Source organism: Chlorogloeopsis sp. ULAP02 (assembly GCF_038404745.2).
Classification (GTDB): domain Bacteria; phylum Cyanobacteriota; class Cyanobacteriia; order Cyanobacteriales; family Nostocaceae; genus Chlorogloeopsis.
Genome location: NZ_JAYKTT020000024.1, coordinates 1 through 221,867 on the forward strand (window position 1 = coordinate 1; position 221,867 = coordinate 221,867).

Below are 221,867 nucleotides of genomic sequence, written 5' to 3' on the forward strand. Positions count from 1 at the left end.
AGGGGCGCTTTTTATTTTCACGTAAAGCCTGAGGCTACACATAGATGCCCTTTAGAGTGTTGGCTAGTTTGAAATAAGTTATATTTTTTTGTCAAAATCAAGCAAAAATTCTCCTCTTTAGTTCAATATTGAAAAAAACAATAGGCTGTGTTCATCCCTGGAGAAAATAGTGATGAGCTTCTTTAACAAGCTAGAGGCGGCAATCGCCCATAACCAGAGCTTTTTGTTTGTGGGACTTGACCCTAATCCAGAGATGATGCCTAGCCACTACAACAGTCGAGAAGATGACATCATCCAAGGCTTAAGTGACTGGCTCCAATTTGCGATCGCACAAACAGCTGATCTTGTCTGTGCCTATAAGCCTACCCTTGGGTTTTATGAAGCACTAGGTGCGCCAGGGATAGAACTCTTGCAACAAACACTTGCAGCAATCCCATCTCACATCCCAGTCATTTTAGATGCCAAACATAGTGACTTGAACACTAGTACTCTCTTTGCCCGGTTGGTGTTTGAACAGTGGCAGGTAGATGCTATTACCCTTAATCCTTACGCCGGACAAGATCACATAGCCCCATTTTTGGTTTATCCCGGCAAAGCAGTTTTTGTTTTGTGTTGTACGTCTAATCCGGCAGCAGGTAAGTTGCAGAAATATCCAACATCAGATTCTCCGCTCTACTTACAAGTTGCCAAAGAAGCCAGAAATTGGGGTACTCCAGAGCAATTGGGATTAGAGGTTGGCACAATAGAGCCAGAAGTCTTAGCAAAAGTGCGAGCGATCGCTCCCGAAAGACTGATCATGGCTCGGAGCATCTGGCAAGAAAGCACCGACTTGAGTCAAATTTTGAGATCTGGACTGGATGCAAACAGCGAAGGTTTAATCATCCCCATTCCGCAAGATTGGTTAAGCCGTGAAGATCCAGCAGAGCTAATCCAATCTCTGCGTGCAGAAGTTAATCAAACCAGAAGCCAAATTACTTTCTCTGGCTCCACCTGCGATTTGTGGCTATCTAATGTTTGTACGTTGAACGGACACCCTCATTTAGACTTGATTTTGCAGCTCTACGACATCGGGTGCATTCTGTTTGGTAACTTTGTCCAAGCTTCGGGAGACACATTTCCTTATTACATTGATCTGCGCAAAATCATTTCCAATCCCCAAATCTTTCATAAAATTTTGAATGCTTATGCCGAAATTCTCAAAGAACTTAGCTTTGATCGAATTGCAGGTATTCCTTACGGCTCTTTACCAACTGCCACTGGGCTAGCACTACATCTAAATTACCCAATGATTTTTCCGCGTAAAGAAGTCAAAGCTCACGGAACACGACGAGTAATTGAAGGAAGCTATCAGCCAGGAGAAACAATTGTAGTCGTAGATGATATTTTGATCAGCGGTAAAAGCGCAATGGAAGGGGCAGAAAAAATCAAGTCTGTTGGCTTACACGTACAAGATATTGTAGTATTTCTGGATCATGAAAAAGGAGTTAAAGACAGATTGCGAGCTCATGGCTACCGAGCGCATTCAGTCCTGACAATTTCTGAGATTACACAAACGCTATACCAAACAGGTCGAATTAATGAGGAGCAATTTCAGATTCTAGCTCAAACTCATTAACAAATATTTTGGCTTACCCAAATGTACAAACTCTTAAGTAGCAACTGTCTCGAATGTTAAGTGATCGCACCTACCCATACCTTCATGAGTAAACAACTCGCTAACGCAAAGAACACGAAGATTTCTTCGTGTTCTGCATATATCTATGGTTTTTTCCACTAATACTGCGGCACTGACGGGTCGATTTCTTTACTCCAGGCAAGAATTCCACCCTTGACATTTGTACCGTCAATTCCCACTTGCTTGAGTATTCCTAACGCTTTGGCAGAGCGCATCCCCGATTTACAGTGGACAACCAAACGATGTCCGTTGAGAATTTCCTTGACTTTGGTAACACCTTCACCATTTTCAATATCTGGTAATGGCACTAATACTGAACCGGGAATTTTAGCAATTTCGTATTCATGTGGATTGCGCACATCTAACAGCACGAAATCATCAGCGTTGCTGTCCAACAACTGTTTTAATTCCTGTACTGTCATTTCAAGAATTTCCATCTGCTGTTTTTCTTCCTCTGCTTTCGCTTGGGGAATACCGCAAAATTGTTCATAATCTATCAATTTTTCAATCACCGGGCGGATCGGATTAGGACGCAACTTCAATTCGCGGAACGTCATTTCTAGAGCATTGTAAAGCAACAGCCGTCCGCTTAAAGTTGTACCTTTACCAAGGATGATTTTTACCGTTTCCGTTGCTTGGATCGTACCGATAATACCGCACAAAACACCTAGTACTCCACCTTCTGCACAAGAGGGAACCATTCCTGGTGGTGGAGGTTCGGGATACAAGTCACGATAATTTGGCCCGCCCTCGTAGTTAAATACTGTAGCTTGCCCTTCAAATCTGAAAATAGAACCGTAGACATTTGGTTTGTTCAACAACACGCAAGCATCATTAACGAGATACCGCGTAGGGAAATTATCAGTTCCATCCACGACAATATCATAAGGTCTGATGATATCCAGGGCGTTTTCCGATGAAAAGCGTGTTTCGTACAAATCAACCTGACAATAAGGGTTAATCTCCAAAATGCGATTCTTTGCTGATTCAATCTTGGGCTTTCCTACCCAAGAAGTACCGTGAATCACTTGGCGTTGCAGATTGGAAGCATCGACAATATCGAAATCAACAATACCGATGCGTCCGATACCCGCCGCCGCTAGATACAAAAGTAACGGCGAACCGAGTCCACCTGTTCCTATACATAGTACGCTGGCAGCTTTAAGGCGCTTTTGCCCTTCCACGCCGACTTCTGGCAAAATTAGGTGGCGGGAGTATCGTTCATAATCATCTTTTGTTAACTGGATTTCGTCCAGATTTGGATTCAGCATAGCAATTTGATGAGGAAGCGGGGACTTTTTATACTATCGAAAATTGGGAGACAGTGGGAAATCCTAGTAAAAAGTTTGCATTTTTAATTTTTTATTTTTAATTCTTCTTGTTGAAACTGGTGATTATCATCCAGATACCAACTGTTCATTTCACTAGTTTTACCTTTTTGTACAGAAACTATGATATACGAGTATTCCTGCCAAGCATACTCTCGGTCAAATTCTGAGGGAATCGCTGGATGGTCGTTATGAGAGTGATAGATACCTATTATATCGAGAGAGTGTTCCCGTGCTTGCTTTTGTGCTTGTAACATAATTTCGGGTGCGATCGCGTACCTGTGCCTCTTCCCATACACTATGTCTTCAGCTGGGAAATCTGTCGCTGCTTGTGTACCCCAAGCATTTTCTGTGGGCATAATTTCTACTACAGTCTTGCCACAATCATTTCGCTCACCAAAGACAATACCACAGCACTCTTCCGGGTAGGTTTTCTCAGCGTGGCTGCGAATAATTTGCCAGTCTTTTTCCCTAAGTCTAATCATGCTGCTAACAGCTAATGGCTAATAGCTAATAGCTAGTTATATCATCAACAGGTGGCGTTTTATGAGTCCCTTTTATAACACTTTGACTGCTCTGGGCAGTAGGCTTGTGTGTTATTTATAACTGGTGTGTTCATATCTTAATAACCGAATACCATCAAATTGTCAAAAATTAGCAATTAATTTTTGGTGATTAATAACCAAAAACTAATAACTAATAAATTACAATATTATTCAGCATAAAATGCAGCAATTATTTACTTATAATCGATACTGTACCACTATCTAAATCATAAAGAGCACTAACAATTTTTAATTTGTTTTGGTGAATAAGTTTAGCCAATGTAGTAGAGTTTTCCTGTAGTCTTTGAGCCTGATATTTAATATTAGCTATAACCGCATCACCCTGTAAATTTTCTGTAGTAGATTTTATTTTCTCTATAGCTGGTTTAATGTTCTCAACGATTAAACCCATTCTGCCAGAAACAGGTTGATCTTGAAGCGCAGTAGCGACTGCACCGCATCTTTTATGGCCTAAAACTACAATTACTTGAGAACCCAAGACATTTGTAGCGTATTCTAAACTGCCAATCGCTGACTCACTGGCTACATTTCCAGCGATTCGCACGACAAACAAATCTCCAAGTCCGCGATCAAAAACAATTTCGGCAGGAACTCTGGAATCTGCACAACCTAATATGGCAGCAAAAGGATATTGAGCTTGGGAAATCACTCGTATCCGTTCTAGAGTTTGGTCGGGATATTTACGCTTTTGCTGAACAAATCGCTGATTTCCATCCAACAATAGTTTTAGAGCTTCATCAGGACTGACTGGTTTGGGTTTGTTTGTAGTTGCATCAGCCAGGGTGGCTTCACGAGCGATCGCGCTCTTGGTGTCTTTTAAGATGCTGCAACCAGCCACACTAGACACAATACTAATACTTCCGACACCTGCCAGGTTCAAGAAATGACGACGTCCAACAAATCCATTAATTCGACTCATCAATCTCACTTAATAATTTGAATTTAGTTCTCCAAAGCTTCCACACTGGCCGGAAGATACCAACTTTAGAAAATCACAAGAGTAAGCTTTGAGACGATTTAAGAGTTATTTAATTTTTATTCCTTTAGAATGACGCCGATATGTATTAATCTAAGTAAAATCTTCTAAGTAACGCTACCTAAAGAAAATACCGTATATTTTAAACTTCTTGAATATTTCATTTTTTATTTGGAATTACTTTACAGAGAGAGGATTGTAATTAACTGTTATTAACGCCAAAATCGGGATAGAGAAAAACTCGCAAAACTCTTGAATACTGAAAATATACGGGTATATCAAGAAATAAATATCTAGGTGCGCATCTTCCAGCCCAAATATATTTATGTAATTGTCCATGATTCGACAATCTGCTTTTGGCATAGCTTTAAGTATGCTTGTCCTTGCCAGTGGATTCACAACCACCTATGCACCAGGTCACACTTCTACTAAGAAACGGTTTGCACATCAGGCGTTGTCACTTTCATCAGGTCAGTCCACAACCTCAGTAACTTTTAATACGGCTGATTTAGAAAAGTCAGTATTTGCCCGAATTAATCGATATCGGACTGCCAGGGGTTTGCCAAAACTGACTCTTAATGCAAACGTCACCAGACAGGCAAGGATTCACAGTTTTAATATGGCCAACGGTAAAGTTCCATTTAGCCATCAGGGATTTGAACGACGAGTTGGTGCGACGCGCATTCGCTACATAAGTGCAGCAGAAAATGTCGCTTTTAATCAAGGATATAGCGATCCTGCTGCCGAAGCTATTCATGGCTGGGTTCACAGTCCCGATCATTTAGTCAACATCAAAGGCAATTACAATCTCACTGGGATTGGTGTGGCTGTCAATAGCAAAGGGGAAGTTTACCTAACGCAAATTTTCTTGAGCAACAAATAGTCTCAAGTCAATTTGCCCATACATAGGGTTAGAGCCTGTTTTCAGACTAGCCTACATCCGTGCATGGCGCGTCTATGTATCGTTAAGGCGGTGCGTTGCGGTGAGTCTAGCTCTGTTGGTAGGGTTTACCTCTGCAGCACTGGTTCACCGCCGCACTTGGCTCTTCGTTGTAGTATCTGTAAAGTCAAAATACACAACTTCTATTGAAATTCACCCCTGCTAACAAATCACCCTGTTATGTTTATTTGTGTTTGCTGACTTATGTAAATACTGATTTTTTTGCACAATTAGAGAAGTGTTGTGTGGAAATTTTCTACTAACACTGGATTTATTTTGTAGCAATTCATGGAATCACAAAATTTTCAGGTTTGCGATCGCGATCTTAGCGAAGCTACCTTATCCCAGTATTTAGAAGCTGATGCGATCGCTGTTGATACGGAGACAATGGGACTAATACCGCAGCGCGATCGCTTGTGTTTGGTACAACTGTGTAACCACCAAGGACAAGTAACTGCTATCCGCATTACTAAAGGACAAACCGAAGCTCCAAATTTAAAAAAACTGTTAGAAGCGGCAAATGTCACAAAAATCTTTCACTTTGCACGTTTCGATCTTGCTGCTTTACGTTATCATCTTGGGATTCAAGTCAATCCCGTATTTTGTAGTAAGATTGCCAGTAAACTAGCACGTACCTACACTCAACGTCACGGTCTTAAAGACGTGGTACTAGAGTTAGAACAAGTAGAATTGGACAAAAGTGCTCAAAGTTCTGACTGGGGAAACGCAGCTAACTTAACCGAAGCCCAACTAAGTTATGCTGCCAATGATGTGCGCTACTTACTAAAAGTGCGAGAAAAATTGATAGAAATGCTCAAGCGAGAAGAACGCTGGGAATTAGCTCAAGAATGCTTTCGGTGTTTACCAACTATAGTCTGCTTGGATTTACTACAATTCAAGGATTTGTTTGAACACTAAATAAAAAAGTCAATAGTCTAGAGTATAAACCTTGTTGACTATTGACTAAAAATCTACACGTCTTTTTGTTGAGTTTCTATGTGTTCTTTAACTCTAGAGACAACATTATAGTCGCCAGCACCTGGAGGAGTTTGTGATTCGATAATACCTTCAGTAGGGCCACCAATAGCTTTCCATGCTGCTAAACCACCTCTGAGTTCAGATACATGTTCAAATCCAGCGCTTCTCAACTGTTGTGCAGCTTGAGCTGTATCTTGCTCATTGGCACCATAAACGTAGATGTCACGGCTTTTTGCTAAAGATGGTGTCGCCCGATCTACCAATTGATCTAATGGCATTGGCATTGCGCCCATAATGTGTCCTTCATTATAGGTATTGCGATCGCGCACATCAATAATTGTAAAAGCAGGTTCACCCCACTCTAAGCGAGACTTCAGGACATGCGCATCAGATTGTTGCTCAATGGGTGGTTGTGAGGGAATGATATTTTCTACTAATTTGTTATCCTTGATGTTATCTTTGATGTCATTCATAAATATTCCTCGTTCTCTCAAATTACAGCTTGCAAAAGCCTCTGAACGTCAACAAACTAAAAGAGGCGCTATTTTTACATCGCGTTTTTACCTCAAATTCGCCAACCACTTTTGCAAAATTATTATTGACTGACAAAAATGTACCCAACTCAACTCCTAAAATTTCTCTTTCTTGAGAGTGAAGCTAATTGATTTATATCTAATGGTAGAGTTGCTTATTTAAAAATATATTTACTAAGTTTTGTGTAAAAATTTTACCATCTTGCTAAAGGTTGATTGCTTGGTATCTCTTTGCTGTTATTGCTTAACTACCGAAGCGAATAGCGGGATTTCATGATCTATGATTATATTCAACCCCGCTCCAAAAGTGGAGAAACTACCTTTGAAAATCTTTGTTTAGCTTGTTGCTATTGCAATGAATTTAAAGCTGATTTAACCGAAGCTATAGATCCTTTATTACAGAGGACACAACACATCTATTTAATCCGCGTACACAGAAATGGTCTAAGCATTTTACTTGGAGTTCTGATGCTACAAAAACAGAAGGCGCTATTTGGGTACATTTTATTAACGAGTAGTTCTTAGTTATTCTGCGCGTCTCGTTTTTTTTGTAGTCTCACACTTGCCAACTCTGCTGCTAACTCGATCGCTGCTTTCATACTAGTAGCATCAGCAATTCCCTTACCTGCAATATCAAATGCTGTACCGTGATCCACAGAAGTACGAACAAAAGGAAGACCTATAGTAGTATTAACTGCTCGGTCAAACGCCATTAACTTCACCGGAATTAAGCCTTGGTCGTGGTAAAGTGCCAGGTAAGCATCCGCAGCTGTGGTTGAATTATCTCCACCATACCAAGCTCTACCTGGTTTAACCCACATTGTATCTGGGGGAATTGGCCCATCTAACTGCCAATTCGGGCGTCTTTGACGTTCTTGCTCTAGCCAAGGAATTAGCCAATCTTGTTCTTCTATTCCCAGTTGTCCCTGTTCACCACTATGGGGATTTAAGCCTGCGATCGCTATCCTTCCACTCTCAATGCCAAAATCTTTCTCCAAGCAATCCACCAACAAATCGAGTTTTTGCGCTATTAATTCTGTTGAGAGAACTTTAGGTACTTGACATAAAGCAATATGTGTGGTTGCAAGTAAGCACCGCAGCGTCCAGTCAGTATGAGGCGATCGCGCTACGAATAACATTCCAAACCTTTGCGCACCCGACTTTTCGGCTAAAAGTTCTGTTTGTCCTGGATAGTCGTACCCTGCTGCTTTCCATGCAGATTTGGCGATTGGAGCAGTGACTATTGCATCAAATTCACCTGAATTTGTGCGAGCGATCGCCCATTCCATATACTTAAAGCTCGCTGCACCACTAGCTGCGTTACCTACCCCGATCACAATCTCACTTTTAAGTTGTTCCTTTAGAGGAACATCAATGACTGACAAACTTTCTGGATTTGCCAAAGCTACTAAATTTCCATTCACAAGCACCTTTGTATAAATTTCTGATAATAAATCGCGGCTACCTACAACTGTTACATCAAAATTTTTACTCAACTCCGGATTAGCTAAGGCTTTCAAAATTACTTCTGGCCCAATTCCGGCTGGATCTCCCATAGTTAACGCTAGACGAGGGCGATGAGTTGATAGCAATATATCGTTCTTTTGATTGAATTGAGACATATAAACAAATTTTCAAAGCGGTCAAAAGTTAAAGGTTACAGTTTTCCCCTGTACTCTGTCACCTGTCACCTATCCCCTATTCCCTACATTTGTCACAATAGTTCACACTGGTCTAATCCTACAGCTATTCTAAAAGGCTCTGGTAGACTTAACTTAATTAAATAATTCGCAAAGGAGTATTACAGCAATGGGTGGCGAAATGTTCAATGCAGCTCTATTATCCTTCGGCTTAATCTTTGTGGGCTGGGGCTTAGGTGTATTGTTACTGAAAATTCAAGGTGTAGAAGAGTAATTTTTTCTTATACGCTCTTTGAGAACGAGAGCCAGTATAAGGTCTCTCGTTCTAACTCACATCTAAAATTAAGGATGTAAAATTTTGTTTGTTCATGCGATTCTGTTAAAATTTGATTCATAAAACTTTAAATTTTGTAACTAACCCTCATGACACTACTAATAGTCGGTGCTACTGGCACCCTGGGAAGACAAGTGGCTCGTCGTGCCATTGATGAGGGGTATAAAGTACGTTGTCTTGTCCGGAGTCCTAAGAAAGCCGCATTTCTCAAGGAATGGGGTGCGGAAGTTGTACCGGGAGATTTGTGCTACCCCCAGACACTACAAGCGGCGCTGGAAGGTGTAACCGCTGTCATCGACGCGGCAACATCTCGTCCTACTGATTCACTGAGTATCAGGCAAGTAGACTGGGATGGCAAGATATCTTTGATACAAGCATCTCTAGCTGCGGGTATAGAGCGTTTTATATTCTTTTCTATACTGAATGCCGATAAGTATCCAGAAGTACCATTGATGGAAATCAAGCGGTGTACTGAGCTATTTTTGGCAGAGTCTGGATTGAATTACACCATATTACAGTTGGCCGGTTTTATGCAAGGCTTAATTGGTCAATATGGCATTCCAATTTTGGAGGGGCAACCTGTTTGGGTAACGGGAGAATCTTCGCCCATTGCCTACATGGATACTCAAGATATTGCTAAATTTGCAGTTCGTGCTTTGAAGGTGCCAGAAACAGAAAAACAAACTTTTCCGGTAGTTGGTACTCGTGCTTGGAGCGCGGAGGAAATCATTAGCCTGTGCGAACGCTTATCTGGGAAAGAAGCCAGAGTGACGCGGATGCCCATCAACTTGCTGCGCACAATACGCCGGATGATGCGATTTTTTCAGTGGGGATGGAATGTAGCAGATAGACTGGCATTTACAGAAGTACTGGCAAGCGGTAAACCTCTAAATGCACCAATGGATGAAGTATACCAAGTTTTTGGATTCGACCCCAAAGACACTACAACCCTGGAAAGCTACCTACAAGAGTACTTTAACCGTATTATGAAGAAGCTCAGGGAATTGGACTACGAAAAAAATAAAAAGAAAAAGAAAAAGGAAAAAAGAACTCCATTTAAAAAAGTCAATAGTCAGTAGAGACACGAGATCTCGCGTCTGTACAATAGTCATTAGTCATCAGTGATTAGCAAAGGACAAATGACAAAAGACTAATGACTAAATTGTCAAAAATGTGCAAGGATTAACATAATAAAGAGCAGCACCGATAATATTGGAAATTTAAGCGTGCCGAAAGTAGGCATTATCTACAACGACGTTAAGCCGATAGCAGGTCGCGCTGCTATCGAATTAAAAGACAAGTTCACCGCTGCCGGTTGGGATGTGTGCATCACAACTGGTGTAGGCGGCATTTTGGGGTATTCTACCCCAGAAAGCCCCGTATGCCATACACCTATTGAAGGCTTAACACCCCCTGGTTTTGATTCTCAGACAAAGTTTGCGGTGGTGTTGGGAGGAGATGGCACAGTTTTGGCTGCGGCTCGTCTTGTTGCTCCCTGTGGCATTCCTATACTTACTGTAAATACAGGCCACATGGGGTTTTTGACAGAAACTTACCTCAATCAGCTGCCCCAAGCTGTAGAAGAACTACTAGCAGGCAAGTATGAAATTGAAGAGCGGGCAATGCTCGCTGTCAAAGTATTTCGAGGAGATTCTGCACTTTGGGAAGCTCTCTGCCTAAATGAAATGGTGTTGCATCGAGAACCATTAACCTCCATGTGCCATTTTGAAATTGCAGTAGGACGTCATGCTCCTGTCGATATTGCAGCAGATGGCGTGATTATTTCCACTCCTACTGGTTCTACTGCTTATTCTTTGAGTGCTGGTGGGCCAGTTGTAACCCCTGGTGTACCTGCATTACAACTAATTCCCATTTGCCCTCATTCCTTGGCTTCTAGAGCTTTAGTTTTTCCTGACACGGAGCCTGTCAATATTTATCCAGTCAATACTCCTCGGTTAGTGATGGTAGTAGATGGAAATGGCGGGTGTTATGTTTTACCAGAAGACCGAGTACGTATAGAGCGATCGCACTACACCACTAAATTCATTCGCCTCCAACCACCTGAATTCTTCAAAGTTTTGCGAGAAAAATTGGGTTGGGGCTTACCACACATTGCCAAGCCTACGTCGGTAGAATTACCGTAACTTTAAAAATCAGGGAGAAGTAATGGGTAATTCCAGGTAATGGAAATTGTCCTTAGCCCCAAATTACCCTTGCTCCCTTACACTTTCTGTCTAAATGGAGTAAGAGGAATCCCGGTACAACAAAGTTTACCGGGAAATGAATTACGATCAGTATAAAATCGACCGTTCGCGTCGCCTCTGGCGTTAGCGAGACATTTTTGAAAACTTAGACATGGTAAAATTAAAGAGCCAATACGCCTAGATGCGTTAAGTAAGGCAGGATTGGTGGCTCCCAGCAGACAACACGTGACCGACAAAGAGGAAGTACCTAATCAACAGGGGCGGCACAAGTGTAAAGAGGATGCAAGATACATATAAACAAATTTTGATTACCTGCTGCCAGGCAGTCAGTGGGTGTATAACAGATGCTTGTAGAGGGAATCTGGACGGGGTTTAAGGGCAGAGATGCCTCAAACTAGACAAACCCGATCAAACAAGAATCTCCCTTAAGGCTTCGCCTGTGAAGGTGAGAGTGTCAAAGAAATAAGCTAATCCGAAATGTTAACTAAATATTAAATTTACTGTAGCTGAAGTTTATATTGCTGAAGTTGATAGCTTAATGTTGTAAAAAATTTTAGAAAGCCCTAGAAAGCCATATATTCTTCACCAACAAATTACAATAGCCCCTCTAATTGATATAAATACTTCTCTACAGAATATTTCTGTACAATTGTCAAAATACTGGGTTTGCGGCACAAGCCATCTTTACCAGTGTCCTTACATATACAAAAATCTAAATTTCAGCAATGATATGACGCTTGCTCACAGCCCTTGTGTTTTAGTGATTGAAGGCGACGAAAACCTGGCAAATCAAATTGCTTTTGATTTGAAAGAAGCTGGTTATGAACCTCTAGTAGCTAGTGATGGAATGAGCGGATTGCAACAAGGCCGCGATCGCCAACCAGCTTTGGTGGTAATTGACCGAATGTTAACAGGAGAATCAGGGCTTTCGTTATGTAAAAATCTTAGAAATGTCGGTATGCGATCGCCTGTATTAGTCTTAATGGCACGTGATACAGTAGATGACCGTGTAGCCTGTCTAGAAGCAGGAGCCGATGATTACTTTCTTAAGCCTTACCGCTCAGAAAACTTTTTAAACTTAATTCGTCTCTACTTAAAACCCGACATTGATACCACAGAACAGTTACGATTTGGAGAACTAGTTTTAGATCTAGCAACCCGTCGTGCTATCCATAACGGACGGGCAATTGATTTAACAATGAAAGAATTTGAACTGCTTAAGTATTTAATGGAACATCCCCGTGAAGTTTTAACTCGTGAACAAATTTTAGAAAATGTATGGGGCTACGACTTTATGGGTGAATCGAATGTAATAGAAGTATACATTCGATATCTACGCTTAAAAATAGAAGATGAAGGTCAAAAACGCCTAATTCAAACAGTTCGGGGTGTAGGCTACGTGTTAAGAGAATCCTAAAATTAGGAGAGAACGTGGGGACAAGGAGAGTAATTGTACAGACGCTTCGGTTCCTTGCGTCTATACCCACTGTACGGGCAGGTTTAGAAAATAAATTATTGAGTTGGAACGACAATGTGATCAGCAAAATCTGCACGGCAGTCGCTATAACGCGCTTAAACCGCAAGGGTGCACTGGCTTCACAACGCACTGCCTCCCCTACTAACTACTAACCACTAACTATAATTTATGATCAGTTGGCACAGTTTATTCTCAATATTGCTAGGTGTAATCTTGATGGGGTGTTCTACTCCTACACCAGCAAAACCTCCTATTAATGCACCTGGTGCTCACACCTCAACACCATTAAAGTCTGAGCAATCACCACTGTTAACTAACTCCGGTCAACAACTACCTATTTCTGCTCGTGCCACTGTTCCCAACGGTACCATAATTGACTTAGAAGTAGCACAGACACCTGAACAACAAGCAATGGGTTTAATGTATCGACCAGCTTTACCTCAGAATCGAGGAATGTTATTTAAATTTTCTTCACCACAACCAGTCAGTTTCTGGATGAAAAATGTACCTGTTTCCTTAGATATGGTTTTTCTACGTCAAGGAAAGATCCAAAAAATTATTGCTGCTGTACCTCCTTGTACTGATGATCCCTGCCCCACCTATGGGCCGAGAACACAAATTGATCAGGTAATTGAATTACGTTCTGGTAGAGTCGCCGAATTAGGATTAAAAGAAGGCGATCATATAAAAATTAATTTCTTAACTCCCGGAATTTCACGGAAATAAGAAATATTTATTTAGTGGAATTAATGGGTATCAATGCTAACTTTATCTGTTCTTGATTTAAAAGTTACTAACTATATTAGTAATAACTCTATAGCTATAGTCTAAATTTAATACAATACTTAGCTATTTGAAGTGTTGATGTTTGTAAAGTTACATAAGTGTTTTAGTATTTGGTAACTAAAATCTATCATTTGGCATACGTGTAAAGATTGGCCAATAAGAGATTATGAAGCAATGGAATCCTTCTCGTTGCAGGTGTATTTAACCAAACGACTGAAGTAAAAAGGAATAATCCAAATTAACCAAATCTTTTGCTTGATATTTATACATAAAAGTATAAAAATAGCGCTAGAATAGGTACTTTCCATACTTATTCTGTAAAAGAATAGTAGATATATAAACCACGTACTCATTCAGTGACAGATTAAGTACTGGCTACACGTTACTCACACAAAGCGACTAAAAATATGACAATACACATCCACAGGGGGTGAATTACAAGTGTTACCATCTAACTACTCTCAGTTAATTCGTTTTTTACAAGAGGATTTGGCTATTTCTACCGCCTCTATAGACGTAGCTCTTCGCCATAGTCAGCAAGATCCTGGGCCTTTGCCAATGATTCTTTGGCAGTATGGATTAATTACTTTAGAACAATTAGAACAAATATATGATTGGCTAGAGACGGCAGCATAAGTATGAATACCTGTTTCAGGAGAAGTAGAATATGTGGGAAATACTCTGTCTTCTACCAAGACTGCTAAAGGAGGGTACTAAGTGTTGCAATCTTTACCTCTATTTTGTTAGACACAAGAAATTCAAAGAAAGAGTGGGTTGATGAATTAACCCGCTTTTTTAGTTTTGCGAATTGTGCAAACACTCTTGTTGCTACCGCTACACTTGCTCCTAGAGTGAAAGAATTTCAAGTTACGCTTAGATGAGGTTAATGCTAAAGAGCGATGTGGAGAAGGAAAATGCGATCGCTCATAGGAGTCTTGCACTAGTAAGCTAAAAAATTTGTAGAGTAGACACTTTGAAGCTTTTGTTACTGTTTTTTATTTTGCTGATGGGCAAGAAAAATTGTGTAATTACTTCTTCCTTCAGTTTGGCTTGCAATATCTGCGGCAACAATTGGTAACAATGGAAGCAAGACAGCATACTATCTGCCTGACATACTTTGCTACCGACCTGTAAGTTTTGTGTCGTCATAAGTCCTCACCACCATGTTTGTTTTTGTTTGGGCAGAAATGGCAATATCTCATGCTGTAAGAGTATCCAATTTGCCCACGAGCTTTTCAGTCGTTTTAAATATGGGTTTTGAGTTACATCAGGAATTACTCGTAACAAGCTTTGTAAGTTTTTTCATCCTGATTTGACCAGACTTAGCTAATAACTTTACATCCAATACTGATGACAAGTATTGTAAACCAATTTTTTACAAAGTCAAATTATTTTTTCAGTCAAGAATAATTATATTAGTAACTAAAATTACATTGAAATTATGTTATATCAATCTAAAATATAGATATAAAAGCTTTTAATAAAGACTATTCTTGGAACTTTTAAGTCATTATCACTGATTTTAGTAGAATTTGCATCTACTCATTTTGCTTAATTTGGATATGTATAAATAATTAAATTTATAGTTTTCGATATTACCAAAATTTATGTAATGTTTTTCTTATCTTTCCCTTATTTATTCTTTTTGATTAAACCCTCTGCAAGGAAACCAAAAAAATGCCTCTGTAATATAACTGCTTTTTTGTTTGTTTTTACGTATTAAATTACACCTTAATTTTTGAGAACTTATAATTTTAGTTGAAGAAAAAAAGAATATTCTATTTATATAAAAAAATATTAGAGATTTATTCAGTTTTATAGCTTTTCGTGCCAATAAAATCTTGATTTTGCTCAAATAAAACATTTTATGAGTTTTATCTCATATGCTTTAAATACGTATTTAAAGTGATATTTTAACTAATTCTTATATGAGAAGGTTTGTTTCATATTTTTTACATACAAAAAAATGCTTAAGCTGATATACTCGTTAGAAGCAAATTACGTGACAGTGCGCACGTATACAGGTTTGCGTCCGAATCCCTAGATTTCGCAAGTGTCTATTTTCCTATGAAGATACTTGTTTGTCTTTGCTGAATTATGAATAAAGCAAAGTAGCAAACCGCTCCTGAATGTATGGAAATTGAAAATTAGTGAAATTCCCATACTATTCAACGTTCTGCATTAAAAAAATTTCCCATTCTGGTATTAGGATATGGAATATTTTGTAGAACGCCTTTGTAAATATGACGGGTCAAGGTTTGATGAGTAATAGTTATAAGAGTTCAGTTTTTCCCAAGCAAAGGTCTCTAACCAATAACACACTAAGAGGTAGAGACATCGCCGAGGTATCTACATACTTACATCATCTTCCTTTTAAGTCACAAGGACTTGATCCAAGTGCTATAGTTACAGCAAAATCCGTAGATTCTGAATAAAGCTTATTTCCAATAAGCTCTTACAACTCTCACTCAACCCTCTTCAAGTTTGCTTCTACTAAAAGTTGCAGCAGAATTTTTATTTATCCCTATTGTTATCTCTGCTGAGTTTATGTGAACAAATCTTTATGAGGACGCATGGATGGCATTAAATAACACGACATTCCAACAACAGATTCTTGACTCACTGACAAAGAACCAACTAAGAATGATTTTCTATCAATGACAGCAAATGCCAATCTGAACTGTGCTGCCACAATATATGCTCAACAGATTTCAAAGGCGTAGTGTTTGGAATCTACAAGCTCAGATGGCTTAAAGGTTGCTGGTAATTTGATGACGAGCTGTTATCTATAGCAGTTCTCATTAGCCATGCATTACACATTGACTCCATCCTGCACGCAGGAATGAAAGCTTGAGTTTAAGTCTTTCATTGGGATGGTGTTGCGACTGCATTGCAATGAAGTGAGAAGCACCATAAATCAGAGGTTTATTTTTTGTCTGCAAGTATCTTCCAAGACTTCATTGATGAACGCTTGCTTTTCTTTTCAAGCGTGTGAGTGAGTCAATCAAAATCTTCCTTTACATATACCAATCCAAAAGGCTGAGGTTCTCCTTCAGCTACCTATGTCAGTCACCAAGGGTATCTGACAACTGACGTTACTCCAAGGGAGAAACTATTGTGATGAATTTAGGCACTAATCCGATAAAGGTAAGCGTTGCTAAAAAATTGAGACAGCCCCTTCCCAAGTTTGCGCTGAAATTTGCATTGAGCTTGACTTTGATACTTTTATTAGGTTTTTTTCAATCAAGTAAGTTATTAGCCGCTTCCGGTTCGAGCGATTTTCGTGTGCGCTCAAGCAGTGAACAGCCTGTGTCAGCAAGTGATGGTGTCGGTGCGTTTCGTACTTTGTGCGATTTTTCTCACATGAATAACGACGATGCGATTGTTTTTCCTGGGCAATCTGGCAAATCACATTCACATACCTATTTTGGAAATACCCAAGCCAATGCCTATTCCACCTATGACAGCTTAAAAAGCAGTGGTAACTCCACATGTAGAGGAGGTTCTGCTAATCGTACTGCCTACTGGGTACCAACAGTTTTTGATAAGCAAGGTCAAGCAATCAAACCTGTGGAGAGCCACTTCTATTACAAGTCAGGGTATTTTGGAATCTCAGCCTCTGAGATTAATGAAATTCCTGATGGACTAAAAATGGTTGTAGGAAATGCTCAAGCAACAAGTTCTCAGAATACTGATGTGATGTATTGGGGATGTTGGAATCGATATGTTGGTAAGTCTGGCTCCATTCAAAAATGTGACGTAGGTGACTTTGTAGTTATGAATATTGATTTCCCACAGTGTTGGGATGGTGCAAATCTTGATTCGTCTGATCATAAGAGTCATGTTGTTTTCCCTGTAAATGGATCTTGTCCATCAACGCATTCAGTTGCGATACCCAACATTACGATGAAAGTTCTTTATTCTGTTCCAGGAGATGGTGATGTTTCTGGATGGAGACTTTCTTCTGACTCCTATGGCACCGATAAGCCAGGTGGCTATTCAATTCACGCAGACTGGTTCGACGGTTGGGATCCGCAAATCAAGGAAGCTTGGACAAATAATTGTGTCAAAAAAGGAATTGATTGTCATTCCAACTTGCTTGGAGATGGACGCGAGCTTTACTAGATGAGTCTAGAACGCCTGGAAAATAATATTTTCAGAATTCAGGTTACCAAGTTTAACATCCCTGCAATCTGCTCAACTCTCTCAAGATTGTTCTTTACCCATAGCTTGCATGTCTTACAAATACTGAGTTTCTTCATTCAGTCATGTAAGTTATCAGGGAAGCTTATCTATCAGCTGCATTCAGGTTCACACTTCAATTCAATTACTTATGACAAGATCCAAAGTTGGGGTTGAGATAACTTTTCCGTAGGGTGTGGCTCTTGTTGAAGTTGGCATAGTTTACATCAAGTCTCCTACAAACAGTCTGGAGAAGTCAGTCTACAAGCTCTCGTTACCAAGGTGAACCTGGCAACGAGAACTAGTCTCATGGGTGAAATCTTTGCCCAAATGAACAGATGCAGGGATGATATCTTCGTGGTGAAAGTGTTGTGGCAAGTTTGAGATCACAAGGCGATCGCACTTGGCAGTCACGAATAACTGTGTGATCGCCCCATGAGTCAGTATGATGATTTCAATCTTGTGCAAGTTTTTGGTACTTAATGACAGATAAATAGAAGGTAGAAGATAGTAGGGAAAAAGCTTATCCTATCTAGTTTTTGGCGATAAGCATTTTACGTTTAATTATGTCCACCTACTTAAGTGCCGTTTGTATTTCATCTGTTATTACCAAGTACCACTTCTACTGCCTTTTCTATAATTAATCTGGTGAGGCAGCATGACCAGCATTAAGATGATTGAGTGACCAACGATGATCTATAGGTACAGAGGAACCTTGACAAACTTGCTCTAGATGCTTTTGCTGAACAGCAGCTTTCCGGAGGGTAATAATGAGTTGATTAACTTGATGTCGCAGATCCGGATTTTTACTAACTGCTAACATTGTTTGTCTTTCCAACAGTTGCAGTATGAGTTCATAGTGGACAGGCGAGGGCAGAGGAATTTGCTCCATGAAATTGGTGTGAAATTATATATTTTAGATTTTGAAATCTGGGCTTATTTATTAATAAGTAAATTGTGACATAGACACTCAATAACTAGTTAAAGCTCAGATCTGCTTATTAGTGAAGATTTGACAAAGAGGTTAGCGATCGCTAATTTTGGATCTGGTGATTTTACTAAAGACTCACCGATCAGTACAGCAGATGCACCTGCATTTTCTACCACATCTAAGTCATCTGGGGTGTGTATTCCCGATTCACTTACAACTAAAATATTCCGTTCCTGTAATTCTTTACCTCTTGCTGTTAAAAGCTCGCAAGTTGTGTGTAAGTCAACGGAGAAAGTTTCGAGGTTACGATTATTAATACCTACTAAAGATACACCATCTAAAGCTAATACACGGTCAAGTTCTTCAAGGGTATGGACTTCAATCAAAGTTGCCATTTTTAAGGTGTTAGCAATTTTGACAAAGTATTGCAAATCTTGATCACTGAGAATAGCTGCTATTAGAAGTACCGCATCTGCACCTCGAACCCGTGCCAAATACATTTGATAAGGATAGATGATAAATTCCTTACACAACAACGGCAAATCTACGGCAGCACGGATGTTGGTTAGATTATCAAAACTGCCATGAAAAAACTTTTCATCCGTCAGTACTGAAAGACAACTAGCACCACCTTGTTGGTATTGAAGGGCGATCGCTACTGGATCGAAATCTTGTCGTAAAACGCCTTTGCTGGGTGAAGCTTTTTTAACTTCAGCAATCAATGCTGGTTTTGTGTTTCCTTGTCGTAATGCTGCCACAAAATCACGGGTTGGGGATGCGCTGAGGGCTTGTTTTTGCAACTCCTGTAAAGGCTGCTTTTGCCGCATTTGCTCAACTTCTTCTTCTTTGTGCCAAACAATTTTTTCCAAAATATTTCTTGGTTCAGCATCAGGTAAAGCAACTTGATATCTCAAATAAGAAACAGCAACAGATGGATTGGGTGCGTGGCGACGAATTTGCATAAAAGTTATGAAGGATAAAGTATGTAGAGGCCGTAGACGCGTAGCGGCTTGCCGCAGACCAGGGCGGCTTCCCGTAGGGTAGGATGAAGGATAAAGTCTAAAATTTCAGTCTTTAAACTTCATCCTTTAACCTTTTAAGAAGCTGCCCGTTTATAAGCTTCATCCAGTACTTCTGAAAGTGTTGGGTGGGCATGAACTAAATGAGCGAGGGTATGAACGGACTGACGATTAGCGATCGCGGCTGAGGCTTCGTGAATTAAGTCTGAGGCGTGTATGCCAATAATATGAACTCCCAGAACTTCGCCTGTATCCTTGCGATAAATAACCTTAGCCATCCCATCAGCTTCACCTTCTGCCAAGGCTTTAGAATTACCTTTGAAGTAACTTTTTGCTACCCCAACTTCAAATCCTTCAGCTGTTCCTTTTTCCTTCGCTTGTGCTTCTGTAATGCCCACATAACTAATTTCCGGATGAGTAAACGCTGCTGCTGGAATGCTGCGATAATCTACTTCTTTGTATCTGCCACAGATATTTTCCACAGCGACGATTCCTTGGGCTGAGGCGGCGTGTGCCAGCATCATTTTGCCAGTAGAATCACCTATTGCCCACAAATGTGGCACTGATTCACCCGCACTCAAAACGGCCATAGTGTCATTGACTGGAATAAAATTGCGGCGATCAAGTTCTACACCGACGGATTCTAAACCAAGGTTTTGAGTAGCAGGTATGCGTCCTGTGGCTACCAGGCAAGCATCTACTTCCAGTGTGTCTACATATTCTTTGGTATTAAAGTCGGCTAATTCAATCACTACTGGCGAACCAGGAATCACTTTCTTGGCGTAAATTCCCACATAAGTTTCAATATCGCGGGGGGTAATTAGCACCCGTTCAGCAAGTTTGGCAATATCGCGATCAAATCCCGGCATTAATTGATCTAAGGCTTCGATCATAGTGATTTCACAGCCCAGCGCCGAGTAAACATCAGAAAATTCTAAGCCAATGTAACCACTGCCAATAATTGCTACCCAATCTGGTAACCATTCCAACTTTACGCCTTGGTCGCTGGTAAAAACTGTTTTGCCGTCTACTTCAATACCAGGAGGAACAAAAGGAACGGAACCGGGGGCAAGAATAATATCTTTAGCAGTTATAGTTTTCTCGCCACCGTCGGTTACAACTCCAACCTTTTGGACGCCTGCAATTTTACCCCAACCCTGGATGATATCAACTCCTAAGCGTTTGAGGCTGTTAGTTAAATCTCCTTGAATTTTGGCGACAAGATTGTTAGCATGCTCGGCGATCGCCTGACGATCAAACTGTACGCTGCCCAATTGAATTCCTAGCGCCTTCAGATGGTGGGCATTTTTTAATTCCCGCACACGTCCTGAAGCTGCCAGCAAAGCTTTGGATGGAATGCAGCCTCGGTTAACGCAGGTTCCTCCCATATCTGCTGCTTCAACAATAGCTGTCTTCAAACCGCAGCTAACGGCGTGCAAGGCAGCTCCGTGTCCACCCACTCCAGCGCCGATAATAACTAAATCGTAATCAAATCCTTGACTCACGTTTGTTTCCCCGCGTGCTTTGCCCTATTTATTCTTAAACTGACCAAGCAATCAGTGCAAGTCCCCTTAATTTTAAGGTTTTGCTAAATCAAATTTATTATTTAAGCTACCAGGGAAGTCAAATGCTACGCCCACAAGGGATGTAGCTTCCGGCGCCAAACCTAGTATTATAGTTGATACCTTTTGTCACTAGCTCATTAGGTATAGATTCTAAATTTTCCATTAGTACTGGTAGCTGTTAGTACCCTCCTTAAAAGGAGTACTGCATTCAATTCTAATACCAACGCTGACTTTGAAACCTCTGTTCTAAATTTGGCAAAGTTTCTGCAAATATTTCCTTTGCCAATTGATGTTTTTTTGCCAGTTCATTTAAATCTCTGATTGAATAAAGAGCATCTACACACGCTACAACTTCGGGCGGAAAATCACGGCTAAAATATTTAAGGAGCATAAAGTCGTATCGATATGGTCGGTATACCATGCCCAAAAGTTCTACTAAAGGATTGAGCGTGTAATTGTGATATCTAGTAACAGCTTCCGCAAAGTGTCCACGCAAAATCTCTTTTTGCACAAATAATTGTCTAAAACCAAAAGTCGTTTTTAAACAGATAAATCTCTCTTTCATTTTTGCAAAATGCTCTTTTGTATCCAAATGCATTGGAACAACTAGATTAGCTTTATCAAAAGCAATTACTGGATTACCATGCCGTTCTATATCTAAAAAATCATTGTGGCTACTGCGCTTCATGACAGCAAAGTCTATTACCAAAAAAGGACTAACACCAGCTAATTGGTAAAAACATTGTGAATGACCATGCCATGTAGGTTCAGGCACTCTATACTTTAGGCTAATTGCTGAAATAGATTGCAAAGCTGCTTCAACAATTTTGAATGTTTCTTCAACATAATTGTCTTCAACAATCACTTCAATATCAATATCAGACCACTCATCTGTATATCCATGTGCGGCTGAACCCCCTTGCCAGAAAGCTAGAGCAAAATCTTTTGGCTGTAATGCCGTAATGATTGTTTGTAAAATTGTGTCTCTCATCGTGAATTGAAAAAGCAGCAGGTCAGATATGAAAAACTTTTTATGGGAGGACATTAGCCCTCAGATTTTTAATCTGAAGGCGTTAATTTTAAACAGCAATAGGTTTATTTACACCTTTCACCTGGGTGTTGCCACCATCCGCATTCCACTGGGTGCGGCTAATGTTAAACCACGCCGTACAGGACGCACAGAGCGTTTGTGAACTAAGGACACTTCAAAGCTAGATAAAATTGTCGCTAATACTAGTTTCATTTCATACATAGCAAATGCCATACCAATACAGCGGCGATTTCCGCCACCAAAGGGTAAAAATTCATAAGGGGAAAATTGCCGTTCTAAAAACCGTTCTGGTTGAAATTGTTGGGGCTGTGGATAGACTTCTTCACGATGGTGGGCTAAGTAAATATTGGGGGCAATTACTGTACCCGGTGGCAGTTTGTAACCCATAATTTCTATAGGGGATTTCACCACCCTAAAGAAAGCACTCATAATAATTGGGTAGATGCGTAGAGTTTCTTGGCAAACTGCTGTCAGGTAGGGCAATTTAGCGATCGCATTCGGATTTTGCCTATCATTTAGTGTCTCTAGTTCTCCTAGCAATTGTTCCCGTACTTCTGGTAAATAGGCAACCCAGTAAAATGCCCAAGTTAATGCGGAAGCAGTAGTTTCATGTCCCGCTGTGAGCAAAGTCATTAGTTCATCGCGTAATTCTTCGTCTGACATTGTTTGCCCGCTGTCATCAGGTGCAGACATCATTAAAGTGAGAATATCTTGGCGATTTTGCCCAGATTCTGCCCTACGTTCTCGAATTAAAGCATAAATTAATTCATCAATTTGTTGCCTTAGCTTGAGCATTCGTCCCCACAGACTCCAAGTACCGAAATCTGTTTGCAGAAAACTGAAAAAGAAGCTAGCGGACATTAAGGGGGAACCAATTAACTCCAGCAAAGAAGTAATTAATTGCCGCAGTTGTTCTAAACGCTGCCCCTCATCTAAGCCAAACACTACCCTTAAAATCACGCGGAGGGTGACTTCTTGGATTGAGACACGGATATTGAAAGGTTTGCCAATCTGCCATTCATGACTGACTTGCTGGGCTATTCCACAGATTGTTTCGCCATAAGCACGCATACGCTCGCCATGAAAAGAAGGCGCTAATAATTGGCGTTGACGCTGATGACGCTCTCCATCCAGTAAAATCAGAGAATAATCGCCAACTAAAAATCGCAAAATTCGGTTTCCTCTGCCAACTTCAAAATGGCTCGGATCTGCGGTAAAAATTTGCTCTAATGCTTGAGGATGACTGAAGTAGACAAGAGCATTCTCTTGACGAGCTCCCCAAATAGTGAAAGCATCTCCGTAGGTTTTGGCAAAATCTTCGACATATTGCAACGGCTGCACAAGCAATTTTATCCGCCGCAAAAACATTGGCATATTGGGGCCATCAGGAAAGCTATTAATTGCTGTCATAGTCGCTCATATCTTCAGCGCTTCTGAATTATTCTATTGTGACGATTTCCTATATTCTTGGTGTCACATAACGCGGTATATTCGGTGAAGTCAGCGTCGGAAGTAATCTGTGCCAAGAATTATCGCTATCCTCAATGGCAAAGGTGGAGTTGGTAAAACAACTACCGCAGTCAATCTGGCTGCTATTTTTGCAGAAGAAAAAAAGGTACTTCTGGTAGATGCAGATGTTCAAGGTTCTGCTAATTGGTGGTTTGGGCGCAATCCAAAAGCTATGGGATTTGACTTATCTCAAATTACAGATCCCAAACTTTTAGCTGATTTGCGTAAGATAGAAGGATACAGTTTAGTGGTGGTCGATACGCCTCCAGCATTACACTCTCAAGCATTGGCGGCAGTAGTAGCGATCGCAGATTATTTAGTTTTGCCCACACCGCCAACACCAATGGATTTAGCTGTATTAATCGACACTGTAACAGAAGCAGTAACTCCTGCGGGAATTCCCCATCGGGTGCTTCTTACAAAAGTAGATACGCGGAGTTTAGGGGAAGCACTAGAAGCACAAAATACGCTTATGCAACTAGGAATTCCCGCTTGTAATGCCTTTATCCGTGCTTACAAAGCTCACGAACGAGCAGTGCTAGAAGGTGTGGCAATTACTCAATGGCGAGGGAAAAATGCACGGGAGGCACAGTCAGACTATCGCCGCGTGGCTGATGAATTACAACGTGATTGGAGGAAATAGAGATCATGCCCAGGAAACGTCCATCTGTATCCGACGTGCTACAAGAAAAAGCACAAAATCTTCCTTCACCAGAAGGTGAAACTGTGATTGATGTTGCTGCCCAAGAAATTAAGGACGAAAGTCCTTCTACAACAGAAGCACCATCTACCCAACCAGAAGATAAAGTGACATCTACATCTAAGCATTCAAACTTAGATACAGCGGATGTAGAAGCTACTGTCAAACAACTGCAAGTAAATTTAGAAAAAGCACAGGAACAAGCACGCCATAAAGAAGAAGCACTACAACAGCAAATTAGTGAATTACAGTCAGCTTTATCTGAAAAAACAGCATTAGAAAAAGCACAAAAACAAGCACTTCAAAAAGAAGAAGCACTACAACAGCAAATTAGTGAATTACAGTCAGCTTTATCTGAAAAAACAGCATTAACAGAGCGTTTCTCCAAAGAACTTTACGAAGCCAAACAAGCGGCTGTGCAACTTGCAGAAGCTAATTCTAGACTCACAGAAGAAATTAATACTTTGAAACAAGAAAAAGAAAACCAGAGCAAGAAGAAAAAGGAGAAAGAAAGTATTGCACCAATTACCTACAGAAAATCCTATCGCCATTTAGAAAAGTTGCCGTTGACTCAACCCCAAGAATCTGCTGATAATTCTTCTCAAATGTGGCTACTTGATTAATCATGAATAATTTTAGATTTTTGATTTCGCTGATCTAAAATCTAAAATTTCTTGATTAACTAGATTCAAATTAAACCATCATTGCCATAGTTAACAAACATAATCTGTCAATTTTCTCATGTACAACTTTTTGCCATACGCTTACTTCCAAAACAAATTTGTTCCTTTTGCAGAAGCAACACTTTCTATTGCTACTCATGCTTTGCACTATGGAACTGGTGCTTTTGGTGGATTACGCGGTATTCCTGATCCGCAAGAGCCTGCACAAATTTTGTTATTTAGATTAGATCGTCACTGTCAAAGATTAAGTCAAAGTGCTAAGTTCTTACAGTACAACTTACCACCTGAAAAAATTAAAGAAACTATAGTTGATTTCGTTAAAAAAAATCAGCCAAGTACTTCTTTCTATATTAGACCTTTTATATTTACTTCTGATTTAGGTATTGCTCCCAGACTACATAATATTGAGAAAAGTTTTGCTATTTATGGATTAGAGCTAGGCGATTATTTATCTCCAGAAGGAGTTAGTTGTCGTATCAGTTCGTGGTGTAGACAAGAAGATGCTAGTTTTCCGCTCCGTGGGAAAATTAGTGGAGCTTATATTACTTCCTCTCTTGCTAAAACAGAAGCTGTTGAATCTGGTTTTGATGAGGCAATTTTAATGAATTCTCAGGGGAAAGTAAGCGAAGCCTCTGGTATGAATATTTTTATTGTTAGGAACGGGAGAATAATTACCCCTGGTTTTGAACACGATATTCTTGAAGGAATTACTAGAGATAGTGTGTTAACAATTGCTCAAGATTTAGGTATTCCTATTCAAGAAAGAGCTGTAGACAAATCTGAGCTTTTGATTGCAGATGAAGTATTTCTTAGTGGCACAGCAGCTAAAGTCGTTCCCGTGAAAAGAATTGAAAATTATCACCTACCAGAATATCGACCAATTACTGAAAAACTCAGAGAAAAGCTGACAGCAATTACAGAAAATCGAGAACCTCATTACCGCGATTGGGTATTTCCAATTTCTATATAATTATCGATTATTGATTAATATCATAATATTTCAGAACTCCGACTTTTTAGAGAAGTTTGGGTTCTGTGTTTTTAGTTTATTTGTGCTAACTTAGCTGACTAAATTCTAAAATATGTTGGGCAGTAAGTTGTGGTTGTTCTAAGTGAGGAACATGACCACTATTTTGAATCCAGATAAGTTTACTATTAGGAATTGCTCTTTTAAACCGCTTGGCATCAACAGTCCCCAAAATATTATCGGAATCTCCCCACAAAATCAGCGTTGATTGCCGAATTTCTCCTAGTTTCTTAAATCTAAAAGCAGTGTAACCTCCACTTTTTGTGAATGCAATTACAGCTTTATTCCAGTTAGAGCATTCTAGGTGTAATCCTGCACATAATAGAGCATCTAAAGAAGCAAGACTTTTATTTTTAAATGTAGACTGAATGATACTTTGGCGTACCTTGGTACTGCGTAAAAACTGAGATGCTAAATAATCCAACGGCGGAAACATGAATTTACTCAACAGTGAACCGCTTGCCAATCCTGCACTGTCAATTAATACCAATTTTTTTACTATTTCTGGATAAGTGAGGGTAAAATCAATTGCTGCTGCTCCCCCCATCGAAGCTCCTACCAAGATCACTGGTTGCTTAATCAGAGTTTTCCAAAAATAATAAAGATGAGTTTTGATATCAGTAATTCCAAATTTTATACCTATTGGTCTATCTGTAAATCCAAAACCCAATAAATCTACTGCCCAAGTTTCATTATGTTCTGCTAAAAGTGGCAAGAGGTGACGGTATTCTAAAACGGAACTGTCAAAGCCGTGAATTAGTAAAAAAGGTGTACTGCCACTACCTTTATGTACATAAGTAGTGAGTATAGATTGAGAACTTAAAGGAGTAGCAATAGCAATCTGTTCTATGCTTTGAGCCAGAGCAATAGAAGTAGATTCTGTGAGTTGTTGAACTGCGGTTGGGATAAAACTAGGAAACATAGGTTTTAGCAATTTTCGCAGATGTCTCCTGCTTGCATTTTTAAGCAAAACAGGAGATAAAAGCGAAGTCAAATGTTGAATTCAAAATACTGTTGTCTCTTGAATTAATGTATCACCAAGTTTCTGTGTTGTGCTTGGATGAACAATTTACAGCACAAGTATCTGGTAAAAGAAAATTTTTCTATGTATCAAAATCGGCTGTGAAGCCGCGTACAATAAATAACACCTCTTCCTGAACTTAGGAGCTAATGCCATGCCATTGGCAGTTGGAGTAATAGAAACTTTAGGTTTTCCCCCTGTACTAGCAGCGGCAGATGCAATGGTAAAATCTGCCGAAGTTACTCTTGTGTATTATGGTTTAGCAGAAAGCGCTCGTTTTCTGGTTGCTGTGCGGGGGCAGGTTGCAGAAGTAAGAAGAGCTGTTGAGGCAGGTATAGAAGCCTGTGAGCAAGCTCAAGGAGAGGGTGGGCAGCTCGTCACTCACTACATTGTTCCTAATCCACCGGAGAATGTAGAAAGTGTTCTACCCATCCATTTCACTAAAAAATCTGAACCGTTCCGCATCTTCTGACACCAGTCTTATTTGCCTTTGTCTTAATTACTTTGTTGAAAAGTAAATGATGATGGACATATATGAAATGTGTAGGAACCTTCGTACAATTAACTTGGTAGCGCCACATACTTTTACTGACATATAGGAGATAACCAATGCCACTACAGGCAGTTGGATCAATTGAAACTAAGGGTTTTCCTGCCGTGTTAGCGGCAGCAGATGCGATGGTGAAAGCCGGTCGAGTCACCCTCGTAGGTTATATAAGAGCTGGTAGTGCTCGTTTTACAGTGAATGTGCGGGGTGATGTTCAAGAGGTAAAAACAGCTGTAGCGGCTGGTATAGAAGCTGTGGAACAGGTTTATGGTGGTGTCCTAGAAACCTGGGTAATTATTCCTCGTCCCCATGAGAATGTTGAAGCTGTTCTGCCTATAGGTTATTCAGAGGAAGTTGAACAGTACAGACAAGCTGTAGAAAATCCTATACTACCTAGATCAAATAGTCGCTGATTTTTATTTAGTCAATAGTTTCATGGAGAAGTTCGCCAGTTTTAGTGACGGGAGAATCTCGCATAATTTCTGGTAGTCTCAATAGCTTTGGCGGTTTCCTTTTTGGAACCCGCCTTTGAGGAGAGACGTAAAAGCCGCTCCAGAAAATTTATAAGTTTTTTAGATGAGTTTTCAGTAGGTCGGTACAAATAATATTAAATCTTTGAGGTTGTTAACAGTCAATAGTAAGTGTTTCAGATATTTTACATTCCTTAATTTAGTTGCTTTTATTTTCGCTTCTCTGCTTATAGGTTTTACAAACAAAAATATTGAAACTACTGTTTTAATAAAATAAAAAATAGTTAAAAGTTTCTAATCTTTGCATACACAAGCTTGAACAATTTTGTCAATATATAAGTTCCAATGTTTTTGATAACTTTTAAATTTCTGTGTAACCTAATTACAAATTACACAACTTCTGTATTAGTATAGTAAATCCTACTACCAAAATTTACTGAGGGAACTCTAAAGGAGCGAGCTTTCAACAGGATAATAACGTCTATATTCTAGAAAACTATGTTCTCTGGCGCAGGCGGAAGAAAATGCTGGGTTTTTATAAAATTTGGGTAGCCGAAGAGAATTCCTAATATCGCTAGAGAATTGCTATTTCTAAATTAACAACATCAAATCTTAGTTTACAAAAGTTAAAATTAGACTTTGGCAAGGAAAATTGCTCTGAAACTGTAAAAAGCGGGGATTCTGATTTTGAAAGTTTTTATGAAGATGCAAAAATTCCTGCATAAAACTAGCTAGTCAAAACGTAATAAAAGTGGAATCACTAGGATGTTCTTGATGGACATCATTAAAATTAAAGGCAACTGCCAGTCAATAAATATGAGTGGGATGATAATACATGGGGGTTGTGATGCAAACTTTAAAACAGGGTTTCGGGGAGCGCAATCTCACTATGGCTTCAGAAGCAGAAAAACTGGCACGATACTGGCGTCAGCATCTAGCTGCTGAATGTCCAGAGCAATCTGTGACAAACAGGGAAAGTATAATTTACTGGCTTTTAGGAAGTTTCCAAGGGCGATTGGAAGAGTTGAATCCTAAGGAGCTGGATATTAGCAAGCAAGCAATGGAATATCGTTGGAGAATTTTACACCAACGCTACTTGGGAAAAGGGCGAGAAGCTGCTTACCGTAATTTAATTACTCGCTTGGGAAGTATAGTCACGTTACGGCACAAGATCCAGACATGGATTGCCCTCAGCCGCGATCGCCAACGGACAGTATTGGATGTGCTGCAAGAAGTCATTCAAGAATTGTTACAAAGTGATAATTATATGCAACAGCAAATGGCTTGTATTTCGGAATTCACAACCGATCCGCGATTGCGAAATGCATTGCTATTTGCCAGTGTGGAAGAGTATTGTTTACGGCCAGTACGTAACCAACCACTCTTAGCTTATCGCTTTGTAAACTACCTGCGTCGGACTCAACGTGGTGGCTTAACCCAAGTACCGGGCAGCGATATGATTCGACTTGTTTCGGAAGAGATCCTCACAGATGATAATGAAAACCGTGTCAACTTGGTAGATGCAAGAGCAATCGCAGAATATCAAGAAGCACAAGAACTAGAGGAGCAACAGACACAGCGACAGACAGTTAAAGAGGAATTTGAAAAATATTTACAAGAAAATCTAGGGCAAGAAGCTGTAGAGTGGTTACGACTTTACCTGCAAGGGCAATCTCAAGATGCGATCGCCAAAAAATTAAATAAGCCAATTAAAGATGTATATAGGTTGCGTGAAAAAATTAGTTACCATGCTGTACGTGTTTTTGCCCTCAAAGACAAACCAGAACTAGTTGAAACCTGGTTAGGGACTTCTCTAGAAGAGCATAACTTAGGTTTATCACCAAACCAACTTCAGCAATTGGAGGAAAAATTAACCCCTATCGGGCGGCAAATTTTGCAATTGCGGCAAGCAGGTAACACAATTGAAGAAGTAGCCCAAAAACTAAAACTCAAAACTCATCAAGCTATGGGTGAATGGACTAAAGTCTATTTGGCAGCCCAAGCTTTAAGAACCCAAGAGTAACGTATCGGGAATTAATAGTTAGTGGTTAATTATTAGGAGGAGCGGGTTTTGCTGATCATCTTACCGTTCCAACTGATAATTTATCTTCTAAACCCTCCCGTACAGTGGTTAGTGGTTGTTTTCTCGTCTCTTTCTCTTCCACTTTCCTATTCTCTCTATCCTTCCCCAATCTTAAAACCAAAATTATACGTAGATTTTTGTAATTAATTTAACTTTTACTTCTACCATAGTGATCGCTGATTTACTGTCCATAAACTAAAAAGCAGAATAGGATATAGAGATATATTCAGCAATTTAAGCGTATGGTGTCTTCAGAGGGCAAACCAACAGATACAGAAGAATATCTTCAAACCGAGGTAGTATCAAATACTAATCTTGTAGAAGAACAAGAACTAGAGGATGAGCAAATATTTCCACTCATTGAAACTCTTTTATCTTTTGAAGCTTGTCTCTACCACCAAATCTTGCCCCTCAAAATTGAAGACAACTGCCTATGGCTGGGTATGGTAAATCAAGAAGATAGCGTGGCGCTAGATTATGTTCGTCGCATATTGTCTTATATCAATTGCAACTTACTAACTGTGGCGATTAGAGGTGATATTCACCGCAATGTACTCTCAGCTTTCCTCAACCACAAAAATACATTCCACTCAGCACAGCAGCGAGAGTGCAAACCTTGGGAGGCTTTAATCCCAAATCAGAACACAGTAGAGGCTGCCGAGCAAACTCTTTCATCAACAAACGTTAATTTACAACCAACTGGGCAGCCGACAAAAATTTTAGACGAGGTACTAACTACTCAAAGTACCTGCTCTCATGAGGATTCCCTCTTGGATGCTATAGGCGATCGCTTACTTGAAAATACTCTTGATTCCAACTCTTTCACCACACTCTCCAAAAACGAAATCAAGCAGGAAGAGTATTCTTTGGAATTAGCAAGCACAACTAATTTACTTGTGTTATCAGCACCAGATCCACAAGAGTTTAGCCCTGTAGAACATTTGCTAAGTCTACCATTTAAAAAATTGTTGGAAGAATTACTTGGAAGAGTTTTGGCTGGGGGAATTGGTAGGCTTTATTTGGAAAGACTTCCTTATGATGGCAAGATTCTTTGGAGCGAAAATGGAGTCTTGCAATCTGTGTTAGAGAAAGTGCCATTATCTGTTTTTCAAGGACTAATGAATGAATTAAAGCGATTTGGCTCCTTACCTGTCAGCAAACTGGAGGAACCAAAACAGATAGAGAAAGAATGTTTATATAAACAGGAACGTTTGCTATTGCGCTTGCGAGTCATGCTGGGAATGTACGGTGAAGAAGCAACCTTGCAAGTATTACGAGGAGCAGCACTAAAATTCTATCAACAACAGATGGTAACGCGTCTAAGTCGTGATGCCTTGAGTATTTCTCAACAACTTAGCTACAAATTGCATGAACTACAAGAAAGACTTCTTCTCAATCATAATATTAATTCTAGTCAGTTAGATACTTTTAATGTTCTCAATCAAACATTGTATAATTTGGAACAGCATATTAGAAAGCTAGAAATAGAAACATCCAAACCCTCGATAGATAGGTAAAAATTACATTAGTTAGTGGTTAATAGTTAATAGTTAGTAGTTGGTTTATTACTCTCTGTGTCCCCGTGTCCCCTTGCCTCTCCCTCCTCCACTCTCCTTTAAGTGAAACCGCTGATTTCGATGTCGTAATTATTGTGTTGTAATGTAACTCTAAACCTATGCACCTGAAAATCCTTGGTTGAATGTATGTAAAAATTTCAACTATAACTTCAACAATATTGCGGTAGTGAATACCTATATCACCCATATCAGTAAATTACTATTTTTACTTCCCAACCGTTTTTTAACAAATATTTCATGCACACAGAGGTTTTCAGCGAACTCTTCCCCTTGATGAGTACAGCCAATCCACAAACTTTGGAATGGTTGCTTTCTATAGCCGTAGAACACGAATATCCCACTGGAAGAGCCGTTTTGATGGAAGATGCCTGGGGTAATGCAGTTTACTTTGTAGTTTCTGGCTGGGTAAAAGTTCGGCGCACTGTCGGAGAAGGTTCTGTAGCCTTGGCTATTTTAAGTCGAGGTGATTTTTTTGGAGAAATGGCTATTTTGGATGAATCTCCTCGCTCAACAGATGTGATTGCTCTTTCTCCTGTTAAATTATTGAGCATTGCCAGAGAAAGATTTATTCAAATCTTGTTTAAAGATCCTCAATTACATCATCGGATGTTGCAGCTAATGGTGCGACGACTGCGGCACGCTAACGTTCGCTTGCAAATGCGCTCCAGCCCCCCAGCTGTCAAACTTGCCCATACTCTTGTAAGCTTGGGTGAAAACTACGCTCATCCAACAGCAAAGGGAAAAGAAATTTTTCATATTCCCTTTAAAGACTTAGCAGATGTGACAGAAATCGGAGTTGAAGAAACCACTAAAATCATGGAAAAACTACATGAAAAAGGTTGGATCAAAATTGACACCGTTAATCAGGCAATTTTTCTCGTCAATTTCCGACAATTAATGAATTTGGCTGGTAAAGTTTAATAGTATGGGCTTTCATGCCGTTTGTCCGTACAGGAGTTATGAGTTAGGAGTTATGAGTTAAGTTTATCTTTTAACTCGAAGCTCCCCAATGTTTACTCTGGACTACAGATGAAGGAAACAATAGCACCTTGTACTGATACCCGCCTGCAGGAAAAAGTACCGTTAATTCATTATCAGGTGGCAATGTCCCAACCAGAAACTCACCTGTTTGAGGTGACTCTGCGTCTTGGGGGCTACAATGCCTCAACGCTTGATTTAAAAATGCCGGTGTGGACTCCTGGTTCCTACTTAGTGCGGGAATATGCCAAGCATCTACAGGATTTTGCTGCTTTTGCCAACAAAAAACCTTTAACTTGGCGAAAAATCAGTAAAAATCATTGGCAGGTAGAGACAGGTGATGTTTCAGAAGTAACTGTCAAATACCGTATTTTTGCGAATGAACTGACCGTGCGGACAAATCACCTAGATGCAACCCACGGCTATTTTAATGGGGCAGCACTGTTTTTTAGACTACCAGGATTTGATAGACAACCGATTTACGTTACAATTGTCCCGCCACGTCCAGAATGGCAGGTTACTACAGCCTTACCAGCAGTTCCAGAACAAGCTAATACTTTCTTTGCTTCTGATTTTGACACTCTTGTAGATAGTCCCTTTGAAATTGGCTCTCATCAACTGTATCACTTTGATGTGTTAGGAAAGCCTCATGAATTGGCAATTTGGGGACGTGGAAATTTTCGAGTGCAACAGATAATCGCCGATATCAAAAAAATTGTCGAAGTCGAAGCACGGATGTTTGGTGGTTTGCCTTATGAGAGATATGTGTTTGTCTTGCATTTATTTGCTCAAGCTTATGGTGGTTTGGAGCATAAGAACAGTTGCTCGTTGATTTATCAGCGTTTTGGATTTCGCGATCGCGATAAGTATGATCGCTTTATACAATTAGTAGCGCACGAATTTTTCCACCTGTGGAATGTCAAGCGCATTCGACCTCAAGAACTAGAAGTTTTTGACTACGATCAGGAAAACTATACTTCTTGTCTGTGGTTCTGTGAGGGAACAACAAGTTACTACGACTTGCTAATTCCTTTGCGGGCAGGCATTTATGATGTTAAATCATTCTTAAATAATTGGGGTAAAGAAGTTACTAGGTATTTGACGACACCAGGACGTAAGGTACAAGCCCTTTCGGAGTCGAGTTTTGATGCTTGGATTAAGTTATACCGACAGGATGCCAACAGTGGCAATTCCCAAATGTCTTATTATTTGAAAGGGGAAATGGTGTCGTTGTTGCTAGATTTGCTGATTCGTTCTCATCATGACAACCAGCGATCGCTTGATGATGTCATGCTCAAGATGTGGCAAAAATTCGGCAGAGACGAAATCGGCTATACCCCACAACAACTACAGCAAGTAATTGAGTCTGTAGCTGAAATAGATTTGTCTGATTTCTTTAAACGCTACATTGATAATACTGACGAATTGCCTTTCAATCAGTACTTGGAACCTTTCGGTTTGCAAATAGTAGCAGAAACAGAACAAGAACCTTACCTGGGTATAAGGGTAAGCAGCGAACATGGAAGAGAGGTGATTAAATTTGTTGAGGCAGGTTCACCTGCACAATTAGCTGGAATTGATGCTGGTGATGAATTGTTAGCAATTGATGGTGTGAAGGTGAGTGCAAGTCACTTAAGCGATCGCCTCAAAGACTATCAACCCAATGACACAATCTCGGTTGCGGTTTTCCATCATGAAGAACTCCGTATCTATCCAGTTACTTTGGCTTTTCCCCGCGCCAGCAAATATCTAGTCCAAACTGTAGATAATCCTTCTGATCTTCAAAAACAGAACTTTAGTGGATGGTTGGGTGCATCTTTGACAAGTATGCGATAACAAAATAATACCTATAGGCAATCGGCAAATCGGCATATGCTGATCGCTGATTGCAATCACTAGCTCATGACAACTAAGTGGCTAGTCTAGTAAAAACGACTATTAAGAGTATGTTATGCAAGTAAATAAAAATACACTTAAAGTCTCTGGAATCAAGTTCAGACAGATTGAAATGATATACCGGAGTTAATCGGTGTGTTTATATGCGCTTGCCTATTATTGTTAGTGCGGCATTACTCACCTCTGTGAGTTTGACTGCTCCTGTCATGTCTGAACTGCCTATACAGGTGGTACAATTACCAGCGATCACTAACTTAAATTTTGAGCAATTAATTATCAATCGCCGTTTGTGGAATCAGCAAAATATTTACAGCTATCGCTATACACTGAGTAGAAGTTGCTTTTGTATACCCGAAGCTAGAGGCCCAGTAGTTATTGAAGTACGTAACGGTGTAACAACTTCCATCACTTCTGTAGATACTGGTATGCCAGTTAATCCAGAATATTTTCAAAAATACGATACAGTTCCCAAGCTTTTTGTTTTAATCAGGGATGCGATCGCCCGTGGAGCATCAAACCTGAGTGTACAGTACGATCCTATACTCGGCTATCCAACCCAAATTAATATTGATTACGACAGTCAAATAGCCGATGAAGAAGAATATCTCACCATTGAGAATTTTGAAAAGATAAACTAAATTAAGTCTCTCATACCTGTTTTTTTTCAAAAGAAAATTACAGAATTTCCGTAAAGCGATCGCATGTGCGATCGCTTCTTGATCAAATCTAGTGATTGGTCTAGCAAACAATATCCAAGCAGCAATAAAATGGAATAAATATTAAATCTAATTAATCATTCAAGTACAGCCACAATGCTACAAATTCACAAGAATTACGTACTTGATGAAAATCAGCAACCTATTGCCGTACAAATTCCCATTACTGAATTTGTAAAAATTGAATAAATATTAGAAAACTATGGTTTAATTAAACTCATTCAAGAAATAGAAGATGAAGAAAAACTTTCCAAAGAAGAAGCTCTTAAGTATTACACAGCATTAAAAGCTAAAAATGTGGAAAGTTAAATATACCAAGCGTTTTTTGAAAGAACTTGTTGATTTATAAAAAGACATTCAAAGTCGAGTAGAGCCAATCGTATTTCAAGAACTAGAATCAGAAAATCCTTTTGCACTAGGATATCCAGAAAAACTAAAAGGCTAAAGAGATAAATATAAAATTCGTGTAGGTGACTACCGAATTGGGATTACGGTTAATAACGAGACATAAACATTAGTTTGCGAACGTATTGCCCATTACAAAGACATTTATAGAATTTTTCCTTGAAGTGCGTACTGCAAAGCACAGTTGTAGGCGATCGCGCTCCTAATTCTCTTAGTTCATTAATAAAGCAGTAATTTCTACACTTCGCTTCTTTAGAACTTTAGTTCAGAACAAGAATGGATGATCGCCCACATACTTGAGACAAATTCAATGCTTTTGCCAGAGGAGAGATTTAATGTCAGTATCTTTACAGTTTATCTGTACCATACAATTTCTTCCTTGTGCTTTTGCCTGGTATAGCCCGCGATCAGCAGCAGCAATTAAAGTTGCGGGAGATGATTGACTATCAGGAGTGATGGTTGCTACACCAAGACTTACGGTGATGAATTCATCTACTTGAGAATTTGGATGAGGCAATTTTAAGGCACTAACATTGCTCTGAATGTCCTTTGCCATTACAACGGCACCTTCAACATCGGTATTCGGTAAAATGACTGCAAACTCTTCTCCTCCATACCGAGCAACTAAATCAGCCGGGCGTTTAACTGTCTCTATTGCCTTAGCAACATATCTGAGTGCATCATCCCCTGCTAGATGTCCATAGGTATCGTTGTAAAGCTTAAAGCAATCAACATCACACAAAATCAAAGACAACGGCGCTTGCTCTCGTGTCAATCGTTCCCACTCTGTCTTTAGGGTATCATCAAAGCAGCGTCGATTCGCCACTAAAGTAAGACCATCCGAAGAGGCAAGGCGCTGTAATTCTTGGTTTGCTTGTTGTAACTGATGATAAAGTTCCGATTGGTGAATAGCGATCGCAGCTTGACTTGCTAGCTGATTAAATAGGTTAATCTCCGATTGCTGCCATTTTCTAGAGTTTTGACATTGGTGAGCGATCAATAGTCCCCACAAACGCTCTTGCTGCAAGATAGGCACAATCAGATTTGCCCGGATTTGCAAACTCCGCAGGAGATTGAGGTGACACAGTGACAATCCCGCAGTTTCTATGTCTTCAATCGCTCTAGTGTTACCTTGTTGATAGTAAGCTGCGTGTGTAGATTGAAAGCACGTGTCCATCACATGAAATCCCAGAATGGACATACACTCTTCAGCTACAGATTCTACAGCGACTAACCCACTCCAATCAGGTTCAAACTGATAGATTACTACTCGATCTACCTCAAACAGTTGTCGCACCTCAGATGCTGTAGTTTGCAAAATCTCGTTTAATTCTAACGAGCATCGAATATGTTGCGTCACGGCGGCGACAATTCGCTCAGACTCACTTTGGTGTTGAACAGGCGACTCAAAGCGCTGACAATATGGTGCAACAGTTAATGTGCTGCTCTGAAGGTGAGGGGTTGCAGTGATAGGTACTGCACTAGGTTTAGCAATCAAATAGCCTTGGGCGAAATCTGCACCTCGTTCTTGCAACCAATTCAGTTCCTCAATGCACTCAATTCCTTCAGCAACAGTCTGAATATTTAAGTTTTGGGCAATCTCTAAAAGCTTTTCGGTAATTGAAGCTTTATACAAATCTTGATGCACATCTCGAATTAATCCCATGTCCAGCTTAATAAAGTCTGGACGTAACTGATGTAACAAATTTAAACTGGAATAGCCAGAACCAAGATCGTCAAGAGCAACCAAAAAACCAGCATCACGGTAGTATTGCAGTACTGCTTTAAGATGATCTAAATCTTGAGGATTGTCTGACTCCACAACTTCAAAAACAACTTGTTCATGGGAAATACCCGCTCGATCAATAGCCTCTACCGTCGTGCGCAAGCAAGAAACGGGATCATAAAGCGCCGTGGGTGCAAAATTGATAAAAATTTGCCCTCTGGCTTGGTGGCGACTGAATTGAGCGATCGCGCTGAGGCGAGCAACTCGATCTAGTTGTGGCAAAAGTCCAGCTTCGCTTGCTAACTCTAGGATAGGCCCAGGCGGCACTAAATTGCCTTGTTCATCCAACCCCCGTAACAGGGATTCATATCCATAAATCTGGGATGTATCCTTGATGGAGACGATCGGTTGAAAGTGACTGGTGAATCTTTCCCTTGTCAGCATTTCAACTAGCCAGTTCGATTGGCTGAACTTAATGAAGCGTTGCAATGAAGCGATGTCACTAAAATCCTGAAGTTGAGGTTGGATAGCACCTCGAATAAAAAGGACTTGTGTCTCTCGTAATTCCCTCGGTGTAAGTAGTTGAGCTAAGTTATGGGCAATTTCTTGAGTCTGTCCTGGTTTACAATCCAAACTTAGACCTGGTCGTTCATGCATTAGTTCATACTCAAGGGAAGACTGTTCCAGATAGGAGGTGACTTTTTTCAAGGTATGTAAAACAGGAAACCAGAGAAAAATTCTGCCTGCTTCCTGAGTATGGCAGTGTGCAACGTTGCAACAAACACAAGTTTTGGCAATAGGACATATTTGGCTCATAAGTAACTACCTTGCTCAACCCGATTTTATTTAGTATTCCCATCAGTTTCCCTGTAAGAAATAAAATTTACTTCAATTACGTATAAAAATTTGATGAGTTGGTAAAGTAGATACTTTTGCTTACTGTGTGAGATACTATTGATTTTTTACAACTAAGGAAAAACTTCCAACATAATTTTTAGAATTCTGTGGTTGATGTGATTATTCAAAATAGTTTGTAATCGCAAAAAATCAATACTCACTTTAGCCGATATTCAAAAAATTGAGTGGGAATGGTCGCTTAATATTGATATTTCTATGTAATTATCGGGTTATATCCCCCACCTAAAATTGCAGCATATGCAGAGGCAGTCTCAAAACAACTATGAACATAACCAGCCAGAAAATTTACTAAGGAACGACGCAAATTTTTTTCAAGCTTTGAGCGTTTGTTGCCCAGTAGGTATTTTTTCAACTGATAATCAAGGTCGCTGTACTTACATTAATCCAATTGCTCAAAAGATCTGCGGCTTTGGAGATGAAATTTTAGGGGAAAGTTGGGTACAGTTTCTTCATCCTGATGAACGGAAATCTGTCATGGCTGCGTGGCTGAATCGGGTGTTTATTGAAGGTGAGTTTTGCAGTGAATACTGCTTTGTGAATTTACAGGGGGCGATTCGGTGGGTACAGGTGAAATCTTCACAGTTGCGCGATCGCCAAGGAAACCTCATCGGTTCAGTAAACACGGTTGAAGATATGAGTGAGTGTCAAACTGCACTCTCAGAATGCAAGCAAGCTCAGGAAAACCAATTTCAACAGCAGGCGAATATTCTGGAGGCTATCCTCTCAGCTTCAGTAGATCACATTTATATTTTTGATCGCGCTGGTCGTTATCGGTATGTGAGTGAAGGTGGAGCCGCCGTGCTGGGATTGCAGTCAAAAGACTTTTTAGGCAAAATCTGGCAAGAATTAAATTTTCCTGTTGATATGACTGAAACAATGGAGGAGTTAGATACGCACAGACAAGCTGTGATCGCAACCGGGCAGCCGCTTCGGAGTGAAACTGCCTATCTTGCAATCGATGGTATGCGTTACTACGAATATATCTTCACTCCATTACAACATCCAAATCAAGGTATTGAAGGCGCGATCGCCATTTCTCGCGACATCACAGAGCGTAAACGGGCAGAAGCAGCATTGCAAGAGAGCGAGCAACGATTACGATTGGCACAACGGGCAGCCAATATCGGCACTTGGGAATGGAATTTGCAAACAAATGAAGTATCCTGGTCAGAAGGTATTTGGCGCTTATTAGGATTGGAACCCAATTGTGAGCAGCCTGGTGTTAAGGCTTGGCTTGATTTTATCCACCCTGGCGATCGCGAACGGACAATCCAAAATGTAGAAGCAATATTTGCTCAGGGAGAGGACTATTATGATGAGTTTCGCATTATTCAAAAAGATAACTCGCCTCGCTGGCTAGCATCGATAGGGCAAGTGATTCGCAATGCTAATGGACAAGTTGAGCGGTTTTTGGGTGTAAATATCGATATTAGCGAACGCAAGTATGTGGAAGAGGCACTAGAAACAAACTTAGCGCAATTAGAAGCAGTAATTAATAGCATGACCGAAGGATTGGTAATCGCCGATCCGCAAGGCAACGTCCTCATGTTTAATCCAGCCGCATTGACTATGCATGGTTTCCAGTCTCTGGAAGAAGTGCGCCAACCTGTACAATTTTTTGCTAACCTATTCGAGGTACAAGAATTAGATGGTAGTCCTGTAACCTTAGCAGATTGGCCCCTTGCTCGCGCTTTAGCTGGTGAAGTTTTTTCTAGACGGCGATTGTGGCTTGATCGCATAGATACTGGCAAGCGCTGGGTAGCTGAGTACGGAGGTACGCCTGTACGTAATAAGGCGGGTGACGTCATTTTGGCAATTGTAACTAGCAGTGATGTAACCCTGCAATATGAAGCAGAAGAAGCACTGCGCTTAAGTGAGGAGCGCTTTCAAGCTTTTATGGCTCATAGCCCTGCCGCCGCCTGGATTACGGATGCAAATGGGCATATTCTTTACCTTAGCCCAACTTATTTCCGAATGTTCCAGTTGACTGAGAAGGATCTGATCGGGAAAAGCGTTTTTGAGATTTATCATGCTGAAATTGCGCAGCAGTTTTTTGACAATATCAGAACTGTTGCCAGAACTAATCAAGTTTTAGAGGCAATTGAGGCTGCACCTCGCCCGGATGGTACAGTCGGAGAATTTCTTGTCTATAAGTTCCCCATCTTGAATTCATCAGGGCAAGCAATGGTGGGAGGAGTTGCCATAGATATCACTGAACAGCAAGCTGCACTGCGCGATCGCAACAAGGCGCAACAGGAACGCGAACAACTCCTGATTCGGGAGCAAGCAGCACGAGTGGAAGCGGAAACTGCAACAGAGCAAATTGCCAAAATACTGGAAAGTATCACCGACGGCTTTATCGCCTTTGATCGCGAGTGGCGCTTTACCTATGTCAATCATGAAGGTACTCGAACACTAGGGCGTTCATCGCAAGAACTGCTTGGCAAGAATGTCTGGGAAGAATTCCCAGAACTAGCAGAAACCAGTTTTGGTAAGTTGTATAAACAGGCAATTACAGAACAGGTACCCCTAGAACTAGAAGATTATTATCCTCCCTTTGATGCTTGGTTTTCCGTGCGTGCTTACCCTTTTCCTGGGGGACTTGCTCTTTATTTCCACAATATTAGCGATCGCAAGCGAGCTGAAACCGAACGGGAACAACTACTAGAGCGCGAACAACTCGCCCGCGAAGCCGCTGAATCTGCCAATAGAGTCAAAGATGAATTTTTAGCTGTTCTTTCTCACGAGTTACGAACTCCGCTTAATCCTATTCTCGGTTGGACGAGACTGCTGCGAACTGGAAAAGTAGATCGACAAAAAACAGCGCTGGCTCTAGAAACTATCGAACGCAATGTCAAACTGCAAACTCAACTGATCGGAGATTTGCTCGATGTCTCCCGAATTTTGCAAGGTAAAATGACCTTGAATGTGTGTCCGGTAGATTTAGCTGTGACAATTGAGGCAGCTAAAGAAACAGTTCGTTTGGCGGCAGAGGCGAAGTCTATTCCAATTCAAACTCAATTAGAGCCGACAACAAAACAAGTCATGGGCGATCCAAATCGGTTGCAACAAGTCGTATGGAATCTGCTCATTAATGCAGTAAAATTTACTCCTACTGGTGGACAGGTTCACGTCCAGCTGAAGTATGTTGGTACTGATGCGCAAATCATAGTTAGGGATACAGGCAAGGGAATTAGCCCTGAGTTTCTGCCCTATGTGTTTGATACCTTCCGACAAGCTGATGGTACAGTCACCCGCAAATTTGGTGGCTTAGGATTGGGATTGGCAATTGTCCGCCATATAGTCGAAATGCACGGCGGCTCTGTCTGTGCGGCAAGTCCTGGAGAAGAGCAAGGAGCAACATTTACAGTTAGATTACCATTGATAAGCACAACTGTGCAGCCAAGCCAGAACACCACTCTATCAAAAGATTTTCCTAATTTGAGTGGAGTTCAAATCTTAGTTGTAGACGATGAACTAGATTCGCGCGAGCTAATTAGCTTTATACTGTCAACTGCTGGCGCACAGGTAACTACAGCCGCATCAGCACAGGAAGCTTTGGAGACGTTGAAACAGTCACGATTTAATATTATAGTCTGTGACATCGCCATGCCAGAAATAAATGGTTATATGCTGATCCAGCAAGTAAGAGCTTGGACTGTTGAACAAGGTGGACAAATTCCGGCAATTGCCTTGACTGCCTATGCAGGCGAGAGGAATCGGCAACAGGCGATCGCTGCTGGCTTTCAACAGCACATCTCAAAACCCCTCGAACCAGAGGAATTAATTCAAGCGATCGCGCTTTTACTTAATATTGCAGTAACCTCTAGTGAGACGAAGGGGACTCTATAAGTAACCAACACCTTCAAAGGTGCCGCTAAATAGACTAAGCCTGCAAAAGCAGGCTTAGTTATGATCGTCGTAGGCTTTAGTGAACCGCATTGCTCTATAAGCAAAAAGCGAAGCGGTAATGAGCGCGCTTCGCTTTTTAAGAACTTTAATTTAGAGCTTCGTCTGATTGAAAATCAAATACAACCATGAAGTTAGTATCAGGCGACAACTGGCGTAGACGTTGTAAATGCCCGTCTGCATCAGAACGACTGCGAAATCTTGCGACAAAAACCCTTTGCGTATCTGAAAGTACGCGCACGATTGTCCAAGCATTTAGACGTTGTTTGTAAGCGATCATGCTTATTTGTGGTTGGGGATCGTTGTATTGAGTATTTTGTGCCATGATTAAGTTATCTATAAGGTGTTCAACAAATGGCGTTAGTGAGTCTCTTGGCGGGGATGTACTAGCGCCTATTCAAACTTAGATTCAGTTTTTGGAAGCAAAGTTTGTCAAGTGTCAAATTTCATTGACAGGTGTGAGCAACCAGTGAGCTAGCATACATAATCAACAAGGAACATGAAACCCGCAGAAAACACCCAGGAAAGAAAATCAGCGACGTAGCGATTGAATTAGATACGTCCTACCTTTTAAATTTCTCAATTTTGAAAAGAATCAAACATCTCCAAGGCAAGAGATCTCGTTAGTACTTAGCCTACTTGATTTGTATAAAAGCACATAATCAAAGTTAGTGCAAGGCAAATTTGCCTTTTTTTCATGGTTTGACGTACTGATTGGTAACTTCCATGATTGGGCGATCGCTGATGTAAGTTTTTGGTGGCAGTTAATAATAACCACTGTACTATGGAATGTGTATTTTCAAGCAAAATAAGTATTGTCGGAGGGAACGCAATCAAATGAAAAAACTACTCTCTTAACATAAGTGCAATCAAGCAGCCCAGTCTTTGAGTACGGCATCACTACTAAGTGTAAAAACTTTCTCTTTACCTTATCACCATACCCTAAGGGACGGGAAGTGAGCCGCTGCCTGAGAAAGATAGTATACCCTTGGGGGGGAAGCGTGTTGTCGCACGTGGCGTCCAATCACCTATCACCTATTTTCCTAACTGAATTTGTTTAACTAATTCATAAAAAGGTTGCCAATTATCTTCTTGAGCTATTGGTTCCCAAACCGATTCAATTATCGGTCTTAATATGACTGTACTGGGATTATAACGAACTAAAGATTGGGATATTTTCTTGATTTCATCTGGAGTCAAATTGCTTAAAATTCGGTGATAAATGCCTGACCAATGCAAGAATAGCTCTGAGTTTCCTAATGATTGGCCAATTTCTGATTTATTCATAATGTAACTTGCATCATCTTGCCATTCGGTGGAAAAACTTTGAGCCATATCTGCAAAGAAATGGTGATAGCTCACTGGATAATGTTTCAAAAATGCAATTGTTGCCTCTAGTAATTCCTCTGCTTCTAATTCGGGTTTTTGTTCAAAACCTAGCTTTTTTAACATTAAAGAACGATATTCGACAAGATAATATCTATTAAAATTTGCTAACCCTGCTTCCATATCAGTATGAGGAATTACAGCTTTTAAGGCTTCTTGGAGTAACTCTAAATTCAACTTACAAATTTCTGGTTGGTTTATGTAACAATAACGTTTATAGTAATCAAAATATGCGGCAGTAAAGAAGGGATCGTAATTAGGAATAAAAGCATAGGGGCCATAATCAAAACTTTCCCCTGTAATTGACATATTATCGGTGTTTAGTACTGCATGACAAAAACCAGCCGCCATCCACTGTGCCACTAGCTCTGCTGTGCGTTTGACTAATTCTGCATAAAACAAAGCATATTTCTCTGTTTCAGCAACTAGATGTGGATAATATTGCTCAATTACGTGATCTAACAATTTCACAGTTAAATCAGCACGGCGAAAGTAGTGTAGCCGCTCAAAAGTACCAAAACGAATGTGCGATCGGCTCAATCTTACCATTACTGAAGAACGGGTAGGAGAAGGTTCATCACCTCGCCAAAGGGATAAACCCGTTTCAACCATGCTCAGACAGCGTGAAGTTCGCACGCCCATTGCGTGCAGCATTTCTGCTGCTAATACTTCGCGAACACCACCCTTAAGTGTAAGCATACCGTCGCCACCACGAGAGTAAGGCGTTCTGCCAGAACCTTTAGTACCAAAGTCATATAATTCACCATCAGTAGCGCGTACTTGCCCATAAAGAAAACCTCTGCCGTCACCCAACTGAGGATTGTATTCCCCAAATTGATAGCCGTGATAGCGCAGTGCTAATAAGGGTTTTCGTTCCTCAAATTTACCGAAGGCAACAATAAAATCTTCATCTGTCACTGTTTGGGGATCTAGCCCTAGTTTAGGTAGGAGTGCGTCATTACGCCAGCGCAGGATATGTAGGGGAAATTCTGCTGCTGCTACTTCATCATAGTAATCATCGCCCAAAGATTCTAAGGCAGGTTCGTAGTTGAGAATCAAAAAAGGGTTTTTAGAATTAGTGTTTTTGGAAGTTTCAGCCAGAGTCATTACGAGTACAGCTTAGTTCGTCTTCCCTTAATGGTACCTCTAAGGAGTTGTTTTGCCCGATGAGTTGGTTGTAAGGCAGAAGGCAGTAGACACGTAGAGGCGGTAGACGCAAAGCGGCTTCCGTAGGTACGGCGTATCCGTTGGTAGGCAAGAGGAAAGAGAATTTGACTTGTTTGTTCCACTCGTAGCAGGTAGCGCGCCGCCTATAGTACTGCTTTTGAGTATCTTACCAATGAGAATTTATCAAACTCGTCAGAATATGATCTTGCCATTTTCCATCAATTAATAAAAAATCTCGCGCATAACCTTCCACAACAAATCCTAGTCTTTTTAGCAACTTACCACTGCGTTGATTGTGAGGCATATAATTTGCTGTGATGCGATGCATTTTTAATTCTTTAAATACATATTCAATCGTCGCTTCTAATGCTTCTTTCATGTAACCTTGACCTTGTTCTGTTTCTGCAATGCTATATCCCACATTGCAGTATTGTGCTACACCCCTAACAAAATTCGTAAAATTAATAGTGCCAATAATTCTGTTTGAATTGTTTTTCAAGAAAATAAATAACCTCAAGGAACGATCATTGACAAATTCATGTAAATTTACTTCTACTTGAAATTGCCAATACTCCTCTGTGAAAAAATTATCGTCCCAACGAGGATAATAAGGAGTTAAATAATCTTTATTACTGGTGAAATATTCTATAATTTTCGGTATATCATCTTTTATAGCTATTCGTAATAATAAACGTTCAGTTATAAGTATTGGTGGTTCTAATTTCATATCCTCAGGAATCTGATACTACATATTTATATCTTAATAATTTTATTAGATTTATCTAAACTCAACATAATGGTAAAAAGATAAAATATGACGCAGCCAATAAAGTTATGGAGGAATATACCCTTCAGCGGCTAATTTTATTAATGAAAATTATAATTTTCACATCACCAAAATCTTGCTAACCTGATTTTTGAGTAAAAATACAAATGCGATGCTAACTGTATCCGGTAAAGCAGAAAACATTCCATCCAGGTTTTCTGTCGTCGGTTGGCACCATCGCCCGGAAGGCAGCGTGCGATCTAGGTTAATAAATCAGGAATTCATACACAAAGGAAGATGAGCCGTGGTAATACGCTACGATTGGCAGGAAACAGAAATCAGGGCAGTATATTTTACACCATTGCTAGAGCTAATTTATCAAGCTGCTAGTATACACCGCCAATATCACGATTCCAAACAGATCCAAGTATGTAAGCTTGTCTCTATTAAAACAGGAGGTTGTCCGGAAGATTGCAGCTACTGCGCTCAGTCTTCTCGCTATAAAACAGAAGTTAAACCACAAGCACTTCTAGATAAAGAAACAGTGGTTAACATTGCCCAACAAGCTAAAAACAGTGGCATTAGCCGCGTTTGTATGGGTGCTGCTTGGCGAGAAGTGCGAGATAATTCGCAATTTGACGAAGTTTTAGACATGGTGAAAGAGGTGACAGCATTAGGCTTAGAAGTATGCTGCACTCTGGGAATGCTGACACCAGCACAGGCAAAGCGTCTTGAAGAGGCGGGGCTATACGCTTATAACCATAACCTAGATACTTCACAGGACTACTACAGTACAATCATTACCACGAGAACTTACGGCGATCGCCTCAACACAATTCAAAACGTCCGTCAAACAAATGTCACTGTTTGTTCTGGTGGCATTCTTGGTTTAGGTGAAACAGTTGAAGACAGAATTTCTATGCTGCACACTCTGGCAACTCTACATCCTCATCCAGAGTCTGTACCAATCAACATTCTCTCGCAAGTTCAGGGTACACCCCTAGAAAATCAACCTGACGTGCCGATTTGGGATGTAGTGCGAGCGATCGCCACAGCACGTATAGTTATGCCAACTGCGGACGTGCGCTTAAGTGCAGGCAGAGCCAGACTTTCTCACGTTGAACAAGCTTTATGTTTTTTGGCAGGAGCAAATTCTATTTTTTCCAGCGATGACGGGCATATGTTAACTGTGACTACACCATGTCCAGGTTATGGTGCCGATCAAGAAATGTTAAATTTACTTGGTTTAGAAATGCGTCCGCCATTTGTACGTCAGGGAAAAACGACACAAGAAGCTATGGTTGGATAGCACAGAATTGGACGTAGAAGGGGACACGGGGAATTTTCTCTCCGCGTCCCCGCGTCTTACTGTCTTTGCCTCTCTTTACTCTGCTGCTTGCATTACCATGATTAAATTATCTTAGCGGCACGCAAACCAAACAACAAACCAACGGCGATGCCTAAGAAGATTGCCAAGAAAACTACATAAAATACTACGGCTAACATTTACGTTTCTCCACAATTGTCTACTAAATATATTGAATCATTAGTTAGGGGCGGTTCGTGACAGCTGGGAGTAACTCAGCCTTACTAAATCTTTGTGTTATTGCTTCTTAGTACTGCTTTGTGAAGATTACAACCTTCTTAAACGCAGAGGGGCGCAAAGGAAAACGCAGAGGGACGCAAAGATGATCGATAGAAAATTCGCTATGAGTTAATGAAATATTGAGCTAGCTGCCGAAATTGAGAACTCTGGTGATGTAGATGTATATAACCGTGTTATTACCTAGACATAAGCTTTCTACTGGAGCTTATAAGTTTATGCCTGGTTGGTAATAACGCTAAATATATTCAATCTAAATACTTAACTCAAGTTATTTATTGCTACCAGGGGAGGTCAGGTTGAGTAAGTTTTCACTCTTTAAATCTTTATTATTATTTGGAGTTTCTTTGTGCCTAGTACTAGTTTGTCAAGTTACATGGGGTCAACCAAGCGTACAACCTAATCTACTACAAGCACAAGCTAAGATTGCAGGTATAGATATTAATGGTGTACTAATTCTAACACAGCAAGGAGATGAGTCGGTACACATCCGGGGTCGCATTCAAGGCAATCCAGCCAAGCTGACTCCTGGGCCACATGGATTTCACATTCATTCTGTAGGTGTGTGTGAACCGGATGCCCAACCTCCTTTTGTTACCAGTGGTGGACATTTTGATCCTGGTTCTTCTGGTTCAGAACTTCCTGTCGAGGCGAAACATCCTTATCATGCAGGTGACTTGCCGAATTTGATAGTAGATGGGCAAGGAAGTGCAATATACGATGTGGAAACTGATAAAGTCACCTTAAGTGACGGTTTGTTCAGTTTGTTTGACAGCAATGGTAGTGCCTTTATTCTTCACCTGTTACCAGATAAACAACAAGCAAACGGCACTGCGGCAGATGCGGGTGGAGGACGGATAGCCTGTGGAGTGATAACTCGTAATCTTTGATTACTCACCAATTCAACAATGAAGCCAAGGCAGCATTGCGGTAAAATAACCGACACGCGCTTAGGGGATTGGCAATGACTTCTACAATTAAAGTAAATTTACCGCAGCAGTCTTATGATATTGCGATCGCACCAGGTGGTTTAGATCGACTGGGAGAGTATATGTCGAGTTTGAAGCTGGGCAAGAAAGTTTTGCTAGTTTCTAACCCGATTGTTTTTCAACATTACGGCCAAATAGCGATCGCATCTCTACAAACTGCTGGTTTTGAAGTTATTAGCTGCATCCTGCCTGATGGCGAAAACTATAAAACTCTGGAGTCTCTACAAAAAATCTATGATGTTGCTGTGGAAAATCGCCTAGAACGTTCCTCTACTATGGTGGCTTTGGGAGGGGGCGTGATTGGTGATATGACTGGTTTTGCTGCGGCGACTTGGTTGCGGGGGATCAACTTTGTGCAAGTACCTACCACTCTTTTAGCAATGGTAGATGCGGCAATTGGCGGTAAAACAGGGGTTAATCATCCCCAAGGCAAAAATTTGATTGGGGCATTTCATCAGCCGGGTTTGGTGTTAATCGATCCACAGGTATTGCAAACTCTACCTGTACGGGAGTTTCGCGCTGGCATGGCAGAGGTGATCAAATACGGTGTTATTTGGGATGCTCAACTATTTGCAGAATTGGAAGCAAGTCAGCGCCTTGATGCGATGGGTGACATTAAGTCGGAATTAATAGACACCATTTTAGTACGCTCTTGTCAAGCCAAAGCTGATGTGGTCAGCAAGGATGAAAAAGAAGCCGGACTACGAGCGATACTCAATTATGGACACACTATTGGGCATGCAGTAGAAAGCTTAACTGGTTATACGCAAGTGCTGCATGGTGAAGGAGTGGCAATTGGTATGGTAGCAGCAGGAGAAATTGCTGTAGAACTGGGGATGTGGACGCAACAAGAGACGGAACGGCAAAATGCCCTGATTAAAAAAGCAGGTTTACCAACCAAGTTACCAGCCGGATTAGATATTGAAGCTACGATTGAGGCTTTGCAGATAGACAAGAAAGTAAAAGCAGGTAAAGTCAGGTTTGTTTTACCGACACAAATTGGTGCAGTGAAGGTGACTGACCAAGTACCATCAGATACTATCCGTCAGGTATTGCGGGGTATGTAAAGGGGACTGGGATTGGGGTTTGGATTTACGTCTGATGCGAATTCAAATGGCAAGCAAAAATCATATTTTAGAAATCGACCACAGATGGACACAGATAAACACAGATAAATCATCCGTGTGCATCTGTGTTTATCTGTGGTCGTTATCACCATAAAATTAGATTTTGCAATCAATCTATTATTTGTATTTGCTGTGACTCAAGGTGAGTTGGGTTAATTCACATTAGACGTGATTCTGAAAAAATTACTGCGCTTTAACTAAATAAGGTGAGGGAATTGCTTGGGCGCGTCCAGCATTTACCAGTGCTTGGTAAACAAATGCGGCGACGTCTGCCCTGGTAGCCTGACGGTTAGGATTTAGTTGCTTGACGGTGGGGTAATTTACTACCAACTGTCGTGCAGTTGCAGCGGCGACTGGAGCGGCAGCATACTGGGGAATTTGGGAAGCATCGGCGTATAAGGAAAGCACACTTTGATTGTCAGCAGATAAACCCAAACCGTTTGCTAAAGCAACTAGCGCTTGTACTCGCGGAATTTGCTGCTCTGGTTTAAACGTGCGATCGGGATAACCAGCGATAAAACCACCTTGGGAAGCAGTTTGAATGGCGCTGTAAGCCCAGTATTTACTAGCGACATCCCTAAAGTTAATAGCTTCACGTTTGGGTGTTGGAGCAAAAGCTTTAGTGACAATAGCAGCAAATTGAGCACGTGTTACAGGTTCATTGGGTTTAAAGGTGCCATCAGGAAACCCAGCAATAATATTCCGGGATGCTAAGGCTTCGATATGGCTTTTCGCCCAATAACCGACTGGAACATCTTTGAAAGCAACTGCACCACCCGCTGGTGGCTTAACATCAGCGGCAACAAACTCGACGGAGCCAGCAATTTTCTTGGCATCAATATCGTTACCAATAGCAAGAATCTTAATCGTCTTGGTAGCGTTATGTAGGTCGTGACGAGTGTTACTGCGGATCAGATTATCACCTGGACTTTCTGGAGAGCCAAGATCTGGTTCGGCATTGATAGTTGCCACTACACCATCGCGCTTGTTGTTCTGAATCACATTCTTACGCAACATAGGCTTGGCTGATTCTGAGATATAAATACCATCTATGTTTTGTAAAATTTGATTTCCCTCAACCAAAGGTGTGGAAGTACCTCCAATTGCCAAGCCAAAACCAGTGTCCTGAAACAAGTTATTGCGAATTTCTCCAGAAGCAGCTTTAGCTACTGAAACTCCGTTACCTTTGTTTTGGACAAAGATATTATTTTCAATTTTGGGATTAGCTGTACCCGTCACAAAAACACCTTCTCGAACGCTGTTGGTGAAGGTACTGTTTGCTATTGTGGGATTAGCTGATTCTATCCATACAGCTGTACCACGACTGTCTGCATTAGTAACTGTGACTCCAGTAATAACGCTATTCTTGTCAGCCCGAATCGTTACGTTTTGACGGGCAAAGGTGGGACTGATATATGTACCGCTACCTTGAATTAATATTGCTTGACCTTTGGTGGATTCGTCACCCCGGAGTGTCACCCCTGGTTTGATTAGTAGTGGGAAGGTTTCTCCACTTTCTGCGTTATAGGTACCAGGAGCCAGTTGAATTATTGTACCTGGTTGAGCCTGATTAAGAGCATAAGTAATGGTTTTATAAGGCTGTGCTTCTGAACTACCAGCACCAGCAGCGTCCGATCCTGTTTCTGGATTAACGTAAATTACGCTTCCACTTGCAGGAGCTTGTGCCAATAGAGTGGGGTGAATACCTTGGTTGTAGGTAGTATCGGCATTTACCTCTGTGGATAGAAGAATTGAGCCGCTAGAAAAAAGTAACACTGTGCTTAGTGCCACTGGTAAACGGAGAGTCTTTCCGAAGTTTTGTCCACAATTAAGGCGAAAAGTGTTTTTTTGTGGAGTGGGAAAACCCTGATGTTTCATCTTAATTTATGTCTGTGATGTGCTGAATTACCGTTTGTTCAACAAGGTGTCAATTGCAGCCGAGTAGCTGTCAAACCCATGCAAAACTATAGCGGATGACCAGTACCTTAGCAGCTCGGTTCCCTATGTGTAAAACATAAATTTTTTGTTGTGTTTTTTTGTGTAATTTTTGGACTTTAATCCATCACAGATATGAACTGACTAGCTACAAAACTGACTTTGTCGGCAAGCGATCGCACGTCTGAGATGACTCAACATCGCCACTGTTGTCACGGCGTGTTAGACAATACAGTACCACTGTAACTATAGCGATCGTGTGTTGCATACTTAATTAGGTTTTACCGTATATTTGCTGTGGGTAATGTATTTATTAGTAAAAGCGTATTCTAAAGAAAACTAGTATGAGCAAATAAGATTGAGTTAATCAATAATCAAAAACTCAGGTTGCTTATAATTTACACCCTCATAACTCAGCTTTACTAATTAAAACAACGTATAATAATACACACATATTCTTAAAAAAAATTAATATTTATATATATCTAGCAATATAGAGAGACAAAAAATAAAAAAAATATTAGGAAATCAAAAAATGCAAAATTTTCTGTAAAACTAATAATTGTTCAAACGGGGTCGGCCAATATAAAGACCCTGAATATAAACTAAAACTTTAAAAAGGAGTCAAAAAATTTAAAGACTCCCAGTAATATATAGCTCACAATGTTCCAAGCGCCAAGCTGTATAGTATCAGTCTTGGTGCTTTTAATTTATAAATATTTGTCGCGGCTTGGGGAAACCATATGCAGTGATCAAGCAGTGTATACAGTCAGGATTTCGATACTCTTTGTACATGGCTTTTCATGTTGAGCCTGTATTGTTGCCAGTTATTTTATTTAGATAAAAAAACTGGAAGCTCTATAATGTTTATGAGCTTCCAGTTGTTGCTTTGTCAATTGTTATTGAAAAAGTAGAAGGAATCCTAATCGGGAGAACTAAGATGAGATAATTGAAACAGAAGCAAAGTCACTATCAGTTCCAGCAGTCAAAAGAAGTATTACCGTTACTTTTATTTTTCCATAACAGTTTTGCTTTTAAGCATTAACTTTTTAGGAACTTAGCAACACCCACCCCGATGTTGAAAGATTGATCAGCAATGCTTAAACTTATTCGGAAAAATAACCACCAACAGTACGGTCTAACTATTGGAAACATAAGTGGAGGAAAAGTTTACTTCTTAACAATTTGAGTAATAAAAAAATCAGTTTTATGTATTTTAGAGTTTTCTCCTTACTTATAAATTTTTACTTCAAGCAGTTATCTTGTACTTGTTATTTATAATATTCCAAATATTCATCATTAATTTGCCACTTTGGCAGAATGATTGCAAGATTGATAAAACACAGATTCCCGACTTCTTCAAGAAGTCGGGAATCTATTGTAGCGGTGCCACTTACATAGCGATCGCTAACTGAGTCAATAGAATTTAAGTATGTGGTAACTCAAGAGATATTTTAGTTAAATGCAGAGAATTTGAATGATGAATCTTGAGTGTTGTCTGATTTTAATTCAGACTTAAATGATTGATGTTCGTTAATTTGAGTAGCTAGCCAGCGTTCCGAACTACCACCTCGAATTTCTGTTTTTTTCTTGCCAACTACCTCTAGATAAGCGAGATCTTTGATTTTGCTCAGACAGCTTTGTGATTTAGAGCTATCAGACTTTTTATCAGAGGGTAAAGTGGCTATTTTAAGATTTTCATTGCGTTGTTGGCTAGCCCTCTTGATTTGTGAGTTTTCTTTAATCAATCGGTTATAGGTACGATAAGGAATGTAGTGTAAGGGATTATAGCCAGCAAACCGCAGCATTAATACACAAGCCCAGGAATACTTGCCTGCAAGAATTGCTTCAACGACTTGATCGAGTTGTTCGGGGTTAATTGACTTATCGAAATTGCTAGTAATGTTCTGATGCATAGTATTCATTGCCTTCAATAAAATAAATCAGTTTGTCAGTTATGTGGTGATTTTGGAGCGCAATTGGAATTTATAAATTACTCTCTAGGTTTTTTGTTCTCTAATTGGTTCAAGGAACAGATCAGAAATGCGACGCTGGTAAATGATTTGGGCAGTAGCTGATTGTCCTGCTTTTAAATTGATAATTTGATCTGGCTCTAAAGCTACTTCAGCCCAATACACCCAACCAAATTTGTGATCAGGTTGAGTATTACCAGAGATTGATACAATTGTGCCTGAGAGAATATTTTGATCTTGAAATTCAACAGCGTTCTGTTGTCTAGCTTTACCTTTTGCTGATGGCTGTCTGTACTCATCAGCATCTAGTTTGATTTGTACTTTGTCTCCTTTTTTGACAAAGTCTATATTTTGGTAAGGTAGGCTAATCACCAGAGCAAGGGATGTATCGCTAGAAGTGATTTCACCAATAGATTTTTGGGGTTTAACTATCTTGTTAGTACTACGGATGTTAAGAGGAGATACAACCCCATCCATTGGAATAACTGCTTTGTCAAAATCCTGTGGCTGAAATTGATGAAGCTCTCCTAGTGATATAAATTTTCCTCTGACTTGACTGACTTGTTTAATCTTTCCCGTAAAAGCCCAAGCCATTGCAGTCGCCAAAAAAGCTAAACTGCATAGCAAAACTATACGAGGAAGAACCGAAGGCGTTTGCTCTAGCATTTTCTGCAAGGATATAGAGCACTTACCCGTACTTGTAGCTGTTGTCTGTAAAGATGTGGCATTTGTAGGTAGTTTGGAAAACGCTGCTGCTAAGGGCAACTTTTGTGATTGCTCCTTAATGCTCGAAGCGATACTATCCCTACAAATTCGTGCCATTTCGGGGGCTGGATTAGAACAGGGATGCACATCCTGCATATTAATCGTTAAACTCCCTAATTGGCTTGAGGTTTCGACTGCATTTGACCTGATGATTCTGTCCATGAGCTGACCTAAAATCGGAAACCTGACTATAGCTTTAGCTTTAATAAGGCAGTGACTGAGGCAAAAATTTACCTTGAATCATGTCCTTTGACTTGTATGAAAAAGTCTCCGTTTGGCTCTTGGTAGATGCAGTTGTGTCCTCGGAAATTTGGGCTGACTCTCTTAATTCAATTACTTTCCCTGGTAATGTAGATGTTTTGATGTACACCGATACTTAGGAGTGTGTTAAGTAATCATGTTTTGTTCTACAAGAGCAATGACAAAATAGTTATCTATGCTCTGTAAGAACAACATTTGTACTTATACTATTTTTCCCTTTGAATGTCATCTACGGTGTTGGCATTTCTTGTAAGTTTGATGCACTGAATTTGTTCTTCTATTTAATTAAGTATTATACAATTTCCATTTTGTCCACAAGTGTTAAATACTGTAGGGGTTTCGCCCCTCACCTACTATTTGTTTTTGGCTTTTATTTTTCATGCCTTTTTAGGAAGTTTTACTATTAACTCTGAAATTGAATAGTTTAAAGCTCTGACTATGCATATAGTCGTCTGGCAATTTTTACTTTCCATAAATGTTGATAATGTTTTTACAAGTGATGGTGAAGTTTTTGCGGTGCTACATCAGCGCATAGCTTATCTGAAGGCACTTTCAAATTAACATCTAATTGCGAAATTACAGTAAACTTGTTGTTAATTTTGCTTAAAAATTAACTAGTTATTTTCGACAATAAAGTTATTACTAATACAGTTTTTGAGTAGATTTTTCTATCTACTGACTGTATAGGCACAAAAATACAATTAAATCTACTTAAAGCATATTTTACTAAATAATAAGTAACTAATTATGCTGAAAAAATATGCAATGTTAAGCAATCTCTTCAAAAGAAGAGTTGCAGTTTATGCTCGTAATTATATTGAATTGTTTTTAGTTTATTGATGCAATCTCATGGTCAGTTTAAGTGTGATCGCAGATGGGATTGCTGTTGAAATAAGTGGTAATAAAGACTGCGGATTTCCATGAGTTGTTGATGAGTTCCTTGTTCGACTAGAATACCTTGGTCTAAAACGAGGATACAATCAGCATGAGTAATAGTCGAAAGACGATGGGTAATAATAAATTTGGTAATAACTTCATCTGTATAAACATTGTTGAGATAACTAAATCGAACTAGGTTTTTGTAAAATCTGTGTTCTGATTCTGCATCTAAACAAGTGGTAGCTTGATCTAAGATTAAAATGCGTGGCTTCCTCACCAGGGCGCGAGCGATCGCTATTCTTTGTCGTTGTTCGCTTGAAAGCATCATGGCTCCTTCTCCCACATGGGTGTTGTAGCCCAAAGGTAAAGCCTGGATAAAATCGTGTGCTTCTGTAAGTTTGGCAGCAGCGATCGCTTCCTCTAGAGAAATCTCTGAGTTGAACAATGTAATATTTTCTAAAATGGTGCCTGTAAACAAAAAAATATCTTGCGGCACCACGCCTAATTGATTTCGCAAAGACTGGGGAGAAACATTAGCAATATCATGCCCATCAATCAAAATCCGTCCATTGTGAGGACGATATAAACCTGCAAGTAAATTTACTAAAGTACTTTTACCAGAGCCACTCGCACCAACAACAGCAATTGTCTGTCCTGCTTTTACCCGAAAGGAAATATCTTGTAGAGTGTTACATTCCGTAGCGGTATTGTAAAGGAAACTGACATTCTCAAAATGTACGTCACCGCGAATCTGTGGTAACTCCAGTGGCAGTTTTTGTAGATTTGCTTCTGGTTGGGTGGCTAAAACATCATTGAGATGTTCAAGAGAAATTACTACTTCTTGAAAATCATCCCACAGCCCCACTAAAGCCAATACAGGTTTGACTATACTACCAACCATCATACAAAAGGCAACAAACTGACCAACCGACATCTCCTCATTAATCACCAACGTCGCCCCGTACCAAAACAAGGCGGTACTACCGAGATGATTGATTGAACCTGTTGCTAGTTGCAAGTTATTTGCTAACTTTTGAGCGCGAAACCGCGTCTGTACCATATTTGTTAAGCGTTCTTCCCAACGCCAACGCATTACATTTTCTGTTGCGGCAGTTTTGACTGTGGCAATACCAGCGACGATTTCTACTAGTACAGAATTTTGCGCTGCTGATTTGTGCAACAGTTCTCGCGATACTTTTTTGAGGAATGGATTAGCTGCGATAGTCAAAATCGCGATTAATAGAATTAAACCCACTACCATGCAAGTAAGGCGTAAATTGTAATAAGCCATTAATCCTAGGTAGACAACCACCATCAAAGCATCCAGGGTGGTAACTATAGCTTGTTTGGCAAAAAACAATTGAATTTTGCGGTTTTCTTGAATGCGAGTAATAATATCTCCTACCTGGCGCGATGCGAAAAACTGCAATGGCAAGCGCAGTATGTGGCTCATAAAACTGCTGAGTTCAGCAAGATCCATGTGGTTGGAGAAATAATAGAGCAGGTATTGGCGTACTGCTTGGATGGTAATTCGCCAGAAGCCGAAAAAGAGGAAACAAATAGCAAAGACATTGAGAGCGAGTAAACTTTTATACGGCAATACTCGATCCAGCACAACTTGGCTAATTATGGGAACCGCTAGTGCAAAAACTTGTAGCAGTACCGAAGCCAGAATGATTTGCCCCAGTAGCTGGCGTTGATGCCAAAATGTATACCAAAAGCTACCAAAAGAAGTTTTTTTACTTTGTTTGGCTTCTAGACGTTCGGTGGGAAACAATAGCAGCGCGTATCCTGTCCAATTTGCTTCAAACTCTGTTTTGTGTAGCGATCGCTTACCGATTGCCGGATCAGAAATTAACACGCGATCACCTTTGACTCGCCAAACAACCACAAAGTGAATTCCTTGCCAGTGAGCAATCCAAGGTTTAGCTTGCAACTCTAGCTTGCTCAAAGAAGCCCTGACTGGTAACGCATCATATCCCACAATCTCTGCTGCATCTGCTAAAGCAGTTAAAGATGTACCCGTGCGGTTTGTTTGTGCAAAGTTTCGCAGCGTAGTCAAGCTCAAGCGTTTACCCCAATAAAGGCTAATCATCGCCAAACACGCTGCACCGCAATCTGATGAATCTTGCTGCCCAATAAAAGGATAGCGACGCCAAAACCTGTTAGCCAAGGGATGCTGGTTTCTAGTTGCACAAAAGTCAATCTCTGTTGTCGTTGAAAGTACTTTTGGTCTTTCTAGCTGTGGCTCGCTAGAATACGCGGAGGGAAAACTCTCCGTGTCTCCACCTCCCCGTGTCCCCGTGTCCTTTTGATCCTGTCTGGTGAGAAAAATTTCTGGGGCGATCGCAGCTACTGATTCCCAATTTACTTTAGAAACATGGTATGTTACAATCTCTGTTTGAGCTGTCCAATCTGGAATTGCGAGATTGGAGTCATCCCAACTTTCTCCTACTATTGGTGGTTGAGTTTCTGTGGAAGAACTGCTAATCTTTCCATGTACCAACCAAAAGCATCCCTCTAAAGAAGAAGTTACTTCTACCAAAGAGGAGCCAGCACTAATCTTAGTTTTTACTAAGTAAGGTACAAGCTTTTGTAAAGTATGACTGGTCTGTGAACGTAATTCAGTAGCAGTTTTGAAGAAAATTAATGTTTGTCGCTCATAAGTAGCTTGCTGTAAATAATCATTCAAATCGGGAAGCTGCTCTAACCACTGTTTGAGACTATCTAAGCAAATATATGCTATGAAACCGTCACTAGCTGCAACTGCCCGGTAAGATAAAGGCTGATAGTAGAATAAATCATCTACTCCAAAGGTTTGCTCTGCCAATAGTAAGTGGGTTGATACTTCCCGCCCGGTACTTGTGTCAAATCCTAAAAGCCGCACTCTACCTTTACAAACCAGGAAAAGAAAATTGCTACCATCTTCTGTTTGTTGATTGGGAGTATAACTAGCTAGATCGTCACCTAGTTGAAACTCACGCATCACCCAAATCTGACTAAAGTCCGATAGAAGGATTGAATTTCCTGCAACTGTCCTTAAAAACTTTAGGATAGTTACTTGTGGAGTGGAAGAGCGTTGGTTAGTTGTATAAGCCTGCTCTCGTTGAACTCCTGACGATGAGTACGAGTTCATTGTTTTGATATCTGTGTAAGCTAATTAATTTAATTTTTGAAGCGTCCATTTGCATTTCAGACAGTTCAAAACTTCTTTGACTGAAGCACTTACCTTACAACAATAAATTTTGAAAAGTATATTTTTGTTTGTTTTTCATTACTGCTTGCTCCTTTTAATTTGTGTTATTAATTTTTCTACTGTGAAGGTTTAAAAATTCCTGTATCCAATACTTAATATCCAGTTACTTTGAATAAATTACTAAACTTAGGTGTTTCTCATTTGTGTTACTAAGCATCGCTACTTAAGTAAAAAGTATTAGATTTTAAACAGAGAAGAGAAATTCGTATTTACGTAAAAAAGATGAGAAATAGAGTGTTGATGTCATAACTTCTTAACATTGAAAATTTTTACTGATAATAATTACTAATGTCCCCAGAACCACAAGCCGAATACTGAGATTGGAAACAGAAAATTTTGATCTGGAGACTTCAAAACCAAAATTAAACTTATTTTTAGTACTAGCTACTCCGGAATAATTCACCTGTCTCATTTGTTAACTTTATTACATTACCATTGATGCAAAAATCTGTTATACTACCACTTTTTCAGTAAAATACAACATAATCATTGTCCAAAAAAGCAGCCAGATAAAAGAGATTAGTTGCAATTGTTTGAGAATTCATATTAGTCAATTACAATCAATTGCAATGAAAAACCGGACTTTTATATCCGGGTAATAAAAAAATCTTGGGAGTAGGGGTGTGGGGAGAGGAGGAGACAAGGGGACAAGAAAGCAGAGGGGACAAGGGGACACGGGGACAAGCAGAGTAATAAACAATTGTACAGACGCAATTATTTGTCCCGTCCCTACCCAATGACTAATGACTATTGACTATTGACTAACCAAGAACTAAATAAATTCCCCAAATTGCCATTGCCCGTAGATAAGTACTGGCACGGAAAGTTCCAACCGCAGTGATAGCTTCAGGTGTGCGGAATTGTAGCCCATGATCATAAATTTGTTGGACTACCGCTTTTGTTAGATTCATGGCTTCATCTTTCATTCCCATTTGTACTAAAAATGCTGCCAAACCAAAATTGATCCCTGTCCACACTTCCAAAGGATGGGTAGCTTTGGGATTTTCTGGTGAACCATCACGTTTAAGTCCGTTAGCAGCACCAAACTTGCCATGATTAAACTTAAGAAAGCAAGCATCGTAAATAGTTTTCAAAGCAGACAAAGCGCGATCGCTCCTGACAATATCAGGCAATCTCAATAAACGTGCGTAGAACTGTCCGCACAATTGATCCGCCATCACTACATCCGAACCGCTTTCACTATCGAGTCTGTAATACTGCCCATTCCAAAGTTTCTCTTCATAAATTGGGCGAGATTGTTGTAACCATGCTTCGTAGATAGATTTTTGCTCTAATAATTTTTCTGTATTGTCTGTACCTTGAGCTTTTGTTATCAAAACATCACAAATTGCGATCGCAGCTTCCAAAGCTGCCAACCACAACCCACCACAATAAGCACTTACTCCCCGTAGTCGCCAGTCATCAAAAGTTTGATCGGGCGCACCGGAATTTTCCGGAATTCCATCACTATCTTTGTCAAAAGTCTTTAGATAGTTGAGGGTTTCCACAATGGCATTCCAGCAGGCTGCTAGAAATTGCACATCATCAGCACCAGTGAGGAGAAAATCACGATATACCTGCAAAACAAAATCACTACCTAAATCTTTCCACAAATTGCAATCTTGGTAACTGGTATAGTTCGTCTTTTCCCAAACGTGTTCATTGGGAGCGCCCAAGTCGTGAGGCGTTGCACCTGCTACCTTGCGAACAGCCATAGGACTTTCTGCACCAATGGTGTAATAGTAGCCAATAACGCGGCGGCGATCGTCACTTTTAGGAATCGCCCGTGCAAAGGCACGAATCACAGCTTTCTCCAGTTCTGGGAAAAGTATCAACAGTGCAAAAGAACCATACAACCGCACATCAAGACTCTCGTACCAGCGATAGTCCAAGCATTCTAGCACTGCAAATTGACCAATCGGATCACGCTCTGATGCCGCACTCCAAAGAGTACCGCCAGCAGTAAGATCGTAAAGCTCATTCAACAAAGCCATTTTGAACCAATCTGGTAAGTCTGCACGCTCAAGAATAGGTTGTTGCCATGCTTGAATCTGCTGTTGCCAGATTTGATATTGTTGTAGCGCAGTAGACGCGATCGCCCAAGCATTCTTGCCGTTATTACCAAAAAAGTCTGTATATCTGCGGTCATATTTGATGCCAGCTGCAAATTCAGTCACAGGAAAATCCCATATTAGAACAAAAGGAATTTGCAATGTTGCACCTGGTTGCACAGTAAACCGCACAGCGAGTGCTGCTCCGATTTGTTCATCCTCTTTTGCTGGAGTTTTATTTATATAGTTAGGCAGAGAGCCATTTTGTACAAAGCTTTCCCAGACATCTTCACCCGTACCAATTGGGTTCCAACGAGTGTGGTGAAAGATTTCCACATTCGGCTCTTTGCGTGTGGCAATACACCACTGCCCCTCTCCTTCCTGAACGGATTCACCTATAGCCAAGCGATCTAAAATACAGCCGATATATTCAGTATTTTCAAACAACTCGTTAAAATTATCCTTACTTTCATTCAAGCGTGGTTGATACTCGTAAACTGGGCTACCATCATCCCGCAATCGTATCTCAGGAGATTTCAAAGCATTAGTAAACCAACCCACCATATTTTGCCAGGTGAGCATAATACTCAAAGTAATAGGTGCATTTGTTGGATTACGTACAGTCCACAGAAATACCGCCACAGGATAGCTAGTTTCTTGGTAGTTATTTGCCCAAATAGGAGAAAATTGTTCACAAGTTAACTGGGTTTTATATACCCCTTCATAAACAAACCAACTGCGGGGATAAAGAGCATGGTAAGTACCACTTACGCCGTCTTGACTTGTTGGATACCACTGCCACGCTTGCAGGCTACTATCTTCCGGAGGTTCTGTACACAAAGCATAAGCTTGGGAAGATGTGCCATCTGACTCAAATACACTGAATTGACAGGCGGGAATATTTTTGAAGATATGTTCGCCACCGTCGATATGCCACAGATTAAAATCTCCCCGCGAAGAACGGCCGATACAACCCGCACCGAAACCGCCTAAAGGCATTCCATGCCAGGGGCCATCATCAACATTACTAGCATAGCGGACAGTGTAGGGCTTGTCCCAGCCTAAACCAATGGGACGACTCCAAGTACAGGAAGGAATTTGCGGAGAGGATTGATTTGTCATCGCCTCAATTAACAGCGTGCAGTCACGATAATGAAGACTAGCGCGATGTGTAAAATTTCTCAAGTCAACTGTTAGGAAATTTACACTTCACTTCCATCTAAGAGTTATTAGTTGTTTTGTGCGATCGCGCTCTCACCATCGCTGTATACTTCTCATATAGCATCTAGAAATTCAATCCGATGCGCCAAAGTCAGCCCAAGGATGAATCACTCGAAACGATAAGCCTTCTAGATGAGTTGCCCGATCGACCAGTGCTTTCGAGTAAATCGAAGGGTTGGAATGGCATCACGATTGAATACTACCATCATCCCGCCAATGAATTAGTTTCTCCTCCGCTCTCACAACACCTGATCACCTTAAACTGTGGTTCACCCTACCGCTTAGTGCAGCAACTTGATGGACAGGTTTATGAAGGACAGGTTGTGAAGGGAGACATTATCCTCACACCTGCATATCACCCGACACAATGGTACTGGGATCGTGAGGTGGATGTTTTGCACCTGTGCTTTGAACCAACGTTTGTCGCTAAGGTGGCAGCAGAAGCAGTTGAAGTTGATGCTGCTCATGTTGAAGTCTTCAATTATTTTGCTGTGGCCGATCTCCAAATTCAGCATATCAGTCATTTGCTCCTGACAGAATTAGAGTCTGAAAAACTGGGTAATCGTCTCTACGCTGAATCATTAGCGAATGCTCTAGCTGTTCATTTAATTAGAGAGTACAGTAGCGTTGAGAAAATTGTTAGGCAGTACTCTGGTGGTTTATCTAAGTCTAACTTGCAACGAGCGATCGCCTATATTCAAGAGCATTTAGACCAAGATATAAGTTTGGATGAAATTGCGGCTGAAATAAATCTGAGTTCGTATCATTTTGCTCGTTTATTTAAACAATCAACAGGTTTAGCACCCCATCAGTATCAGATTCGTTGTCGAGTCGAACGTGCAAAGGAATTATTGCAACAGGGCGATATGGCGATTGCTGATATTGCCACCTATGTTGGTTTCTACGATCAAAGTCACCTCAATCGCCATTTCAAAAGGATTGTAGGAGTTTCGCCTAAAGCCATTCAGCAAAACAGCAAGAACGTCCTCTGGATCGGCAAGAGCGTACAAGACTACACTGCTTGAGTCTCCCTACAGTAAAAGCAGATAGCAAAGAACACATTCTTTCTGCTGTAAAGGATATGACAAACTTCAACGACTACAAAAACAAGTACGAAAATCTCCGCATGGAGCGCACCAACTCTGGCATTTTGACAGTGACTATGCATACCAATGGCGGTTCCCACATCCATACAGGTAAAGCACATCGAGAATTTCCAGATGCGTTTGGTGAAATTGCTCGCGATCGCCAGAATGAGGTTGTTATTTTTACAGGTGCTGGCGACAAATGGATCAGTCACATTGACTTTTCTACCGTGGATGACATCACGCAACCTGCTGGTTGGTATGCCATTCTTACTGAGGCTCGCCAGCTTCTTTATAATTTTCTCGATATTGGCGTTCCGGTTATCTCAGCCGTTAATGGCCCTGCTCCCATTCATGGTGAGTATGCGCTAATGGCAGATATCATCTTAGCGGCTGAGGAGGCTTACTTTCAAGATAACCAGCATCTATCAGTTGGGGGTGGGGTTGTACCAGCCGATGGAGTACAGATTCTATACCCGGCAGCAATGGGTGATATTCGGGGGCACTATTTCCTGTTGACGATGCAGAAATTGACAGCCAAGGAAGCATTGCAAATCGGCATGGTTAATGAGGTTCATCCCCGTGACAAATTGCTGGCAAGAGCCAATGAGTTAGCACAGCAACTTCTTCGCCTCGATCCATATACACGCCGCTACACTCGGCTTATGTTTACTCGAAAACTCAAGCGAAAAGTGATTGATGAACTGTCATTTGACATGGGATTAGAGGGGCTTTCAATCGTCTCAGCCGTGAAACCCAAAAATTCTTAATCGATTGAAGAAGCAAAAGCCGCTTGGAAAAACTGCTAAAAATATGTGTGGAGTAAGGAACTAAAATAAAATCACCCTGACTGAGCCAGAAATTATTTCCTACATCACCCAAGCAGAATCTGTACTACCTGGATTTATGCTTGACCTAGCTCCTTTTTTCAATCTTTAGATAGAAGTAGATTTATTTCAAATCCAGCAACCCTTCTTCCTTCAACTTCGGATTAAATCTAATTTGTGCTTGCAATCCACGCTCCTCTAAAACTTTTAAAATTTCTGCCTCTACTCGTCGCGCTACATTTTTAATAATTTTAGTTTTTGCCATTTCATCAATGGAATTCTCATAATTTGTATTTTCCTCTGGTGTCATTGAGACTTTGGCATCCATTGGCTGCGTCCATTTTTCTTTCTCATCTTTATTTCCCACAGGCACACTACCATTTTCTTCTATCCATGCCTTCTCAATATTTTCTAATACTGTGCGACTGGGACGTTCAATTGTTTGGATTTTCACCCAATAACACTTTTGTGGTTGACGTACTAAGTGCTGCTTAAGACTGAGATAAGCATCACGAGAATATCCCACATATTGCAGTATTTTTTCCTGGTCAAAAATAGCGTAAACTCCTATTTGACCTTGAAAATTTTCAGGTAATTGACCATGAGCATTAATATAAGGAATATATTCTAAACTTGCTAGAGAAGGAATATTTGTTTCTATTGACATAAATAAAATTAAAAATTTAAAAGTTAGTATTTTTGGCTTGTAGATAACAAATGACTATTTTTTTCACCATTACCCATTAAATCTTTACTATAAATCGCACAAAGACGACTGGGCTGAAAAATTTTAGCTGTGAACATAAAATTAACTGGCACGTTAATAATAACGTACTCGTCAGATTCGTGATATTTTTCAAATTCTACTGGCATTCCTTTGGGAGTCGCTGTACTGTAGGGAACTGGTTGAAAAAGCAATTCTGTAAACTCTACTTTCTCACACTGTAAATTTTGACAAATTTGATTTAAAAAAGCTTCGCTAGTCAATAATTTAAATAGAGTTTCTTTTGCTTGTGATTCGAGAGTGAAACTGTTATCAAAATTTTCGACAATTTTCAGAATCATTTTACTTACAGGTAATTGTTAACTACTGAGAACTATTGCGTCCATCACTGAAGCGTGCTAAAAAACACCACTTTAAATTAGCCTATTGGATAGTGTGACTCCTGTCAGCAGAGAAAGGTGGCTGTTTGTGATTAAGAATTGTGAAGCTAATTATTTTTAGGTTTATATTCTGTTTTGAAAATAAGGCACAGAGGCAGTACGGTGGAGAGCCAGCACCGTATCCATTGGTAGGGATAATACTATTCACAAAAAATCTGATACAAATACAGACCTTGCCCAGACGCGATATATAGCGTTTGGGAAAAATTCATGTGTATCGTAAATTAACGTGAAAGGGGATAAGAACCCCAGACAACATTTTGTCTAACCCTTAATTTCTAAGTTAAGGAGATTAAATTAAAAATTGTTGAATAATTAGCCCAATTTGGGTGATTGTGATAGAAAAATCTCTCTCATAATTTAGCTGAGTTAGGTTTCTGAGTAATCTTTTGGAACCTTGTTAGAGGGTAGCCTGCAAAGTGACATCTTCACACAGTGTTTTGGCGAGGAATAGACCATGAGCAAGCTCAAACACCTTTGGATTATCCTGGCGTCTTTAGTACCGTTAACAAGTTTGAGCAATAAGGCTCAGGCACAGTTCGATCCTTTCATCTCCCAACCACAGATACCACCTCCAATAAATGCACCAGCAATGTCGATAGAGCAGCAAATGCGAGATCGGATAGAACGTCAAAGAGTAATTCCAGTTCCCAATTCCATCAGCAATCCCAAACTTGCGACTGCTTATGTCAAAGAGGGCTTTGAACACTATAATCGAGGAGAGTATCACAAAGCCGTCTCAGCTTACAATTTAGCACTCTATTACAACTCAAGTTATGCGGTTGCTTATCTTGGCCGTGCTATGGCTTTGAGAAAATTAGGAGATAAACACAATGCATTTTTGGATGCTCGAAGAGCATCTCATTGGTCTCGCCAACAAGGAAATATGAAAGTTCTGAATGCAGCAGAAAAATTTAAGCGCGTGATATATAGATAATACATATAATACCAAGTCCCAAGCAAACAGCGGTTAGTTTTAGCTAACACAAATGTATAATCACAGTTGCTGCAATCTAATCATATTCCCAGAACTGGAGCAATTAAAAGAATTAGTGAAGCGGAAAATTAGTAAATCTTTAACTGGTGTTTGGGAAAGAAGAAAAATTTATTGCATCAAATTCAGGCATCCACATTTTTTTTGCGCAAACCCATTTTCATCGTGTGTCACTGCCCACACTCGTGGTGGCACTAGCCGTAGATTGGGTAGGTTAGAAAACTCAAGCGCAAGTTTTTTCTCGGCAATCTTAACATTGGCGTTCTGGATGCTATATTAGTAAATCTAGTAGTGTGTGTACATATATATAGTCTTTACTGGAATTGACTGTGGCGAATACAAAGTCTGCTCTGAAACGCGCCAAAATCGCAGAACGCAATCGTTTGCGCAACAAATCTTATAAATCAGCGGTAAAGACGCTGATGAAGAAATACCTTGCTGCTGTTGAAACCTATGCAGCTAACCCTAGTCCAGAAGCCCAGCAAGAAGCACTGGCTCGAATGTCGGAAGCTTATAGCAAAATCGATAAAGCCGTGAAGCGAGGTGTTCTTCATCCCAATAATGGAGCTAGAAAAAAATCAAGATTAGCTCGTAAATTTAAAGCCAAAACGCAAACAGCAGCAACTGCACAATAGTCAAAATTCAGCAGTCAGCAGTCATGTATGCTCTTGACTTTTGACTAGTGAAAATTGTACAGACGCGATGTTCCTCGCGTCTAACCAATGGCTAATGACTCAAATGCAGCTAATCGACACCCACGTTCACATAAACTTTGAACTTTTCCAGTCAGACTTAGAATCAGTACGATCGCGGTGGCAAGAGGCAGGTGTTGTGCGACTAGTACATTCCTGTGTGGAGCCAGCAGAATTTTCTAGTATCCAAGCTCTAGCTCAACGTTTTCCCGAAATTAGCTTTGCTGTGGGGTTACATCCTTTAGATGCAGATAAATGGCATCAACAAAGCGTAGATGAAATTAGTTCTCTAGCTCGTTCCGATTCTAAAGTAGTAGCAATTGGGGAAACAGGACTGGATTTTTACAAGGCTGATAACTACGAACACCAGATTATGGTGTTTGAGGCGCAGCTTGCGATCGCGACTGAACTAAATTTACCAGTGATCATCCACTGCCGTAACGCAGCGGTAGAGGTAAGACAAGTGCTGGAAAGATGGAAAAATCTCAAAGGCGAAAGTTTGCGGGGTGTAATGCACTGCTGGGGTGGAACACCAGAAGAGACTCTATGGTTTGTTGACTTAGGCTTTTACATTAGCTTTAGTGGTACCGTTACCTTCAAAAACGCCAAGCCAATCCAAGAATCTGCTGTTGTAGTTAGAAGCGATCGCCTGTTAATCGAAACAGACTGTCCGTTTTTAGCTCCAGTTCCCAAACGGGGCGAACGGCGCAACGAACCTGCTTACGTTCGTTATGTAGCCGAACAAGTAGCTCGTCTGCGAGGAGAAACGACAGATGCGATCGCATCTGTGACTACTCAAAATGCTTGTAAATTATTCGGCTTGGCACTGTAAAAGTGCGATTATAGGTGAACTCTGAAGGATGTAAAAAAAACATTATTTGTTAGGAGGACAAAATGTGATAAGATTATTGCCTCCAAAACAGGTTTCCTTACGCCATAATGTTTAAGGAGGCAATAGCTAACATCTCTACTTCAGTTGTACCAATTTTGCTTAACTATCCTCCTAATACTTAGAGGCAATGTATATATCTATGACAAGCCTTTTCCATAGTAGGTAGAGAAAATATTTAGTTTTGAGGTAGCAGAAATCTAGATTTAAAGCAATACAAATTTATTTTATAAAAGTATTTTCCTGTGAATACCACCCATAAAAATCAAGCTACACAAAGACACAGCAAGCTTGGCACATTACTCCCTCAGTATTAGAATATCATCGCTCTGGATAGTAAAGACAGGAACTTAATTGAAGGCAACAGCAAAAGAACTGTATAGCTGAAACAGCGCGGTTTTGGAGGGTGAAGTGATAAAAGCAAAACATATATTGGCAACGCTAAACCAGCTACTCTTAAAAGTTAAGCAAATCACTAAATTTTGGCAACTATTGCCCTTAAACAGGTCAATGGCCCTCTTGCCAAAATTGCTTTTTCCAGGTCTAATTGCTCCGTTTGCCTGCACCTGCACCTAGCAGATGGTGTCAGGATAAGTTCCCACACACCCACAATTTTAACCAGGTTGACAAAGGTAGAGGCATGACTAACGAAACTATTATGGAACCCGCCTTTTTGTTGCCCGACTTAATTGAGATCCAGCGTTCTAGCTTTCGTTGGTTCTTAGAGGAAGGGCTAATAGAAGAACTTAACTCCTTTAGTCCGATTACTGACTATACTGGCAAACTAGAGCTACACTTTTTAGGTCAGAATTACAAACTCAAGGAGCCAAAGTATAGCGTTGAAGAAGCAAAAAGGCGGGATAGCACTTATGCTGTTCAAATGTATGTACCCACGCGTTTAATTAACAAAGAAACGGGGGAAATTAAAGAGCAAGAAGTATTTATTGGAGATCTGCCTCTGATGACAGAGCGCGGTACGTTTATTATTAACGGTGCCGAGCGTGTGATTGTCAACCAGATCGTGCGATCGCCTGGAGTATATTACAAATCCGAAATTGACAAAAACGGGCGGCGTACTTATTCAGCTAGTTTAATTCCTAACCGGGGAGCATGGCTGAAATTTGAAACAGACCGTAACGACTTGGTATGGGTTCGCATCGACAAAACCCGCAAACTCTCAGCCCAGGTATTGTTGAAAGCTTTGGGCTTGTCAGACAACGAAATCTTTGATGCCCTGCGTCACCCAGAATATTTCCAAAAAACCATTGAAAAAGAAGGGCAATTCTCCGAAGAAGAAGCATTGATGGAGTTGTATCGCAAACTACGTCCTGGTGAGCCACCTACAGTTTTAGGCGGACAACAACTTCTTGACTCCCGTTTCTTCGATCCCAAACGCTATGACTTGGGACGTGTAGGAAGATACAAACTCAACAAAAAACTACGCCTGCAAGTACCAGAAACAGTGCGGGTACTTACTCCCCAAGACATCTTGGCTGCGGTAGATTATCTGATTAACTTAGAGTACGACATTGGTAGCACAGACGACATAGACCACCTCGGAAATCGCCGTGTTAGAAGCGTCGGCGAACTGCTACAAAACCAGGTACGGGTGGGTTTAAATCGCCTAGAGAGAATTATCCGGGAAAGAATGACCGTATCTGATGCCGAAGTCTTGACACCCGCTTCCCTAGTTAACCCCAAACCTTTAGTAGCGGCAATTAAAGAATTCTTCGGTTCCAGCCAACTGTCACAGTTCATGGATCAAACCAACCCCCTAGCAGAATTGACCCATAAACGTCGTCTTTCTGCCCTGGGGCCTGGTGGTTTAACTCGCGAACGCGCTGGCTTTGCCGTGCGAGACATTCACCCCTCCCACTACGGACGCATTTGTCCCATCGAAACCCCAGAAGGGCCAAACGCTGGTTTGATCGGTTCTCTAGCAACCCACGCGCGGGTAAATCAGTACGGTTTCTTAGAAACGCCCTTCCGTCCTGTAGAAAATGGGCGCGTCAGATTCGACTTGCAACCAGTCTACATGACTGCCGACGAAGAAGACGACTTCCGGGTGGCAGCAGGAGACGCGCCAATTGATGAAAACGGTCACCTGATCGGGCCGCAAGTACCTGTACGTTATCGTCAGGATTGGGCAACCACCACACCCGAACAAGTAGACTATATCGCAGTTTCCCCAGTACAAATCGTGTCGGTGGCTACGAGCATGATTCCCTTTTTGGAGCATGACGATGCCAACCGCGCTTTGATGGGATCGAATATGCAACGGCAAGCAGTACCCCTGCTTAAACCAGAGCGTCCATTGGTAGGCACTGGCTTAGAAGCACAAGGAGCGCGGGACTCCGGGATGGTGATTATCAGCCGTACCGACGGAGAAGTCACCTATGTAGATGCCACCAGGATTCGTGTGCGTCCCAAACCTAATACTCCCGAACAAGAGTACACACTTTCTAAATACCAGCGTTCCAACCAAGACACCTGCCTCAACCAAAAACCATTGGTACGTATAGGTGAGCGGGTTGTAGCCGGTCAAGTCTTGGCGGATGGTTCTTCTACCGAAGGTGGGGAGTTAGCACTAGGTCAAAATATCATCGTCGCTTATATGCCTTGGGAAGGCTACAACTACGAAGACGCAATTTTAATTTCCGAAAGACTCGTACAAGATGATGTCTACACTTCAATTCACATTGAAAAATATGAAATTGAAGCCAGACAGACAAAACTCGGCCCAGAAGAAATCACCAGAGAAATTCCCAACGTTGGTGAAGATGCGCTGCGAAATTTGGATGAGCAGGGAATTATCCGCATCGGTGCATGGGTAGAAGCCGGAGATATCTTAGTAGGTAAAGTTACCCCGAAAGGTGAATCTGACCAACCGCCAGAAGAAAAACTGCTGCGAGCAATCTTCGGTGAAAAGGCTAGAGATGTACGGGATAACTCCCTGCGCGTACCCAACGGAGAAAAAGGACGCGTAGTTGATGTACGTCTTTTTACCCGCGAGCAAGGCGATGAATTGCCACCAGGAGCCAACATGGTGGTGCGGGTTTATGTAGCTCAGAAGCGCAAAATCCAAGTTGGTGACAAAATGGCAGGACGCCACGGAAATAAAGGGATTATTTCCAAGATTTTACCAATGGAAGATATGCCCTACTTACCCGATGGCTCACCAGTAGATATTGTGCTTAACCCCTTGGGCGTACCCAGCCGGATGAACGTCGGTCAGGTATTTGAGTGTCTATTGGGTTGGGCTGGTCAAAACATGGGAGTGCGGTTTAAGATTACGCCTTTTGACGAAATGTACGGCGAAGAAGCATCCCGTTCGATAGTACACGGCAAATTACAAGAAGCCAGAGACGAAACAGGTAGAAACTGGGTATTTAACCCAGACGATCCTGGCAAAATTCTGGTGTATGACGGACGTACTGGCGAACCCTTTGACCGTCCGGTGACTGTGGGTGTGGCTTATATGCTGAAGTTGGTACACCTAGTAGACGACAAGATCCACGCTCGTTCTACAGGCCCTTATTCCTTGGTTACCCAGCAGCCCTTGGGTGGAAAAGCACAACAAGGTGGACAGCGGTTTGGAGAAATGGAAGTGTGGGCATTGGAAGCCTTTGGTGCAGCTTACACCTTGCAAGAGTTGCTCACAGTCAAATCTGACGATATGCAAGGGCGTAACGAAGCATTGAATGCGATCGTCAAAGGTAAAGCAATTCCTCGCCCAGGAACACCAGAGTCCTTCAAAGTGTTGATGCGAGAATTGCAATCTTTAGGGTTGGATATTGCCGTCCATAAAGTGGAGACACAATCAGATGGCAGTACCGTAGATGCGGAAGTTGATTTGATGGCAGATAATAACGCCCGTCGCACACCTCCACGACCAACCTATGAATCTTTAAGCCGGGAGTCACTGGAAGAAGAAGAGTAAATAGGGACTAGGGACTGGGGACTGGGGACTAGGGTTTAGAAAGTAAGAAATTAGATAGAACAACAGGAAACTTTAATCTCTAATTTCTAGCCCCTAGCCTCGGAACCCTTAAACCCTAACCCTTGAAAAACTGAATACTCCTACTAGCACGGTTTGCAATACCCGTGCAAATTAAGTGAATTCAAATTCATAACTTAGAACGCAGCACTAAAACAGATGAGAAACGCCCAAACTAATCAGTTTGACTACGTAAAAATCGGTTTGGCATCACCAGAACGTATTCGTCAGTGGGGTGAAAGAACACTGCCCAACGGTCAGCTTGTCGGCGAAGTTACCAAACCTGAGACGATTAACTACCGGACTCTGAAGCCAGAAATGGATGGCTTATTTTGCGAGCGTATTTTTGGCCCGGCTAAAGACTGGGAGTGCCACTGCGGTAAGTATAAAAGAGTGCGCCATCGTGGCATCGTCTGCGAACGCTGTGGGGTAGAAGTCACAGAATCACGAGTTCGCCGTCACCGGATGGGCTACATTAAACTTGCTGCACCCGTAGCTCATGTTTGGTATCTCAAGGGGATTCCCAGTTATATTTCTATACTGCTGGATATGCCTCTACGGGATGTCGAGCAAATTGTATATTTCAATTCTTATGTTGTACTTAGTCCTGGTAATGCTGAAACTCTAACTTATAAACAGCTACTCAGTGAAGATCAGTGGCTAGAAATTGAGGATCAGATTTACAGTGAAGATTCCACATTGCAGGGTGTTGAAGTAGGTATTGGAGCAGAGGCACTTTTGCGCTTACTTGCTGACATCAATTTAGAACAAGAAGCTGAAAGCTTGCGGGAGGAAATCACCACCGCCAAAGGTCAAAAAAGAGCAAAACTAATTAAGCGTCTGCGGGTAATTGACAACTTCATTGCCACAGGCTCTAAACCAGAGTGGATGGTGATGACAGTAATTCCTGTTATTCCCCCAGATTTGCGCCCGATGGTGCAGCTCGATGGTGGACGATTTGCGACTAGTGACTTAAACGATTTGTATCGGCGGGTAATTAACCGTAACAATCGTTTGGCACGCCTACAAGAAATTTTGGCTCCAGAAATTATTGTTCGCAACGAAAAGCGGATGCTTCAAGAAGCAGTAGACGCTTTGATTGATAACGGTCGTCGCGGACGGACGGTGGTAGGAGCAAATAACCGACCACTCAAGTCACTGTCAGACATTATTGAAGGTAAACAAGGGCGTTTCCGACAAAACTTGTTGGGTAAACGGGTAGACTACTCTGGGCGTTCCGTAATTGTGGTGGGGCCAAAGCTGAATATCCACCAATGCGGTTTGCCACGGGAAATGGCGATTGAGCTATTCCAGCCATTTGTCATCCACCGTCTAATTCGCAGCGGCATGGTGAACAACATTAAAGCCGCGAAAAAATTAATTTCTCGTTCTGATCCCAGTGTTTGGGATGTATTAGAAGAAGTAATTGAGGGTCACCCTGTTTTGCTCAACCGTGCTCCCACCTTGCACCGCTTGGGTATTCAAGCTTTTGAACCAATTTTGGTGGAAGGAAGAGCGATCCAATTACATCCACTCGTATGTCCGGCGTTTAACGCTGACTTTGATGGTGACCAAATGGCGGTACACGTACCTTTATCTTTAGAAAGTCAGGCTGAAGCACGATTGTTGATGCTGGCTTCTAACAATATTTTGTCACCAGCTACAGGTAGACCAATCATTACGCCCAGCCAAGATATGGTTTTAGGAGCGTATTATTTAACTGCGGAAAATCCCCATGCCAAAAAGGGTGCAGGACGCTACTTTGCTTCTTTAGATGATGTAATTATGGCTTACGAGCAAGAGCAAGTCGATTTGCACGCCTATGTCTACGTCCGTTATGAGGGCGAGATGGAGGCAGATCAGCCAGATCATGAGCCACAAGAAGTCATCGAAAATAATGATGGTAGCCGAACTTTGTTGTATAAGTATCGTCGAGTTAGAGAAAATGCTCAAGGAGAAGTAATTACTCAGTATATATACACTACGCCAGGTCGTGTAATTTACAATAAAGCAATTCAGGAAGCGCTGGCCAGCTAATAGTTAATCGCTAGTAGCTCATAGTACTCAGCAATTAGCAATTAGCAATTAGCAATTAGCAATTAGCAATGGACTAACGACAAATGACTAACGATAAAATGATTTTCCGCAACCGTGTTGTTGATAAAGGCCAACTGCGAAATCTCATTTCTTGGGCATTTACGCATTATGGTACAGCGCGGACAGCGGTAATGGCAGATAAGCTCAAGGATTTAGGCTTCCGCTACGCCACCAAAGCTGGAGTTTCAATCAGCGTGGAAGATTTGATGGTGCCTCCTTCCAAGCGATCGCTGCTCGAAGCCGCAGAAGCAGAAATTCGCGCCACCGAAGAACGCTATCAACGTGGTGAAATTACTGAAGTTGAGCGTTTCCAAAAGGTAATTGATACCTGGAACGGAACTTCAGAAGCCCTCAAAGACGAAGTCGTCAGCCACTTCAAAAAGACAAATCCCCTGAACTCCGTGTATATGATGGCATTTTCTGGAGCTAGGGGTAATATCTCCCAGGTACGGCAATTGGTGGGAATGCGTGGACTAATGGCCGATCCGCAAGGGGAAATCATCGACTTGCCGATTAAAACTAACTTCCGGGAAGGACTCACCGTTACCGAATATATTATTTCGTCCTATGGGGCGCGCAAAGGATTAGTAGATACAGCTTTGCGGACAGCAGACTCTGGTTATCTCACCCGTCGTCTGGTAGACGTTTCCCAGGATGTAATTATCCGGGAAATAGACTGCGGTACCACTAGAGGCATTCCCCTACGGGCAATGAAAGAAGGCGGCAAAACCATGATTAACCTTGGTACCCGCCTGATGGGAAGAGTTGTCGGAGAGGATGTGATCCATCCCACGACAAAAGAAGTAATAGCACCACGAAATACACCGATTTCCGACGACTTGGCCAAAGCAATTGAAAAAGCCGGAGTGACAGAGGTCGTTGTGCGATCGCCTCTAACTTGTGAAGCGGCGCGATCGGTTTGCCAACACTGCTATGGCTGGAGTTTAGCCCACGCCAAAATGGTGGATCTGGGTGAAGCTGTAGGTATTATTGCAGCCCAAAGTATTGGTGAACCTGGTACCCAGTTAACAATGCGTACTTTCCACACTGGCGGTGTGTTTACTGGCGAAGTCGCAAAACAAGTACGGGCAGAAATGGATGGTACAGTTCGCTTTCCTAAGCGAATGCGGACAAGAACCTATCGTACCCGTCACGGTGAAGACGCCTTGTATGTAGAAGCCAACGCCACTATGGTTTTGGAGTCTCCTAGAGATAGCTCTCAAGCCAATAAGGAAATCCCTGTGACTCAAGGTTCTACACTGTATGTGACCGATGGGCAACAGGTGAAGTTGGGACAGTTAATTGCAGAAGTAGCGATCGGTGGACGCACAACTCGTGCCAATACAGAAAAAGCTGTTAAGGATGTAGTTTCTGACTTAGCAGGAGAAGTAAAATTTGCCGAACTGGTAGCAGAACAAAAAACTGACCGTCAAGGCAACACCACAACTACTGCTACACGGGGTGGTTTGATCTGGATTCTCTCAGGAGAAGTTTATAACTTACCACCAGGAGCCGAATTAGTAGTCAAAGAAAACGACACTATAGAAAGTAACGGCGTGCTAGCAGAAACTAAATTAACCACTCAACATGGTGGCGTAGTACGCCTGCCGGAAGCATTACCTGGCAAATCAACACGGGAAATTGAAATTATCACTGCTTCTGTTGTTTTAGACCAGGCAACTGTCACTGTCCAAAGTTCCCAAGGCAAGAATAACTACTTAGTCACTACTGGTAACAACCAAGTCTTTAACCTGCGTGCAACTCCAGGAACCAAAGTCCAAAATGGACAGGTGGTAGCCGAGTTGATTGATGACCGCTATCGCACCACCACTGGAGGTATGCTCAAGTACGCTGGTGTCGATGTCCAGAAAAAAGGTAAAGCCAAGCAGGGTTATGAAGTGGTACAAGGAGGCACACTGCTGTGGATTCCCGAAGAAACCCACGAAGTTAACAAAGATATCTCCTTGTTATTGGTAGAAGACGGTCAGTTCTTAGAAGCTGGGACAGAGGTAGTTAAAGATATCTTCTGTCAAAACAGTGGTGTGATTGAGGTTACGCAGAAAAATGACATTTTGCGGGAAGTAGTGATTAAGCCAGGAGAACTGCTGATGGTAGACGATCCAGAAGCAGTGATGAGCAAAGATAATACGTTTGTTCAACCTGGAGAAGAATTTATGGGACAGGTCTTCAACGACTTGCGATATATTCAGTACGTAGAAACTCCAGAAGGCCCCGCGCTGCTCTCTCGTCCTGTTGTTGAGTTTGCTGTACCTAACCAACCTGATGTGCCTTCAACTACATCTGTTAGCCAACAGACTGGGCGTTCGATTCAGTTACGTGCAGTGCAGCGATTGCCTTACAAAGATTCTGAGCGTGTCAGATCGGTTGAAGGTGTAGAACTACTGCGAACCCAGTTGGTACTGGAAATTGAACAAGAAGGTGAACAAGAACACACCTCTTCTCCCCTGGCAGCAGATATTGAGTTGGTAGTCGATCCCAATGACTCAGAAATTCAGCGCTTGCAGCTGGTTATTTTGGAATCTTTAACAGTTCGCCGAGATATTGCTGCTGATGCCACTCAAGGTAGTACTCATACCACCCTTGAAGTTGAAGACGGACAAACTATTGCCCCAGGCTCTGTCGTCGCACGTACCCAAATCTTATGTAAAGAAGGTGGAATTGTGCGCGGCGTTAAAAAAGGTACGGAAGCCGTTCGTCGCTGCTTAGTATTGCGTCGTCACACCGATATGGTCACAATTAATTCTACTGTCCAACCAAAGCTGAAGGCGGGTGACTTGGTGGTAGAAGGTGCAGAAATCGCCCCTGGCATCTTTACTGAAGAATCAGGGCAAGTGGTTGCAGTTAAAGCAGTAGGAGGTGGAGGAGCAGAGGCTACGGCTAGTTCTTCTGCCCTCGCCCCTGCCAGTTGGGAAATCACCGTTCGTGTCGGTCGTCCCTATCGCGTCAGTTCTGGTGCGGTGTTACAGGTAGAAGATGGAGATTTGGTACAGCGCGGCGATAACTTGGTGTTACTGGTATTTGAACGAGCTAAGACCGGAGATATCATTCAAGGTTTGCCCAGAATTGAGGAACTACTCGAAGCTCGAAAACCAAAAGAGGCATGCATTTTAGCAAAACGGGCGGGAGAAGTCAAGGTAGTTTATGGCGATGGTGATGAAGCGATCGCAGTCAAAGTGATCGAACCCAATGGGGTAGTCACCGATTACACTATGGGGCCAGGACAGAACTTAGTAGTTACAGATGGACAAACGGTAAGTGCGGGACAAACACTTACAGACGGGCCAGCCAATCCCCACGAAATCTTGGAAGTCTTCTTTAATCTTGGTTCTGAAGATGGAGTTTATGCCTGTGCTAGCCATGCCTTGCAAAAAGTCCAGACTTTCCTGGTAAACGAAGTGCAGTTGGTTTATCAGTCCCAAGGTATTGATATTGCCGATAAACACATTGAAGTCATTGTCCGACAGATGACTTCAAAAGTACGGGTAGATGACGGTGGTGATACGACCATGCTGCCTGGTGAATTAGTAGAATTGCGCCAAATCGAGCAAGTCAACGAAGCGATGGCAATTACCGGCGGGGCGCGAGCACAATACACTCCTGTATTACTAGGTATTACCAAAGCATCTTTGAACACCGATAGCTTTATTTCTGCCGCATCATTCCAAGAGACAACACGCGTTTTGACCGAAGCGGCGATAGAAGGTAAATCCGACTGGCTGCGCGGTTTGAAAGAAAACGTAATTATCGGACGATTAATTCCTGCGGGAACGGGCTTTAATGCTTATGAAGAACCTAGTATAGTCGAAGACTACACTGAGGGACTCAGTAGTGTTTTGGATGAAGTTGAAGATCCATTAGATATGGTGCTGGATGACCGTACAGCCCGCACTTACAATTTGGATACTCCAACTCTTGGGATGGACTCGCCCTTTGGCACCAGACGCACAGAAAAGTCGATCTTGGATGATGATGATGATTTGATTCCAAGTGAAATCAACGACCTCGCAGAAGACGATTATGAAGACGACGATTTCGAGGACGACGATTTCGAGGACGACTAAAAATTAAATGAGCCAATGATAATCTGACGTGAGGAGGCAGTAGAAGAGTAATTATTCTTGCTGCTTCCTCACGTCTGATCATTACGTGTATCTTTGCTCTGTGTCAGCTTCAACTCCTAAACACGAATCAGCTATTTTATAACTTGAGTTCGGGTTATTTAGCCATTTTTCAACAAGATTGAAATTGCTGTATTCCTTTGCTGTTCCCCCATTCTTATTTTGCTTTCTCCGCAAGAAATACGTTAGAATAAGGTACCTGAGTACTACATGATAATTCACCACCACAATCACGTTGTAGCAATAGCCTTCAATTTAGTCTGTTCTCTGGGGAACATATCACTAGAGGTGAGAATTTGTGAATGACTAAAGTTAAAGGGTTAAAATGTAGACATCCAACCGCTTGGTCTGTACTACATTCAAGCTGGTAAAGTAGATAAATAGGCAAATTTTATACTCAAACTTACTTATCTTGACAAAAACGTCTATATCTGATACAAATACATTCCTGCAACTTTGGAAGATGATAAAATCAAAAGGTGGAAATTAGCACGTCCACTTTCTGTTCGTCTCTGAATCGGTCGAAAAGTTAAGTAGCCTGATCGCACTATAATTCTTCTTCCTAATATAACCATGTGCTGGAAACCGTGGGAGTATCAAAAAAATCCAGGTTAAGCTAGAGAAGAGAGTTGGTGTTAGCTACCATACCCCTTGGGGTAAGGAGCAAGACTCATTCTCAAGCGGGAATATTCTAACGTTGGCATTGTCCTTACTCCATGCTGCGAATTATTACTCAGCAGGCAGACGTCAGATCAGAACTACAAAGGATCTGCGATCGCACCCATGATGAACAGGTGCTTCACAAAGAAGCAACAGTGAGGGAAGTGTTGCAAGCGGTGAAGCGCCAAGGTGATAGAGCTGTTTTGCATTACACAGCAGAATTTGATCATCAAATTCTTAAGTCAGAAGAACTGCGTGTTAAAGGCTCAGAAATAGATGTAGCCTACCAACAGATATCACAAGAGTTACTGGAAGCAATACGGCTAGCAAGTCGGCAAATTGAAGCTTTTCACCGCCAACGAGTTCCAAAAAGCTGGGTACACTTTGGCGATGATGAAGTAGTATTGGGCAAGCGCTATACCCCTGTAGACCGTGCGGGAATATACGTACCAGGGAGTCGTACTGCTTACCCTAGTACCGTATTGATGAGTGCAATTCCAGCAAAAGTAGCTGGAGTAGGACGCTTGCTCATGGTGACACCACCAGGGGTTGGAAAAATGATTCATCCAGCAGTCTTGGTAGCTGCCCAAGAAGTTGGAGTACAAGAAATTTATCGCGTTGGTGGAGCGCAGGCGATCGCTGCTTTAGCATACGGAACAAAAACAATTCCGAAAGTAGATGTGATCGCAGGGCCGGGTAATATTTATGTGACACTAGCCAAAAAACTCGTCTATGGAACAGTCGGGATTGATTCCTTGGCAGGGCCAAGCAGCGAAGTATTAATTATTGCTGACGAGACAGCAAATCCCGTTCATGTCGCAGCCGATATGTTGGCACAAGCCGAACAAGATCCAATGGCGGCAGCAATCTTGTTAACTACCGATCCAGCTCTAGCGAAGAACGTACAAGTCGCTGTGGAAAGACAGTTGGTAGATCACCCCAGACTGACTCTCACAGAGAAAGCGCTCGCTCATTACGGCTTGATTGTGATTGTAGAGTCCCTACCAGCCGCAGCCGAACTATGCAATGAGTTTGCCCCCGAACACTTAGAATTAGAAGTAGAAGATCCCTGGGCATTATTACCACTTATTCGCCATGCTGGTGCAATTTTTATGGGTTATTCCACACCAGAAGCAGTAGGAGACTATGTTGCCGGGCCTAACAACAGCTTACCTACTTCTGGTGCTTCTCGTTATACCTCTGTCTTGGGAGTTGAAACTTTCTTGAAAAACTCAAGTATTATTCAATACACTCCTACAGCTTTAAAAAAAGTGACAGACGCAATTAATGCACTTGCAGCAGCTGAAGGCTTACCTTCCCATGCCGATTCAGTCCGGCGTCGAGTTCAAAAAGAAGAAAATAATGAAGAATAAGCAGTTTTTGATTGTGATTTTGACAACCAACGACTAACCACTAACTACTAACTCTTACTTAAATTATTAATTTTTCCCTAGAGTTTAGATAAAAATCAAATGATGGCGTCAAACTTAAAGTGTAAGGCTATACAACTTGAAAAAGCCACAAGAATCGCTTTAATGTAAGCAGTTGATTATGACTACTCTTTTGGAGACACGACGAGTGGTGCTAAAGAATATTTTGGTAGCTCTAGACGCTTCAGAAATTGCCGACCGAGTAATTGAGACTTTACACGAGTTGGTGTTGGCAAAAGACAGCAAGGTGATTCTTTGTCATGTTTTTCCTCCTCCAGAGTCAGAAATGGAGCTATCAGCCGATCGCCCTCATCCAGACTCACCAGCACTTTCTTCTTTGCAAGTCGAAAAACAGCTGCAATTCTACCAAACTCAGCTACCTGTTGAAAGTGAAATAGAACTTGTCAGCGGTGATCCAGCAGAAGAAATTATTCGTCTTGCTAATATTTATAAGGCGGACTTGATTGTAATTGGCAGCCGCGGATTAACTGGTGTAAACCGAATTGTTCAGGGTTCTGTGAGCAGCCAAGTAGTAGAAGAAGCGCCGTGTTCTGTGTTAGTGGTAAAGGTGAAATAAAACTTAATACAGCCCAGAGAATTATATCTAGCTCGACTCTAAATTGCCAAATCGATGCTGGCAATAGCTTCATTCACAGGAGAAGACAACCTTTTTATGAACCCAATCCAAATGGGTTCACTGATGAATTTTGTAAATTAATTAAAAAATCTGAAATTATATAGATGCATCAACATTTGCAATAGTATCCGTTGCAGCTTGATTTCATTTACTATGTATATTGTTAGACTTAAACACAAATTCCAGTAAAGCTATCACAGAACAATTCCCATAATAGTTTGCTTTCTGGAGTCTTTGAGTCCAGTATACGGGCTACTTTTGCCTATATTTGGAAACTATGCCAAAATCCAAAAAGATTACCAATCAACCAATCAATCTCAGCGATCCGCAATACTATCTCAATCGTGAACTGAGTTGGTTAGAGTTTAATCATAGAGTATTACATGAAGCACTAGACCCGCGTACACCTCTGTTGGAACGTCTCAAGTTTCTGGCAATCACGAGTTCCAATCTGGATGAATTTTTTATGGTGCGAGTTGCAGCATTAAAACAACAAGTGGAAGCGAAAGTTAGCAAATTAACTTTTGATGGTTTAGTACCACAAAAACAATTAGATGAGATTAGTTTTTTTCTACGTCCTTTAGTAGCTCAACAGCATCAACATTTTGAGCAAGTATTAAAGCCACAGCTTGCAAGTCATGGCATCCACATTTTAGATTATATAGATTTGACAGAGAAACAAAGAAATTATTTAGACAATTATTTTGAAGAACAGATTTTCCCTGTTATTACTCCCCTTGCCGTCGATCCTAGTCATCCTTTTCCTTACATTTCCAATCTCAGCTTAAATTTGGCAGTTGTAGTCAAAAATCCAGACACGGAAGAAGAATTTTTTGCTAGAGTCAAAGTACCTAAAGTTTTGCCTAGATTTTTAGCTTTACCGCCAGAATTAGGAATTCAGCATCAGGGTAAACCATTTGTTTGGACTGGTATACCTTTAGAGCAGGCGATCGCTCACAATTTAGAGTCTCTATTTCCGGGGATGAATATTCAAGAATACCATCTCTTCCGTATTACTCGCGATGCTGATTTGGAACTTGAAGAAGACGAAGCTGACGATCTGCTGTTGGCAATTGAGCAAGAACTACGAAAACGGCGCGTTGGCGGTACTCCAGTGCGGATGGAAATTCAATCTCAAACTCCAGAAGCAATACGCGATCGCCTGGTAGAAGATTTAGAACTTACAGAAAGTGATGTTTATGAAGTAGATGGGCTGTTGGGGCTGCGGGATTTAATGTATTTTATGTCATTACCCCTACCAGAACTTAAAGATCCGCCTTGGCAGTCTGTAGTTCCTCCCCGCTTGCAAAGAATTCGTGAACCTAACATCGTTGGTTCAGAAGTACGGGAAATAGAGGAAGGAAAAGATTTTTTTGCTGTGATTCGGGAACGAGATTTGCTCGTACACCATCCCTATCAATCCTTTTCGGCATCAGTAGTGCGCTTTATTACCACTGCTGCCCACGATCCAAATGTGCTGGCAATCAAGATGACTCTCTACCGCACCTCTGGAGACTCACCGATAGTGAATGCCTTAATTGCCGCTGCCGAAAATGGCAAGCAGGTATCTGTATTGGTAGAGCTTAAAGCCAGGTTTGATGAAGAGAATAATATCTATTGGGCAAGACGTTTAGAAAGTGTTGGCGTTCATGTTGTTTACGGTTTAGTAGGACTAAAAACCCACAGTAAAATTGTCATGGTAGTGCGGCGCGAACAAGAACGCATCCGCCGTTACGTACATATTGGTACTGGTAATTACAATCCAAAAACTGCTAGATTGTACACAGACTTGGGATTGTTCAGCTGCCGAGAAGAATTAGGAGCTGATGTCACAGATGTATTTAATTTTTTAACTGGTTATTCCTTGCAAAAATCTTATCGGCAAATTTTGGTTGCGCCTGTGAATATGCGTGATCGCTTTTTGAGCCTCATCCATCGAGAAATTGAAAATGCTCAAGGAGGAAATGCCGGGCGAATTGTAGCCAAAATGAATTCTTTAGTCGATCCACAAATTATTGCTGCTTTGTATGAAGCATCCCGCGCTGGAGTAAAAATTGATTTAATTGTGCGGGGTATTTGCTGTTTGCGTCCTGGACTAAAAGACATTAGCGAAAATATTCGCGTTATTAGTATTATCGGCCGATTTTTGGAACACTCCCGTATTTTTTATTTTTATAACAATGGGCAGGAAGAAATTTATATCGGCAGTGCAGATTGGATGCCTCGCAATCTTGATCGCCGCGTGGAAGTAGTGACTCCAGTACAAGATCCAGATATTGCTAAAGATTTGCAAGAAATTTTAGGCATAATGCTAGCAGATAATCGCCAAGCTTGGGAATTACAAGCAAATGGTAGCTACATCCAAAGACATCCTGGTGAAGATTGTCCAGAAACTAGCTCCCAAAAAATTCTGATGTCTATGGCGTTAAACTCAACTGCGATCGCCTCAACTCTAATTAATTCAAAATAAAGTTCTGTATCTGTTGACAGCTAAACCTCAATTTTTGATTTAAATTTTCCACATAGATATTAAATGTTCATAGAGAAAGTAGGTAAATATAATTTATTCAACCATAGGATAGAGTAAAGTTTCATCATTGTTCTCATAAACTATAAAAGTTGTCGTACATCTGTTTGTTTCCTTGGATGTTAATGTTGTCTTGTGAGTCTTCTACCTTGCGTGTTTTAGTGGTTGACGACCACGAACTAACTCGTTTAACCCTGCAATTAATCTTGTCTGCTCAAGAAAAGATTCAAGTAGTAGGTTTAGCCTCTAACGGTCAAGAAGCAATAGAAATGGTTCAGCGCTACCAACCAGATGTGATTGTTTTAGATTTACAGATGCCTGTGATGGATGGTTGGAGTGCGTCTAGCCATATTAAGGCTATTGCTCCCAATACCCAGATTATTGCTTACTCTTCTGTGGAGGATTCTAAATTTATTGAAGCTAAATCAACGGCAAGTTTAGACGCTTTTTGCAAAAAAGATGTGCCAACTGGTGAACTAGTTTCTTTGGTGAAGCAGTTAGGGCAACGGGCGGCTAATGATTCAATGACCGGATAAAATATTACAGTGAACTAAGTCAGGGTGACCCAAGAAATATTCTAACTTTGGGGACTTGAAATATGAAGGGAGTGTACAAAAGGCGTCGGTAGAACCAAAAAATGATGGTTACTGCCGACGCAAATGATTATTTTTATGTGCTTAGTTGGAGCTTAATTGGATTCTGTTTCTGGAAACGTGCGTCTATATTCATCAATTAACTCATCCATTTCTTCTAACGCTTGATTGACATCTATTCTTAAAGTGCCTAAATTTGGTTGCTCCAGCAAGCCTAGCAAATACTCGCGTTTATTTTGAATTTCGGTAATTCGTTCTTTAATAGTCTGTGGATCCATTGTTTTTTCCGTTGGCAACTTTTTTCGTGTTTATTTAAAGTTAACTCAAAACTAGAAAGACTTTCGCTGCTCCTCTTCCCTAATTCTTGTGCGATCGCCGATGATAATAAAACTGAGACGCTAAGAATTAATACTAAGCTAAAGTCATGTTACGCCAAATATCTTTGGGAACACTCGGTTTAACAGTCGGTGGCATTCTAACCATCATCGGTTTCGTCGCCTACGCAGCTGATAATGCTACTCTCAATCTTGTTGGATTTTTTTACGGGATACCACTGGTGCTAGGAGGGCTAGCACTCAAAGCTAACGAACTCAAACCTATTCCCTTCAGCAAACCTACTCCACCAGAAGTTTTGGCATTGCAGAAACAGCAAGCTACTACCACTCAAAATAAAATCCGCAAGGACATCACCCGCTATAGTTACGGGCAAAATACCCACTTTGATCGCACGCTTTCTTACTTGGGTTTAAGCCCTTCGGAAGCAGAACAACCAGAGCTAACAGGGTTGCGAGAAGAAGAAATTAACGGAGCTTATGCTCTAACTCTAGAGTTTGATTCGCCGCTGATACCAATTGAACTCTGGCAACAGAAACAAGAGAAAATGACAAATTATTTCGGCCCTGGAGTAGATGTGAAAGTTAAGCAAGTAGGTTCAGATAAAATTGAACTGACGCTCATTGCTACTGCAAAATAGTCATTAGGGGCGGGTTTAGCCCGCAGAGAGTCAGGGCTAAGGCGATTATCTCATTAAACCCGCCCGTACATGGGTCATTAGTTATTAGTTATTAGAGATGAGCAAATATCTATAGACTATTGATTTTTAACTAGTGACAACAAGTTTATTTTTCCAAGCGAACTGCATACCACTGCAAATATTGCCCGACTCCAATATCCAGTTCACAAGTAGTATTAAGTAAATACTTTGCTCTTTCTTCTACAGAATTTAGTGAGCGTAGATCTGGAGATAAATCTTGAATATTAATTGTTTGTAGAATTGCTTTTAGTTTTTCTAGTAACTCCGATGCAGTCATAAATTGTTCTGGTTGATTCGTCTCTAAAACAACAAAATGTTCTTGTTGGTACATTAATGAATCAGGCATAATATACACCTAAGTAAGTAGAAATTAAGATTTAAACTTTAAAAATTTGGTTTTTGTAAATTTTTACTTAATTTTAGTTCTGCTAATCCTCATAATTTTATTTACCTGATCAAGAATTCATAAACTTCAAGTTCATATACTTCAGTAGTATCGATAGTTTATATATTTATATCATTGTTAGTAGTACTATTCAGTAATGATACTACTAAAACAAATAAATTTTTAACAATCTTGAAGTATAGCAGCTTCAAACATTAGCTAAAACCAAGAGATTATCTATATATTTTCTGCACTCTAGCAATTTTAGTTCTTCCTCAATATGTGTCTAAACTAACTGTATAACTTTAAACTTCAAGTATACATTTGAAGTTTTCAAGAAAATCCTAGTTTCTTGTTGGTTGTCCTATTTATTGGAGGGAAAGATAAATACTACCAATTATCGATTTTGCTATTACTCATGAATATAAATCTACTAATTTATCAATCAGGAGAACTGCCTTCTACGTGGGCAGTGAAACGAAAAATCAAACATTTGTGAAACCTACAGACATAAAAGCAGAGATCTCACCGATATATCTCGTGTTTGATGATCAGTTATAAGAACTTTTTTGAGATAAAAACTGTCATATATGCTATCTTTAGCTATTTTTGAAGTTTTATCGGGAATTATATAGCTCTAACTCTTATTTTCGCTGGAAAGCGCCCATGCCAGGCACAAGCCATTTTTCTTCGATTTCTAGCAAGCCCCCTTTGATTCTGGTGGCTGATGATGATACGACGATGCGATTACTGTTGCGTGAAGCGATGGAACAAGAAGGCTACCGGGTTGTCGAGGTTAGCAATGGTAAAGAGTGCTTAGATGCTTACACTGTTGTCAAACCGGATCTAATTTTACTAGATGCAGTCATGCCAGTCATGGATGGCTTTGCTTGTTGTCAGGAGCTACTCCACATTACCAAGAAAAATTTAGCGCTAGCACTCGCATCCTTTGATCATGGTTCTTCCTTCAGTAATAGTTTGATTTCTATGCTCTGGGATCGCACTCCAATATTGATGATTACGGGATTAGACGATACCGATTCGGTAGATCGTGCTTTTGAGGCTGGAGCAAGCGATTTTGTAACTAAACCTATTCATTGGGCAATGTTACGTCGACGAGTCAGACGGCTACTGCAACAAGGGCAAGTATACAAACAGCTAGAAGCCGCAAATCAAGCTCTGCAACAACTAGCAAATGAAGATGGTTTGACTGGCGTGGCTAATCGTCGTCGCTTTGATCAATATCTCAATTCTCAATGGTTGGAACTAGCACAGCAGCGATCGCCACTATCAATGATTTTATGTGATATTGATTTCTTTAAACTTTACAACGATAAATACGGTCATCCAGATGGGGATGCTTGTTTGCAAAAGGTAGCCACCGTCTTAAAGGATACAGCCCAGAAAAATCAGGATTTAGTAGCACGTTACGGTGGTGAAGAATTTGCTGTAATCTTGCCTTTTACTCATGCTTCGGGTGCTGTTCACGTAGCGGAGGCAATGCAAGCTGGAGTTAGAGAATTGAAGATTCTTCATTCTCAATCCACAGTCAGTCAGTACGTCACCTTAAGTTTAGGAGTAGCCACAATCACTCCCAGCTTTGATACTTCACCTTCAACTTTAATTGCCGCAGCCGATCAGGCGCTTTACCAGGCAAAAGCAGAGGGGCGCAATCGCATTAATTTTAAGCAGATGCAGCATTGATCAATATAGCTGAGAGGGAATAGGGAACAGGGAACAGGGAATGAAGAGGACACGGGGAGGTGGGGACACCCAGACACGGGGAATGTTTTGGTAGTTTCTCCGCGTCACCCTCCGGGTACCCTACTCTCCGAGAAGGGCTACGCCCTACGGGAAAGCCTGCGGCGAACGCAGTTCCTTCAAGCAACGGACTGCTCACCGCGTCTTAATGTCCCCTAGCCCCTAGTGCCTATTCCCTTTGATGCTGGCTTTACCCATCATTTGAGTCAGTTTGTCAACCAATGACACTTCCTGTTTACTATCTTGGAGCGTACGGGCTGTAAGGATTGCTCTTTCGTAAAAATTGCGAGCATTCTGATAATTGCCTAGTTTTTCATGCAGTTGAGCATAGAACTCAAAAGATTTTAATTCTTCCCGCAGATTTCGTAATTCTTGAGCAAGTGCCAATCGCTGTTGCAATAAATCAAACGCGCGTTCGTGACGCCCTACAGCACTATGAGCGGCTACTAAACCATCTATTGCCCGTAGTTCGTTAATGCGATCGCTCTTTGATTTGGCTATGCGCAGTGCTGCCCCGTAGGTACTAATCGTACCTTGATAATTACCAGCCGCGAGATAGGCGTCGCCTAAATTATTAAAGGTATTAGCTTCACCAATTAGATCACCGGTTTGACGCCGGAAAGTTAAAGCATTTTCATAAAGTTGAATTGCTTGATTGTAATTTCCCAATCTTGCAGTTGCCAAACCCAAGTTACTGAGAGAAAGTCCTTGCCCTTCCAGGTTTTGGATATGACGAGCAATTTCGAGTGCTTCTGTAAAAGTTTTAGCGGAACTTGCGGGTTCTCCTTGTTGCAGCAGCAATGTACCGATGTTATTGAGGGCAAAAATCTGACTTTGAAAGTCTTTAACATCACGGGCGATCGCTAGTCTTCGCCGCATCGCATCTTCTGCCTCTGGGTAGCGTCCTAGTTGCAGATAGCCTGCACTTAAAAAGTCGTAAATCAAACCTTGCGCTTTTAGCTCGCCAATAGCATGGTAAATTTCCAATGCATTTAACCAAGACTTTACTGCTTGATCGAGACTACCTGAGATTCGTTGCTGTTTGCCAGTCTCTAGTAAAGTGTCTGCTTGATCTCTTAATTCTCGTACTGTCGATTTATTAATTGGACGATGGAGTTGTTCAGTAATATCTGCCGCAGTTGCAGCTATAGGACTAAGTAAAAAAGTAAAAACTAAAAAGTAAGTAATACTGCTAAAGTTTAAAATTGGATGCCTTAGGATGAGATACCGTTGTTTCATATAAATTTGCCCGTGTAATTGCGGCTTTAATGTAGAAAGTTTGGCAACACTTGATAAGTTACTACTTACAAAGTCATCAAACAAAGTGTATTTACGCAGTAGCGGGAGGAAGTAAATTTTCGCCCAAATATATAGAGCGAATATCTGTTGGTAATTTTTCTTCTAGCATACGATAACCTTCTTGAAGAAAATTTGCTACTTCGGTGGGTGAAATTGTTTCTCCTTCGGCTTGTAGGTAAGCAGCAATTCTCGTTTCGCTCCACTGAAACGTCTGAGCCATCAAAACCATCAAGCGCAACATTGGTGGTAGTTGCTCTAAAGCTTTTTCGACATAACACCATAACGGCGGAGAAGTCGCTTTCAGAGAATAATGAATCGCTTCTGTAGGAGGAACTTCAATTTCGTTGATGCAGTAAGCTGTCTGGTTAATTAACCAATTTTGCAGAGTAAGATTTTCCTTACTAGAGGGATCGCTGCTGGCATCAAATCCACCAAGCTCATAGTAAATATGTCGCCAGGTGAGAGCAAATAGATAATCTGCTTGCACAGGCGATCGAGCCGAATGCCGAATTAAAGTGTAGACAATTGGGCTATAACGACAAAAAATTGCTGCAAAGTATCTTCCCGAATCAGGATGGCACTGAAACAAACTGACAAGCTCAGAGTCAGTGTGATGAAACAGTGATTTAACTAGCGGGTGATTGGTTTCAGAAAAATGAGGAATTTGCACAATCTAAACTAAGCTATGTTGCTAAAATTAATCTGGTAGTGGAAAACTTTAAGTTAGTTATACAGTTGTTGTGTTAGCCTGTTTATGACTAACACTAATAATGTTTGTTAATTGATACACTAGAAACACATAGGCTATTTAAGTCCTTAATCTAGAAAACATAAACCATTTCTATCTTCCATATATATAATTCCCAATTTTGTTCATGGTTATAGCAGTTAGTGTGACACCATTCCTGCTCAATCCCTATACTTTAGGTTCTTTTTTGCCTTCCCTACCATTAGATAGCTTGTTCTCCACCCAAGGCATAATGGTAATGCTTTTGGCAGCTTATGCCGGTGCAATGTGGATGTTTCTTACCAGTGCGCCGAAAGTATATACAGTTATGGTGTCTGATTTAGAAGTTGCACGACAGTTGTATGAAGGACTACTAGATTTGCCAGCAGCAGAAGTACCTTTGCACTACTACTACAACTACGAGCAAACCATAGGTGCGGCAGGAGTAGATCCACTTTATCTAGGAAGTAGTCCATCTTTTTCTAGCAGAATGACAAATGCTAGTGAAGGATTGTGGTATCAACTCAAGAAAAATACCCAGTTGCACGTGATTACCGGAGCTAGCTTGGGTAGCAAAAATCAGCAACGCCATGTTTGTTTTGACCACGACTGCCTAGAATTAATTTTAATGCGTGTGGAAATGCGTGGTTTAAAGTTCAAGATTCGCAGTAAAAAGCCACTCAATTTTTTGGTGAAAGACTACGAAGGGCGCGTTATTGAACTGGCTGAGGTAGCGAACTGAGAAGTTAAAATTTTGACCAGAAGAATGCCTGAAGTAAGGTTATCCTTTTCATCAGGTATTAATTGAATAAAATTAAAATCAGAAAACAATCACAAGTTTTGATAGGTAAAAGCTATTTCACAGCGAGGAATTTCAAAATACATTCCTCGTTAATTTTTTTAGTTTAGTAATTTCAACCGTTGCTATACATACTTTATATACTAATACGCATTCTAGATACTCAATCAAGCTTATAGTATAGATATTATATTTGCATCAATAAATGGTAAATACTCCTATAGCTTGGTTATTTACCTATTTACCCCATGAAACTCTTTCATCGTATTTGTTGTAAGTATTTATATTAGAATTCTAAGTACCTACACACAAATATCTAGTTATTTCAATTCACTGTTCAAGAGTTTCCTGTCTAGTCTAATAAGATAATTTATTTTGCAAGGCTACCTAGCTTCAATATCCGTTAATTGGTTAGTGATTTTCTATCTAAAGGAAGTACTGCTTTCAAAAAGCCTACGCCACAATGACAGTATGGCATAGTCTTCATCTATAAATTTTTATCCAAATTAGTTAAAATCCTACACCTGTAAAAGATGACTAACAATATCAAAGAACAAATTAAGACTGATCTCCAACAGGCAAAAGAAACTGGACAGCTAAGAGCAGAGCGCATTCGCGAAATAGTAAAGTCTGCTGTTTCTCAGGTAGTTTCTGAATTTAAAGAAGGTTCAGGCGAACTTCGCTCTATTGTCAAAGATGCTGTCTCTACTGTGATAGAGAATATACAAACAAAGGGTAGTGACTTCAAAGAAGAAGTAACGGCGTCAATTGAAGGAGCACTAGAGGCTGTGAATAGCAAAAGACACGAAAATATCATCAAAACTCAAGCAGAAGTCAAACAGCTAGAAGCTAAGTTGGATGAAGAAGAAAATAATATCCAACAAGAAGTAGATGGAATATTAGCAGAAATTCAAAAAACAGGTACGGAAGAATCTGCTGATACCAAAACAGCAATTGATTCTGCTGTTAATACAATACAAAACAGTGAAGAAGTAGCTTTATTAAAGAAACGTTACGCCCAGTTAAGAGCACAACTAGCAATTGTAAGAGCTAATTTAGCTGCACGTTATGGTGGACGTTCTGAAGAAGTTAAAGACTATTTAGATGAGGCTAAAAACTGGTTTAACCAAGCTCGCCCACAAGCAGAAGCGGTAGTTACACAGGTGCAACAAAAGCACTCCCAAGTAGAAGAAAAACTTGGAGAAGCTGGTACAGTACTAGCTAAAAAAGAGCATCAGCTACGACAAGTATTAAGGGAGTTGTTGCTATCAGCAGCAGACTGGTTAAAGGAAAAAGAACCAGTTGATAAAGTGAATAAATAAAAATTGAGAAATTGCTGATGAAGATAGGGTGGTTAATAAATCACCCTATCTTTTTTTGGTGTTTTAATTGGTTATCAAAAAGCAAGGGAATTCAATATACTTTTGTTTCAAAATGTGTCAAAAATTAGCTTTTTAAACGCAAAGGGCGTAGAGTATTCATCTTATGAAATTACCCCTTCTCCCGAAATAGGAGAAAAGGGGTAATTGTAAATTATTTAAGAGAAATTGATTGATAGCTTTTCAGGCTTAATAGATTTGTCCTTCTCTACTCAATCTTTCATCATATTTGGCGATCGCCCAAACTGCATGAATACTACCGGGAAGCCAACCTAGAAGAGTCAGTAAAACATTAATTACAAAGGTTGTACTAATTCCATAGGTTAAGAAAATGCCAAGTGGGGGTAGAAAGAAACCGAGGACATAACGAAGTAATTTCATGGTATTTCTGTTACTAGTTGCTTAAATTACTTGAGTTCTTTTTTCTATTGTCGAAAATTGACTGAAGCACTAACTCCATCTCAGGAATTAATTAGCTTCTATTTTGTTGCTTGATTTATACAACTTGACTCTTTGTCTGTCACAGACGCGGGTGAGCACGTCTGTCATTTTATCAGCTAGTAGTTAGCTAGAAGGCAATTCAGCTTTAGGTTTTGTGGCATCACCGCTCTTTAAAAGATTCTTTTCAGCGAAGTAGTTGTTAATAAAAGTGCTAGACAAAGATAGAACTACAGGCCCTAAAAGAAAAGCTATAAGCCCATGAACGCTAAATCCAGGCACTAAAGCTGCTACTAGCCAAAAACAAAGACCATTAACAACAAGTGAGAATGCTCCAAAGGATAGGAAGTTAAGTGGTAAGGATAGGGTAGATAGAACTGGTTTCACAGAACCGTTGACTGCACCAATCACTACTGCCGCAATTAAAGCTGCTGGAAAATTAGCAATATTAACACCAGGGACAACTAAATCAACAATTAACAAGCTTAAAGCTGTAATTAAGGCAGCTAACAAGTTTCCTGTCATCGTTCTCACCTAAGAAACAACAAATATAGTTTTTTAAACTTCTTATAACTATATTTAACTATTTAATAAACTTGAACATCATTACCAAGGTAGATTTTGTTTATGCCATTAGGCTAATAGTTAGGTTAAAGAAAATTGACAATTGAAAATTTCATCATTAATATTTATGCTCAAATGTCACTATTGATGCCTAGAATACGCAGATAAGTGGTTAGGCAAAATTAAAGTTATGGGTAGAGGCAAGGGAACAGGGAACAGCAAAAAAATGTGTAATTAATTTTGTTTAGATACTTAAATCAAATTGAAGCGAGAAATTCAATAAAGCCTTGCAAAGATTAGGTTTGATTCTTACTCAACCCAATTGAGAGCTTTTTTAATTTTTTCTTAAGTATTTGCTATGAGCTCTTACTGTTGTATTTGTTCCCTCACCCAGAGACTAAAAGCCTTGAGCTTTGCATTTCTGCCAGCAGTTCTACTTTGATCAAGATATTGGGGAATCACTTTAATGAATGGGAAGTTGGGAAAATTTAGGCTTTCTTGTGACTCTATATAACGCCCATCTTGCGACTCTTGTTGATTTGGAGCTTACTTTTGTCAAACTGCCAAAGCTCTGGAACTTTAAGCGCTTCATAAATATTGGGATGAGTTCGGAAGGTGACATCAACTTCTAGTGCTAAGTCAAAAGGAGGATCTACCAACATTTCTCCACTCCTAGCAGTGCGAACATAGATTTAGCTTACAAGCTTACAAAGGAATCATGAGAGTTTGAAAGCCTTCCAGTAATAAACTGAAAATCTAAAAAATTCTTAGGTTGCTACGTCCTTTAGGGAAGGGATGAAAAACGATTCAAGGCAATGAGCGTGCCAATTATCTGTTTTGACTGTGGGCAAACCATTTTAGTGCGATTGTAGAACATAAAATCAAAGGATAGGTTACTCTTAGCCCCCACTTTCCAAACCAAATTAAGCTAAAATTCAAGCAGTGCAAGCATTTTAGCTTTATATCTACTCCATGCTTGAAACCCTGCAAACCCAACTTTATCAACTAGAGCAATTCGCCAACTCCCTTGTCTCTAGCCAACTGACACACTTGAGTTTATTTAGTGTTGGCATCATTTTTGTCGCGGGATTACTTACCAGTCTCACGCCTTGTATGCTTTCCATGCTGCCAATTACTATTGGCTACATTGGTGGTTATGAAGCAAAAAGCCGCTTACAAGCAGCAGCCCAATCAACTTGGTTTGCTTTGGGATTAGCAACTACGCTGGCAACTCTGGGAGTTGTAGCAGCTGTAGTCGGAAAAGTTTATGGGCAAATAGGAATTGGTTTGCCGATTATTGTCAGTATCCTGGCAATTCTAATGGGGCTAAATCTGTTAGAAGCATTGCCTCTACAGTTGCCCTCTTTTGGAGGTACAGATTGGATTTCTCAAGAATTGCCTCAAGGATTAAGAGCATATGCAATTGGCTTGAGTTTTGGTTTAGTTGCCTCACCTTGTAGCACACCTGTTTTAGCCAGCTTGTTAGGTTGGGTTGCGAATACACAAGACTTAATTTTGGGTGCTATTGTGCTAATTTCCTATACAGCAGGTTATGTAGCCCCATTAATTTTGGCAGGTACGTTTACTGCTTCTATTAAAAAGTTACTAGAAATGCGGCGTTGGTCTGGTTGGATTAACCCAGTGAGTGGCATACTTTTGGTAGGATTTGGTGTTTTTTCTCTAATTTCACGAATTCCCTTGAGCGGGTTTTAAAACTAGTTAGTAGATAGTGGATAGTAGTTAATAGATAATAGGTGAATTAAACAAAATATCTCAACCAAAAACTAATAAGTAATATCATCATTAACTAGCTAATAACTACTGGAAGAGCAGGTTCTGTTGATTATCTTTAAATGAAAAACGAAAATTTATCTTCTCAAGCCACTCCTACTAACTACTAACAATTACTTTAATAATTAAAATGACTGTAGATAATACAACTTCTGAAAAATCAAATTTGTGGTCAAATATCAATCAGTCTTTACGGCAAGATATTTTGCCTGTACTGACAGATTTACGTCTAGCAATAGTCCTACTTTTGGTTATTGCACTTTTTAGTGTCAGTGGTACGATTATTGAGCAAGGTCAATCACTAGCCTTTTACCAAGCCAATTATCCAGAACATCCAGCGCTGTTTGGTTTCCTCTCTTGGAAAGTGATTTTAACTCTAGGCTTAGACCATGTCTACCGTACTTGGTGGTTTTTAGCTCTACTCATATTTTTTGGTACTAGCTTAACTGCTTGTACATTTACACGTCAGTTACCAGCTTTAAAAGCAGCCCGCCGCTGGAAATTTTACGACCAATCCCGGCAATTTACAAAACTCGCATTGAGTGCAGAAATAGATGTAGACAAACAAAACGATTCTCTACAAAACCTCAGTCAGATATTAAAAAATCGGCGTTACAAAGTATTTCAAGAACAAGATAAAAATAATGTTCTTTATGCCCGTAAAGGAATAGTTGGACGCATCGGCCCTATTATTGTGCATATAGGTATTGTGGTAATTCTATTGGGGTCAATTTGGGGAGCTATGACTGGGTTTATGGCTCAAGAAATGGTTCCCAGTGGCAATACTTTTCAAGTAAAAAATGTTGTTGATGCTGGGCCTTGGGCAGCAACACAAATCACTAAAGATTGGACTTTGCGTGTCAATCGTTTTTGGATTGACTATACATCTACTGGTAACATCGACCAGTTTTATTCAGATTTATCGGTTTTGAATACTCAAGGAGAGGAAGTTGATCGCAAGACAATTTTTGTCAATCAACCTCTGCGCTATCGTGGTGTAACTTTTTATCAAACTGATTGGGGACTTGCTGCTGTACGGGTAAGGGTGAATAAAAGCCCTATTTTCCAACTACCAATGGCGCAATTAAATACCAACGGAAATGGACGTATTTGGGGAACCTGGATTCCAACCAAACCAGATTTGAGTGAAGGTGTCTCGCTACTAGCAAAAGACTTGCAGGGAACAGTGTTAATTTACGATGCTACTGGCAAGTTAATTGATACTGTGCGTAGTGGGATGTCTACCCAAGTGAACGGGGTAAAGTTGACTGTTTTAGATGTGGTTGGCAGTACGGGCTTGCAAATTAAAGCCGATCCGGGAGTACCAATCGTATATGCAGGATTTGCCTTGTTAATGCTGGGTGTCGTGATGAGTTACTTCTCTCACTCGCAAATTTGGGCTTTACAAAAAGATGGGTGTCTATACGTGGGTGGTAAAACAAATCGCGCTCAGGTGGCATTTGAACAGGAAGTTTTGCAGATTTTGGATCGTCTAAGTTCCCAAGAGAAAATAGAGGAAAAAGCGATCGCTTAATCATGTTCTAACGCAGAGGTAACACAAAGAGGATGCCAGCAAATGCCCACTTTCGTGAAAATTGAGGAAGGCAAGGTTGATAAACTTATTTTTGACAAATATGTTGCTGCTCATAGGGCTTACATCCAAGAGTTGACTGCCAAAGGACACAAAGCCAAGTCTGGTTACTGGTCAGAGTTCGGAGGTGGCATGATGATATTTGAGGCAGCTTCAATGGATGAAGCAAAGGCGATCGTGGCTCGCGATCCGCTGGTAAAAAATGATTGTGTCAACTACAAGCTATATGAGTGGAAAATTGTAGCTGAATAACACACTTAAAGTATTTAATGCTATTCTAGTTTTAGACCTGGATCTATGCGACTGTAACGCCCAAACTTTGTCAGGACCGGAAGGTAGCAGCAACACGGGATGCTTACGGTAGGCGTAGTCTCCGGGTCGCCCTATTTTAGGAGCGCAAAAGCTGCAATGCCTGGTTTTGGAGATATTGTTAAAAAAGCTTTTTATCTCGGTGTTGGGTTGGCTTCTTATGCGGGCGAGAAAGCAGGTGGGACATTAACCGAACTGCGATCGCAATTCCAAAAGATGGCAGACGAAATGGTTGCACGGGGCGAAATGACTACAGAGGAAGCCCGCCGCTTCGTTGAAGACATGATGAAGCAAGCTCAACAGCCACCTACATCAGGGACAACGACTGAAACCACAACTCCCTCTGAACCACGCCGCATCGAAATTTTAGAGGAAGATGAGCAGCCAACAGCCAAAGCTACCCAAAGCGACGATAATGTAGACCAGTTACGCAAACAAGTTTTAGAACTAGAAGACGAGTTGAAACGTCTACAACACGATAATTAATTAGAGATTGATAAAGGGTTGGTATTAGCGTAACAATGCTAATATCAACCTTTTACTTAATGGCGTAAAATTTGAGTTGAAACTAAATTCCTCAGGGTGTATTTCAGTGCTTCCAGCCAAGTAGCACTGAACGTCCACAGACATTTGGTTAGGGCAAATTAGTGTCCTATGGTGTAGTGCTTATGCGCCCATCATTGGGAAAATGAAATGCACATTGTTTGGGAAGCTTGAGTCATAATCGGGCAAACACATTGGTGTCCTCTTTTTGGAAATAGCCTGTAAGGACGTTAATTATATGGAAAACTGGCAAAAAGATTTTTGGGAAGTGGTACAAACAGTGGCAGATGAGGTAGAGCGTTTCTTCCTGGGGATGAGTGAAATGGTAGACACTGTTTTTGAAATTACAGAAGAAATTACCGAACAATTACACAATACAATTGCCACAGAATTTGACCAGTATGTACAGGACTTATACTGGGAACTCGAAGATGTGGCAGGAGATGATTTAGATGCAGCTTTTCCTTACCCAGTTGAACCTTCCGCAACACAGAATCCAGCCTGCATTGGTTGTCGTCATTACCACGGTCAAGCTTACAGTGGTAACTTATTAGTATGTGCAATGCATCCGTACGGGTGGGATGATGAGAACTGCCCAGACTGGGAAGCGGAAGATTTTTAAGTCCATAGTATAAGGCTTTTTCGCTTTTACCAATGATGAATAACCAAAAATTATTGAAATTATTGTGAAATCTTTTATGAGTAACTCCTCACTTGAAACAGCATCTCAGCCAAATCAAGAAACAAAGTATGGCGAACGCAACATTGCGGAAGGACAATTAATTACATTTCCTAACCCGCGAGTGGGACGCCGCTATAATATTGACATTACTTTGCCAGAATTTACCTGTAAGTGTCCATTTTCTGGCTATCCTGACTTTGCCACCATTCACATTACCTATATACCTGATGAAAAAGTGGTGGAATTAAAAGCACTCAAACTTTACATTAACAATTACCGCGATCGCTATATTTCCCACGAAGAATCTGCCAATCAAATTTTGGATGATTTTGTCGCTGCTTGTGATCCGCTAGAAGTCACAGTCAAAGCTGATTTTGCACCGCGCGGGAACGTGCATACAGTAATTGAAGTGCAACATCTCAAATCAAAGCCAGATTAAAATTAACTTTTACGCCGTTTCTACTGGAATATCACCAAAACTGAGAGCAGCGACGAACAATCACAGTAATAATTTTGAGTATTTGTCAGAACAGAGACATTAGAAATGACTGATTTTTGGGAAGAATCGCTGACTGAACAGGAGATCTGTTTACTACAGCCTTTTGTGACTAATTTGGATCGATCTGTTTTTGGCTTGCGGAATTTACCAGAAGTAGTCAAAGGTGCATTATTCTCGCGTTATAGCCGTAGTGATAAAAGTTTACGCCGTATACTTCTGGATGAGTTCATCAAAGAAAGCGAAGCTAGTTTTACTCGGATTGTCGGTGAAGCAGCCAACAATAACGCCGAGCAATTAGTGGCAATTCAACAAGCAGAAGCATTTTACGATCGCGTCTTAATTGGGTATGGCGATGATTCTGTAGCGGAACTGGGAGGCGCACATATTGCCTGTGAAGGAATTAGTAATATAGCAGCCAAAGCTCTTGAAGACAGTCGTTTAGGAATTTCTCCTTTAGAAAAATCAACAAGATATGTGCCGTTTAACCGCAAAATCAACGGGCGTTATCGCTACCATCGAGAATCGTCGATTATGGCATCAAGGCACGCATCAGTTTATGAAGCAACCCTAGATCGTTTATTTGATACTTACACCGCATTAACTGAGCCTTTGTTGAGTTGGGTGCGCTCTTGTACTCCCCAAGATCCAACCACTTCTGAACGAGCATACAACAATGCAACCAGAGCCAAAACTTTAGACTTGTTGCGCGGTTTGCTGCCAATGGCAACCCTGACTAATGTTGGGTTGTTTGGTAACGGACGAGCCTTGGAATATCTACTAGTCAAACTTGCTGCCTCACCTCATGAGGAAGTTCGCACGCTGGGAATTTCTATGCAACAAGAGCTAGATCATCTTATCCCTTCATTTGTCAAACGTGCAAAAACCGAACGGGGGGCTAAGGCTGCACTCTACCTATCAAAGAATAGTCAACGTACAAAACTGCTTTTACAAAATTTTTTCAAGACGGGAGATCCTGCCTCTCTACAACAGGAAATTGAGCCTGCATCAACATCTACTGTGCAATTAGTAGAGCACGATCCAGATGCAGAGGTAAAGATTGTTGCAGCTATTCTTTATCCTCACACTGACTTGACCTTTGAGCAACTCAAAGAATACGTTACCAGTTTGTCAACTACAGAAAGAGTAGAGATTATTAGTACCTATGTGGGCGAACGAGAGTCACGCTTCCATCGTCCCGGACGTGCTTTTGAAGAAACATACTATACATTTGATATTTTAGCTGATTTGGGTGCTTATCGAGATTTACATCGACATCGCGTACTCACACAAGAACGACAAAGCTACTCTGTAAATCACGGATATGTAGTTTCACCAGAAATAGAAGCAGCAAAACTAACTCAATCTTACCGAGACGCTTTAGATTATGCTGCCGAAACAACGGAGTTGATTAGCAAAGACTTACCAGAGGCTGCACAATATGTTGTACCCTTCGCCTATCGATTGCGCTGGCGGATGAAGATGAATCTGCGTGAAGCCTATCATTTTGTAGAATTACGAAGTTCACGACAAGGGCATCCTTCCTATCGCGCGATCGCTCAAGAAATATATCGGCAAATTGCTGCTGTTCACCCGGCATTGGTAGCTCATATGCATTTTGTAGACATGAATGATTATGCTTTAGAGCGATTAGCAGCAGAACAGCGAATTGATACAAAATTGCAGCAACGACAGTAGTAAAGATTAAACTCTAGCCAAGGTAACCTTTTCTGGCTGATCCTGATATTTGCCTTGTCGGGCTTCGTAGCTGATCGCACAAGGTTCGCCTTCTAAAAATAGTAATTGCACCACACCCTCATTGGCGTAAATGCGGCAATCGGCACTAGAAGAATTGGAAAATTCCAAAGTCAAATGACCGCGCCACGCAGCCTCGGCAGGTGTTAAATTTGCAATAATTCCACAACGAGCGTAAGTACTTTTACCAATACAAATTACCGTGATATTATCTGGCACTTCTAACCTTTCTAAGGCAACTCCTAATCCATAAGAATGGGCTGGTAAGATAAAGTAACTGCCATTAGTATCTGTATGTAGTTGAGTCGGTTCGAGATTTTGAGAATTAAAGTTTTTTGGATCGACTACAGTTCCAGGAATATGACGAAAAATGCGAAATTCGTTTGGTGAAAGGCGGATATCGTAGCCATAGGAAGACAAGCCGTAGCTAATTACAGGATTTATTCCTAAAGCTGTATTTACTTTAACTTCTCGAACTAAATTTGGCTCAAAAGGCAAAATCATGCCTTTTTCAGCCATTTTGGCAATCCATTTATCGTTCTTAATCACTTGCTTGAAATAGAAACTCGTTCAAACCAAATTATCAGGATACACCGAATGTAGCTGATGTGAAAGCAGTAGGATGCTTGAATTTAAAATGGCGATTGGGCAAAAAGGACAAGGAGACGCAATGATGCTGAGAACCTTGATGAAATCATGTTTTTGCCTCTCTGCTTGTTTCCTAGCCTCTAGTCTCTAGTCCCTTTTACATCACTTAGGGTTGATGACTGCGGCGAATCTCCGTAATTTGATCTGCCAAATCCAGAATTGATTTAGGCATTTCTGATCCTGTGAAGATAATATCAACATGAGCAGGACGTTTTGCCAGAAAAGATAAAACTTCTGTTTCGGGAATTAAACCAAAGTTAATCGCCAAGCTTAACTCATCTAACACAACGAGAGAATACTTACCCTCAAAGACAACTTTTTGTGTATGTTGCCACAACTTTTGTAAGGCTTGAGCTTCAGTATCCTCGATATGGGGTGTATCAATGCAACGAGGTAAATCACAGCGAATCCAATCCAAATTTTGCCCCAATCGAATCGGATTTTCATGCCCTTGACGAATCCCTCCTTTGAGAAATTGTACTACTAGCACTGGTGTACCCTGACCGGCAATTCTCAGTGCTTGAGCCATAACACTAGTAAAAAAATTACGATGTATACTCGTAAAAACTTGCACGAGTCCCTCAATTGTATATGGCAAGCCAAAGGTTAAATTTCCACTTGGGGTTTCTAGTTGGGTAACCATAACTTAATGTTTAATAATTTACAAAAATCTAAGTACTATAACTGAGGTGTTTTTTGACAAACGTGTTTGTATGTATAATCAAGCTGTTTTGAGCAGTGTGTAGCTTATCTTGTAATTGCTTTCCTAGTCAAACACTACCTTTGCCTGAAGTCAAGGGTTATTAAGAGATGCTTGCTCGCGGTATTTATAAAAACAATAGTAAAAAATAACACAGATATCTAGAAGTTGAAATCAAAGGAACAAAGCAGGGATGAAGACTATGATATTGTGAATATCTTCGTAATTGTCCGGATTGGAAATTTGCTTTTTGTTTTGCAAAACAGAGTTAGACAGTAGTGATATGGGCAGTATGAGGAGTTAACTGTTGTGAGATTGGTGATTTTGGGAGGTTCAGGAGCAGGGAAAAGTACTCAAGCACAAAGGCTTTGCAATCACTTTGATCTTCCTCTGATTTCTACTGGTGAAATTTTACGAGAAGCGATCGCTCGCTTAAGCAGTTTAGGTCGAATTGCACGACCATATATAGAAACAGGGGATTTAGTCCCAGACGAAATGATTATTGAATTTATACGAACTCGGCTAAAGTATGCGGATGCTCACCGTGGTTGGGTGTTAGAAGGTTATCCCCGTACTGCCTTTCAAGCCGAGGAATTGGATTTTTTATTGGACAGCTTGGGACAACAGTTAACTTGGGCAGTTTATTTACAAGTACCACAAGCCGTGATGGTCACTCGTGCCTTAGGGCGCTCCCTTCCAGACGATCAACCCGAAATTGTGCAACGTCGCGTTGAGTTATTCTACGATCGCACGATCCCTGTCTTGGAATATTATGATCGCCGCCGTCGCCTATTGACTATTAATGGCGATCAACCTCCAGAAATAGTGCAGTATAACATTATGAGTTTCCTCTTATAAGTAGAAGGCAGTCCCGATGAAATAAGTTTCATCACCAAAGATGAAAGAGGTTTTTTCTCCTACACCCCTAAACCCTTACACCCCCACACCCATTTTCAAGACAGATAGAAATTCTTACGTAGTTGTTTAAAAATATCTAAACTGTTAGCTGAAAAGGTAACCTGAAGGCAGTATCACATATCAGAAATTTGAGGCTACCCTAATGGCTTGGCAGCGTCCAGACAGTCGGCAACCTTACGAACTCCGTCCCGTCAGCTTTGAGCAAAATTTCACTCGCTTTGCTCCCGGTTCTGTTTTGACAATCTGCGGCGAGACTAAAGTACTGTGTACCGTGAGCGTAGCTGAGACAGTTCCCAAGTTTCTCGTTGGTACTGGTAAAGGTTGGCTCACTGCTGAATACCGGATGTTACCAAGTGCAACTTTGCAACGGCAAGAACGGGAATTTTTGAAATTATCTGGACGAACTCAAGAAATTCAGCGTTTAATTGGACGTAGCTTGCGAGCAGCAGTAGATTTAAATGCACTGGGAGAACGTACGCTGACTGTAGATGCCGATGTTCTGCAAGCAGATGCTGGCACAAGAACAGCTGCGATCACAGGTGGATTTGTGGCGTTGGCGAATGCAATTTCCAAATTGTTGCAGCAGGGAGCACTAGAGCGATCGCCTCTGAGTGGACAGGTAGCGGCTATTTCCGTAGGCTTATTAGAAGGAGAGCCGTTTCTAGACTTGAATTACATCGAAGATGTTGCCGCTAGTGTTGATTTCAATGTAGTCATGAATCAACACTTGGGAATTATTGAAGTTCAAGGAACAGCGGAAGAAGGTAGTTTTAGCCGCTCCCAGTTGGATCAGTTGTTAGATTTTGCCGAAAAAGGAATTCAGCAATTGTTAATAGCCCAACAACAAGCGATCACTGATTGGGGGCAATTGTATAGAGGGTGAAAGAAGAGGACACGGGGAATTTTCTCTCCGCGTCCCCGCGTCTTAATGTCTTTGCGTCTCCCTCTCTTCCCGTTTCCTCTTATGAGGTTAGTGATGATTTTTATTAAGATTGAGCGAAATTTGGGGAATTTGTCGTATAAGCCTTGAAGAAACGAAATAGTGACATTAAAAGTTTCAAAAGCTAAACAGACAGAAAGTTATAAGTTCGGTATTGTAATGCTGGAAGTCGCCAATGTGATGAGAAAGCGATGAATAAAAAGGTTGAAGTTTTACCGGATCAAGGAGCGCTGGTAGCACGAGCGCTAGAATTAATCCTCTCGAAAATTAACCCTGCCATTGAACAACGAGGAAGATTTACAATTGCCCTAGCTGGTGGCAGCACACCGAAGCCATTATACGAAGCGATCGCCTCTTCCAATCTTCCTTGGGATAAGATTCATGTGTTTTGGGGAGATGAGCGCTATGTTCCTGCCGATCATCCCGATAGCAATGAAGGGATGGCACGCCGTGCATGGTTAGATCAAGTAGACATACCTGCGGCTAACATTCACTCCATGCCGACTAATGAAGGTGAGCCAGCCATATCCGCGGCTAAACACGAGCAACAATTGCAAGAATTTTTTCATTGCTCATCAGGTGAGTTTCCCGCTTTGGATGTGGTTTTGCTAGGAATGGGCGATGATGCTCATACTGCATCTTTGTTTCCTCATACAGAAGCACTCCAAGTTAGCGATCGCTTAGTCACAGTCGGGAACAAAGACGGCAATCCTCGTATCACCTTCACCTATCCATTCATTAACGCAGCCCATTGCGTTATTTTTTTAGTCGCTGGTGCTAACAAAAAACCAGCTTTAGCTCAAGTTTTTGCACCGGAGGCAGATAGCTCAACTTATCCATCTCGCTTAATTCAACCTCAAGGAGAACTCTGGTGGCTTCTAGACGCAGCAGCAGGTAGCGAGCTAAAAAAAGATGAAGGATAAAAAATAACGTGTAAATTTTTATTTTTTAACCTTCTGCTTACTGCTTACTGCCTAGCTATCTGTCAAACAGTAATTGTTAAAATCGGAAGCTAGAGTTGCCGCTCTGCTTGTCGGCATAATATTACGATGACCTAGAACAAAAGGCTTATCACCATGATCGTCTGCCCTAACTGCAATCATCCCAACCCTGATGGCGCTATCCAATGTGAAGCTTGCTATACCCCGTTACCAGCGACTACGAACTGTCCCAGTTGTGGGGCAACCGTACAGGCAGATGCTTCTTTCTGCGGACAATGTGGTTATCACCTACGCGTAGGTACGGCAACAGCAGTAGCAGCAACCATTGCACCAGACATCCCGGTGGAAGTACAACCCATTATTAACCCCGATCCATTAGTACAGCCCCAACCAATCCCCATGAGTGGAACAGCCAGCTATAGCGCTCCTGACTCTTCAGGCTTACCACCAACAGCAGTGGCAGTTCCCCCAGAGAGCAATCCTCCACAACCAACGATTGCTGCTCAATCTTTCTCTGCTGAAGAAACAAGTCCATCTCCACCTCCAACAGCAGCACCAGCACCAGCACCTGAACCGATCGCTGCTGAGGAAGAAATTCCACAACCAGAACCACAACCAGAACCATCGTCTCAACCAGCCCCAGCACCGGTTGCGAGAACGCAATTACAGCAGGTAACAGCACGACTAGTTCACGTCCAAACTGACAGGCAAATTGAATTACCACAAAATCTCTCTGTAATTCATATTGGCAAACCTAACGATCGCATACCCCCAGATATAGATGTTTCTGGATTTCCCAACTCAGAAATTGTCTCGCGCATTCATTCTGATATTCGCGTCGAGGGAGATGCTTATTACATCGAAGATGTAGGTAGCTCCAACGGCACTTACATTAATAACTTACCGTTATTACCAGGAAATCGACATCGTTTAAGACCAGGCGATCGCATCAGTTTGGGTAAGGGAGATATGGTAACATTCCTGTTTCAACTCTTTTAAGTAGCGGTTATAGTAAGGAGGATTGATACAAGCCACTCACGTGATTACACTTATCCTCCTACAACCACTGCAATCGATCCCTGCTCAAAATTGGACTTTTGAAGACAACGAACCAGTCATTCGCATCGGGCGATCAGCGGATAACCATGTTGTTTTATACAGTGCTGTGGTTTCCCGCCATCATATTGAGTTGCGAAGATTGCCCAACGGTTGGGAAGTTGTAAGCTTAGGTGCTAATGGAACTTATTTGGATGGAGAAGCGATTCGGCAAGCGCCGATTACTGATGGAGCAGTTCTCCGTCTTGCCCGATCTGGGCCTCAAATTCAAATCCGTCTAGGAGTTTCCACAGAGGCGCACCTTCTTGATCCTATGTCGCACAATAGCTCACCTTCTTTGATGAATCAAGAATGGGGAGTAGGAAATGGTGAAAATAATTCCCAGCATATCTGGGAAGTTGCTCCTAAGGTCTCTACACAATTAGAATTGCCAGATTAGAGTGACATCAAGTTCGGCTAATCACTTACAATTAAAATCTTTCCGCGTCTGCCTTCATGATCAGTCGCTAGGGGGACATGACGTAACTCACCCCTAGAAGCTTTTAGCAGCGGTTAGGATAAATATTAAGTGCAATTCCGGTAGAGGGTAATACCTAAGGGACTTGAACCATGAGGGAACCAAGGAAAAATTTTCAACCATTACTTGCCACAGAAGCCCCACCCGAAGTTGAACGCATGGGGCTGACTTGGTTAATGGCAGCCGCGATCGCAACAGTAGTATTATGGCAAGTTCCTAGTGGAGATTATATTTTATACCCATTCACAATACTGGCGACCTGGTTTCACGAAATGGCGCATGGTTTAATGGCAATGCTATTGGGAGGCGATTTTCGCCAGTTACTGATTTTTTCTAATGGTTCGGGTGTAGCAATTTATAGTTATAGCGGCGGGTTTTTCTTGGGTTCATTCGGACGTGCTTTAGTCGCTGCTGCCGGGCCGATGGGGCCACCGATTGCAGGTGCTATTTTAATATTGGCTTCGCGTAGCTTTAAAACTGCTTCCTGGAGTTTGAAAATATTGGGGGGTTTTTTGCTGCTATCAACGGCAATTTGGGTGCGATCGCTATTTGGATTAGTGGCAATACCCCTGTTAGGTTTAATTATTTTAGGTATTGGTTTCAAAGCACCTCGTTGGGTACAAGGATTTGCAATTCAATTTTTAGGTGTACAAGCTTGTATAAGTACCTATCATCAACTCAACTATTTATTTAGCTACAGTGCTGGTTCCTTGGGGCTATCTGATACGGCACAAATTCAGCAAGAATTATTTTTACCTTACTGGTTTTGGGGAGCATTGATGGCGATCGCCTCTGGACTTTTGCTTGTACAAAGTTTGCGTATCGCCTATCGTTCAGCGCGAATAAACGTCAGCTAATTACAATACCTTCGCCAAAATCCAACACCCTAGAAGGCTGTCGCTATACGTACCAAGGCTGCCTCCGCAACCTGCAAGGATTTCAGCCCACGGAGGTGGGCTTTGTTTGTGTAGTACCAGGCTTCCAGCCTGTGAGCGTATCTCACCGTACTCGCATCCCCAACTTCTCATCCCAATGCAGTGGCTTTGCAGCTTTTGCTAAAGGAGACTCCGGAATCTGATTTACCGATACGCCATATTTCCAATTCGGCGGACAAATAGCAATATAGCGCGCATAGCCTCCAGTACCCCCTTGGAATTTCGGGTAGCCTATTGCCACGAGTGCTCCTGCTTCTGGTACTTGATCCAAATTGGCGACGCCTTCAGCTTGAGCATAACCGTTGTGCAGCAGCCAAGCTTCTCCTTCTAGATTGGGTGTAGTATCAGTATCTAGTGGCTCATGTCCATGAAATAGAATCTGCCGTTGCAGATGCAAAAACTTGAGAGCCTCAAGCTTCACGCCAGGAAATGGTTTTCTTTTAGCTAGTTCTGGGTTTGGCCATTCCTTCGACCAATCGGAGCGTACAAATACAATTGAGCCACTAGGAATCTTACCATGTTTCTTTTCCCACTCTAGGATATCTGCTACGCTCAAGTGATAACCTGGATTTTTAGCTACCTTGTCCTGAATTGGAATTACTACTAACGGTCGAATTGTATAAGTGGCAGGTAGCTCATCAATTGCTGGATAGTTGGGAGCCCAATAAGCAGGTGGATCTAGCTGAGTTCCTAACTGATCTGTAGATAAATCATAGTGTGTTGCTTCAAAGCCATCTGCTTTATAAGTGTATGGCTTGCCAGTTTTGGGATTAATGCTAGGTGCAAACGTAGACGAGCCAAAACCTGCCCACACAGGAATTTTAGGGGTAATGGTATGAGTTAAGTCAACATACTTGGCTTCTTGGAGCGATCGCTGATAAACTTGCCACAAACTTAAATCATCGCTGGGCTGTTTTGCACCTACTGCTGAGGAAATAAAGACGAGCAGTATTGGTAAACAAATTACAGTCAATAAAAGTTTAGTACTGTGTTGGCTCGCAAATTCCATAAAAACTGTAGACAAGGATTAATAAAAGTTAAATTTTTCCATAGTTTTATTAAAAAATATTACATCTAAAATTTTGAGTTTGAATCAATTCTCTATATATTTGCTGAATTATTCCTAAATAATCTATATATCATTATTTGTTGCGAACTCATCTATTTTTAATCAAACTATCATTTGTAATGAGGATGCATAACAAATACTTGAGATAGCTCATCAGATTTTTGCAGGAAAATATTAATTATGGTCAGCTTAACAGCAGAAGAAAAAAGGTTGCAGGAAGCACGCGATCGCCAAATGCATTGGAAGCGCTGGGGGCCATATTTAAGCGATCGCCAGTGGGGTACAGTCAGGGAAGATTATAGTGCCACAGGTTCAGCTTGGGATTATTTTCCGCATGAGCAGGCGCGATCGCGTGCCTATCGCTGGGGTGAAGATGGGATTGCTGGTATTTGCGATCACCATCAGCGACTGTGTTTTGCGATCGCGCTTTGGAATGGTGAAGACTCTATTCTCAAAGAACGCTTGTTTGGTTTAACAGGTAATGAAGGAAATCATGGGGAAGACGTTAAAGAATATTATTTTTACCTAGACAATACTCCTACTCATTCCTATATGAAATGTCTGTATAAATATCCCCACAGAACATTTCCCTATTCTCAATTAATCGAAGAAAATCGTCGCCGCAGTCGCCGAGAAATAGAATATGAACTTTTAGATACTGGCATCTTTAATGAAGACCGATACTTTGATATTTTTGTTGAGTATGCCAAAAATTACACCGATGATATTCTAATTCAAATTAGTGTTATCAACCGAGGACAAGAAGCAAAAACACTCCATCTTTTACCCACTTTGTGGTTTAGAAATACTTGGACTTGGAATGGGAAACAAGATAAACCATCTCTAAAAGAAGTAAAAGAAGAAATATCTGACGTATCTACAGTAGAAGCTTTTCACTCTACTTTAGGGAAAAGATGGCTGTATTGTCAGAAAGCTACGGAAATTTTATTTACAGAAAACGAAACAAATCATGAAAAATTATTTGGTGTTAGCAATACTTCTCGCTACGTCAAAGATGGAATTAATGATTATATAGTGCATGAACAAAAAGCAGCCGTAAATCCAAATCAAATTGGAACTAAAGCGGCTGCCCATTATATATTAAATGTTGGTGCGGGTGAAACAAAAATAGTTCAATTACGCCTAACTAATGAACTTTTCTTAACACCTTTTGGAGATGAATTTAACAATATCTTTGCCACTCGCCAACGCGAAGCCGACGAATTTTATCAGCGCATAACTCCTTTTTCGTTGCCAGAAGATATGCGAACAGTGCAGCGACAAGCTTTTGCTGGAATGTTCTGGAGTAAGCAATATTATCAATTTACTATCGATGAATGGATAAATGGCGATCCGGCAGAGCCATCTCCACCAAATGAACGCAAACACGGCAGAAATAACGAGTGGATTCACCTCAATAACGAAGATATTCTTTCCATGCCCGACAAATGGGAGTATCCCTACTACTGCGCCTGGGATTTAGCCTTCCATGCTATTCCCTTAGCGATGATCGATCCTGACTTTGCCAAGGAGCAATTAATTTTACTAACACGGGAATGGTATATGCATCCTAACGGACAAATTCCTGCTTATGAATGGGCTTTTAGTGATGTTAACCCACCCGTTCATGCATGGGCGGCATGGCGCGTTTATAAAATCGAGCAAAAAATGTATGGGCGGGCAGATAAACATTTTCTGGAAAGAGTATTTCAGAAGTTACTGCTTAACTTTACTTGGTGGGTAAATCGCAAAGATGTAGAAGGTAAGAACGTTTTTCAGGGAGGTTTTTTAGGTTTAGATAATATTGGAGTTTTTGACAGGAGTAAAGAGCTGCCAACAGGGGGACACATTGACCAATCTGATGGTACAAGTTGGATGGGGATGTACTGTTTAAATATGTTGGCGATCGCTCTAGAACTTGCTCAATCAAATTCCAATTATGAAGACATCGCCACAAAGTTTTTTGAGCATTTTCTCTATATTGCTGATGCGATGAATCACATTGGTGATGAAGGTACAGAACTATGGGATGAAAAAGATGGTTTTTATTATGATGTTCTACATTTACCTAACAATCATAATTTAACTTTAAAAGTACGTTCACTGGTGGGATTGATTCCACTTTTTGCTGTAGAAACTTTAGAACCAGATATTTTAGCAGCACTTCCTAATTTTAAAACTCGTCTGGAGTGGTTTATTAACAATCGCCCTAAATTGCGTCAAAATGTTGCTTGTATGGAAACGAGGGGTGTAGGTGCCAGAAGATTACTGGCAATAGTCAACCGTGATAAATTGCGGTGTATTCTGCAAAAAATGCTGGATGAAACAGAATTTTTATCAGAGTATGGAATTCGCTCAGTTTCCAAATATCATGCTGAGTATCCTTACATTTTTTATGCTAACAATTCTGAATATCGAGTAGATTACGAACCAGCAGAATCTAATAGCGGTTTATTTGGTGGTAATTCTAATTGGCGCGGCCCAATTTGGTTTCCAGTAAATTATCTGATTATTGAGTCACTGCAAAAATTCTATCATTACCTGGGAGATGATTTTAAAGTGGAATGTCCCACTGGTTCAGGTAAATATATAAATCTCTGGGAAGTAGCTTGTGAATTATCACAAAGGCTCATCAAAATTTTCATAAACAATGAAGCTGGCAATCGTCCTGTGTTTGGTGGAATGCAAAAATTTCAAACAGATCCACATTGGCATGATTTAATTCTTTTCAATGAATATTTTCATGGAGATAATGGAGCGGGAATTGGCGCAAGTCATCAAACAGGATGGACTGGTTTAATAGCAAAACTCATCCAACAGGTAGGAGAATATAGCGGGGAAAATCAACCTGGGGAAATGAAGAAAAATCAGGTTCAATCTGTTGCAATGTAAATAGAAGGCAGAGGAGCCAGCGCCGTGGGCGGGTTCCCCGACTTGGGGCGACTGGCGTGGCAGAAGGTTAAAGAGTTTTTCCTGTCTGCTCTCTTAATAAGCGTAAGGTGGGTAATGTTAAAAACTTAGGATTAGCTGCATATGGGCTAAAGAAAATTTTCGGTAAATAGATACTGCATTAAAATTAAATTTTGTAAGAACGCGAGTCTTACAACTCGCGTTTTACTTATTTAGAAATGACGTACAAGTTACGGAAGAATAAAACCACTCCAGGCACAGAAGACGCGGAGTAATAAGAGTTAGAGAAATATTTTGCGTAAGTCCTGTTATTAATAACAACCACTACTGTTTTTTGTGATTGGTTTTATTTTAAAATCTTACTAACAGCTGCTTGACTTTTAATTTGCTCAATTACTGCAAAACGAATATCTCGTTTTTCTGCTATCAATTTAACGCCCGGTTGTTGAAGATTTAAGAAATTTAATCCTTGTTCTTTACCACTAATTAAGAAGTCATTGATAGCAACTTTGTAAGTTTGACTGGGGTTAAGGGGTTGATTGTTAATTAGCCAGTTGCCTAAATTAGAGTCTTTACGAACTTTAGCTGTTTGCAGATAGCCACCAGTACCTTTATTAGCTTGTCCTTGCTCCAATACTCTTTGCAACAATGCACCGTTCATCTCTACTGCAACAATTTTGCCCCCAAAAGGCAGTATCCGAATCACATCATACTGGGTAACTGGCCCTGCTGGAATTACATCATCAATCCGAATTGAACCGCCATTGTATACTGCTAAATCTGCATCTTTTACTTCCTTCAAAATCGCCTCAGCAATTAATTCTGTTAAGTTTGTAGATTCATTGCGAACGCTAGATTCTAAACCATCTAAGGCAACTGGCACATTCGCAATTACCTGCTCCGGCTCAAATCCACTGGCGCGAAATGCCTGATAACCCCGTTCCACCCATTGCTTAACTACCTTTGCAATCTTGGAATCTTCGGGAATTTTCTCCGTTATTGGCACCAAACGCGAGTTAATCTGGAGGTTTTTCTTGATAGTGTTGTAGCTTAACTGGTGAACGTAGACAGTACGGGCATTGGCATCGGCTTTAAAAATTGGCGTAAAATCTCGCCCTCGCCACTGTTGAATGTTTTCATGCTCGTGACCGCCGAGTATAATATCTATTTCTGGTATTGTTTCTGCTAATTTACGATCTTGCTCGATTGACAGATGGGTAACAGCAATCAGAATATCAACTTTACCCTTGAGCGATCGCACCTGTTGTTTAGCAGTTTCAATCGGATCGGTGTAACTAACATACCTAGCTTTATTACTATCAAGAGTTACGCCAATTAAACCTACCCTTATCACAGCACCGCGATCGCCTTTGACATTAAAGACTATCGAGCGGGGAACACCTTTAAAAGGCTGCCCCTTACTGTCTGAGACATTACCAGAAAACCAGCGAAAGCGAGATTCTTTTAATCGTTCGTAGAACTTTTAATCGTTCGTAGAATAGGTTTTCGGGCAAATCAAACTCATGATTGCCAAAAGTCGCGTAGTCAAACCCCAAAGCATTCATAACTGCTACCATTTGCTGCCCTGCTAGGGGTATACCGTTAATTTTGGCAGTACCTAAAGCCGAGGGGCTAAAGGCATCTCCAGCTAAAAAAGTATAGGTGCGGGAATTTGCCTGATAAAGTTGTTTGCGTAAGGTAGCAACACGTGCCAAACCGCCGCGAGTTCCCCCCTCTACAGGAGTGATTTCGTAGATGTCATTGAGTTGCAGCAGGTTAATATTTACAATTTCTGCGAGGGCAGGAGTAGTAAAAGCTACTGTTGCTAACACCGGCAAAACTATGCTGCACCCCTTCCAGATAAGTTTCATATTGAGCTTTGAAGAACTCGTACTCTACGGAATTGATTTTAAGGGTTTCAGCGTCGGGAGTAGCAATAAGAACTATTAAATTTTGGGGATGGGTGGAGTGATGAGGGCGATCGCTTTCAAGTAAATAATGCTATGAAGCATTTATCGTCAAAGAGTGGTAGCACAACCAAGGGAGATCCGGAACTATCAGAAAGCAGATGGAAAAAACCCTTTTGCAGAATGGCTTGATTCTCTTAGAGATATGAGAGCCAGGGTTAAAATAGAGAGAAGGCTTGAACGAGTTGAGTTAGGTAATCTTGGAGATTATCGCTCAGTTGGAGAAGGAGTTTTTGAACTGAGAATTGATTATGGTTGTGGTTATCGTGTGTATTTTGGGCAGATAGGGACAACGATAATACTTCTACTCTGTGGCGGAGATAAAAGTACGCAAGAGCAAGACATTGTTACAGCTAAAAAATATTGGAGAGATTATGAAAGAAGTGAAAACGCCTACCAGTAGTAGCTACCATGATTATTTAATTTCTTCTCTCAAAGATCCCGAACATGCTGCTGCATATATCGGAGTTATGTTGGAATTAGAAGAAGGGCGCGAACCTGAACTACTACGTTCAGCGTTGAAAGATATTATTGATGCGCGTTTGCTGTCTGATAACCTCTCAGAGGAAGCTAAACAACATTACGAAAAACTCGACAAGATACTGTCGGAAACTGGCGGTAATGAAATTTACACTCTAATTGAATTCTTAGATGCGCTGGGATATCGGATTGCGATCGCGCCTAAAGATTAATTTTGAGGATGGGGTGATGAGGGCGATCACGTTTCATGAGATAGAAGTAGGCAAGCGTATTGAATTACTATTATGTCTATCTATTCAGCAGAAAATTATTTCCCACAGCTAAACTTTATCATGATAGTTTAAGTATTCTTTGTTAACCAAATATAGCTCAATGTTAAGCAATATTTGTCTTAAATATCTAATTACTTTACTTTTAATTGTTAATAGTTCATCAGCAGTTTTATCTCTTCCTACTTCTGTAAATGACTTTATACCATGTGCTAAATCATTTCTATTAGTTTTAATAGTCCATAAATCAGTACCATTTTCTGTCTTAATAGCATTGGTCTTATATGAAAAACCGTATTGACTTGCTATATCCTTAACTAATCTTCCATCTATATTGCCAGAAAATAGGTCTTCTTTGTCAAAGCAAGCAGAAATGATATCAAGTGAAATCACTGTAATATTATCAAGTATTTTATCAGGGTTACATTTTTTTAGATTTTTGAGTACTACTTTCTTAAGTTCAGGTCTAACTTCATCGAAAGACACTCCTTGGCTGCTCAACTCATCAAATATTGCTTCAATAGCATTTCGCATGGTAGATTCAACCAAATTATAGAGTAATAAAAATCCGCTAGCCTTAAGAGTTTTTTCCAAGTCAGAGTCAATATTTCTAATCTTGATTTTTCCATCTATGCCCTCCATACTCAACTTAGTTGTACCTTGCTCTAGAGTTTTTAGAAAAATAAAATATTTGCTGACTTCTTTAGAACGTAAGTTGAAATCCTGAAATAATGTGCTTGTCATAATTTCCCTAGCAGTTGGCTACGTACATACTCAATACGCTTAATTACTCTCAATCTAGAACTGCTACCATTACCATCAGCTAATTTCTTAAACTCATCAGAATTTACCCAATTTGTAGTTTGTGGTTTTAAGTCCCTTTTTTCTCTTAAAGCTAGGGCTACACCCACAGAAAGAGACTCAAATTTAATTCTAGTTGTTGTTTTAGCATAATCTTTACCTTGGCGAAATCCTTTTGGAAAATATTGTTCTACAAAATCTAGCATTAACAAAAACTCAGTTTGCATTTTTTCATGATCACAAGTATTATTTTCATTAGCGGTCTTTAAATATTCATCAAGAAATTCATTTACTTTGTTAGCATTGAAATTGTTATAATTATTTAAAAATGCAAAGAAACGCAATACAAATTCTTGTGGTTCACGCCTATCAATAGCAACTTTAGTAAACGAACATAAATCAAGAAATTTTTTATTTTTCGATAGTTCATCAATAATTTCAAGGAATGGGCCACGCATTATACCTCTGCGCTTTTCCATCTCGTTCAGTTCAACGCTACCAGTATTAATGCGTTCAAATATATCTCTTCGTATTTCCTCATCTGCATTTTCGGTAAGTTGGATCATCCGAATGGTAGTTCTTTTGAAGCGTCTTTGACGGGCTAGTGGCAAGTCAGTGAAAATGAAGCCATTTAGTTTCTCTAATTTCTTTAATCCACTTAAAATGAGTTTATCGTTGAGAAATTCTGCTAAGGTACGGATGCGTTGTGTACCATCAATTATTTCTAAACGTGCTTCCTCACGGACATCAGCAACGAAAATATAGGGTATTGGCAAACCTAAAAGTACAGACTCAATAAACTTTGATTGCCTTTCCTCATCCCAAGCTATTTCCCGTTGGTAATCTGGAATGAATAATTCGTTTGTATCGTCATCTAGTCCGTCCTGATACTTCTGAATGAGAATTTCGATGGGATACTCTTTTGTGTCGTAATCAACAGGCTTCTGCTTCTCGCGAATCTCTGCTTCCGCAGCTTCTCGCATTTCATCCGTTATTTCTAGCTTGGGCGGCATATTTCTTACCTGGAGTAGTATGTTTCACAGCTTAGGTGAGGAGTGTACACAAGGAAGCTAGGGTTTAACTATTTATATATTGCAGTTAATGTAAAATACATTGCCCTTCCTTTTAGAGCAATTATTCCACTACACATTTGCTAATAAAGTAGCTAGATAATAGCTAGCAAAGTAAGATGCAATGCAGAATGTAAAAATAACTGGCTTCTCTCCGACTTTAAAGAAAACATTTCCCCTCACAGCAACCTCTCAACATCAACTAATCAATTCCCAGTTGTCTCTCAGTCAAATCTCATCTTGGCATGGCTTAATAACTTGTAAGCTGACTGACAAAATATCCTCATGACAACTAATCTACAAATCGGTGAAAAATTCCCCGACTTTACACTGCCAAATTATCGCAATGAACTAACGCAACTATCCCAATTTACAAAACCCAGTTTACTAGATCAACATTTGGGATTCCTCGATGGTTACCCATTGATTTTGGTATTTTATCGAGGCTTTTTTTGCCCGCGCGATCAACAGCAAATGCGAGAGTTTATCCAATTCCAAGACGAATTGAGGGTGAACTATTGCCACTTAGTTTGTGTGAGTGCAGATCCGCCTATTGTTCAAGCTGCTTTTCGCGCTGGCTTGGGAGCACAATGGACTTTTTTATCAGATGAAAAACGGGAAATTATTAAACAAATCAACATTCTCGATCAGACGGAAGGCGAGTATGCTAATCGCGCCCAACCTTATACTTTTGTGCTAAAACCTGACTTGAGTATTTACAAAATATATAACGGTTGGTTTTTTGTGGGAAGACCAACAGTTGAAGAACTCAGGCGTGATTTACGTGCCATTATGGAAACTTTATCGAATTACCGCTACGAAGCTTACAACACTCCAGAGGTACGACAAATTCGCATTCCCCAGCAAGAATGGGCAAATGGTGTACCACCTTTGGGTGCAAATGGGCTGCCTGTAGAGCAAGGTGTAGTTCGTGATTTTGATTTGCAAACGGGTAATGGTTTCATCACCACACAAAAGGGTGATGATGTGTTTTTCAACTTTACTGCTATACCTGGTGAAGGATATCGCACGATTAAACCTGGTACAGCTGTGAAATTTGAGGTAGTCAAAGGTAAGTTTGGTTTGAGTGCGCGTAATATTCAGTTGATGTCTTAACTGTCGCGATCGCTCCAATAGATTTCGACAATTTAACGACACCCCAAGCTTTCGCGGGTTGGCACACCTGTAACGGGGTTGACTCCATCAGCGCGATCGCACATCTGTTTTACTTCATAGGGATCGAGCAGGGCATTAGAAAAATCTGCCCCTGTAATCGCAGCATTGTAGAAGCGACTGCTAGTGAGCAGGGCATCGGTAAAAATGGCGTTGGTTAAATCAGCTTCATTAAAAATGACGCGATCGGCAAATGCTTCTGAGAGATTCGCGCCAGTTAAATTAGCATTGAGAAATGAACCTTTGGTGAGAATCGTGCCGCTAAGATTTGCCCCTTGAAAATTTGCCCTCTGCATTTCTGCACCTGCAAAGGATGTTCCGTGTAGATCTTGATGGGAAAAATCTCGATTTCGTAAGTCTGCGAGTGTGTAATTAACAGTGTTCTCCTGTGCCAATGCAGGAGGAGTATTCAGGGTTAACAACCAACTAACCAAGCAAACGAGCAGAAAAACACTTAAGATTATCCGTTTCATAGTCCCAATTTCCGAGCCTTAATTCTGATACTAGCTCTCACCATTACACTTAGTGAGTATTTTGTTGAGAAGTCAAGCTAGCAAAATCGAATAATTGAGTATCGGCAAGATGGGAGGGACAAACATTCTGAAGGCTACGAAACAGACTATCAATTCTGCCTGGATTTTCCTTTTCCCAAGCCTGTAGCATTTGCTTGATTTGCGATCGCTGCAAGTTTTCCTGAGAGCCGCAAAGATTGCAGGGAATAATAGGAAACTGTCGCATTTCGGCATAATGCTCAATATCGTTTTCTGAGCAATAGGCAAGTGGGCGAATAATTACGTTTTGTCCGTCATCGCTTTTGAGCTTAGGTGGCATGGCTTTGAGCGTGCCTGCATAAAACATATTCAAAAACAGAGTTCCTACAATATCATCTCGATGATGACCAAGAGCAATTTTAGTTGCACCTTCTTCATTTGCTATACGATAGAGAATGCCACGGCGCAAGCGCGAACATAAACTGCACATTGTCTTGCCTTCGGGGATGATACTTTTAACAATGCTGTAAGTATCTTCTTCTACAATCCGGTAAGGCACACGCAAAGTTTTTAAGTATTCTGGCAGTACTTGTGCTGGAAAGCCTGGCTGTTTCTGATCCAAGTTCACAGCCAGAATATCAAATTTTACGGGGGCTTTTCGTTGGAGAGTTAGTAATAAGTCGAGCATGGTGTAGGAATCTTTACCGCCGGAGAGGCAAACCATAATGCGATCGCCATCCTCAATCATTTTGTAATCGTGGATTGCCTTCCCTACTAGGCTACGCAGATTTGTCTCTAACTTTTTGAAGGTTTTTGAGTCAAGAACCTCCGTTGATTGCATCTAATGTCTCCCTATTTTTTGATTTTTTTAGTGTTTAATCAGGTGATTACACTCGATAAATATACAGTGTTAATATATCAACTAAACAGTGCTAAGTTAAATAGCGTTTTTAAACGCAGAGGGGCGCAAAGTTAGCGCAAAGTAACGCAGAGTTTTTTCTTAGAGATTTGTCATTAAGTTGGGGTGTGATGCCACTAGGCAAATAACTTCTCTTAATCATATTTACCCTCTTGTAAAGTGTGGATAAACGATGAGAAAGAATATTTATCCGACTTATATAGATTTGTATGGGGAATTTTAGATGCTACGATTGTCGCTCACACACTTACAGAAAAATAGTTTGTGAGCAGCTGATTCAATTTTTGTAAACCAAGCTAAAATCAGGAGAAATACATCCGTTGTCAGCAATTACGAGTTGCAATCTCAATACAGCTAAAATTTCCATTATTATTCCAACTCTCAATGAAGCGGAAAATATTAAAGCTACATTAGCCAGTATCCAACCAAGTACAGATTTAGAAACGATTGTGGTGGATGGTGGTTCACAAGATAACACATTAGCAATTGCCGAGTCTTTGGGCGCAAAAGTTATAAAATCTAATCTTGGGCGTGCTTGTCAAATGAACGCAGGAGCTTCAGTGGCAGGCGGAGAGATTTTGTTATTTCTCCATGCCGATACCCGTTTACCTTTTGATTTCGATGTCATGATTCGTAAAGCGCTGGAAAAACCTGGAGTTGTAGCGGGTGCCTTTGCTTTGCGGATTGATGCAGAATTGTTGAGTTTACGGTTGGTGGAATGGGGCGTGAATGTGCGATCGCGTTTTTGGCAAATGCCCTACGGTGATCAAGCATTTTTTTTAACTAAGGAAATTTTTCTCTATATTGGTGGTTTTCCTGAATTACCTATTATGGAAGACTTTGAATTAATACGACGTTTAAGAACTTTGGGTAAAATAGCACTTGTTCCAGTTCCAGTGATTACTTCAGCCCGTCGTTGGTTACAAAAAGGGGTTTGGCAAACAACTTTGATGAATCAAATAGTGATTGTTGCTTATTTTCTTGGAGTTTCTCCTGAGAGAATTCGTCGCTGGTATCGTCGGGAAAAACTAGAAAAACTAAAGGAATTTTAAGCTGCTTTTAATTTAAGCAGAGTATCTTAACCTCAGATAGTCATTTGTCATTTGTTAGTAGGGAGGCAGCGCGCCCTTGGGGGTTCCCCCGGTTGTAGCGACTGCCGTGCGGGTTTTATGGATAATTTTGCCGTTCAAACTGATAATTTATCTTCTAAACCCGCCTGTACAGTGGTTAGTAGTTAGTGGTTGGTTGTTCTCCTGGTGTTCCCTGCCCCTGGTGCTTTCTTGTCTCCTAGCCCTTAGTCCCTAGTCTCTAGTCCCTAATCCCATGCACCAAAAACACAAACATCTTCTCACACCCAAGCTTAAACTTGTACTCTTATTCTTTGTGGTTGCCGCCCTGGTGATTTGTGCTAAACAATTTAATCTTCAGGGAATTTTGCAGACATCTATCTTGTGGGTTCAAAGTCTAGATACCTTAGCACCGATCGCCTTTATCGTTATCTATAATCTAGCTACATTACTTTTTATACCTGGCTCTCTACTAACGTTGAAAGGAGGTTGCCTGTTTGGTTTAGTTTGGGGATCTGTATACGTGTTAATTGCCGCAACTTTAGGAGCCACTTTTGCATTTTTAGTTGGGCGCTACATATCACGAGATTGGGTGTGCCAACAGCTTGATAAACATCCGAAATTCAAAGCCATTGATCGGGCTGTTGCGAAGGAAGGGTTCAAAATTGTATTTTTGACGCGTCTGTCTCCTCTCTTTCCGTTTAACTTGTTAAATTATGCATTCGGAATTACAAAGGTTTCGCTCAAAGACTATATCTTGGGTTCCATTGGCATGGTTCCGGGTACTTTAATGTACGTTTATGTTGGTTCTGTTGCTGGTAACCTAGCAATGATTAATACGCCTCTTCAGCCAACTACACCACGAACTCAAATTGGGCAATGGATAATGCAGGCGATCGGATTAATTGCCACTATTGCCCTCACCCTATACATAACAAGAATAGCTCAGAAAGCTTTAAAAGAAAGTGTGGCAGTTGTAGAAGAAACAGACTAATATCTGTCTCTGTGTTTCTTCTTCTGGGTTCTCTGCGCCTCTGTGGTTATTTTATATAGTTATCATTTCTTAAAAGTAAATTATTAATTAAATTTTTCCATAACTACAAGTCATGAAAAATCAACTCATCAAATATCAATTTCCTTTCCAAAAATTGCCGAATATTTTAAAATTGAGTTTCTTGACATTACTTGCATTTGCTATTACTTTCTTGTTGAATGCAGATCCTGCTTTAGCACAGCAATCTGCCAATACACAAGGATTTAATCCTCAAGAATGGTTGCGAAACGCTCTACAGTGGATTGAAAGTTTGGGTGCAGTAGGAGCGATCGCTTTCATCGCTCTTTACATAATCGCTACTGTTGCTTTCTTACCAGGCTCAATTCTTACCTTGGGTGCTGGCGTTGTGTTTGGTGTGGTTTGGGGTTCTGTTTATGTTTTCATTGGTGCAACTTTAGGCGCTACCGCCGCTTTTCTTGTCGGGCGCTATTTGGCAAGAGGATGGGTTGCTAAGAAAATCGCAGATCACAAAAAATTTGCCGCTATTGATCGCGCTGTCGGCACAGAAGGATTCAAAATTGTTCTGTTAACACGACTATCTCCTGTATTTCCTTTCAATTTATTAAACTATGCCTTTGGAATCACAGGTGTTTCACTCAAAGACTACTTTATTGGTTCTGTAGGCATGATCCCTGGAACAATCATGTATGTTTATATTGGTTCCCTCGCTGGGAATTTAGCCATGATTGGTACAGAGACTCAACCAACCAACCCCACTGTGCAATGGGCAATTCGGATTCTTGGTTTTATTGCAACAGTTGCCGTAACGATTTATGTTACTCGTGTTGCTCGCAAAGCTCTAGAACAAGAAGTTCATGGTTAGTGGGTAGTGGTTTTGTTGATTATATGAACGGTTAAAACCGACAATTTATCTTCCAAACCCGTCCGTACAGTGGATAGTGGTTAGTGGTTAACAAGTAAAAATTAACTACTACCTACTAACTACTACCTACTAACTACTATCTATCTACCTACTATCTACTAACAACCAGGGAGCCACTAATGTCAAATTCTGAATTTCAGAGAGTGATTGTCCGCCCAGTAGATGAGTATAACCAGAAACTGGTTTCTTACGTACACCCACCAAACTGGGTTAATCCTACACCTGCTGATTGTTATGACTTAGTGGTAATTGGTGCTGGTACAGCAGGATTGGTAGTGGCGGCGGGTGCTGTGGGTTTGGGTTTGGGTTTGAAGGTAGCACTAATAGAAAAGCACCTCATGGGTGGAGATTGCTTAAATGTTGGTTGTGTGCCGTCAAAGTGCGTAATCAGATCTTCGCGGGTGATCGGCGAAATCTGGAGTGCTAAAAACTTAGGAGTTAATGTTTCCCAATTCGTTGACGTGGATTTTCCTGCTGTGATGGAGCGGATGCGGCGACTTCGAGCTGGTATTAGCCATCACGATTCAGCGGAACGTTTTCAAAAGCTAGGTGTAGATGTTTTTTTGGGGAGCGCTAAGTTTGCAGGTAGTAATATTGTAGAAGTTGGCGACAAGACTCTTAACTTTAAAAAAGCTGTAATTGCTACTGGCGCTAGGGCAGCGCGTCTTTCTATCCCAGGAATTGAAGAAGCTGGTTATCTTACAAATGAAACAGTTTTTTCCCTCATCCAACGCCCACAACGTTTAGCAGTGATTGGCGGGGGAGCGATAGGTTGCGAGTTGGCGCAAGCTTTCCGGCGTTTGGGTTGTGAGGTAATAGTTTTTCATCGCGGTTCTCATATTCTCAATAAAGAGGATGCTGATGCTGCCCAAATTCTCCAAAATGTCTTTCTCAAAGAAAAAATTCGCTTGGTACTCAATTGTCAAATGCAGCGAGTAGAAAAAACTAGCGATGGCAAGACGCTTTACTTTAGCTGCAATGGTAAAGAAGATTCAGTCACAGTAGATGAAATTTTAGCGGGTGCGGGGCGCGTGCCAAATGTAGAAGGTTTGAATTTAGAAGCTGTTGGGGTGGAGTACGATCGACGCAAGGGTGTAAGGGTGAATGATTACTTGCAAACCACAAACCCTAAGATTTTTGCTGCTGGCGACATCTGTATGGATTGGAAATTTACCCATGCTGCTGATGCGGCAGCGCGAATTGTGATTAAAAATACACTGTTTTCTCCTTTCGGTTTGGGACGATATAAACTTAGTACTTTAGTAATGCCTTGGGTAACGTATACCGATCCAGAAATTGCCCATGTAGGGATGTACGAACATCAAGCCCAGCAAAAAGGTATTGAAGTTAATACAATCAAGATTAATTTTAGTGCTGTCGATCGCGCGATCGCTGATGGTGAAGAGGAAGGTTTTGTCAAAATCCTCCATAAAAAAGGATCGGATGAAATCTTGGGTGCGACGATTGTTGCTCGTCATGCGGGTGAGATGATTTCGGAGGTTACCACGGCAATTGTTAACAAGATAGGTTTAAGTAAACTTAGCAGCGTTATTCATCCTTATCCTACTCAAGCAGAAGGTATTAAAAAAGCCGCAGATGCCTATCGTCGAACTTTGTTGACACCAAAAACCAAACGCTTTTTAGGACTGCTAACAAAGTTGTCTTAATAATAACTATTTCTGAAAATTGTAGTGGACTATTGGACTGACACGACCACCACACCACAAGATTTATATTTATGCACTCAATGAGTCTTGTCACGCCACTACGTATACTTCAACAATAAAATATGAGTCATTAACCTAATGGTGATGATAGCTAATACGACTAATTAGCCAAGCCGAAGATATAATTCCCACAAATTGAGCCACGATTGTATTAATATTTGCCTGCACTACAAACATATCGAGTGGCTCAATCAATTGACTTGCGTTATAAATAGCCATCCCTTGTACTTGAGTCAGCGATTTTGCTACCAGAGTCCCAACAATTACCTCAACACCGAATAAAGTCAATATCATACCAGCAGCATTTAGAGCCAATCCCCGCCAAAGAAGACTAATCACATCTGCTTTTTTGGGGTGTAATGCCGGATTTGGGTTCTGTAAATCTTTGCCAATACGAATGTAGTTCCAATCCCAATAAAGGCTTAATCCAAGTACCAAAAGTCCACCTAATCCACAAAATAAACCCAACCCAGACATGGCATCTTGAGCCTTGAGGTTGAAATTGGGATCGGCGATCGCAAACAATACAATTAATCCTGAAACTACCAGCAGTCCTAGTTGTACACCAAAATTAATCCAACCTGCTAGGCGAAAATTCGTAGCGATTTCCTGAACGGTTGGTAAGGAAGAGCGTAAGTCTAACTTGTTTAACATACATTTATCCTCATCCACTATAGACAATTGTCACCATTACAGCCTGTGATAGCTTCTGTATGGGCTGTCTTTTTGTAGATGAATTTATACGTAGCGATCGCTGATTTGAAAAGACTTTATCAAAATCCTCCATAAACAGGGATTAAGGATTACTAAAAAATAAATTACTCAATAAATATAGAGTGGGTAACCCACTATGATTCGAGGGTTGATCGTGCGTTACGGACTATCGTCCTAATGCACCCTACAAATTGGAAATTTTTTAACTGGAAGTTCTTTAAAGCAAATTCTTGGTGCAACCATTGTAAATTGCAGGATTTGTCTTAGAGTGCTAGGAAATAGTTAAATAATGACTAACGAGTGTTTAAGCTTGATGAATCAGTATTAGAACCTTGTTGACGAGTATTTGAGCTTGATGAACGAGTCTCAGAACTTCAAGGACGAGTATTTGAGCTTGATGAACGAGTCTCAGAACTTCATTGACGAGTATTTGAGCTTGATGAATCAGTATTAGAACCTTGTTGACGAGTATTTGAGCTTGATAAACGAATCTCAGAACTTCATTGACGAGTATTTGAAACTCGATCACGAGTATTAGAGGTACATTAATCAGTATTTTAGCTTGATTGCTGATCATCAAAGCCTGGTTGACAAGTCAATAGACTTCTTCAATGTGAATATATAACTTAAAGTTTATAGAAATATTTAGGCTTGGATGAGACACAGGGATTGACGCTGTTTGTTAAACCTGAAAATATTCAAATTGAATCTACTGAATCTAAAAAAGAGAAAAATTTGATACTAAATGCTACTAATAGCCTTAGCCTATCCTCTCACAATCCTGCTTTCCTCTAGACTAGGGGCAGTAACCTTATTAAACTTCAATCCCTGATCAGCAATAATACAGAATTACTTCTGTTCTATAGTTTTTGAGCAAATTATCAAGTAACCACCATGAACTGTATACACCAGAACATATAAAAAACTTTCTTCCCTACCTGCGCTCTTGCGCGCAGCGACTTCTGCCCTCTGCCATCTGCCTTTTACTTACACTTTCGCATCACCCTGGTTAGTATGTTATGCAAACACCAAATAATACAACCTCTACTCTCCAAGATTTCTCACGCAGGGAATTGCGAGATTTAGTGCGAGCGCAATTGCAAAGTTTATTAGAAGCCGGAGATTTACGGGGAGCAAAAGCCATTTTGGTGCCTGTACAGCCTGTGGATATTGCCGAGGCGATAGAAGGTTTGCCAGAAGCAATGCACGCAATAGCTTTTCGCTTGCTTTCTAAAGATGAAGCGATCGAGGTTTATGAATATCTTGACTACAGCATTCAAGAACGACTGATTGAGGAACTCAGAAGTCAGGAAGTCCGCGATATAGTCGATCAAATGTCACCGGATGATCGCGCCAGGTTATTTGATGAATTACCAGCCAAAGTCGTCAATCGTCTTCTAGAACAACTAAGCCCAGCCGAAAGAACAGCCACAGCTCAACTTTTGGGTTATGAAGCTGGCACAGCCGGAAGAATCATGACGCCGGAGTTAATTTCTTTAAAAGAAAATTTTACAGTCGCTGAAACTCTAGAGCGAATTCGTCGCGTGGCTAATGCCAGTGAAATGATTTACTATCTCTACGTTACAGATGCAGCTAGGCGTTTGACTGGAATTGTATCTTTACGTGAATTGGTAACATCTCAACCGGAACAGACAATTGGCGATATCATGACTCGTGATGTGGTGTTTGTTCACACGGATACAGACCAAGAAACAGTAGCAAGATTAATTCAAAGATATGATTTTCTTGCTGTGCCTGTGGTGGATCGAGAACAGCGTTTAGTGGGAATTGTTACAGTCGATGATGTAATTGATATTATCCAAGAGGAAACCACTGAGGATATTTATGCTGTAGGTGGTGGTGTTCAATCAGGTGGTGACGGCTATTTTGAATCAGATTTATTTACAGTTGCTCGCAAGCGGGTTGTCTGGTTACTTGTCTTACTTATTACTAATACTGTGACGGGAACAATTATTAAGTCGCAAGAGGATATTTTAGAAAAAGTGGTAGTGTTGGCAGCTTTTATCCCCTTGCTAGTCGGTACAGGTGGTAATGTTGGTGCTCAATCTTCCACAGTCGTGATTCGTGGTATGAATACTGAAGAAATCCGCGCTTTGGGTGGCCCATTACACGTCATTGGTAGAGAAGCTGTGGCTGGAGCTTTGTTAGGAGTAATGTTAGGCTTAATCGCAACTGTATGGGCTTTCTTTCTACAAAAGAATTTAGAAGTAGCCTTAGCAGTTGGCGTTAGTCTCGTAGCGATTTCTGTTTTAGCTTCTGTTTCTGGTTCCGCTCTACCGTTTTTATTCCGCTTACTGCGCTTAGATCCGGCATTAATGTCAGCGCCTTTTATTACTACAGCAGTGGATGTTGTAGGTGTTTTAATTTACTTTAATTTAGCGCGAGTAATATTAAGAATATAAGTTCGTAATCATAGAAATTTGCTTCGTTATTTCTGTCAAGAAATCTCTAATTTAATTTTCAGTCACAGACAAAAATCACAACTATAAGTTTTAAAATTTGAGTTAAAAAAGAATGTGGTTAAATGTTATTTAAAAATTTAGTAAGCATTGCCATCAAAGTGCTATTACCCGCACTATTAATTCTAGTCTTAACTCTAATTAATTTCTCTAGTAGTAACCAAGCTATAGATATTAAAATACCTAAAATTCAGCAAAGTAATCCTATAATTGTTGAAAATATTAAACCCGGTACAACTAATTGGCAGCTAACTAATCCAGCTACCCGAAGAGAAATAGAAGGTTATGCTTCGCTTACAAGTGTTAATCGCGGTGAAAAAATCAAGTTTTTTGTCAACACAAAAGAGCCAAGCTACACTATAGAAATTTTCCGGATGGGGTGGTATAGAGGCGCAGGAGGGCGACAAATGGCACCTGCGATCGCACGCAAAGCAGTCAAACAACCACCACCAATGGTAGATCAGGCAACAGGGTTAATAGAATGTGATTGGCTAGATCCATACGTATTAAAAATTCCTTCTTCCCAAAACGATCCCACAATTTGGGCTAGCGGTATTTATTTAGCAAAACTAACTGCTAGTATTAGTGGCAAGCAAAGTTACATTATTTTTGTTGTCCGCGATGACAGCCGCTCTTCTGACATCCTCTTTCAATCGAGCGTTACTACTTATCAGGCATATAACAATTGGGGTGGAATGTCCCTTTATCGCTGGAACAGTCGTGGCAAACAAGCATCTAAAGTTTCTTTTAATCGTCCTTATACCATCAGCCCTAATCGCGCTGCCGCCTATGGAGTAGGTGCTGGAGAATTTCTCACCAATTTTCAACCAAAACGACGAACTTCTAGTGCTGGATGGGAATACAATATGCTGCGATGGCTAGAACGAGAGGGCTACGATGTCACTTATAGCACCGACATTGATACCCACGAAAATCATCTAGATCCATATACTGGCAAACCTATGCTGTTACTGCACAAAGCATTTCTTTCTGTCGGGCATGATGAGTATTGGTCGTGGCAAATGCGGCAAAATATTGAAGCGGCTAGAGATGCTGGTGTTAGTCTTGGCTTTTTTTCTGCTAATACCTGTTATTGGCAAATTCGCTTTGAACCTAGTCGAATCGCCCCAGGTATTAACCGCACCATCGTAGCTTACAAAGAAAATGTTGCTTTAGATCCCTATGCTAGAGACACAGATCCAACAAACGATTATTTGATAACGACGCTTTGGCGAAGAAAACCTGTAAATTTCCCAGAAGATGCCTTGATTGGAGTTATGTATGAGACATTTCAGGTAAATGCTGATATAGTTTTCAAGCAAACAGCACCAGATTGGTTGCTTGCAAATACACAATTAAAACCAAGCAATGATCAGGCATTGTTGCGATCAAATAATCGAGAGTCTAAAAAAGAAATACGCTTAGTAGGACTTTTAGGCTATGAAGTTGATCGGATGTTTGGTAATGCTCCTGTCAATACAATTCGTGTTGCCCATTCGCCCTATCGTTACGGACGCCGTATTCGATATGCAGATATAACAGTTTACACTACAAACTCTGGTGCAACAGTATTTGCAACCGGCTCAATACAGTGGAGTTGGGGACTAGATGATTACAATGTGCCAAAGTTACGTCCCTCTGTTTTAAATAATGATGCCCAAGTCATAACGGGCAATGTATTAGCCAAAATGTTAGGAAAATAATATAGAAATGCTTTTTATTCTTTATAATTCTGATGTTGTATCTGGGGCAATGATTTCACCAGTACCCAAATTCAGGATCATATCCTGATCAGTGATCAGCTCACTGAGTTCCTTTACCTGTAAATTCATTTGTTCGCATGCTTTACGCAATTCTCGTGCAAAAGTATTCAAATCATTACCATAACCACATTGGTGAGCAGCAGTTTCAATTCCCTGCTTGGCATTTGCTCTTGCACAATCTACTAGTTCTCTGCCTTGTAATGGTGTTTGAGATGACATATTCGCTTTTATAACTCTTAGGTTTCCCTGTTAGAGTATCAACTATCCAATTTATACTCATCCACCTAATGAAAGGTAAAAATTAAAAGAAAACCAGCCATAAGGGTAGATTTTTGGAGACTGGGGACTGGGGACTAGGAAGAGGGCAAGGGGAAAATCTTTCTCCGTGTCTTTTTATCCCCGCGTCTCCGTGTCTTTTTGCTTCTAACCGTTAACTACGACACCACCATTCGGATGTAATACCTGTCCAGAAATGTAAGAAGCATCATCTGATGCTAAAAACACATAACTGGGTGCAATTTCTTCTGGTTGTCCTGCTCGTTGCATTGGCACTTGTTTACCAAAATTTGCAACTTTATCTTCTGGAAAAGTAGCGGGTATTAAAGGAGTCCAAATTGGGCCGGGTGCGACGGCATTCACACGAATTCCCTTTTCTACTAAACTTTCTGATAGGGAACGAGTAAAGGCAACGATCGCTCCTTTTGTGGAGGAGTAGTCAAGTAGTTGTGGGCTACCTTTATAAGCTGTGACTGAAGTGGTGTTAATGATGGCGCTACCTTCTTTGAGGTGCTTCATCGCTGCTTTTGTTAAGAAAAACATTGAGAAAATATTAGTACGAAAAGTCCGCTCTAATTGCTCTTTACTAATATCTTCGATACTTTTTTGTGGGTGTTGTTCGGCAGCATTATTAACAAGAATATCGAGTTTACCAAACTCATCGACTGTTTGTTGCACCGCCTGCTGACAAAAGGTTTCATCGCCAATATCACCAGCTATGGTTACTGCACGTCGCCCTTGTGCTTCTACTAAATGCTTAGTTTCTTTAGCATCATCGTGTTCATTAAGGTATAAGATAGCTACATCAGCCCCTTCTTTAGCAAAAGCGATCGCTACAGCACGACCAATACCACTATCTCCACCAGTTATTAGTGCTACTTTATCCTTTAACTTGCCACTTCCCTGATACTGTGAATCTTCAGCTTTGGGTTTTGGCGTCATTTCTGATTCAATACCCGGTTGCTGTGCCTGCTGCTGTGGAGGTTGTAGTGTTTGTTCTTCTGGCATATGTTAGTGATTTCCTGAAAATTGACAAAATAGTTATTAGTTAGTGGTTTCGTTGATTCTATGAAAGATTAAAACCGACAATTTATCTTCTAAACCCGCCCGTGCAGTAGTTAGAACTACTAACCAATTACATTTTCAAAACTAAACCTTGGATCGAAAATTCAATCCAAGGTTTAACTTTGCGTTCGCACCCGACTGCCGTTTTTGAGTTAGATTTTTAGCCCCAAATGAAGGTTGTGTGTACCAGTTGCCATCAAAGCAAAAGTACTCCCTAACAGAAGTGCTCCCCACACCTAAGCACGCTCTATATGACAAGGGAACATTACAACACAACTCTACCGCGATGAAGGATTTTTCCTTTCCATCTTTTTACAAAATAGCTCCGATTTTACTGGGATTTATCAGCCTTAAGTTGTAAAACAATATAAGTTATGTCAATCTTAAGAAGTAATTTACTTGATTAAATCTCTGTTCTACTCAGTATTATATTGGCAATAAAACTCACTTTATAATTATGAGTGTTCTGATATCTTTGGAAAGTTAAAAGTAACTTTAAAGACATAAGACTTAAGTATAGACAAATAGCTTATCTCTGAGTGAGGAGTAGTGATTAAGAATTTGCAAAATATTAAGTTATAGAAGTGTTGCATCTCGTCAACATCTAATTATTTATTGAGATATATCTGAGATTAATAAAATTTACTTAGAGAGTAAAGCTGGGGTAGTGCTATGCAAATTGTGAACATTTCTGACGGGAAAGAAACTGACCCTTTTCGACTTCTTCAGTCAACGTTGCGCGATCGCTGGCAAAATATTGAAGGCCCGACAAATAGCGACGTTGATATTTTAGTTGTTCCTTCCCTTAGCATCGATCAGCGAGAACTCAAAAAAGTAGAAGGGTACGAACACTATGAAGAACGCCTTTTATTTTCCTTGATTCGCTTGTGGAACCCACGCAACAGGCTGATTTATGTCACTTCTGTACCACTTCATCCCAGCATCATCGATTATTATTTACAACTGTTGCCAGGAATTCCCTTTTCTCATGCTCGCAATCGCTTACTGCTTCTGTCTACTTACGATTCTTCTCTCAAACCCTTGAGTCAGAAAATATTAGAACGCCCCCGCTTACTCAATCGTATTCGTCAAGCTTTAAGACTAGACAAATCATTTATGATATGCTACAATACGACGCCTTTAGAATCAGAATTATCTTTAAAATTAGGCGTCCCCCTGTATGCTGCCGATCCAAAATTGCAAATTTGGGGAACTAAAAGTGGCAGTAGAGAAATCTTTGCAGAAAGTGGAGTGCCACATCCAGATGGCAGCCAGAGGGTGTGGAGTGTAGATGATTTAGCACAAGCCGCTGCCGAGTTATGGGAGCGCCAACCAACCTTAAAAAGAATGGTGGTAAAGCTCAATGAAGGCATTTCCGGAGAAGGTAACGCGCTTTTAGATTTAAGACCAATTGCTGAACTTGCACCTGATGGTGGTTCTCATGCTCAAAGGGTAGCAGCGATTAGCGATTGTTTCCCCAAACTACGTTTTCAGGCTAAACAAGAAACTTGGGAGAACTTTTCACAACGCATCACAGAGCTAGGAGCAATTGTTGAAGCATTTGTGGAAGGAGAAATTAAGCGATCGCCCAGTGTACAAGGACGGATCACACCTTTAGGCGAAGTAGAAATCCTCTCCACCCACGACCAAATTCTCGGAGGGCCAGATGGACAAATTTATCTTGGCTGTCGTTTTCCTGCTGACAAAACCTATCGGATGCAATTACAACAATTAGGATTGAAAGTTGGCAGAAAACTAGCCGAAAAAGGCGCATTAGAAAGATTTGGAGTAGATTTTATCGCCGTTGATCAAGGAAATGGAGAGTGGGATTTTCAAGCAATAGAAATCAATCTGCGCAAAGGTGGCACCACTCATCCCTTTATGACCCTAAAATTATTAACTAACGGGCGCTATGACCTTTCCACAGGCTTATTTTACTCTCAGCAGGGGCGTCCCAAATATTATATCGCCACCGACAACCTGCACAAAGACCGCTATCAAGGGCTTCTACCCAACGACTTAATGGACATAATTGCCCAACATCGGCTCCACTTTGACACCGGCACCGAAACAGGAACAATATTCCATTTGATGGGTTGTCTTTCTCAATTTGGCAAGTTGGGATTAACCAGCATCGGCGATTCTCCCCAACAAGCAGAAGAGATTTATAATAAAGTCGTCAAAGTTTTAGATGAAGAAACTAGCGGCAATAATAACAATTTCTCCAGTTTCTCAGAATACACTTTTCCTACTACCTGGGATGGATTTAGTTGTTAGTTAGTGGTTAGTAGGGGCGAGTTTTATGATTAAGTTTGAGATAAAATCAAGAATTTATCTTCTAAACCCGCCCGTACAGTGGTTAGTGGTTAATAACCAACTACTACCTACTAACCAATCCCCAATCCCCAATCCCCGATCCTCATTTGTGTATTAGCGGTTGTGTCTAACAAGAGCGCGGTTCACTGCATAAATCCAAACTGCCTACGTCCTTATCCCCAACCTTGGGGAAACAAATTTTGCAACAGCTGTGGTGCGCCCTTAGAGCTGATAGACCGCTATGTGCCTACGGCGCGTTTAGGATCGGGAGGTTTTGCCCAAATTTATACTGTTTGGGATCAAAAAACGCAAACCGAAAAGGTGCTGAAGGTATTGGTGGAAGATTCACCAAAAGCCCTAGAATTATTTGCTCAAGAAGCAGCTGTTTTAAGTTGTCTAAGACATCCGGGTGTTCCCAAAATCGATAGTGATGGTTATTTTCAGCGCTATTGGTCAGATTCTCAAGGACAACTCAACCTGCCTTGTTTAGTCATGGAAAAAATTGACGGGCAGACGTTGGAAAATATTTTACAACACTACTATCCTCAAGGGTGTCCCCAAGAACTAGTGTTTAATTGGTTAACCCAAGCCACAGACATCTTACAGCACTTACATCAACGCAATATCATTCATCGTGACATCAAACCTTCTAACTTAATGTTGCGCAATCCTTCACCATTGGCAGGGGAGCAGTTGGTGCTAATCGATTTTGGCGGGGCAAAACAATTTGAAAAGACAAATATTGGTTCAGAATCGCGATCTACAAAATTATTTTCCACTGGCTACAGCCCTCCAGAACAAATTGCTGGTGTGAATATTGGGCCTGCTGCTGATTTTTATGCCCTCGGTCGGACGATGATTGAATTATTGACGGGCAAACATCCAGCAGATTTAGAAGATCCGCTCACCGGAGAATTTAGTTGGCGTAGGCAAGTCAATATTAATCCACTGTTTGCAGACTTGCTCGATGATATGGTAAGGGAGGACGCGCGATCGCGTCCAGCAAATACAGCCATTCTTCAAAAACGTTTGGCACAAATTTCTGATGCATTTTCCAGCAATGTCAGACAAACTAGCCGTCACATTACTCCTCCTGTACGCACCACTGCACCAGCTCAGATTTCGACATTTTTCTTAGAACTAGAAAAAACTCTTCAACAAGCATTTACTAGTTCTACTAATCTTGTCAGAAAAATTATAGTTTTTATATTTCAGGCAATCTTTCAGTTGATTAGAGCCTGCTTAGATACGATTTGGTCAATGCTTTTGACTTGTATCGGTGCTGGTATTGGTACAATTATTGGCTATTTCTTTGCATATCGGACAACCTGGGGAGCAGAAGTTGGCGAAGTTCTATCTAAGCAACTAACTGTATTACTGGCAAATAATCAACCTGTACTGGGTTCAGAGATTTTGATATTTGCGGGCGCTGGCTTCGGAACTGCATGGGGATTGACAATAGCGGGAGGTTATGGACAAAGACGGCGGTTTTTAGTCGCATCACTTATGGGTATAATCAGCTACAGCTTTGGTTGGTTTATTTTGCAATTATTTACACCCAAAGATAATGGTGAGGGTTTGGTAGGATTGATTTTAGCTGCTGTTTCCCTGTTTACTTTAGGATTAGGTCTTCGCAGCCATCAAATAGTTCATGCTATTATTGCCGCTTTTGGCACTGCCATTCCATTTGCACTTTTGATGAGTTTAAGGCTTTCATCAAGTTTGTTCGACTTATTTCGCCCTACTAATAATTGGGAAGAGTTGTGGCTGAAAATAGCCCTTTTTGGTCTGATTGGTATTTTTATTAGCTTCTGGCTGGGAGTGAGTTATTACTTGGTTGTACCAGGTTTGCGCTTGTTGGGCTGGCGTAAATAAATATCCCCCTTACCGCTATTCCTTGGTTTGGGGGATATTATAATTGGTTGTCTATAGAGTTTTCAGTATAATTCGTTTTCGATGAATCTATTCTAGAAACTACTGTTAATTTTGACTAGCTAAAATACTGGTGTATACCGTACTTTTACAGTTTCTTTATTACGACTTCATACTTAACTATTCCAAATCTAAATAGCCCCTAATTCACTTTTGTAGTGACTGGTCTCGGCAAATTTTTCTTTATGATTGTGGAATTTATTTATAAAATTTTAATATTTTCACTATAAAAGCTTTATGTAATTTTGACTGGTTTTCAAATAACAAGTTACATTATTTTTACAGTTTCTTCATCACTTATTTATACTGACTAATTTTTTGATGAGTCTGATTATGCTAGTGGAACGTAACTTACTTTCAACAACGGGGAAGAACGATCCACTATCATGGATTCGGAGCGATCCATACCTTAACATTTCTTTATCATTAAAAAAGTGCGCGATTGGATTGAAAAATGCTTACCTATATTAAAGATTTAGCAAAAACCCTCGCTCCCCGCTTAATAGAAATTCGCCGTCATATCCATTCTCACCCAGAACTCAGCGGGCAGGAGTACCAAACAGCCGCCTTTGTTGCTGGTGTTTTATCTTCTAACGGGCTTCATGTACGAGAGGGAGTGGGTAAAACTGGTGTAATCGGAGAATTGCAAGGTACTGGTAGAGACGATCGCATCTTGGCAATTCGTACTGATATGGATGCTTTGCCAATTCAAGAACGCACTGGTTTAGAGTTTGCTTCTCGTGTTCAAGGTTTGATGCACGCTTGCGGGCATGATGTTCATACCACAGTGGGTTTAGGAACGGCAATGGTACTAGCTCAAATTGCAGAGGAGTTACCTGGAAAAATACGCTTTTTATTTCAGCCAGCAGAAGAAATTGCTCAAGGTGCCAACTGGATGGTGTCAGATGGAGCAATGGAGAAAGTAAGTGGGGTATTGGGTGTTCATGTTTTTCCCTCCATTCCTGCTGGTTCAATTGGTGTGCGTTACGGAGCCTTAACAGCAGCAGCCGACGATCTAGAAATTATTATCCTTGGAGAATCGGGACATGGTGCTCGTCCCCATGAGGCAATTGATGCAATTTGGATTGCCGCGCAAGTAGTTACTACTGTGCAACAAGCAATTAGTCGAACGCAGAATCCTTTGCGCCCCGTAGTGTTGAGCATCGGGCAGATTAGTGGAGGCAGAGCGCCGAATGTAATTGCTGATCGAGTACAGTTGTTAGGCACTGTGCGATCGCTCCATCCCGAAACTCGTGCTAATTTACCAAACTGGATCGAAAAAATTGTCGCTAGTGTCTGCGATTCTTACGGTGCGAAATACCAAGTGAATTATCGCCAAGGTGTACCTAGCGTTCAAAATGATTACCTTTTAACACAGTTGTTGCAATCAGGAGCAGAAGAAGCTTGGGGAAGCGATCGCGTGCAAGTATTACCCGAACCTTCTCTTGGTGCTGAAGATTTTTCTGTTTATTTAGAAAAAGCTCCCGGTTCTATGTTTCGCTTGGGTGTAGGTTTCCCAGATAGAGTCATTAATTACCCTTTACATCATCCTCAATTTGAAGTTGATGAATCTGCCATCATTACCGGAGTTGTGACTATGGCATATGCGGCTTTTAAATATTGGCAGGTAAACTAACTATTGTCTATAAACCTTTAATCTAAAGTATATTCTTTTTAACTCGTACTTAAGAGAAAAAGCTGTATTGATTCTCTTTTTAGCGGGTTTTTAACCATGAGTTAAGTTAGGTAAATTATCATGAGATTTACTAATGATTTTCGTAACATAGAACATACAAGCTAAAAATTTATAACTTTTCCTACTAGGACTGTACTTAAAAAATAAAAACAAAAGGTTTTTTCATATCCAATACTTTTAAAGGATCGAGGATGTGAGCATGAGTGTAATAACTAAATTAAAAGATGCAGTCAAAGTTATCTTACCAGAACGCATTGTTTGGCGAATGCAAAGTCTTCTACATGAGATGGCAACTCGAAGATTACGCGGATTAGATTTTCATTTAAATCATCCAGATCGAGTGATACTTGAAGATAACATTATCCCTTACTTTGTTGCTTGTAGTGAATTCAATAAAATTCTTTTTGTAGGTTGTGAATGGTTCACAAAACCATACGGAAAATACTTTAAAAATAAAGAGTACTGGACAATAGAAATTGATTCGCGTAAAGCCAAATATGGGTCAAAAAAACATCACATTATAGACGCACTCCAAAATCTAAGCAATTATGTTGAAAATAATTATTTTGATCTCATCTTTTACAATGGTGTCTTTGGATTTGGTATCAATACTAAGGAGGATACAGAAGAATCTTTTTGGCAGTGTTTTAAATGTTTACGCCCCGGTGGAGTTTTAGTGTTTGGTTGGAATGATAAGCCTGAGTTTAAACCTTTTCCTGTGATTGAAGAATGTGAGAATTTAAAGAGATTTAAACCATATATTTTTCCTCCTCTTGCAGCTACAGAATATACAGTCGAGGATGATCGCTTTCAATATGGACACAGATTTAACTTTTACATTAAACCTGTGAGTTCGTAAGCACAGATAATAAGAATTTTTGCCACTCTCGTGCTTGCAATTAGACAAAAATCCCGACACCTAGTATCGACTAGTGTCGGGAGTCATAAAAACCCAGCAAGTGTTATTAAGTACTAAAATCACATTCGGATATTAAAACTCAGTAGGTGAGGAAAAAGGCAAAACATTTTCACCTTTTACCTTTCTTGGCTGCGATTACTTTGCTATTAAGAAAACAAAGCCATATTACTTAGATGCCGCACCCTGTTTACCCAGTTTTTCTTGAATTTTTTGTTTTGCAGCTTTGAATTGGGTAGCCAGTTGCTCGCTTTGTTCACTGCTTAGGTTATTACGAATAGCAGCGAACATTGTGCTTTCTTCTTGACGAATATGATCGCCCACAGCATCCATTAGCTGTCTAACTTTATCTTTGAACTGAGATGAAGAAGGATCAATGGCCTTAATTTCATCTAGCATCCGCTTCATTTCAGCTTGCTCATCATACAACTCTTGAGTATCACCTTCACCGTAGAAAGGACGTACTCTTGGGTAGACAACTTCTTCTTCAGCTTCAGCGTGAGCAGTTAGATCCTTGTAAATTTGACCGAAGTATTCTTGGATCTTTTGTGGATCGTTGCTTGCCAACAGTTCAGTAAACAAGGTATTTACCTTATTATGATCCAGGCGGATAACATCCTGAATATTCATATCACTCTTATCAGAGCTTTGGGTAACAGCACTACCGAATACACCGCTCAATGCTGCCATTGCGTCTTGCACGCGTCCCCAGATACCTTGATCTGCTTCTTGTCCAGTCAACTCACGAACACCCAAAACCTCTAAAATACCTTTGAGTTGCTCTTGGTGAGCGCGATTTTCAAAGTTTACAGTATTTAAAGGCCCAATTGCCATCATTACATCGGCACCAACTTTTTGAGCTGCCTTATGAATTGTTAAGCCAGACATTACTTGTTGGTGCTTGAGCAATTCATGCTGAAATACTTTTTCGTATAAATTCAATTCAGAGCCTTGCATCAATTGCTGAACTTTTTTAACCATCTCTGAAACGGTTTTGTCAGGCTCGGCTTGAATTCCGTACTGCACATTCACAGTTTCCAGAATGCCCATATTCTTATTGTCATCATCGAGCATTTTCTGGATGCGATCGCGAATTTCATTATCAGAAACTTCTTTCAAAAATTGTTGTTCATTTGCAATCAACAATTTTTGAATTTCTTTCATATCTGCCAACTTTTTGGCAATAGCAGTACGCTTAGTATCATCTAAAGTTGTTACCATCTTGAGTTCTCCTCTAACAAACTTAAATTGTTTGTGTTTTAGACAATTTCAGAGTGACATATTACTTCACATCGCTCCATCTTTCTTTTGAGCGATAACCCTGAAACCAAGGATATAAAAATTTCAATTTTCAGGATAATTTTTACAAGCGAATCGCATTTATACTTTTAGGTAGATAACTGCTAAAACGACACTCCATCGCCGGGTAGATAAATTTTTATTTTTGCTTTTCTAGATTGACTTCAGGATATTTAAAGAGAGGAGCTCCTATCATAATGTCAGAAAATCCTGGGCTAGGAGAGCAGGCGCTAAATAAAGCCGCAGAAGTAGGGTTATCTAGCCAATTAGATGAAGTAGAAAATTTAGATGTAAACATCAAAGCTGAACCTTTAAATTTAGTTCAGGGGCAGGTAGAGGGAGTCTCTATAGAAGGTGATGGTTTGGTAATGCAGCAAGATTTGCGTATAGAGGAACTAGATATGGATATTGATAGCGTTGCTATCAATCCTCTGAGTGCAGCTTTTGGCAAAATTGAATTAACCAAACCTACCCAAGGTAAGGCACGGGTTGTCTTAACCGAAGCAGATATCAACCGTGCTTTCAACTCCGAGTATGTTCGCTCGCAACTGCAAACTCAGAAAATTCATGTAAATGGCAAATTAACAACATTTGTCCCTCAAAATGTGGAATTTCGCTTACCTGGAGAAGAGAAAGTAGCATTGAACGCTACTTTACTTTTAAAAGAAAGTCAACAAACTGAAAAAGTCGCCTTTTCAGCAATACCCCGTGTTAATGAAAGCGGACAAACAGTGACTTTAGAAAATGTTGAATATGGTGAAAATCAGGAAGCATCACCAGAACTGACAAAAGCTTTAGTGGATGCTACTAGCGAAATTTTGGATTTGAGAAACTTCGATTTAGAAGGCATGAGTCTACGGGTTAAAAATTTAGAGGTGGAAGTAGGCAAAATCATACTGCAAGCCGAAGCTGATGTTGAGCAAATTCCTTCGGCTTAATTTATGAATCCCTAAAATGTGCAAACCCTTCTACTTTGGTGCAGTTACTTACACCAAATTACGGAGAAACTTTTTAAGTCTGTTATTACTCGGAGTATAAAGAAATTATGGAAACTCAAGAAAGAAATACAACCCCTTATCCCAATATTCCTGCTTTTTTAGAAAGTGACGATAGAGAATTTCGTGATACTGGTGTACCTAGCACTGTTGCGATCGCAGGGCATCCTATCCACCCTATTCTTGTTCAATTCCCAATTGCATTTCTTGTTGGAGCGCTGTTAACTGATGTCGCTTTCTGGCTGACTGATGACACTTTCTGGGCAAGAGCCTCTTATTGGCTGATACTCGGTGGATTGGTAGGCGGAATTGCAGCAGCCCTAACCGGTATTCTCGACTTTTTGAGAATAGGGCGAGTTCGCAAACGCACAGCTGGCTGGGCGCACCTAATATTGAATGTAAGTGCTTTGGTACTGACAATTATTAACTTGGTATTACGCTGGAATAATCCAGTTATGCCCATATTACCTTGGGGACTTGTAATTTCAGTCATTGTAGCTTCGCTTCTTGGCGTTTCTGGTTGGTATGGTGGTGAATTAGTTTATAGACATAAAATTTCTGTGATTGGCAACGGCAACCCAGAGCAACCATAGCGATCATTCGAGATAGGGGATAGGGAACAGGGAATAGGAATAAGGATTCTTTTTATCTCCCTACTCCTGTTGTAGTCTAGGTTGTTCATATTGCACCAAGTCGCTACGCGCAAGAGCGTAGCTACGGCGTATCCGTTGGTAGGCAGAAGAAGTAAGATTTTCATTCCCTCGTTGTGTGATTTATCACAGAATAGTCTTATACCTATGGTGTTAAAGAAAACACAAAACACTTATATTCTCCTCTCCTTGCTCATCGTGGTTGCGATGGGCTTTTTCTTTAAGTACTACAATGACCCAGCCCATCAGTTCAATGGTTTAATGATTACAGAGCCACTGTATTTCTGAAATACTTTAGTGTTTATTTGCCTTCTGCTTCTTCCGTAACTCAGCAGCTACTATTCAAATTCCTGTGTGGATTTTGATCATTACCTGCATACTAGAATTTTTGCAGTTGTTGCACCCACCCTTCGTTAGAGCAGTTTCGCGCTACGTTATTAGGTAAATGGTTACTTGGTACCAACTTTATTTGGTGGGATTTTTCTGATGATGCATGGGGTTGTTTGTTAAGTTGGTTGTGGCTGCGCCTATTACTACGAAGAAGTGATGCAAAAAAAAGTCAGAGTTAAGCCAAATTCTAAAATTCAAAAAATAGAGGAAGAAGCTGACGGGAGCTTAACTGTACATTTAAAATCTCCCCCAGTAGATGGTAAAGCTAATCAAGAGTTAATTAAAGTTTTGGCAGAGAAATTTAATATACCAAAAAATAGCATCAGAATTAAATCTGGTTTTAATTCCCGGCAAAAGTTAATTGAAATTAATAAATAAAGATATTGATGTTAAAAACACTCATTAGCCAGAATATCTGACGGTTAATAGCTGTTTAATTATTAGCTATTAGTATTCATAAGTACAAGCAAGCGCAATTTAGATTAGAGATTATTACTAGCTCTTACTTAAACAAAAACTCGTTACCTAATCTATATAAGGAAACGAGTTATTGAAGTTTATTCTTGTTAAATACAATACTTAGATTCTTCAGTAATACTAATATAACCCGGCTGTGCTTTAACCCTCTCAATCCAAGTTTGGATACCAGGGAATTGTGTCAAATCAAACCCACCTTCATGGGCTACATGAGTATATGCAAACAAAGCAATATCTGCGATCGTATAACGCTCTCCAACAAAATAATTATGAGTCTGCAAATAACTTTCCATCAAGTTAAGTGCTGCATAACCAGGTTGACTTTTTTGCTCTATAGCTTCTTTATATTTTTCACCTTTGCCTAGTATACTAATCCAAAATCTAGATGTAGCAATGAAAGGTTCATGGCTGTTCTGTTCAAAAAATAACCACTGTAGCACTTGCGCTCGTAATAAACGGTCATAAGGTAAAAATTCTGTCCCTTCACTGAGATAAATTAAGATGGCATTTGATTCTGCCAAGTATTTACCTGGTTCAATTTCTAGCAACGGAATTTTCCCAGCTGGATTTTTGCTTAAAAACTCAGGCGTTCTAGACTCTCCTTTCAATATATTGACCTCTACCCTCTCAAATGGCATACCAATTTGCGATAATAAAAGACGTATCTTGTAGCCGTTACCCGAAGGTAAAAAATCGTACAGACGCAGCGTTTCCATGCCTATTAATTTTGAGATTAAGGTTGCAATTAAACATAATGAATTAACATACAATATATTTACAAAAAAACAAATAAAGAGAATAAAAATTTTAGAAATGCTGTTTTTGACTACACTAATAAAATCTCTAAAAAGTAAATTGATGAAAGTATTATTTTTAGCATTGACAAGTTTAATTTTGAAATTAGTAGAGTATCAAAATAATGTGTGGAAGATTTACTTTAAGCGTTATTCCAGAGGTTTTAGCTCAAGCTTTCCATCTTGAACAAGTTCCAGATATAGAGCCGCAATATAACATTGCACCTACGCAAATGGTGGGGACAGTTTTATCTAACTCCCAAAACCACAAGCGAGAATTTCAGCGGTTGCGTTGGGGATTGATTCCTTCATGGGCAAAAGACTCAAGTATGGGAGCTAAACTAATTAACGCCAGAGCAGAAACAGTAGCAGAAAAACCTGCTTTTCGCTCTGCTTTTAAGCACCGACGTTGTCTGGTGGTGGCAGATGGTTTTTACGAATGGCAAAAGCAAGATGGCAAAAAACAGCCTTACTATTTTCGCCTTCAGAATGGGCAACCCTTTGGCTTTGCTGGGTTGTGGGAAGAGTGGGAATCTCCCCAAAAGCAACAGATTAAATCCTGTACAATTTTGACAACCCAAGCCAACGATTTAGTGCAACCACTCCACGATCGCATGCCCGTCATTCTTACCGAGCAGGATTACGAGATGTGGCTAAATTGCCAAATGCAAGAACCAGAAGCATTACAGCAGCTATTACAGCCCTACCACTCTCAGGAAATGGTTGGCTACCCAGTTAGCACCTTAGTGAACAATCCCAAGCACAACAGTTCGGAATGTATTATTCGGCTTAACACGGAGAATGCTCCTGTAAATCGGTTAAATTAACTATTGAGTCATAAAGGCACGAATCCAACAGCACTTTTAGCCATTAGCCGAACATATATAGAGAGGCACCTATGCCAAGAACTCAGAAAAACGATAACTTTATCGATAAATCTTTTACAGTCATGGCAGATCTGATCTTGAAGCTCCTGCCAGCGAATCAAAAGGCGAAAGAAGCCTTTGCTTATTACCGAGATGGAATGTCAGCGCAGTCAGAAGGTGAATATGCCGAAGCTCTAGACAACTACAAAGAAGCTTTAAAACTAGAGGAAGATGTTCAAGATCGGAGTTTTATTCTTTACAATATGGGTCTAATTCATGCTAGCAACGGCGAGCATCAGCAAGCTTTAGAGCTATATCATCAAGCACTTGAATGTAATCCCCGTTTACCTCAAGCTTTAAACAACATCGCCGTGATCTACCACTACATGGGAGAAAAAGCCAAGGAAGCAGGAGACGAAGACGGAGGGGAAGCTTTATTTGATAAAGCTGCTGATTATTGGATTAGAGCCATTCGTATGGCTCCCAATAACTACATCGAAGCCCAAAACTGGCTGAAAACTACAGGGCGAATGCAAATAGACGTATTCTTTTAGTCATTCGTAGGGGCGGATTTAAAAGATAAATTGTCAGTTTCAATCGAAAGATAATCAATAAAACCCGCCCTTACAGTAGCCATTAGCCATTAACTATTAGCCATAAATAAACTATGATTGACCGTGAACAAGTTCGTAAAGTAGCTCATTTGGCTCGTTTAGAATTGACACCAGAAGAAGAAGAAAAATTCACTACTCAGTTAGGAAGTATTCTCGATTATTTTGAGCAGTTGAGCGAACTGGATGTTAGCAATGTACCACCTACAACACGGGCAATCGATGTCAGTAACGTGACACGCCCTGACGAGTTGCAACCTTACCGCGATCGCGAAGCCATTCTCCAAAGTTCACCACAACAAGAAGGCGAATTTTTCAAAGTGCCAAAAATCCTCAACGAGGAATAGTTAGTAGTTAGTAGTCTATTATCCACTACGCACTAACTACTCCTAAGATTGATGCTTTCTCTACCAAAATGTCACTTAATGTTTGGATGGGCAATGTCCCTGATTACCAAATTTAAAGGAAGCTCATTATGGGTTTGGGAATTCTCAAGGATGGCAAGTGGATATCTGAACGGGAGCAAGAAGATTCAGAAGGTAAATTTATTCGTCCTTCAACCACTTTCCGTAACAAGATTACAGCCGATGGTTCCAGTGGGTTTAAAGCTGAAGGGGGGCGCTATCACTTGTACATTTCTTGGGCTTGCCCTTGGGCGTGCCGCACTGCCATTTTACGCCAGTTAAAAGGACTGCAAGATGCGATCGCTCTATCGGTAGTTGCTCCAGAAATTCACGACAACGGTTGGGAATTCTCAGATGAACCAGGAGCGATTCCCGATTTGGTAAATGGAGCAAACTACCTCTGGCAAATTTATTTAAAAGCCGATCCGAACTACAGTGGACGAGTTACTGTCCCAGTTTTATGGGATACACAAACTAATACAATTGTCAATAACGAATCCCGTGAAATCATGCGGATGTTTGATACCGAATTCAATGACATTGCTACCCGTAATCTAAATTTTTATCCAGAAAATTTGCAAAAAGTTGTTGATGAGGCAATAGATGCCATTTATCAACCGATTAATAACGGTGTGTATCGAGCAGGCTTCGCAACTAAGCAATCGGCCTATGATGAAGCAGTAACAGAATTATTTGCCGCTCTCGATGATTGGGAAAAAGTGTTGTCAGAACAACGCTATTTGTGCGGCAATCAAATTACTGAAGCCGATTGGTGTATGTTTACTACCCTATTCCGCTTCGATAGTGTTTACTATGTCCACTTCAAATGCAACTTACGCCGTATAGTAGACTACCCCAACTTGTGGAATTATCTTAAAGACTTGTACCAGCAGCCAGGAGTGAAGGAAACTTGCAACCTTGACCACATTAAGAGACACTACTACCGTAGCCATCCTCAAGTTAATCCTACTCGCATTGTTCCGAAAGGGCCGTTGATTGATTTTGATGCTCCACACAACCGCGAGCGATTTTTTGCATAATGAATGATAACCCTAGTTGATGGAGTGCGTGATTTGAGGGTGTAGCCTTGCAGGTAAATTTTTAACAATACTTCAGCAGTTATGCCCAGACTATGCCATAATCGCTACATTCTCTGCTGCTGAGTGGAATAGGTTACATTTTATGGTGTCAGGAATGAAAATATGGCAAAGCCACGACTAGGGGGGAAATTACTCTCATTTGCTTTTATTGGTTTTTGTTTTTGTATAGGTATTGGTATAGGAGTTGTGATTCGCTATGGGCGATCGCAAGCCACAAACACACCTGAGGTACCCAACAACACAACACCAGAACCTTACTATTTGCCAGATTCTGATTCACCACCATACATAAAAGAGCCGACTTATACAGACTCCATCACCATCCAAGCAGTTGGAGATATAATTCCCGGTACAAATTTTCCTGATCACAGACTGCCAAGCGATCGCAACCAACTAATTCCAAAGTCAGTCAGAGTATACTTGCAAAGAGCTGATATTCTCTTCGGTAACTTTGAAAGTAGCTTAACCAAATATCGATACACAGCTAAAGACATTAGTCGCCAACAAGTTTTTGCCTTTCGCTCTCCACCTGAGTATGCCCAGTTGTTTGCCGATGTTGGCTTTGATGTGATGAATATAGCCAACAATCATGCCTTAGACTTCGGTGTGGTAGGGTTTGGAGATACAATCAAAAATTTTGCTGGCGTTGGCATACAAACATTAGGGCATAAAAATCAAATTCTTTTGTTAAAAGCAAAGAATATTCCAGTTGCAATGATTGGATTTGCACCTTATAAATCTTATAATTCAATTCATGATTTAAAAGCCGCCAAAATCCTTGTCGCAGAAGCTAAAGCACGAGCAAATATTGTAATTGTCTCCATGCACGCAGGAGCAGAAGGAACGGGTGCAATGCGAGTTAAAAATAAAACAGAGTTTTTCTATGGAGAAAACCGAGGTAATTCGCTTCAGTTTGCTCGCACAATGATTAATGTAGGAGCAGATTTAGTCCTCGGACATGGATCGCACGTTCCCAGAGCGATAGAAATATATAAAGGAAAACTCATAGCTTATTCTTTAGGAAATTTTCTCGGATACCGAACTTTATCTACAAAAGCTCAGACTGGTTACTCGATGATTTTAGAAGTAAAGCTAAATTCTGAGGGAGATTTAGTAGCAGGTAAAATTATTCCCGTGCATATGGATCGGCAGGGTATTCCCCATATCGATCAGCAATTCCGAACTGTAAGGCTTCTACGTCATTTAATTAGTAATGATTTTCCTAAAAATGCAGTACAGATTAACAAAAAGGGAGAAATTGCAGTAGCAAATAAGGAAGTGTAAGATTTTTTGAAAAATCAGAAAATTGATGATGAACTTAATAATAGATAGTCTATTTCAACCTTTCACAAAAATAATATCACACGTATTACAATACCATAATTTTCGCCAATTCTTGAGTTGCTTTGGGTAAATTAGAATGTTATAAAATCCAACCCAAAGTAATGCAGTCATAAAGATGATTGCAAAACTTGTGAGTAGTGTTGTCAAATTAAGATTTGTCAAAAAAGGTATATTAAGAAATCTTCCTACAGGATAAACAAGGAATAAAGAAATCGTAAGTAGTAAACGCCAACTAATATTTTTCTTTTGTGGCGGTGCTAGCTTGTAAGCTGGAAAAGAGCTACACATACCTTTAACAAAGAAACGATGAGTACCTTGAAAATATATGTTATGACTTAACTCATCCCAAACTTTTGCTAAAGGGCAAATTTTTTCAGATAAACAATTTGGACATAAATGATTTATATTCTCAGCCCTCTGCTCTGAAAATAAAGATTCAGAATACTGTAAATACTCTTTGTCTTTAGTTTCCCTTTTCACCTGCTTTCTGGAAACGTTGATTTGTGACGGCATTGACATTTACCAATTTGTAAGTTGTTGTTTTATCTTGGTTTTAAGTTCCTTAACTTGTACTTCTAGTTGTGATTTCAGTATTTCAAATTTAGGAATTATTACAGTTTTTGTTTGTTCATATGAGTTTATAGCTATCTGTTTAATATTTATTTCAACTGAAGATATCCAGTTTTGAAGTTGATAATTTTGAACTGAAAAACTAGAACAATTAATAACACCTTCTAATCCTTGTTTTAATAGCTCAATTTTTTCTTGTTGTTGTTCAAATATTTGTTTTAATTTGCCTATGTCAAAGCATAAGTTTAGAATTATTTCACTTGCTTGTTGAATATTTAAAGCATAGATTATTTGCTGTTGCTCCTGAAGCTTTTGTTCTAAAATATCTAGTTGCTGTTGCAAAAACTCTACACTATTATTAGATTGAGACAAAAATTGCTGAGAAGCTTCAACTTGATTTAGTTCAGTTTGGATATTAACTGATGTTAGAGAAACATTATTAAAGTACGATTGTTTTTTAGATAAATCTAACTGCTCTGTCAAATATTCCTTATTTCCTACATAAGAGACTTTATCATCACCTTTTAAAACTGAGTTAATTAATATAGATGGCTCAACAACTACATCAGGTAAAACTAACTTACTTAATCTATTGACAATTTCTTTACCTTCAACTTCAATATAAGCCAACTCACCATCAACCTCAACTGCTATTGATTGAATATTACTATCAAAATTACTTATTTTATAATGCTTGAGTTGAGCATTCATGATACTTATATCAGAGCCATCAGAGTGAATTGTGTTCCCATAATATATTTCAATTAATTCTGGAACATAACTCTCAGATAAATGAGGTTTATTCCAGAAGGTAGCAGTATCAAGGATATCAGTTGGGTGTTGTTCTGCAAAGACTGCTATTTCTGCTGGAAGCTTTGCAAACTGTTGTAAATCAAAATTTGCAAACTGTTTTTTTTCATCCATTTGAGAAACTCCTAAGAAGATGCCGGATTAATGAATATACCAAAGTTTCTGAAGATGCGTTAGAACAGAGTCCATAACGCACCCTACTTATATTTTTGAAAAAATCAAGTCGGATTGTTATATAACTAATTAGCTTTCTTAGATTTAATGATGACAAGATAGTTTCAACTTTTCAGTCGGGAAAGTTCAGAAGTTAAGGTTGGAAAAAGTCGGATAAAATTATTGAATTCACTTCAATATATTTTTACAGCAGATAAACTTCCTGCAAACACTAAGATATTTATTCTCCTGTATAAATATGAGATATCACGTCTTTACTACACAGACGGCAATATATAAATAGGGTATTTTCAACTAATTGAAATAAATTTATTCTCATTCCTCTATAAATAAGTAAACAAACCGACGTTTTCCAACTACAACTCCCGACTTTATCCGACTGACAAGTCAAAGCCATATTGTCATGATTAGAGCAAAGAAAAGTCAACGACTTTATTACTCAAGGCGGTACTTCAGTTTCGTATAGCTAACTATAGCTAGCGAAGCTAAACAGGCTCTTGCAAATGGCTTTTCTTAATTACGTCTACTTATTAATGGAGTTCAAATTATGGAATCCAAGTTGTTTACAGAACTATGTGATCAGCAACAGGAACTTATCTGTGGTGGTGGACAACTCATAGCTGCTGATGAATTTGACTACACAGATTTTGAATATCAAAATGTGAATCTTGCCAAGGTTATTGCTTCAGGTATTAATGGCTCCTTCATCACTAAGGAACTGTCAACCAACTTTGTCTATACCAGTGCTTACGAAGATCTGACGCTGGAATTTGAGCCTGCTGCTAATGGCGATAACGGCGATGACAATGGTAATGGTGGTTTCCCTACCCTGCCTACTCTTTAGTTTTTAGTCTTTCTGAAGATGCTCTTAGGCAGAGTTGTGAGTCTGGTTAACGAATTCAATCAACTGTACAAATTTCTCCTAGATAGATTCCAAAGCATCCTAATCGAGGAGTAAGTCTTTGGAGTCCTTTTAAAAATGTTTGCATTTCATATATATCAAGAAGGTTGAGAGCATGGACACTAAACTTTTTATAGAGTTATCTGATCATCAACAAGAACTTATCTGTGGTGGTGGGCAACTAATAGCTCTTGATGAATTTGACTTTACTGATTTTGAATACCAAAATGTGAATCTTTCCAAGACAATTGCTTCAGGAATTAATGGCTCATTTATCACTAAGGAATTGTCAACTAACTTTGTCTACACAAGTGCTTACGAAGACCTAATGTTAGAATTTGACTAATACTTTGAGGCAGGATTGTGAGGTTAGTTAACTAACTTGGGCAACAGTACAAATTTCTCACATATTGATTCTAGAGTATCCGAATAAAGGAGCCAGTCTCTAGAGTCTCTTCTAATTAATGTTTGTGTTTTATAAACTCTATCAATGAGGTTGAAACAATGAAAACTAAACTTTTTATAGAGCTATCTGATTATCAGCAAGAGCTTATCTGTGGTGGTGGTCAGCTTCTAAATCTTGATGAGTTTGACTATACAGATTTTGAGTATCAAAACGTGAATCTTTCCAAGACAATTGCTTCAGGAATTAATGGCTCATTTATCACCAAGGAACTGTCAACTAACTTTGTCTATACCAGTGCTTACGAAGACCTAATGTTGGAATTTGAGCCTACTTTTGTTGCTGAAGAAGAGGAATAGACAGTATAAATTTCTCCTAAATGGATTCTAGAGCATCCTAATAAATGAGTAAGTCTCTAGAATCTTCCCTAGCAATATTTGCAGTTTGCCAACTTATCAATAGGATTGAGACTGTAGAAATGATCGCTTGTTTATAAGCGTACGTACTTAGTTCGGCAGGAGAAAAACAATGACGTTGAAAGATATTTCTCTGTCAATAGAAGAACTGACAGATGAGACTGCCACTACTATATCGGGAGGAGTTGGGGTATTTGAGGGAGCGATTGTAATTCCTTGGACGCCGCCGAAGAATAGTCCAAAAGTGCCATTTAACGTCTTCTCAAGTGGTTTAAGCAAATCGAGCCAAGCTGATGAATCAGAAAGTCCCGAAGAAACTATTCAGCAGGCAAGCGAAGATATAGAACTTGGTAGAGCTTGGGTTAAAACTGTCAAGAATGCATTCTAAAGATAAGATGCAATCTTTGAGTTTATGAAAATAAAAATAGTTATTTAAGCACTATTTAATTCATTAAAAAATTCAAGTAATAGCAAATTTGAGGTATCAATATGTCTCTTTCAACAATTCCTTTTTCAGAAATATTAATAGAGCTGTCTGAGGAGCAACAACAAATAATAGCTGGTGGCGAAATAGTGATTGTCAAGGAATACAATGAAGAACGTACATACGAAGATTCATCACAAGCAGATTCATCTTCATCACCAACGGGTACAGAAGAAGAAGAAGAAAGCTGCTCCTGCTTTCCCTTTAATAATTTTCCCACCTTAACTACACCTTTTAGAGTTAATGGTCGTGTTGCTCCCGGAAGAAGGTCGCTATTTTGATAGTTTGCCTCTTATTTCTCCCTGATTAATTTTTGAATTCAATGTTTGTGTGAGCAACAAAAGAGAAAAGTAAGGAAGTAATACTTTAGTCTTCCCAAATATTTTTTGTTTCACAATGACTAACATCTATTATCCAAACCAGCCTTCTGTTCTCAATCCAGAACAACTCCAACTTCCTCCAGTTGAAAGAGATGAGTTTCTTCCCCGGATTGGTTCCTGGGCAATCATCGGGGGACTGTTTCTGGTTGGCACATTCGGAGCAGCTATTTCAATATCGGCTGTTCTTAATTACAATGTAGCGGTTAAAGTTCCAGCAACCATTCGTTTTGCTGGAGAACTGCGTTTAATTCAGTCTGCGATCGCAGGAACCGTTGATAGCATAGAAGTTGGAGAAAATCAGATTGTTGAACAAGGGGAAGCTATTGCTCGTCTGAATGACTCTGAGCTTCAGATAAAAAAAAGCCAACTGCAAGAAAGCATTCGGCAGATGTGGTTGCAGTTAGGTCGTGTGGATGCTCAAATTGGAAGTTTAGATACGCAGCTTGTAGCTCAATCCGATTTCTTAAGACGAACCCTCGCTTCTGCTCAAGCAGATTTGGCGAATAGTGAACGCAACTTTCGAGATTTGCAAGTGACGACGAAAGCCGATCTAGCAGAAGCTGAAGTTGCCTTAAAGGTTGCTAAGGAACAGTGGAGACGGTTGTATCAGGAAAATGAATTAGAGGCAACTTTGCATGAAGCCGAGGCTAACTTAAAGATTGCCAAGACTCAGCGAGACCGATTAAAGCAAATATTAGCATCGGGAGCTATTTCTCAAAATCTGTTTGAAGAAAAAGAACAGGCTGTGAAGGCAGCAGAAGCGAAACTTTCCCAGACTAAAGCGTCTGTGAAAAAGCTGTTTGAGGAAAAAGCACAGGCTGTTGAGATTGCAAAAGCAAGGTTGACAAAGGCAAAAACGTCACTCAACCCTAGCAATGCAATTGTAATCGTGGCAATGGAACGAATTGGTTTAGAGTGGGCTAAAGGTCAAGCAACATTAGCAGCCTTAAACAAGGAGCGAGAGAACCTGATTGAAGGACGCATTGAGTTACAAAAGCATTTAGGTCAGATTCACAAAGAACTAACACAAATAGAAACTAACTTAAAACAGACGATTATTCGAGCGCCAATAGCTGGTACACTGCTGCAACTAAAGCTTCGCAACCCAGAGCAAGTTGTCCAACCAGGGGAGGCGATCGCCTATATTGCTCCCATTAATACCCCATTACTAATTGAAGCTCAAGTACCAGCTCAAGACATTGACAATGTAAAACCTGGGCAAAAAGTCAAAATGCAGGTATCCGCTTGTCCTTATACTGACTTTGGCACACTCCAAGGCACTGTCAAAACGGTTGCTCCTGATGCTCTACCCTCCACTATGACTAAAAATGATACGCCTGCTACACCCACTGCCTACAAAGTGACTATTCAACCCCAAACTAACTTTGTTGGAGATGCAAAGCGCCAATGCCAATTACAAGCAGGTATGGAGGGCAGAGCCGATATTATTTCCCGTCAGGAGACAGTTTTGAAGTTCATTCTCAGAAAAACTAGATTGATGGTGGATCTGTAACACCAATTCTGAGTTTGTAGTCAGCACAAAGCGTGCTTACTACTAGACTGGCACGATTTTCATCGCTGATGTCGTGCTATCAGGCTTTCTAGCTCCCGCTTTGTTGAGGTAAGCTTTATGATTCATTTGCTTAACTCTCGTAACGGTTATAAATGTGTCTTACAGGCTAGTGAGGAAGACTGTGGGGCAGCGTGCGTAGCTTCGATTGCAAAATATTATGGACAAACGATCGCTCTCAACCGCAGTCGGGAAGCTGTTGGCACAGGGCAATTGGGAACTACTCTCCTTGGCTTGAAGCGGGGTATGGAAAGCCTGGGTTTCAATGCTCGCTCTGTCAAAGCTACTCCAGAGTTTGTCGATCGCATTCAAGAAGTACCTCTGCCAGCGATCGTCCATTGGCGGGGAAATCACTGGGTTGTACTGTACGGCAAGCGGGGCAAAAAGTATGCGATCGCCGATCCAGCAGTGGGCATTCGGTATCTCAAACGCCAGGATTTTGTTGCCGCTTGGAATGGAATTATGCTTCTGGTGGAGCCAGATCCAGAGCGCTTTTTCGTTCAACCTCAAGATGAACAAAAAAGTGGCTTTGGCAGATTTCTAAGGCGGGTGTGGCCTTACCGAGGGCTACTGGCAGAGGCATTGCTGATCAATATTGTTTTGGGACTCCTTGCCTTAGGCAACCCAGTCCTGATCCAACTTCTCACGGACGATGTTTTGGTGCGGCAAGATACTCAACTACTGACTGTGGTGATAGTGGCTGTCATTCTCATGACTCTGTTTAGCAGTAGCTTGCGACTGTTGCAAGCTACGATGATTTCTCATTTTGGTCAGCGATTACAGCTAGGATTGGTCTTAGAGTTTGGTCGCAAGCTCCTTCAACTACCCTTGACTTTCTACGAAACTCGTCGCAGTGGTGAGATTACTAGCCGCTTACGGGATATCAATGAAATTAATCAGTTAGTTTCCCAAGTTGTGATCCTACTACCCAGCCAGTTTTTTGTGGCAGTGGTGTCTTTTGGTTTCATGCTGTTCTACAGCTGGAAACTAACCCTTACGGTAATTACGATCGCAGGAGTAATGGCTCTTACCAACCTACCATTTCTGCCCGTGCTGCGGCAAAAGACTCGTCAACTCTTGGTTTTAGCAGCAGAAAATCAAGGGGTTTTGGTTGAAACTTTTAAAGGCGCTCAGGTTGTCAAAACCACAAATGCCGCTCCCCAGTTTTGGGACGAATTCCAAAGTCGCTTTGGTCGTCTAGCAAATGTTACATATAGTACAATTCAAATCAGTATTATTAACGGGACATTTTCACAATTTGTAGGTGGTATTGGTGGTGTAATTTTACTTGGATTGGGAAGTACGTTAGTCATTTCCAAGGAATTCAGTATCGGTCAATTACTAGCATTCAATGTTTTACAGGGTAATGTTTTAGTCTTTTTAGGCACCATATTGGGCTTAACTGATGAGTATTTTCGCGCCCAAACCGCCGTAAATCGACTAGTGGAGGTTATAGATGCTACCCCTGAAACCTTAGGAGAGACTCAAAAGCCGTTTGCCATTTTGCCAGGAGATGCCGATATCTGCTGTAGCAATATTAACTTTCATCACGCAGGTCGTATCGATCTGCTCAATGATTTTTCCCTTACACTTCCCGGTGGGAGAGCGATCGCCCTGATTGGCAAGTCTGGCTGTGGCAAAAGTACCTTAGCAAAGCTGATTGCCGGTCTTTATCAGCCCCAGTCTGGCAATATTCGGATTGGCTTTTACAATATGCAGGATCTTTCTCTAGAATGTCTGCGACAACAAATTGTCTACGTACCGCAAGAACCCCATTTTTGGAGTCGCTCAATTCTGGAGAACTTCCGCTTAGGAAGTCCCTATATTTCCTTTGAAGAAATTGTCAAAGCCTGCCAGATTGCCGATGCTGATAGCTTTATCAGTCAATTGCCCAACAACTATCAAACCGTTCTCGGAGAATTTGGGGCGAATCTTTCTGGGGGACAGCGTCAACGACTAGCGATCGCCAGAGCCATTGTCAGCGATCCACCCATCCTAATTATGGATGAATCAACGGCGAGTTTAGATCCTGTGAGTGAAGCTCAAATCCTAGATCGGCTTCTAGCCCATCGCCAAGGTAAAACCACGATTTTAATTACACACCGACCTAGAGTCATCAATTACTGTGATTGGGTTGTTCTCCTAGAGCAGGGGCGATTGAAACTACAAGGGCCGCGGCTGGAACTACAATCTGTTCCAGGTGACCATTTAAAATTCTTAACTCCTTAAATAGTAAGAAATTATGTTCAATTCTGTATTGTTCAAGTCCTAAGGTACGATGAATATATTGCTCTCATGTAGCAATTATTTTGCTAGCATCCGCTGTCTTTGCGTCGATAAATTTTTGTATACCTAAAATGGCAGCGTTAAGGCGATGGTGCGATACACCCGCCGGAGGCGATCGCTGCTGTCTGTACTATCTATTTTTTAATTAAGGTAACTACCTTTCCTAAGGGCGATCATAGCTTTCCTGCTACAGATGCCAGGGAAAGCGTCTGCAAAGCGCCAGAGAAAAAAATGATGATGTCAGAGAGCAACTCCTTAATCACTTTTGAACCTACTTCAGATGATAGCTGTAGAGAGGTTTTTTCTCGGTCTCCTATTCTCTCAAGTTCTGAAGTAGGCTGGAACAGCATCGATCTTAGTTATCATCTATTACCTGCTGCTCATGAAACTCCTGAATTTTTTAATACTCGGCATACGGTGGTTATTCAAACCCCAGTTTTATCTTTAGTAAAACTAGAACGAAAACTTGACAATCGCTGGAGAAACGAATCTTTTAAGCAAGGCGACTCCATTGTCTACCCTGCCAATGTCCCTCGCCTCGAACGTTGGCATCACAAAGCAAGAAAGGAATGGGGTTCGATAAATTTGTGTTTTGAACCCAATCTTGTCGCAACGATTGCTCGTGAAGTTGTCGATCCAGATCGCGTCGAACTGATTTGCCCAGCACCACAGCCCGATCCACTCATAGAGCATATTGGCTTAACCCTCAAAACCGAACTAGAGTCTGATGCGGCTGGCAGTTATCTTTATGCTGAATCAGCGGCTACACTTCTAAGCGTGCATCTGCTCAAAAAGTATTCTACCCTTCAACCAAATTTGCCAGAGTACCAAGATGGATTGCCTCAGCACTATCTCAAGCAAGTCATCGACTATATTCATGCCCACCTTGACGAGAATATCAGGTTGGCTGAACTGGCAAACCTTGCGAACATGAGCCAGTATTACTTTTGTCGCTTGTTCAAGCAGTCGATGGGTATTTCTCCCCACCATTATTTGATTCAACAACGGGTGGAGCGAGCAAAGCAGTTATTGAAATTGCAAGGGTGGACAATAGCTGATATTGCTCTGGAGTGTGGCTTCTACAATCAAACTCACCTGACTAAACACTTTCGACAAATGACTGGAACCACTCCTAAAGCTTATGCGATCGCTTGTCGTTAGAGGGAACAGGGGACAGGGGATAGGGAAACAGGAAACAGGTGACAGGTGACAGGAGATAGGGGACAGGGGATAGGGAAACAGGAGACAGGTGACAGGGGACAGGAGATAGGGGACAGGGGATAGGGGAACAGTATAAAGAATGTGTAATTAATTTTGTTGAAGTACTTATTTAGTAGGCATACGGACATCCGGAGGGCTGTAAAACTGATTTAGCAACGGTTTGCAGACTTAATTTATCAAGAAAGAATTTAGAAGTCAGACAGTCATGTAATAAATCACACAACGAGGGCGTGAAAATTTGACTCTTCCTACACTCCTACACCCTTATACCCCCACACCCATTTTCAAGACAGGCTAAATGCCAACTAATTCCGATCACACTACTCACACGGCATGAATGGCTATCCATTAAGGACACTAATGTCTTTTGAAAGACTCAATCAAATCAACGACTATCGACAGTTGGGCAACACTAATTTGTACGTTTCGCCATTCTGTCTGGGTACCATGAGCTTTGGTACTGATTGGGGTTGGGGAGCAGACAGAGCCGAAAGCCATAGAATGTTTAACCTCTACATCGAACGAGGGGGAAACTTTATTGATACTGCCAATCACTATACCAACGGTACCAGCGAAACCTTTTTGGGAGAATTCATCGGCAATCTTCGAGATCGGTTAATTGTTGGTACTCACTACAGTATTTTCACACAGCGCGGAGATTCCACTTCTAGTGGCGATCGTGTCAAAAACATGGTTCATTCACTGGAAACAAGCCTCAGACGCCTGCGAACTGATTATATCGACATCTACTGGATTCACCACTGGGTATTTGGCACCCCAGTTGAAGATGTGATGCGAGTACTAGATCAGGTGGTGCAATCGGGCAAAATTCTTTACGTAGGCGTGTCGAATACTCCTGCTTGGAAGATTGCTCAAGCAAATGCGATCGCCCAACTGCGTGATTGGAGTTTTTTAGTTGGTGTGCAAGTGGAATACAACTTAATTAATCGTATGGCAGAACGAGACATCATTCCGATGGCTAACGATTTACAGATGGGTGTTGTGGCAACTTCCCCCTTAGCTGGGGGTATCCTAACTGGAAAATACAACCAACTCGCCCTTGCCAGACAAATCTCTGTTTCTGAAATTCTTGCACGTATTGATTGTACAACTGCTCGCGCATCATTGAATCAAGAAATTGGCCGATTAAATTTGTATAACTTGGCGATTTCGCTTGAATTAATGGAAATTGCTCGTCAAATAGACCGTTCTCCTAGTCAAGTTGCTTTAAACTGGTTGCTGCAACAGTCAGACATCACTAGCACTATCCTGGGTGCTCGTACCAGTCGGCAACTAGAAGAAAACTTAGGTTCTTTAGAGTTTCAACTGGATATGACACAACTTGCTGATGTGGATGCAATTAATCCGACTGATTCAGATGTACTCTATGGTGATACCGTATACTGTGAAGTTCAAGATATCCTCTTAGAATCAGCCCGTGTTGTTGACTTGAATCAATGAAGAAGAAGCCAGAAGTCAGGAGAAAATTAGGACAAGGGGCTGGGGGAGACAAGGAGACAAGCAGCAAGAACATCATTCAGATTTCCCCACCTCCCCGTGTCCTCTTCTGTTCCCCGTTCCCTATTTCTATTAACGTGCTAAAATTCGTTTTGTCATATACTCCATCACCATTGGCTGGAGTGTAAAGCCGTCTGAAGTGTTTTCAATCAGCGATCGCTGCCTTAGAGATCTCAAAGCTTCTGGCAAGTTAACTCCTGAGCCAGAGAGGAAAATTTTCTCTTGCAACTGTGGAATGCTCACGGGTTTACCCTTTCTTGATAGCCAACACATAATTTCTCGCTCTAAAGTTGGCAAGCGATTAAATTGTTGATCTAATAAGTTCCAAAGCTCGTCAAAAATTAAAACTCCTTGCCTCAAATATTCTAAAAATTCCGAGAGATTGCCATCAAACAACTCTTGAATGCCCGCAGCCACAATCTTGAGAGCGAGAGGATTGCCTCCATAGTAATCAATCAAGGCTTTCCATTCTTCGTCAGTTCCAGAGAAGCTTCCCTTAGCTCTCAAAATTTCCCGCGCAGCTTCAAATTGCATCCCCCTCAATTGTAAGCAGCGTACAGGCAGAGTTTCTCCCTCTTCTGCTGCCAATCCTTCAGGTTTCTCGCGAGTCGTTAACAGCAAGCTGCTCTGGTGGTTGCTCTTTCCTATACATAGAAAGAACTGACTATAGTCTTCATATCCCTCTCGATAACAACCACTACGTTCACCACTTTGCAGAATTGACTCCGCACCATCTAGAACTAACAGCCAGCGGGAGGCACGTAACCATTCTAGTAAAAGTAGTATTTTGCGATCGCAAGAACTCGGTAAATTATCACTAGCTTGGCTGCTAAGAGATTGGAGAAGAGTAGCCAAAGTTTCTGCCAGGAAAGGAGCATTGTGAAGACTACGCCAAACAAGCCCCTCAAATTTGTCTTGAACCAACTCAGCCAGCTTTGCTGCTAGAGCCGTTTTACCCATCCCGCCCATGCCCTGAAGTATTACTAGGCGACAGTGATCTTGAACAATCCATTCCTCAAGAGTGGTTAGTTCTTGATGACGTCCATAAAAAGTTGAGACATCCGGAGCATCACCCCAATCGAGGTGTTGCTTTGTTGTTTCTATTTTCTGTTTTTCTCTCCAGTGAGGAGGTAAATCTTCAGCGTTCTGCATACGTCGTTCTAGTACTGCCTTAAAATTTTTTTTCCCAACCCTTTCCCCTAATTCCTCAGAAAGTTGCTGCCATAAACTTGCTGCGACGTCCTTAATATGTCCTTCAGAACAGTGAGTAGCTTCAGCTATGTCTTCATATTTCCTGTCTTCCCAAGCACCCTTCAAGATATCTCTTTGCAAACTATTCAAAGTCTTGCCTTGCTTTGCTGAAATTATCGATTCGGCAAATTTTAATGCTGGAGAAGTATAAATAACCTCGGCAATGTCTTCATATTTATGATCTTCCCAAGCATTCTTCAACATTTGCCTTTGTAAAATGTTCAAAGGTTTGCCCTGTATAGCTAAGTTTGGTGACTCAACAAGAGTTAAATCCTGATCTAGTTGGTGTGTGCGATTTTTGTTGAGTGAATTTTGCTGAACATACATAAATCCAAGCAGCTTTGATTAAGATTGAGCACATATTATTTTCAAATAGTGGTCAAGAGCACTATTTAAACCAAATTAGCTGTAATATTTAGTGACCAAATTCAAAAAAGTCATGAATTTCACCAATTGGCGAGCGGGAGTCTTGTTTCAAAATTTTGGAATAGCCTGTTAATCAAGAGTTTTAATCCAAAATCACGCCAGATGGATGCTACAACCCCAGGTGCTACAACGCGCTTAACCCCCAAGGGTGCACTGGCTCTAAAATCCAAAATTGATGTTACCGACTGTCCCAGGATGAAATTTTAGATAACAGTAGTTAACAGTGACAATAAAGTCAAAAGAGTTGCTACAGTTGTTTTTTAAACTGTTTGCGTGTTGGAATGTGAATACAGTCTAGGACAATCTATCACTCAAAAAATTTGTTTTTTAAGTTCTACTTCGTATTTATTTGTAGAAGTAATATATATTTATTTTCCTAAAATGGTAGGTAGAGAGAGTCAGGAGAAACTACAAATATTGCATCTGTTTTTATGCGATTTTAATCGCAAGACACCAAAAAAACGGTAGAGATTATTCTTTAGCAAAAAGAATCAATTCATAACATTCAACCACGGGAAAATTTCACAACCAAGAATGAAAGCATCTCTTCCCTGGTTTCTTTCCTCAATCCTATTTTTAGATGAAAAAAGGTTTTAAAACAAAAGGTTTAGAGTTTACAGCAAATTTCATTTATTTGAACCACAATTTTTTGTCGGGGAGCCAGTGCGGTGGTGAGCCAGCGCTCTTGGTAGGGTTTCCCTCCACAGGCGACTGGCGTAGACGCCGAAGGCGGCTTCTGTAAGTAAGGGTTTCCCGGCATAAAGGAGCTAGCGCGTTGCGGGGGTTCCCCCCGTTGAAGCGACTGGCGTCAAGTGGCGTCAACTGGCGTGCGGGTTTAGCAGATATCCTTTCGGTTTGAGCTAGAGATTGAAACAAAACCCACCCTTACAGTGTTGTGTGGTCTGTTCAGCTGAAATGACTGTAATTTTTGTACATTATAAGCAAAGTTTTGTGTTATACCAAATTGGCGAGCGGGAATCTTGTTTCAAAATTTTGGAATAGCCTGTTAATCGAGGGTTTTAATCCAAAATCTAAAATCCAAAATCCAAAATTGGTATTAGCTCAGAGTTTAGCAGCTTATAATTTTGCAACAAATCAGGAGCAGCAGTCCTGTAACCAGAACAAGAGCCTCTGGCTATCCCATTTGAATGGGAAAAGATACTAGAGAGGGCTAAGGTAATGGAAGCAGTAAGGATTTCTAGATATTCCTTAGGTATAGACTAAAAGCCAATTATTATGGTCTAAACTTAAGATTAAAGACTTATCAAAGAAATATCTCAGAGATTCTTGCTATTTTTACTACCTTCCTTACGATATTCTTGCGATTGCCAGTAAATGATTTTTACGTTTTCCCTATTACCAAATAGAAGTAAACTATAGTTCCTCTTTATAGGTGCGAAAAGCCGAGCTATACTTGTTTGCTTGAGACCCTGAGTGATCCTGAACACTTATTTTTAGCAAATTAGCAGAGAATTGGGAGAATTTGCAACTAGATCTGGTTATCTCGTTCCCAGTCTCTACGAAGTTCCCAGCCTGGATGCTGGGAAATAGTTACCATTTCAAAACAAAATTTACGCTTTTACACTCAAGCTTTGTTGATTTAGAACTCGATTTAATTTACCACTGCTATAACCTTCTAAGTCTAGAGTGACGTACATGAAACCAAACTCTTGAAATGCAGACACTATTGTTTGTAAATCTGTATTCAACACAAAACTTTTAATTTGTTCAGGCGGCAGTTCAATCCGGGCTGTATCACCTTCTGAACGTACGCGCAAATTTTGCCAACCCAATTTACGCAAGTAAATTTCTGCTCTGCCCACACGTTGCAATTTGGCAACAGTAATCTCTTCTCCATAGGGAAAACGGGAACTCAGACAAGGTTGTGCGGGTTTATCCCACCAAGATAAACCCAGTTGCACAGAAAGCTCGCGAACTTCCATTTTGGTAATGCCAACTTCTGCTAGAGGCGATCGCGCACCTCTTTCTTTTGCTGCCTGAATGCCGGGACGATAGTCGTGCAAATCATCAGCATTGACGCCATCTACCACATAGGGATAACCCAACTTCTGCGCCAAAGGTTTGAGAGTATCGTGCAATTCGCTCTTACAGAAATAGCAACGGTTGACAGGGTTAGAGGTGTAATTGGGATTTTCCATTTCGTGCGTCTCGATGATTTGATGAGGAATCCCAATTGTTGCTGCTTGCAAGGAGGCATCTTCCAGTTCTTCCGGTAACAGACTTGGTGAAACAGCTGTCACAGCCAAAGCGCGATCGCCCAACACATCATAAGCAATTTTGGCAACCAAAGCACTATCCACACCACCAGAATAAGCAATAAGAGCCTGCTCCATTTCTGCAAATATGGCTTTAAGTTGCTCAAGTTTTTCTGTCAACATCATTTTCCCATCCAGCCAAATCTTGCACCCTACAAATTAAATTTTAGTGGTTAGTCATTGGTCATTGATCATTTATCATTGGTTATTAATTATTCTCCTTGTCTCCTTATCCCCATTGCCCCTTGTCTTCCCTTCTGCCTACCTACGTAGCCACTCCGCGTCTACTGCCCTCTGCCTTATTTTCAAGCTAGATACCCTCTTCAAAAATTTGTGGTTGATTGACTTTTTTGCTTGATTGCTTTGTCCTGGTGTTACATAAAAGATTGCGAGATTGATGTTACTTTATGTTTACACAAACTCTTTGATCCCAATCGCAATACAAGCTATGACACTCAATTTATATTTACTGCGACATGGAGAAACTACTTTTAGTCAAAGTGGTAATTTCTGCGGTGAAACTGATGCGGAATTGACAACAGAAGGGATGCAGATGGCAGAGAGTTTTGCTGATGTTTATCAAAAATTGAAGTGGGAAGCAGTTTATGTTAGTCCGATGAAGCGCACAATTGCAACTGCCAAGCCATTTTGTGATGCTATCGGTATGGATATGCAGTTGCGTGATGGACTTAGAGAAGGTAGTTACGGCTGTTGGGAAACGTATAGTAAATCGTTTGCCCAAGAGAATTACGCCCAAAACTATGTCAAATGGTTGACAGAGCCCGCTTGGAATGCACCACTAGGTGGAGAAACTGCGGTAGATATTGCTAACCGCTCTATGCCCGTAATTGCTGAAATTCAAGAAAAACATTCCCAAGGTAATGTTTTAGTAGTTTCCCATAAAGCTACGATTCGGATTATACTTTGCAGTTTACTGGGAATTGATTTGGGACGCTATCGCTATCGGGTGAATATTTTGGTCGCGTCGGTAAGTATGGTGAAATTTGACGTTAACGGGCCAAAGTTAGAAATATTAGGCGATCGCCATCATATACCCGATCATCTTCGCTCTCGTCCGGGAACATAATGTTCTGCTTCTTAGTTACCTCCAGAAATCGCTCCTAGCTACTAAAGTCCGAGCCAAATATCTCCTGAATGTGGCGCAACGCGGTATCCTGGTATTCTGTTTGAGGGATAAATCAACAGGAGCAGTATGTCTCAGCCCTCTGCCTTCTTCCCCTCAAATCTTCACCTTGCCATTGCTATTAACACTTGCCGCCACTATTTGAGTGCGCCTTGATGCGTTACCACCAGATATATCGCGTAATAATCCCATCAGCGCAGGTACTACTGTCGGTGTCAGGATGGTGGAAAATGCCAAACCACCTGTGAGTACAATGCCTAAACCTTGATATAGCTCAGAACCTTGCCCAGGTAAAATTGCCAAGGGCAACATCCCCAAAACGCTGGTGCCGGCTGACATGAAAATTGCACGCAGGCGGTCATTGGTGGCGTTATACAATGAAGCATCAAAATCTTCACCTGCTTCTTGAAGTTGTAAGGCACGATCAACAAGTAGAATCGCGTTATTGACAACCACACCAGTAAGAATCACAAATCCTAATGCTGTAATCATATCCAGAGGCACGTTCATGCCCAAAATGCGATTGGCAAGCACCAAACTTAAAAGCGCACCGCTCATCCCCATTGGTAATGTTGCCATAATCACCAATGGGTAGAGGAATGATTTATAAAGTGCAACCAACAGCAGATAAGTAACTAATACCGAGAGTACAAAAGCTGTAGCTAATTGTGAAACTGTAGTTGCCAATCGATCAGCTGAACCAGACAATTCTAAGCGATCGCCCCCAGACAAGCTAGCACGTAAGGGAGCCAGAATTTCATTTTCGGTACGTTCTACTAGGGTTGCCAAGGGTGCATCCGGAGCCAGGGAAGCGGTAAGGGAGATTGACCGCTCTAAGTTGATATGATTTATTACATCTGCTCCAGTAGTCTCACGTACTTCCGCTACATCTTGTAGCTGTACTTGTCTTCCCTGACTATACAACGGTAGTTGACGCAATTGTTCGGGCGTTTGCACAAAGGTATTTTTTAATTCTACAGAAACATCCAGTGGCTCTTTACCATCAATGTAATCAGAGGCAATACGTCCACCCAGCGCAGCTTCTACCATTTCACCGATTTCTGCTTCTGAAAGTCCAACTTCCGCAAGACGTTCTCGGATCGGAATTACTTGCAGTTCTCCTGTTCCCATAACAAAGTTAGAACGGACACTACGCACACCAGGTAAAGCCCGGATCTTGTCAGAAATTTCCTTTTCTAACTTGCTCAAATCATCCAAATTTGCCCCAATGATATCAACCTCAAATTCCTTACCTGGATCGCGGAAGATAGAGACGCGGGTTGGTATTATAAATCTATACCCAGCAAAATCATTGCTCTTAGCTCGCATCTTGTCCACCATATCAGCAAGTCCTTTGGTGGTAGCAAATTCTGGTTTGAGAATTGTCGCAACACCGCGAAGTGCGCCCGGACGGTCAATATACATAATGCGATCAACTTCAGGCTGCGATCGCAAAAATGCCTGTAGTGGTTCTGACTGGCGGATCGCTTCAGGAATGCTAGTACCCGGTAATGGTTCTGCTCGCCACTGCACCAGGTTGCGGTTGCCTTCTGGTAGATAGTCGGCAGGAGGCAGGAGGAATATACTGAGAAGAAGAAAGGTGACAGGTATCGAAAGAATCAAAAGTCTGCGCCCAACCCGCTTGCGTCCTAGCGACCAACTCACGGTAGCAGCGAGCAAATTTTCCAATTTACCTTGAAAATACCGGAATGTAGCAGAAGACCTCGCAACGGCACGTTCTAACCAGTTCCCACCTCGATAATTCCCTCCTTGTAGCATTTGCATCGCTTCCGATTGCTTGAGAAAAAGTCCAGATAGCATCGGTACTAAAGTCAATGCTGCAAACAAGGAAAACAGCGAGGACGCAGAAAGAGCGATCGCCATATCTGCATACAACTGTCCCGCTTCTCCCGTCACCATAATCAAGGGTACAAACACCACTACATTTGTTAGCGTCGAACCCAACATTGCGCCCCATACTTCCTGAGTACCTTCAATTGCGGCATTTAAGGCACTTTTTCCCTGTTGCATATGGGTGAAAATATTTTCAATCACCACAATGGCGTTATCTACCACCATCCCGACTGCAAACGCCAACCCCGCCAAACTGATGATGTTTAGTGTTCTGCCCAACGCTGCCATCACTATAAACACCATGACTAGGGTTGTGGGAATCGTCAGCGCCACAACTGCCACTGTCCGCATCGAACCCAGAAACAAGATTAAAACAATTGTTGCCAACAGCGCTCCAGTCACTAAATTTCCTTGTACAAAGGATACTGACTGGTTAATATATTCGCTTTCGTCATAGTTATAAGCAAAGCGAATCCCCTCATTACGTTGATCAAATTCAGCTTGCAGTTCGGTAATTGCGGCTCGGATACCCTTTGCTACTTCCGGCACATTCGCCCCAATTTGACGAATCACGCCCACAGCAACCGCAGGTGTACCATTAAACATGAGGGCGCTGTCTTGCGGTTTGCGCCCCATTGTCACTTCTGCCACATCTCGCAGATACACAGTCCCCGTTTCATTTCTCCTGAGGATAAACCCTTCGATTTGCTTAATGTCTTGCGATCGGCTTACCGTCCGCACTCGATATTCGCGCCGCCCCAATACTAAAGGCCCACCCCTAATATCACGGTTATTTTCCCGCAAGACTCGCACAACATCACCAATGGTAAGATTACGGTCAGAAAGCGCTTTCGGATCAATTCTGACTTCAACTTCTCGTTCTTGTCCACCCACAACCAGGAATTGTCCCACACCTGCCACCCGCCGCAAACGCGGTACTACAAACTCTTCTGCCAAATCTCGATAACGATTAGGATCGGCTTGGAAGTTTTCTTTGGTGGCAAAGGGAATCCACATCATCGGCGAACTATTACCCCCTACCAGTTCTACATCAGACTCTTGAGCTTCCTCTGGCAGACTTGGCACTTGCTGCAAACGATTGATTACATCCAATAAACGGCTTTCTAAATTTGTACCGTCAGCAAACTCCAGAGTAATATTGCTGCGTCCATTACGTGAAGTACTGGTAATTTCCTGCACGCCCAGCACTTCTTCCATTCGTTCTTCAATCGGACGGGTAATTAAGTCTTCCACTTCGGTTGGACTTGCACCAGGGTAGGGAGTAGTGATAGTAATTTCCGGGCGATCGCCTCCTGGTTGCAATTCTAGGGGCATCCTTAACAGCGAGAAAATCCCCAATAGAGCTAGCAAGCAAAATAAAACAAATGTGCCGTGCCGCCAGCGAACAGCAGTTTGGATGAAATTCATAATAAGTGGCGTGCAAAATAAATTATCTATTTAGGCAAGGCAACAGGGTTAAGGGAACAGGTAACAGGGTTGGGGGAAACAAACAAAACTCTGCGTCCCTCTGCGTTATCCCTCAGCGCTCCTCTGCGTTTAAATCATTGAAATGTTTATATGCCCGAACGAGGCTGACTCTCCAAAACTTTCACTGCCGCTCCATCAGATAAACCATCACCACCGCGCAAAACTATCCGTTCTCCTGCCCGTAACTGTGGGTGAGAAATTGCTACATTTCTACCCATATCAGCAACCATTTCCACTTCTAACTGTCTGGCTTTACCATTATCAACAGTAAAGACAAGCCATTGATTTTGTCGCCTTGTCAGAGCATCACGAGAGACAACAAAGCTGGATTGATTAGATGGCATAATGAGATTGCCTGCGATCGCCATCCCCGGTAACAATCCTTGGGGCGGGTTATTTAACTGCACTCGCACTCGCTGCCTTCTAGATGCAGCATCTGCGGCTGGAACTACTGCTGTTATTTTTGTACGTCCTTTCCATTGGGGCAATGCCCGCGCCGTTAATTCTATCGACATTCCTGAGGTAATTTTACCGCTCAGTTCCTCTGGTAACTCTAGAAAAATATCTAAAGCATTGCCCGACACCAGTGTCACAATCTGATCGGAGTCTTGCACGAGATCGCCGCGGCTAATATGGCGTGCTTGCACAACTCCAGATTCCGAAGAAAGAATCCGAGTGCGTTGCTGTGCTAATTTTGCTTGATTTAACGCTGCTTCGGCTGCTGCTACGTTGGCTTTTTGGGCTGCTATTTCTTCTTTGATCGGCCCTGCTTTTGCCTCTGCTAGGGCTGCTAGGGCTGCTAACTTTTGTCCCCGTGCTTCATCTACAGCACTTGTTACTTCTACTAGTACCCTTTGCGACAAGGCACCCTGTTTTACCAAATCTGTGGTACGTCTGAGGTTATCTCGTGCTTCTTGCTCTCGCGCTTGGGCAGAGGTGACAGCGGCTTGTCTTTGGGCAATGATTTCGGGACGAGTTCCTACTTCCAAACGGGCAAGGTTGCTGCGTTGCTGTGCTAACTCTGCTCGCGCCCGTGATATTGCTAATTGCTGATCGGAATCATCTAAAATCGCGATCGCCATTCCGGTCTTGACGCGATCGCCTGGTCTGACTAAAATTTCTTTAACTATACCTCCAGTTTGGGCGCGAATTGTTGATTGCTGACTTGCTTCTACCTGTCCCAGTAGTGATACGCTTGTTGTGGCATTTCCCCTTGTCAGAATAACAGTTTCCACGGGACGCTTCGGTGGTGCTGTTGGCTGTTGTTGAGCTAGAGCCGGTTTGGATGTTCCACTCATAGAAAACATCCGCCACAAAAAAATTGAGTTAACTGTCAAGGACAACGCTAGTAGCAGCCATAACCAAGGCTTCCTGTTTCTGGGCTTCAACTTTTGCACATCAGGGGTGTCTGAGTGCAGATCAGAGTTTGAGACTTTAGCTTCAGAAGTATTCATGGTTTATTTCAGTACGCTTTCTTGTTACGCAAGAACTTAAGAGCAAAGATCGCGCCCAAAAGGGAAACCTTCGCCATCAACTGACAACCGCTCACAATTCAACTAAAAACACTAAAAACTTCTGCAAATCAATTTATTTGCAGCAAAAGTGCGATCGCAATCATTACGAAGCAGCCTTCGCTTGATATTAACTTAGATGTTGTAATATTTCGTAACTTTAACTTTACTAGATAAATGTGACAAAAAAATGTCAACTCCAGGATCTTTCAAGAAATCAGGCAGTCCCGATGAAACAAGTTTCACCCCTTCTTGCAGGGTAACCGCGCTGCCTCACCGCCAGGCATGAAAAAGGTATTTCCCCTACACCCTTACACCCCTCTTTCAAGCTAGAAGTCAGAACGAAAAAGCTTATCCTATCTAGTTTCTGATGATAAGCACTTTACGTTTAATTATGTTCACCTACTTATTAGCGATCGCAGTCCACTTGAGTGAATTTTAGCTATAAGCTAAAAAATAAATTTCTTGGCGGGTTACCGAATGCAGACATTATCAGCGTTCCATAGTTGCAGGAAGGCGATCGCGCCGATCAAGAATGATGTAGTTAATGGATATTTGTCTTTCCATCTCTTCCTAACTTAGGTGATTTAATATATTTTGATACCAAAGTTGCTAAGAGTGGTAAATCAATAGGTTTAGAAATATAGTCATTGAATCCGGCAGCTAGGCAAGTTTCGCGATCGCCTTTCATTGCCATTGCTGTTTGAGCAATGACTGGAATAGCTTGAAAATTCTGATCTGTTCGCAGCTGCTTTACTATTAATAGACCATTTTTGTCAGGTAGATGGACATCTAACAAAATTACTGCTGGCTTAATCCGAGTTAATATCTCCCACATTTGGGCAGCATTTTTGACACAAATAACTTGATATTTCAATGACTCAAGATAATTTTGCATTAACTTGGCATTAGGTGGATCGTTTTCTACTAGCAAAATTTCAGCAGAAGAACCTAGAGTCATGGTGTGTGAATACTCAGGAGGCAATTCTCCATGTAGTTGAGGTGTAGGTGTTTGAAGGGTAAACTCTGTTGCCTCCCCTTCTCTTGGGCGCTCCCAAGGCACTGCCCCTACTATTGCGTTCTCTCCCTCCTCTTCTGACTGTCTCAAGGGAAGTACGATTGTAAAACGCGAGCCACGCTCCAATTGTGATTCTACTTCAACCCAACCACCATGAAGTTCAGCAAGCTTTTGTGTGACTGCCAATCCCAAACCTGTACCTTCTTCACGACTAACTAGAGCGCTAGCTATTTGGAAATAGGGTTGAAAAAGTTCGGCTTGGTGTTCTTTAGAGATGCCGGTGCCAGTGTCCCAAACTGCAAAATGTATGAATAAACCGTTAACTTTAACTTGTAAACCAACGGTTCCCGTGTCTGTAAATTTAAGGGCATTAAAAAGCAAATTCAATAGCATTTGCTTCAGTCGCAAAGAGTCAGCTACCAAGGTAGTAACATTTGGATCTAGCTCAAGTACTAGTTTTAAGCTTTTATTTGCTGCTTTTTCTTTTACGAGTGTCAAAATATTACGACACAAGGATGGCAAATCTACTGCTTCACACTGTATTTCTAGTTGATTTGCTTCGATTTTGGAAAGATCTAATATATCGTTAATTAAAGCTAACAAGTGCTTGCCACTGGACTGAATAATATGTAAATACTCTTGATGGCGTTCGTTATTCGGTTCATAGCCTTTTGCTAAAAGCAGGTGAGTAAAACCGATAATCGAACTTAGGGGTGTGCGAATTTCGTGACTGGTGTTAGCCAAGAACTGATTTTTAAGTTGGTTAGTGCGCTCTAGTTCCTGATTAATACGTTCTAATCGATGACAATGCTGCTGTAAAACCTGTATTTGCCTTAATTGCACTATTGTTGCCACACATTGTTTAGCAGCACGTGCCATTAATTCTGATGTCAATTCATTAAAGCAATTTTCGAGTGGCTTGCTATCAAATGGAATAGATGCGGTGGTGACAATTAACCAACCAATAATGCTCTCATCAATATTTACTAGCCGCCAAGCACTCGGAGGTTCCTGTTTTTCAAGGAATTCTAAATCTTCAAATTCTATTTCTTCTTCTAATGCCAAACCAAACTTTTTTCCTCTAATCTCCAGAAACGATGGAGATGATGAGCATCGCCATGAAGCATAATCAATATAAGAAACTTTACAAACATTCTTTTGTGGTTCTACAAGTGCGATCGCCACTCTACCTTGAGCCAAGGCATTTTTCAGATCGTCCACCACAGTTGTAAATATTTCTGCTTCTGTCGTCGCTGTCTGTTGATTTTTAGTAAAAAAAGAAACAAGGCAATTATTAAGGCTATTTTGCAACTTACTCAAGCTGCGCTCCAGCCACAACTCAGCCTGAAGTTGCTGAATTTTTGTCAACAGTTTTGTTGTTGCATCCACTTGGGAGTTCTGTTCTGGTAAGCTTGAATACTGCTGCATGGTCAACTAGACCGCTTAAAAAGTTTAGCTTTGCACAAAAATGCGAAGGTCATGCTATGTATATTAGCGCACTCGCCTTCTTATAGTTATAAACCAAAATTGCTAGTGTCGTGTCTGGGGGTGAGACCATGAATTGTTGTATGAAAGCACTATGCTGGAATTGCGAAAGACTAACCTAAGACTATGGATGCACAATTTGCTCAACTAATCGTCAATGGCATTGCAGTCGGGAGCATTATTGCTCTGGGTGCAGTCGGCTTAACACTGACTTATGGAATTTTACGGTTGTCTAACTTTGCCCACGGCGATTTTCTCACTTTAGGAGCTTATCTGACACTACTGGCAAATTCCTTAGGGATAAATATTTGGCTGTCAATGGTGCTGGCAGCCGTGGGAACGGTAGCAGCAATGTTATTGTCAGAAAAACTGTTGTGGTCGAGGATGCGTTCTATCCGTGCTACTTCCACTACCTTGATTATTATCTCTATCGGTTTAGCATTATTCCTTCGCAATGGCATTATTTTTTTATGGGGGGGTAGTAACAGAAATTACAATTTGCCTGTACCTCAAGCTTTAAATATTTTGGGTTTAAACATCCAGCAAAATCAAATGCTGGTTTTAGGTTTAGCTATCGTGACAATTTTAGCCCTGCACTACCTGCTGCAAAATACCAAAATTGGTAAAGCGATGCGGGCTGTTGCTGATGATTTGGACTTAGCCAGAGTTTCTGGTATTAATGTTGACCAAGTAATTCTTTGGACGTGGGTGATTGCTGGTAGTCTTACCTCTCTTGGTGGTAGTATGTACGGCTTAATTACAGCTGTGAGACCAAATATGGGTTGGTTTTTAATATTACCATTATTTGCCTCAGTAATCTTAGGTGGAATTGGCAATCCTTATGGGGCGATCGCCGCGGCTTTCATCATCGGCATTGTTCAAGAAGTTAGTACACCTTGGCTCGGTTCTCAGTATAAACAAGGGGTAGCACTGTTAATTATGATTATAGTGTTACTCATTCGTCCCAAAGGTTTGTTCCGAGGTACGATCTGAGCAACACTACAACAAAAGGCAAAAGGAAGAAGGCTTTTACCTTTTTCCTTGTTTATACCTGCTTATTCAATAATATGGAAATAATAGGCAGCCACAAGGAAGTTTACAGCTAAAAGGAACAGCGCCCAGCCTGTACGAAATGGATAGGGAGGTTTAGCTGTTGTTGATTGAGCTACAGGTTTATCTGCTGTTGCCATGAGAATTATCTCCTAACTTAAGGACTTCTTCAGAAATACCAAACAGCTGCCCCTATTTGCTAGTTTCGTTAAAAATATTTTCGTGATTTTGAGTACTCTTACTTATGGGGGATTGGGATTGGGGATCGGGTATTGGGTATCGGGGATTGGAGATTGGGAATTCTTTATTCCTAATCCCTGTCCCCTGTCCCCTATCACCTGTCCCCTACTCCTCTTCCCCCGCATGGTAAGAACTACGAACGAGCGGCGCGGAACGAACATGGCTAAATCCCATTTGAATTGCGATCGCACCCAATTCGTCAAACTCTGCTGGTGTCCAGTATTTTTGTACTGGTAAATGTTCTAAAGAAGGACGCATATACTGACCAATAGTCAGGCGATCGCAATCTACCTGACGTAAATCTGCCATTGTTGCGAGTACTTCTTCAACTGTTTCTCCATGCCCCAGCATTAAACCTGATTTGGTGGGGATAGTTGGATCAATTTCTTTAACAATTTGTAACACTTGCAGCGAGCGATCGTACTTTGCTCCGCGCCGGACTTTGCCTGTTAACCGTCGCACTGTTTCGATATTGTGGTTGTAACAAGCTGGCTTTGCTTTGGCGATCGTGGCTATACGCTGGTACTCACCGTAGAAGTCTGGAGTCAACACCTCTATTTGAGTTTCTAGGTTCATCTGGCGGATCGCCTCCATCGTTTTGACAAACCAACCAGCACCCTGATCTGGTAAATCATCACGAGCAACAGAAGTTAGCACCACATAACGCAATCCTAAAAGCTGCACTGCTTCTGCTACCTTTTGAGGCTCTTCGGGATCTAAAGGCATGGGTGCATGACCTTTATCAACTTGACAAAAGGCACAAGATCTAGTGCATATTGGCCCCATCAGTAAAAAAGTCGCGGTTTTTTGAGCATAGCACTCTCCCCGATTTGGGCAACGCCCTTCTTCGCAAATTGTGTGAATTTGGCGTTGCTTGATAATACGTTGTACGTTCGAGAGTTCGCTAGCTTTGCCTATCGGACGACGTAACCAGGCTGGCATAGCCATAATTTCAGACTTGAGTTGGTTTGCTCGCAAAGAGGACATAGATATCCAAACAAGTTTAAAAAAATTAGGGAAGCAGGCTTACCGCCATACTTTTATTACCATGACATAAATTTCCAAAACCACAGCCAAGGTTAAGTAAAATACCTCAGCTTCCGAGCATTAACTTAGAAAATACTATCCCCCAATCAAGAAAAATATTGGATATAGTGGGAGCATTCAACAGTATTATTCGGCAAAACAGCCATCAAACCTAAAGTTTCTGTTAGAGTAAGCAGTCGTGACAATAAACAAAATCTTAGTTATCGATGACACTACAGTGGTCAGGGTAAAAGTACGTGAGATGTTGCCTCCCGGCAATTTTGAGGTATTGGAAGCAAAAGATGGTGTAGAAGGACTAAATTTTATCCGTCAGGAAAAATTCAGCTTAATTATGCTAGATTTCTTGTTACCAAAAATGAGTGGCTGGGAAGTTTTTCAGCAGATTCAATCTCAACCAGAACTAAAGAAAGTTCCTTTAGTAATTATGTCTGGTCGTAAAGAAGAGGTGACGGAAAAGCTTCCAGAACCCTTTGAGGGCTTTGAATTTCTTGGCAAGCCTTTTGATCAGAAGCAACTACTTGGGGCAATTAAAGCAGCCATGACAAAGGCTAAACAGCCACGCCCAGAGCCAACTTCAGTTGCCAGACCTACAAATAATAACGGTGCCACAGCAACAGACGCGATCGCAACTACAACTACTTCCTCTGCTAATCAAATTCAAGCACTTAATGAAAAAATTACGGCTATGCAGGTAGAAATTGATGGCTTGAAGAAACAACTAGCTCAGGTGGTGACCTTTATTAAACAGAAAATCAAATAGCATTCTCTAAATTGTTATATCTACGCTTAAAGTCACCAGCCTGCCTAAGCAGGCTTTTTTCTTTTTCCAATATTAAAAATTAACTATTATTTACATATTATTACATAGACTATATCTAAAAAGAAGTTTAATTTATACATTTAGTATAAGCAATGATATTGTCAATCTGTCCTTGGGAATAATAAAACATAAATACCAAGAGTGTAACGCTAGGCAAATGACAGTATTATTAGATACAATTAAACCCCTTCCTGGCTATCGCATTGTCGAACAAATTTATTTGGGTAGCAAAACAATTGTTTATCGCGGTACTAGAGAACAAGACCACAAAACTGTCATCATCAAAGTGATACGGAATGAATATCCTAGCTTTGATGAAATTGCCCAGTTCCGCAATCAGTATTCCATCACTAAAAATCTCAATCTTTCAGGTATCGTCAAGACCTATAGTTTAGAAAATTATCGCAATGGTTACGCCATAGTTATGGAGGACTTTGGTGGCATTTCCCTCAAGCACTGGCTAGAGAAAAATATAGAAACATCACCTCTAAATCTACAGCTTTTTCTAAATATTAGTATTCAAATTGCCTCCATTCTTGACGGATTACATCGCCATCGCATCATTCACAAAGACATTAAACCCGCCAATATTCTGATTCATCCAAGTACCAAAGAAGTCAGGATCATTGACTTCAGTATCGCCTCTGTTCTACCAAGAGAGCTTCAAGGTTTGACTAGTCCCAACGTTTTAGAAGGCACCCTTGCTTACATTTCTCCAGAACAAACCGGACGGATGAACCGAGGCATTGACTATCGTGCCGACTTTTATTCCCTTGGTGTCACCTTCTTTGAACTCCTCGCTGGACAGCTACCCTTCACAACCATTGACCAGATGGAGTTAGTTTACTGCCATATTGCCAAAGAACCACCACACATCAGCTGTATTAATCCAAAAATTCCATCAATCCTATGTAGCATCATTAGCAAGCTGATGGCAAAAAACGCAGAGGATCGTTATCAAAGTGCTTTAGGGCTAAAGTATGACTTAGAAGCGTGCCAACAGCAATGGCAACAAACACAAAAGATAGACTCATTTGAATTAGCAACTAGGGATATTTCAGACCATTTTATTATTCCCGAAAAACTCTACGGTCGTCACCGGGAAGTAGAAACTCTACTCGCTGCTTTTGAGCGTGTGACAGGTGGGAAAACGGAAATGATATTAGTTGCTGGCGATCCTGGCGTGGGCAAAACAGCCGTTGTCAACGAAATTCACAAACCAATCGTTCGCCAGCGCAGCTACTTTATTAGAGGAAAATTTGACCAGTTCCAACGCGATATTCCATTTTCTGCATGGATAGAAGCTTTTCGAGATTTAATTAGACAACTACTGAGTGAATCGGATGCTCAAATTCAAAAATGGCAAGAGCAGATTTTACTGGTATTAGGCGATCAAGCTCAGGTTATTACTAATGTAATTCCTCAATTAGAACAAATTATTGGCAAGCAACCAGAGGTGACTGAACTTTCCGTTAGTGCTGCTGAAAATCGTTTTAATTTACTATTTCAAAGGTTTATTCAAGTCTTTAGCAGTCAAGGGCATTCCTTAGTTATCTTTTTGGATGACTTGCAATGGGCAGATGCAGCTTCTTTGAAATTTATTCAATTACTAGTTAGCTCAAATTCATACTGTCATAAACCCATTTTTGAAAGGGAAGATTCAGTAGTTTACCATCAAGATTTGGACAGATACGATTCAGAACTCATAGCTGAAACTCAGGATAGCCTTCTACTAATTGGTGCTTACAGAGATAATGAAGTCTCTAAAGCACATCCACTTTATTTAACACTAAATAACAGTGAAAAGGATGGAGCAACTATCAATATAATTACTCTCAAAAATCTAAATCAGAGTGATTTAAATAGGTTGATCGCTGATACTCTCCATTGTACGGAAACACTTGCTGTTCCTCTCACTCAAATGACCTTTGCCAAAACTAAGGGTAATCCTTTCTTTGCTACTCAATTTCTCAAATCTTTACATAGTGATGGACTAATAAACTTCTATTTTGACCTTGGTTATTGGCAGTACAATCTTACACAAATTAAGACATTATCTCTCACAGATGATGTCGTAGAATTTATGGTACTTCAAATAGAAAAACTACCAAAGCCTACTCAAGAAATTCTGAAACTAGCTGCCTGTATTGGCAATCAATTTGACCTAAAATCTCTTTCTATTGTTTATGAAAAAAATATTACAGATACAGCATCGGATTTATGGATAGCCTTACATGAAGGCTTGATATTACCTCAAACAGATAATTACAAATTATTTACAGAAAACGGAGATAGATTACTATCTATTAATGATGTAGAAACATCTACACCATTACCTAAATACAAATTTGTTCATGACCGAGTACAGCAAGCTGCTTATACTTTAATTCCTAAAGCTAAAAAACAGACAATTCACTTAAAAATTGGGAGACTTCTATTAAATAGGATTTCTCAAATTGAGCAAGAAAAAAATATTTTTTCTCTAGTGAATCAGTTCAATATAGCAGTAGATTTAATCGTTGAACAAACAGAACGCTATCAACTTGCTAACATGAATTTAATTGCCGGACAACGAGCTTTAGCATCAACAGCTTATACGGCAGCACTTAAATATTTAATTACTGGAATTGAACTGTTAGAAGATAATAAGTGGCACAATCAATATGAATTAACTTTAGCCTTATATGAAACAGCTGCCGAAGCAGCATCTTTGGCTGGTAGCTTGGAACAGATGGAGGAATTTATTCAAGAAGTTTTAGTACAAGCTAAAACACTGCTAGAAAAAGTGAAGGTTTATGAGGTTAAAATTCAAGCTTATACATCACAAAATAAACTTTCGGCGGCAATTGCGATCGCACGACAAGCACTGAATTTGTTTGGAGTGTCTTTTCCAGATAATCCGAATGAGTCTGATATTCAGCAAGCACTAAGTGAAACATCTAAATTAGTTGCCAAAAAAACTACAGATGAATTAGCTAATCTACCATTAATGACTTCTGTAGAAGAATTGGCAATTATGCGGCTAGTAGCAAGCATGATTCCTCCCACTTACATTGCAGATCCTTTACTATTTCCATTAATTATTTTATTCCAGGTTAACTTATCAGTTAAGCATGGCAATGCTCCTTTATCGGCTTTTTGCTATGCATGTTACGGTATACTATTAAACGGTATTCTTGATGATATCCAAGCAGCAGATAAATTTGCTAATTTAGCTTTAAAATTAGTCGAAAAGTTTAATATTAAAGATATAAAATCTAGAACTTTTTATGTTGTTAGTGCCTTTATTATGCATGGAAATTCTCATATTAGAGAAACTTTACCGATAATGTTAGAAAGCTATCAAATAGCACTTGAAACTGGAAACTTAGAATTTGTTGGCTATTGTATAAAAGATATCTGTCAGCATTTATATTTTATTGGTAATGAATTACCAAAACTAGAAGAAGAGATAAAAGAATATTGTCATCTTTTAGATAATTATAAACAAGCAACAACGTTACATTATTGTAAGATTTGCTGTCAAGCTGTGATTAATTTATTAGGTAATACACAAAACTCTTGGATTTTATCTGGTGAAATATATAAATCTGAAGAACTACTTCCTTTGTTAATTCAAGCTAATGACATTAATGGACTTCACTATTTTTATTTACATCAACTTATTCTTTGTTATTTGTTTGGTGACTTAGTTAAAGCTAATGAAAACTCTATTAAAGCAAAACAATATTTAGCAGGTGGAACAGGTTTTATCACTGTACCTATTTTTCATTTTTATGATTCACTAACAGCTTTAGCGTTATCTTCAGAAGCTCAATCTGAAAAGCAAATTTTATTAGATAAAGTATTAGAAAATCAAGTAAAGCTACACAAGTGGGCAAATCATGCCCCTATGAATTATCTACATAAGTATTATTTAGTAGAAGCTGAACGATATAGAGTTTTGGGTCAATATCTAGAAGCTATAAACTGTTATGAGCGCGCAATTGAGCTTGCGAAAGAAAATAAGTATATTAATGAAGAAGCTCTTGCTAACGAACTTGCGGCGAAGTTCTATTTAGAACATGGTAAACAGAAAATAGCTCAAGTCTACTTAATTGATGCTTACTACGGATATATTCGTTGGGGAGCAAAAGCCAAGGTAGATGATTTAGCAAAACGTTATTCCTATTTACTTGCTCATATTCTCCAACGTGAAACAATTAACTTTTACCCTAATGATAAAAACAGTTTTCACGATACCACATCTATATCAACCTTGAACAATCACCAAACTGTAGTTGGTTCTCATACAAGTATTTCTCAATCTTTAGATTTGGCATCTGTGATTAAAGCTTCTCAAGCACTCTCTGGAGAAATTGAGCTAGAACAGTTACTTTCTACCCTAATGGAAGTACTAATGGAGAATGCAGGAGCATCTAAATCCGCTCTAGTTTTGAGTAAAAGTGAAAATTTGGATTTAACAGTTACTGCCATCAATTCCACTTCTGTTGGTATTAAATTTCCATTTACTAGCCTGGAATTCAGTCATGATGTTCCTATTAATTTGATTAACTACGTTAAACGTACTAGGGAAATATTTGTCCAAGATGATGCTAAAATCGAACAGTTTTTGAGTGGCGATCGCTATATTAGCGAGCAACAACCTAAGAGCCTGTTGTGTATTCCAATTATCAATCAAGGTAAATTCCTTGGTATCCTTTATTTAGAAAATAATCTTACAACTGGAGCATTTACACGCGATCGTATAGAACTGTTGAAAGTGATTACCACCCAAGCAGCAATCTCTCTTGAAAATGCTATCCTTTACAAAGATTTGACGGAAACTAAAGAACGCCTAGAACAATACAGCCACACGTTAGAGGAAAAAGTTGAGGAGAGGACACAGGAACTCAACGAAAAAAATCGAAGTTTGCAGCAAGTAATTTTGGATTTACAAAGCACCCAAACCCAACTAATTCAAAGTGAAAAAATGTCCAGCTTAGGGCAAATGATTGCAGGGATTGCTCATGAAATTAATAACCCTATAAACTTTATTCATGGTAATATCGCTCATGCTAGAGATTATGTGCAAGATTTGCTAGATTTAATTACTGTTTATCAACATGAATATTCTAATAATTCTGCTATAGTTGCACAAAAAGCAGAGGAAATTGACCTAAATTTTCTCTTAGAAGACTTGCCTAAGCTTTTGGATTCAATGAAGATTGGAACGTCGCGCATCCGCAATATTGTTTTGGGCTTACGCAATTTCTCACGTCTAGATGAAGCTGATATGAAACCTGTAGATATTCATGAGGGTATAGATAACACCCTCATGATTCTACAACACAGACTCAAAGCCAAGAGCGATCGCCCTGAAATTCAAGTTATTAAAGAATATAAAAAAATGCCCGAAGTCACTTGTTACGCTGGACAGTTGAATCAGGTATTTATGAATATTCTAAGTAATGCCATTGATACTCTGGAAGAAAAGATAAATAACAGTAAAGATATAAATTCTCCTAATTTAAATTTAATTATTTTGATATCTACTCAATTGATTGATAATCATAGAGTAAAGATTCGGATTGCCGACAATGGACTTGGGATGCCAGAATTAATAAAAAGTAAAATTTTTGATCCATTTTTTACTACTAAAGCTGTTGGTAGAGGAACTGGATTAGGTTTATCAATCAGTTATCAAATTATAGTAGAAAAACACAAAGGCCAGTTAAAATGTAATTCTACTCCAGAACAGGGAACTGAGTTCATTATTGAGATTCCAATTTAGGTAAAAATTTTACTTATCCATACTTGCAAAATTTTGAAATCATTAAATAGGTTGATTATAGTAGCACGTCTAAGGTGAATCATTGGTTAAATACAATGAATATAATCTTTAATAAACAAGATTCTATCAATTTTATAAACCCAATTATTTTAACCTCGACGTGGTATTAGTAATTCAAATCAAATCTAGTTGATATCGCCAATTAAAATCTTATCTTCACTACTAGACTCTAAGATTTCTGTCGCCGGATTAATTTGTTCATCTTTTAGATATAAAGATTTATCCCTTGTGTTCAAGCAAAAATCTTTTGCTAAATTAAATTTTTGAGCTTGAAACAAAAGAAAATCAACGAAATCTTTGAATAAATTAAAGGATTTATCCACTAGTTTAAAAGCATACTCACGACTTTCTTCAGATAACTGGATGTTGTTAATCATGTCTAAGTTATCTGAGGAGTACATACTATGATCAGAATCAATTAAAAAATGATGATTACCAAAATATTTGAATTTCTTACCAGTAACAATTTTTAATTCTTCAGTAACTTGTGTAGTTGTAGAGAGAAATATATCTGCTATCGCTTCTATCGCCTCTATTACTACTAATTTATCGATAGGAGTAGCTTTATAAGTATATCGATAAATTTCATATATTGTCTGCCGTGATGCTTGTATTTCACTGCTCCATAAAAATCTTAAGGCATCAGTAAGATTCAAGAACATATCAAATTCTAGTTTTTGTAAGTCTTCTAAAAACCATATCCAATGACTATCATCTTCATAAGTATGTTGATTGATAAGGGCTTGTATCGGATCATTAGTTGGTTCTTCACGCCAAACATATCTGTTCAATTCTGCAAAACCCATCACAAAAGGTGAAAAGCAGGGAGCAAAAGCTAGCCTTTGTCTGGGTTCTATGCTGGTATCTTGTAAGAATTGAAAAAATGGTAATTTAGCAAATTCTTGTTTTTTGCTTTCAATTAATTCCAATACTTCTTTCATAGTTGCAATTCCTTTGAATGATTGATTTTTACGAAATAGATCAAACTAGTCTTTTATTAAGACATAGAATGATTAATTCCAGTAGCTTGATACCCGTCTTTGTCAAGAAGGGCAAATACTCGAAGCTAGATTCAAACCACTAAATTCAAAAATTACATGGTTTGATTTTGAAGCTAGTGATAAAATCTAAAGAAATAGAAAAAACGGAAATTAATACTAATCCAAAGCATTATCTAACATGAGTATGAAAACTGTTAGATTTAATGAATTTGAATTTGTAATTCCCAAATGTTTCTGATTTCCTATAGAACAAACTTTCAGGAAATTCAGTGGGCGGACACATACGTTTAGTGTGATGTGAGAAAAGTTAACAATTGCAATAGTTTTGCAATTGTTTCGCTGTACTCCTATCTGTTGACTGCGATAACGTACTTAGTGTCCACGTGATTTATGTGTACTTATTTATTGAATTAATAGGTTACTTCAGCATCCTATTTATCTTTTGTTTCAGCCAAATGAAAACTGCTATAACCTTTGTCAATAAATAATACAAATCTCTGCATTTCTGTGAAGAGATATAAACCTCTATACATTGAGAGTATATTTTTATTTTTTCTTAAGATTCAATAGTGTTTATATGGATTTATGTATTTTTTCTAGTATTTATAAAAACAAAGTAATAATAATGACAATCATTAATGCTTGTATAAAATCTATTTGTATCATGATAGTGGTACTAAGACATGAAAAATAATCATTATTAATGCAAGTAACATAATATTTGCTATACGTAAATTTAATAACTATGTAATTAAGAATATTTACTATGTTGTCATGATATTTTGACAATTTTAGATTGTCCTATAGTACACATAGTTTTTCTGAAAAATTTTCACGTCACTAGTCACAAGTAACTTAATTCCTCATATAAAGACAGTAATGGGAGTAAGCCAGCATTTTGCTTTCTACAATTACTTACGAATATTAAGTGCTTTTGTGAACAATTCCCAATTGTATGAAATACAACTATTAATTAAATATCTTTCTTTAGCGGGGTTGACATTTTGATTATTTTACTAACTTATCAAGGCAAAGAGTGAGAACACAAAGCACCACCTTTGTAAAACTGTTTTGAGGTTACAAATATGCAAAAACGCCTGACTTTAATGTCAGGCGTCTGAATTGCATAAGTTTGAGTTATATTTGCAAGTAAACTTACAATCCCTCAGTTGGCTTGGCAGGCATAGCACTTACCTGAGTGCTATCAGCTGCTTTTGCTTGCAACATTGAAGTATGAGTGATGGAATTATTAGCCAGGGTAAATATGGGGTTGGACAAAATTCCAGCAATGGAAGTGGCGATTAAAGTTGTTAACAAACCTACCTGCAAAGGTCTAAATCCAGGTAAATTCCAACGTACTTCAGGATAATTCTTGACAGCATCAGACATCTCTTGGGGTTCTTTAACCACCATCATCTTAACTACGCGAATGTAGTAGTAGATGGAGACAACACTAGTTACTAGACCTAGTAATACTAAACCATAAAGACCTGCTTGCCATCCAGCCCAAAACAGGTAAATCTTTCCAAAGAATCCAGCTAAGGGCGGTATCCCTCCTAAAGACAGTAGGGCAATACTTAAGCCCAAAGTCAACAGAGGATCTTTCTGATATAAACCAGAGTATTCGGCAATTTGATCGGTTCCTGTTCGTAGCGAGAAAAGAATAATGCAAGTAAAACCGCACAGGTTCATAAACAGGTAGACCAACAGGTAAAATACCATACTGGCATATCCTGCTTGGCTATCAGCAATCAAACCAATCATTACAAATCCAGCTTGGGCAATGGATGAATAAGCTAACATCCGTTTCATGCTGGTTTGGGCAAGAGCAACTACGTTACCCAAAATCATACTCAGTACGGCGAGGGCAGTGAAAACAAACTTCCACTCCTCAGCGACGAGAGGGAAAACGGTTGTCAGCAAGCGAATGGCAAGGGCAAACCCAGCTGCTTTAGAACCTACAGACAAAAAGGCAATGACTGGGGTAGGCGCGCCTTCGTAAACATCTGGTGTCCACTGGTGGAAGGGTGCAGCGGAGATTTTAAAGCCTACACCTGCAATCACAAACACAAGAGCAATTACTACACCCAAGGATTGGGCTAGGTTGGCTGTAGCAATGCCATTAGCGATCGCATTCAGTTCTGTTTGTCCGCCAGACAAACCGTACAGCAGGGAAACACCATACAAAAATACAGCTGTACTAGCAGCACCAACTAACAAGTATTTCAGCGCCGCTTCATTAGAACGGGGATCGCGCTTTGTATAACCTGTTAGCAAATAAGAGGAAATACTTAGGGTTTCTAGAGAGACGAAAATCATCACCAACTCACTAGCCCCTGATAAAAACATTCCTCCCAAGGTAGCAGTGAGCAAAATCGCTATGAATTCTGCTAAAGCGGTACCACTTTGTTCAACATAGCGAATTGACATCAAAATCGTAACGGCAGCAGATAAAGCCACAATACCGCGAAATACGATGCTGAGGTCATCACCATTAAAGGCACCAGCAAAGAAGATGGGATTAGAACTATCCCATTGCAAATACAGGGCGAAAATTGCGGCGAACAAACCTGCGATCGCTAGATATGCAATCCAGCGCGAGGAATTACGCCCCAATATCAAATCCACAATCAAAACCCCCAAGAAGGTGGCTACCACTATTCCCTCTGGCAATATCGTTCCAGCATTCAACTGGGATGCAACATTAGCAAAATCCATGAGCTGTATAGGTTTTGGCAATTAGACATAAAAGGGCCAACTGTGTTAATTCTATTGTGTTTTCTACTAAAGTTTCGTGACGCTGTTTTTGTTACTGGATCGATACCATCAAATTAGTTTATGTTTTAGTTTAGCGATCGCTCATGTGGAGGTAGCAGCGATCGCCTTGCAACCACTGCGTCGGCTCCGCCGACAGCAATCCTAATTTCACTTACAGCTCTTAAAATCAAATCTTCAGGTGATACCTGTTTTTCTCTTTCCCAGCCTCCAGCTTGGGAAAGAATTGATCAAGGCTCTGCCGACAGAGCCTCACAGTTTTTATTACCATGCAGAGCATAAGTAATGAGAAAATTTAGTTTAATTAAATATCAAAACTAAAAATTAATAAGCAGCTCAGGCAGTGCTGATCTGCTTATGCTTCAAATAAGCAGTTTCAGTAAATAACTGAACTGCTATTTTTGTATTAAATCGTGCTTGCGAAATGCTATTTTTTAGCTTTAGGCAATAGCTTTTCAGCCTCAGTTTATGAATATATTCAAGACTTAATAGCGCCTAGAGTATCCACCGCTGTTACTCTTGCCCCAGCTATTACCGCCAGAGCGACTGCCTCTTTCCTCCCGTGGTCTTGCTTTATTAACTTTCATGACGCGACCCATCCACTCAGCACCATCTAAAGCTTGAATGGCTGCATCTTCTGAGGCTTCTGATTCCATTTCTACAAAACCAAAGCCTCGCACACGACCTGTTTCCCGATCAGTGGGAAGTTGAACTCGCTTCACAGTGCCATACTCAGAGAACACCTTGCTGAGGTCTTCTTGGGTGACGTTGTAGGATAGGTTGCCTACGTAAATCGACATTAATCTCTCCAGAAATCACTTATGCATATGCAGAGATATTCATCCGGAGAGTCACTTGCAATGATTGACAAAAACAAGAACACTACCGCCGAACTAAATTCTCCGATTTTATCTTATCACAATTTCTATTTCGGTAAGGCTTGAAGTTTATAATAAACTGTATTTTAAATTAAAATGTATTGATTTTTACGACACTCCGTAATTTGTAGGATATGACAAAACTAAATAACTAATATTGCGTGTTTTGTCTGAGTCACAAAAGGCAGAATCCATACTCTCAAATCCCAAGTTATAAATTTAGAGAAATTGCTAAACTTTCAATATTTAAATATTTCTAGAAAAATATATCTTAAGATGGATTATAAATAATAAAATATTCGTTATATTGAACTGTTTCTAGAAGAAATTTATACCTTGAGTCAGGAAATCAACTTGATTTTATATAACTTTGGGAATAGATGGATATAGAAGAGATAATTATAAAAGTAAAATCATAAGTATACAATTCCTAAATTCACTGTCTTTATAGATTAAGAAGAATAGTGTGAACAGTCATACTTCAATCTAGTTATGATGTAGATAAGTCAACAATTTTAATTTTTTAGTTTTGAGAGTATTTAAATTTGGATTAATATCTATGACTATCAAATATGTAAGTCACTATTTCATCAATAACTAGAATTACAAATATTAACTATATCTACATATCACTAGATTGTAGATTTTGATATTATTTCACGATCGGCTTAACCTCTATCGTAAATAAAATTAGCATTTTTCGTATGTCAAATATTTTATCTACAAGCAATATCTATCAAAAAATATGAAGTAAGTTTAAATTAGATTTAAAAATAAGTTAATATAGTTACCTACAGGTATTTATTTACTCAAGAGGTACAAAAAACCCTCTTTCACTTTTCTGAATAATTGCCACGTAAATAAAGCTTAGAATAAATGATCAATAATTAAAAAGATTCTAATTTGGGAACAAATAAACAGTATTTATTTTGACAAAATTTAGGGAACACAATTAGAAATTCAGTTAAAAAGGCGCTCAAGCAATAGGTATACAAAGTGGAACAAAGAATTATGACTACCTTAGTCCGTGACATAGCGCCAACCTTCAGGTTCATATTCTCGCTGAATTCTCACCATCCATGTACCCTGGGGAATAATAATTGGCTTATGTTCCTCGTGAACAAGCAATGCCTCAGATGAAAGTACACTCAAATATAAGGTGCCATCTTGCTCGTATAATTCTGCTTGTCCGTCAATGATGCAATGTTTGTGTCCAGTAACTTCACCTTCTGCCAAAGTCAAATGTGGCAGTTTCTGTCCATCTATTTGCTGCACAGGCAGTAGAATAACGTCACCTTGACGAATTGGTTGCATGATTGCTTCTCCTAAAGTTACAGAGTTGGTTTTATTCAAGCTTAAAAGCTTTGATTTAATTTTGGCATAGTTAGGAGGTTAGACAAGAGGCAAAGGATTTGGAGCAGAATTTATCGTTGCTGGGTTTTTTTCGCTGATGAGTGTCTTTGGACAAGCATGAGGCGATCGCATCGAAAATACTTGGGTTTCGTGAACTCATACCTCTTCTATCCTCAAAAATAGATATTTTCAAATTAGTAGTCGCCAATTATGCCTGAGATAAGTTAAAGATTGAAGTAACTGGAAATTCCATAGATCCGCTTTCCCTATCCTTTAGGAAAAACTACACTGTGGAAGTGGCAACAGTCCTATGCCGCAGTTTAAGGGGATTTTACAGGCGGACAGTTTATGTGAGGATTAAATCACATCTCGTTTAATGATTGATAATCTTTAGATTTAGCTCTCAATTATCTCAATTTGACTGTTTAGCCTAGCAGCTATTCTTTTTTTTGAAATTTCCATGTCAACTCTCGTCATCGTCGAATCTCCGACCAAAGCTCGTACCATTCGCAACTACCTGCCAAAAGACTATCGGGTAGAGGCTTCTATGGGTCATGTGCGTGATCTACCCCAGTCAGCTAGTGAAATTCCCACCACTGTCAAAGGGGAAAAATGGGCGCAGCTCGGGGTAAATGTAGACGCCGACTTTGAACCTTTGTATGTCGTTCCCAAAGATAAAAAGAAAGTTGTCACCCAACTCAAAGAAGCATTAAAAGAGGCTTCAGAGTTGATTCTGGCAACAGACGAAGACCGAGAAGGTGAAAGCATAAGTTGGCATTTATACCAATTACTCAAGCCAAGGGTACCGACTAAGCGGATGGTATTTCACGAAATCACTCAAGATGCCATCAAAAAAGCTTTGCACAACTGCCGCAATATTGATGAGCAGTTGGTTCGTGCTCAAGAAACACGGCGAATTTTAGATCGATTGGTAGGCTACACCCTCTCTCCCCTGTTGTGGAAAAAAATCGCCTGGGGATTGTCGGCTGGGCGCGTTCAGTCAGTGGCTGTACGGCTGCTGGTAAACCGCGAACAAGAGCGTCGCGCTTTTAAACAAGCAATATACTGGGATTTAAAAGCTACTTTAACTCCCCCGCAAGCAGAAAGCAAAAAAGACCAAGCCTTCGCCGCCCAGCTTGTAACCTTAGCAGGTACTCGATTAGCAACAGGTAGTGATTTTGACCCGAAAACAGGCAAAATTACCGCAGGTCGTAATGTTGTCCTGCTCAACCAAGAGCAAGCACAAGCACTTAAAGAACGCCTCAATGGTAAAAGTTGGACAGTCACAGACATAGAAGAACGCCCCGTTACTCGCAAGCCCGCGGCTCCGTTTACCACTTCGACCCTGCAACAGGAAGCTAACCGGAAACTGCGCCTATCGGCACGAGATACAATGCGGATTGCCCAAAGTTTGTACGAGCAAGGGTATATCACCTATATGCGTACAGACTCCGTACACCTTTCAGAACAGGCGATCGCCGCAGCCCGTAGTTGTGTAGAACAGTTGTACGGCAAGCAATATCTCAGCCCCAAACCCCGGCAGTATACAACCAAATCCAAAGGCGCTCAAGAAGCCCATGAAGCCATTCGTCCTGCGGGTAGTAGCTTCCGTACTCCCCAAGAAACAGGCTTAGGTGGGCGAGAACTGCAATTGTACGATTTGATTTGGAAGCGCACAGTCGCTTGTCAAATGGCTGACTCTCGCCAAACCCAAATTACCGTGCACTTACAAGTAGAAGACGCCGGATTTCGGTCTTCTGGCAAACGCATCGACTTTCCCGGCTATTTACGCGCTTATGTTGAAGGAAGCGACGATCCAGAAGCGGCTTTAGAAGATCAAGAAATCATCTTGCCCAATCTGCAAGTCGGGGATCATCCCAACTGTAACGAGCTCGAAGCACTGGGACACGAAACTCAACCTCCAGCCAGATATACCGAAGCAACTTTGGTGAAAACCCTAGAAAGTGAGGGCATTGGACGCCCCAGCACCTATGCGAGTATTATCGGCACAATCCTTGACAAAGGTTATGCTCAGTTGGTGAATAATGCCCTCATACCGACTTTCACCGCCTTTGCCGTTACCGATCTGCTAGAAAAATACTTTCCTGATGTTGTCGATCCAAGTTTTACTTCCAAAATGGAGCAAACTTTGGATGATATTGCTACAGGGGAAGCCAAGTGGTTGCCTTACTTGCGAGAATTTTATTTGGGAGATCAAGGGCTAGAAACTCTAGTCAAACAAAAAGAAGACCAAATTGATGCCAATAAAGCTAGAACAGTAGAATTGGAAAATTTGGATGCCAAAATCCGCATTGGTAAATTTGGCCCCTACATAGAAGTTCAAAATGGAAATGATATTGTTACAGCCTCAATTCCTAAAGACCTGACTCCCGCCGATCTCGATCCCCAAAAGGTAGAAACCTTACTGCGACAAAAAACTTCTGGGCCAGATGAAGTTGGTCGTCATCCAGAAACAGGCGAATCGATATATATATTGATTGGCCCTTACGGCCCTTATGTCCAACTAGGAGATAAGTCTGACGAAAATCCCAAACCCAAACAGGCTTCTTTACCAAAAGGACTAAAGCCCGAAGATGTCACCCTAGAAATGGCTGTTGGTCTTTTGTCCTTACCCCGGACACTAGGTACGCATCCAGAAACTGGTGCCACAATTCAAGCTAACTTAGGACGCTTTGGCCCTTATGTAGTACACAATGCCAAAGAAGGAAAAGATTACCGTTCCCTAAAGGCAGGCGACAATGTTTTGTCAATTTCTTTGGAACGAGCATTAGAGTTGTTATCTGAACCAAAAAAGGGACGCACTACAACTAGCAAGTCCAAGGCTGCTTTACGGGAATTAGGAACTCACCCAGAGGATGGCGAACCAGTCAATATTTACGACGGCCCCTACGGGCCTTACATCAAGCATGGAAAAACCAATGCTAAGATTCCAGAAGGAGTATCACTAGAGGATGTAACTTTGGATGTGGCTGTTGAGTCGCTTGCAAACAAAGCATCGAGCGGCAAATCCACTCGCAAAACGAGCAAATCAACGACGAAGTCTACTAAGTCCACGACTCGCTCTAGTGCCAAATCAAAAGCTAAATCCTCAGCTACTGCTGCCAAAAAAGATAGCTAAACCTAATAGTTAATAGTCAATAGTAATAAATAAATATTGACTATTAACTACAAACTATGCTGTACAATCAAAACACCATGATCTTCAAACAACAATAGATAAAAAATCTTTATATTTTATCTTTTGATTGCTACTCGTTCAAACGAATTTCTAAATGATGACAAGAAGCGCAAAGTAGCTCACATCCTGCACCCAGCTTATGAAAGTGAGTTTTGTAATTTGTTTGCGCAAACTACACCCTGTCTAACACCTATCCTTAGTAGGATGCAGTTGTCTAGGTTATAAATGTGATACTCTAAAAAATGAGGGAGAAAACAACATCAAAATTTTTTAGATGTGGCTTATTCTTAAAACATGGGAGCGTGAGTTTGCTGAGTGCAAAACCAGAGTGCAACAAAAAGCTAGTTTCTCCTTTACTGACAAGTTGAAAAGATAGAGGTAGTATCTCAGGAGCGGTCAGTCCAATGGACTATATAGAAAAGGTGCTAGAAAAGCTTAAAGAATTGGCACGCAAGCTAATTGAAGCCCTTTTGGGGCCAGAGGTTGAGCCGGAACCGGAGTTAATTCCGATTCCAGTAGATGATCGCTCGCGCCGTCGCTCTTGAAAACAAAGGTGCAGGATTTGACGTTCCGTCCACTAAGCCTTTTGGTGCTGCATGGGCCAAACTTAAATTTGCTAGGACAGCGAGAACCTGGTATTTATGGTTCTCTAAGCTTGGCTGAGATTAACCGTCAGTTAGAAGTGGAAGGGAAAAATTTAGCGATAGAAATATCTACCATGCAGTCAAATCACGAAGGAATTTTAGTAGATGCAATTCATGATGCCTTGGGAAAACACCAAGGCATTTTGATTAATGCTGGAGCTTATACCCACACCAGCGTAGCTTTACGGGATGCGATCGCTGCCGTGAATTTGCCCACAGTAGAAGTGCATTTGAGTAACATATATCGGCGGGAAGAATTCCGCCATCACTCTTATATAGCTCCAATCGCAATTGGGCAAATTAGTGGTTTTGGTGCTCAAAGTTATCTTCTGGGCTTACAAGCTTTGGCGTATTACCTAAGGACAAAGTGTGAAGATAAAGTTTGACACTCTCACCATTAACACGAGCGAGTGGTAGTGGAAGATTTTTGTTTGATCGGGTTTGTCTAGTTTTAGATTCTCTGTGTTCTAAAACCCCATCGAGATTCCCCTCTACATCCAATTAGCAATTATTTTATGTTCCTTGACTTCCCAGCCCCGGATAACAAAAAAACTTACGTATAAGTTCGATTTCTCTTTTACAAACTATGTCGCCCCTGTTATTAAGTACTTCCTCTGAGTCAAACATTTGTTTGGCGAGAATCACCATTACCAATATACAGTTAGTCGCAATTTTGGAAGATCACCAATCCTAAACCGATGTGGTGGGAGTCAAGAGCACAACATTTAAGATAGACTATAAATTTTATCCTTTAGTCTTCATAATCTGCTGTCTTTAAATTTATGCGCTACTCTCTTGTCAATCGAGCGAGAGGTACTTTCCTGGGAGCCTTAGTTGGCGAAAGTTTTGCCTTGTTAGGTGACAACAAGTCTCAAATTCATTTGGAACAACACCATAGACAGAGTCTGCTTGATAGTGGTTCAAATCGCGATCGCTCTACTTCTGCAAGAATTAGAACAGTTGAACTTCCATCTGGAAACTGGCAAAAACTAGCGCTATTAGGTGCCGAAAGTTTAATCGAACTAGGCAGGTTTGATTTTGATGATTGGGTAAAGCGTCAGCAACAAGCAGGAATTATTCTAGAAGCAAGCACATTGAGTTCGCCAGAAATAATTCTTACGACTTTACCAGTCGCGCTATTTTGTCATGAAAATCTAATTAAACTCCGACAATCCTTACTCGATGTGGTTAAGATCTGGGACGATGATCCACTCGTGCAAGATTGGACATTGGTAATAGGCTATGCGATCGCTCAATCGCTAACTGACAAACTTACTCACCTCACCCTGATTCCCCAAACCATTTCTTTTTTAGGAGACACATCGACAAGAGTGCCACAAATTTTATTTAAATTAAATAATTTGTTAGAAAAACATACGGGCTTAGAAAGAATCCAAGTTGAGCTAAACAAGGAAGATAAGCTCAGTTACACAATGGCAATGGCTTTTTACTGTTTTTTGAGTACTTTGGAAGAATTTCGCCTTTCGATTTTGCGAGCGAATCAGGTTAACTCGCATTCGCAACAGATGAGTGCAATTACTGGTGCTTTATCAGGAACTTATAACAGTACACTCGGTATTCCCATCAGTTGGCACTTCTTGATTGCAAAAATCTGCTCGGCACAGTGGCACCTGACGAATTTCTCCCAGATGCTACAATTAGCGGATGCACTCATTGCTACCTGGTCTGGAGTATATCGTCCTGCTTTAGAGCAAAGCAAAACCAGCGAAGAAAAATGGGCTAGAACGTCGAGCACAGTGCTTCCCCAGGCAATTGCAGCTCCTCGTGTCCTTCGGCTACATTAATGCGATCTCTACGTAGTTATATAGTTATTTAGGAAACGCAGTAAATATTACTGACAAAAAGTTAATTTTGATAAAAATTTGATTAATTTTAGATCACAGATTGTTCTTAATTTAGTTTCTGTAAGTAACAATTGTGGCAAATATGTAGCTTTAAAACCCATTTCATTTCAGAATTATTTTATTTAATCTATGACAGTAAGCTACTGCGTCAGAAGTAATGAAAACGCAGCCATTGTTTCAAACCTTAACCCAGCAATTATCTTACTGGAGGCGACGTTACAAAGTTCTAAACCGTTTGTATATATCGAAATCACCTGTGAAAGGTAGACATCGAACCCAAAAAGCGGCAATCTACAAGGCGGCTGTTAGTTGTACCAATGGCAAACGCTCTCCCATTGTTTTTGCGATCGCAGTATTGTCCCTTACGGGTGTCATGGGACAAAAATTATATAATCAGCCCCAGTTAAAAATTGATACAGTTGCTCCAGAGACAATTAGAGCACCTCATACTACTCAAATTGAAGATAAGAAAAAAACAGAAGCCAAGCGCAAAGCCGCTAGTAAAAGTTCTGTACCAGTGTTGATGGTTGATGAGAGTATCAATGAACAAATCAACCGAAATTTGCAACAACTTCTAGAGCGGGGTAATCAGATTCGATCCGCTGCTGGCTCCTTTCCTTTTTATGACACGCTTGCTTTATCCCTACGCAGCCAGCGTTATCTGCGCTCCTGTGCCGATTCAGAATGGCAAGCTTTGCTGCTGGCTTTAGAGCGCCCTAATAAGCAAAAAACAGGGATGTTGACTCAATCTCCAAAAACTGGCGAACTATCAAACCAACAGAGAACCGATACAAGCTTACTATCCTCAACCCAGCCTTCTGTGCTTACAGCTTCCTCTAGCCATGACTCCAAATCAGTAGAGTTTTTCCAAAATGCTGATTTTATGCAGGCAGTAGCAGAACTAGAAGCTTACCGTCTCAAAACTTCTACGCAAAACTTATCCTCACTTTTAATCAAAATTTTTCAAGTACGCCAAAGTTACATCAAAGCCCGTACCAAACTTTTACAACTGCTGAATGAGGATTCACAAACACTATATGAACCAAGTTCCTTCCTCGACTTATCTGACGAGGATTGGGCAAAAACGCAAATGGGTATTCAGCAGAGTGCGGAACGAATTCTCACTCAAGGTATTCCTCCAGGGCTACCTTTGAGCATTTTACAAAATGCAGTGAGCATACAAGTACAAACTTTGATGCCAAAACAAGCCAAACCTCTGGCAACCAAGCTATTATTGGCTGTTTTAATGCCTAACCTGACGAAAGATGAAGTGCAAACAAAACTACAGACAGATCAGGTAGTAGCCGAGGTGAAACCTGTCATGGTAACTGTACGCAAAGGTGATTTGATTGTTCGTAAGGGAGAACTAATTACTGCCTGGAATTTAGATGTATTGGAGCATTATCGTTTAGTACGCCGAGAAATTAATTGGCAAGGATTAATGTATTTAGGAGGTGCTGTCTCTGGGGCTGTAATCATTTTTGCTTTCGTTGAGCGACGTTTCAAGTGTCGGTGGCGGCAGAGCGATCGCCTATTGGTATTACTGCTGACTTTAAGTACACCACTAGTGTTAACTTTGGGTACACCCTATACTACCTGGAGTGGGCTGGGTTTACTGCTGGGTAGTTTCTACGGAGCTAATTTGGGTGTGACAGTGGTGGGTTTATTGGTGGTATTGCTACCCATTAGCCTAGAAATTAATAAGATTGGACTTTTGGCAGGAGCAGCAGGGGGATTATTAGGCAGTTGTATGGCACACCGACTGCGATCGCGTGAAGAACTGGCACTATTAGGTGTAGCCATAGCTTTAACTGAGGGTGGTGTATATTTGATAGTTCAGCTTTTGTTTGGTGCAGCATTTAGTCCTAATATATATGTCGTACTCAAAGAAGCAGGATTTTTTGCCTTATCTGGTTTAGTTTGGAGCATTGTAGCTTTAGGATTAAGTCCTTACTTAGAAAAACTATTTGATTTAGTCACCCCAATTCGTTTAGCAGAACTAGCAAGCCCCAACCGCCCCTTATTAAAGCGACTTGCCACAGAAACTCCCGGAACTTTCCAGCACACCTTGTTTGTTTCTACCCTTGCCGAAACCGCAGCCAAACAACTGCGATGCAACGTTGAATTAGTAAGAGCCGGTACGCTGTATCACGATATTGGTAAGATGCATGATCCCCTAGCATTTATTGAAAATCAAATGGGGGGGCCGAATAAACATGATACAGAAATTAAAGATCCTTGGAAAAGTGCTGAAATTATCAAAAAGCATGTTGGTATCGGCTTAGAAATGGCACGGAAACACAGATTACCAACAGCAATTCAAGCTTTTATTCCAGAGCATCAAGGAACGATGCAAATTGCCTACTTTTATCACCAGGCACAGCAAATGGCAAAGGAAGATTCTAGTTTATCAGTAGATGAGGCAGATTTTCGTTACGATGGCCCACCACCTCAATCGCGGGAAACTGGAATTGTCATGTTAGCTGATTCCTGCGAGGCGGCACTGCGATCGCTTAAAGATGCTACTCCCGAACAAGCTTTGGCTATGATAAATAATATCCTTCGTGCTAGATGGCAAGACAATCAACTTGTTGATTCAGGATTAACACGCGAAGAATTAACGAAAATTGCTGAGATTTTTGTAGAAGTTTGGCAACAATTCCATCACAAACGCATTGCTTATCCAAAGTTAAAGACTGGAAGTGAGAAAAGTTAGTAGGAATGAATCATACAATTTTGGATTTTGGGTTGGAATAGCTGTCTGAAGGTGGATCATATCATTGCAATTTTTTTTAAACTTGACAGAGCAAAACCAATGGTTTCTAATCTAGAAATTGTTCAATTAATTGGTAAAAATTTAGTACTTTTAGACATTAATATCTTACTTAAAATGCAAAACGCCAACCTATATAAAGTTTTAGGCTGACGCTTTACAAATTTATAGTTATTTACTATCTTTAGGATCTTTATTTGGTTGATCCCATCTTATTAATACTTATAATCTCCTATTTTTGTGTTCAACGAAATATTTTTAATGTTTTCTTTAGATTTATTTTCCTGACGATTTGTCAAGATTTGCAAATCTACGCTTTTTTGGAGATATGGAAGCTCCCATGATTTCGGATATCCAGACTTCAAAATTACGTACTGGGTGGGAACGAAGGGCAACATCTGAAAGAATAATCGGTTCAACCAAAATAGTAAACATCCCCAACCTATTACCTGCTAAAACATCAGTAAATAAGCGATCGCCCACCATCGCAACTTGCTGTACAGGTAAATTCATAGTCTGGAGTGCAGCCTTAATCTTACGTCTTGAAGGTTTAGCAGCACCCAGGTAGTAGGGTAAATTTAAAGAACGAGCAATACCACCGATCCGAGGTTCACTAAGGTTATTACTTACCAGGCAAAGACTTGCTACCTGACGGATTTCCTTCACCCATTGTTGCAATTCAACTGAAGCAGATGCTGCCCTAATCGGTACTAGAGTTTCATCTACATCTAACACCATCCCCTTCAGCCCATATCGTTGAATTATGTCTGGTGTGAGGTTTAATACTGAACCTTCTAAAATTAAATCAGGCTGCAAAAGATTGTTCCAAGGCATAGTCATTAGTTAGTAGTCACTATTTATTAGTTAATAGTCATTAGGCAAAATTATCAATCATGACTATTGTTTATGGGTTCAATTCTTCTTGGATTCTTTCGCAAAGACAAATGCACATAGCTTTATCATACCTAAAGCCAAGATTTACTAGCATCGTGGCAAAAGGTCTACCTATGGTGATGATAAATAGAAGCATTGAACCACATTAAAGTACGTAGTACGAGCTTGCGCAAAAATTCTTACACAGAGCCATAAATTGCTTACTACGAACAAACTTCCAAGCTTGATTCAATGTAAGTCTACATGTATTGAAAATGGGTGTAGGGGTGTAGGAAGAGCCAAATTTTCATGCCCTTGTTGTGTGATTTAATCACATGGGCGTCTGACTTGAAAATAGGGAATGGGGAACAGGGAACATAAAAAAAGAAATATTTTCATGCCCTTGTTGTGTGATTTAATCACATGGGCGTCTGACTTGAAACAGATACCAGCATATTAAAACAAGGAGACGAGATTAATGATTTACCTCTTCTCTCCTTGTTTTCTTTAAAACCCAGTTTTACAAGAATTACTTAATTAAACATCTTAATTAAGCATTAAAACTTTTCATTCTGAATTTGAATTTTAGATTTATTCAACTTCATTAAACAACTGTTCTTCTAATAGTGGTTGTACTTGGCGAAACTCTTCTGGAGAGAGCAATTCAGGTTTACCACTTTTTGATATCCGTGCAAAAAATAGCAGTGGATCGAGGGGAGTGTAAATTGCGTACTCTTGCTCTTCGTAGTAAAAGCTAGCTAATAACTGTAATTGCTCTGGTTCTAAGTCTGACTCTTCATCTTCTATTTCTAAAGTGAAAAGTTCTGATTCTTCAACTGGTGGTAGTTCACCACCAACAGTCAAAGCATAAGCTGTATTTTTCAAAAGCAAGTTCTGCTCAGACAAAACTGCTTGGGCGGTGGTAAAAATTTGGTCGATAGTCGCATCATCTTCCACAAGAATAGCTTCTTCTTCCTCACCATCACCTTGCCAGGCAAAAATTTCTACTGGTGAGTCAATAGGAAGAAGTAAAAAATACTCTTGCCCATCAACTTCGAGCGAATGCTCTATATAACATTCAAGCGATCGCCCTTTGTCATCTGTCAAACTGATGGTACCAGAATGTTCGTGATCGTGTTCGTCAGAAAAAGAAGAGGAAAACATAGCCCAAGTGTAGAACTTTAATAATTACCAGCTACTTGAGAAATCGTTGAACTACTTAATGACAATATCTGTCAAACAATGAGTTTTAGATACGGAATTAAGTGCTGGGTAACAGATTTCAGAATATCATGCTAGAGCTATGGTTACTCAGCAGATACTTTTGTGAATTTAAGGTGCGATCGCCGAGCATCTAACCATTGTTGCAAAATCAAAGCTGCGGCTTTGCGATCAATCAACGCTTTATGACGTGATGGAGAACGGTTTTCAGCAATTAACAACTGTTCTGCTTGAAATGAAGTTAATCGCTCATCTACATATTCGAGTGGAACTTTAAGAACCTTACCTAGTTGTTTGGCAAGTTTCTGCACTTGTCGTGCTTGAAAGCCCAAAGAACCGTCCATAGAATAAGGTAAACCGACAACCAACACTTGTACTTCTCGCTCATTAACTAATTGTCGTATTTGCTCCACATCCCGCTCAAAAGATGTGCGCTCAATTGTAGTAATACCAGTGGCAATTAAACCAGTGCGATCGCATCCTGCCACACCAATACGTTTACGACCAATATCTAATCCTAGAGCAGAAATAAATGCTTTGGTCTTTTTGATTGAATCGGGGGAGCCATCAGAAGAGCAAATGTCTCCGCCTCCCCTTTCCCATTTGGTGTGTTCATTTTCAATTACCAAATCATTACTCCTGTTTTTGTGCATCTGCCGACTCCGAGTGGCAGGATGTTTCCAGGTGAGAATTTTTGCAAGAAAAGTTAATAGTTTCTTTTGATGGATTGGGTTGTACAGATCTTTCTACGGGCGTTTGTTGCCTTGGTGGTACCCATAACATTCCACCCGGTATCGGTTTCCGTGCTGGTTGCAATCCTTGGAGTACTTCAGGCAGCTGAATTCCTTCGAGAGAGACAAATTTAGATTCCCGTACCTTATGCCAAACGGAGCGAGACATGATCAGGGTATGTTCTACACGAGTTGCTCCAATTTGCTCCAAATACTCTTCTCCTTCCGGTTGATAATCAGCCGAAGCAAGTTGCAAGGGTTGCTGAGGAAAATCTTGGGCAATGCGAGCAAGCTGAGTTAGTAGTTCTGGATACAACCAAGTGTATGCTGGGTGAACCGTTAAAGTTGCAATGTGGGCTTCTTCGCCTTTACGATCTAGCGAGATCTGAAAATAACCGATCGCGGCTTTGCGTTGGGGTTCAAATACATAACCGCTCACGACTTCTGTTTTCGTTATCCATTGTTTAGCAGCATCAATTAATGCACCAAACAAACTAGTTTTGAAATCCTGGGTTTGACGATCAAATACCTGTCGAACTAAAGGTGGCATTGAAGCCGTATCCAGTTGATACAATAATTGAGCATCAGCATTACTCACAGGTAGTAAGTTTGGCAAGTCTGGCTGTGCTTGTGCCAATTCAGCTAACAACTCTGGTTGTATTTCCCAATAAGTCATTTCAGCCAAACGCTGAAAGCCATTATGCCTGAACAATGCCAACGCTTCTGTATCATTGACATTAACTTCCAATATCCAAGTACGAGCTTCTAAAATTGACTCAAAGCAATAACGCAAAAGCTGCGAGCCAATTCCTTGTTTATCGGCAGCACGATCTAACATGACGCGATCAACCCGCCAAGTGCTCCGCGTGCGATTAAATGGAGATACTTGAATCATTCCCAGAAGCATCCGCCCCTGTTCTGCAACATACCCAAAAAATATATACTTTAATGGGTTGGGAAACCAGCTTAAAAATTTCAGTAATCCATACCAACGACGCAGCCATTGCATCTGCCGCATAGCAAATTCAGCTCCCTTTTGGGTTTTGGCTGCGAATGAATCTTGAGCTAAACGTTCAATACCGTCCAAGTCACGGTATTGGACTGGTCGGATTAGAATACTGAGATTTCGAGTAAGTAATGAACTCATTTTCATTCGAGCTGCCATTCAGCCTTAAATAAATTAGGAGGAAAGGAACTTTCAAAGTTGGAGCTTTGCTCTGCTTAAGATACGTAATCAGACAATTTCCGCAGGATATGAACTGCCTTTGGCTTTTTGTTAGAGTGCAGCTAACGCACTGCGTCGCAAACTGACGGCTCTAACTTCTTGCTGCATTAATATTAGCGGCTTTCCGTTACTTCCCGTTGATCCAAAAGAGTGATTTTCATAAGTGAAAATGCCGTCACTTAATTGCAAATACCACAGCTGGGGATCTGATGGAGCAAGCCGATGTATAGGGAACGCTATGCAAAACTTAAGTTCTGATATTTACTTGCTTATGTGCAAAATTCATAATATCACGAGCAAAGGGTGCCTACAGGCACTCATTATAATAATAGCACTTTAGAAACATAGAAGTAAGTAATAAAAAATGCAGATCTTGATAGAAGACTGCATTAGCCTTAATTCCAAAAGATCTGCTATTGATTCTATTCAAAAATAGTATCAATTAGTTAGAGTGAGCGGCGAGAAACTAGCTTTTCAAAATGTGCCTGAGTTTGATGGAGGAGTTGCTCTCGACTATCTGAGTTTGTTTGCTTCAAGGTTGGAACCAGATTGCGAGCTTGCAGAGCCATGTGCAGTTGGAGGTGGGCAACATATTCACTAAAATCTTCACGTACTGCACCTGTGCCATTTTGAAGAGTTGATTCTATTGCCACCGTATTCTCCTTCTCTTGATTAGATTTAGAGTTATTGATTCACGTTTTCAAAACTTATCATGTTGTTTTACCTCTCTTCTTAGTTTGCAATGAAGTTTAACGCTTGTTATAGCAGGGAACTTTTAACAGGAAATGGGGAGCAGGCTTGAAAGCCGCTTTATGTCCTGATTTGATGATTAGACATTGTCCTCATCTATCCGGCAACTGCCATAGGTTAATTGTAGAGAAGTGTAAATCCTACCGTGGAATGAAGTAAGTCAGTTTTCAAACCTGTCTTGAAAATAGGGAACAGGGAACACAAAGAGGTTTTTTCATGATTGGTTGTGCTAAAGCCGGGTGTGAATGGCTGTCTTGAAAAAGGGTGTAGGGTAAGAAACTTTCCCCGACTTTTTTCAAAATTTGGGGAACTGAACGGCTTTTATGCCATTATTGCTCCATTGGTAGAAGTCATTTTTGCTGCATATCAGATGTTAGGTAGATGTAGCTTTTGTATTTAACTTTTATGCTTTCATGTGGAAATCTTATTTATCCCAGGAAAAAAGTATATGGGTTGGCTTAAAAGACTTTTTGGACTAGAAAAGCCTCAAAACGCACAAGTAAATCCTACTCCTCAACAAGTACAACAACAACCTTCAGGGACACCTGCTGCAACTCAACAAATCGCCCCTGAACGCATGGGATTGAATGGAGAATATGATCAAAGTGGTTTGGCAAAACGTGTAGCGCTTGCGTTTGATCAAGATCAGCAGTTGACTGATATTGAAACTCTCTGGGTTGCTCAAACAGGCAGTACGGTTGTATTAAAAGGTAAGGTTCCCAGTCAGGACATTCTTAACAAGATGGTTTCTGTTGCGCGCTCAGTAAATGGAGCCACTTCTGTCGATACTAGTCAAGTGACTATTGGCTAGGCAGTTGACAATATAGTCATTTTGCTTAGTGTCTTGATGTTGAGTAAAACATAAGACTCTTCTTGCGTGCTGTAATATCCCTTACTTATTCTAAAGAAGTAAGGGATATGTGTTTTGACTTATTTATTAGCGACTGAAATAATCCAATCCAAAATAGCCTGGTTCACTGTTTCTGGACATTCATCATGGGGGCAATGCCCTACATTATCTAGATTGAGTAGTGTTAAGTTTTGGTTGTACTGAGCAAATTCATGAGCAAGGGCTGGGGGAACAAATCTGTCATTTTTCCCCCAGATTAGTAGCATAGGTATTGTTAAAGTTGGCAATAAAGATTTGACACTAAACCCAAAATTAGCAGTAATTGTAGCCTTAAATAATGCAGTAAAAGCGCGGGCAGAACCCCGATCTTGAGGAGGCCCTGCTAGTATTTCTATCAGTTCATCTGTGATTGCCTCTGGGTTAGCGTAGGCAATCGCAGCCCAACGACGCAAAAAACTTGGTCGGCGGATTAGATAAAATAGGGGTTTGAGTAACAACGGGGAAGCTACGATATTTTTGATTGTCGTGACAACAGGTCGTAGTAAAGCAGGAATAGCCTCTTGCTCTAATGATGGATCTGGTAGACTCATCATCACTACACCCTGGATCATCTCTGGATGGGCAGTAGCGACAGCTAGGGCAATCAGCGAACCAATAGAGTTACCTATTAGAATTACAGGCTGACGGATAAATGTTTTCCAAAAATCGTAAACTTGCTCTACCCATAGTTGGATGCTGTAATTAACAGCTGCTTTTTCAGAAGCACCAAAACCCAGCATATCGAGGGCATAAACTGTGTGTTGTTCTCCCAACACCTCTAAATTATGTCGCCAATGTCCAATAGAAGCACCAAATCCATGTAGCAAAATTAAAGGTGTTGCCTTGTAGTGATTTTGGGTATGGCGAATGTAGGTATAGCGGGTTTGCCAACCCCGCCAAACCCAGTCCCTTTGATTACCTACTCGTTCTTGCCAGTGAACTGTGCCGTTCACACTTCCTCCAAGTTTATTAGCCATAGGAATACTGCTATTTCTATCTTAAATGGAACACCGACTGTAACTAGATGATGAATTGCGGATTGACGGTGAGAGTGTCAATATCAGCTTAATTACGACTTCTAAGGTAACGCTTGATATCTGCGTCGTTGATGTTTTGTGTTTAGGTTTTTGCTAGAAAGCGATCGCTGATCACATTCTCAAGAAAAAACAGTACCTAGTATCTAACCGTAGTAACACTTTAAAGATATAGCAGAAATTATACTTAGAAAAAATATAGTTATTGTAAAATATATTACTTATTTTTCAGGAAAAAACAAAGAATTCCTTGGTAAGCTTCACCAAGGTACGTCTACAGAAGTCAAAGCGAGCGTCTAAGTTTTATAAATTGTATTCTAGGTGCTGTATTGTTTATTTAGAATTCTGCGTCCCTATTCAGTAAGTATTGAATTTTGCTGCACAAGCCTGATAATTATACTTAAAGATTACAATGTTAACATTGTCACAAAGAAATAGTACAATAGTTAACAAATGCTGCAGTTGTGTAATTTAGGTTAACGATTAGATAGAAATCCTCTCAGAATGAGTAGAATGACAAATACAACCAATAAGAGAATATCTGATGGATTAGCTACCCTGGAAATACAGACTATTTTCAGTCCTTCAGATATTCAATTATGTTTGCTCATGAGGCAAATAAAACAATACCAAACCAAGCCCTATTCTTAAAAATCAGCTCCCACAACTCATAATGGCAGTGACAGAGAAAAAAAGAACCCGCGATTTACCCCAAATTAATGAAAGAATTCGTTTCCCGAAAATTCGGGTTATTGACACTGATGGTGCACAATTGGGAATTATGTCCCCACAGGAAGCGCTACAACTAGCAGAGGAAAAAGAGCTGGATCTGGTACTGCTCAGTGATAAGGCTGATCCGCCAGTTTGTCGGATTATGGATTATGGGAAATATAAATTTGAGCAGGAGAAGAAAGCACGGGAAGCGCGTAAGAAACAACATACTGCTGATGTCAAAGAAGTGAAGATGCGCTATAAGATAGAGGCGCATGATTATAATGTGCGTGTCAAGCAAGCAGAACGTTTTCTCAAAGATGGTGATAAAGTAAAAGCCACTGTAATGTTCCGTGGTCGAGAAATTCAACACAGCGACATGGCAGAAGAACTGCTCAAACGGATGGCTGCCGATTTAGAAGAGGTTGCCGAGGTACAGCAAGCACCAAAGAAAGAGGGGCGAAATATGATGATGCTTCTGTCTCCTAAGAAATAAATAATATTGATTTAAATTCAACAGCCGAATTGAAAGTCCCGATCGCTGAGTGGGAAAAATATACTCAGTTGATCGGGATTTTTGCTATTTCAATAAATCTGATTGAGATTGTAAAGATGCATCCCTTCAACAAAAATGCTACTCTTACATCTCAAATAAATCGTTATATATTTTACTTGTGCGTTTAGGGGTGCAATTACTAGAAAGTAAAACTGCATGGAACTGAAAAATTACCAGCCTGTCCAAAGAAAAATAATTCTGTCGCGACTGCTAAAGTGGGTAAATCTTCGACCTGAGGAGAGCGATCGCACATGGTTAATGTTTGCTTTTTATACCACTACCTCAATAGGATTACGATGGTCAGAGGATTCCGCAGTAGCACTGTTTCTAGATGAGTATGGATCTGATCTCCTGCCTTTGATGTACGCAGCCAGTGCATTCATGGGTGGAGTCTTGGTTTTTTTCTATTCTTGGTTGCAAAAAATTTTCCCCTTGCGGCAGGTGATAGTGGCGATCGCCCCCTGCATGTTTGTGCCATTGATGTTTTTACATCTGGGTTTACATATTTCGTTACTTTCGATATTTATCATATTCATCCTGCGGTTATGGGTAGATGCATTCTACATTGTTAACGATCTCAATACCTCGATTGCAGCTAACCAATTATTCAATATTCGGGAAATTAAGCGCACCTACCCAATCATTAGCAGTGGCGTTTTAGTAGCTGATGTTATTAGCGGCTTTAGTTTACCTTTTTTGCTGCTATTCGTAGATCTCAATAATGTGATTATGCCCTTCGCTGGTATCTTCGTTGTCTTGGGAGCAGGGATTCTTTTATATCTAAGTAAAAATTATTCGCAGGCTTTTCCTAATGTTCCTCAAAGACAAACAAAACAAGCCCAGCACTATAAACAGCAACGCCTTTATGGTTCTTTAAAGCATTATGCCTGGTTGTTATTTGCGTTTTTTACTCTCATACAAGCAATGGGAGTATTGATAGATTTTCAATATTTGACTCAGTTGAAATTAAATTTTCAGGGTAAAGATATCGCTACCTTTTTGAGTTTATTAGGTGGGACTATGGGAGTGTGCGAGTTAGGAATGCAGTTATTTATTTCTAGCCGCGCTCTGGAACGCTTTGGAGTATTTATTACTGCTGCAACTTTACCTGTCATCGCAGGTATTGTTATACCCTTAACGTTACCCTTGCTGGGTTTATTATCTCGGAGCAATAGCCACAATCTTTTATGGGGTTTAGTAATTCTCAAGTTCTTAGATGAAATTTTACGTTATACCTTTGTTGCTAGCAGTAGCCCTTTGCTTTTTCAACCAATTCCAGATCGCTTTCGCAGCAGCGTTCAGTCATTCTCAGGAGGGATTGCAGACGCCTTTGGTGCTGGGATTGGAGGTGTAGTTATTCTCATCACTCTCTGGCTGGGAAAGCTATTTTTGCCCGTGTCCGCACGTAGCATGATTATGGTAGCAGAAACTACGGTTGTGGCTGTGTGTTGTTTAGGAGTAATTTGGTTGTTGCGATCGCATTACGTTAATTTATTAGTCTTAAGTGCCGAACGAGGACAACTGAGCGCAACAGACATAGATTTACGCACATTTAAACAAGGAGTAGTCAAAGCTTTAGGAGAAAAAGGTACCGAAGCAGATAAACGCTCTTGTATCGAACTTTTATCTCAAATTGATCCCCAAAGTGCAACAGAAGTGTTAGCACCCTTGCTCGTCAAGCTTCCCCCTTCATTACAAAAACCTAGTTTAGAGATTCTATTGACGGCAGGTGCAAATCCTAATTATTTGCCAGAAGTCCGAGCTTTGTTAGTGTTACCCCAATACCTGATTAGTCCAGAAGTTTTTGCTCTTGCCTTACGTTACGTTTGGTTGTGCAAGCCAGATCCAGATGTCAGTATCTTAGAACAATACTTAACAGAAGAACAACACTCAATTATTCGTGCAACTGCTGCTGCCTTATTGTTACGTCAGGGAACGTCAATACAAAAGTCAACCGCAACCAAAACTTTGCGGCGGATGCTCACTCACAAACAAGAACGGGAAAGAGTGAATGCAGTCAGAGCGCTTAGAGAAGCAGTTTACTTGCAAGCGCTGCGAATTTACATACCAAATTTATTACAGGATGAGTCTTTAGGAGTACGTTGTGCAGTTTTAGAAACAATTGCAGCAACCCATTTAGAAGAGTATTATACAGCGCTACTATTAGGACTTCAGTATAAATCAACGCGAACTACAGCTATGCGTGCTTTAGTGGGATTAGAAAATGAAGCCTTACCAATCTTGATAAACTTAGCCACTGATATTTATAAACCAGAAATTGTCCGGATGTATGCTTGGCGTACTATCGGTCAAATTTCCACTTTAGAAGCAATAGATACTTTATGGCAGCATCTAGAATTATCTAGGGGTAAAAATAGAGGTCACATTCTCCGTACCTTATTGAAAAGACTACAACAAAAGGGAGTTTTAGTTTTATCTGCTCGCGAAGCCACTTCTTTGGAGCATCGCTTTTATGAAAATCAGGTAAAAAAACTCATTGAAGAAGAACTAGGTTTTTTAGGTATTATTTACGCTGCATATATAGACTTCAAAACTCAAAATCAAATTTATGCTCAAAACATCGACTTAAAAGCAAAAGAGACTTTAGAGGTTTATAACTCAGACAAAAAAATTGTAGTTGTTCTATCTCTTCTGCAACACGCGCTATTAGAAGTAGAAATCGATGCTCAAGAGCGATTATTGTTACTACTACAGCTAATTTGTCCAACAGATAAAATTCAAGCAGCAGCATTCAATTTGCGGTCTGAATCATTGGTAAACTTAGCACGAGGTTTAGAGATTTTAGAGCACAGTGTCAATTTGCAAAGTAAATCTGTATTACTCAATATCTTAGATAGGCGATCGCCCTCAGAAAAATTGCAACATTTAATAGATGCGGGAATTACCAATTACGAACAGATGACGATTGGCAAACGCACCTGTTTTTTGTTAGCACGTGATAATTTGCTTTCTGATTGGTGCGTGGCTTGTTGTTTTCATTTTGCCCAGGTTGCTAATATTCGACTGACTAGCGAACAAGTTCTCAGAAGTTTGCGTCATCCCACAGGCTTTGTTCGAGAAGCAACAGTAGCGTATTTGAGTACAGTATCGCCTCGCATTCTGATGAAAATTTTACCACAGTTGCAAAAAGACCCCCACCCACTTGTAGTTGCTCAAGTGCAAGAGTTAATCAAGAAGTTATAACCTAATTTTATGCTAACTACCGTTGAACGCTTATTATTTGTCCGTAGAGTACCTATTTTTAAAGAATTACGCGATGATTTTATTGTTCGCTTGGCTTCAGTCATGGATGAGTTGGCATTTCCAACAAACTACACTATTTTTCAAGCAGGAGATGAGGGGCGATCGCTTTATATTGTCGTTTCTGGTAAGGTCAAAGTTCATATTGGCAACCAACAGCTAGCAGTGTTTCCCAAAGGTGAATCTTTTGGTGAAATGTCAGTTTTTGACGCTCAACCGCGTTCTGCTTCGGCAACAACTTTAGAAGCTTGTGAATGTTTGGAACTAACACAAGAGCAACTTTATGAAGCTATTGATGAAACACCAGAAATTGCCGTGAATATTATTGGGATTTTGTCTCGTCGGATTCGAGAATTAAATGAAAAAATTAACGCGATCGCTGCAAAAAATTAGTTACTTATTCAAATTGATTTGCAAGTCTTATCATCAATTTTTTTTCTTTGTGTTCTTTGTGGTAGCCTGCGGCAAGCCGCTTGCGCGTCTACGTTTTTTAATATTAAGCACATCTTCAAGAGAAATTGGTATAAGACAACTCTCTAAAAATCGCTGCGGAATTTCTGGATACTCGCCCCAATGCAGATGAATGTATGAAGCATGAAGATTCTTGAGTAAACACCATCCCTCATATCCTGTTGACTCTTCAGAATCAAAGCGCCAAGTTTCAAATAATGGTTGAGCGGGAGTTGGTATTAAACAAGAGCGGTGAAATTCATGGCCATAAATTGTTGTACCTGCACTCACTAACAAACTATCTTGTAAGGCTAGGACGCGGCGATATCCTAAAGTTAGACCCTTGCTCATTATTACTTTAGTGGGTAACAATCCTGCCATCGGCCAAGATTTACCCTCAAAATCAACTATTTGCTCGCACAAATACATTAACCCACCACACTCGGCTATAGTAGGCATCCCCGCAAGTATGGCTGTTTTTACAGCTTCACGAACATAAGTATTTTCTGCCAAATGTTGGGCAAATACTTCTGGAAAACCACCACCGAAATACATTCCCTGTATACCTTCTGGTAGTTCGGCATCTTCCAGGGGGCTCCAGAAAATAAGTTCTGCACCAAGTTTTTGTAACAAGTCGAGATTGTCTTGATAGTAAAAATTAAAAGCGCGATCGCGAGCAATTGCGATTTTGATTCGAGTTTTGGAAGAAGACGCACAGATGGACAGACGCGGTGACGCAAAGAGAAAACTATTCCCCGTGTCTTTGTGTCTCCGTGTCCCCTTGTTCTCTTCATTCCCCGTGTTCTCTTGCCTAGTCCTTAGAAGAGGTAACAATTTTTCCCAGTCAAAGCAAGTATTACCCAAATGAGCAAGTCTATCAATTAATGCATTCAATTGAGGAAGTTCTGCTGTGGGTACTAAACCGAGATGGCGATCAGGAATAGAAATGTTATCTTCACGTCGCAGTACACCAAGAATAGGCAAATCTAAAGGTTCAAGAGAATCTTGGAGTAATTGCAAGTGGCGATCGCTCCCCACTCTATTTAAAATTACCCCAGCCATTTTAACTCTCGGATCGAAAGAACGATAGCCGTGAGCGATCGCTGCTACTGAACCAGACAAGCGGCTGCAATCAATCACCAATACTACAGGTAAATCTAACAGCCGTGCTACGTGTGCCGTACTAGCAAAAGAGGATGGGGAGATGGGGAGATAGGGAGATGGGGGGATAGAAGAATTTCTTTGTTCCGCTCTTCGGTTCACACCATCAAATAACCCCATTACCCCTTCTACGAGCGCATATTCACAGTTTTGTTTGTGGTATATAAAACAATGCTTTACGTATAATTCCGAAGTCAGTACCGGATCTAAATTTCGACAAGCACGTCCAGTAACGTGCTGATGAAACATCGGATCTATATAGTCTGGCCCAACTTTAAAAGATTGTACTCGTTTTGACTCTCGACATAAAGATGCCAACAGGGTGAGTGTGACTGTCGTCTTACCCACCCCGCTGCGTTCACCTGCAATAATTAAAGACATTGCTAAATGTTAATTACTAATTGCTAATAGTTATTTTTCCATTAGCCATTAGCCATTAAGCATTAGCTTTGAGCAAGTTTTAGAATTTGCGCTGTCACAGCAAGGCTTTCTTCAAACAAGACTTCATGCCCCCAGCGTTGTACCTGTTGACTGAGCAGAAATTCTGCTTTTTGTTCGGAGAGTGAAGTTACTTGTTGAAATAATCCAGAAGACTGAGCGCCGCCTTGAGTTTCCATACGCATACAACCACCTGTTTCCGAACAGATCAGCGTACCACAATTAGCCTGTGGATTAGTGGAACTCAAGCGTAGAGCAATCAAGTCACCAGAAATTTCACCTCCATCAGCAACGGGAACTCCTGCTAACTCTGTTTCTACTTGCTTTTGGTCTTTGGTAAGAAAGCTAACGCGCATGAGATCATAATCACCGCTTTCTCGCTGATAAGAAACCGGATGCCAATTTAAGCGACTTGCAAACCAACTTAAAAACAGCAAGGCTTGCGCGGGGTTGCCTTTTTCGTAGTCAATGTTGACTCTATCAATTTCTGTCAGGGCAGCACGGCGATGTGGTGGATCGTAAGCTTCAGCCGTTAACTCTTGCCACGCCGACAGCCGACGCCAGTTCAAGTCTGCCAAGGGTACACCATTTTCTACCAATGCTTGTAGACTGAGCAAATCTGTTTCTGGCTTATTGAAGTTACAGGAATCGACAATGACATTGTTGCAAACAGCCGCCAGTCGCTTAAATAAGTTGTTATTTGGATCGGGAGTTGCTTTCCACCAGAGAAATTTGGGCAAACCGCCAATTAACAGTGCTGGAACCATACCACCTATTCGTTCTAAAGCGGCAGCAGTACCAGTCAGAGTGATGTATTCACAGCAAACAAGAGTACTTGACGAACCCTTTTGAATAGGACAATAAGCGGAGACTTGCACCTTTACGCCTTCGTCTTCTCCAACTACTGGCAACAGAGCAATAATACGACACGGATTACGGAGGGCAATTTCATCTGCTATTCTCGGACTTTGTGTATCAAAGCTAGAGATTGCAGTACCTGCACCATTATCAGCCGTCTCCCCACTCTTGCGGCGTTTGGCAACTTCTTCCCGCAATAAACTTAGGGTTTCAGTAGAAGCAGTTCCAGTTTCTGCCAATCCATATTTTTTCTGCACTTCCCGTAGTGCCGTTTCTGTTTGCGGCCCAAGAATTCCATCAATTGGGCCATTGTAAAATCCCAAGGCAGCTAACAAATGTTGAGTTTCTTCGGGTTCGTAAACCACTAAGGTAAATGTTGCTGCCCGTGTAGCAGCAGGAAGTGTACCGTCCTCACCGGCGATACCATAGCTTTGCCAAATTTGACTGAGTTCCGCTTCAATGTCCGAAAGCGAGACATCTTTCGGAGCCTGAAGTGAAAAAATTGTAGAAGCTTGGGAAGTCATAGCAATTGAATTATGAATTATGAAGTTTGAATCATGAAGTTTGAAGGATGAAGGATGAAGTAATCAAAATGATATTAACCCTTCTGCCTACCTTCGGAAGCCACTTCGTGTCTACTGCCTTCTGCCTTCTAGAGTCTGCGCCAACGACGGCCATCTCGGTTAATTAACAATTCCGCTTCCACGGGTTCCCATGTGCCAGCTTCATAACTAGGAATTTTTGCTGGATCTGCGGGTGCATCCCAAACAGAAAGAATTGGTGTTACCACCTGCCAAGCGGCTTCTACTTCGTCTCCCCGTGTGAACAATGTCTGATCGCCCATCATACAATCCAAGAATAAGCGATCGTAGGCTTCGGTAGCAGCTTCGATGCCGAATGAACCATAACTAAAGTCCATATCAACAGAACGGGTGCGGAAATCAGCCCCAGGCATCTTGACTTCAAAACGCAAGGAAATTCCTTCGTTGGGCTGAATCCGCATTGTTAAAATGTTGGCATTCATCTGTTGTGCTGCGGATTGAAACATCCGGGAAGGAACTTCGCGGAAGTGGATGGAAATCTCACTGACTTTCTTCGGCATTCGCTTACCAGTACGCAGGTAGAAGGGAACTCCTTGCCAGCGCCAATTATCAACAAGAAACTTTACTGCCACGTAGGTAGCTGTTGTAGAGTTGGGGTTAACTCCTGGTTCTTGCCTATACCCTGGTACAGACTGTCCTTTCATCCATCCAGCACTATATTGACCGCGTACTGCACAAAGATCTAAATTTTGCACATCAGCTAAACGAGTAGCCTGTAGCACTTTAACCTTTTCCGTGCGGATGCTATCAGCATCCATTGAGTTAGGCGCTTCCATTGCTGTCAAGCAGAAAAGTTGCATCAGGTGGTTTTGCAACATATCTCGCAATGCACCGACAGTTTCGTAGTAGCCAGCCCGGTCTTCAACTCCCACGGTTTCAGCAACAGTAATCTGAACGTGGTCAACGAAACGACGATTCCATAACGGTTCAAAAATCGCATTCGCAAAGCGGAACACCAACAGATTCTGAACTGTATCTTTACCCAAGTAATGGTCGATACGATAGACTTGTTGTTCTTTACAATATTTTTGTACTACTAAGTTTAGGCTCTTGGCAGAAGCTAAGTCTCGACCAAAGGGTTTTTCGATGACTAGGCGATGCTTGTAGGGATCGTCTAGCATTCCTGCACCCCCTAGCTGTCTGATGGCTTCAGCAAAGAAGTTAGGGGCAACAGACAGGTAGAACATTCGGTTCCCCCGCGTTCCCCGTTTGTCATCTAACTCTTTTAACAAAGTCTTCAGTTTCTGATAGCTTTCGGGGTTATCGATATTACCAGAGCAGTAGAACAGACCTTGAGAAAAGTCTTGCCAGAGTTCCTCCGGGCCAACACCGCCATGAACCTCTTCCATACCTTTCCGCATCTGTTCACGGAAATATTCGTGACTCCAATCTCGACGAGCCACACCAACGATGGTGGTTTCTGGTGGAATGCGCCGTTCCCGTCGCAATTTATAAAGCGATGGCACAAGTTTACGCCAAGTGAGGTCTCCGGAAGCACCAAAGATAACTATGATCTGAGGTTCGGGCATTCCTTGCTGTTGCAGACCAACCCGCAAGGGATTTTCTAGCAGACTGACCATAACAATTTTGGATTTTGGATTTTGGATTTTGGATTTGAGGATTGGGTACTGGGGATCGGGGATTGGAGATTGGAGATTGGAGATTGGGATCAGGGATTGGGAGAGATTTCATTTACATTCCCCGTATTTCCTTGTTCCCGCGTCCCCTTGTCCTGTTCCCAGTCCCTAGTCACCAGCCCCCAGTCCTTATTTTCTACACTGGTGACAACTGCTTGACCTTGTTTTCTAAAGAATTCATCAAGGATTCAAAGGGCTTGACAAATTTGTCAATACCTTCGACTAGCAGTTCGTCCATCACCGCGTTGATGTCGATGTTAACGTCTGGATCTTTGAGGCTTTCGATTAAGTTGTAAGCCTCTTCTACATCTGTTTCCACCCGGTTTGCAACATCGCAGTGATCGGCACAAGCTTCAATTGTCGCTGGTGGCAAGGTGTTAACGGTTTCGGGGCCAACCAACTCATCGACGTACATCACGTCATTGTATTGGGGATCTTTAGTGCTGGTGCTTGCCCAGAGTAAGCGTTGCACTTTTGCTCCTTTTGCCGCTAAGGCTTGCCACCGATCGCTTTGTACAATCTTTTTATATTCTTGATAGGCAATCTTTGCGTTAGCGATCGCTACTTTTCCTCGAATTTTCCGTAGTTTTGCTTCTACATTGATATCATCAACGCCTTTAGCTAGCTTGGCGTCTATTTTGCCGTCGATGTTGCTGTCAATCCGGCTGAGGAAGAAACTAGCGACAGAAGCAATCTTACTTATGTCCTTACCTTCTGCTGCTCGCTTTTCTAAGCCACGAATATAAGCCCAAGCTGTATTGATGTAGCTTTGTACAGAGAACAGCAGTGTGATATTAACATTCATGCCCTCGGATATCACTTGCTCGACTGCTGGTAAACCAGATTCTGTGCCGGGAATTTTAATCATGACGTTTTCCCGACCAATTTCTTGGAAATAGCGACGCGCTTCGGCGATTGTCGCTTCTGTATCATGAGCAATTGTGGGTGGTACTTCTATGCTGACATAACCATCCAACCCATTTGAGGCTTCATAAACAGGGCGTAAAATATCACAGGCATCGCGGATATCTTTAAACACCAGCGACTCATATATTTTGTAGGTTGGTAATCCAGCCCGAACTCCGGCTTCGATATCGCGATCGTACATGGCATTATCAGCGATCGCTTTTTCAAAAATGGTTGGGTTCGAGGTAATCCCGCAAATACCTTTATTTTCAACCAAATCTTTCAATTCGCCAGACTGAATAATGTCACGGCTCAAATTATCCATCCAGATACTCTGACCGTAGTTTTTAATCTCTAATAAATGATTTGTTGTCATAACAAGCTTTTCACTCCTATTAATTAACTTTTCTATGGATATTGTTCAAAAGTTTGCTAATTACCAGTTGCTGATTTCAATCGATTCGTTGGTGAACTATATGGAAAATCACCCACGCTAGTCACTTACCCAGAAATTTCAATAGCACAGAAAAATGTGCTTCTGCCGCGAACAAAGGCAAGAAGGAGAAAAGCCATGCCTTAGAAAGACAGTGCGCCCCTAGAGGTTCCGAAGGGCAGTTTGTACCCTACGTAAAGCAGCGTCACAAGTGGCGTGGAAACCCCTGCTCTGCGCACTGCTATCATTAGCCATCAACAATTCTCAATGTTTAATGGCCGTTTTGAATAAAAGACTCTACTTTCGCTACATCTTCTTTGCTACCAATAATTAGAGGGGTGCGTTGATGCAATTTTTTTGGCACCACATCCAAGATGTTCTCATGTCCCGTAGTGGCGCGACCACCCGCTTGCTCAATCACAAACGCTAGGGGAGCAGTTTCATACAGTAACCGTAGTTTCCCTTCTGGTTTTTGAACTGTGCCTGGGTAGAGAAACACACCGCCTTGGATCAAAATTCTATGAATATCGCTAACCATTGCCCCGCTATATCGAGCTGTATAGCCCTCTGTACGATGCACATAACGGATGTACTCGCGAATCGACTCATCCCACTGCCAGAAATTCCCTTCGTTAACGCTGTAAACTGGCCCGTGGCTGGGAATTTGGATATTTTCTTCGGTGAGAATAAACTCTCCTAAACTAGGATCAAGAGTAAAAGAGTGAACTCCCTTTCCTATAGTATAGATCAGCATCGTACTTGGCCCATACAGGATGTATCCAGCAGCAATTTGCTTGCCTCCTGGTGCAAGTAAATCTTGTGCGGAACCGTCCGTGTCTTCTCCTTCCTGTTGACGAATCGAAAAAATGGAACCCAAACTGAGATTGATATCCGTATTGGATGAACCATCAATTGGGTCGTATAGCAGAGTGTAGCGACCAATGGGGCAATTTTCGGGAATGTAGTAAGGTTTTTCCATTTCCTCAGAAGCCAAGCGACATACTAACCCGCTTTGCTTGAACACTGCGATAAATACATCGTTGGCGTAGACATCCATCTTTTTGACGGATTCTCCCTGAACATTAGTCTCCCCAGTAAATCCAAGAACGCCTTCCATTAAGCCAGCACGACTGAGATGACGAGCAATGAGTTTGCCAGCCAGCGCGATCCGATTCATCAGCGCACTCAAGTCCTGTGCTTCAGCAGAAAAGCTCTGAAGTTGCTGCAGGACATGACGGGACAAAGTAGTACAATCACGATCTAAGCTACGGTCTGCTGTAGCGTCCATGAGCGATCGCTCTAATGATTCTGCCGCTTTAGTCATTATTTTTGTCCTCCCTAGCGATCGGCTTGTTGTGGGAATGATCCCGTTTATAGCAACTTGAGGTTGCTGCCTCTATCTTAGAAAGGTAATTTGACAATTGAAATCTGATTTTAGACAAACTAAAGAAATCAGCCTAGTATGGCTCTACACCAAATTAGTTGCTCATTTAAAATCCCCTTTTAAGAAAACTTACCTAGTTTTACTGGTAATATAGATTGTTTTGTTATGCACTGACCCTTGGTAATAATGACTAATAAGTCAAAATCAGCCCTTGTAGCTAAATGACAATATAACCACTGTGTAAGTAAATATTTTTCTTGTCAAATTTAGTACAAGTTAACTGGGCAATAATATTTTAATTTCACTGTTATTGATGAATCAATTTTTAAGTACTCAGACAGGATTAACTACACACATTGTTTTACTGTTCCCTGTTAAGAGTTCCCTATCTCCACGAATGAATTTAATTTTGCCCAACTACTTATCTGGTAAGCTTGTGCGATCGCTGCTAAAAAATTGTCTGTTCTAACTTTCCATGCTTTTTGCTATACATTGATGCACATATGCACAATGCACTCCCGACTTGTAATTTCTGGGGGTAATGCAGTAGCTCTTTAATATAGCTGGTGACAAAGCTTTTTATGGCAAAAGCCAACTAACCATGACTACAAAAAAATGTCATGACTAGTCGGCCATTATGCTAACAAGCTATTCAAGTATTGTCTTTTGAGTTATGCCTAGCCGCTTTTCGCGATTTTTGCTTGCGTAAATAGAAAACTATTTGCTAATATTGTTTTTCGTTGCTTTTAAGAGTATTGTTTTTTCGTCCAACTACCTCGTCGGTTGTTATCCTCTCGCGGTTTTGCTTTATTAACTTTGAGCTGACGACCCATCCATTCAGCACCATCTAGTTCTGTAATAGCTGCATCTTCTTGGGCGTCTTCACTCATCTCAACAAAAGCAAAGCCACGCATTCTACCTGTCTCACGGTCGGTAGGCAATACAATTCTTACAACTTCGCCATAATCAGCAAAAACTGCTTTTAAATCTGCTTCGGTAGCGCGGTAGGAGAGATTTCCAACGTAAATAGTCATCTGAATCACGTAAGTCTGAATTCAAGCGATTTGATCCAGCCGAAGAAAAAGTCCGCAGAGCATCAATATTGAATTGATTTCGTTTGGTCTAATTCACGGTGGCACAATTTAGTGGTAGGCAAGCAACCAAAAGGTTAGATGATCTACTACTCAATCAATGCTAAGGCTGAACTTTCGCATACGCTCATAATAATAACCGATCTTGACTTTTTTCAAAGTATGAGATTTTACAAACACTTTTAACTTCAAATCAGACTACCTTATATGTGTAGTCTGTTTAATAGCTAAAATAATTTTGTTTTATTTTTATTGATGCTTCTTATCTAAAATCTACCTATTTATGCAGATGCTATATTTTTAATTCTAAGCATAACTCTCATTAGTAGGGATGAAATTATTTTTTAGATGATCGCTCCAACACAGATAAGTGCATTTCTCTAAGTTAACTGAGATGAGGTGATTGTGCTTATAGTTTCCTTTTATGTATTAATAAATTGTCAGTACATTTATACGTCTAGCAGCGATAAGGGTTAGTGAGAAAAATATAAAAATCAGGTTTGCTGATTTTCAGCAAACCTGATTAAAGACAAAATTTAGAAAAACTGAATTTTATTCAATTGCAATTGACTGAGGACCACTAGCTTTGCCATTGTGTGCTTCAGACGAGGTTGCTGTATAGGTAGAATAACCCCTCTGTTGATCTAACCAACTTTTAACAGGATCATCAGCTAGGTTGAGTCTGAGCAAACCAGAGAAAAATCCGCCGACAAATGAGACTGGGTGTTGGGTTAATTGATTAAAGATGGGTGTAAGTTCAGCAAGGAACATAAATATTCTCCAAGCCTAAGGATGACAATTGCGATTTTTCTTAATCCTAACGTCTTGAGTGATTTTTGTCAGAAAGGCATAAGACCCCAGATCAGCAAAAAATTACTATATAGTAAAGTTTACTAAAATCTCAAATAACTATAAAAACATAAAATATATTCTTTAAGTTAAAAATGAAATAAAGATGAGATCCCCGACTTCTCAAAGAGTTCGGGGATCTCTATGTTTATATAAAATTAATTTTTATTATTTTAAATTCTTTAGTTTTTCTATAGATCTTATCTAGAATTGTCCTTTAAAAAGTGGTGATATAAATAACTATTTATATCACCACTTTAATTATATATACTTTACAGCTTAGTTTCCGAAGGCATCATACACTTATCAGAATCGCATCCTGCTGGCCCAACTTCTGTTAATTCACCTGAGTCATATTTACTCAATGCAGTATGAAAATCATTAGTTCTACGACGCATTTCCACTTCTTGCATGAGTTGCTCATAGTATTCTTTTGTAATTGGCTCAAAAGGCAAACGTGGGAAAGTTTGATGATCGTCAAACCTTGCTAGTAGAGCTGCACTTATGTAGCCTTCGTCATCACGAATAGCTTCGTATATACGACTTCCCAAAGCTTCAATTTCGTTCTCTCGCACTTCTATAGTGGCGGAGGTGTTATGTCGGACATAAAATTTCTGTACCTGCATATAGAAATCCATCTGAGCTAAAGCACTAAATTGACTAATATCTATTTCGTCAGCACCAGGTAGATCAGCCCAAGGTACAGCAACAGGAATTTCCACCAACCATTCACTAACTCGTGGATCAAAGGGATCGTTTAATAAATTTCCCTGTTCATCTTTATCTGATTGAGAGGGAATGACATTATAGCCATATTCAATACAAGCTAAGGCTACCGGATCATTTTTGCGGAAGGTAATCCGACGAATAAATCTTTGGGCTTTGGGTGGATGCCACCCTGGGCTTGCCCCGGTTAACAAAGATTTGGTGCCACTAGGTTGAACTGTAGTGCAGCGATTCGGACGTTTGATACTGTGGCGATCGCAGTAATCCCAAACCACTTGATGCACAGTATCTTTCCACATACTCAGATATTCCTGCTCTTTGCGCTTAAATGCCAATCCTTGAACAGTGTCAGTCCTTCCTTCTGCCCACCAGCGCAACCAATCAACTCCAAAAGCATGTACAAAGAAATCAAACAAACCTGTGAAAGAAACACCGACAATTGGATCTAATTCACGGCTGTATTGATAGCGAGGCTCATTAAATTTGTGATGCAAAAGTGCTGCTACAGATAGCGCACCTGCTGTAAAAGCTTCTTTTTGTTCTTTGTAGTTATTTGGGTCAATTTGATTAAGGTGGATTTCTGATAAATTACAGTGGAAGTTACTACCAATAATTTCCAATTTGTTATCCTAGAGGCTCTTTATCCTCTAGCTCTAGCACTTCCTAATTCGTGCTAGCTCCGAGTACATTTTCTACCATCATTTGGTAGCTCGACACTCGTGGAGGTTTATATTCTTGAGAGTTAAAGATTACACAAATTATTTAAATCTTTAATCTTCTAAGGTTCACCCTCTACTCTGTACGGTGCTGCAAGCTTTTTAATTCTCGCAGTTACCTCGGTATTAGCATCTCAGCCTTCACCGATTTTGCCGAGTTTTTTACGTGAGGCAAAATATAATTAATTACCACACGGGTTTAATCCGTACCTACCCAAACGATGTTCTAATTCATTAGCATCTATATCTGGGTGGCGTTCTTGTATCCACTGCTTGGCGTTTCCTTGTTCATAAGCTTGCAAGAAATCTTTTTTTAATTCTGGCGTTGACAATAAATCAGTATTTGCCCTAGCTACAGTTTCACCAGCCCACTGAATAGCGCCTTCGCCACTGTAATATTGTTTACGAACAGCATCAATACATTCTTCTAATGTCGGTTTACGGTGAAAAACTCTGGTATGATTTGCCATTCTGAGAGCATCACGCTCAGGATCGATTCGCCAGTTGCCGTTTTCATCTTGCTGCCAAAGGTTAGCTTTTGCGTCGGCAAATAAATTATCTTCACTCAAGCCTTGACGCATACCAGCTGAACGTCTAATGTTACCAGCAACAATTGTGACAGCTGCTTCATCAATGAGCAGGCAGCATTCAACGGAATTTAATTGTCGTCCTACCGCTTGATCGAGGATGGCAGCACAGCGCTGATATAGCCCTGGCAATTTCACGGGATTAGCAACACCTCCAAAGCCTTTGAGAGGTTCACCTGCTTGACGCACATCACTAATATTGACTGTGACTTGAATTTCTGTGGCAAGTTTTTCGTCAGTTGAAAGTTCCAGTAGGCTTTGATATGATCGCACCCAACCTTGGCGGCTGTCTCCAACATATATAGTGACGCGATCGCTGCCCTCGATTTTGACTTCTGTCAATTCACGGCGTTCTGGGCGTGGAGTCGTACCAATTTCTCCCTTTACATATACATTCAAGCGATTGCGAATTGGTGGCAGTTGGTTAATATATCGTGGTTCTAGAATAGCTCCAGTTCCGCACCCCATCATTGCCAAATCCATCATCAACCCGAAAGCACTCCAATCTTCTAGGTTGGTAGAGGTGCAATTGTATGCTCCAGAAAAATTCTGTGGTTTAGCTATCCAATCTGTACCACCAACCCATAACCATCTGCCGCTGGGCAGTGCTTTTAAGTTACGTTGCATCCGCTCTAAGATATCAACCTCTTGGGGAAGCAGTTTGCCTAAGCTGATTAAACCTCGTAAAGTGCGATCGCATACCCGATCCCATGTCTCTCGTAGCCCTGCCTCTCTACGACTGTAAGTTCTAAAAAACACAGGATTCGCTGCTGGGGCTGTTTCTGGGAAATTTGCCAACAAGCGTTTTCGTTCAAGCTCTTGAACCATAAATCAAGCCTTCTGTTTGGTTAGATTATGACTATACGGCAACTAAGTGTAGGGGTCAAAGCTTGAAAAAACCATTAATTTGCGGTAAGTTTGACACCATAAAGCTCTGTTAGTCTACCAAAACTCACTTCATCTTGCTTTTGTAAAGTAGGCTTATTTTAATCGCAAGTCGAACTTATGAGCCTCATTCCTTGAGCTAATTTTTATGTTTAGTATCTACCTTGTCTGGAGCAAATTACAGGGAGTAGTTAAGTATACATTTTTACTTATATTTCTTTTTTCACTTAGATAAGATGATGCTCTAACTAATCCAATTTTATATCAAATTTACTGATGATTTTAGCTATTGTATTGTCATACAAATGACTTTTTATGTGCTTGATCAGATTTTTGATACACTACATAGTATTTTCACTATTATAGATTTTATTAAGCTATGATTTTTCAGCGCTCAATCTTCAATTCCAGTATCTAAATATTGAAAATAAAGTTTGTAGATAAATATACTTTTTTCAATCAACTGTAAATAAGTTATATATTGATATGATAGCTTAAATTGAATACTTGCAAAGTAAAGTATTGTATTGCCCATTATTTAAATTTAATTTGACTGATGTCTTCTAGTAGTCAATACATTTTATATTTTTAAATAATTGATTGACTTGAAATATAAAATTTAAATTTTTATATAGGACTCAGATTGGATTTTTGAAAAACACGTAGGGTGTTTTGTCGCGAAGCATAACGCACCTTTTCAAGGGTTAGGTGCGAGACTAAAGTCATAACACACTTAATTTTTTCAGTAATCAAACCGGATTCCTATATACAAACATAGTGGCTGAAAATAATTTAACTTTTGTAAACTTCTGAATTGAAATCATCAATTATTGAGTTTAATAAATGATTGTATAAAATCTTTAGTTAATATAAAATATTTTCTCCTGAAAACGTAATATTTTTTTGAAAAATCAGAGATATCTCGGTTGTCTGTAAAATTGATTTCTGATAAAAATGACAGTTATGTCACTGAAATTTCTAAAGTAGAGGTAAAAATATTATTTTTATTTCATGACTTTGTTAGGAAATAAAAACAGATGTAATTTCTACAGCCATAGATTGTGATAATTTTTAACTTGAGTCATATACTGTTAAAAATATAGACATTGAGTTATATCAATGACTAAATGTTTTTGATTAGTTATGACGTGAAATTTGAATGCGATCGCTAACTCAGTGTGATATAGATCAATATTTCACACTCAGTTTAGTGAGACAATGAAATTGTGAGGAAAAGAACGGAAGCATGTTAATTAAATAAGGGGGAAATATGAAAACCAAGCTTCTAACAGCTCTCACTTTAGTGACTCCCCTGTTCTTTACCAGCGTAGTAAACGCTGCAAATCCGCAGCAAGTACAAAAGCTTTTATCAACTGGGGAATGTATCCAGTGCGATTTATCAGGAGCTGATCTCAGTGGAGCGCATTTGATTGGTGCTGATTTGAGAGGTGCCAATCTTCAAGGAGCAAACTTGGAAGAAGCAAATATTGAGGGTGCCGATTTTACCGGTGCAAATCTTCAAGGAGCTAATCTCAAGTCAGCTTTTGCAACTAATGTGAATTTCAAAAAGGCTAATCTCAATGGTGTCAATTTTACTAACGCCATGATTTCTGACTCTAATGTTTATGGCGCATCGATGAAAAACCTTACTATCACTAATGCCGACATCTACAATACAGGAATTGGTATTGGTGGTGACAATGCAGAAATTCCTGATTGGGATCAACAGATAGAGACATATAAACAAGAATAAATTTGGTTGCTTTTGTAGATAAACGACTAAATTATTAGTTAAGTTCTTCAGCAACATTAATGATTCTTGCTTAATCTATTCATATCATTTGTCACTTGCGCTAATTAGTAAACTCTCCCTTGAAAATGCCATTAGAGGCATCTTCAGGGGCAAGACTTAAAACTTTTTCTTCGCTTCAAGCTCTATTTTGCCACTAAAGCTCCATTGCTCCTCTTAGTAGAATAACTACTCTGTTTTTTGACAGACTCAATTCATATTATTTGCACTTCTTAACAAGATCAGCATACCATAAAATGGCTTTAAAGTCTAGATTGATTGAATACATAAAAACTTTTATTAAATATTTATATCAATAACATTTCCTCAATTGAGAATAGCAGCTTAAGATTGCCTAAATATCCGCTAGGATCGGCATCTAAACTTGTATAAACTAAGAGGTGATCTAAATTTTTTGCATGATTTGTACTGATTTGAGTACGATGGTATGCAACCCACAGTACATGGGACAACAATAGACATAGGATTTTGGTTCGACAATAAAACGAACTAAAAGTACTAGCTTAAGTTTACCAACTGTGTTATAGCTAATACCTTACTACTGATCTAATCAACTGTAGTTGATGAAGTAGTGGTTAAGGAGCAATTATGGTTATAGGCAACTAGAGCCTCTTTGTGCCAAAAAATCTGTGGTAGTGATGTCCCTGTACATCTCCTACTAACAGCCTTTTGGTTGTAATTAGTCCGGATAAGAGTAATTCAACTGTCAAAATTATGGGAGCGGAAATGCAAGAACCGGAAGTAGTGGAAACCAAATCTCCAGAGGCAATGATGGCAGAAATCAACAATCAAACGGGAACCATAACAAAAATCCAACCCGGCGCGCAGACTCAAGAACAATGGCTAAAATATGGGGAAATAGCCTCTAGTTTTTTAGCGACACTGCCTGAATATCTGGGAACCTTCTTTAATAAGTACAAACAACCACTGGTTACCTTTGGTTTAATCGTGACAGCAATTGTTGCTGTGAAAGTTGTCTTGGCGATTTTAGATGCTTTGAATGATATTCCCTTAGTTGCACCGACTTTTGAATTGATTGGTATTGGTTACTCTGCGTGGTTTGTTTACCGCTATTTACTCAAAGCCTCAACTAGGCAAGAGTTAACCAGTGAACTTGCTACTTTGAAATCACAAGTTGTTGGTAAAGACGCTTAAACTCTGAGTAGTTCAGTGCAGATGGCGATTTCTAACGCTGGTGCGCTATGAATTACTGCTGGATATCGCCTCCTCTACAGGTGGTCAAGAAGAATTTTAGTAACTCTTGACCACTTTAATGTAATTTGTATTTTGCAGTTATCTTTTGATTTGTTCAGGCAATTGTACAATTGTTTGGGATGGAACCCTGTCTAATCTTCCTATTAGTACCAAAGCTTGATGAATCATTGCCGCTACCTCAGCACGGGTAGCTTCTTTATTAGGAGCAAAAACTTTCGGATTGGGATAGTTAATTACAAGACCATTTTCTGTAGCTGCTGCTACCTGATTACGCGCATATCCTGGAATCTCTTTAGCATCCTGGTAAATATTTAAAACTTTAGTTGCTGAAGTGGGAGTATTTAAATTCAACCCACTAGCAAGGGCTACTAATACTTGTACTCGTGGTATATTTTGTTGTGCTTTGAAGGTATTGTCAGGGTAACCTTTTAAGAACCCAGTGCTAATAGCTAAGTCAATTGCTGAATTAGCCCAAAACTGATTTGGTATATCTTGAAAAGATATTTTATTTTTGGTTTTTCCTAGCTCATTTTCAAAAGCCTGTTGGAGTATGGCGGCAAATTCTGCACGGGTGACAGGCTGATTTGGTCGAAACGAATTATCTTGATAGCCTTTAATAATATTGCGAGAGGAAAGGGCGTTGATATAACTACGCGCCCAGAAGTTGTTAGGTATATCGGTGAATGCGATCGGCGGAGGAATAGTGGATTTTTTTTCAGTGGGAATAACCAGTGGAAATTGTTTGATGGGGTTGGAGGAGGGTAGTAAAGATCTTTGTCCCTTAGGTAACTCAGACGGTGCGACTCTGGGAAGAGGCATCACCGCAGGCGGGGTGTTTTGAGAAGGAGCAGGAGTTGCAGGTAGAGTAGAAGCTGGCAAGGGTATGCTGGGTAAGTTCCACTCAAAGTGATTGCGGAAAAACGACCAAAAAAGAACTGCCCCAATACTGGCAAAGGCAAATAAAATGCCAATAAATTCATCGAAGCCAAGGACATTTGTTTCAGATGACTTGGGATCGGGAGGCATATTTGTCATTGTAATTACCCTAATAACAGTACAATGTGCATCTAACTAATTAAGCCATAATTAGGGACTGTTAGTGGTTAATGGTAGTGGTTAACAGAGAAAACTAATGACCAATGACTAATGACTATCAACCCACCACCAGCTAGTCCTTTCATAATACCCGTAGTAGACTTGGAATACTGTCTACGGCTTCTAAAGTACGAATTTCTGCTAGAGCTTGCCGAAAATCTCCTTCTCTCACATCGTGGGTAACAACAACAATCTCTGCTAGTTTTCCCTGAAAGCCTGTTTGCACAACCGATTCTAAACTCACACCATAATTACCAAAGCAAGTACCCAATTTACCAATTACTCCGGGTTGGTCTTTCGTTAGAAAACGGGCGTAGAATCTGGTAACTAGTTCTTCGATGGGAGCAATTTGGCAGTAGTCTTGATGCCTACAGGTTAGCAATGGATTTGGTGTTGTCGTGCTAGCTTTCAGTGTTGCTGCTAAATTTAAAATATCCGAGGCTACAGCGCTAGCAGTTGCCCCAGCACCAGCACCTGGGCCGAAAAACATTACCTGTCCAATTGGTTCACCTTCAACCAAAATGGCGTTATAAACGCCGTTAATGCTGGATAGGGGGTGAGCTTTAGGAACTAAAGTTGGATGGACTCGGATAGAAATTGCCGGGGGAGTAACTTTGTTGGCAATAGCTAAGAGTTTGATGACAAATCCTAATTTTTCGGCATAGGCAATATCTGTCTTGCTCACTTGCCGAATACCCTCACAATAAATATCTTGCAGTTTAATGCGTCCATCAAAGGCTAATGAAGCGAGAATAGCAATTTTATCGGCGGCGTCCAAGCCATCAACATCAGCAGTTGGATCGGCTTCTGCGTAACCCAATTGCTGGGCATCGGTTAGGACATCGCCGAAATCGCTGCCTTCTGTTTGCATCCGTGTGAGGATATAGTTAGTTGTACCGTTAACTATACCAGTGACAGTGTGGATGCTGTTAACACTTAAAGACTGCTTGAGGGGTTGAATTACAGGTATACCACCACCGACAGCAGCTTCTAGCATGACGTATACACCAGCTTGATTGGCAGCAGTAAAAATTTCCGCTCCGAAGCGAGAAATTACCGCTTTATTAGCGGTAACAATGTGCTTGCCATTTTCAATTGCTTTGAGAATGAGCGATCGCGCTGGTTCGAGTCCACCGATAACTTCAACAACAATGTCTACTTGCGGATCGTTGACAATTGCTTCTAAATCTGTCGTAATCACTGATTCTGGCAATTTTACTGCACGCTCTTTATCGAGCGATCGCACTCCCACCCGATATATTTCCATATCCTGCAATAAAGGGTGACGTCCGGCACTATTTTGTAGAAGCTGCACCGTACCTGTGCCTACTGTACCTAATCCTAGTATTCCCAGCTTTACACCCACAAATTTTAACCCAATTCCACCAACAACAATTGTAGGGTGGGCATTGCCCACCCTACTAGTGTTATTTGCCATTTATCTTTTGTCATTTAATGACTAATGACCAAATGACCAATGACTAATAACCAAATTTAGTATGTTTCTACGTGCCAGCGACCAGCTTTTTTCAGTTCTTTTTGGTAATCACTCCAAGTTACACCTTCTTTAGCTGCTGCCGCTGTTAAAGCCGCATCAATACCATCTTCCATACCCCGCAAACCGCAGATATATGTGTGTGTTTTTTCATTTTTAATCAAATTCCACAACTCATCTGCGTGTTCTGCTACGCGGTCTTGAATGTACATCCTACCGCCTTGGGCATTTTTCTGCTCGCGGCTAATGGCACAAGTCAGACGGAAGTTGTCAGGATACTTCGCTTGGATTTCTTCCAATTCTTCCTTATAGAGGATGTTCGGAGTTGTAGGAACACCAAATATTAACCAAGAAAAGCCTTTAAACTGATATTCTGGGTTAGCAGCTCTTTCGTTATCCTTGAACATCCGCCACAGGTAAGCACGCATTGGAGCAATACCCGTTCCTGTTGCCATCATAATGACGTTAGCATCTTCGTCGGCAGGTAATAACATTTCTTTACCCACCGGGCCTGTGATTTTTACATCATCCCCAGGCTTGAGGTTACATAGGTAAGTTGAGCATACACCGTATACTGTTTCGCCAGTTTCTGGGTGCTTGTACTCCAATTGACGGACACACAGTGATACAGTTTTGTCATCTACATCATCGCCGTGGCGTGTGGAGGCGATCGAGTACAGTCTCAGCTTTTCTGGTTTGCCGTTTTTGTCCACTCCCGGCGGGATAATGCCAATACTTTGACCCTCTATATAGCGTAAATCGCCACCAGTAAGGTCGAATTTGATATGCTGAACAATACCAATTCCGCCATCTTTCACTAATGCTTCATTAGATATGCATTTACCAATGAACGGAGCATTGGGGCGGTAAAGGTTTACAGGAACGTCAGCGTGTTTGGCTTTCGCTTGAGTCATGGTGTTGCCTTTCGTATCCTTCTTCTTGGACTGTGGCTGGGCTGTTGATTCGGCAAGGCCTTTCTCTTCACTGCCAGCATTCACAGGTGTGGCTTTACCATTTCCTTCTCGATCAGCAGATTCAGCAGATGTGGCTTGGCTCATCGCTTCAGTGTTAGCAACTTCGGATGAAGCTTTACCATTGACTTGTTGTAAAACCCCGACCGATTGTATGCTAACAATTCTGCCGCCCAGGCGAGTGATGCGTCGCATTTCCTGATTCATGCGGTTGTAAGGCACTTTGATGAACACACTGCCACTCTTACGAATTTGGTAGTTTGTTTGATCAGTTTCTTCGCTCTGACGCAGACCTACCACTTCGTACACGAAGATTCGGCTACCTGATTCTGTATTGGCAGCTCCTTCAACAGCACCTTGATAGTACATTAGTTCTACCACTCCGATATTTACTTAACCGTTTCTCTAAAACTATTTCCACCATCTGTCAGACTTAGTTTACCGGAATTCCGGACAGAAATAGCTGACGCTTGGGGAAGTGGCATCACAAGCCAATGCTTTTAAGTACACTCGCCAAAGACATCAAGGCATGGGAAAAGTCACACCTGTTCACCTTCTAAGGTAAAGGATAAGTTCTTTGGAGAATGTTAATAATGAATCAATTTAATTTCTTTTTCGTGATATGGTATCTCCACAAGAGAGATTAATTAAATATTACCTAAGGCATATATGCTCTCAGGTGCAAGAGTCTAGATTGTCAAATTCGGAAGAGTACTTCCGATTTGTGTTAATTCTGCTCTTTAAACTCCCAACTTTAGCTTAGAAGTTTTCCTCCTCAAGGAAAAACATCTAATAGGAAGATTTTGACTAGGCTATTTATAACCACACTGAACACCTTGGTCACGAGAATCCACACAACCAGGGTTGAGTTTAGCTATAAATATTCTAAGAGAGAAGTTATGTTAAGCAACTATAATAAGTTTTACTTGATGTGAAACATCTGTCAACCTCTATGTCAGTACACTATCGGCGTACTGAAAATGGTCATAAATTCAGGATATTTAAGTG

181 protein-coding genes, 1 other RNA gene and 3 pseudogenes are annotated in these 221,867 nt (G+C 40.6%); 107 read left to right on the forward strand and 78 right to left on the reverse strand.

The window, feature by feature from the left end:
• Positions 1 to 172: 172 nt before the first annotated feature.
• Positions 173 to 1,615: a bifunctional orotidine-5'-phosphate decarboxylase/orotate phosphoribosyltransferase gene (locus U2718_RS12060; protein WP_341998260.1), complete on the forward strand. Its 1,443-nt coding sequence runs from the start codon at positions 173 to 175 to the stop codon at positions 1,613 to 1,615.
• A gap of 158 nt (positions 1,616 to 1,773) precedes the next feature.
• Here U2718_RS12060 and moeB read toward each other — a convergent pair whose 3' ends face one another.
• From moeB to U2718_RS12075, 3 genes are all read right to left on the reverse strand, one after another.
• The gene (gene moeB / locus U2718_RS12065) at positions 1,774 to 2,946 is read right to left on the reverse strand and encodes a molybdopterin-synthase adenylyltransferase MoeB (RefSeq protein ID WP_341998262.1); all 1,173 of its coding nucleotides are present in this window, start codon (positions 2,944 to 2,946) and stop codon (positions 1,774 to 1,776) included.
• Positions 2,947 to 3,029: 83 nt separating this feature from the next.
• Positions 3,030 to 3,488, reverse strand: a complete 459-nt coding sequence (locus tag U2718_RS12070; protein ID WP_341998264.1) for a M67 family metallopeptidase — start codon at positions 3,486 to 3,488, stop codon at positions 3,030 to 3,032.
• Between the two features lie 250 nt (positions 3,489 to 3,738).
• Complete coding sequence (locus U2718_RS12075) at positions 3,739 to 4,488, reverse strand: carbonic anhydrase (RefSeq protein ID WP_341998266.1); 750 nt, start codon at positions 4,486 to 4,488, stop codon at positions 3,739 to 3,741.
• A 394-nt stretch (positions 4,489 to 4,882) separates the two neighbouring features.
• Here U2718_RS12075 and U2718_RS12080 point away from each other — a divergent pair, with 394 nt between their 5' ends.
• Positions 4,883 to 5,428, forward strand: a complete 546-nt coding sequence (locus U2718_RS12080) for a CAP domain-containing protein (RefSeq protein ID WP_341998267.1) — start codon at positions 4,883 to 4,885, stop codon at positions 5,426 to 5,428.
• Between the two features lie 345 nt (positions 5,429 to 5,773).
• A complete protein-coding gene (locus tag U2718_RS12085) occupies positions 5,774 to 6,403 on the forward strand; it encodes a ribonuclease H-like domain-containing protein (RefSeq protein WP_341998268.1) in 630 nt (209 codons plus the stop codon).
• Positions 6,404 to 6,456: 53 nt separating this feature from the next.
• On the opposite strand, the gene U2718_RS12090 is transcribed toward U2718_RS12085, so the two are convergent.
• On the reverse strand, positions 6,457 to 6,936 hold the full coding sequence (locus tag U2718_RS12090) for a rhodanese-like domain-containing protein (protein WP_341998269.1): 480 nt from the start codon (positions 6,934 to 6,936) through the stop codon (positions 6,457 to 6,459).
• A 333-nt stretch (positions 6,937 to 7,269) separates the two neighbouring features.
• On the opposite strand from U2718_RS12090, the gene U2718_RS12095 reads away from it, so the two are divergent.
• Positions 7,270 to 7,521 carry an HNH endonuclease gene (locus tag U2718_RS12095; protein ID WP_341998270.1) on the forward strand — a complete coding sequence of 84 codons (252 nt, stop codon included), beginning with the start codon at positions 7,270 to 7,272 and terminating at the stop codon, positions 7,519 to 7,521.
• On the opposite strand, the gene pdxA is transcribed toward U2718_RS12095, so the two are convergent.
• A complete protein-coding gene (gene pdxA, locus U2718_RS12100) occupies positions 7,518 to 8,618 on the reverse strand; it encodes a 4-hydroxythreonine-4-phosphate dehydrogenase PdxA (RefSeq protein ID WP_341998272.1) in 1,101 nt (366 codons plus the stop codon). The genes U2718_RS12095 and pdxA overlap by 4 nt on opposite strands.
• Positions 8,619 to 8,805: 187 nt before the next feature.
• Between pdxA and U2718_RS12105 the strand changes: the two genes are divergently transcribed.
• The 6 genes from U2718_RS12105 to U2718_RS12130 all read left to right on the forward strand — a co-directional run bounded on the left by U2718_RS12105 (position 8,806) and on the right by U2718_RS12130 (position 14,073).
• Entirely contained in the window at positions 8,806 to 8,910 is a 105-nt protein-coding gene (locus U2718_RS12105; protein ID WP_289791236.1) for a PetM family cytochrome b6-f complex subunit 7, read from the forward strand.
• Positions 8,911 to 9,059: 149 nt separating this feature from the next.
• Entirely contained in the window at positions 9,060 to 10,049 is a 990-nt protein-coding gene (locus tag U2718_RS12110) for an SDR family oxidoreductase (RefSeq protein ID WP_341998275.1), read from the forward strand.
• Between the two features lie 147 nt (positions 10,050 to 10,196).
• Positions 10,197 to 11,114: an NAD(+) kinase gene (locus tag U2718_RS12115; RefSeq protein WP_341998277.1), complete on the forward strand. Its 918-nt coding sequence runs from the start codon at positions 10,197 to 10,199 to the stop codon at positions 11,112 to 11,114.
• Positions 11,115 to 11,904: 790 nt separating this feature from the next.
• Positions 11,905 to 12,591 (forward strand): response regulator transcription factor NblR, encoded by a 687-nt coding sequence (gene nblR, locus U2718_RS12120; RefSeq protein ID WP_341998278.1) that lies wholly within the window; start codon positions 11,905 to 11,907, stop codon positions 12,589 to 12,591.
• Positions 12,592 to 12,819: 228 nt separating this feature from the next.
• On the forward strand, positions 12,820 to 13,377 hold the full coding sequence (locus tag U2718_RS12125; RefSeq protein WP_341998280.1) for a DUF192 domain-containing protein: 558 nt from the start codon (positions 12,820 to 12,822) through the stop codon (positions 13,375 to 13,377).
• A 501-nt stretch (positions 13,378 to 13,878) separates the two neighbouring features.
• Positions 13,879 to 14,073 (forward strand): DUF2949 domain-containing protein, encoded by a 195-nt coding sequence (locus U2718_RS12130; RefSeq protein WP_341998282.1) that lies wholly within the window; start codon positions 13,879 to 13,881, stop codon positions 14,071 to 14,073.
• A gap of 1,909 nt (positions 14,074 to 15,982) precedes the next feature.
• Here U2718_RS12130 and U2718_RS12135 read toward each other — a convergent pair.
• Positions 15,983 to 16,129 carry a hypothetical protein gene (locus U2718_RS12135; protein WP_411813270.1) on the reverse strand — a complete coding sequence of 49 codons (147 nt, stop codon included), beginning with the start codon at positions 16,127 to 16,129 and terminating at the stop codon, positions 15,983 to 15,985.
• Positions 16,130 to 16,557: 428 nt separating this feature from the next.
• Between U2718_RS12135 and U2718_RS12140 the strand changes: the two genes are divergently transcribed.
• Positions 16,558 to 17,562 (forward strand): DUF1996 domain-containing protein, encoded by a 1,005-nt coding sequence (locus tag U2718_RS12140; protein ID WP_341998562.1) that lies wholly within the window; start codon positions 16,558 to 16,560, stop codon positions 17,560 to 17,562.
• A gap of 318 nt (positions 17,563 to 17,880) precedes the next feature.
• Here U2718_RS12140 and U2718_RS12145 read toward each other — a convergent pair whose 3' ends face one another.
• The 6 genes from U2718_RS12145 to U2718_RS12170 all read right to left on the reverse strand — a co-directional run bounded on the left by U2718_RS12145 (position 17,881) and on the right by U2718_RS12170 (position 23,595).
• Positions 17,881 to 18,087 (reverse strand): hypothetical protein, encoded by a 207-nt coding sequence (locus tag U2718_RS12145; RefSeq protein ID WP_341998284.1) that lies wholly within the window; start codon positions 18,085 to 18,087, stop codon positions 17,881 to 17,883.
• A 172-nt stretch (positions 18,088 to 18,259) separates the two neighbouring features.
• Positions 18,260 to 18,511 (reverse strand): DUF5340 domain-containing protein, encoded by a 252-nt coding sequence (locus U2718_RS12150; protein ID WP_341998286.1) that lies wholly within the window; start codon positions 18,509 to 18,511, stop codon positions 18,260 to 18,262.
• Positions 18,512 to 18,600: 89 nt separating this feature from the next.
• Positions 18,601 to 19,512: an indole-3-glycerol phosphate synthase TrpC gene (trpC, locus tag U2718_RS12155; RefSeq protein ID WP_341998288.1), complete on the reverse strand. Its 912-nt coding sequence runs from the start codon at positions 19,510 to 19,512 to the stop codon at positions 18,601 to 18,603.
• A gap of 134 nt (positions 19,513 to 19,646) precedes the next feature.
• Positions 19,647 to 21,074 carry a dihydrolipoyl dehydrogenase gene (gene lpdA / locus U2718_RS12160; RefSeq protein WP_341998290.1) on the reverse strand — a complete coding sequence of 476 codons (1,428 nt, stop codon included), beginning with the start codon at positions 21,072 to 21,074 and terminating at the stop codon, positions 19,647 to 19,649.
• Positions 21,075 to 21,348: 274 nt separating this feature from the next.
• Entirely contained in the window at positions 21,349 to 22,125 is a 777-nt protein-coding gene (locus U2718_RS12165; protein ID WP_341998292.1) for a nucleotidyltransferase domain-containing protein, read from the reverse strand.
• A gap of 117 nt (positions 22,126 to 22,242) precedes the next feature.
• Positions 22,243 to 23,595 (reverse strand): cytochrome P450, encoded by a 1,353-nt coding sequence (locus U2718_RS12170; protein ID WP_341998294.1) that lies wholly within the window; start codon positions 23,593 to 23,595, stop codon positions 22,243 to 22,245.
• Positions 23,596 to 23,704: 109 nt separating this feature from the next.
• On the opposite strand from U2718_RS12170, the gene U2718_RS12175 reads away from it, so the two are divergent.
• The 3 genes from U2718_RS12175 (at position 23,705) to U2718_RS12185 (ending at position 26,047) form a co-directional block, all read left to right on the forward strand.
• Entirely contained in the window at positions 23,705 to 24,337 is a 633-nt protein-coding gene (locus tag U2718_RS12175) for a ParA family protein (protein ID WP_341998296.1), read from the forward strand.
• Between the two features lie 5 nt (positions 24,338 to 24,342).
• Positions 24,343 to 25,017: a hypothetical protein gene (locus U2718_RS12180; RefSeq protein WP_341998298.1), complete on the forward strand. Its 675-nt coding sequence runs from the start codon at positions 24,343 to 24,345 to the stop codon at positions 25,015 to 25,017.
• A 118-nt stretch (positions 25,018 to 25,135) separates the two neighbouring features.
• Positions 25,136 to 26,047 carry a branched-chain amino acid transaminase gene (locus U2718_RS12185; protein ID WP_341998300.1) on the forward strand — a complete coding sequence of 304 codons (912 nt, stop codon included), beginning with the start codon at positions 25,136 to 25,138 and terminating at the stop codon, positions 26,045 to 26,047.
• Between the two features lie 85 nt (positions 26,048 to 26,132).
• Here U2718_RS12185 and U2718_RS12190 read toward each other — a convergent pair whose 3' ends face one another.
• On the reverse strand, positions 26,133 to 27,026 hold the full coding sequence (locus U2718_RS12190; protein WP_341998302.1) for an alpha/beta hydrolase: 894 nt from the start codon (positions 27,024 to 27,026) through the stop codon (positions 26,133 to 26,135).
• A gap of 253 nt (positions 27,027 to 27,279) precedes the next feature.
• Here U2718_RS12190 and U2718_RS12195 point away from each other — a divergent pair, with 253 nt between their 5' ends.
• The 8 genes from U2718_RS12195 (at position 27,280) to U2718_RS12230 (ending at position 35,701) form a co-directional block, all read left to right on the forward strand.
• On the forward strand, positions 27,280 to 27,597 hold the full coding sequence (locus U2718_RS12195; protein WP_289791127.1) for a carbon dioxide-concentrating mechanism protein CcmK: 318 nt from the start codon (positions 27,280 to 27,282) through the stop codon (positions 27,595 to 27,597).
• A 137-nt stretch (positions 27,598 to 27,734) separates the two neighbouring features.
• The gene (locus U2718_RS12200) at positions 27,735 to 28,085 is read left to right on the forward strand and encodes a carbon dioxide-concentrating mechanism protein CcmK (RefSeq protein WP_341998305.1); all 351 of its coding nucleotides are present in this window, start codon (positions 27,735 to 27,737) and stop codon (positions 28,083 to 28,085) included.
• An 892-nt stretch (positions 28,086 to 28,977) separates the two neighbouring features.
• Positions 28,978 to 30,165 (forward strand): HetZ-related protein 2, encoded by a 1,188-nt coding sequence (locus tag U2718_RS12205; protein ID WP_341998307.1) that lies wholly within the window; start codon positions 28,978 to 28,980, stop codon positions 30,163 to 30,165.
• Positions 30,166 to 30,467: 302 nt separating this feature from the next.
• Positions 30,468 to 31,742, forward strand: coding sequence for a pilus assembly protein PilB (locus U2718_RS12210; RefSeq protein WP_341998309.1), 1,275 nt, complete (start codon positions 30,468 to 30,470; stop codon positions 31,740 to 31,742).
• A 297-nt stretch (positions 31,743 to 32,039) separates the two neighbouring features.
• On the forward strand, positions 32,040 to 32,723 hold the full coding sequence (locus U2718_RS12215) for a Crp/Fnr family transcriptional regulator (RefSeq protein ID WP_341998311.1): 684 nt from the start codon (positions 32,040 to 32,042) through the stop codon (positions 32,721 to 32,723).
• Positions 32,724 to 32,831: 108 nt separating this feature from the next.
• Complete coding sequence (locus tag U2718_RS12220; protein ID WP_341998313.1) at positions 32,832 to 34,616, forward strand: M61 family metallopeptidase; 1,785 nt, start codon at positions 32,832 to 32,834, stop codon at positions 34,614 to 34,616.
• A gap of 203 nt (positions 34,617 to 34,819) precedes the next feature.
• The gene (locus U2718_RS12225) at positions 34,820 to 35,314 is read left to right on the forward strand and encodes a DUF6174 domain-containing protein (protein ID WP_341998315.1); all 495 of its coding nucleotides are present in this window, start codon (positions 34,820 to 34,822) and stop codon (positions 35,312 to 35,314) included.
• A gap of 267 nt (positions 35,315 to 35,581) precedes the next feature.
• On the forward strand, positions 35,582 to 35,701 hold the full coding sequence (locus tag U2718_RS12230; protein WP_341998564.1) for a hypothetical protein: 120 nt from the start codon (positions 35,582 to 35,584) through the stop codon (positions 35,699 to 35,701).
• A 403-nt stretch (positions 35,702 to 36,104) separates the two neighbouring features.
• On the opposite strand, the gene U2718_RS12235 is transcribed toward U2718_RS12230, so the two are convergent.
• Positions 36,105 to 38,339: an EAL domain-containing protein gene (locus U2718_RS12235; protein WP_341998317.1), complete on the reverse strand. Its 2,235-nt coding sequence runs from the start codon at positions 38,337 to 38,339 to the stop codon at positions 36,105 to 36,107.
• 339 nt (positions 38,340 to 38,678) lie between these two features.
• Here U2718_RS12235 and U2718_RS12240 point away from each other — a divergent pair, with 339 nt between their 5' ends.
• A complete protein-coding gene (locus U2718_RS12240) occupies positions 38,679 to 42,293 on the forward strand; it encodes a PAS domain S-box protein (RefSeq protein ID WP_341998319.1) in 3,615 nt (1,204 codons plus the stop codon).
• Between the two features lie 145 nt (positions 42,294 to 42,438).
• On the opposite strand, the gene U2718_RS12245 is transcribed toward U2718_RS12240, so the two are convergent.
• Positions 42,439 to 42,675: a hypothetical protein gene (locus tag U2718_RS12245; protein WP_341998322.1), complete on the reverse strand. Its 237-nt coding sequence runs from the start codon at positions 42,673 to 42,675 to the stop codon at positions 42,439 to 42,441.
• A 346-nt stretch (positions 42,676 to 43,021) separates the two neighbouring features.
• On the opposite strand from U2718_RS12245, the gene U2718_RS12250 reads away from it, so the two are divergent.
• Positions 43,022 to 43,162, forward strand: coding sequence for a hypothetical protein (locus U2718_RS12250; protein WP_341998324.1), 141 nt, complete (start codon positions 43,022 to 43,024; stop codon positions 43,160 to 43,162).
• 223 nt (positions 43,163 to 43,385) lie between these two features.
• Here U2718_RS12250 and U2718_RS12255 read toward each other — a convergent pair whose 3' ends face one another.
• Positions 43,386 to 44,843 (reverse strand): protein adenylyltransferase SelO, encoded by a 1,458-nt coding sequence (locus tag U2718_RS12255; RefSeq protein WP_341998326.1) that lies wholly within the window; start codon positions 44,841 to 44,843, stop codon positions 43,386 to 43,388.
• Positions 44,844 to 45,069: 226 nt separating this feature from the next.
• The gene (gene rimJ / locus U2718_RS12260) at positions 45,070 to 45,630 is read right to left on the reverse strand and encodes a ribosomal protein S5-alanine N-acetyltransferase (protein ID WP_341998330.1); all 561 of its coding nucleotides are present in this window, start codon (positions 45,628 to 45,630) and stop codon (positions 45,070 to 45,072) included.
• Between the two features lie 343 nt (positions 45,631 to 45,973).
• Between rimJ and bioB the strand changes: the two genes are divergently transcribed.
• Positions 45,974 to 46,978 carry a biotin synthase BioB gene (gene bioB / locus U2718_RS12265; protein ID WP_341998333.1) on the forward strand — a complete coding sequence of 335 codons (1,005 nt, stop codon included), beginning with the start codon at positions 45,974 to 45,976 and terminating at the stop codon, positions 46,976 to 46,978.
• Positions 46,979 to 47,079: 101 nt separating this feature from the next.
• On the opposite strand, the gene petL is transcribed toward bioB, so the two are convergent.
• Positions 47,080 to 47,175, reverse strand: coding sequence for a cytochrome b6-f complex subunit PetL (gene petL / locus U2718_RS12270; RefSeq protein WP_289791140.1), 96 nt, complete (start codon positions 47,173 to 47,175; stop codon positions 47,080 to 47,082).
• Positions 47,176 to 47,619: 444 nt separating this feature from the next.
• Here petL and U2718_RS12275 point away from each other — a divergent pair, with 444 nt between their 5' ends.
• Positions 47,620 to 48,162: a superoxide dismutase family protein gene (locus U2718_RS12275; RefSeq protein ID WP_341998335.1), complete on the forward strand. Its 543-nt coding sequence runs from the start codon at positions 47,620 to 47,622 to the stop codon at positions 48,160 to 48,162.
• Positions 48,163 to 48,236: 74 nt separating this feature from the next.
• On the forward strand, positions 48,237 to 49,328 hold the full coding sequence (gene aroB / locus U2718_RS12280) for a 3-dehydroquinate synthase (RefSeq protein ID WP_341998337.1): 1,092 nt from the start codon (positions 48,237 to 48,239) through the stop codon (positions 49,326 to 49,328).
• A 243-nt stretch (positions 49,329 to 49,571) separates the two neighbouring features.
• Here the strand turns inward: aroB and U2718_RS12285 are convergent, their stop codons facing one another.
• From U2718_RS12285 to U2718_RS12295, 3 genes are all read right to left on the reverse strand, one after another.
• Positions 49,572 to 51,266 (reverse strand): DUF1565 domain-containing protein, encoded by a 1,695-nt coding sequence (locus U2718_RS12285; RefSeq protein ID WP_341998339.1) that lies wholly within the window; start codon positions 51,264 to 51,266, stop codon positions 49,572 to 49,574.
• A gap of 1,511 nt (positions 51,267 to 52,777) precedes the next feature.
• On the reverse strand, positions 52,778 to 53,239 hold the full coding sequence (locus tag U2718_RS12290; protein WP_341998341.1) for a HetP family heterocyst commitment protein: 462 nt from the start codon (positions 53,237 to 53,239) through the stop codon (positions 52,778 to 52,780).
• A gap of 84 nt (positions 53,240 to 53,323) precedes the next feature.
• The gene (locus U2718_RS12295; RefSeq protein WP_341998343.1) at positions 53,324 to 54,223 is read right to left on the reverse strand and encodes an HlyD family secretion protein; all 900 of its coding nucleotides are present in this window, start codon (positions 54,221 to 54,223) and stop codon (positions 53,324 to 53,326) included.
• An 80-nt stretch (positions 54,224 to 54,303) separates the two neighbouring features.
• Between U2718_RS12295 and U2718_RS12300 the strand changes: the two genes are divergently transcribed.
• Positions 54,304 to 54,441 carry a hypothetical protein gene (locus tag U2718_RS12300; protein ID WP_341998345.1) on the forward strand — a complete coding sequence of 46 codons (138 nt, stop codon included), beginning with the start codon at positions 54,304 to 54,306 and terminating at the stop codon, positions 54,439 to 54,441.
• Positions 54,442 to 55,175: 734 nt separating this feature from the next.
• Here U2718_RS12300 and U2718_RS12305 read toward each other — a convergent pair.
• A complete protein-coding gene (locus U2718_RS12305) occupies positions 55,176 to 58,337 on the reverse strand; it encodes an ABC transporter transmembrane domain-containing protein (RefSeq protein ID WP_341998347.1) in 3,162 nt (1,053 codons plus the stop codon).
• An 881-nt stretch (positions 58,338 to 59,218) separates the two neighbouring features.
• Positions 59,219 to 61,630 (reverse strand): GH116 family glycosyl hydrolase, encoded by a 2,412-nt coding sequence (locus U2718_RS12310; RefSeq protein ID WP_341998566.1) that lies wholly within the window; start codon positions 61,628 to 61,630, stop codon positions 59,219 to 59,221.
• A gap of 179 nt (positions 61,631 to 61,809) precedes the next feature.
• Between U2718_RS12310 and U2718_RS12315 the strand changes: the two genes are divergently transcribed.
• Positions 61,810 to 62,754, forward strand: coding sequence for an AraC family transcriptional regulator (locus tag U2718_RS12315; protein ID WP_341998349.1), 945 nt, complete (start codon positions 61,810 to 61,812; stop codon positions 62,752 to 62,754).
• A 56-nt stretch (positions 62,755 to 62,810) separates the two neighbouring features.
• Positions 62,811 to 63,584 carry an enoyl-CoA hydratase/isomerase family protein gene (locus U2718_RS12320; RefSeq protein ID WP_200862369.1) on the forward strand — a complete coding sequence of 258 codons (774 nt, stop codon included), beginning with the start codon at positions 62,811 to 62,813 and terminating at the stop codon, positions 63,582 to 63,584.
• 181 nt (positions 63,585 to 63,765) lie between these two features.
• On the opposite strand, the gene U2718_RS12325 is transcribed toward U2718_RS12320, so the two are convergent.
• The gene (locus tag U2718_RS12325; RefSeq protein WP_341998353.1) at positions 63,766 to 64,308 is read right to left on the reverse strand and encodes a GIY-YIG nuclease family protein; all 543 of its coding nucleotides are present in this window, start codon (positions 64,306 to 64,308) and stop codon (positions 63,766 to 63,768) included.
• A gap of 23 nt (positions 64,309 to 64,331) precedes the next feature.
• Entirely contained in the window at positions 64,332 to 64,706 is a 375-nt protein-coding gene (locus tag U2718_RS12330) for a hypothetical protein (protein ID WP_341998355.1), read from the reverse strand.
• A gap of 556 nt (positions 64,707 to 65,262) precedes the next feature.
• On the opposite strand from U2718_RS12330, the gene U2718_RS12335 reads away from it, so the two are divergent.
• From U2718_RS12335 to U2718_RS12380, 10 genes are all read left to right on the forward strand, one after another.
• Positions 65,263 to 65,742 (forward strand): hypothetical protein, encoded by a 480-nt coding sequence (locus U2718_RS12335; protein ID WP_341998357.1) that lies wholly within the window; start codon positions 65,263 to 65,265, stop codon positions 65,740 to 65,742.
• A gap of 386 nt (positions 65,743 to 66,128) precedes the next feature.
• Positions 66,129 to 66,434, forward strand: a complete 306-nt coding sequence (rpsT, locus tag U2718_RS12340) for a 30S ribosomal protein S20 (protein WP_341998359.1) — start codon at positions 66,129 to 66,131, stop codon at positions 66,432 to 66,434.
• A 103-nt stretch (positions 66,435 to 66,537) separates the two neighbouring features.
• Entirely contained in the window at positions 66,538 to 67,323 is a 786-nt protein-coding gene (locus U2718_RS12345; RefSeq protein WP_341998568.1) for a TatD family hydrolase, read from the forward strand.
• Positions 67,324 to 68,020: 697 nt separating this feature from the next.
• The gene (gene rpoB, locus U2718_RS12350) at positions 68,021 to 71,320 is read left to right on the forward strand and encodes a DNA-directed RNA polymerase subunit beta (RefSeq protein WP_341998361.1); all 3,300 of its coding nucleotides are present in this window, start codon (positions 68,021 to 68,023) and stop codon (positions 71,318 to 71,320) included.
• Positions 71,321 to 71,536: 216 nt separating this feature from the next.
• Positions 71,537 to 73,414: a DNA-directed RNA polymerase subunit gamma gene (locus U2718_RS12355; protein ID WP_341998363.1), complete on the forward strand. Its 1,878-nt coding sequence runs from the start codon at positions 71,537 to 71,539 to the stop codon at positions 73,412 to 73,414.
• Between the two features lie 83 nt (positions 73,415 to 73,497).
• Complete coding sequence (locus U2718_RS12360; protein WP_341998365.1) at positions 73,498 to 77,556, forward strand: DNA-directed RNA polymerase subunit beta''; 4,059 nt, start codon at positions 73,498 to 73,500, stop codon at positions 77,554 to 77,556.
• 773 nt (positions 77,557 to 78,329) lie between these two features.
• A complete protein-coding gene (hisD, locus tag U2718_RS12365) occupies positions 78,330 to 79,646 on the forward strand; it encodes a histidinol dehydrogenase (protein ID WP_341998367.1) in 1,317 nt (438 codons plus the stop codon).
• A gap of 208 nt (positions 79,647 to 79,854) precedes the next feature.
• Positions 79,855 to 80,280 carry a universal stress protein gene (locus tag U2718_RS12370; RefSeq protein ID WP_341998570.1) on the forward strand — a complete coding sequence of 142 codons (426 nt, stop codon included), beginning with the start codon at positions 79,855 to 79,857 and terminating at the stop codon, positions 80,278 to 80,280.
• Between the two features lie 337 nt (positions 80,281 to 80,617).
• Positions 80,618 to 82,810: a polyphosphate kinase 1 gene (gene ppk1, locus U2718_RS12375; RefSeq protein ID WP_341998369.1), complete on the forward strand. Its 2,193-nt coding sequence runs from the start codon at positions 80,618 to 80,620 to the stop codon at positions 82,808 to 82,810.
• Between the two features lie 176 nt (positions 82,811 to 82,986).
• Positions 82,987 to 83,403, forward strand: coding sequence for a response regulator transcription factor (locus U2718_RS12380; RefSeq protein ID WP_341998573.1), 417 nt, complete (start codon positions 82,987 to 82,989; stop codon positions 83,401 to 83,403).
• Between the two features lie 152 nt (positions 83,404 to 83,555).
• Here U2718_RS12380 and U2718_RS12385 read toward each other — a convergent pair whose 3' ends face one another.
• Positions 83,556 to 83,738, reverse strand: a complete 183-nt coding sequence (locus tag U2718_RS12385; RefSeq protein ID WP_289791159.1) for a hypothetical protein — start codon at positions 83,736 to 83,738, stop codon at positions 83,556 to 83,558.
• Positions 83,739 to 83,884: 146 nt separating this feature from the next.
• Between U2718_RS12385 and U2718_RS12390 the strand changes: the two genes are divergently transcribed.
• On the forward strand, positions 83,885 to 84,433 hold the full coding sequence (locus U2718_RS12390) for a DUF2854 domain-containing protein (RefSeq protein ID WP_341998372.1): 549 nt from the start codon (positions 83,885 to 83,887) through the stop codon (positions 84,431 to 84,433).
• A 145-nt stretch (positions 84,434 to 84,578) separates the two neighbouring features.
• Here U2718_RS12390 and U2718_RS12395 read toward each other — a convergent pair whose 3' ends face one another.
• The gene (locus U2718_RS12395) at positions 84,579 to 84,839 is read right to left on the reverse strand and encodes a chlororespiratory reduction protein 7 (protein WP_341998374.1); all 261 of its coding nucleotides are present in this window, start codon (positions 84,837 to 84,839) and stop codon (positions 84,579 to 84,581) included.
• 705 nt (positions 84,840 to 85,544) lie between these two features.
• Between U2718_RS12395 and U2718_RS12400 the strand changes: the two genes are divergently transcribed.
• Entirely contained in the window at positions 85,545 to 86,582 is a 1,038-nt protein-coding gene (locus U2718_RS12400) for a PleD family two-component system response regulator (protein ID WP_341998376.1), read from the forward strand.
• Between the two features lie 219 nt (positions 86,583 to 86,801).
• Here the strand turns inward: U2718_RS12400 and U2718_RS12405 are convergent, their stop codons facing one another.
• Together U2718_RS12405 and U2718_RS12410 are read right to left on the reverse strand one after the other, a co-directional pair.
• Complete coding sequence (locus tag U2718_RS12405) at positions 86,802 to 87,878, reverse strand: tetratricopeptide repeat protein (protein WP_341998378.1); 1,077 nt, start codon at positions 87,876 to 87,878, stop codon at positions 86,802 to 86,804.
• A 91-nt stretch (positions 87,879 to 87,969) separates the two neighbouring features.
• Positions 87,970 to 88,608: a sigma-70 family RNA polymerase sigma factor gene (locus U2718_RS12410; protein ID WP_341998380.1), complete on the reverse strand. Its 639-nt coding sequence runs from the start codon at positions 88,606 to 88,608 to the stop codon at positions 87,970 to 87,972.
• A 205-nt stretch (positions 88,609 to 88,813) separates the two neighbouring features.
• On the opposite strand from U2718_RS12410, the gene U2718_RS12415 reads away from it, so the two are divergent.
• Both U2718_RS12415 and U2718_RS12420 read left to right on the forward strand, forming a co-directional pair.
• On the forward strand, positions 88,814 to 89,407 hold the full coding sequence (locus tag U2718_RS12415) for a glyoxalase-like domain protein (RefSeq protein WP_341998381.1): 594 nt from the start codon (positions 88,814 to 88,816) through the stop codon (positions 89,405 to 89,407).
• Positions 89,408 to 89,997: 590 nt separating this feature from the next.
• Positions 89,998 to 90,786 (forward strand): histidine kinase, encoded by a 789-nt coding sequence (locus U2718_RS12420; RefSeq protein ID WP_341998383.1) that lies wholly within the window; start codon positions 89,998 to 90,000, stop codon positions 90,784 to 90,786.
• Positions 90,787 to 91,032: 246 nt separating this feature from the next.
• On the opposite strand, the gene U2718_RS12425 is transcribed toward U2718_RS12420, so the two are convergent.
• The 3 genes from U2718_RS12425 to U2718_RS12435 all read right to left on the reverse strand — a co-directional run bounded on the left by U2718_RS12425 (position 91,033) and on the right by U2718_RS12435 (position 92,507).
• Positions 91,033 to 91,224: a YqaE/Pmp3 family membrane protein gene (locus U2718_RS12425; protein WP_289791168.1), complete on the reverse strand. Its 192-nt coding sequence runs from the start codon at positions 91,222 to 91,224 to the stop codon at positions 91,033 to 91,035.
• 183 nt (positions 91,225 to 91,407) lie between these two features.
• Complete coding sequence (locus tag U2718_RS12430) at positions 91,408 to 91,806, reverse strand: phage holin family protein (RefSeq protein WP_341998386.1); 399 nt, start codon at positions 91,804 to 91,806, stop codon at positions 91,408 to 91,410.
• Positions 91,807 to 92,351: 545 nt separating this feature from the next.
• Positions 92,352 to 92,507, reverse strand: coding sequence for a hypothetical protein (locus U2718_RS12435; protein WP_341998387.1), 156 nt, complete (start codon positions 92,505 to 92,507; stop codon positions 92,352 to 92,354).
• 310 nt (positions 92,508 to 92,817) lie between these two features.
• On the opposite strand from U2718_RS12435, the gene U2718_RS12440 reads away from it, so the two are divergent.
• From U2718_RS12440 to U2718_RS12475, 8 genes are all read left to right on the forward strand, one after another.
• A complete protein-coding gene (locus tag U2718_RS12440) occupies positions 92,818 to 93,558 on the forward strand; it encodes a cytochrome c biogenesis protein CcdA (RefSeq protein WP_341998389.1) in 741 nt (246 codons plus the stop codon).
• A 208-nt stretch (positions 93,559 to 93,766) separates the two neighbouring features.
• Positions 93,767 to 95,170, forward strand: coding sequence for a cytochrome c biogenesis protein (locus tag U2718_RS12445; RefSeq protein ID WP_341998391.1), 1,404 nt, complete (start codon positions 93,767 to 93,769; stop codon positions 95,168 to 95,170).
• 42 nt (positions 95,171 to 95,212) lie between these two features.
• Complete coding sequence (locus U2718_RS12450; RefSeq protein WP_341998393.1) at positions 95,213 to 95,479, forward strand: YciI family protein; 267 nt, start codon at positions 95,213 to 95,215, stop codon at positions 95,477 to 95,479.
• A gap of 34 nt (positions 95,480 to 95,513) precedes the next feature.
• Positions 95,514 to 95,610, forward strand: an RNA gene (ffs, locus tag U2718_RS12455) — signal recognition particle sRNA small type.
• Positions 95,611 to 95,635: 25 nt separating this feature from the next.
• Complete coding sequence (locus tag U2718_RS12460) at positions 95,636 to 96,022, forward strand: hypothetical protein (RefSeq protein ID WP_341998395.1); 387 nt, start codon at positions 95,636 to 95,638, stop codon at positions 96,020 to 96,022.
• A 295-nt stretch (positions 96,023 to 96,317) separates the two neighbouring features.
• On the forward strand, positions 96,318 to 96,701 hold the full coding sequence (locus U2718_RS12465) for a hypothetical protein (RefSeq protein WP_341998397.1): 384 nt from the start codon (positions 96,318 to 96,320) through the stop codon (positions 96,699 to 96,701).
• 76 nt (positions 96,702 to 96,777) lie between these two features.
• The gene (gene queF / locus U2718_RS12470; RefSeq protein WP_341998399.1) at positions 96,778 to 97,200 is read left to right on the forward strand and encodes a preQ(1) synthase; all 423 of its coding nucleotides are present in this window, start codon (positions 96,778 to 96,780) and stop codon (positions 97,198 to 97,200) included.
• Positions 97,201 to 97,305: 105 nt separating this feature from the next.
• Positions 97,306 to 98,955, forward strand: coding sequence for an FAD-dependent thymidylate synthase (locus U2718_RS12475; RefSeq protein WP_341998401.1), 1,650 nt, complete (start codon positions 97,306 to 97,308; stop codon positions 98,953 to 98,955).
• A gap of 6 nt (positions 98,956 to 98,961) precedes the next feature.
• Here U2718_RS12475 and dcd read toward each other — a convergent pair whose 3' ends face one another.
• Positions 98,962 to 99,561, reverse strand: a complete 600-nt coding sequence (dcd, locus tag U2718_RS12480) for a dCTP deaminase (RefSeq protein ID WP_411813271.1) — start codon at positions 99,559 to 99,561, stop codon at positions 98,962 to 98,964.
• A gap of 205 nt (positions 99,562 to 99,766) precedes the next feature.
• A complete protein-coding gene (locus U2718_RS12485) occupies positions 99,767 to 100,303 on the reverse strand; it encodes a P-loop NTPase family protein (protein WP_341998403.1) in 537 nt (178 codons plus the stop codon).
• A gap of 366 nt (positions 100,304 to 100,669) precedes the next feature.
• Here U2718_RS12485 and U2718_RS12490 point away from each other — a divergent pair, with 366 nt between their 5' ends.
• The 6 genes from U2718_RS12490 to U2718_RS12515 all read left to right on the forward strand — a co-directional run bounded on the left by U2718_RS12490 (position 100,670) and on the right by U2718_RS12515 (position 105,589).
• A complete protein-coding gene (locus U2718_RS12490; RefSeq protein WP_341998405.1) occupies positions 100,670 to 101,218 on the forward strand; it encodes a nucleoside monophosphate kinase in 549 nt (182 codons plus the stop codon).
• 202 nt (positions 101,219 to 101,420) lie between these two features.
• Positions 101,421 to 102,161 carry a ribonuclease PH gene (gene rph, locus U2718_RS12495; RefSeq protein WP_341998407.1) on the forward strand — a complete coding sequence of 247 codons (741 nt, stop codon included), beginning with the start codon at positions 101,421 to 101,423 and terminating at the stop codon, positions 102,159 to 102,161.
• Between the two features lie 248 nt (positions 102,162 to 102,409).
• Positions 102,410 to 103,141 (forward strand): 6-phosphogluconolactonase, encoded by a 732-nt coding sequence (gene pgl / locus U2718_RS12500; protein WP_341998409.1) that lies wholly within the window; start codon positions 102,410 to 102,412, stop codon positions 103,139 to 103,141.
• Between the two features lie 153 nt (positions 103,142 to 103,294).
• Positions 103,295 to 104,158, forward strand: a complete 864-nt coding sequence (locus U2718_RS12505; RefSeq protein WP_341998411.1) for an FHA domain-containing protein — start codon at positions 103,295 to 103,297, stop codon at positions 104,156 to 104,158.
• A gap of 22 nt (positions 104,159 to 104,180) precedes the next feature.
• Entirely contained in the window at positions 104,181 to 104,654 is a 474-nt protein-coding gene (locus U2718_RS12510; protein ID WP_411813272.1) for an FHA domain-containing protein, read from the forward strand.
• A 170-nt stretch (positions 104,655 to 104,824) separates the two neighbouring features.
• Positions 104,825 to 105,589, forward strand: coding sequence for a M50 family metallopeptidase (locus tag U2718_RS12515; protein WP_341998415.1), 765 nt, complete (start codon positions 104,825 to 104,827; stop codon positions 105,587 to 105,589).
• A 142-nt stretch (positions 105,590 to 105,731) separates the two neighbouring features.
• Here the strand turns inward: U2718_RS12515 and U2718_RS12520 are convergent, their stop codons facing one another.
• Positions 105,732 to 106,676 (reverse strand): cyclase family protein, encoded by a 945-nt coding sequence (locus U2718_RS12520; protein WP_341998417.1) that lies wholly within the window; start codon positions 106,674 to 106,676, stop codon positions 105,732 to 105,734.
• 240 nt (positions 106,677 to 106,916) lie between these two features.
• On the opposite strand from U2718_RS12520, the gene U2718_RS12525 reads away from it, so the two are divergent.
• Positions 106,917 to 109,628: an MGH1-like glycoside hydrolase domain-containing protein gene (locus U2718_RS12525; RefSeq protein ID WP_341998418.1), complete on the forward strand. Its 2,712-nt coding sequence runs from the start codon at positions 106,917 to 106,919 to the stop codon at positions 109,626 to 109,628.
• 364 nt (positions 109,629 to 109,992) lie between these two features.
• On the opposite strand, the gene U2718_RS12530 is transcribed toward U2718_RS12525, so the two are convergent.
• Positions 109,993 to 111,000, reverse strand: coding sequence for a bifunctional metallophosphatase/5'-nucleotidase (locus U2718_RS12530; protein WP_341998419.1), 1,008 nt, complete (start codon positions 110,998 to 111,000; stop codon positions 109,993 to 109,995).
• A gap of 79 nt (positions 111,001 to 111,079) precedes the next feature.
• A complete protein-coding gene (locus U2718_RS12535; RefSeq protein WP_341998421.1) occupies positions 111,080 to 111,517 on the reverse strand; it encodes a hypothetical protein in 438 nt (145 codons plus the stop codon).
• Positions 111,518 to 111,671: 154 nt separating this feature from the next.
• On the opposite strand from U2718_RS12535, the gene U2718_RS12540 reads away from it, so the two are divergent.
• Complete coding sequence (locus U2718_RS12540; protein WP_341998423.1) at positions 111,672 to 112,016, forward strand: type II toxin-antitoxin system RelE/ParE family toxin; 345 nt, start codon at positions 111,672 to 111,674, stop codon at positions 112,014 to 112,016.
• A complete protein-coding gene (locus U2718_RS12545; RefSeq protein ID WP_016876922.1) occupies positions 111,988 to 112,305 on the forward strand; it encodes a DNA-binding protein in 318 nt (105 codons plus the stop codon). The genes U2718_RS12540 and U2718_RS12545 overlap by 29 nt, the downstream gene beginning before the upstream one ends.
• A 108-nt stretch (positions 112,306 to 112,413) precedes the next feature.
• Here the strand turns inward: U2718_RS12545 and U2718_RS12550 are convergent, their stop codons facing one another.
• On the reverse strand, positions 112,414 to 113,106 hold the full coding sequence (locus U2718_RS12550) for an MAE_28990/MAE_18760 family HEPN-like nuclease (RefSeq protein ID WP_016876921.1): 693 nt from the start codon (positions 113,104 to 113,106) through the stop codon (positions 112,414 to 112,416).
• The gene (locus U2718_RS12555) at positions 113,103 to 114,176 is read right to left on the reverse strand and encodes a DUF262 domain-containing protein (protein WP_341998427.1); all 1,074 of its coding nucleotides are present in this window, start codon (positions 114,174 to 114,176) and stop codon (positions 113,103 to 113,105) included. The genes U2718_RS12550 and U2718_RS12555 overlap by 4 nt, the downstream gene beginning before the upstream one ends.
• Before the next feature lie 342 nt (positions 114,177 to 114,518).
• On the opposite strand from U2718_RS12555, the gene U2718_RS12560 reads away from it, so the two are divergent.
• A complete protein-coding gene (locus tag U2718_RS12560; RefSeq protein WP_341998429.1) occupies positions 114,519 to 115,349 on the forward strand; it encodes a redoxin domain-containing protein in 831 nt (276 codons plus the stop codon).
• A gap of 32 nt (positions 115,350 to 115,381) precedes the next feature.
• On the opposite strand, the gene U2718_RS12565 is transcribed toward U2718_RS12560, so the two are convergent.
• Positions 115,382 to 115,879: a pentapeptide repeat-containing protein gene (locus U2718_RS12565; RefSeq protein ID WP_341998431.1), complete on the reverse strand. Its 498-nt coding sequence runs from the start codon at positions 115,877 to 115,879 to the stop codon at positions 115,382 to 115,384.
• 49 nt (positions 115,880 to 115,928) lie between these two features.
• Positions 115,929 to 116,738 carry a tRNA 2-thiocytidine(32) synthetase TtcA gene (gene ttcA / locus U2718_RS12570; protein ID WP_341998432.1) on the reverse strand — a complete coding sequence of 270 codons (810 nt, stop codon included), beginning with the start codon at positions 116,736 to 116,738 and terminating at the stop codon, positions 115,929 to 115,931.
• Between the two features lie 398 nt (positions 116,739 to 117,136).
• Here ttcA and U2718_RS12575 point away from each other — a divergent pair, with 398 nt between their 5' ends.
• From U2718_RS12575 to U2718_RS12590, 4 genes are all read left to right on the forward strand, one after another.
• Positions 117,137 to 117,868, forward strand: a complete 732-nt coding sequence (locus U2718_RS12575) for a TIGR04283 family arsenosugar biosynthesis glycosyltransferase (RefSeq protein ID WP_341998433.1) — start codon at positions 117,137 to 117,139, stop codon at positions 117,866 to 117,868.
• A 271-nt stretch (positions 117,869 to 118,139) separates the two neighbouring features.
• The gene (locus tag U2718_RS12580) at positions 118,140 to 118,877 is read left to right on the forward strand and encodes a TVP38/TMEM64 family protein (RefSeq protein WP_341998434.1); all 738 of its coding nucleotides are present in this window, start codon (positions 118,140 to 118,142) and stop codon (positions 118,875 to 118,877) included.
• A 112-nt stretch (positions 118,878 to 118,989) separates the two neighbouring features.
• Positions 118,990 to 119,760, forward strand: coding sequence for a TVP38/TMEM64 family protein (locus U2718_RS12585; RefSeq protein ID WP_341998435.1), 771 nt, complete (start codon positions 118,990 to 118,992; stop codon positions 119,758 to 119,760).
• A gap of 179 nt (positions 119,761 to 119,939) precedes the next feature.
• On the forward strand, positions 119,940 to 121,487 hold the full coding sequence (locus tag U2718_RS12590; protein WP_341998436.1) for a mercuric reductase: 1,548 nt from the start codon (positions 119,940 to 119,942) through the stop codon (positions 121,485 to 121,487).
• A gap of 135 nt (positions 121,488 to 121,622) precedes the next feature.
• On the opposite strand, the gene U2718_RS12595 is transcribed toward U2718_RS12590, so the two are convergent.
• Positions 121,623 to 122,201 carry a DUF3611 family protein gene (locus tag U2718_RS12595; protein WP_341998437.1) on the reverse strand — a complete coding sequence of 193 codons (579 nt, stop codon included), beginning with the start codon at positions 122,199 to 122,201 and terminating at the stop codon, positions 121,623 to 121,625.
• 1,079 nt (positions 122,202 to 123,280) lie between these two features.
• Here U2718_RS12595 and mgtE point away from each other — a divergent pair.
• Together mgtE and U2718_RS12605 are read left to right on the forward strand one after the other, a co-directional pair.
• A complete protein-coding gene (gene mgtE, locus U2718_RS12600) occupies positions 123,281 to 124,684 on the forward strand; it encodes a magnesium transporter (RefSeq protein ID WP_341998438.1) in 1,404 nt (467 codons plus the stop codon).
• Between the two features lie 122 nt (positions 124,685 to 124,806).
• Entirely contained in the window at positions 124,807 to 126,444 is a 1,638-nt protein-coding gene (locus U2718_RS12605) for a N,N-dimethylformamidase beta subunit family domain-containing protein (RefSeq protein WP_341998439.1), read from the forward strand.
• A gap of 21 nt (positions 126,445 to 126,465) precedes the next feature.
• Here U2718_RS12605 and U2718_RS12610 read toward each other — a convergent pair whose 3' ends face one another.
• Positions 126,466 to 126,723, reverse strand: a complete 258-nt coding sequence (locus U2718_RS12610) for a hypothetical protein (protein ID WP_341998441.1) — start codon at positions 126,721 to 126,723, stop codon at positions 126,466 to 126,468.
• Between the two features lie 204 nt (positions 126,724 to 126,927).
• On the reverse strand, positions 126,928 to 127,788 hold the full coding sequence (locus tag U2718_RS12615) for an SDR family oxidoreductase (RefSeq protein ID WP_341998443.1): 861 nt from the start codon (positions 127,786 to 127,788) through the stop codon (positions 126,928 to 126,930).
• A 729-nt stretch (positions 127,789 to 128,517) separates the two neighbouring features.
• On the opposite strand from U2718_RS12615, the gene U2718_RS12620 reads away from it, so the two are divergent.
• From U2718_RS12620 to U2718_RS12635, 4 genes are all read left to right on the forward strand, one after another.
• Positions 128,518 to 130,122, forward strand: coding sequence for a peptide ligase PGM1-related protein (locus tag U2718_RS12620; RefSeq protein ID WP_341998445.1), 1,605 nt, complete (start codon positions 128,518 to 128,520; stop codon positions 130,120 to 130,122).
• 162 nt (positions 130,123 to 130,284) lie between these two features.
• A complete protein-coding gene (locus tag U2718_RS12625) occupies positions 130,285 to 132,036 on the forward strand; it encodes a serine/threonine-protein kinase (protein WP_341998447.1) in 1,752 nt (583 codons plus the stop codon).
• A 511-nt stretch (positions 132,037 to 132,547) separates the two neighbouring features.
• Positions 132,548 to 133,729: a M20 family metallopeptidase gene (locus U2718_RS12630; RefSeq protein ID WP_341998449.1), complete on the forward strand. Its 1,182-nt coding sequence runs from the start codon at positions 132,548 to 132,550 to the stop codon at positions 133,727 to 133,729.
• 259 nt (positions 133,730 to 133,988) lie between these two features.
• Positions 133,989 to 134,648: a class I SAM-dependent methyltransferase gene (locus U2718_RS12635; protein ID WP_341998451.1), complete on the forward strand. Its 660-nt coding sequence runs from the start codon at positions 133,989 to 133,991 to the stop codon at positions 134,646 to 134,648.
• Positions 134,649 to 134,873: 225 nt separating this feature from the next.
• Here U2718_RS12635 and U2718_RS12640 read toward each other — a convergent pair whose 3' ends face one another.
• Entirely contained in the window at positions 134,874 to 135,926 is a 1,053-nt protein-coding gene (locus tag U2718_RS12640) for a hemerythrin domain-containing protein (RefSeq protein WP_341998453.1), read from the reverse strand.
• Positions 135,927 to 136,201: 275 nt separating this feature from the next.
• On the opposite strand from U2718_RS12640, the gene U2718_RS12645 reads away from it, so the two are divergent.
• The 4 genes and pseudogenes from U2718_RS12645 (at position 136,202) to U2718_RS12660 (ending at position 138,417) form a co-directional block, all read left to right on the forward strand.
• Complete coding sequence (locus U2718_RS12645; RefSeq protein WP_341998455.1) at positions 136,202 to 136,942, forward strand: DUF2993 domain-containing protein; 741 nt, start codon at positions 136,202 to 136,204, stop codon at positions 136,940 to 136,942.
• Between the two features lie 107 nt (positions 136,943 to 137,049).
• Positions 137,050 to 137,592 (forward strand): DUF2231 domain-containing protein, encoded by a 543-nt coding sequence (locus U2718_RS12650; protein WP_341998457.1) that lies wholly within the window; start codon positions 137,050 to 137,052, stop codon positions 137,590 to 137,592.
• Positions 137,593 to 137,796: 204 nt separating this feature from the next.
• Positions 137,797 to 138,218, forward strand: a pseudogene (locus U2718_RS12655) (DUF2809 domain-containing protein).
• A complete protein-coding gene (locus tag U2718_RS12660; RefSeq protein WP_341998459.1) occupies positions 138,196 to 138,417 on the forward strand; it encodes a DUF167 domain-containing protein in 222 nt (73 codons plus the stop codon). Before U2718_RS12655 ends, U2718_RS12660 begins: the two are co-directional and overlap by 23 nt.
• A 188-nt stretch (positions 138,418 to 138,605) precedes the next feature.
• On the opposite strand, the gene U2718_RS12665 is transcribed toward U2718_RS12660, so the two are convergent.
• Positions 138,606 to 139,232: a glutathione S-transferase family protein gene (locus tag U2718_RS12665; protein WP_341998463.1), complete on the reverse strand. Its 627-nt coding sequence runs from the start codon at positions 139,230 to 139,232 to the stop codon at positions 138,606 to 138,608.
• A gap of 203 nt (positions 139,233 to 139,435) precedes the next feature.
• Between U2718_RS12665 and U2718_RS12670 the strand changes: the two genes are divergently transcribed.
• The 5 genes from U2718_RS12670 (at position 139,436) to U2718_RS12690 (ending at position 143,575) form a co-directional block, all read left to right on the forward strand.
• Positions 139,436 to 140,137: an SOS response-associated peptidase gene (locus U2718_RS12670; protein ID WP_341998465.1), complete on the forward strand. Its 702-nt coding sequence runs from the start codon at positions 139,436 to 139,438 to the stop codon at positions 140,135 to 140,137.
• Positions 140,138 to 140,208: 71 nt separating this feature from the next.
• Positions 140,209 to 140,730, forward strand: a complete 522-nt coding sequence (locus tag U2718_RS12675) for a photosystem I assembly protein Ycf3 (protein WP_341998467.1) — start codon at positions 140,209 to 140,211, stop codon at positions 140,728 to 140,730.
• A 113-nt stretch (positions 140,731 to 140,843) separates the two neighbouring features.
• The gene (gene gatC, locus U2718_RS12680) at positions 140,844 to 141,134 is read left to right on the forward strand and encodes an Asp-tRNA(Asn)/Glu-tRNA(Gln) amidotransferase subunit GatC (protein WP_341998469.1); all 291 of its coding nucleotides are present in this window, start codon (positions 140,844 to 140,846) and stop codon (positions 141,132 to 141,134) included.
• Between the two features lie 128 nt (positions 141,135 to 141,262).
• Complete coding sequence (locus U2718_RS12685; protein WP_341998470.1) at positions 141,263 to 142,231, forward strand: glutathione S-transferase family protein; 969 nt, start codon at positions 141,263 to 141,265, stop codon at positions 142,229 to 142,231.
• Between the two features lie 162 nt (positions 142,232 to 142,393).
• Positions 142,394 to 143,575, forward strand: a complete 1,182-nt coding sequence (locus U2718_RS12690; RefSeq protein ID WP_341998471.1) for a CapA family protein — start codon at positions 142,394 to 142,396, stop codon at positions 143,573 to 143,575.
• A 54-nt stretch (positions 143,576 to 143,629) separates the two neighbouring features.
• Here the strand turns inward: U2718_RS12690 and U2718_RS12695 are convergent, their stop codons facing one another.
• Together U2718_RS12695 and U2718_RS12700 are read right to left on the reverse strand one after the other, a co-directional pair.
• The gene (locus U2718_RS12695; RefSeq protein WP_411813273.1) at positions 143,630 to 144,148 is read right to left on the reverse strand and encodes a hypothetical protein; all 519 of its coding nucleotides are present in this window, start codon (positions 144,146 to 144,148) and stop codon (positions 143,630 to 143,632) included.
• 6 nt (positions 144,149 to 144,154) lie between these two features.
• Positions 144,155 to 145,129, reverse strand: coding sequence for a hypothetical protein (locus U2718_RS12700; RefSeq protein ID WP_341998474.1), 975 nt, complete (start codon positions 145,127 to 145,129; stop codon positions 144,155 to 144,157).
• Between the two features lie 607 nt (positions 145,130 to 145,736).
• On the opposite strand from U2718_RS12700, the gene U2718_RS12705 reads away from it, so the two are divergent.
• From U2718_RS12705 to U2718_RS12745, 9 genes are all read left to right on the forward strand, one after another.
• The gene (locus U2718_RS12705; RefSeq protein WP_341998476.1) at positions 145,737 to 146,033 is read left to right on the forward strand and encodes a CTB family bacteriocin; all 297 of its coding nucleotides are present in this window, start codon (positions 145,737 to 145,739) and stop codon (positions 146,031 to 146,033) included.
• A gap of 172 nt (positions 146,034 to 146,205) precedes the next feature.
• Complete coding sequence (locus U2718_RS12710; RefSeq protein ID WP_341998477.1) at positions 146,206 to 146,436, forward strand: CTB family bacteriocin; 231 nt, start codon at positions 146,206 to 146,208, stop codon at positions 146,434 to 146,436.
• Between the two features lie 158 nt (positions 146,437 to 146,594).
• Entirely contained in the window at positions 146,595 to 146,852 is a 258-nt protein-coding gene (locus U2718_RS12715; RefSeq protein ID WP_341998479.1) for a CTB family bacteriocin, read from the forward strand.
• Positions 146,853 to 147,021: 169 nt separating this feature from the next.
• Entirely contained in the window at positions 147,022 to 147,297 is a 276-nt protein-coding gene (locus tag U2718_RS12720; protein WP_341998480.1) for a hypothetical protein, read from the forward strand.
• 101 nt (positions 147,298 to 147,398) lie between these two features.
• On the forward strand, positions 147,399 to 147,674 hold the full coding sequence (locus tag U2718_RS12725; RefSeq protein WP_341998482.1) for a bacteriocin: 276 nt from the start codon (positions 147,399 to 147,401) through the stop codon (positions 147,672 to 147,674).
• Between the two features lie 115 nt (positions 147,675 to 147,789).
• Positions 147,790 to 149,286, forward strand: a complete 1,497-nt coding sequence (locus U2718_RS12730; protein WP_341998484.1) for an HlyD family secretion protein — start codon at positions 147,790 to 147,792, stop codon at positions 149,284 to 149,286.
• 117 nt (positions 149,287 to 149,403) lie between these two features.
• Positions 149,404 to 151,572 (forward strand): peptidase domain-containing ABC transporter, encoded by a 2,169-nt coding sequence (locus U2718_RS12735; RefSeq protein WP_341998486.1) that lies wholly within the window; start codon positions 149,404 to 149,406, stop codon positions 151,570 to 151,572.
• Positions 151,573 to 151,860: 288 nt separating this feature from the next.
• A complete protein-coding gene (locus U2718_RS12740) occupies positions 151,861 to 152,790 on the forward strand; it encodes an AraC family transcriptional regulator (RefSeq protein ID WP_341998488.1) in 930 nt (309 codons plus the stop codon).
• A gap of 420 nt (positions 152,791 to 153,210) precedes the next feature.
• Entirely contained in the window at positions 153,211 to 154,311 is a 1,101-nt protein-coding gene (locus U2718_RS12745; protein WP_341998492.1) for an aldo/keto reductase, read from the forward strand.
• Between the two features lie 129 nt (positions 154,312 to 154,440).
• Here U2718_RS12745 and U2718_RS12750 read toward each other — a convergent pair whose 3' ends face one another.
• From U2718_RS12750 to larE, 3 genes are all read right to left on the reverse strand, one after another.
• Positions 154,441 to 155,946 carry an NB-ARC domain-containing protein gene (locus U2718_RS12750; protein ID WP_341998493.1) on the reverse strand — a complete coding sequence of 502 codons (1,506 nt, stop codon included), beginning with the start codon at positions 155,944 to 155,946 and terminating at the stop codon, positions 154,441 to 154,443.
• Positions 155,947 to 156,675: 729 nt separating this feature from the next.
• Positions 156,676 to 156,921: a hypothetical protein gene (locus tag U2718_RS12755; protein WP_341998495.1), complete on the reverse strand. Its 246-nt coding sequence runs from the start codon at positions 156,919 to 156,921 to the stop codon at positions 156,676 to 156,678.
• Between the two features lie 695 nt (positions 156,922 to 157,616).
• Positions 157,617 to 158,447 carry an ATP-dependent sacrificial sulfur transferase LarE gene (gene larE / locus U2718_RS12760; RefSeq protein ID WP_341998496.1) on the reverse strand — a complete coding sequence of 277 codons (831 nt, stop codon included), beginning with the start codon at positions 158,445 to 158,447 and terminating at the stop codon, positions 157,617 to 157,619.
• 322 nt (positions 158,448 to 158,769) lie between these two features.
• On the opposite strand from larE, the gene U2718_RS12765 reads away from it, so the two are divergent.
• Positions 158,770 to 159,408: a histidine phosphatase family protein gene (locus tag U2718_RS12765; protein ID WP_341998498.1), complete on the forward strand. Its 639-nt coding sequence runs from the start codon at positions 158,770 to 158,772 to the stop codon at positions 159,406 to 159,408.
• A 153-nt stretch (positions 159,409 to 159,561) separates the two neighbouring features.
• Here U2718_RS12765 and U2718_RS12770 read toward each other — a convergent pair whose 3' ends face one another.
• From U2718_RS12770 to hrmK, 3 genes are all read right to left on the reverse strand, one after another.
• Entirely contained in the window at positions 159,562 to 162,747 is a 3,186-nt protein-coding gene (locus U2718_RS12770) for an efflux RND transporter permease subunit (RefSeq protein ID WP_341998500.1), read from the reverse strand.
• 146 nt (positions 162,748 to 162,893) lie between these two features.
• Entirely contained in the window at positions 162,894 to 164,261 is a 1,368-nt protein-coding gene (locus U2718_RS12775) for an efflux RND transporter periplasmic adaptor subunit (protein WP_341998502.1), read from the reverse strand.
• A 601-nt stretch (positions 164,262 to 164,862) separates the two neighbouring features.
• The gene (hrmK, locus tag U2718_RS12780) at positions 164,863 to 166,764 is read right to left on the reverse strand and encodes a hybrid histidine kinase/response regulator HrmK (protein WP_341998505.1); all 1,902 of its coding nucleotides are present in this window, start codon (positions 166,762 to 166,764) and stop codon (positions 164,863 to 164,865) included.
• A 183-nt stretch (positions 166,765 to 166,947) separates the two neighbouring features.
• On the opposite strand from hrmK, the gene U2718_RS12785 reads away from it, so the two are divergent.
• The gene (locus U2718_RS12785; protein WP_341998507.1) at positions 166,948 to 167,814 is read left to right on the forward strand and encodes a branched-chain amino acid ABC transporter permease; all 867 of its coding nucleotides are present in this window, start codon (positions 166,948 to 166,950) and stop codon (positions 167,812 to 167,814) included.
• Between the two features lie 62 nt (positions 167,815 to 167,876).
• Here U2718_RS12785 and U2718_RS12790 read toward each other — a convergent pair whose 3' ends face one another.
• Complete coding sequence (locus U2718_RS12790; protein WP_289791249.1) at positions 167,877 to 168,011, reverse strand: photosystem I protein PsaX; 135 nt, start codon at positions 168,009 to 168,011, stop codon at positions 167,877 to 167,879.
• A gap of 205 nt (positions 168,012 to 168,216) precedes the next feature.
• Positions 168,217 to 169,098 (reverse strand): lipoyl synthase, encoded by an 882-nt coding sequence (lipA, locus tag U2718_RS12795; RefSeq protein ID WP_341998510.1) that lies wholly within the window; start codon positions 169,096 to 169,098, stop codon positions 168,217 to 168,219.
• A gap of 238 nt (positions 169,099 to 169,336) precedes the next feature.
• On the opposite strand from lipA, the gene U2718_RS12800 reads away from it, so the two are divergent.
• Together U2718_RS12800 and U2718_RS12805 are read left to right on the forward strand one after the other, a co-directional pair.
• Complete coding sequence (locus tag U2718_RS12800) at positions 169,337 to 169,918, forward strand: response regulator (RefSeq protein WP_341998511.1); 582 nt, start codon at positions 169,337 to 169,339, stop codon at positions 169,916 to 169,918.
• Between the two features lie 217 nt (positions 169,919 to 170,135).
• Positions 170,136 to 175,751 carry an AAA family ATPase gene (locus U2718_RS12805; protein WP_341998513.1) on the forward strand — a complete coding sequence of 1,872 codons (5,616 nt, stop codon included), beginning with the start codon at positions 170,136 to 170,138 and terminating at the stop codon, positions 175,749 to 175,751.
• A 185-nt stretch (positions 175,752 to 175,936) separates the two neighbouring features.
• On the opposite strand, the gene U2718_RS12810 is transcribed toward U2718_RS12805, so the two are convergent.
• Positions 175,937 to 176,752 (reverse strand): hypothetical protein, encoded by an 816-nt coding sequence (locus U2718_RS12810; protein WP_341998515.1) that lies wholly within the window; start codon positions 176,750 to 176,752, stop codon positions 175,937 to 175,939.
• 1,215 nt (positions 176,753 to 177,967) lie between these two features.
• Complete coding sequence (locus U2718_RS12815) at positions 177,968 to 179,530, reverse strand: NAD(P)H-quinone oxidoreductase subunit N (RefSeq protein WP_341998517.1); 1,563 nt, start codon at positions 179,528 to 179,530, stop codon at positions 177,968 to 177,970.
• Between the two features lie 76 nt (positions 179,531 to 179,606).
• Here U2718_RS12815 and U2718_RS12820 point away from each other — a divergent pair, with 76 nt between their 5' ends.
• Entirely contained in the window at positions 179,607 to 179,735 is a 129-nt protein-coding gene (locus U2718_RS12820) for a hypothetical protein (protein WP_341998519.1), read from the forward strand.
• 337 nt (positions 179,736 to 180,072) lie between these two features.
• Here U2718_RS12820 and U2718_RS12825 read toward each other — a convergent pair whose 3' ends face one another.
• Together U2718_RS12825 and U2718_RS12830 are read right to left on the reverse strand one after the other, a co-directional pair.
• A complete protein-coding gene (locus U2718_RS12825) occupies positions 180,073 to 180,387 on the reverse strand; it encodes an RNA recognition motif domain-containing protein (protein WP_289791256.1) in 315 nt (104 codons plus the stop codon).
• 1,098 nt (positions 180,388 to 181,485) lie between these two features.
• The gene (locus tag U2718_RS12830; protein WP_341998577.1) at positions 181,486 to 181,779 is read right to left on the reverse strand and encodes a hypothetical protein; all 294 of its coding nucleotides are present in this window, start codon (positions 181,777 to 181,779) and stop codon (positions 181,486 to 181,488) included.
• 499 nt (positions 181,780 to 182,278) lie between these two features.
• Between U2718_RS12830 and topA the strand changes: the two genes are divergently transcribed.
• The 5 genes from topA to U2718_RS12855 all read left to right on the forward strand — a co-directional run bounded on the left by topA (position 182,279) and on the right by U2718_RS12855 (position 190,242).
• Complete coding sequence (gene topA / locus U2718_RS12835) at positions 182,279 to 184,957, forward strand: type I DNA topoisomerase (protein WP_341998521.1); 2,679 nt, start codon at positions 182,279 to 182,281, stop codon at positions 184,955 to 184,957.
• Positions 184,958 to 185,421: 464 nt separating this feature from the next.
• A complete protein-coding gene (locus tag U2718_RS12840) occupies positions 185,422 to 185,562 on the forward strand; it encodes a hypothetical protein (protein WP_016876993.1) in 141 nt (46 codons plus the stop codon).
• A gap of 44 nt (positions 185,563 to 185,606) precedes the next feature.
• Positions 185,607 to 186,047, forward strand: coding sequence for a type II 3-dehydroquinate dehydratase (gene aroQ / locus U2718_RS12845; RefSeq protein ID WP_411813275.1), 441 nt, complete (start codon positions 185,607 to 185,609; stop codon positions 186,045 to 186,047).
• Positions 186,048 to 186,443: 396 nt separating this feature from the next.
• On the forward strand, positions 186,444 to 187,466 hold the full coding sequence (locus U2718_RS12850) for an ADP-ribosylglycohydrolase family protein (RefSeq protein ID WP_341998526.1): 1,023 nt from the start codon (positions 186,444 to 186,446) through the stop codon (positions 187,464 to 187,466).
• Between the two features lie 217 nt (positions 187,467 to 187,683).
• Positions 187,684 to 190,242 carry an HD family phosphohydrolase gene (locus U2718_RS12855; protein ID WP_341998528.1) on the forward strand — a complete coding sequence of 853 codons (2,559 nt, stop codon included), beginning with the start codon at positions 187,684 to 187,686 and terminating at the stop codon, positions 190,240 to 190,242.
• 333 nt (positions 190,243 to 190,575) lie between these two features.
• Here the strand turns inward: U2718_RS12855 and U2718_RS12860 are convergent, their stop codons facing one another.
• The 5 genes from U2718_RS12860 to U2718_RS12880 form a co-directional block, all read right to left on the reverse strand.
• Positions 190,576 to 191,133: a YqeG family HAD IIIA-type phosphatase gene (locus tag U2718_RS12860; RefSeq protein ID WP_341998579.1), complete on the reverse strand. Its 558-nt coding sequence runs from the start codon at positions 191,131 to 191,133 to the stop codon at positions 190,576 to 190,578.
• A gap of 630 nt (positions 191,134 to 191,763) precedes the next feature.
• Positions 191,764 to 192,336, reverse strand: coding sequence for a DUF3727 domain-containing protein (locus U2718_RS12865; RefSeq protein ID WP_341998529.1), 573 nt, complete (start codon positions 192,334 to 192,336; stop codon positions 191,764 to 191,766).
• 143 nt (positions 192,337 to 192,479) lie between these two features.
• Positions 192,480 to 193,046 (reverse strand): Holliday junction resolvase RuvX, encoded by a 567-nt coding sequence (gene ruvX, locus U2718_RS12870; protein ID WP_341998530.1) that lies wholly within the window; start codon positions 193,044 to 193,046, stop codon positions 192,480 to 192,482.
• The gene (locus U2718_RS12875; RefSeq protein WP_341998532.1) at positions 193,027 to 194,289 is read right to left on the reverse strand and encodes a GNAT family N-acetyltransferase; all 1,263 of its coding nucleotides are present in this window, start codon (positions 194,287 to 194,289) and stop codon (positions 193,027 to 193,029) included. Before U2718_RS12875 ends, ruvX begins: the two co-directional genes overlap by 20 nt.
• Positions 194,290 to 194,795: 506 nt before the next feature.
• Positions 194,796 to 194,996 carry a hypothetical protein gene (locus tag U2718_RS12880; RefSeq protein WP_016876985.1) on the reverse strand — a complete coding sequence of 67 codons (201 nt, stop codon included), beginning with the start codon at positions 194,994 to 194,996 and terminating at the stop codon, positions 194,796 to 194,798.
• A 551-nt stretch (positions 194,997 to 195,547) separates the two neighbouring features.
• On the opposite strand from U2718_RS12880, the gene U2718_RS12885 reads away from it, so the two are divergent.
• Positions 195,548 to 195,910: a phospholipid-binding protein gene (locus tag U2718_RS12885; protein WP_341998534.1), complete on the forward strand. Its 363-nt coding sequence runs from the start codon at positions 195,548 to 195,550 to the stop codon at positions 195,908 to 195,910.
• Between the two features lie 119 nt (positions 195,911 to 196,029).
• Here U2718_RS12885 and U2718_RS12890 read toward each other — a convergent pair whose 3' ends face one another.
• On the reverse strand, positions 196,030 to 196,941 hold the full coding sequence (locus U2718_RS12890) for an alpha/beta fold hydrolase (RefSeq protein ID WP_341998582.1): 912 nt from the start codon (positions 196,939 to 196,941) through the stop codon (positions 196,030 to 196,032).
• A gap of 754 nt (positions 196,942 to 197,695) precedes the next feature.
• On the opposite strand from U2718_RS12890, the gene infC reads away from it, so the two are divergent.
• The 3 genes from infC (at position 197,696) to U2718_RS12905 (ending at position 201,943) form a co-directional block, all read left to right on the forward strand.
• Entirely contained in the window at positions 197,696 to 198,229 is a 534-nt protein-coding gene (gene infC / locus U2718_RS12895) for a translation initiation factor IF-3 (protein ID WP_289791268.1), read from the forward strand.
• A gap of 216 nt (positions 198,230 to 198,445) precedes the next feature.
• Positions 198,446 to 201,493: an MFS transporter gene (locus U2718_RS12900; RefSeq protein ID WP_341998537.1), complete on the forward strand. Its 3,048-nt coding sequence runs from the start codon at positions 198,446 to 198,448 to the stop codon at positions 201,491 to 201,493.
• 9 nt (positions 201,494 to 201,502) lie between these two features.
• Positions 201,503 to 201,943 (forward strand): Crp/Fnr family transcriptional regulator, encoded by a 441-nt coding sequence (locus tag U2718_RS12905; RefSeq protein ID WP_341998538.1) that lies wholly within the window; start codon positions 201,503 to 201,505, stop codon positions 201,941 to 201,943.
• A gap of 33 nt (positions 201,944 to 201,976) precedes the next feature.
• Here the strand turns inward: U2718_RS12905 and U2718_RS12910 are convergent, their stop codons facing one another.
• From U2718_RS12910 to fbp, 5 genes are all read right to left on the reverse strand, one after another.
• Entirely contained in the window at positions 201,977 to 203,542 is a 1,566-nt protein-coding gene (locus U2718_RS12910) for a cobyrinate a,c-diamide synthase (protein ID WP_341998541.1), read from the reverse strand.
• 62 nt (positions 203,543 to 203,604) lie between these two features.
• Positions 203,605 to 204,981 carry a glucose-6-phosphate dehydrogenase assembly protein OpcA gene (gene opcA / locus U2718_RS12915; RefSeq protein ID WP_341998542.1) on the reverse strand — a complete coding sequence of 459 codons (1,377 nt, stop codon included), beginning with the start codon at positions 204,979 to 204,981 and terminating at the stop codon, positions 203,605 to 203,607.
• A 128-nt stretch (positions 204,982 to 205,109) separates the two neighbouring features.
• Entirely contained in the window at positions 205,110 to 206,639 is a 1,530-nt protein-coding gene (zwf, locus tag U2718_RS12920) for a glucose-6-phosphate dehydrogenase (protein WP_341998545.1), read from the reverse strand.
• Positions 206,640 to 206,832: 193 nt separating this feature from the next.
• Complete coding sequence (gene tal, locus U2718_RS12925; RefSeq protein WP_341998546.1) at positions 206,833 to 207,978, reverse strand: transaldolase; 1,146 nt, start codon at positions 207,976 to 207,978, stop codon at positions 206,833 to 206,835.
• A gap of 328 nt (positions 207,979 to 208,306) precedes the next feature.
• A complete protein-coding gene (gene fbp, locus U2718_RS12930; protein WP_341998547.1) occupies positions 208,307 to 209,359 on the reverse strand; it encodes a class 1 fructose-bisphosphatase in 1,053 nt (350 codons plus the stop codon).
• A gap of 373 nt (positions 209,360 to 209,732) precedes the next feature.
• On the opposite strand from fbp, the gene U2718_RS12935 reads away from it, so the two are divergent.
• A complete protein-coding gene (locus tag U2718_RS12935) occupies positions 209,733 to 209,888 on the forward strand; it encodes a hypothetical protein (RefSeq protein WP_411813274.1) in 156 nt (51 codons plus the stop codon).
• Between the two features lie 277 nt (positions 209,889 to 210,165).
• Here the strand turns inward: U2718_RS12935 and U2718_RS12940 are convergent, their stop codons facing one another.
• The 4 genes and pseudogenes from U2718_RS12940 to U2718_RS12955 all read right to left on the reverse strand — a co-directional run.
• On the reverse strand, positions 210,166 to 210,453 hold the full coding sequence (locus tag U2718_RS12940; protein WP_289791276.1) for an RNA recognition motif domain-containing protein: 288 nt from the start codon (positions 210,451 to 210,453) through the stop codon (positions 210,166 to 210,168).
• Positions 210,454 to 211,062: 609 nt separating this feature from the next.
• Entirely contained in the window at positions 211,063 to 211,281 is a 219-nt protein-coding gene (locus U2718_RS12945) for a hypothetical protein (RefSeq protein ID WP_341998550.1), read from the reverse strand.
• Between the two features lie 350 nt (positions 211,282 to 211,631).
• Positions 211,632 to 212,702, reverse strand: a pseudogene (gene nrdJ, locus U2718_RS12950) (ribonucleoside-triphosphate reductase, adenosylcobalamin-dependent); the annotation flags it as partial.
• 287 nt (positions 212,703 to 212,989) lie between these two features.
• Positions 212,990 to 214,216 (reverse strand): annotated as a pseudogene (locus U2718_RS12955) (ribonucleoside-triphosphate reductase, adenosylcobalamin-dependent); the annotation flags it as partial.
• Between the two features lie 1,327 nt (positions 214,217 to 215,543).
• On the opposite strand from U2718_RS12955, the gene U2718_RS12960 reads away from it, so the two are divergent.
• Both U2718_RS12960 and U2718_RS12965 read left to right on the forward strand, forming a co-directional pair.
• Entirely contained in the window at positions 215,544 to 216,026 is a 483-nt protein-coding gene (locus tag U2718_RS12960) for a pentapeptide repeat-containing protein (protein ID WP_341998552.1), read from the forward strand.
• A gap of 771 nt (positions 216,027 to 216,797) precedes the next feature.
• Complete coding sequence (locus U2718_RS12965) at positions 216,798 to 217,238, forward strand: CAAD domain-containing protein (protein WP_341998554.1); 441 nt, start codon at positions 216,798 to 216,800, stop codon at positions 217,236 to 217,238.
• Between the two features lie 138 nt (positions 217,239 to 217,376).
• On the opposite strand, the gene U2718_RS12970 is transcribed toward U2718_RS12965, so the two are convergent.
• From U2718_RS12970 to petH, 3 genes are all read right to left on the reverse strand, one after another.
• Entirely contained in the window at positions 217,377 to 218,333 is a 957-nt protein-coding gene (locus U2718_RS12970) for an S-layer homology domain-containing protein (RefSeq protein WP_341998556.1), read from the reverse strand.
• A gap of 142 nt (positions 218,334 to 218,475) precedes the next feature.
• Positions 218,476 to 219,759 (reverse strand): homoserine dehydrogenase, encoded by a 1,284-nt coding sequence (locus tag U2718_RS12975; protein WP_341998585.1) that lies wholly within the window; start codon positions 219,757 to 219,759, stop codon positions 218,476 to 218,478.
• A 128-nt stretch (positions 219,760 to 219,887) separates the two neighbouring features.
• Positions 219,888 to 221,228 carry a ferredoxin--NADP reductase gene (gene petH / locus U2718_RS12980; protein WP_341998558.1) on the reverse strand — a complete coding sequence of 447 codons (1,341 nt, stop codon included), beginning with the start codon at positions 221,226 to 221,228 and terminating at the stop codon, positions 219,888 to 219,890.
• Positions 221,229 to 221,867: the final 639 nt, after the last annotated feature.

What these genes read in the sequence shown, in the direction of transcription:
- U2718_RS12060 (WP_341998260.1), top strand. Translation starts at nt 173, where the DNA reads ATGAGCTTCTTTAACAAGCTAGAGGCGGCAATCGCCCATAACCAGAGC.
- moeB (WP_341998262.1), bottom strand. Translation starts at nt 2,946, where the DNA reads ATGCTGAATCCAAATCTGGACGAAATCCAGTTAACAAAAGATGATTAT.
- U2718_RS12070 (WP_341998264.1), bottom strand. Translation starts at nt 3,488, where the DNA reads ATGATTAGACTTAGGGAAAAAGACTGGCAAATTATTCGCAGCCACGCT.
- U2718_RS12075 (WP_341998266.1), bottom strand. Translation starts at nt 4,488, where the DNA reads ATGAGTCGAATTAATGGATTTGTTGGACGTCGTCATTTCTTGAACCTG.
- U2718_RS12080 (WP_341998267.1), top strand. Translation starts at nt 4,883, where the DNA reads ATGATTCGACAATCTGCTTTTGGCATAGCTTTAAGTATGCTTGTCCTT.
- U2718_RS12085 (WP_341998268.1), top strand. Translation starts at nt 5,774, where the DNA reads ATGGAATCACAAAATTTTCAGGTTTGCGATCGCGATCTTAGCGAAGCT.
- U2718_RS12090 (WP_341998269.1), bottom strand. Translation starts at nt 6,936, where the DNA reads ATGAATGACATCAAAGATAACATCAAGGATAACAAATTAGTAGAAAAT.
- U2718_RS12095 (WP_341998270.1), top strand. Translation starts at nt 7,270, where the DNA reads ATGATCTATGATTATATTCAACCCCGCTCCAAAAGTGGAGAAACTACC.
- pdxA (WP_341998272.1), bottom strand. Translation starts at nt 8,618, where the DNA reads ATGTCTCAATTCAATCAAAAGAACGATATATTGCTATCAACTCATCGC.
- U2718_RS12105 (WP_289791236.1), top strand. Translation starts at nt 8,806, where the DNA reads ATGGGTGGCGAAATGTTCAATGCAGCTCTATTATCCTTCGGCTTAATC.
- U2718_RS12110 (WP_341998275.1), top strand. Translation starts at nt 9,060, where the DNA reads ATGACACTACTAATAGTCGGTGCTACTGGCACCCTGGGAAGACAAGTG.
- nblR (WP_341998278.1), top strand. Translation starts at nt 11,905, where the DNA reads ATGACGCTTGCTCACAGCCCTTGTGTTTTAGTGATTGAAGGCGACGAA.
- U2718_RS12125 (WP_341998280.1), top strand. Translation starts at nt 12,820, where the DNA reads ATGATCAGTTGGCACAGTTTATTCTCAATATTGCTAGGTGTAATCTTG.
- U2718_RS12140 (WP_341998562.1), top strand. Translation starts at nt 16,558, where the DNA reads ATGAATTTAGGCACTAATCCGATAAAGGTAAGCGTTGCTAAAAAATTG.
- U2718_RS12150 (WP_341998286.1), bottom strand. Translation starts at nt 18,511, where the DNA reads ATGGAGCAAATTCCTCTGCCCTCGCCTGTCCACTATGAACTCATACTG.
- trpC (WP_341998288.1), bottom strand. Translation starts at nt 19,512, where the DNA reads ATGCAAATTCGTCGCCACGCACCCAATCCATCTGTTGCTGTTTCTTAT.
- U2718_RS12165 (WP_341998292.1), bottom strand. Translation starts at nt 22,125, where the DNA reads ATGAGAGACACAATTTTACAAACAATCATTACGGCATTACAGCCAAAA.
- U2718_RS12170 (WP_341998294.1), bottom strand. Translation starts at nt 23,595, where the DNA reads ATGACAGCAATTAATAGCTTTCCTGATGGCCCCAATATGCCAATGTTT.
- U2718_RS12180 (WP_341998298.1), top strand. Translation starts at nt 24,343, where the DNA reads ATGCCCAGGAAACGTCCATCTGTATCCGACGTGCTACAAGAAAAAGCA.
- U2718_RS12185 (WP_341998300.1), top strand. Translation starts at nt 25,136, where the DNA reads ATGTACAACTTTTTGCCATACGCTTACTTCCAAAACAAATTTGTTCCT.
- U2718_RS12190 (WP_341998302.1), bottom strand. Translation starts at nt 27,026, where the DNA reads ATGTTTCCTAGTTTTATCCCAACCGCAGTTCAACAACTCACAGAATCT.
- U2718_RS12195 (WP_289791127.1), top strand. Translation starts at nt 27,280, where the DNA reads ATGCCATTGGCAGTTGGAGTAATAGAAACTTTAGGTTTTCCCCCTGTA.
- U2718_RS12200 (WP_341998305.1), top strand. Translation starts at nt 27,735, where the DNA reads ATGCCACTACAGGCAGTTGGATCAATTGAAACTAAGGGTTTTCCTGCC.
- U2718_RS12205 (WP_341998307.1), top strand. Translation starts at nt 28,978, where the DNA reads ATGGGGGTTGTGATGCAAACTTTAAAACAGGGTTTCGGGGAGCGCAAT.
- U2718_RS12210 (WP_341998309.1), top strand. Translation starts at nt 30,468, where the DNA reads ATGGTGTCTTCAGAGGGCAAACCAACAGATACAGAAGAATATCTTCAA.
- U2718_RS12215 (WP_341998311.1), top strand. Translation starts at nt 32,040, where the DNA reads ATGCACACAGAGGTTTTCAGCGAACTCTTCCCCTTGATGAGTACAGCC.
- U2718_RS12220 (WP_341998313.1), top strand. Translation starts at nt 32,832, where the DNA reads ATGAAGGAAACAATAGCACCTTGTACTGATACCCGCCTGCAGGAAAAA.
- U2718_RS12225 (WP_341998315.1), top strand. Translation starts at nt 34,820, where the DNA reads ATGCGCTTGCCTATTATTGTTAGTGCGGCATTACTCACCTCTGTGAGT.
- U2718_RS12235 (WP_341998317.1), bottom strand. Translation starts at nt 38,339, where the DNA reads ATGAGCCAAATATGTCCTATTGCCAAAACTTGTGTTTGTTGCAACGTT.
- U2718_RS12240 (WP_341998319.1), top strand. Translation starts at nt 38,679, where the DNA reads ATGCAGAGGCAGTCTCAAAACAACTATGAACATAACCAGCCAGAAAAT.
- U2718_RS12245 (WP_341998322.1), bottom strand. Translation starts at nt 42,675, where the DNA reads ATGGCACAAAATACTCAATACAACGATCCCCAACCACAAATAAGCATG.
- U2718_RS12255 (WP_341998326.1), bottom strand. Translation starts at nt 44,843, where the DNA reads ATGACTCTGGCTGAAACTTCCAAAAACACTAATTCTAAAAACCCTTTT.
- rimJ (WP_341998330.1), bottom strand. Translation starts at nt 45,630, where the DNA reads ATGAAATTAGAACCACCAATACTTATAACTGAACGTTTATTATTACGA.
- petL (WP_289791140.1), bottom strand. Translation starts at nt 47,175, where the DNA reads ATGTTAGCCGTAGTATTTTATGTAGTTTTCTTGGCAATCTTCTTAGGC.
- aroB (WP_341998337.1), top strand. Translation starts at nt 48,237, where the DNA reads ATGACTTCTACAATTAAAGTAAATTTACCGCAGCAGTCTTATGATATT.
- U2718_RS12285 (WP_341998339.1), bottom strand. Translation starts at nt 51,266, where the DNA reads ATGAAACATCAGGGTTTTCCCACTCCACAAAAAAACACTTTTCGCCTT.
- U2718_RS12290 (WP_341998341.1), bottom strand. Translation starts at nt 53,239, where the DNA reads ATGCATCAGAACATTACTAGCAATTTCGATAAGTCAATTAACCCCGAA.
- U2718_RS12295 (WP_341998343.1), bottom strand. Translation starts at nt 54,223, where the DNA reads ATGGACAGAATCATCAGGTCAAATGCAGTCGAAACCTCAAGCCAATTA.
- U2718_RS12300 (WP_341998345.1), top strand. Translation starts at nt 54,304, where the DNA reads ATGTCCTTTGACTTGTATGAAAAAGTCTCCGTTTGGCTCTTGGTAGAT.
- U2718_RS12305 (WP_341998347.1), bottom strand. Translation starts at nt 58,337, where the DNA reads ATGAACTCGTACTCATCGTCAGGAGTTCAACGAGAGCAGGCTTATACA.
- U2718_RS12310 (WP_341998566.1), bottom strand. Translation starts at nt 61,630, where the DNA reads ATGACAAATCAATCCTCTCCGCAAATTCCTTCCTGTACTTGGAGTCGT.
- U2718_RS12315 (WP_341998349.1), top strand. Translation starts at nt 61,810, where the DNA reads ATGCGCCAAAGTCAGCCCAAGGATGAATCACTCGAAACGATAAGCCTT.
- U2718_RS12320 (WP_200862369.1), top strand. Translation starts at nt 62,811, where the DNA reads ATGACAAACTTCAACGACTACAAAAACAAGTACGAAAATCTCCGCATG.
- U2718_RS12325 (WP_341998353.1), bottom strand. Translation starts at nt 64,308, where the DNA reads ATGTCAATAGAAACAAATATTCCTTCTCTAGCAAGTTTAGAATATATT.
- U2718_RS12330 (WP_341998355.1), bottom strand. Translation starts at nt 64,706, where the DNA reads ATGATTCTGAAAATTGTCGAAAATTTTGATAACAGTTTCACTCTCGAA.
- U2718_RS12335 (WP_341998357.1), top strand. Translation starts at nt 65,263, where the DNA reads ATGAGCAAGCTCAAACACCTTTGGATTATCCTGGCGTCTTTAGTACCG.
- U2718_RS12345 (WP_341998568.1), top strand. Translation starts at nt 66,538, where the DNA reads ATGCAGCTAATCGACACCCACGTTCACATAAACTTTGAACTTTTCCAG.
- rpoB (WP_341998361.1), top strand. Translation starts at nt 68,021, where the DNA reads ATGACTAACGAAACTATTATGGAACCCGCCTTTTTGTTGCCCGACTTA.
- U2718_RS12355 (WP_341998363.1), top strand. Translation starts at nt 71,537, where the DNA reads ATGAGAAACGCCCAAACTAATCAGTTTGACTACGTAAAAATCGGTTTG.
- U2718_RS12360 (WP_341998365.1), top strand. Translation starts at nt 73,498, where the DNA reads ATGACTAACGATAAAATGATTTTCCGCAACCGTGTTGTTGATAAAGGC.
- hisD (WP_341998367.1), top strand. Translation starts at nt 78,330, where the DNA reads ATGCTGCGAATTATTACTCAGCAGGCAGACGTCAGATCAGAACTACAA.
- ppk1 (WP_341998369.1), top strand. Translation starts at nt 80,618, where the DNA reads ATGCCAAAATCCAAAAAGATTACCAATCAACCAATCAATCTCAGCGAT.
- U2718_RS12380 (WP_341998573.1), top strand. Translation starts at nt 82,987, where the DNA reads ATGTTAATGTTGTCTTGTGAGTCTTCTACCTTGCGTGTTTTAGTGGTT.
- U2718_RS12385 (WP_289791159.1), bottom strand. Translation starts at nt 83,738, where the DNA reads ATGGATCCACAGACTATTAAAGAACGAATTACCGAAATTCAAAATAAA.
- U2718_RS12390 (WP_341998372.1), top strand. Translation starts at nt 83,885, where the DNA reads ATGTTACGCCAAATATCTTTGGGAACACTCGGTTTAACAGTCGGTGGC.
- U2718_RS12395 (WP_341998374.1), bottom strand. Translation starts at nt 84,839, where the DNA reads ATGCCTGATTCATTAATGTACCAACAAGAACATTTTGTTGTTTTAGAG.
- U2718_RS12400 (WP_341998376.1), top strand. Translation starts at nt 85,545, where the DNA reads ATGCCAGGCACAAGCCATTTTTCTTCGATTTCTAGCAAGCCCCCTTTG.
- U2718_RS12405 (WP_341998378.1), bottom strand. Translation starts at nt 87,878, where the DNA reads ATGAAACAACGGTATCTCATCCTAAGGCATCCAATTTTAAACTTTAGC.
- U2718_RS12415 (WP_341998381.1), top strand. Translation starts at nt 88,814, where the DNA reads ATGGTTATAGCAGTTAGTGTGACACCATTCCTGCTCAATCCCTATACT.
- U2718_RS12420 (WP_341998383.1), top strand. Translation starts at nt 89,998, where the DNA reads ATGACTAACAATATCAAAGAACAAATTAAGACTGATCTCCAACAGGCA.
- U2718_RS12425 (WP_289791168.1), bottom strand. Translation starts at nt 91,224, where the DNA reads ATGAAATTACTTCGTTATGTCCTCGGTTTCTTTCTACCCCCACTTGGC.
- U2718_RS12430 (WP_341998386.1), bottom strand. Translation starts at nt 91,806, where the DNA reads ATGACAGGAAACTTGTTAGCTGCCTTAATTACAGCTTTAAGCTTGTTA.
- U2718_RS12435 (WP_341998387.1), bottom strand. Translation starts at nt 92,507, where the DNA reads ATGTTGGTAGATCCTCCTTTTGACTTAGCACTAGAAGTTGATGTCACC.
- U2718_RS12440 (WP_341998389.1), top strand. Translation starts at nt 92,818, where the DNA reads ATGCTTGAAACCCTGCAAACCCAACTTTATCAACTAGAGCAATTCGCC.
- U2718_RS12445 (WP_341998391.1), top strand. Translation starts at nt 93,767, where the DNA reads ATGACTGTAGATAATACAACTTCTGAAAAATCAAATTTGTGGTCAAAT.
- U2718_RS12450 (WP_341998393.1), top strand. Translation starts at nt 95,213, where the DNA reads ATGCCCACTTTCGTGAAAATTGAGGAAGGCAAGGTTGATAAACTTATT.
- U2718_RS12460 (WP_341998395.1), top strand. Translation starts at nt 95,636, where the DNA reads ATGCCTGGTTTTGGAGATATTGTTAAAAAAGCTTTTTATCTCGGTGTT.
- U2718_RS12465 (WP_341998397.1), top strand. Translation starts at nt 96,318, where the DNA reads ATGGAAAACTGGCAAAAAGATTTTTGGGAAGTGGTACAAACAGTGGCA.
- queF (WP_341998399.1), top strand. Translation starts at nt 96,778, where the DNA reads ATGAGTAACTCCTCACTTGAAACAGCATCTCAGCCAAATCAAGAAACA.
- U2718_RS12475 (WP_341998401.1), top strand. Translation starts at nt 97,306, where the DNA reads ATGACTGATTTTTGGGAAGAATCGCTGACTGAACAGGAGATCTGTTTA.
- U2718_RS12485 (WP_341998403.1), bottom strand. Translation starts at nt 100,303, where the DNA reads ATGGTTACCCAACTAGAAACCCCAAGTGGAAATTTAACCTTTGGCTTG.
- rph (WP_341998407.1), top strand. Translation starts at nt 101,421, where the DNA reads ATGGCTTGGCAGCGTCCAGACAGTCGGCAACCTTACGAACTCCGTCCC.
- pgl (WP_341998409.1), top strand. Translation starts at nt 102,410, where the DNA reads ATGAATAAAAAGGTTGAAGTTTTACCGGATCAAGGAGCGCTGGTAGCA.
- U2718_RS12505 (WP_341998411.1), top strand. Translation starts at nt 103,295, where the DNA reads ATGATCGTCTGCCCTAACTGCAATCATCCCAACCCTGATGGCGCTATC.
- U2718_RS12515 (WP_341998415.1), top strand. Translation starts at nt 104,825, where the DNA reads ATGAGGGAACCAAGGAAAAATTTTCAACCATTACTTGCCACAGAAGCC.
- U2718_RS12520 (WP_341998417.1), bottom strand. Translation starts at nt 106,676, where the DNA reads ATGGAATTTGCGAGCCAACACAGTACTAAACTTTTATTGACTGTAATT.
- U2718_RS12525 (WP_341998418.1), top strand. Translation starts at nt 106,917, where the DNA reads ATGGTCAGCTTAACAGCAGAAGAAAAAAGGTTGCAGGAAGCACGCGAT.
- U2718_RS12535 (WP_341998421.1), bottom strand. Translation starts at nt 111,517, where the DNA reads ATGAAACTTATCTGGAAGGGGTGCAGCATAGTTTTGCCGGTGTTAGCA.
- U2718_RS12545 (WP_016876922.1), top strand. Translation starts at nt 111,988, where the DNA reads ATGAAAGAAGTGAAAACGCCTACCAGTAGTAGCTACCATGATTATTTA.
- U2718_RS12550 (WP_016876921.1), bottom strand. Translation starts at nt 113,106, where the DNA reads ATGACAAGCACATTATTTCAGGATTTCAACTTACGTTCTAAAGAAGTC.
- U2718_RS12555 (WP_341998427.1), bottom strand. Translation starts at nt 114,176, where the DNA reads ATGCCGCCCAAGCTAGAAATAACGGATGAAATGCGAGAAGCTGCGGAA.
- U2718_RS12560 (WP_341998429.1), top strand. Translation starts at nt 114,519, where the DNA reads ATGACAACTAATCTACAAATCGGTGAAAAATTCCCCGACTTTACACTG.
- U2718_RS12565 (WP_341998431.1), bottom strand. Translation starts at nt 115,879, where the DNA reads ATGAAACGGATAATCTTAAGTGTTTTTCTGCTCGTTTGCTTGGTTAGT.
- ttcA (WP_341998432.1), bottom strand. Translation starts at nt 116,738, where the DNA reads ATGCAATCAACGGAGGTTCTTGACTCAAAAACCTTCAAAAAGTTAGAG.
- U2718_RS12580 (WP_341998434.1), top strand. Translation starts at nt 118,140, where the DNA reads ATGCACCAAAAACACAAACATCTTCTCACACCCAAGCTTAAACTTGTA.
- U2718_RS12585 (WP_341998435.1), top strand. Translation starts at nt 118,990, where the DNA reads ATGAAAAATCAACTCATCAAATATCAATTTCCTTTCCAAAAATTGCCG.
- U2718_RS12590 (WP_341998436.1), top strand. Translation starts at nt 119,940, where the DNA reads ATGTCAAATTCTGAATTTCAGAGAGTGATTGTCCGCCCAGTAGATGAG.
- U2718_RS12595 (WP_341998437.1), bottom strand. Translation starts at nt 122,201, where the DNA reads ATGTTAAACAAGTTAGACTTACGCTCTTCCTTACCAACCGTTCAGGAA.
- mgtE (WP_341998438.1), top strand. Translation starts at nt 123,281, where the DNA reads ATGCAAACACCAAATAATACAACCTCTACTCTCCAAGATTTCTCACGC.
- U2718_RS12605 (WP_341998439.1), top strand. Translation starts at nt 124,807, where the DNA reads ATGTTATTTAAAAATTTAGTAAGCATTGCCATCAAAGTGCTATTACCC.
- U2718_RS12610 (WP_341998441.1), bottom strand. Translation starts at nt 126,723, where the DNA reads ATGTCATCTCAAACACCATTACAAGGCAGAGAACTAGTAGATTGTGCA.
- U2718_RS12615 (WP_341998443.1), bottom strand. Translation starts at nt 127,788, where the DNA reads ATGCCAGAAGAACAAACACTACAACCTCCACAGCAGCAGGCACAGCAA.
- U2718_RS12620 (WP_341998445.1), top strand. Translation starts at nt 128,518, where the DNA reads ATGCAAATTGTGAACATTTCTGACGGGAAAGAAACTGACCCTTTTCGA.
- U2718_RS12630 (WP_341998449.1), top strand. Translation starts at nt 132,548, where the DNA reads ATGCTTACCTATATTAAAGATTTAGCAAAAACCCTCGCTCCCCGCTTA.
- U2718_RS12635 (WP_341998451.1), top strand. Translation starts at nt 133,989, where the DNA reads ATGAGTGTAATAACTAAATTAAAAGATGCAGTCAAAGTTATCTTACCA.
- U2718_RS12640 (WP_341998453.1), bottom strand. Translation starts at nt 135,926, where the DNA reads ATGGTAACAACTTTAGATGATACTAAGCGTACTGCTATTGCCAAAAAG.
- U2718_RS12645 (WP_341998455.1), top strand. Translation starts at nt 136,202, where the DNA reads ATGTCAGAAAATCCTGGGCTAGGAGAGCAGGCGCTAAATAAAGCCGCA.
- U2718_RS12650 (WP_341998457.1), top strand. Translation starts at nt 137,050, where the DNA reads ATGGAAACTCAAGAAAGAAATACAACCCCTTATCCCAATATTCCTGCT.
- U2718_RS12660 (WP_341998459.1), top strand. Translation starts at nt 138,196, where the DNA reads ATGCAAAAAAAAGTCAGAGTTAAGCCAAATTCTAAAATTCAAAAAATA.
- U2718_RS12665 (WP_341998463.1), bottom strand. Translation starts at nt 139,232, where the DNA reads ATGGAAACGCTGCGTCTGTACGATTTTTTACCTTCGGGTAACGGCTAC.
- U2718_RS12670 (WP_341998465.1), top strand. Translation starts at nt 139,436, where the DNA reads ATGTGTGGAAGATTTACTTTAAGCGTTATTCCAGAGGTTTTAGCTCAA.
- U2718_RS12675 (WP_341998467.1), top strand. Translation starts at nt 140,209, where the DNA reads ATGCCAAGAACTCAGAAAAACGATAACTTTATCGATAAATCTTTTACA.
- gatC (WP_341998469.1), top strand. Translation starts at nt 140,844, where the DNA reads ATGATTGACCGTGAACAAGTTCGTAAAGTAGCTCATTTGGCTCGTTTA.
- U2718_RS12685 (WP_341998470.1), top strand. Translation starts at nt 141,263, where the DNA reads ATGGGTTTGGGAATTCTCAAGGATGGCAAGTGGATATCTGAACGGGAG.
- U2718_RS12690 (WP_341998471.1), top strand. Translation starts at nt 142,394, where the DNA reads ATGGCAAAGCCACGACTAGGGGGGAAATTACTCTCATTTGCTTTTATT.
- U2718_RS12695 (WP_411813273.1), bottom strand. Translation starts at nt 144,148, where the DNA reads ATGCCGTCACAAATCAACGTTTCCAGAAAGCAGGTGAAAAGGGAAACT.
- U2718_RS12700 (WP_341998474.1), bottom strand. Translation starts at nt 145,129, where the DNA reads ATGGATGAAAAAAAACAGTTTGCAAATTTTGATTTACAACAGTTTGCA.
- U2718_RS12705 (WP_341998476.1), top strand. Translation starts at nt 145,737, where the DNA reads ATGGAATCCAAGTTGTTTACAGAACTATGTGATCAGCAACAGGAACTT.
- U2718_RS12710 (WP_341998477.1), top strand. Translation starts at nt 146,206, where the DNA reads ATGGACACTAAACTTTTTATAGAGTTATCTGATCATCAACAAGAACTT.
- U2718_RS12715 (WP_341998479.1), top strand. Translation starts at nt 146,595, where the DNA reads ATGAAAACTAAACTTTTTATAGAGCTATCTGATTATCAGCAAGAGCTT.
- U2718_RS12720 (WP_341998480.1), top strand. Translation starts at nt 147,022, where the DNA reads ATGACGTTGAAAGATATTTCTCTGTCAATAGAAGAACTGACAGATGAG.
- U2718_RS12725 (WP_341998482.1), top strand. Translation starts at nt 147,399, where the DNA reads ATGTCTCTTTCAACAATTCCTTTTTCAGAAATATTAATAGAGCTGTCT.
- U2718_RS12730 (WP_341998484.1), top strand. Translation starts at nt 147,790, where the DNA reads ATGACTAACATCTATTATCCAAACCAGCCTTCTGTTCTCAATCCAGAA.
- U2718_RS12735 (WP_341998486.1), top strand. Translation starts at nt 149,404, where the DNA reads ATGATTCATTTGCTTAACTCTCGTAACGGTTATAAATGTGTCTTACAG.
- U2718_RS12740 (WP_341998488.1), top strand. Translation starts at nt 151,861, where the DNA reads ATGATGATGTCAGAGAGCAACTCCTTAATCACTTTTGAACCTACTTCA.
- U2718_RS12745 (WP_341998492.1), top strand. Translation starts at nt 153,211, where the DNA reads ATGTCTTTTGAAAGACTCAATCAAATCAACGACTATCGACAGTTGGGC.
- U2718_RS12750 (WP_341998493.1), bottom strand. Translation starts at nt 155,946, where the DNA reads ATGTATGTTCAGCAAAATTCACTCAACAAAAATCGCACACACCAACTA.
- larE (WP_341998496.1), bottom strand. Translation starts at nt 158,447, where the DNA reads ATGATGTTGACAGAAAAACTTGAGCAACTTAAAGCCATATTTGCAGAA.
- U2718_RS12765 (WP_341998498.1), top strand. Translation starts at nt 158,770, where the DNA reads ATGACACTCAATTTATATTTACTGCGACATGGAGAAACTACTTTTAGT.
- U2718_RS12770 (WP_341998500.1), bottom strand. Translation starts at nt 162,747, where the DNA reads ATGAATTTCATCCAAACTGCTGTTCGCTGGCGGCACGGCACATTTGTT.
- U2718_RS12775 (WP_341998502.1), bottom strand. Translation starts at nt 164,261, where the DNA reads ATGAATACTTCTGAAGCTAAAGTCTCAAACTCTGATCTGCACTCAGAC.
- hrmK (WP_341998505.1), bottom strand. Translation starts at nt 166,764, where the DNA reads ATGCAGCAGTATTCAAGCTTACCAGAACAGAACTCCCAAGTGGATGCA.
- U2718_RS12785 (WP_341998507.1), top strand. Translation starts at nt 166,948, where the DNA reads ATGGATGCACAATTTGCTCAACTAATCGTCAATGGCATTGCAGTCGGG.
- U2718_RS12790 (WP_289791249.1), bottom strand. Translation starts at nt 168,011, where the DNA reads ATGGCAACAGCAGATAAACCTGTAGCTCAATCAACAACAGCTAAACCT.
- lipA (WP_341998510.1), bottom strand. Translation starts at nt 169,098, where the DNA reads ATGTCCTCTTTGCGAGCAAACCAACTCAAGTCTGAAATTATGGCTATG.
- U2718_RS12805 (WP_341998513.1), top strand. Translation starts at nt 170,136, where the DNA reads ATGACAGTATTATTAGATACAATTAAACCCCTTCCTGGCTATCGCATT.
- U2718_RS12810 (WP_341998515.1), bottom strand. Translation starts at nt 176,752, where the DNA reads ATGAAAGAAGTATTGGAATTAATTGAAAGCAAAAAACAAGAATTTGCT.
- U2718_RS12815 (WP_341998517.1), bottom strand. Translation starts at nt 179,530, where the DNA reads ATGGATTTTGCTAATGTTGCATCCCAGTTGAATGCTGGAACGATATTG.
- U2718_RS12825 (WP_289791256.1), bottom strand. Translation starts at nt 180,387, where the DNA reads ATGTCGATTTACGTAGGCAACCTATCCTACAACGTCACCCAAGAAGAC.
- U2718_RS12830 (WP_341998577.1), bottom strand. Translation starts at nt 181,779, where the DNA reads ATGCAACCAATTCGTCAAGGTGACGTTATTCTACTGCCTGTGCAGCAA.
- topA (WP_341998521.1), top strand. Translation starts at nt 182,279, where the DNA reads ATGTCAACTCTCGTCATCGTCGAATCTCCGACCAAAGCTCGTACCATT.
- U2718_RS12840 (WP_016876993.1), top strand. Translation starts at nt 185,422, where the DNA reads ATGGACTATATAGAAAAGGTGCTAGAAAAGCTTAAAGAATTGGCACGC.
- U2718_RS12850 (WP_341998526.1), top strand. Translation starts at nt 186,444, where the DNA reads ATGCGCTACTCTCTTGTCAATCGAGCGAGAGGTACTTTCCTGGGAGCC.
- U2718_RS12855 (WP_341998528.1), top strand. Translation starts at nt 187,684, where the DNA reads ATGAAAACGCAGCCATTGTTTCAAACCTTAACCCAGCAATTATCTTAC.
- U2718_RS12860 (WP_341998579.1), bottom strand. Translation starts at nt 191,133, where the DNA reads ATGCCTTGGAACAATCTTTTGCAGCCTGATTTAATTTTAGAAGGTTCA.
- U2718_RS12865 (WP_341998529.1), bottom strand. Translation starts at nt 192,336, where the DNA reads ATGTTTTCCTCTTCTTTTTCTGACGAACACGATCACGAACATTCTGGT.
- ruvX (WP_341998530.1), bottom strand. Translation starts at nt 193,046, where the DNA reads ATGCACAAAAACAGGAGTAATGATTTGGTAATTGAAAATGAACACACC.
- U2718_RS12875 (WP_341998532.1), bottom strand. Translation starts at nt 194,289, where the DNA reads ATGGCAGCTCGAATGAAAATGAGTTCATTACTTACTCGAAATCTCAGT.
- U2718_RS12885 (WP_341998534.1), top strand. Translation starts at nt 195,548, where the DNA reads ATGGGTTGGCTTAAAAGACTTTTTGGACTAGAAAAGCCTCAAAACGCA.
- infC (WP_289791268.1), top strand. Translation starts at nt 197,696, where the DNA reads ATGGCAGTGACAGAGAAAAAAAGAACCCGCGATTTACCCCAAATTAAT.
- U2718_RS12900 (WP_341998537.1), top strand. Translation starts at nt 198,446, where the DNA reads ATGGAACTGAAAAATTACCAGCCTGTCCAAAGAAAAATAATTCTGTCG.
- U2718_RS12905 (WP_341998538.1), top strand. Translation starts at nt 201,503, where the DNA reads ATGCTAACTACCGTTGAACGCTTATTATTTGTCCGTAGAGTACCTATT.
- U2718_RS12910 (WP_341998541.1), bottom strand. Translation starts at nt 203,542, where the DNA reads ATGTCTTTAATTATTGCAGGTGAACGCAGCGGGGTGGGTAAGACGACA.
- opcA (WP_341998542.1), bottom strand. Translation starts at nt 204,981, where the DNA reads ATGACTTCCCAAGCTTCTACAATTTTTTCACTTCAGGCTCCGAAAGAT.
- zwf (WP_341998545.1), bottom strand. Translation starts at nt 206,639, where the DNA reads ATGGTCAGTCTGCTAGAAAATCCCTTGCGGGTTGGTCTGCAACAGCAA.
- tal (WP_341998546.1), bottom strand. Translation starts at nt 207,978, where the DNA reads ATGACAACAAATCATTTATTAGAGATTAAAAACTACGGTCAGAGTATC.
- fbp (WP_341998547.1), bottom strand. Translation starts at nt 209,359, where the DNA reads ATGACTAAAGCGGCAGAATCATTAGAGCGATCGCTCATGGACGCTACA.
- U2718_RS12935 (WP_411813274.1), top strand. Translation starts at nt 209,733, where the DNA reads ATGAATCAATTTTTAAGTACTCAGACAGGATTAACTACACACATTGTT.
- U2718_RS12940 (WP_289791276.1), bottom strand. Translation starts at nt 210,453, where the DNA reads ATGACTATTTACGTTGGAAATCTCTCCTACCGCGCTACCGAAGCAGAT.
- U2718_RS12945 (WP_341998550.1), bottom strand. Translation starts at nt 211,281, where the DNA reads ATGTTCCTTGCTGAACTTACACCCATCTTTAATCAATTAACCCAACAC.
- U2718_RS12960 (WP_341998552.1), top strand. Translation starts at nt 215,544, where the DNA reads ATGAAAACCAAGCTTCTAACAGCTCTCACTTTAGTGACTCCCCTGTTC.
- U2718_RS12965 (WP_341998554.1), top strand. Translation starts at nt 216,798, where the DNA reads ATGGGAGCGGAAATGCAAGAACCGGAAGTAGTGGAAACCAAATCTCCA.
- U2718_RS12970 (WP_341998556.1), bottom strand. Translation starts at nt 218,333, where the DNA reads ATGACAAATATGCCTCCCGATCCCAAGTCATCTGAAACAAATGTCCTT.
- petH (WP_341998558.1), bottom strand. Translation starts at nt 221,228, where the DNA reads ATGTACTATCAAGGTGCTGTTGAAGGAGCTGCCAATACAGAATCAGGT.